Genomic DNA, 227,065 nt, shown 5'->3' with positions numbered 1-227,065 from the left:
CCTCCCCCCAGAAACGCACTTGCTGTTGTATGAGTCCTTGAGCGTAACCTCTCTCTTTGGACTCAGGGTCAACATACAAGGAGCGAGGCTTGCCCGCGCAGGCGTCAATTCAGGTGCTGACTAGCTCCGCGTTGACCGGCCCCTCAGCCTTCAACGCCGGTCGATACAGAATCCAGTAATACGACCCCAGGCAAATCAGCCAGCAAAACACTGCTGTCCACACGTTGTGCGAAAAGAAGTGCGCCCCCTGCATCATCCGCCCGATGGAAAACACCGAACCCAGGGCGAAGGCAAAGACGAACGCCGCCCGGGCCAGTCGCGGGCGACGATCACGCAACACGAAAAACAGCGCGAACAGCGTGAACCCGGTGGCCGCATGGCCACCCGGCCAGCAGCGCCCTGGCTTGTCGGTCTGCGGCCGAGGGCTGAGTAGTTCACTGTAGGTTTCATGGCCGCCGAACTGTTCCAGGCTCCACGGGCATTGCACCGCCGTCACTGCTTTCATCGGCGTGACAAACGAGGTCGCCAAGCCCAGAGACAACACCAGACAACCCAGTTCCCGTTTGTACGGTTTGAGTCTGTCCATGAAAAACGAACCAATGAAACCGAGTATGGCCAGTACCGAAAACGCAATGACCACTTGCTTGGCGCGGTCATGCAGTACGGTCTCGAGGAAGTAACTGTGGCGCCCGATGAACGCCCCGGCAACCGGGTCGTAAAACAGGTTGGCCAGGGCCATGTCCAGGGTTGTCAGTTCGAGGAGCACCAGAGTCATCGCCGCAACAGCGGGAATGCCCAGGTATACCCAGAGATTGAGCGGGCGAGAAGCGGGGCGTGCAGAAATCGAAACCATGAAAATTCCCGGGTCAGTGAAATGTTCTTGAGTGCGCAGCCGCGCGGAGTTTGAGCCCGTTTCTGTCGTCAGCCCGTGAATCGATAGTGAAAAAAACGTTGAGCCCCGAATCGGCCGTTTTGTGAGGTCGAGACTGCACGCAGTCCTAGCCGTGAGCCACACTTGGCCTTAAGCTGCGCGGGCCAAGACGGCCGTAACTGTGTACGGAGAAGGTGCCCATGCGAATTTTATTGGTTGAAGACAATCGCGATATCCTCGCCAATCTGGCCGATTACCTGGGGCTCAAAGGCTATACCGTCGATTGTGCACAGGACGGTCTGTCGGGCCTGCACCTGGCCGCCACCGAGCATTACGACTTGATCGTGCTCGACATCATGCTGCCTGGCATCGACGGCTACACCTTGTGCAAGCGCCTGCGCGAAGATGCCCGGCGCGACACCCCAGTCATCATGTTGACCGCACGCGACCAACTCGACGACCGGCTGCAAGGCTTCAAGTCTGGCGCCGACGATTACCTGATCAAACCTTTCGCACTTTCGGAACTGGCGGCACGGATCGAAGCGGTCATGCGGCGTACCCAGGGCGGTGGCCGTCGTACCTTGCAAGTCGGCGACTTGAGCTACGATCTGGACACGCTGGAAGTTACCCGCGAAGGGCGGTTGCTCAAGCTCAACCCGGTGGGCCTCAAGTTGCTCGCAGTATTGATGCAGAAAAGTCCGCATGTGCTGCGCCGGGAAATTCTTGAAGAAGCGTTATGGGGCGATGACTGCCCGGACAGTGACAGCCTGCGCAGCCATGTCCATCAGTTGCGTCAGGTGATCGACAAACCGTTCGCCAAACCGTTGCTGCATACCGTGCACGGTGTCGGTTATCGCCTGGCCGAGGGCCGCGATGGAGTTTAAGCAGAGCCTTGCCCAGCGCATCATCATTGCCTTCGCACTGATGAGTGCGTTGGTCGCGGGTGCCTTCGCAATGGGCATTGTCGCCACCGTGCATCTGGTGGAAGAGAAGTTGATTTCTGCCGGATTGGGTGGCGATTTGCAGCGCCTTCTGCTCATGGACAGTGTCTCGGACTGGAGCCATCGGCCCGAGCCGGATCAGTTGTTCTATTTCAGCGGGGGGCCGGGCGATTTCGATTTGCCCAAGGATTTGCGACATCTGGACTCCGGTTTTCACGAGGTGTTTCGCGAACACCTGTCGTACCACGCGATGGTCGAAATCGTCGACGGGCGGCGTTATGTGCTGCTGCAGGACCAAAGCGATTTCGAAGAGCGTGAACGGGTGCTGTTCGCCGTTGTTCTCGTTGGCTTTGTGCTCAGCCTGGCGCTGGCGGTTTTCCTTGGCTGGGTTCTGGCGCGCAAGGTGATGGCACCTGTTGTCCGGCTGGCCCGACAGGTCCGGCACCGCGATCAGTTGCTCGGTCTGGCGCCGCCGCTGGCACCGGACTACGCGGCCGATGAAGTGGGGGAGCTGGCTGTGGCATTCGATGCGACCCTGGGGCGTCTGCGTCAGGCACTGACGCGGGAGCGACTGTTCACCAGCGATGTCAGCCACGAGTTGCGTACGCCATTGATGGTTCTGGCCAGTTCCTGCGAGTTGTTGCTCGAGAACCCTGGCATCGATCAGCGCGGTCGCGCGCAGGTCGAGCGCATCTCCCGCGCCTGTGAAGAAATGCGTGAACTGGTACAAACCTTCCTGATGCTGGCCCGGGCCCAGCGCGAAGACACGAGCATGTCCCCGCAGCAGACGCTCACTGGCGTCGCCGACGGCTTGATCGGGCAGTGGCGCGCGCCCATTGAGGCCAAAGGCTTGACGCTGATTTTTGAACCGGGTCAGCCACAGAGCATTCGATACAACGCCACGCTGCTGAATGCGGTGATGGGTAACTTGCTGCGTAACGCGCTGCACTACACTGAACATGGGTTTATCCGATTGACCCTGACGACCAGCGGTTTTGTCGTCGAGGACAGTGGCGTGGGCATTCCCGAAGAGAAGCGTGAAGCGATGTTCGAACCGTTCGTGCGCGGCAGTGAAAAGCGCGGTGAGGGCCTGGGCTTGGGGCTGTCACTGGTGCAGCGGATCTGTGAAAACCAGGGCTGGAGCGTCAGCCTGACCAACATGGAGCCCAATGGCTGTCGTTTTCAGGTGCAGTTGCACCCCACTCCAGCAAGCTGACCGTCGGCGACAAGCAATGGAGAGCGGCCCGTGTTTTGTAAAACCTCGAAACGATTAGGGGTTTTACATGACATTTTTTTCACAAAGGCATGACCTGACGCTGACACGGTGCTACCTAATGTGGGTGCCATCAGAAGTACAGGAGAGCTCGATATGGCCGGCCCGATCAAACTGGATTTTTCCGAAAAATACGACGACCAGCACGCACAACAGTATTTGCAAAAACATCAGGATGGACTGAGTCGTAAATTATCCCATTGGCGGGATGAGCAATTGGCTCGCAAGGCGCTGACTGCGGTCGGTGAGCCTGGTCTGGTCCTCGACCTGCCCTGCGGCGCTGGACGTTTCTGGCCATTGCTGGCGGAGAAACCCAACCGCGTGATCATCGGCGCCGACAATTCGGAGTCGATGTTGAAGATAGCTACTCAAGCGCAACCGGCCGATGTGGTGAAACGGGTACAACCCTTGCACACTTCTGCATTCGACATTGCCTTGCCTGATAACGCCGTCGACAGCATTTTCTGCATGCGATTGCTCCATCACATCGGTGAGGCCGAGCATCGACTGGCAATTTTGCGCGAATTCGAGCGCGTCACCCGTGATAGCGTCATTCTTTCACTGTGGGTAGATGGCAATTTCAAGGCCTGGAAACGCAAGCGCCTGGAACGGACCCGCAATCAGCAAGGTTACCAAAACCGATTTGTGTTACCTGCTGCTACGGTCGAACAGGAATTTGAACAAGCGGGTTTCCGAATTCAGGAACGTCTGGACTTTTTACCGCTCTATGCCATGTGGCGAGTTTACGTATTACGCAAGAGGTAACAGGATGGCAGTGCAGGTAGCAGCAGGATCGGATGATGGCTCCCAGGACCGTTTCGACTATTTCTGGAATCAGCGCGGTGAATGGGTAGAAGAGCCCAATGTTCGCCGCGGTGGAGAAAGTGGTGTGCAGCGCGTCAAGGGCAGTGATGATCAACTGCTCTACTTCAAACGCCAGACCGGGCATATCTATCGCAGCTTGCTGCACCCGTTTGGCCGGCCGACAGTGCTGCGTGAGCGCGATGCACTCATCGGCGTTGGCTCGCTCGGGGTCCTTGTTCCGCAAATTGTGTTCTGCGGCGCACAACGCGACCCCGTGCACAAATGGCGCGCCTTACTGGTAACAAAGTCACTGGATGGTTTCCAGGAAATTGAACATTGGTACGCCGACGGCGGCCGCGAGCGTCACGGTGAAGCCGTACATGATCGCGTGTTGCAGGCCTTGGCAGAAAACCTGGCCCGCATGCACAAAGGGCGTTGGCAGCATAGCTGCCTCTATATCAAACACGTATTCGTGCGGGTGACCGGCGAAGGCGAGGCGTCCAGGGTCGAGGTGGCTTTGATTGATCTGGAGAAGTGCCGCCAGCGTCTGACTTCACATCAGGCGGCTGCCCACGACATGAAGCAACTGCGCCGCCACTCGTCGTTCAGCTCAACTGACTGGAAGAAACTGGTCTACTTTTATGAGACGGCGTTTGGCAGCGCTATCAAGGGTTTATAGCAATGAAACTCGAAGTTGCGCGAGGTTTGTTTTTGATAGGAGCCTTGGCAGTCGCTTCGCTCGCGGTGGCTGCCTGGGAGCAGCCACGCACTCAAGTTCTCAGCTCAGCGAATGGCGATCATTGCCCTTTGCCACGAGTCGCCAAGACCTCCGTGGCTACACAGCCCGACCATGATTTGTTGCTGTTCATGTTCGGACTTTCTCAAGGATTGAGGCCGCAAAGTTGAAAAGTTTGAAGCCCAAAATAAAAGGCCTCGCAAATGCGAGGCCTTTTATTTTTGCCCTGTAGGAGCCGGCTTGCTGGCGATGCAGACGCAGCGATCAGTCAGGCAGACCGCGTTATCGTTCATCGCCAGCAAGCCGGCTCCTACATGGGTTTATCGGGCTTGGCCAGCAGCGTGTATACGCATGGCAACACGAACAAGGTAAACAGCGTCCCGATCGACATGCCTGTGGCGATCACCGTTCCGATGTCGAAACGGCTCACCGCCCCCGCGCCGGTGGCGATGATCAAGGGCACCATGCCAAATACCATGGCGGCAGTGGTCATCAATACCGGGCGCAGGCGAATGGCCGCTGCTTCCTCCACGGCCTCGCGTGGCGACAGGCCCTTGTCCTTGCGCAATTGGTTGGCGAATTCGACGATCAGGATCCCGTGCTTGCTGATCAACCCGATCAGCGTCACCAATCCGACCTGGGTGTAGATGTTCATGCTCGACCAGCCAAGGAACAACGGGATCAAGGCACCGCAGATCGACAGTGGCACTGTCACCAGAATCACCAGTGGGTCACGGAAGCTTTCGAACTGTGCAGCCAGCACCAGGAAAATGATTGCCAGTGCCAGGGCAAAGGTCACCCATAACGCGCTGCCTTCCTGTACGTATTGCCGCGAGGCACCGGCATAGTCGATGGCAAAGCCCACCGGCGCCTCTTCGCGGGCGATTTGCCGCACAACGTCGATAGCCTCGCCCATGCTGACCAGCGGCACACCGGACAGGATCGCCGAGTTGAGTTGCTGGAACTGGTTCAACTGCCGCGGTCGCGCACGGTCGGTCACGGTGATCAGGGTCGACAGGGCCAGCAGCTCGCCCTGGGTGTTTTTCACGTAATAGTTGTTCAGCCAGTCGGGATTGTCCCGAAACGGTCGCTCGACCTGAGCGATGACTTTGTAGCTGCGCCCCTCGATGGTGAAACGGTTGATCTCCGCTTCACCAAGCAAAGTCGCCAGTGTTCCACCCAGATCCTGCATCGACACACCCATCTGGGCAGCCTTGGCACGATCGATGTCCACCACGACTTCCGGCTTGTCGAAGGCCAGGTCGACATCGACGAATGCGAACTTGCCGGACTCCATGGCGCGCTTTTTCACCCGGTCGACCACCTGCAACAGCAGCTCGTAGTCGTTGGCGGTGTTGATGACGAACTGGAAAGGCAGCCCTTCGCCAGTGCCTGGCAGCGAGGGCAGGTTGAAGCCGAAAATCTGCAAGCCGGGAATGCTTTCGAGCTTGGCCTGAACCTCGGGCAGTATCTGCATCTGCGTGCGGCTGCGCTCGTTCCACGGTTTGAGCAGAAACCCGCCGATACCCGATTGCACTCCGTTGAATCCATTGATCTGGAAGGAAGAGTAATACTCGGGGAACGCCTTGAAGATCGAAATGAATTCGTCGGTGTAGGTGTTCAGGTAATCGAGGTTGGTCGGTTGCGGGGCGTTGGCGATCATGAAAATGATGCCTTGGTCCTCGTCCGGTGCCAGTTCCGATTTGGTGAACTTGAGCAACACCGGAATCAGGCACAAAACAATGACCGCGAACACCAGCACCACGGGCCGGGTATTGAGCGTTCCATGGAGCATGCTCTGATAGCGGCGCTTGAGGCTTTCGAAAATCAGGTCGAGGCGATGGGCCAGGCCGCTGGGGTTTTCATCGTGACGCAATAGAAAGGCGCACATCATCGGTGACAGGGTCAGGGCGACGATGCCGGAGATCACTACGGCGCCGGCCAGGGTCAGGGCAAACTCCTTGAACAATGCGCCGGTCAGCCCCGTCAGGAAGCCGATCGGCGCATACACCGCCGCGAGAGTGATGGTCATTGAAACCACCGGCATGGCGATTTCCCGGGCACCCTCTATAGCAGCGTCCCGCGGTGTCTTGCCTTCTTCGATATGGCGGTGGATGTTCTCCACCACGACGATGGCATCGTCCACCACCAGGCCGATGGCCAGCACCATCGCCAACAGCGTCAGCAGGTTGATCGAGTAACCCATCATCTGCATGAAGAACATCACGCCGATCATCGACAACGGAATGGTGACCACCGGGATCACCACCGAGCGCAGTGCACCGAGAAACAGGAACACCACGACGATCACGATCAGGACCGCTTCGAACAGGGTTTTCACCACTTCATCGATAGAGGCCTGAATGAACAGCGTGGCATCGTAGGCAATTTCACCCTTGAGGTTTGGCGGCAGCTGGGCTTCAAGATCCGGCATGATCTTGCGCACTTCCTTGATCACATCCAGCGGGTTGGCGCCGGGCGTGGCCTTGATGCCGATATACACCGAGGGCGTACCGCCAAAGGAACTGATGGTGTCGTAGTTTTCGGCGCCCATCTCGACCCGGGCGACATCGCGCAGCAGTACGCGACTGTCGCCATCGACCTTGAGCGCAATCGCAGAAAAGGCTTCGGCGGATTTGAGCTCGGTGCTGGCGTTGATGCTGGTGACCACGTACTCGCCCTTCACCTCGCCAGCGGCGGACAGGAAGTTGTACTGGCGCACGGCGTTGGTCACGTCGCTGGCCGTCAGACCGAAACCGGCGAGTTTCACCGGGTCAAGCCACAGGCGCATGGCGAACACCTGGTTGCCGAGAATCTCGGCTTCGGCCATGCCGGGCAGGGTTGCCAGTTTCGGCTGGATCACCCGTGACAGGTAGTCGGTGATCTGCGGGTTGCTCAACTCCTTGCTGAAAAAGCTGATGTACATCAGCGCCGAGGCATCGGCGGCTTCCTTGCTCAGGACCGGGTCTTCAGCGTCCTGGGGCAATTGGTTCTTCACCTCGTTGGCCTTGGCCAGCAGTTCGGTGAACAGTCGGTCGCTGTTGGCACCGATGCGCGCGTAGATCGAGATCACCGAAAAGTTCTGGCGACTGACCGAGGTCATGTAGTCGATACCCTCGGCGCTGGCCAGGCTTTGCTGCATCGGCTGGGTGATATAGCCCTGGATGGTTTCGGCGTTGGCCCCGGGGTACGCCGTGGTCACCGTGATCAGGGCGTTTTCCATTTGCGGGTATTGGCGTAGCGGCAACTTGCTCCAGGCCTGGAAGCCCAGCAGCACGATCAGCAGGCTGACCACGGTGGCGAGCACCGGGCGGCGGATGAACGGATCAGTAAAAGCCATTGGGGGTTCCTTGATCAGTCAGCGCGAGGCTGACTGTTCTTTTCGGCCAGGGTCTTGTCATCGCTGATGGCGATGCGCGCGCCATTGTCGAGTTTGATCTGGCCAGCCGTGACAATCGTTTCACCGTTCTGCACGCCTTTGGTGATGATCACCATTGCATCGCGCCGTTCGCCGGTTTCGACAAAGCGCCGCTCGGCAATCAGGATCGGTTGCCCCTTGTCGTCCTTCTCCACGCTGCCGTCTTCGGCTTTTTTCTGGGTGGCGACATAGACCGAGTTGCCATAGAGCGTGTAGGTGATCGCGCTTTCCGGTACGACGATGCGTGGCTGCGGGTCGGGCAATATGACCTGCAGGCTGGCGAACATCCCCGGCAGCAGCTTGCCATCGGGGTTGGCCAGGGTGGCCCGGACCTGCACGTTGCGCGTGCTGTTCTCGACTTTGGGGTTGATTGCACTGATGGTGCCGGGGAATTCTTCTGTGGGGAACGCCGCGACAATGAGCTGCACCGGTTGACCGACGGCGATCTTCGGTACCGACTGTTCAGGAACGAAGAAATCGACATACAGACTGCTGAGGTCCTGCAGGGTGGCGATCATGGTGCCTGTGGCCACGTAGTCGCCGACGTCCACCTGACGAATGCCGATGGTGCCGCTGAAGGGGGCGAGGATGCTTTTTTTGCCGAGTGCAGCCCTGAGTTGGTTGACCGTGGCCTTGCTCTTTTTCAGTACCGCCGAGAGGCGGTCGAATTCACCTTTGGAAATGGCCTGGCTGCCTACCAGTTGGCTACCGCGACCGTAATCGACCTGAGCCAGCCCAAGGTCGGCCTGGGCAGTTTCAAGCAGAGCGCTTTCCACGGCGCTGTCGAGCCGCAGGAGCAATTGGCCGGCCTTGACCTTCTGCCCTGATTCGAACTGCAGGTCCACAACAGTGCCATCGGTCTCCAGGCTCAGGTCCACGCCTTGCAGTGCCTTGAGCGTGCCGATGGTGGGCAGGCGTGCCTGCCATGGCCGTTCGGTTGCCTTGGCCACGGCAACGCTGATCGGTGGTTTTGGCGCGGAGAAACCTTGAATCATCGTGTAGATGGAGAAGGCTTTATATCCGGCCAGGACCAGCACGATCAGCAGAACAACACCCAACATGATCAGCATGCGGCGACGCAGCATATTCCAGTTCCTTGGAGAAAATCAGGTGAGACAGTGAGGCACATTACCGCGACTGGGAAGGGTAATCCAACTGCCAGTTTTTACAGGTTGTGAGGTATTGGAGAGGTGATGTCGTGAAAAGATCGTCCGGGAGCGGCCCCAGCTATCGGACGATCTTTTGACGTAATTACGCCATCAGATGCAGATGGTTGTCCCAGAGCCCTGCCGGCAGCTCCAACGGTTTTGCAACCAGCTCTGTCTGGCGGCAATCGTAGTAACGGCAGCGGCCCTGGCCAGAGGTCACGACAAACCCGTCGGCGACCGCGCCAACGCCAGCGCAATCGGCAAGCGGTGCATCCAGGCGCACTTCGCCGCTGTCCAGGTCCCAGATGAAAAAGCGGTTGCCCCGTGGCGCAGTCAAGGCCACCAATCGCAGGTCGCTGTGCACCGCGACACTGGCGGTGTAATGCCCCATGGCCTGTAACTGGTGCTCCGGCACCGGGAACGCCACGAACGGTTGGCCGGGGCGCTTGATTGCCAGCAGCTCCGACGATTCATGAGCCGCGCCCATGAACTGCTGACCGGCAACGATGGTGCCGTCGCTGGCGATGCCCAGGTGGCGCACGCTGTTCATCTGCTGGCCGAGGGTTTCCTTGCTCAACAGCGTGCCGTCGCGTTGCATCAACACCAGGCTTGGTTCCATGGCGTCGAGATTCATCTCGACCCGGCTTTCCGCTTCGGTGCGAATCCCGCCGTTGGCCACCACCAGGGTTTCGCCATCGGGCATCCACGACACTTGATGCGGGCCGATGCCATGGGTGGAGATCTCGCCGCTGTGCACCAGTCGCTCGCCTTCGAACTTATACACACCCAGCAAGCCGCGACCCGGATCAGTGGTGTCGTTTTCGGTGGCATACAGCCAGTCACCGCTGTGGTGAATCACCGCGTGACCGTAGAAGTGCCGATTCGGTTGTGATGTCAGCGTTTGCAGCAAAGTCCCGTCGCGCAGGTCGATCAGGTAGCTCTCGGTGCCCGGGCGACGGGCGACGAACAGCGCAATCGACAACGTCGGGTGGTTGATGATGTCGTGGCAACGCTGGCCGACCTGGGTGGCAAACACCCGGGTGCCGTCCAGCCGATACCCGACGGCGTAGTGCTTGCCATCGGTATCGTCCCGCGCCGAGAGGAGCAGCGGGCTGGCGTCTTTGTGCTTGAACAGCTTCCAGCCGCCCAGTGTCACCGCACCCAGCAACAAACTTCCTAACGTCAGAGCCTGGCGTCGCAGCATGGCACTTGCCCTCATCAGTCACCGTCGTTGGCGTTGAAGCCCAGTTGGATGCCCAGCGCCTTGGCCAGTTCGCCTTCGTGCAGGCGATGGACGACGTTGAGGCTGTCGTAGATATCGTTGAGTTGCTGGCGACCGGCGTCGTCGTTGAGCATTTCGGTCAGCGAGCGCTGGTTGCTGGCGAACAGTTTCAACGAAGCGGCATAGGCGGCGTCGATCTTGTCGGCCAATGGTTTCTGAACGCTTGGCAACAGGCTGCGCAAGCCCTTGTTGTCGACGCCTTCCCAGACTGTTTTGGCAGCGGCCAGGCTTGCCTCAAGGCCGGCCAGGGAAGATTGGCTGCGCCATGCATCGGCCTGGAACGGTTGCGGAACACCCTTGGTCTGGCGCCCCATTGGCGTGCCGAGTTTTTTCTTCAGGCTGTCGAGCGCAGTGACCTGTACGCGCAACAGATCGGCAATCGCTTCATGGGAATCGGCGTAACGCTGGTTCGGGAACTTGCTCATTTGCGCGAGCATGCCGTCAGTGTTGTTCCAGCTTTTCAGAATCTCTTCGGCCAATTGTTTCTGACGCTCGCCAATGGCGATCAACAGCGGGCAATACTTGGTCTTCTGCTCGGCGTTGGCCACATCTGGCTTGCTGTCGAACAGAATGTATTCGTAGGCCGACAGGCCTTGCACCACGACGCTGGACTTGGTCAGTGCCGCTGCATCGATTTGCGGCTGTGCCGTGATCAGTTGCTCGACCTGGCGGCCGACCAGGTTTTTCTTGTCCGGCCAGAACTGCACTTGCCATGCACGATTGCCTTCAGCCAGCGGCCCGATCAACAGCGGTTGCAGCTCGGCCCAGGCTTTTTGTGCGTGCAGGAAGTCGGCGCGGGCAGTTTCCAGTGTTTCCTTGCCTTCGCAGTAGGCCAGCGCGCTGACAGCCAGTTGGCGGTCGGCTTCTACCCAGCGGGTGTAGGTCGGCAGGATCACCGATTTGGCGATGGCTGCCGACGTGACCGCTTGCGGGTCCTGAGGCGAACAGGCGCCCAACGCTAGTGCGGCCAGGCTGGTGAACAACAATTTGGGACGAAACATGTCGGGCTCCCGCAGATGGAATGCGTATTAAAGTGAATTCAAAAACGCCAGCAACGCGGCGCGCTGCTCGGCATTGAAAGACAAAACCTGTTGCTGCGCCGCGGTTGCTTCGCCGCCATGCCAGAGCACGGCTTCGAGCAGATTGCGAGCGCGGCCGTCATGCAAATACTGGGTATGGCCGCTGACCGCTTGCGTCAATCCAATGCCCCACAACGGCGGCGTGCGCCAGTCGCGGCCACTGGCCTGGAATTCGCTGCGGTTGTCGGCCAGGCCGTCGCCCATGTCATGCAGCAGCAGATCGCTGTAAGGGCGAATCACTTGATTGGCCAGTTCAGGTTCGGCGGCGTTGGCGGCGGTGGTGTATTTCGGCGTATGGCAGGACTGGCATCCCGCCTGATAGAACAAATTCTTGCCGGCCAGCACTTCAGCAGCGTTGACATCACGGCGGGCCGGAACGGCGAGGTTGCGAGTGTAGAACAGCACCAAGCGCAGGATGTTGTCGCTGACTTCCGGCTCGCCATCTACGCCGTTGCCATTCGGCGCCTGTTTGCAGGCGGTTTGCGCGTCGGTGCAGTCATCAAAGGGTCTGAGGCTGGTCGTGAGGCCCATGTCACCGGAAAACGCGTGGACATTCTGCTGATTCAGATTGGGCTGCCCGGCTTTCCAGCCAAATCGCCCGAGTACGGTTTTCTGTTGCGCGTCATCCCAGACCCGGTTCGGCCGTCCGGCGATACCGTCCCCGGCTTTGGCTTGAGCCTCGGCGTTGGCCAGGATTGCCTCCTCGGGGATTGCTTCAAGCAGGCCCAGGCCGATCATTGGCGGCGCGACCCGTGCCGAGAAACGTGTGTCGGGGTGCATTGGGCCGTAATTCAACTGGGTGATGTTGAGGCTCGGCTTGCGCAATTCGACTTCGGTGCCGTCTTTGAATTGCACCTTTACCGGTGTGTAGTCGACCCGCACCTTGCCCTCGGGGGCGACACCGGGCACGGCCATGTCCTGGAACTGCCCGCCGTAGACCGGCTCCGGCACGACACCCAGTTGCTCGATGACTTTGGCATAAGCCGGGGTGTCGGGAATCGACAGGCGCACCAGCATCGATACGGCATTCGAAGCGTCAGGTTCGGGCGGGTGACCGCGACCGTCCTTGATGTGGCAGCCCTGGCAAGCGTTAGTGTTGAACAGCGGGCCTAGACCATCACGGGCTGTCGTGGTCGACGGCGCAATCACCCAAGGGTTGCGGAAGAAGCTGTTGCCGACGCTGAAATCCACACGCCGTGAAGGTGGCAGGTTGGCCGAGGGCAGGGAAAATGCGTTTTGATCAGTCTTGCGTACGGTGGCACTACCGCCGGAGCGGGCTTCACCGGGTTCGGCCTCGGTAAACCGCGGGGCGTCATCGCAGGCACTCAGGCCCAGGGCCAGAAACAGTGCGGACAAGCGAAGAGGCAGCGAGGGCATCAGACATCCTGCAAGACGAGCAAAACAAGGGCGCAAAGTCTAACAGGGGATAAGAGTTTGAATAAGAGGAATTATCGTTTGGTTGATGTAGCGCACTGATCGTTCCCACGCTCTGCGTGGGAATGCCTCTACGGACGCTCCGCGTTCGGCTCTGGATGGGACGCGGAGCGTCCCGGGCTGCTTTCCCACGCAGAGCGTGGGAATGATCGGCACTCAAAAAACAGGTATGAAAAAGGCGACCCGAAGGTCGCCTTTTTATTCAGCCAGCGTTGATCAGAATTCGTGATCAGCGTTGTCCGGGTTCAGGTCGCTGATACCCAGCTTGCCAGCAGCCGCTTCGATCGAACCGGTCTGCTTGACCAGCGAAGCGATGGCGTCGCGAACGATCTGGTTGCCCGCGGCGTTGCCGGCAGCGATCAACTGGTCGTAGTGCTCACCCTTGTTGGCGTGGTCAACGATGACCTGCATCTTGGCTTCGGTAGCGGCCAGGTCGGCTTTCAACGCGGTGTCGGCAGCCGGGTCTGCCTTGGCCACCAGCGACGACAGGCTGGCGCCGGTCATTTTGGTGCCATCGACGCGGGTGTATTCGCCCAGGTACACGTTCCGAATGCCCTTGGCATCGTAGAACTGCGAATTGTGGGTGTTGTCGCTGAAGCAGTCGTGTTCGTCTTCCGGAGAGTTGGCTTCCAGGGACACCTTCATGCGCTCGCCCGCCAGTTCGCCGAGGGACAGGCTGCCCATGCCGAACAGCATTTTGCGCAGGCCGGTTTCAGCCGGTTCGGCTTCCAGGGTGGCGCGGTAGTTGTCGGCCACGTTCGGCTTCCAGTTGCCGACCATTTCTTCGAGGTCGCTGACCAGCAGCTGGGTCACTGCCTTCAGGTACGCGCGGCGGCGCTCGTTGTGACCGCCGGTTGCGCCTTTGCCTTCCAGATAGTCGGAAGCCGGACGGTTGCCGGCACCAGGGCCGGTGCCGTTCAGGTCCTGGCCCCAGAGCAGGAATTCGATGGCGTGGTAACCGGTGGCGACGTTGGCCTCGGAACCGCCCAGCTCGTTCAGGCTGGCCAGTTTTTCCGGGGTGATGTCTTTGACGTCGATCTTGTCTTCGCCGACCTGAACCTGGGTGTTGGCGATGATGTTGGCAGTGGCGCCCGGGTTACCCAGTGCGTGCTCGTAGGATTTGTCGACGTAGTCGATCAGGCCTTCGTCCAGTGGCCAGGCATTCACCTGACCTTCCCAGTCGTCGATGATGGTGTTGCCGAAACGGAACACTTCGCTCTGCAGGTAAGGAACGCGAGCTGCGATCCAGGCGGCCTTGGCGGCTTTCAGGGTGTCGGCGTTCGGCTTGGCGAGGAACGCGTCGATGGCGGTTTGCAGGGTTTTCGCGGTGGATTCGGCATCGCTGTAAACGGCGAAAACGATGTCGGCGTAGTGCGCGACAACGGCTTTGGCGGCCGCTTCGTCGACTTTACCGGCAGCGGCAGGCGCAGCGGCTGGAGCAGCCGGGGTAGCAGCAGTGCTGGCAGCCGGCGCAGGTGCGACAGCTTTTTCTTTGTCCTTGCCTTCACCGCAACCGGCGAGGGAAATTGCGATGGCCAACAGACTGGCGGTAGCCAGAGGCATACGAATCATGGCGAACATCCTGCTTCGAGAGGGAGGTGATAAGGCGCTGTGAGAGCGCAAAACTGCGACATAATGCAAATCTTTCGCATTATGTGTAAAGGGTTGTGCTTGGAAATATTTCTTATTCACATGACTGAATGCCGGCCGCCAGCGAGAGCAAGCTCCCTCGCCACAGGTTCAGAGGATTGCGGCGTTACTGCGCTGAGCCTGCTTCAGGTACGCACCCAATTCCCGTGCCGGCAGGGGTTTGCTGTAGTGATAGCCCTGACCTTCGTGACAACCTTCGGAAATGATGTAGGCCTCCTGCTCGGCCGTTTCCACGCCTTCGGCGATGACTTGCATGCCCAGGCTCTTGCCCAGCTGGATGATCGCGCGAACGATCGTCGCGTCATCGTCGTCATCGAGCAGGTCCTGGACGAAACTCTTGTCGATCTTGATTTTGTCCAGCGGCAGGCTTTTCAGATAGCTCAGTGACGAGTAGCCCGTGCCGAAGTCGTCAATCGCAATCAGTGCCCCGGAGCGCCGCAGGCTGAGCAGGTGCTGAGCGGCGGTGCTGATGTCTTCCATCAGGCCGGTTTCGGTGACTTCCAGTTCCAGGCTGCGCGGCGGCAGGCGGTACATCTGCAGCAGATTGTTCACCACCCTTGGCAGCTCGGCGTGGTGCAACTGCACGGTGGACAGGTTCACGGCCATGCGCAGGTCGCTGAAGCCCTGATCGTGCCAGTCGCGAAGCTGCTTGCAAGCCTGGTCCAGAACCCATTCGCCGATGGCGATGATGGTGCCGTTCTGCTCGGCCAGCGGGATGAACAGGTCCGGCGGCACCAGTCCATGTTCCGGGTGCTGCCAGCGAATCAGCGCTTCGACGCCCACCACGCGATGATCCCGATAGCTGATTTGCGGCTGATAGACCAGGTAGAACTGTTCGCGGGCCAAAGCATCGCGCAGGTCTTTTTCCAACTCGCGACGGCGGCGCATCTCGGTGTCAACGCTGGCGATATAAAACTGGTAACGATTGCGCGAGCGGGTCTTGGCCAGGGTCATGGTCTGCTCGGCTTTTTGCAGCAGCTTCTCGGTGCTGTCGCCGTCCTCGGGGAATAGCGTGATGCCGATGGTGGCGCGCAGGCGAATTTCCTGATGATCGAGGGCAAACGCCGCTTCCAGGTCATCGAGAATGCTTTGGGCCAGCTCGGCGGCTTCGTAGGGTTGTTCGATATCGGCCTGCACCAGGGCGAACTGGTCGCCCCCGAGACGGGCGAGGGCGCCGAGGCGTCCACTGTGCGCGCGCAGGCGATCGGCCAGGGCCAGCAGTAACTGGTCGCCGGTCTGGTAGCTGAATTGTTCGTTGATACCTTTGAAATCGTCCAGCCCGACACACAGCACCGCGACCCGGCGTTGAAGCTTGCCAGCGTCGACGAGGATCTTGTCCAGTTGCGTTTGCAGCTGCTGACGGTTCGGCAGGCCGGTGAGGAAGTCATACTGGGCCATGCGCAGCAGGCTGTTTTCCGCTTCGTGGCGCAGATGGGTGTTGCGCTCGATGGACTCCAGCAACTGGTTGGCGGTGTTGATCCAGATGCCTAGCTCGTTTTTTTCATGGCCCTTGAGCTGCGGAATCTTGTGTTCGCTGGGGCGATCGGGATTGATTTCGGTCAAATGCTCGATGATCCGCGACAAAGGCTTGGTCAGCAGCCAGTGATAAACCAGGTACAGCACCAGCCCCATCGCCAGGGCACGCAGTACACCGGAAATGAAAATGATCACCGAACTGACGATAAAACCCTGGCCATAGGTGGCCGTGTCGAGGGTGATGCTCAGGTCGCCGTAATACTCACTGTAAGGACCACGACCGACCAATTGAGTGGTGAAGGTGCGTTCCTTGCCGAGGATCACGTCGGTCAGCCAGCGGCTGTTGGAATGCTGCAATTCGCGTGATTTTTGCGCGAGCATGGCTTCGTTGGGATGACCGATGGAAGCCTGGCGAACGGCATCGTCCTGAAACAGGCCTTCGATCACCTGCATGCCCATTTCCCGGTCCAGGCTATAGACGGCCTGGGTCGAAGGGTCGCGGAACATGTCGAGAATGCGTTGGGCATCCCCGGCAACGGCCTGGCGGGTCTTATAGGCATCGAAAACAATCTGCGCGCAGCTCAAGACCACACCGACGATCAATGCCGACAGGAGCACGACCCGGAGCAACTTCACCGACAAGCTGTTCTTGAGTTCCAGCTTCAAAGGGTTATTCCTTGTTCCGTGCGGGTAGCATCAAGTTGCCATGAGTATTGGCAATCTCGTGATGGCAGTCAAAGGGACAATCATCCGTGAGGGATTTTGCCTGCAGCTTGGCCGATTTGCTGTGCCTGGATTATTGATCCGATGGGTACTGTGTCGGTAGTTGGGTCCTTCAACTTGAGGGAAAGTGGGGATTTTTTCCTTTCATTGATGTTAGACCGGTGTGGCTTTGGGGCAAGGGGGTGATAGCGGGTTTCTTCGTGGGAAAACTCCGATCCCTGTAGGAGCGAGCCTGCATACGCCACGCAACCTGTGGGAGCTGGCTTGCCAGCGATGGCGCCCTGCCAGCCAACCAATCTCCAGCAGATGTACCCCATAAAAAAACCCGGCTAAAAAGCCGGGTTTTTTTGTCTGGCATCGAGCTTAAGCGGTGAAGGTTTTGCCTTCGAACTGCTCAGCCACGAATTTCCAGTTGACCAGGTTCCAGAACGCTTCAACGTACTTCGGACGCAGGTTGCGGTAGTCGATGTAGTAAGCGTGTTCCCAGACGTCGCAGGTCAGCAGCGGTGTGTCGCCGCTGGTCAGCGGGTTGCCGGCGCCGATGGTGCTGGCCAGGGCCAGGGAACCGTCAGCCTTTTTCACCAGCCAGCCCCAGCCGGAACCGAAGGTGCCGATGGACGTCTTGCTGAACTCTTCCTTGAACTTGTCGAACGAACCGAAAGCCGCGTTGATTGCGTCAGCCAGTGCGCCGGTTGGTTGACCGCCAGCGTTTGGCGCCAGGCAGTTCCAGTAGAAAGTGTGGTTCCAGACCTGAGCGGCGTTGTTGAAGATGCCGCCCGAAGAAGTCTTGACGATTTCTTCCAGGGTCTTGCCTTCGAACTCGGTGCCTGGCACCAGGTTGTTCAGGTTCACGACGTAGGTGTTGTGGTGCTTGTCGTGGTGATATTCCAGAGTTTCCTTGGAAATGTGCGGCTGCAGTGCATCGTGTGCGTAAGGCAGTGGCGGCAATTCGAAAGCCATGGTGGATCTCCTAATCAGGTCAGGTGCGGTGAGCGCAAGGCCGATCACGGGCGGCCAGACAAGCGCCGGGGAGTTTTACACTCTTTGCGGCGCAGGGTCGGGATCATAGCACCGGGGGTGCGGCATAACCACGCAACAACTGTGTGGAATAGAGGTTCCAGAGCTGTTTGGAATAAATCAGCCGGCCATGATCAATTGCAGCGCTACTGCAAACATCATCACGGCCACCAACAGATCGAGGATTCGCCAGGTGCTCGGTCTGGCCAGCCATGGAGCGAGCCAGGCGGCGCCCAGTGCCAAGGTGAAAAACCACAGCAGCGACGCACTCGCGGCCCCCACCACATAAGCACCAGGCTCGGTTTGTTGTGCACCGAGGGAGCCGATCAGTAAAACGGTGTCCAGATACACATGCGGGTTGAGCAACGTCACCGCCAGAGCGCTGAGCATCACCGCGCGCAGTGAGCGAACAGTCTGGTTTTCACCCTGTTGCAGGCTCTGCTTCGAAAAGGCACGGCGCAGTGCCTGACTGCCATACCACAGCAAAAACACCGCGCCGCCCCAACGGGCAATCGCCAGCAATGTCGGATTTTGTGCCAGAACTGTCGCCAGTCCGAACACCCCGGCCGCCACCAGTAGCGCGTCGCAGGCCACGCACAGGGCCGCGACCGGAAGGTGATGTTCCCTGCGCAAACTTTGCGCCAGCACAAACGCATTCTGCGTGCCGATCGCCATGATCAGGCCGAACGCTACCAACAGACCGTTCATATAGCTTTGCCACATGATTGCTTACTCCCCGTTGGCAGCCAGATTGCGCAGCACTTCCAGCGCGCGTTCAGCGTCGGCCTGGCCGACGAACAAGTGGTCGTGGTAGTAACCGGCGATTACGTTGCAGCTGATCCCGGCCTTGCCCAACGCTGTGGCGAATGCGGCTGTCAGGCCGACGGCTTCCAGGGCCGAGTGCACGTTCAGGGTGATCCAGGCCGCGACGTAGTCGAAGCGCAAACCGGTCTGCTCGGCGTGGCTACGTTCGACAATGACTGTCAGGCCTTCCTGTTCACGGAAGCTGCCAATGATGTCCAACCCCGTCGGCAACTGCCCGTCGGGCAGGGTGCAGAACACGTATTCGCCGGCGTTTAATTGCGGACTCATGCTGCGCAGTAACGTTGCCAATGAAGTTTCGCCAGCCATGTCGGTATTTCCTGTTCATCAGTTCTTGCTGGTCATTCTCGGGCACGACGCTGTATAAGAAAAACCAATATTGCTGATCGCTCATTAGGAGAACTGATGTTCGACTACAAATTGCTGTCCGCTTTGGCGGCGGTGGTCGAGCAGGCCGGTTTTGAACGGGCTGCGCAAGTGTTGGGGTTGTCGCAATCGGCCATTTCCCAGCGCATCAAATTGCTCGAAGCACGAGTAGGTCAACCGGTACTGGTTCGGGCTACGCCGCCATCCCCGACCGAGATCGGGCGGCGCTTGCTCAACCATGTGCAGCAGGTACGTCTGCTTGAACGGGATCTGCAAAGCCTGGTACCGGCATTGGATGAAGAAGGTTTGCCGGAGCGTTTGCGCATTGCCTTGAATGCCGACAGTCTGGCCACCTGGTGGGCGCAGGCGGTAGGGGATTTCTGCGCGCAACAACATGTGTTGCTGGACCTGATCGTTGAAGACCAGACCGTCGGCCTCAAACGGATGCGTGCCGGCGAAGTGGCGGGGTGTCTGTGTGCCAGTGAGCGACCGGTGGCCGGTGCGCGCAGTGTTTTGCTCGGGGCGATGCGTTATCGCGCCCTGGCCAGCCCGGCGTTCATTGCCCGACATTTCCCGCAAGGTGTACGCGCCGACCAGTTGGCGCGGACCCCGGCCCTGGTTTTCGGCCCTGACGACTTTCTGCAGCATCGATATCTGGCATCCCTCGGCGTCGATGGCGGCTTCGAACACCATTTATGCCCGTCATCTGAAGGCTTTATCCGTCTGACCGAAGCCGGACTCGGCTGGGGGCTGGTGCCGGAACTGCAGGTCCGCGAACAACTGGAGCGCGGTGTTTTACGGGAGCTTTTGCCAGATAAGCCGATCGATGTGCCGTTGTACTGGCATCATTGGCGTAATGGTGGTCAGTTGCTGGGATTGCTGACCGATCAGTTGGTGCTGGCATCCAGGCAATGGTTGGTGCCGTTGGACTGACGTTCAACGTCAAGACTTCACGCAATACGCAAAACGAAATATTCGGAGCAATACATGAAGATTCTGGTCACCGGCGCAAGCGGCTTCATTGGCGGGCGCTTTGCGCGTTTCGCCCTGGAGCAGGGCCTGGACGTGCGGGTCAACGGTCGCCGGGCCGAGGGTGTGGAGCATCTGGTGCACCGTGGCGCCGAGTTCATCCAGGGTGATCTCGGCGATCCGCAATTGACCCGGGAGCTGTGCGCCGACGTTGAAGCCGTGGTGCATTGCGCCGGCGCCGTCGGTGTGTGGGGACGTTATCAGGACTTTCACCAAGGCAATGTCCAGGTTACCGAAAATGTGGTCGAGGCCTGCCTTAAACAACGGGTAAGACGCCTGGTGCACTTGTCGTCGCCATCGATCTACTTCGATGGTCGCGATCATTTGGGTTTGACCGAAGAACAAGTGCCCAAACGCTTCAAACATCCGTATGCCGCCACCAAATACCTGGCTGAGCAAAAGGTGTTCGGCGCCCAGGAATTCGGCCTCGAAACCGTGGCGCTGCGCCCGCGTTTCGTCACCGGTGCCGGTGACATGAGCATCTTTCCGCGCCTGTTGAAAATGCAGCGCAAGGGACGTCTGGCGATTATTGGCAACGGTCTGAACGTGGCTGACTTCACCAGTGTGCAAAACCTCAACGAAGCGTTGCTCAGCAGTTTGCTGGCCGGGGGCTCGGCCCTGGGCAAGGTCTACAACATCAGCAACGGCGCGCCGGTGCCCCTGTGGGATGTGGTCAATTACGTCATGCGCAAAATGGAAGTCCCACAGGTTACGCGCTACCGTTCCTACGGTTTGGCCTACAGCGTTGCGGCGCTGAACGAAGGCGTATGCAAGTTATGGCCAGGCCGCCCCGAGCCGACCTTGTCGCGGCTGGGCATGCAAGTGATGAAGAAAAATTTCACCCTGGACATCAGTCGCGCCCGGCATTATCTGGATTACGACCCGAAGGTCAGCCTGTGGACTGCCCTTGATGAATTCTGCGGCTGGTGGAAAGCCCAGGACATCCGCACACACTGAACCCGCTACGGTGTTGAGGGTCAATCGGTGCGGCAGTGGGGGTTATACTCGCCGCATCCACGCCATTGCGTTTCACAAAGGTTGACTCAATGTCCATGCGTAACGATGCCAACGACGACTTCGATGATGTACCGAGCCTGCGTGCAGGCGTCCTCGATGACGATGATTTTCCAGCCACCCCCCGCACCTCGGTACATTCGCGCACACCGCCCGTGGTCAAGGTCAAGGCAGCAAGTACCGGCCCGTTGTGGGCACTGGTGGGCGCCTTGTTCTTTGCCTTCGCGGGCCTGGCCTGGTGGAGCTTCCAGCAGATTTCGCTGATGGAGCAGCAACTGGTGGCCACCCAGGAAAGTTTCGCGCGCATCAGTGAGGAAGCGGCAGGGCGCCTGCAGGACATTTCCGGCAAAGTGGTCGCCAGTCAGACCAACGTCACCTCCGACAGCGAAGCCTTGAAGCTGCAAATCAAGCAGCTGGAGAGCAAGTTGCAGGATCAGAGCAAGCAGCAACAAGGCGTGGTCGGTCAAACCTCGGACCTGGACAAGCGTCTGGCGCAGATGACCGCGCAAACCAGCGATCTGGACAAGCGTCTGGCGCAGATCACCACCCAAAGCGCTGAGCACCAGACCGTCAACACGCAATTGCAAGCCCAGGTCAAAGTCTTGATCGGCGACGTGGCCGCGCTGAAGAGCGCCACGGCTGACACGGGGCAATTCGAAGCCCAGCTGAAAAGTATCGGCGCCGATATCACTGCATTGAAAAAGCAAGGCAACCCGAACGCCGCCATCGAGAGCCTGGAACAGGACATCATCGTGCTCAAGAGTCAGCAGGACAACCGCCCGGCGCAAGGCTCGACCAATACAGCGGAATTCGATGCTTTCCGCACCCAGGTCACCCGCAACATCAACACACTGCAAGCGCAGATCCAGAACCTGCAACAGCAATTGCGCGCCCGACAATAAGCCATGAACCGTTCCCGGGCAGACCGGGAATGATTTCCTTACACACTGCGGTCCGCTGAATATCCATACATGCCCGATAGCCGTCTACGCTCTTGAAACATCAACAGGAACGAGGGATGCGCAATGGGGTTTGTGCAAAGGTTCGCCGTGCTGTGCTTCATGTTTGTGCTGGGCCTGGCTCAGGCGCAAGCGGCCGGAACAGAAAAGGACGACAGCAAGGCCGCCATCGCCTTGCTGGAAAAAGCCTTGGCCTATTACCACGAGAACGGTGACAAGGCCTTTGCGGCGTTCAGCCGTCAAGGTGAGTTCGTCGATAAAGACCGTTATGTGTTCGTCCTGGACACCAAAGGCGTGATGCTCGCCAGCGGCGGTCCGTCTTCGGCCCTGATTGGCCGCGATGTCTCGGAAACGCTTGGGCCGGAGTTGCAGACAGCCTTCAAGGAAGCCCTCAAGGTGCCGGAAGGCAATGGTATTCAACAGGCGGAATATCGTTGGCAGAACTGGGCCGACGGCAAGGTCGAGCGCAAACACGTGTATTACCAGCGAGTCGGCCAGCGGATTCTCGCGGTGGGTTACTACCTGCCACGGGCGTCAGCGGAACAGGCCATGGCCTTGCTGAACAAAGCGGCAACCGACCTGGCCAAGGACGAGAAGGGCACACTGACGGCGATCAATTCCCTCAAGGGCGGATACCTGCAGGATGACCTGTATGTGTTCGTCGTCGATCTGGATACCCAGCGTTATGTCGCCCACGGCACCAACCTGCGCTTGATCAACACCGATTTCAGCAAAATCAAGGACCCTGAAGGCAAACCCGTGGGAGAACCGATCCTGGCGCTCATGGCCAAGCAGGATTATGGCGAATACGAATATCGCTGGAAAAACCCGGTGACTGGCAAGATCGAGGACAAGCACGCCTACCTGAAGAAGGTCGGACATTTTCTGGTGGCTGTCGGGTATTACAGCCCATGATGTGTATGTAGGAGCGAGCTTGCTCGTGAAGGTGGTGAACGATATCGCGCGAACCCGGATGCCCTGCGGCGTTCTTGGCTTTTTTCGCGAGCAGGCTCGCTCCTACAGGCATTTAACGAACCTTGTCTTCCCTGCCCCGCAACAACTTGTTCGGCATGGCGATTGCCGCTGCCAACCCCAGCAGCGACACGGCAGCGCTGACCATCAGCAAGTGGCGGAAGGTCAACAGCAGTTCGGCACGCAATGCGTCCTGCGCATCCCCCGGCGCCGCGTTCAGACCGTCCAGCAGTACGTTGCCGGAATGCCCTTCGGCAATCAGCGCCGACCCGGCCAGGTGCGCGAAGCTTGAATCCTGCAGCAGCGCCAGCAGCAGTGCCGACATCATGGCCACGCCCACCGCGCCCCCAAGCGAGCGAAACAGGTTGGTGGTGCTGGTCGCTACGCCGATGTCCCGTTGTTCCACCGAGTTTTGGGTGCCCACCAGCGAAGTCGGAAACTGCATGCCCGAGGCGATCCCGCTGAACAGCATGCACAGGCTGCTCAGCACGAACGCTTGAGGCGGACTGAAGGCCATGCCCAGAATCGAAATCGGCATCAGCACGGCGCCAGCGAGGATCATGGGTTTATAGCGGCCCGTGATTGAGGTCCTGCGACCGGCGAAATAGGCACCAATCGGCAAGCCCATCGCCAGCGGCAGCAGGTGCAGCGCGGCGCTGTCTGCGCCGGCACCGGTGACGCTCTGGAAACGCAGCGGCATCAGCACGATCAACGAGATCGCCTGGAAACTGGTGAAGAAAATCGTGCACCAACACAGAACCGCATTGCGGTTGGCGAACAAATGCATGGGCAATAGCGGCTCCCGTGCCCGTCGTTCATGCATCACAAACAACCCCAGCACCAGCACTGAGCAAGCCAGTAACCCCAACACCTCGGCGCTACGCCATGAATGGCCCTGGCCGACCTGGGTGATCCCCAGTAATAACGCCGTCAGGCCAATGATCATCAGCACAGTACCGAGGTAATCGATGATGGGTTTGCGTTGCGGAATCGGCAGGCCGAGCAGTGTGCGATTGGCCACCAGCCACGCACCGAGGCCCAATGGCAGGTTGATCAGGAACACCCAGCGCCAGGACAAATACTCCGTCATGTAGCCGCCGAGCACGGGGCCGGCGACGCTGGCCACCGCATACATGCTGCTGAAGTAACCCTGATAGCGACCGCGTTCGCGCGGTGGCACGATGTCGCCGATGATCGCCTGGCTCACCGAGATCATTCCGCCGGCGCCGATGCCCTGGAAAATCCGCGCCAACACCAGTTGCTCCATGCTCTGGGCCATGCCGCAAAACAATGATGCCAGGGTGAACAGGCCCATGCCGAACAGCATCAACTTGCGCCGCCCGTACAGATCCCCGAGTTTGCCGTAGATCGGCACCGCCACGGTCATCGCCACCATATAGCCGGAAATCACCCACGCCAGCAGGCTGACATCCTTGAATTGCGCGGAAATGGCCGGCATCGATACCGCAACGATGGTCTGGTCCAGCGCCCCCAGAAAAATTGCCAGCATCAGGGCGATCAGCACACTGCGGATCGCCGGTTTGGGCATTTCAGGCTGGTTGAGATGGGTCACGGGAAAACCTGCGGGCAGTGATTGACCCGCAGAGGCATGGCGAGCGGGTGAGTGCTCGCCAGTTTAAATCGATAGCAGCCTATTCGATAGCCTCGTAGGGAAGCCCGACATAGTTTTCTGCAATGGTTTTTCGCCCGGCCTCGGAATCGACGAAGTAATCCAGCTCCGACTCGGCGATGCGCTGGCTGAATGCATCGTGATCGTCGAAACGGTGCAGCATCGAGGTCATCCACCAGGAAAACCGCTCGGCTTTCCACACCCGACGCAGGCAGATTTGCGAGTATTTCTCGAGCAAGTCGAGGCGATCTTCGCGATAAACCTTGAGCAGGATATTGAACAACGTACTGACGTCACTGGCCGCCAGATTCAAACCTTTGGCACCGGTGGGGGGGACGATGTGCGCGGCATCGCCGACCAAAAACATCCGGCCGTACTGCATGGGTTCGACCACGAAGCTGCGCAGCGGCGCGATGCTTTTTTCGATGGACGGACCGGTCACCAGCTTCTGCGCCAAGGTCTGCGGCAGACGGGTTTTGAGTTCGTCCCAGAAGCGTTGATCGGACCAGTTCTCGACCTGTTCATCTGCCGGGACTTGCAGGTAATAACGAGTGCGCGTGGCCGAACGCATGCTGCACAGGGCAAAACCACGTTCGTGGCGGGCGTAGACCAGTTCTTCGTGTACTGGCGGGGTGTCGGCCAGTATTCCCAGCCAACCGAACGGATAGACCCGCTCGAAGACTTTCAGGCTATCGCTGGGAATCGATTGACGGGCGACACCATGGAAGCCATCGCAGCCGGCGATATACGCGCAATCGAGGCGATAGGTTTCGCCATTCTTTTCAAAAGTGATGAAGGGCTCATCGGTTTTCATGCCGTGGGGAACGACATTGCTCGCTTCATAAATTGTCTGCGCCCCCGCGACCTGACGAGCGGCCATCAGGTCACGTGTAACCTCGGTCTGGCCGTAGATCATTACGGTTTTACCACCGGTGAGGGCCTGCAGGTCAATGTGCACCTGACGCCCATCGAGGGCCAGTTCGAAGCCGCCATGGACCAACCCCTCGGCGTCCATGCGCTTGCTCACACCGGCCTGGCGCAACAGCTCTACCATGCCTTGTTCGAGGACTCCGGCACGGATGCGACCGAGGACATAGTCCGGGGTCTGACGTTCGAGGATAAGGGTGTCGATTCCGGCGTTGTGCAGCAACTGGCCGAGTAGCAGACCGGAAGGGCCAGCACCAATAATGGCAACTTGGGTTTTCAGCGTTTTCATTGTTTTTATGACTCGCAAGCTTCACGCGGCCAGAGCCGCTGAATGATTTTATGGATCGAGTGCTTGCATTTTTCTCTCGCGGGTCTGTCAATTGAAGGTGAAAACTGAGCTGATACCTGTTCATTTTGCCAATCGGTGCGATTATCGCCCGTCATCTATTCCGAGGCCTGGATTGAAGTGATGAACAAGCCTGACCTGCCTTCGATTCCAGTGTTCAAGCTCTACGGTGAAAGCCTGGATTGGCCGACCCCCGACTTGCTGCACTGTGAGACTATTTCCAAACGCAGCCGCGAACATCAATGGGAAATCAAACCGCATCGCCATGCCGATTTATGCCAGTTGCTCTTCGTATTCAAAGGTCAGGCAGAGCTTGAAATCGAAGGTAAACGTACTCAACTGAGCGAACCGGCTATCCAGATCCTGCCACCACTGTCGGTGCACGGCTTCCGTTTTTCCGAGGATGTCGAAGGCTTTGTGGTCACGCTTGCCGCGCCGTTGATCGCCCATTTGCAGCAGCAACTGGGGCATTCGGTGAACGCCTTGGCCCAAGCGGAAAGCTATCCTGCGGGGCAGGACGGTGAGTACCTCAACAGTCTGTTCAGTGCGTTGCAGAATGAGTACACCAGCCATCAACCGGCGCGGGAAATGCTGATGCATTCGCTGGTCAGTGTGATCATGGTGTGGGTCAGCCGCCAGGTGATCCAGCGTCATTCAGCCAGCCAACGGCCGCAGCGTGCCCGCGAGTACCTCAACGGTTACATCCAACTGGTGGAAGAGACCTATCGCCAGCACGTCAAGGTCGAGGACCTGGCCCATCGCCTGGGGATTTCCGTTTCCCATCTCAACGGCACGTGCCGTGAGCTGGCCGGGCAGCCGGCATTGCAGATCATGCATGAGCGGCAATTGCTGGAGGCCAAGCGCTTGCTGACCTACACCAGCATGACCATCTATGAAATGTCCGACGTGTTGGGATTTTCAGATCCGACCAACTTCACGCGCCTGTTCCGGCGTCGGGTGGGAATCTCGCCAAAGGCCTTCCGCGACCGCTTGAAGGCCGATCAGGACAACGAGGCCTGACGCCTTGGCTATCGAAGGGCGTTGAGGGTCGCGTTGTGGGGAATGCAACGCTCGAAATTGCAGCTGGCGTACTCACGGGGCAGATTGCGCAACTGCTCCACGCGCCAGGCTGCTGCGCCATACAACCCGAGCGTGACCGCGCAGGTGATGAAAATGGCCAGGTACCTTCTTGTTTTGATGTTCATGGCGTTGACCTCTGAACGAATACCCTGCGGTATTACCTTGAGCATAGGTCAGCGCGGATGAGTTGCCAGCCAGACAGGCTGTGCATTTGATCCGATATTCAGAACACTGATGAACCCCTGTGACCTTGTGAGAATCCCTGAACCCTGTGGGAGCCGGCTCGCTCCTACAGGGGCAGTGATGGATTTCGGGTTTTATCGCGACTGCGCCTGCTCCACCAACCAGCCCATCAATTCCCGCAACTTCGGTGAAGGTTCTGGTTTTTCCGGGAATACCAGGTAATACGCCAGTCCCGTCGTCACCTTCAATTCGAATGGCATGACCAGTCGTCCGGCATCCAGGTCGTCGCCGATCAACGACCAATCGCCAATCGCCACCCCCGTTCCCTGGGATGCCATCGACATCGCCAGATCAAGGGTCTCGAAGTGCTGGCCCTTGCCGACATTGCTCAGTTTCACATCCGCTGCTTTCAACCAGGCCTTCCAGTCCCGCTCATCGCGTGTGGGGTGTAGCAGCAGATGCTGTTGCAAATCGGCCGGAGTCTGCAGCGGTATCGGCCCTTCGAGCATGGGCTTGGAACAGACCGGTGTCAGTTGCTCGTCGAACAGTTTCTGCGACATCAGAGCAGTGTCTGGTGGTGTGCCGTACATGACCGCCGCATCGAATTGCTCGCGGTGAAAGTCCACACCGTGCTTGATCGTGGTGGTCAGCTCCACGGGGACATCCGGGCGTTCCTTTTGCCATTGCAACAGGCGCGGCAACAACCAGCGCATGACGCACGTCGGCGCCTTGAGTTGCAGGGTTTCACGCTTCTCGCCGATCTGCTCAACGGCCTCGTCGATCAATCCGAAAATCTGCTGCACCCGTGGCAGCCACTCCCTTCCTTCGGCTGTCAGGCTCAGGCCTCGCGCCTGGCGGATAAACAATTCATAACCGAGAAAATCTTCCAGCCCGGCGATCTGTCGGCTTACCGCTCCTTGGGTGATGTGCAGCTGTTCGGCAGTCCGGGTGAAGTTGCAGCACTGCGCGGTAATCAGAAAAGTATGCAGCGCCGGCAGGGGAGGCAGTCGTTTCATTGAGATCCAAGGTATGACGTGAGGACATGGCTAGTATGATTTTTTATCCATTGTTGCGGCTATGTGTCGCCCGTTCCAATGAGGCCATCCCTGGACCTGCGAATCCATCATAAACACAGCGCAGGCCCGGCGTCTCAAATCGAACAAGAAGGGCAATTCACATGGCGACGTGCGGCGAAGTGTTGGTCAAGTTACTCGAGAATTATGGTGTCGAGCAGGTGTTCGGCATTCCGGGCGTTCACACCGTGGAGCTGTATCGCGGGCTGGCCCGTTCGAGCATCAACCACGTCACACCACGTCATGAGCAGGGCGCCGGTTTCATGGCCGACGGCTACGCCCGCACCAGCGGCAAACCGGGTGTGTGCTTCATCATCACCGGCCCAGGCATGACCAACATTACCACCGCCATGGGCCAGGCTTACGCCGACTCGATTCCGATGCTGGTGATCTCCAGCGTGCAATCGCGCAGCCAACTGGGCGGCGGTCGCGGCAAGCTGCACGAACTGCCGAACCAGGGTGCATTGTGTGCCGGTGTAGCGGCGTTCTCCCACACCCTGATGTCGGCGGCCGAGTTGCCGGGCGTACTGGCCCGCGCTTTTTCGCTGTTCCAGGCCGGCCGTCCGCGCCCGGTGCACATTGAAATTCCGCTGGACGTCCTGGTGGAAGACGCCGACGACTTGCTCAGCAGCCTGCCGGTCACTATCGACCGCGCCGGCGCTGCGCCTTCGGCCGTTTCGCGCATGACTGAGTTGCTGGCCGGCGCCAAACATCCACTGATCCTCGCCGGTGGCGGGGCCATCGATGCCGCTGCCGAGCTGACTGAACTGGCCGAGTTGCTCGACGCTCCGGTGGCACTGACCATCAACGCCAAAGGCATGCTTGAGTCCGCGCACCCATTGCTGATCGGCTCGACCCATAGCCTGGTCGCCACGCGCGCGCTGGTCGCCGAGGCCGACGTGGTGCTGGCCATCGGCACCGAACTGGCGGAAACCGACTATGACGTGACCTTCGCTGGCGGTTTCGAGATTCCCGGCAAGCTGCTGCGTATCGATATCGACCCGGACCAGACCGTGCGCAATTACCCGCCGCACGTTGCGCTGGTGTCCGACTCGCGCAACGCCGCGCAAGCGTTGTTGAGCGCGCTGTCGCACAAATCCCTGGCCGAGCGCCGTAACGATTGGGGCCAGGTTCGCGCCGCCCGTTTGCGTGAAGAGCTGGCCGCGAGCTGGGATGCACCAACCCTGGCCCAGACGCGTTTCCTCGAAACCGTTTTGCAGGAGTTGCCCAACGCCGTGTTCGTTGGCGATTCCACTCAGCCGGTGTACACCGGCAACCTGACCTTCAACCCGGAACGCCCGCGTCGCTGGTTCAACTCGTCCACCGGCTACGGCACCCTCGGTTACGCCTTGCCGGCGGCGATTGGCGCCTGGCTCGGTGGCAGCGTTGAAAGCGGCGCCCGCCCGCCGGTTGTGTGCCTGATCGGCGACGGTGGCCTGCAGTTCACCCTGCCGGAACTGGCCAGCGCCGTGGAAGCGCGCACACCAGTGATCGTGCTGCTGTGGAATAACCAGGGCTACGAAGAGATCAAGAAATACATGGTCAACCGTGCCATCGAACCGGTGGGTGTCGACATCTATACCCCGGACTTCATCGGCGTGGCCAAGGCCCTGGGTTGCGCTGCCGAGGCCGTCAGCGGTGTCGAGCCATTACGTAGTGCGCTGCGTGCCGCCACCGATCGCCAAGGCCCGACCCTGATTGAAATCGATCAGACCCAGTGGATGCAGGCGGTGTCGAAATGAACTTCCCAACCACACTCGATGGCCTGTACATCGACGGCCAATGGTCGGCGGGCAACGAACACCTGCGCGTGATCAACCCGGCAACCGAAGCGCTGCTGACCACCGTCAATGGTGGCGACGCAAGTGCCGTCGAGCAAGCCGTCAGCGCGGCGACCAAGGCCTTCATCGACTGGTCGAAAACCACTGGCGTCGAGCGCGGCGCGATCCTGCGCAAAATCGCCGCGGGCGTGCAAGCCGGGCGCGAACAACTGATGCATTTGCAGTCGAGCAACAACGGTAAACCGCTGTTCGAGGCGGCCATCGACGTCGATGACGTGATCGCCACCTTCGAGTATTACGCCGGTCTCGCCGAAGGCCTGGATGCCAAACAGGACAGCGCCGTCGAATTGCCGACCGATGATTTCAGCGCGCGCCTGCGCCGTGAACCCTGCGGTGTGGTCGGCCTGATCGTGCCGTGGAATTTCCCGATGGTCACCACCGCATGGAAGCTGGCCCCGGCGTTGGCCGCGGGTTGCTGCGTGGTGCTCAAGCCTTCGGAAGTGACGCCGCTGCCGGAGCTTGAACTGGCCGCGATCATCGCTGAAGCCGGCGTGCCTGCCGGTGTGTTCAACCTGGTTTGCGGTACCGGCCTGGCCGTGGGCGGCCCCCTCTCGGCAGACCCGCGCATCGCCAAAATCTCCTTCACTGGCAGCAACGCGGTAGGCGTGCAGGTCATGCAGCGCGCCGCAGAAACCGTGAAGGGCGTGAGCCTGGAACTGGGCGGCAAATCTTCATTGCTGGTACTGGCCGATGCCGATCTCGACCTGGCGGTGGAAGTGGCGTGCGGCGGCGGTTTCTTCAACGCCGGACAGATGTGCTCCGCCACCAGCCGTGTACTGGTCGCCGAGGAACTGGCTGAAGCGTTCCTGACGCGGATCAAGGCTCGTGCCGAAGCGATTCGCGTGGCGGACCCGTTCGACCCGAACGTGGAGATGGGCGCGCTGGTCAATCAGGCGCAATACCAACGCGTGCTTGGTCATATCGATCGCGGTTTGAGTGCCGGTGCGAGGCTGGTGTGCGGCGGTAATCGTCCGGCGGATCTGCCGCGCGGATATTTTTTGCAGCCGACGGTTTTCACCGATGTGCCCCTGGACAGTGCGCTGTGGTGCGAAGAGATTTTCGGCCCGGTGATCTGCGTGCGCCGTTTCACCTCCGAAGCCGAAGCGATTGCCCTGGCCAATGACAGCCAGTTCGGCCTGGTGGCCAGTGTGGTCACGCGTAACGCTGAAACCGCTGACCGTGTCGCCAACGCTTTGCAGGCGGGGCTGGTGTGGATCAACGCGCCTCAGGTGATCTTCCCGCAGACCGCTTGGGGCGGCTACAAGCAGAGCAGCATCGGCCGCGAATTGGGGCCATGGGGCTTGCAGGCTTTCCAGGAAATCAAACACGTGATTCGCGCCGTCTGAAGGCACGAAAAAGGTGAGCGCATGCCTCGCAAGGAGGCATGCGTCGGCGTCATGGCTTCGATGAGTTTTTATCGATAGTCAGCTGTTTTACACGACTTCAGGATGAACTCGCTGGCCCGGTAAAGCCCCCGAAAATACGAGGGGTAAACGCTGATCCAGTCGCGCGGATGCAACAGTTTCGACCTGCCTTATACCTACAAAAACAAAGGGAGTCCGTAATGGGCGAGCATGATCTGAACAGACGTCAATTCATCAAGACCGTGGGCGTAGCCTCGGTTGCAGCGGCCGCCATGAGCTTGCCGTTCGTCAAGGCCAATGCCAGCGATACCCGCTTCACCGGCAAGACCCTGCGCCTACTGACCTGGTCGGATGACACCGGCCTGGCTGCATTGCGCAATATCGCTGCGACATTCGAAGACAAGTACGGCTGCAAGGTCATCGCCGACCGCACCGGCAGTACCTCGGAAATGGTCGCCAAACTCAAGGCCGGCGGTGATCGCCCGCAGTACGACATCATCACCCTGGCCGGCGTCGGCGCCGAAGGTCTGGCCGCCGCCAACCTGTTGGAAAAGCCCGACCTCAACCGCATCCCCAACATCGTCGATGTGCCGGAAAAATACCGCACCGGCGCCAATGGTCACGGCATCGGTTACCTGCTCTGGTGCAACAGTCTGGTCTACAGCACGCGCACCCAGAAAGAAGCGCCGACCAGCTACGCCTCCCTGTGGGACGCCGACGCGGCACCGAACATCTTCCTGCCGCCACCGAACTGGACCGAGGCCATGGACCTGATCATCATCGCTGCCAAACTGGCCGGCGGTGACGAGCACAACATCGAGCCTGGCTTCAAGAAACTCGCCGAACTGAAAGATCGCGTGGTAACCCTGGGTGAAAACCCGAACCAGATCGCCGAACTGTTCCGCACCGGTTCCCTGGACATGGGTGGCCTGTACGCGCCGGCGTTCTTCCCGAAACAGATCCGCGATCCGAACTACGGCCTGGGCGCCACGTTCGGCATGAAGGAAGGTTTCTACACCGACCTGATGCTGTCGGTGATGCCGAAGAATCGTCCGGGCGACACCGACATGGCGTATGCCTTCATCAACCATTCTCTGGACCCGCTGGTGCAGGGCAAGATGGCTGAGGACATCTACAACGGTCCGGTCAACGCCAAGGCGATCATCTCCGCCGAAGCGCGCAAGAGCCCGTACATCCTCACGCCGGAGCAGATTGCCGAGAAGGCGATCATGCACGACAACGCTTTCCTGGCGACTGTGCATGACCAATGGATTCGTCGTTACACGGAAATCTTTTCTTCCTGATTTCTGAGGTTCAAGGATTTTTTGTGGCGAGGGAGCTTGCTCCCGCTCGGCTGCGCAGCAGCCGCATAACCAGGCTCCGCGTTCTATCAGAACCAACGCGGTGGGTGATTGGGGTCGCTAAGCGACCCAGCGGGAGCAAGCTCCCTCGCCACAGGTTCTTGCTCGATCTCAGTCTTGCTGCTTTCCATTGACGAGACCCTTTGCTATGGAACACCAACCTCTAACCCACCCGGTGAGTGCCGTGCCCACGCGCGCCAATCGCGGTGTTTCGCCGACCGCGCGTGCCTGGTTTTTCCTGACACCGTCGATGCTGTTTCTCGGCGTGCTGATTGCCGCGAGCCTGTTGGTACTGCGCATGAGCGTGGGCACCAAAGGCGCGGAATGGTCCGGGTTCAGCCTGGCCAGTTACGCCCAATTGCTGGAACCCTACTACCTCAAATCCCTGATGCTGACCCTGCGCCTGGCGTTGATCAGCGCGGTGATCGCCGTGATCCTGGCGATCCCGGTGGCCTACACCATGTCGCGACTGACCTCACCGTTCGTGCGTCGGATCTTCCTGGCGGCGGTGCTGTTGCCGTTGTTGGTCAACCTGTTGCTGCAAAGCTACGGCTGGCTGGTGATTCTCGGCCCGGGCGGCATGCTCAACCAGGCACTGATGGGGCTGGGCCTGATCAAGCGTCCCATCATGCTGCTGTACAACCAGAACGGCGTGTTGATGGGCCTGGTGCAAACCGCGTTTCCATTGGCCGTGTTGCCGATCGCCAGCGCCATGCGCGGTGTCGCCCGCAGCTACGAAGAAGCCGCCGCGACCCTCGGCGCCAGTCGCTTCCAGGTGTTCCGCCAAGTGGTATTGCCAATGAGCCTGCCGGGGATCATTACCGGTGCAACGTTGGTGTTCGCCTACAACGCCAGCAGTTTCGTGGTGCCGCTGCTGCTCGGTGGCCGTCGAGTGCCGATGCTGGCGGTGATGGTGCATGACCAGATCGCCCCGCTGATGAACTGGCCCGCCGCATCCGCTGCCGGTGTGGTGCTGATCGTCACGACACTGGCGATCATGACCTTGTCCGAATACATAACCGGCCGTCGTCGACGCATGCTGGAGGCTTCGCAATGAGTACCCTGACCAAGAAGCGTTATGGGCTGTTGCCCGGCGAGACCGGCAAGTTCGCCGGCATCCTTTCCGGCTTCATTCTGCTGCTGGCGGTGCTGCCGATCCTGACCATGATCGTCATGTCCTTCAGTGGCGCATCGAACCTTGATTTCCCGCCGAGCAGCTACAGCCTGCAATGGTACAAGGCCGCCTGGCACACCTTCGTCTCGCCGGATTCCAGCGACGTGTTGAGCCTTGGCCAGGCCATGACCACCAGCCTCATGGTGTCGTGCCTGACCATGGTCTTCGCCACGATCATCGCGGTGCCGGCAGCGTACGCATTGACCCGTTGCGAGTTCCGCGGCAAGGCCGTGGCACTGCAACTGATGTCGTTGCCACTGGTATTCCCGATGGTGGTGTTGGGGCTGGCATTGTTGCTGGTGTTCGACAGCCTGCCGTTCCACATGACCACCTCGCGATTGGTGATTGCCCACGTCATCCTGGCGTTGCCGTTCGTGGTGAAGAACTGCACGGCGGCCATGCTTTCCATCGGCAGTGAAGTCGAGGAGGCCGCACAGATGCTCGGCGCCTCACCGCTGCGGGCGATTGTCGATGTGGTGGTGCCGTTGATGAAGTCGGGGATCCTGGCGGGCATGCTGCTGGCGTTCATCGTCTCGTTCAACGAATTCACCGTGACCTATTTCCTCTACACCATCGATGTGATGACCGTGCCGATCTGGATGTACAGCCGCACTGTGTCTTCGCTCGACCCCACCGTTTTTTCGTTTGCCGTGCTGATCGTGTTGATCGACTTTGTCCTGATTTGGGCACTCGAAAAACTGGTCGGTGAAGGTGGCGTTTCGTTCTGATTTCTTGAGGTGATTCTTATGTCTGGTCTGATTTTGGAAAACGTCGAGAAACATTACGGCTCGGCCTGCGCGGTAAAAGATGTAAACCTGCATTTGCCCGAGGGCAAACTGGTGTGTTTCCTCGGTCCTTCGGGCTGTGGCAAAACCACGTTGCTGCGCATGATTGCCGGGCTGGAAACCCTGAGCGGCGGCGAGATACGCCTCGACGGTGAAGACATTGGCCATACCCCGGCGCACCTGCGTAATTTCGGCATGGTGTTTCAGTCCCTGGCATTGTTCCCGCACATGACGGTAGGGGAAAACATCGCCTACCCGCTGAAACTGCGTGGGGTCAGCAAGGCTGACCAGCAGGCGCGGGTGGTGGAGTTGCTGGAGTTGATCCAGCTGCAACCGATGATCAATCGTCCGGTCGCCAAACTCTCGGGCGGCCAACGCCAGCGCGTGGCGATTGCCCGGGCGATTGCTTCGCACCCGAAAATCCTTTTGCTTGACGAGCCGCTGTCGGCGCTCGATGCCAAGTTGCGTGAGTCGATGCAGGTGGAAATCCGTCAGCTGCAACAGCGTCTGAACATCACCACCATCATGGTCACCCACGACCAGCGCGAGGCCATGACCATGGCCGATATCGTCGTGGTGCTGGGTGAGCACAAGGTGCAGCAGGTGGGTACGCCAATCGAGATTTACCGTCATCCGGCCAACGAATTCGTTGCGGATTTCATCGGCTCCGGCAATATTTTCCCGGCCACGGTACTGGGCAACGGCCAGGTCAGTTTGCCGGGCGGGGACGCGCTGAAGGTGCCAATCTGCAGCAGCATCGTGGTTGGCGAGAAAGTGAAGATGCTGATCCGCCCGGAAGACCTGCAACTGTCGGCCCCTCAGGCCACGGCGGGCAACCGCTTGCTGGGCAAGGTGACGTTTGTGCGCGATATCGGCGCGACCATCGAGACGACGGTGGAGTGTTCCGGGGTGACGTTCACTGCGCTGAGCACGCCGTGTCAGGGATTCGGTTTGAGCGTCGGGCATCCGGTGTCGGTGACCCTTCCTGCCGAGGCTTGTCGGGTACTCGGCGCCTGATCCAGGGTTTGTATTGCCTCAAATGGCCTCATCGCTGGCAAGCCAGCTCCCACAGGGCTCGGCGGTGTTCACACTAACGTGTGACCACCCACAATCAGTGTGGGAGCTGGCTTGCCAGCGATGGCGTCAGCTGTAACAACAAAAAATCTGGATCAGACGCTCAAACGCAACCGCGCCAAATCCCTCAAGGGTGGAGCCCCGAACAACCGACTGTACTCCCGGCTGAACTGCGAGGGGCTTTCATACCCCACGCGATACCCGGCCGCCGAAGCCTCCAAGCCTTCCGCCAGCATCAAACGCCGCGCTTCCTGCAGGCGCAGCTGTTTCTGATACTGCAGCGGACTCATCGCCGTCATCGCCTTGAAGCGGTGGTGCAGCGTCGACACGCTCAAGTTCACCTCTTTGGCCAGATCATCGATGCGCAGTGGCTGTTCGAAGTTGCCATTGAGCCATTTGATCGCCTGGCTGATGCGATGGCTCTGGCTATTGGCAATGGCGATTTCGTACAACCTGTGCCCCTGCTTGCTGCGCAACAGCCGATAGAGAATTTCCCGACGAATCAGGGGCGCGAGCATGGCGATGTCTTTCGGCGTGTCGAGCAAGCGTGCCAGGCGTAGCACGGCGTCGAGCATCGCGCTGTCCAGCCGTTCGACGTACAAGCCGCGTCCGGTCGGGCGGGTTGGCACACCGATCGGGCCGGCGTCGGCAATCAGCGCGGAGATTTCTGCGGGGTCGATGTCCAGCCGCACAGCCAGGATCGGCTCCTCGGCCGAAACATTCACCACTCGACCACTGAGCGGCATCGAGACCGAGACCACCAGGTAATTGAGCGGGTCGTAATTGAAGAACTCATCGGCCAGCCGTACTTCCTTGCGGCCCTGGGCCATGATGCACAGCGCGGGTTGCGCGAGCACCGGGGCGAATTCGTGGTTTTGACTATGGCGTGACATGAACAGCGAGCCCACAGCGGTGGCATAACTGCCATCTTCCGCGGTGTTGCGACGAATGATCGCCGCCAGTTCCGCACGCTGTTTCTCCATCTCGATGTCCAGCGCAGCTTCAAAGTGATCGAGTGACGACATGCAAGGCATCCTCGGCAAGGTGAAGGGGCAAAGCATATGTTTGTGCAAGCCGCGGTGGTAGACACATTCTGTCGAATGCTTGCCTGATTCTGCATGAGGATGTTTTTTCGACCCCGCAAGCGAGAGCGTAGAGCCCCAAAGTTGCTTGAAACTCAGAAGGCAGAGCCGTGACAGTGTTTTACACAATGTTGCAGGCAGCCCGCGTACTTTCGCAGGATTGTGCAACGCGGCGGCAGAAATCGACTAACGGAAAACCCGCAGTGGCCCTTAACCTTTGATCCTGTCGCAGCCCGTCCCCCGGCTGCCACTCGACTCCCCGGGAGGGTTGAACCATGTCCAAGCAGATCCCTGTCAGTCATATGGCTTTCGTTCGAGCGCGCGCCGGGCGTTCACAAGAACTCGGTTTGCGCCTGAGCGCGTTGATCGAGCCGTCCCGTGCAGCGCCAGGCTGCCTGAGCTTTACCTTGCAACACTCACAATGCGATCCGGATCTGTGGCTGGTGTCCGGCTTCTGGAGCAATCAACAGGCGATGACCGCGTATTTCAACACCCCGGCCATGGAGATTTTTGCCGAGCTGGTGCATGAACTGGTGGTCAACAGCCTGGATTTCCATACCTTCAAGGATGTCTCGCAGGCGCAGGCCTTGCGTCAGTCCGGGGTAGCGGTACACAAACTGGCCGGTTGAGGGTTTAATGGCTGCATTCTCAACCAGCCAGGATGCGCGACATGGCACGCAAAGCCTTTGAAACCTTCGAAGCAGTATCGGCCGTAATCCCCCGTGAAGGCGGGTATTACGCGGCAATCGCGACCAAAGCCATTGGCGGCTCCGGTGCGCCTCGTTTCAACAAACTGCTGGAAGAGCAGACCTTCAAGACCGCCAAGGAAGCGGACGAAGCCGCCGCCCTGCAACTGACCCATCTCAAGGGCGTTGGCGAAGACGGCGAACTGATCTGGTAATTACTTCACCGCTCCCGGGCGGTACATTTTGAACAATGCCTCAGGTCCCAGCTGGAAGTAATCCGCTGGCCCGCCGCCGCGCAGAATCGGTTCTGCCGCGGCGGTGTCGTATACCCCATCCTTCAGCAGCCATTTGGCGATATGCACGGCGACCACTTCGCCGAGGATCAGCCAACTCGGCACCACATCGCCGTCCGCTCGTTGCAACTGAATGATCTGCGTGACCTTGCATTCGAAAGACACCGGGCTTTCGGCAACTCGCGGCACCTGAATGATTTTCGACGCCACGGGGGTCAGCCCGGACAATTCGAATTCATCGACTTGCGGCTCGACCATGGCGCAACTCTGGTTCATCTGTTCGGCCAATGGCCGAGTAGCCAGGTTCCAGGCGAACTCGCCGGTCTGTTCAATGTTGTTCAGGCTGTCTTTGCGCCCGACGCTGGAGAACCCGATGATCGGCGGAATGTAGTTGAAAGCGTTGAAAAAGCTGTACGGCGCCAGGTTCAAGCGGCCTTCGGCATCCTGGGAAGAAATCCAGCCGATGGGGCGCGGGCCTACGATCGCGTTGAATGGATCGTGGGGCAGGCCGTGGCCGTTGCCGGGTTCGTAGTAGTGGATGTCGTCGGGCATAGGCTTTTGTTCCTGAGGACTTGATTCGCAAGAGCGTCATAGTGCAAGGGCAAACCGCTAATTTCCAGTCAGAAAAAAATCCTGTAGGAGCGAGCCTGCTCGCGATGCGGTCCGTCATTCAACATCTCAATCGACTGACAGTCAGTCATCGCGAGCAGGCTCGCTCCTACAGATTTTGTGATCAGTGCACAAATTTTCAATGCTCTGGAAAAGACCAGGCCCGGCCGAAGCCGGGCTATGGTGCCGTGGATTGGGATTTAGCTGACGGACGCACCGCCGGTGCGGTCATAACCATCTTCAGCGACAGTGGCGCCGCCGGTGCGGTCGTAGCCGTCTTCAGCAACGGTGGCGGAGCCAGTACGGTCATAGCCGTCAGCGGCGACAGTAGCGGAGCCGGTGCGATCGTAGCCATCTGCTGCAACGGCGGAACCGGTGCGGTCGAAACCGTCGGCGGCGAAGGTGTTGGCGGCCAGTACGGACAGGGCGATGGCGAGGAACAGTTTGGTTTTCATCTTCATTCTCCAGATTCTTTGGCGTGGTGTGTCTTGGGCATGGGTTTCATGCTACGCCAGTTAAACTGATTAAAAAGCGCAAAATAATGCTAAAAACAATCGATTAAGTAGATATTAAAGCCGTCAGACGGTTCCGCTTTCAGGGACTGAATGGGCGTATCGCACTTGATCGATCAGGCCGTTTGAGGATGGTCAGCAAGCATTAACTCGTGATTAATCTGCCGTGGTGTGTCGTTAACAAATTGTTTAATCAATGGCCGCGAATGTCGGCAGTGTGTTTTTCAAAAAAAAGGGCAGACCCGAAGGTCTGCCCTTTTTGCTGAAGCGCGCCTGGACTTAGTCCGTGACGATCCGCGAATGCTTGCGGGTGTCTTTCATGGTGATGTACACCAGCAACGACACGGCGATGCACGCGGTGACATACCAGTAGTAACCGGTTTCCATGCCGATGCTCTTGAACCACAGTGCGATGTATTCAGCGGTACCGCCGAAGATCGATACGGTCAGTGCGTACGGCAGGCCCACGCCCAGGGCGCGGATTTCGGTAGGGAACAGTTCGGCCTTTACCACGGCGTTGATCGAGGTGTAGCCGCTGACAATGATCAGTGCCGCCATGATCAGGAAGAACGCGCCCCACCAGGTGGTGATGGTGTGCAGGGTAGTGAGGATCGGCACGGTGAACAGCGTTCCCAGAATGCCGAAGGCAATCAGGATCGGCCGACGACCGATTTTATCCGACAGCCCACCGATGACCGGTTGCAGGCACATGAACAGGAACAACGTGGCGGCGGAAATGGTGGTGGAGTCGGAGATGCTCATGCCGACGGTGTTCACCAGGTACTTCTGCATGTAGGTGGTGTAGGTGTAGAACGCCAGCGTACCGCCCATGGTCAGGCCGACCACGGTCATCAGTTCCTTCGGATGGCGCATCAAGGTGCGCATGGCGCTTTCCTTGGCCTTTTCTTTCTTGGTGAACGATTCGGTTTCTTCCATGCCGCGACGCAGGTAGAGCGCGACCACTGCGCACAGCGCGCCGATGGCGAACGGAATGCGCCAGCCCCAGGCGTACAACTCTTCGGTGGTCAGCAGGTTCTGCAGCACGATCAACACGCCCAGTGCTATGAGCTGACCGGAAATCAGGGTCACGTACTGGAAGCTGGAGAAGAAGCCACGACGCTCCTTGGTTGCCATCTCGCTGAGGTAAGTGGCGGAGGTGCCGTATTCGCCACCCACCGACAGGCCCTGCAGCAACCGGGCGAATACCAGCAGGATCGGCGCACCGATACCGATGGTTTCATAGCCAGGGCTCAGGGCGATCAGCAGCGAGCCGAAGCACATCAGGTAGACGGAGGCCATCAGGGCCTTTTTGCGTCCGACCTTGTCGGCGTACAGGCCCATCAGCCAGCCGCCGATCGGGCGCATCAGGAAGCCCACGGCGAAGATCGCCGCGGTGTTCAGCAATTGTGCAGTGGTGTCGCCTTTGGGGAAGAAGGTCTTGGCGAAGTACAGGGAGAAAGCGGCGTAGACGTACCAGTCATACCATTCGACCATGTTGCCGACGGAGCCACTGAAGATCGATTTGATACGGCTGGAGGTGGTGCGTTGTTTTGTCGACACGGCAGCCGACCCACGGGGCAGGGAACTGGAGTTATCCATTGAAGGATCCTTCGTTTAATTATTTTATGAGGCGCGCGTAAACGCAGGCTGCCGGGGCTATAGCAGGAGCTGTGCCAACGGCGAGAGGGCCGGTTTAGAAGGGGTAGGCAGGTTTTATGAGCGGAAATCCGCTTATGGCGTGCAGGGCGAGAAGCGGATTTCCGCCGAAACAGATCGTTCCTACGCTCCGCGTGGGAATGCAGCCCGGGACGCTCCGCGTCCCAAAAGCCGAACGCGGAGCGTCCGTTGAGGCATTCCCACGCGGAGCGTGGGAACGATCAAAAATGAGGTCTGTCCAGACGCTACAGGAACATCTCTCGGGTCAACCCGTGCCGCTGCATCTTTTCATTGAAGGTCCGGCGCGGCAGTTGCAGTTCTTCAAGCACCGATTTCACATCGCCTTTGTGCCGCATCAGCGCCGCGCGCAGGCACTGCGCTTCAAAAGCCTCCTGTTGCGCTGCCAGTGACTGCCCGGGTTCGACGGCCAACAGCTCCGGCTCATCAAGGCCCAGGACCTGGCGCTCGGCGACGTTGGCCAGTTCGCGCACGTTGCCCGGCCAGTCATGACTCAGCAGATGGCTCAGCTGCGCGCCGCTCAACGGTGGAAATTTGCGTCCCAGGCGTTCGGCAGCGTTCTGCGCGAAGGATTCGAACAGCAACGGTATGTCTTCACGGCGTTCGCGCAAGGGCGGCAGACGCAATTGAGCGACGTTCAACCGATAGGCCAGATCTTCGCGAAAACGACCGGCCCGCGCTTCATCAAGCAGGTCCGGTTTGGTCGCGGCGATGATGCGCAGGTCTACCCGGATACTCTGGTTCGAGCCCAATCGCTCCAGCTTTTGTTCCTGCAACACCCGCAGCAGTTTCACCTGCTGCGCCAGCGGCATGCTTTCGATTTCATCGAGGAACAGCGTGCCGCCGTCGGCGTATTCGAGCTTACCGATACGCTTGCCTTGTGCCCCGGTGAACGCACCGCTTTCGTGGCCGAACAGTTCGGCTTCGAACAGCTGCTCAGGGATTGCCGCGCAGTTGAGCGCGACAAAGGGTTTGTCGGCCCGTGGGCCGAAGTCGTGCAGGCAGCGGGCAACCAATTCCTTGCCGCTACCGGTTTCACCGCGGATCAACACATTGACCGGCAACGACGCCAGATCCAGTACCTGTCGACGCAAAGTCTGCAAGCCACGGGACACACCGAGCAGTGTGGCATCGAGCTTGGCGCGGTTGTCCGCCTGCTCATGCAGGGCGCGGTTTTCCAGTACCAGGCGACGCTTGTCCAGCGCCCGGCGCAGGCTGCCGAGCAAGGTTTCCGGGCTGAAAGGTTTCTCGAGAAAGTCATAGGCGCCATCGCGCATGGCGTCGACGGCCATCGGTACATCGCCGTGACCGGTCAGCAGTATCACCGGCAGGTCAGCGTCGCGGCGTTGCACTTCGGCCAGCAGTTCCAGGCCGCTCATTCCGGGCATGCGCACGTCACTGAGAATCACCCCGGCAAAATGCCTGGGCAGCTGCGCCAGGCACTCTTCGGCGCGGCTGAACAATTGCACGTCAAAACCGGACAGGCTCAGCCATTGCTCGACGGCGCTGCGAATGCTGCTTTCGTCGTCGACCACCATCACAGAATTGAGCATCAGCCTTGGGCCTCCAGGTCGATCGGCAAGGTCAGGGTGAACACTGCGCCATTACCGTGATTATCCGCGGTCAATCGCCCGCCCGCTTCGTGAACGATGGCGAACGAAACGGCCAGGCCGATGCCCAGCCCATCGCCCACGGGTTTGGTGGTGAAAAACGGATCGAACACCTTGGGCAGATTTTCTTCTGCGATGCCGCTGCCATTGTCGATGACGCTCAGTCGCCACAATTGTTCATCAGCCTGGAGACGGATTTCCAGGCGTTTGCAGGGTTTATCCTGCATTGCATCGAGGGCGTTGCGCAGCAGATTGATCAACACCTGCTCCAGGCGAATCGCATCCCCGCGCACCCATGCCGGACGCGTCATATGCAGCACGGTGCTGACTTGCTCGTCGCGCAAGCGAGTGTCGAGCAATTGCAATGACTGGTCGACCACCGCCGCCAGGTCCAGGCGTTCGCGCAAGCCGCTGGGGCTTTTGCGGGCGAAGGTTTTCAAGTGCCCGGTGAGGGCGGCCATGCGGGTCAGCATGTCGTCCAGCGGTTTGAGCGCCTGGTACGCTTCATCGACGCGGCCATGATCGAGCAGCAGACGCAAAGTAGCCAGTTGCATGCGCTGGGCCGTCAGTGGCTGATTGATTTCATGGGCCAGTGCCGCCGACATCTGACCGAGGGCGGCGAGCTTGGCTGATTGCACCAGGCCTTCCTGGGCGGTGCGCAAATCGCGGGTGCGCTCCTCCACCAGTTGTTCAAGTTCTTCGCGGCTGCGTTGGCGTATCTTCGCCAGGCGCCAGCGCTGGTGGAGAAACAGCAGCAGAAACACCACCGTCAGCCACAACCCGGCAGCGGCAAGCGCGGCGTTGCGGCTGTCCTCGAAGGCCACCTGCGGACGGCGCAGCAAGTGCAACGTCCAGCCTTCGGCGGCGAGCGGCAGCGATTCCCACAGGTAATCGGCACGGCCGTCCGGGCCATTGACCCGTGTCAGCGCACTGTTGTCGTCGAAGTGGCGCAGCACTTGGTAGTCCAGCGGCATCAGCGGTTGCTTGTCGTATTGGCGGGTCGCCTTGAGCTCGGCGTGATCGCTGGCAGTGAGTGGCTGTAAATGGCGATAGCGCCATCCCGGTTGATTGGCAATGAAGATGACCCCGCGGGCGTCGCTGACCAGCAACGTGTCGCTGCCCTGGCGCCATTCGCGTTCCAGTTCCGGAAACTCCAGTTTCACCACCATGGCGCCGAGAAACTGGCCGTCGTCGTTAGTGACGGCGCTCGACAGGAAGTAACCGGGAATGCCACTGGTCACGCCCACGGCATAAAAACGCCCGGTGCCTTGGGTGCGGGTCTGGCTGAAATAGGGCCGAAAACCATAGTTGTGGCCGACATAACTGCTGGGCAAACGCCAGTTGCTTGCCGCCACGGCCAGCCCCGTACGGTCGAGCAATTCCAGGGTCGAAGAGTCGGCCGCACCGTTGATTTTTTCGAGTTTACGGTTCAGCACATCCTGCTGCTCGGGGCTCACCGGGCCTTTGAGGGCGTCGCGCAATTGAGGGTCCAGCGCCAGCACCGAGGGCAGGGCGCGGTAACGTTCGATCAGCGTATGCAACGATGTGGCATACAGCGCCAATTGCTGATTGGCCCGTGCCGCGTCTTCGATCATAGATTGGCGCACGGTATGGCGCATGGCCAACGTGGCAACGAGGGCGGCGCCGGCGATGATGACGACGGTATAGACCGTCAGGCGCAAGGGGCGAGAAAACTCGAACATGCTGCATTACACACGGGGGAACGGAGGGGGCGCACCATAACATGGCCACGCGATCCCCTGTAGAAGCGAGCCTGCTCGCGATGGACGTCAACGATGACGCGGGCTGCCTGAATGAGCGCGGTGCCTTTGCGTCCATCGCGAGCAGGCTCGTTCCTGCAGGGGAGTGTGGCAATAAAAAAGGCGACAGGAGCACAGCTCCGGTCGCCTTTTCCTGCGGGGCAGTCTAAGCGCTTACTGCACTTCCACCGCCAGGCTTTCACTGATCTTTTGCTGCCAGATGGCAGGACCGGTGATGTGTACCGACTCGCCCTTGCTGTCGACCGCAACGGTCACAGGCATGTCTTTTACGTCGAACTCGTAGATCGCTTCCATGCCCAGTTCGGCGAAAGCCACTACGCGGGATTTCTTGATCGCTTGCGCCACCAGGTAAGCCGCGCCGCCGACTGCCATCAGGTAAACGGCTTTGTGGTCCTTGATCGCGTCGATGGCGGTCGGGCCGCGCTCGGATTTGCCGATCATGCCCAGCAGGCCGGTTTGCTCGAGGATCTGACGGGTGAACTTGTCCATCCGCGTTGCGGTGGTCGGGCCAGCCGGGCCAACCACTTCTTCGCGCACCGGATCAACCGGGCCGACGTAATAGATGAAGCGACCTTTCAGATCGACCGGCAGGGTTTCACCTTTGTTCAGCATCTCGACCATGCGCTTGTGCGCAGCATCGCGGCCGGTGAGCATCTTGCCGTTGAGCAGGACGGTTTCGCCCGGCTTCCAGCTCTGCACTTCTTCCGGGGTCAGGGTGTCGAGATTGACGCGACGGGCCGACGGGCCTGCTTCCCAGACGATTTCCGGGTAGGCATCCAGCGGTGGCGCTTCCAGCGAGGCCGGGCCGGAACCGTCGAGCACGAAGTGCGCGTGACGGGTAGCGGCGCAGTTCGGGATCATGCACACCGGCAAGGACGCGGCGTGGGTCGGGTAATCCATGATCTTCACGTCGAGCACGGTGGTCAGGCCACCAAGGCCCTGGGCACCGATGCCCAACTGGTTGACCTTCTCGAACAGCTCCAGGCGCATTTCTTCGATGCGGTTCTGTGGACCACGGGCCTTGAGTTCGTGAATGTCGATGGACTCCATCAACACTTCCTTGGCCATGACGGCGGCTTTCTCGGCGGTGCCGCCGATGCCGATGCCGAGCATGCCTGGTGGGCACCAGCCGGCGCCCATGGTCGGAACGGTCTTGAGCACCCAGTCGACGATCGAGTCGGACGGGTTGAGCATGGCCATCTTCGACTTGTTTTCGGAACCGCCGCCCTTGGCCGCCACGTCCACTTCCACGGTGTTACCCGGAACGATGGAGTAGTGGATCACGGCCGGGGTGTTGTCCTTGGTGTTTTTACGAGCGCCCGCCGGGTCGGCGAGGATCGAGGCACGCAGGACGTTTTCCGGCAGGTTGTAGGCACGACGCACGCCTTCGTTGATCATGTCGTCCAGGCCCATGGTCGCGCCATCCCAGCGCACGTCCATGCCCACGCGGACAAACACGGTAACGATGCCGGTGTCCTGGCAGATCGGACGGTGGCCGGTGGCGCACATGCGCGAGTTGATCAGGATCTGCGCCATCGAATCACGGGCCGCTGGCGATTCTTCGCGCAGGTAGGCTTCGTGCATCGCCTGGATGAAATCCACGGGGTGGTAATAGGAAATGAACTGCAGGGCGTCGGCAACGCTCTGAATCAGGTCGTCTTGCTTGATCACGGTCATGAGTCGCGCTCCTCTAAAAGACGGGAACATTCAATAAGGTGCTTGCAGCTTGGGTGCATCGGTCGGTTGCAAGCACCTTTCAAGGCACGCCGGGCATGCTGGCGCGACGCTAAAAAGGCGCGGCAGTATAACGCGCCTCGTCCAAGGGCACACGCGCCGGTAGTCAAACGTTGGTCGCATAGGCAGCCGCGTGAATCCAGGTGATTTTTCAGCCATGGATTTGACGCCATTTATCCGACCGAAAATTGAATGGTCATTTATCGGCCGCCCCACTAAAGTGACACCCGGTCTGTAGAGTAGGACGCTCTGTCAGCCTTCATTCGGTGAGTCAACGATTGACCCATAACGCCATCCAGCGACTGTTGCTCAAACGTTTTGCCCTGGCAGCCGGCACCTATGCCCTGGCTTTGCTGTTGCTGTGGCTGGCGTTTTTTACCGGTCACTATCAGCAATCCCTGGCCAGCGTGGCCATCGGCAGCGCACTGGTGGTGATCAGCCAGGGCACGTTGTTCGCCCTGTTCTATAGCGGCTGCAACCTGCGCTTCGCCGACCCCAGCCTCACGGAAGCTCAAGTGCTGATGGGGCTGGGCTGGCAAACCTGGTCGATCGCCCATCTGGACGACGCGCGCGGGGCGTTCCTGGTCTTTTATGTGCTGATCCTGCTGTTCGGGCTGTTTCATCTGTCCCGTCGCGCGTTTTTACGCTGCGCGATGCTGGTGTTCTTCAGTTTCAGCGCCATTACGCTGTGGGAGGGCTATCACTTTCAGCTGGCCGACCCGGCGCTGACGGCGTTGCAGGTGTGCGTGCTGTTGATCGTGTTGATCTGGCTGGTGCTGTATGCCGGTTACGTCCAGGCTTCGCGACACCGTATGCGGCAGCGGCGCTTTGCGTTGCAGGCGCATCAGGACACGCTGCGCGGGATGATGCGCCAGCTCGAAGACCTGGTCGCCACCGACGAACTGACCGGCCTGTTCAATCGCCGGCACTTCCTGCGCCTGGCCTCCCGTGAACTCAACGCCATGGACGCCGGCGTCAGGCATGGCCTGGCGCTGATCGACCTCGATCACTTCAAGCGGATCAACGATCTGCACGGTCATGCCGCGGGCGATCAAGTGCTGCAAGCCTTTGCCGGCGTGGCCACTGCATGCCTGCGTGATGGCGACGTTCTGGCCCGCTACGGTGGCGAAGAGTTTGTGGTGTTGTTGCCCGATTGCGATGCCGACAGTCTGACCGCCTGCTGTGAGCGACTGCGGGTTGCATTTACCGATGTCGAGTTGCTCGGCCTGAATGTCGGCAGCCTCAGTCTGTCGGCGGGCATGACGTTGCTGGAACTGGGCGATGACCTCGACGACGCCTTGCAGCGAGCCGATCAGGCGCTCTATCGCGCCAAGCGTGACGGTCGTAACCGTTGCGCGGCGGCGTGGGAAAACGTCGATGCCTGAATTACGTGTCGGTGATCGCCAGTGGTCGGTGGCGGCGGGCAGTAATCTGCTTGATGCACTGAATCAGAACGGCGTGGCGGTGCCCTATAGCTGTCGCGCCGGCAGTTGCCATGCGTGCCTGGTGCAGTGCGTGCAAGGCTTGCCGAGCGATAGCCGCCCCGATGCCTTGAGCGCGCAGCAACGCCAGCAAGGTTGGCGTCTGGCGTGCCAGTGCCAGGTGGTCGAGGACTTGCAGGTGCACACCTTCGACCCGCAGCAGGATGGGCGCCCGGCCGAGGTCGCGGCGCTCGACTGGTTGAGCCCCAACGTACTGCGCTTGCGCCTGATCCCGCAGCGGCCATTGCGTTATAGCGCCGGGCAGCACCTGGTGTTGTGGGCGGGTAATGTGGCGCGGCCATACTCCCTCGCCAGCCTGCCCGAGGATGACCGGTTTCTCGAATTTCACCTCGATTGTCGCCTGCCGGGTGAGTTCAGCGATGCAGCACGTCAGTTGAAAATCGGCGATCCGCTGCGCCTCGGCGAATTGCGCGGCGGGGCGCTGCATTATGACCCCGATTGGCACACGCGACCGCTGTGGCTGATGGCCGCCGGCACTGGCTTGGGACCGTTGTTTGGTGTGCTGCGCGAAGCTCTGCGTCAGGATCACCAAGGCGAAATCCGCGTCATTCATCTGGCCCATGACGCCGACGAGCATTATCTGGCCAAGCCTCTGCAGGCCATGGCGGCCAGCCGCCCGAACCTGAGCATCGAGCTCTGGACCCCGGCCGGATTACCCGCGGCGCTGGCGCAACTGCGGCTTGTTTCGCGGCAAACCCTGGCCCTGCTCTGCGGAGCGCCGGACAGCGTCGACGCCTTTGCCCGGCGCTTGTACCTGGCGGGATTGCCGCGCAATCAACTGCTGGCCGATGTGTTCCTGCCACGTGGTTGAGCCGCAGACGTTGACCGGATTTATCAAGCGGCACTAAACCTTCGCTGACAGTACCTGCTCCATCGCCAGCCCTGACAACTCAACCTTTGGATCAGCAAACAAAAAGCCCCGCCATTCTCATGGCGGGGCTTTTGTTTTTCAGCGCTCGGTCACTCAGACCATCGGGTCGCCAACGTGCAGGATCTTCATGCCGTTGGTGCCACCGGTGGTGTGGTAGCTGTCGCCCTTGGTCAGGATGACCCAGTCGCCTTTTTCCACGACGCCGCGTTTGACCAGCTCGTCGATCGCCTTCTGGCTGACTTCGTTCGGTGCCAGCGAAGCCGGATCGAACGGGATGGTGTACACGCCACGGAACATCGCCGCGCGGGCCTGGGCTTCGCGGTGCGGGGTGAACGCGTAGATCGGCACCGAGGAACGGATGCGCGACATGATCAGCGGGGTATAACCACTTTCGGTCAATGCGATGATCGCCTTCACGCCCGGGAAGTGGTTGGCGGTGTACATGGTCGCCAGCGCAATGCTTTCGTCGCAGCGGGTGAATTCCTTGCCGATGCGGTGGCTGGAGGTTTTGCTGGTCGGATGCTTTTCAGCGCCGACACAGATGCGTGCCATCGCTTGTACCGCTTCGAGCGGATACAGGCCGGCAGCACTTTCAGCCGACAACATTACGGCGTCGGTGTAGTCCAGCACGGCGTTGGCTACGTCGGACACTTCGGCGCGGGTCGGCATCGGGTTCTGGATCATCGACTCCATCATCTGGGTCGCGACGATCACGGCCTTGTTGTGGCGGCGTGCGTGCAGAATGATTTTCTTCTGAATGCCCACCAGCTCGGCGTCGCCGATTTCCACACCCAGGTCACCACGGGCCACCATCACGGCGTCGGATGCCTTGATCAGGCCATCGAGGGTTTCGTCGTCGGCCACGGCTTCGGCGCGTTCGATCTTCGCCACCAGCCAGGCGGTGCCGCCAGCTTCGTCGCGCAGTTGACGGGCGTATTCCATGTCGGCGGCGTCACGCGGGAAGGACACCGCGAGGTAGTCGACTTGCATTTCCGCAGCGAGCTTGATGTCAGCCTTGTCTTTTTCCGTCAGGGCCGGGGCAGTCAGGCCGCCACCGCGACGGTTGATGCCTTTGTGATCGGACAGCGGGCCGCCGATGGTCACGGTGCAGTTCAGTTCGGTGGCCGTGGCGGTATCGACGCGCATCACCACGCGACCGTCATCGAGCAGCAGCTCGTCGCCCACGCCACAGTCCTTGACCAGGTCCGGGTAGTCGATGCCGACCACTTGCTGGTTGCCTTCGGTAAGAGGATGGCTGGTGGAGAAGGTGAATTGATCACCGATCTTCAGCTCGATCTTCTTGTTGGCGAATTTGGCGATACGGATTTTCGGGCCTTGCAGGTCACCCAGCAGGGCGACGAAGCGACCGTGCTTGGCTGCCAGGTCACGCACCAGCTTGGCGCGAGCCTTATGCTCGTCGGGGGTGCCGTGGGAGAAGTTCAGACGGGCGACGTCCAGGCCAGCCAGAATCAGCTGTTCGAGAACTTCCGGCGAGTTACTGGCCGGGCCAAGGGTAGCGACGATTTTGGTACGACGGACGGACATGCAAAGACTCCTGAGTTCAAGCGCTGGGTGAGGCTACTATGCTGCGAAGTTGTAGTCATTGTTCGTTTGCACTACTTATCGCTTTCTTTATTGAACCGGACAACTTTGCGCCTGGCAGCCTGAAGATTTCCGCTCACGGGTCGATACAGCGTTCAAGACAGGAGATCCCCCCATGCGATTCGTGCTCATTGCCGCCCTTGCCATCAGTGTCCTCAGTGTCACGGGCTGCACCCGTTTCTCGATGAACCATCATTTGAATCTTGCCTACAGTGCCTATGAGCGGGGCAATTGCGAGCAAGTCATGCTCGAATTGTCCAAAGTCGAGCGCGCCAGCCGGGCGCGGCCTTATGTATGGCCGGAAGTGTCGATGATGCGCGGCCAGTGCCTGGAACGGCAAAAGATGTTTATCGATGCGGCCCAGACTTACCAATTCATCATCGCCTCGTATCCGCAAAGCGAATACGCCTATCGCGCCCGCGCCCGCCTGGAAACCTTGCAGAGCCTGGGCCATTACCCGACCCGCAGTGCCGCGGCAATACGCCCGACGCAGTTCTGATGCAGGTTGTCATTCAATAGCTGGCCGACCGGCGGTGGTGAGCTATAGTCGAATAGACCGGTTTAGAGCGTTCTCTCTAAACCATCGTGACACCTGTGATTGGCAGGAGTAAGCGATAGCGGTTTATTGACTGTCGCACCAGGATCGGGGAGAGCGGGCCGTCTTGCCACTTCAGTTCCACCGGCAGGTCCGTTCCGAAGCATTAGTGCGGCTCTGCTTAAGGGCCTTGCGTAGCGAATTCAGCATGTTTACTGACCGCCGGATCGAGCGGCATCAACTGCCGTATTTCCTGAAAGTGTTCAACAGCATTACGGACAAGCCCATCGGTTTTCTGGGCAATGTCTCCGAAGATGGACTGATGCTCATCAGTCAGTTGCCGATGATGATCGGTGCTGACTTTGAACTGCGCCTTAAAATCCCCGCCAGCGGCGGCATCCAGCAGGTCATTGACTTGCGGGCGTGTTGCTTGTGGTGCCACGAAGACGCGACGCCTCACCACTATGACGCCGGGTTCAGTCTGCAGCGGGCACCGCCTGAATATGGGCAACTGGTGGAGGCGTTAAGGCAGTATTTCAGTTTTCTGCCACTGCCGGCCTCGGCCTGATAAAGCAAAAGATCGCTGACGGCGGTCTTTTGCGCCTAAGTGCTGCCGCCACGCTTCCAGCTCAAATATTGCGTCACCAATTGCGTCCCCAATTGCCCCGGCCGTGTATCCAGCACTGGCACGCCATGAGCGCTCAACCGTTCGTGAAGTTCAGCCCGTGCATTCAAATAGTTCACCGTGCCGCAATAAGCCAGGGCTTCGGGCAAGGTCTGCACCGGTGTTTCGCGCAGGTTATCGAGCAGGTCTTCGCGCAAACTGGCGATCAGCACGCGATGCTGTTGGCCCAGGCGTTTGACGGCCGTTAGCAGCTCTTCATCGTCCTCATCGCGCAGATTGGTCAGCAGCACCACCAGCGCGCGGCGTTTTTGCCGCGCCAGCAATTGCGTGGCGGCGGCTTGATAGTCGGCACTGCGTTGGCTGCTGTTCAGGTCATACACGCTGTTGAGCAATGTGTTGAGTTGCCCGGTGCCTTTGACCGGTGCGAGGTAGCGCGGTGTGTCGCTGGCGAACGTACTGAGACCGACCGCATCACCCTGGCGCAATGCGACATAACTGAGCAGCAGGCAGGCGTTGAGCGCGTGATCGAAGTGCGACAACTCATCATCCTGACTGCGCATGCGGCGGCCGCAGTCGAGCATGAAGATGATTTGTTGGTCGCGCTCGTCCTGGTATTCCCGGGCAATCGGGGTGCGCTGCCGGGCGGTGGCTTTCCAGTCGATCTGGCGCAGGCTGTCGCCCTCGCGAAATTCGCGCAACTGATGAAACTCCAGACCCAGCCCCCGGCGTTGTCGCTGGCGCACGCCGAGTTGGCTCAGCCAGTTATCCACCGCCAACAGTTGACCGCCGTAGAGGCGGGCGAAGTCGGGATAGACACGGGTGTGATCGGTCAGCTTCAGCAGGCGTTTGTCTGACCACAGGCCCAGGGGGCCAGGCAGGTTGACTTCGCAGCGTTCGAAACTGAAGTGGCCGCGGCTGACCGGACGCAGACGATAAGCCATAACACTTTGCAGGCCGGGTTGCAGCGCCACCGCCAGTGGCAGGTTTTCGAAGCACAGGCCTGGCGGCACGTGGTCGAACAGGCGTATGTCCAGCGGTTGGGCGAAGTCGTGTTCGACCGTCAGTCGCACTTCGCTCCAGCGACCGAGTGCCAGGCTGCCGGGCATCTGTCGTGTGATCCGTGGGGAGGGCAGTCGCTTGAGGCGAATGGCATCGAGCAACGCCAGGGCCAGTAGCGCCAGCAGCAGGCCCCAGTTGATTCGCGACACAGATGCCGGCAACGCAACATCCAGCGCCTGCAACGCGCCCAGCACGATGCCGATGGCCAGCAGCACACCCAGCCATAGCAACAGCAGGCGACTTGGTTTCACAGGCGCGGCGCCGGAACTTGGTCGAGTAATTGTCGCAACACCTGATCGACCTCCAGACCCTCGATATCCAGCTCCGGGGCGATGCGCACGCGATGGCGCAGCACCGCCAGGGCACAACCTTTTATGTCATCCGGAATCACGAATTCGCCGCCGCGCAACAAGGCCCGCGCCCTGGCGCAGCGCACCAGGGCGATGGAAGCCCGAGGCCCGGCGCCAAGGGTCAGGCCCGGCCAGCTGCGGCTGGTGCGGGCCACGCGGACGGCGTAGTCGAGCACCTGGTCGTCCAGTGGCAAGTCGCTGGCGATGCGTTGCAGCGCCAGCACGTCCTTGGCTTGCAGCACCGTGCGCAGCGGTTGCACATCGAGCATGTCGGCGCGGGTCGAACGGCTGACCTGACGCACCATGTTCAACTCCTGTTCGGCGTCGGGGTAGTCCATGCGCACCTTGAGCATGAAGCGATCCAGCTCGGCTTCCGGTAACGGGTAAGTGCCTTCCTGTTCGATGGGGTTTTGCGTGGCAAGCACCATGAACGGTTGCGCGATCGGCAGGGCGCGGCCTTCAAGCGTGACTTGCCGCTCCTGCATGGCCTCAAGCAGTGCGGCCTGGGTTTTCGCCGGGGCACGATTGATCTCGTCGGCCAGCAGCAGGTTGGTGAACAGCGGCCCTTTGCGCAGTTTGAACTGCTCGGTCTGAAGGTCGTACACCGCATGCCCGGTGACGTCGCTGGGCATCAAGTCCGGGGTGAACTGAATGCGTGCAAATTCCCCACCGAAACAGCGTGCCAGCGCCCGCACCAGCAAGGTCTTGCCCAGCCCCGGCACGCCTTCGAGCAACACGTGCCCCCCGGCAATCAGCGCCGTGAGCACATCGTCAATAACGCTGTCCTGGCCGATCACGGCTTTTTGCAGTTCGACGCGTATCGCCTGAGCCAACTGGCTGGCGCGCTGTCGTTGTTGAGCGGCATGGCTGGGTGCGTCGGGCTCGATCGGTTCACTCATAACGCGTTCCTCAAGGTTTGCAGATGGGCGACCTGGCGGCTGAATTCTGCACTGGAAAGTCGCTGCTTCTTCCGTGGGCTCATGGCCTGGCTGATAGCACGTGTGGGCTGGCCGGTCAGGCGTGAGAGCAGCAGCCATTGTTCGGCAACGCCGAGTTGGTCATAGCCGGGATGGCGTCGTCGGACCCGGCGCAGAATGTCTTGTTGCAACGTTTGCAGCAGGCTCTGCTGGCCGTTGCGTCGCAACATGAAATCGGCACTGGCGCGCAGGTGCTCGAGCAATTGTCGGCGTGCTTTCGGTGTCGGCTCCTGCAATGGCCCGTGGCGCACACCGACATGCCAGAGCCCCAGGGCAATCAGCGCAAGCAAGGCAACCAGCGCTTGGGGGAAATAACGCAGCAACAACGTCCATAAACTGTCGTGATCGGTGTTGAACAACAGGGTCACATCGGTATCCGCGGTCAGGTACCACAACAACCAGGCGTTGTCGTACTGATCGATCGCCGGGGTTTTCCACAAGTCGGCGTCGGTCACCACAATGATCGAGCCGAGCCCGTGGTTGAGTTGCATCATGTGTGTGGCCTTGCCGCTGTTGGCCCAGGCCTGGGCGAGATTCTTCGGGTCTTCGAGATGGAAGGCCGTGTCGAAGCCGGCATACGCCGGGGCGTCTTCGTTTTCCAGGTAGAGCTTGGTCAGTTGCGGATAAGGATCTTTTTCGCCATCGGCCGGCGGCGGGTCCTTGAGGTCCTTGCTCAGGGACTGATGCAGTTGTACCCGGTCGAGCAACAAATCATTGCTTTGCCCGACCTTTTCATCCCACAGCGACTGGGCGACGAACAACAGGCGCCCTCCGGCACGGGTCCAGTTCATCAATTGATCAATCTGCCGTGGCGTCATGTTGTAGCGATCGCCCAGTAACAGCAGGCTGTGTTGATGCGGCTCCAGGCTCGGCAGAACGTCGAGGCTATTGGCATGGCCGACGACCAGGCCTTGTTTGCGCAGAAAGTGCTCGGCGGCCAGATAAGGATTGGCCTGTGCCTCGGGCGATGGACCATGATCGATTTCTGCCGGATAGGGCGTGGCCTTGAAATACAGATACACGCTCAGCGCGACCAGCAGCACCGCGACGACTATGCCGAACGTGATCAGCCACCCGCGCCGGTTCAATGCGCGGCTCCAGGGCCGAACAATGCTCGCCAGCCATCACACAATTCATGCTGCAAATGCGCGGCGGGCAAGCGATGCCCGTAAGCCATGTTCTGCCAATGCCCGGTCAGTTTTTTGCTGAAGGCCAACAACGCCGGTTGTTGCAGTTGTTCGATGCGTTCCAGCACCTGGCCTTCGGTGTCGGCAGCTTTCAGCGCGATGTCGTAATCGTGCAGCAGGTGGCTGAGGAGGGCGCGGTAGAGCAATCCCAGCGCTTCTCGGGGATGGCTCTGCCAGAGGTTTTCGGCACTGGTGGCGACGTCGGCGGGCAAGGTGTCACGGCCAAGATCCAGGCCGAACGCCTGTTGCGGTGTCGGTCGCGTGGTTTTTTTGCCAAGGCTCGGACGGCGACTGACAAACGCCTGCAACAGGTCGCGGTAATGCCAGATCAACAAGCCAATGGCGGCGGCCACGATGCCCCACAGCAAGGCTTCGATCAGCGTGGCCAGTGCGCCGAAACGCTGACTGTCAAACAACCCGAACAGTGCCTTCAACCAGGCTGGCGTGTTGTTGTCAGCCGGTGTTTCGGCACTGTCGATGTCGTCGCCAAAGCGATAACGGATCACCGTTTCCTTGTTCTTGAACGGCGGCTGCTCAAGGATCGCCTTGATGCTGTCGCGGGACGCCTGACTGGTCAGCGGTTGTTCCAGCAAGCGCGGACTGTCAGGCGTTGCCACCGCAGCGTCGGCCCAGGCATCGTGTCCAGTCGGGAGCAACAGGATCACTGCCAGCAAAACCGCGATGGCAGCGCCGTTCAAGCGCTGGCGCATACGGCGGAACACCAGTTCGATATCCCAGGCTTCCAATACAGTACGGCGGTTGAGGTAGAGGCTGAAGCCGCAAGCTACATAGATCGGTTCCCACACCACCAGCACCAGGGCGTAGAAGGCATTGGTCAGATGCTCCAGCCAGCGCCAGTCCTGGGTGGCGGCGGCGATCAGCGATTGCCAGCTCCAGTCGAGTGCGACCTGTTGCGGCAACAGCAGATAGAACAGCACCATCAGGCCGATCCACAGTGCAGTTTCCAAATGCACGCCAATCAGCGTCAGCCACCGTGCCGCACCGGCATCGCGCTGCAACAGCACATGAATGCGCTGCTGTCTCGCTTCGGCGCTCAGGCCTTCGAGTTGCACCACCGGTAACACAAAGCTGCGGCTCATACCAAAGCGTCGCCAGGTCAGGCTGGCCAGCAATTGCGGCTTGAGCAGCCGTGGCCATTGGCATAGGGCTTGTTTGAGGGTGGGTGTTTCGCCAAATATGGCTTTGGACAGGATGTACAGCGGCAGGCGTTCGAAAGCCGGCTTCAGCCACCAGAAAATGAACACGGCAAGGGATGGCGACTCCCACAGCAAGCCGCTCAGCAGGGCAAAAACCGGCAAGGTGATGATCGCCCAACTGATCATCAGCAGACGTCGATGGCGCTGGCTCAACAGCACGCCCAGGTCCATGGCTTCCCAGGTCGGGCGCGGGCGGATCACCACACTGGCGTCACTCAGTCGCATGGCGGACCCGTCCGGCAAACAGCAGATAAACCGTGACCGACAGCCAGAGCAGCGCGCCCACCAGGTATTTGGTCATGGGCGTTGCTGCCGTCATCGACGACCAATAGGCCTCGATGAACGCCGCAATCAGCAGGAACAGCATCACCCCGCAAATCAGCAACACGCTCTTGCGTGCCGCCAGGCGCAAGGCTTCCGAGCGGGGCAGGCGCCCCGGCGCAATCAATGCCCAGCCCAGTTGCAGGCCGGCCGCCCCGGCGAGGGCGATGGCGGTCAATTCGAAGGCGCCGTGGCCAATCACGAAGGACCAGAACGTTTGCCCGTAGCCGATGTGCGTCAGATGTCCGGCCACCGCGCCGATCATCAAGCCGTTGAAGAGCAGGAAGAACGCGCTGCCCAGGCCAAACAGCAAACCACTGGCGAAGGTCTGAAAGGCGATGCCGATGTTATGCATGATGTAGTAGCCGAACATCACCCAGTCTTCACTGGCCGCGCGTTCCGCCGAGCGCCCGAGATGACCGGCTTCGGGGTCGTACATGTTTTGCATTTCGCTGACCTGCTCGGCCGGGATCAGGTTGTAGATCAGGTCCGGGAACAGGTACACCAGCAGCGCAATGCCGATCAGGCTGCCGAAAAACAGCAGGCTGGCGGCAAGCACGAAGCGCCATTGCTCACGGACCAGGCGGGGGAATCCGGCGAGGATGAATGCCAGTACATTGGCCCCCAGGTGGCTGCGATGGCGATACAGTTGTTGGTGTCCGCGCAGGACCTGTTGTTGCAACGAATCGATCAGGAAACTGCTGTAGCCGCGCTCCCGAGCCAGTGCCAGATGTTGGCAGAGACGACGATAGTCAGCCGGGAAATCGCCGACTCCGTCGGCCTTCCTGTCCTGTTCCAGACGTTGCAGCGTGAGGGAAAACTGCTCCCATTCGGCCATGTGCCGATGTTCGAAAAGGCTTTGCTTCATGCCGGGCCCAACAAACCGCGAGCGATGCCGTTGAGTTCAGCCACGGCTTGTGGCGCTGGAACCTGCAACGGTTGCGCCAGGATCGCGGCGAGCTCATTGACCCTCGCAGGGGACAGTTCGGCCTGGCGTTCGGCGAATCCGAGGATGGCGCGTTGTTCGCTCAGGCTCAGGGTTATTGCCGGGCGGCGCGGTTGGGCTGGCGGTAGCTGGGGACGGGTGAGCGGCTGTTCACGGTAGATCACCAACGTGCCGGCCGCCACATCGCCGAGGCGTTTGAAGCCGGGATGCTGCAGGCAACTGATTGCCCCGAGGAAGTAGCCGAAAGGCAACAAATCGACAAACCGCAGCAAGTTGCGCAACAGCGACGCGGACCAGCCAATCGGTGTGCCATCGTCCTGCACCACGCGCACTCCCATCCATTGCTTGCCCGGTGAGCGGCCCTGGTTAAGGACCTCGAACAGCACCATGTACCACCAGCTCACGCCAAAGATCAGCAGCGAGCCCAGGCCGGCGCCGAGTTTTCCGAGCATCGCCAGGACAATGAACAGCACGCCGAGGATCACGCCGCGCAGTGCCAGGTCGATGGCGAACGCCAGCGCACGCACCATCAGCCCGGCGGGTCGCAGAGGCAAGTCGATGCCTTCAGGCGTTTCAACTTGATACCGCGTATCCAGTGGCGGGGACAGCGTCGCTTTCCTTGGCAGTGCTGTGGTCTCGAGCATGGGCAACCTGATGATGTGGCCTGATCGGGATTGTCTCGTTCCCCGATGCTAGCAGCCTCACTGGGGAAAACGACATAACTATGTATTGCGGTTTGAGTAACCAGGAGTGTTTGAATCACAAGATTACTGGCCGGGGCGGGACGTGAACGCCTAGACTTCGTCGATCTTCAGTTCGGGAAACGCCTGTGACCTCTATCTTCTGGTACGACTATGAAACGACGGGCATCAACCCCCGTTGCGACCGCCCCCTTCAAATGGCGGGGCTGCGTACTGACTTCGATCTCAATGAAATAGACGAGCCGGTCAATCTCTATTGCCAGCCCAGCGACGACATCCTGCCGCACCCGGCAGCCTGCGCGATCACCGGCATTACGCCTGGAAACCTGGCCATGCTGGGGTTGAGCGAAGCCGACTTCATGACCCGCGTGCACGCCCAGTTGGCTGCGCCGGGCACGTGTGGAGCCGGGTACAACACCTTGCGCTTCGACGACGAAATGACCCGCTACAGCCTGTACCGCAATTTTTTCGACCCGTACGCACGGGAGTGGCAGGGCGGCAACAGTCGCTGGGATTTGATCGATGTGGTGCGCGCAGCATATGCCTTGCGTCCCGACGGTATTGTCTGGCCAACAGACGATGAGGGGCGGGTGACGCTCAAGCTTGAGCGTCTGACCGCCGCCAACGGCATCGATCACGGCAATGCCCACGAAGCGCTGTCGGATGTACGCGCGACGATCGCTTTGGCGCGGTTGATCCGGGAAAAACAGCCGAAGCTCTATGAATGGCTGTTCAAGTTACGCAGCAAACAAAAGGTGCTGGACCAGATTCGCCTGTTGCAACCGATGGTACACATTTCCGGGCGCTTTTCAGCGGCACGCAACTTTGTGGGGGTGGTGTTACCGCTGGCCTGGCATCCACGCAACAAGAATGCGCTGATAGTCTGCGACCTGCATCTTGATCCCCAGGGTTTGCTCGATCTGGATTCCGACACGTTGCGTCAGCGCCTCTATACCCGCCGCGATGATCTGGCCGAGGGCGAGTTGCCGGTTCCGCTCAAGCTCATTCACATCAATAAATGCCCGGTAGTGGCGCCGTTGTCGGTACTTCGTCCTGAAGATCAGCAACGTCTTGGCCTGGATATGCCGCTGTATCAGCAGCGTACGGTGCGACTAAGTGACGCGCAGCAAGTCTGGCTGGATAAAGTTGCGGCAATTTATGCCCGTGAGGATTTTTCTGTCAGCCTGGACCCTGAACAACAGTTATACGATGGTTTTATCGGTGACCGTGATCGGCGTCTATGTGAACAAGTACGTTCTGCCGACCCGGCTCAATTAGCACAAGCTCAATGGCCTTTCGATGATGAACGTTTGCCTGAATTATTGTTTCGATATCGCGCACGCAACTTTCCGCAAACGCTGAATCTTGAAGAGCAAGAGCGCTGGAGACTATTTTGTCAGAAGCGCTTGTCGGACCCTGAGTGGGGCGCCCCCAATACCCTGGAAAGTTTCTCCGAGGCCGCAGCCCAAATGGCTGTTACTGCGACAGCGTTTCAGCAACAGGTACTCGGCGAATGGCAGCAACATGTTCTCGGGTTACGCTCACGTTTGAATCTTTGAAATCGAAAACACCCGGAGCCTGAACTCCAGGCATAAAAAAACGCCAGCGATTGGCTGGCGTTATTTTTTGTCGCAGACGGGGCTGGCGGCTTAGCCCAGCAGGGTAGCCCAGCCTTCAACCACGTCACCGCCCCACTTGGCTTTCCACTCTTTCAGAGTCTTGTGGTTGCCACCTTTGGTTTCGATGACTTCGCCGTTGTGCGGGTTTTTGTATTGTTTAACTTTGCGAGCACGCTTGGTGCCGGTAGTTTTCACAACGCCGCCACGTGGAGCCTTGGTTTTGGATTCCGGGTCCAGCAAAGCAATGATGTCACGCAGGGACTTGGAGTATTCGCCCATCAGGGTGCGCAGTTTGCCTTCAAATTCCAGCTCGGTTTGCAGTTTGTCGTCTTGGGACAGATTCTTCAAACGGGCTTGCAGCTCTTTGATAGCTTCTTCGGTGGCGCGATATTCGTTGATCAAGGACATGATTACTACCTTATGTGTGGCGCAGGATGGCAGGGGGACAGTGCCGCAATAATAGTCAGGGTGTTTCATCAAGTAAACATTAAAGCAGGTTTATTTAATTAAATTGTCCGCAATTCGCTGCACATTTTCGATGCAGTTAAATAGTTTGAAGCTCGGCTACAGATATTTACAAAGGAGTGCTTGTGGAAGGCTTACTGCACTGTCGTTTGACGAACGAGGTGCACGGGCAGGCCCAGCGTCGGTTGCCATCTGACAGCACGGCACGTCATCAATACTGCAGTTTTGCTGCGCAATCGCTAGAATGGCCGCCTTTGCGAAGTTCTGGAGTTTCCCCCCCATGCGCACTTTTCGGCTGGTGATTTCCTGCCCCGACCGCGTCGGCATCGTTGCTAAAGTCAGTAACTTTCTGGCGTCACATAACGGCTGGATCACTGAAGCGAGCCACCACTCGGACAATCTCAGTGGCTGGTTCTTCATGCGTCACGAGATTCGTGCCGACTCGCTGCCTTTCGGTATCGAAGCTTTGCGCGAAGCGTTTGCGCCGATTGCCGAAGAATTCTCGATGGACTGGCGTATCACCGATACCGCGCAAAAGAAACGCGTGGTACTGATGGCCAGCCGCGAATCCCACTGCCTCGCCGACCTGCTCCATCGCTGGCACAGCGATGAACTGGACTGCGAAATCGCTTGTGTGATTTCCAACCACGATGACTTGCGCAGCATGGTTGAGTGGCACGGCATTCCTTACTACCACGTGCCGGTCAACCCGCAGGACAAGGAGCCGGCTTTCGCCGAGGTTTCGCGTCTGGTGAAACATCACGATGCCGAAGTGGTGGTCCTTGCCCGTTACATGCAAATCCTGCCGCCCGAGTTGTGCAGTGAATATGCGCACAAGGTCATCAACATTCACCACAGCTTCCTGCCGTCGTTCGTCGGTGCCAAGCCGTATCACCAGGCTTCGATGCGCGGCGTGAAACTGATCGGCGCGACCTGCCACTACGTGACGGAAGAGCTGGACGCCGGCCCGATCATCGAGCAGGACGTGGTGCGTGTCAGCCACAGCGACAGCATTGAAGACATGGTGCGTTTCGGCCGTGACGTCGAGAAGATGGTACTGGCCCGCGGTCTGCGTTATCACCTGGAAGACCGGGTGTTGGTGCACGGCAATAAAACCGTCGTGTTCTGATTTACCGCACGACCCGGTTGAAATTCGAAGGGCCTGGGCGTTCAATCGCTTCAGGCCCTTCGCCGTTTCTGCATGAGGACATGACCATGGCCGATCCATTGGACAAAGCCACTTCCAAGGCGCCCGCCACCCTGGGCGAAGGTTGTTTGAGCCGTTACGACCCGGACGACCTGAGCCCGGAGGATGGAACGGAGTTTCCAGGCGCTGCCGAGTTGTGGGAGCAGTTGCAGCAAGAGCCCGACAACCCGCCTAAGCCTGCTTGAGTTTCATCAACTTCTTGAGCAGCGGCCGCCCCAGCATCAGCAAGAACACCGGCCCACCGACCAGCAGATAGAAGTAATAGGTCACTGCCCGCCAGATCAGAATCGCCGCCGCTGCGGTGGATTTCCCCACCATGGGCGCCAGCAGCGCCGCCGACGTCAGTTCCGCCGCGCCGGCTCCGCCCGGCAACAGGCTGAATTGACCTGCACTGAGCGAAAGCATCTGGATCAAAAAGCTCCAGGCCCATTGCAAGTCTGCACCGAGCCCGCGCAGCGCCAGATACAGCACGCTGTAGCGTAAAATCCAGTGCAGGCAGGTCAGGGCAAACACAGTGATCAATGTCTGAAAAGGCAGCTTCAGTGTGTCAGTAAACGCCGCCAGAAAACTCAGGAGCTTTCGCGCCCAGCGCATCCGGGTGGTGGGCTGCACGTTGAGGCGGGCCAGCAACCGGCCGCTCAGGCGAATCAGCAAGCGGTGATACCGCGCCACAAGCACACAACTGATCAATCCGCCGAACATCGACACGGCACTGACGATCAACAGCCATTCCATGCGCTGGCTCAGGTGTTGAAACAGCGCATAAATCAGAATCCCGCTGAGTGCGCAGAGGAAAAACAACAAATCGCTCAACTGGTCCATGGCGAACACGGCACTGCTTCTGGCCGGACGCACACCGTTGCGTCCCAGCAGCGCCATGATAGTGAGCGGGCCGCCGCTGCCGCCAGGCGTGGCGCAATAAGCGAATTCGGCAGCCATGACCACGCCAAGGCTTTTGACGGGGCTGACCTTATGGCGCTGATCGCCCAATAAAAGGCGCAATCGCAGGGTGTTTACCACCCAGCACAGCAGGATCATGCCGAACATGACCAATAATCCGCTCAGCGGAAAAGCACTCAATCGTGACCAGGTTTCGCTTCCACCCAAAAGCCACGGGATCAGCACCGCAGCGAGCAGGCCGATCACCAGCAGGATCCCGCGACTCATGCGGCGCGCTCCCTGTTCTGGCTTTGCAGGGCCAGCCAGTTTGCCTTGGTCATGGGCGATCGTCCGTCTGCCAGCAGGCGCTTGAGGGTTTGCAGCCAGTAGGTGCGCGAGAATTCATGGCGCATGTCGACCGGGTGCAGGCCCAGGCGAATCACCGGTGCCTGGCGCCAGCGTTGTTCGCGCTGATCGCTGACGAGCTTGGACAAACCGCGACGCCAGGCACTGCGTGCGCTCCAGACCAACCCGGGCGCGTCGACCGTGGTGAAATCCGGTAGTCGATAAAGGTGTTGAGGGTCGCTGGTATAACTCAAAGGCAGTTGTCGCAAGGCTTGCCGCGTGCCTTCACTCATCAGCCAGGCCGGCGCGACAAAACCGTGCAGCGGCCAATGGTATCGATCAAACATCGCAATGCCTTCATGCAAACGGGCGAGGGCGGCCTCCCGGGACAAGCTGTAGAACTCGCCTTCGTGGGTATAGACCCGGCGCATGAACCAGTCTCGCGCAGAGTTCAGCGGCGATCCGTCATCGCAATGAAAATAGCCGTGCAGCACCAATTCATCGCCGCGTTCGAGTCGTTCGGCAAGCCGCTGGCGAAAGTCCGGATGGGCGTGCAGATCGTTGTGTCTGTGGTAGTTCGGCACCACCAGCCAGGTGATGGGTACGTTGCCCAGTGCGTCCACGGCTTCGACAAAGGGTTGGTAGTCGGCCCAGGTTTGTGGCGCCACATCGTGCAAGACCAGTAACAGGCTGGGCGTATTCATGGGCTCAACCATTGGCCGCGCGTGGCCATTGACTGCCGAGTACGGCGTGATAGTGCCCCAGCAAACTGTTGACCACCGTGTCCCAGGCGTAATGTCGCTCGGCATGAAGTCGCGCCTGTCGGCCGAGGGCCGCACTGTTTTGGGCGAACAGTTCGCGCACGGCGTTGGCCATCGCCTGCGGATCGTTCGGTGCACATAACAGGCCGCATTGATCAGTGACAATTTCCTGAAAAGCCCCTGCCGCCACCGCCACCACCGGAATGCCGCTGGCCATGGCTTCGAGAATGACCAGGCCGAAGGTTTCCTGATCGCCTGCATGCAGCAACGCGTCAGCACTGGCCATCAGGCGCGCGACCTGCGCGGCGGGACAGAATTCATCAATGACGGTGACATTGCCTGGCACCGTGCTCGGCATCGACGAACCGACCAGCAGCAAGTGGTAACGCCTGCCCAGGCGTTTCATGCACTGGAGCAGCACCGGCAGGTTTTTTTCCTTGGAACCGCGACCGGCAAAAATCAGCAGGTGGGTGTTGTCGTCCAGTCCCAATTCGGCCCGCAGGCCCGGATCGCGCTTTTCGGGATGGAAAGTCTGCAAATCGACGCCCAAGGGTTGGACAAAAACGTTTCGAACCCCAAGACCCGTGAGCTTGTCCGCCATCACCTGACTGGGCGCGAGAACCCGGTCGAAGTTGCCGTAAAGCTTGCTGACGTAGGCTTCGACATTGGTAGTCACCCAGTTGCCCATGCGGTTGCTGACCAGCAATGGCAGGTCCGAGTGATAGAAACCGATCACTGGCACATCCAGTTGCCTGCGTGCGTCCAGGGCTGCCCAGGCAGTGAGATAAGGATCGCCGACCTCGATCAGTTCGGGCTGCAGGTCGTGCAGGACATTGCGCCAGGGGGCCAGGCGCAGCGGGAATCGATAACCCTTGCCGAAAGGCAGGGCAGGAGCCGGAACGGTATAGATACCGTCCTGTTCACTGAAAACTGCGCCAGGGACCAGCAAACTGTGGCGAGTGCCGGGCCTTGTACACAGTCGATGATGTTTTGCATCCAGATAAGTGCGCACGCCACCGCTGGCAGGGGCGTAAAACATGGTGATGTCAGCGATATGCACGATGAACACTCCTCCGGTCCGTTGCTCTCCTTGGGTGGACCTTAATGAAGAATAGATGTTCGGTTGAGGTTTGGAGGGGTGGGCTGTCAGCCAGGGTTATGCGATGTGTTACAGACCGCCTTCGCTGGCGAGCCAGCTCCCACAAGGTTTTGCGTCGTACACAAAAATTGCGTCCGCTGCAGAACTCTGTGGGAGCTGGCTTGCCAGCGATGAGGCCGGTGAGAGCGATTAGATCCGGAAACTGCCTACCAACTGCTTCAACCGCGCCGCCTGCTGTTCCAGATCCGAACACGCGCGCAACGTCGACTGCAGGTTTTCCACACCTTCCTGGTTCAGCGTATTGATTTCGGTGATGTCGACGTTGATCGACTCAACCACTGCCGTCTGTTCCTCGGTGGCGGTCGCCACCGACTGGTTCATGCCGTCGATTTCGCCGATACGCTGGGTCACGCTGCTCAAGCGCTCACCCGCCAGATTGGCGATTTCGACGCTGTCCTGGCTGTGACGCTGGCTGTCGCTCATGGTGCTGACGGACTCGCGGGCACCGACTTGCAGCTCCTCGATCATGGTTTGCACTTGTTGCGCCGATTCCTGGGTGCGGTGCGCCAGATTGCGCACTTCATCGGCCACGACGGCAAACCCGCGCCCGGCTTCACCGGCCCGCGCCGCTTCGATGGCGGCATTGAGCGCCAGCAAGTTGGTCTGTTGGGAAATGCTGGTGATCACTTCGAGAATCTGCCCGATGTTCACGGTTTTGCTGTTCAGCGACTCGATGTTGGTGCTCGACGCGCTGAGCATGCTCGACAACTGATTCATCGCGGCAATGCTGCGGTCCACAACCTGCTGGCCGTCTTCGGCGAGGCTGCGGGCGTCACTGGCCTGATTCGATGCTTGCGCAGCATTGCGGGCGATCTCCTGGGCGGCGGCGCCGAGCTGGTTGATCGCGGCGGCGACACTGCTGGTGCGCGATGCCTGCTGGTCGGAGTTGAACATCGACGAGTTCGAGGCCGCCACCACACGCAACGCGACTTCGTTGACCTGGCCGGTGGCGGAAGACACCTCGCGGATCGAACCGTGGATACGCTCGACGAAACGGTTGAATGCCGTGCCGAGCGTGCCGAACTCATCGTTGTTGACGATGGTCAGGCGCTTGGTCAGGTCGCCTTCGCCGTCGGCAATGTCGGCCATGGCGCGGGTCATGACGTGCAGCGGCTGAATCAGGATGCGGATCAGCATGCCCAGCAGGGCGATGATGATTGCCACCGCGATGACGGTCGCCACCACCGCTGAAGCGCGGAATTCGCTGAGCATCGAGAAGGCTTTTTCCTTGTCGATGGACAAGCCGATGTACCAGTTGACCGAGGGTAAGCCTTTGATCGGCGTGAAGCTGACGATGCGGGTCTTGCCGTCGACATCGACTTCACTGAAACCGTTGCCGATTCGCGGCGTGTCTTTCGGATACGCCTCGCTCAGGGACTTCATCACCAGCGCTTTGTCCGGGTGAACCAGGATTTTGCCGTCGGCGCTGACCAGAAAGGCGTAGCCCATGCCGTCGAAGTCGCGGGCGCTGAGGGTATCGATCAGCGTTTGCAGGCTCAGGTCACCGCCGATCACGCCGATGCTTTGCCCGGATTTTTTCGAGGCCATGGCCATGGAAATGATGGTTTGACCGGTCGCCGCATCGATATAGGGCTCGGTCAGGGTCGGCGTGCTGCTGTTTTCCGCCCCCTTGTACCAAGGGCGGACCCGTGGATCGAAGCCATCGGGCATCTTCGCGTCGGGTCGGATGGTGAAATGCCCGGTGGCATCGCCCAGGTAGGACGCCATGAACGTCGAGGTCAGCGCTTTCTGTTCAAGCAGGGCGGCTACGTTGGCTTGTTCCGGGTTGATGGCGATGTTTTGCGAAAGGTTTTCGATCAGCAGAATCCGGCCGGCCAACCATGTCTGGATGTTGTTGGCGGTGACATCCCCCATCTCGTTGAGATAGTTGTCCAGGTCTTCGCGGATGGCATTACGCTGTAAATAGTCGTTGTACAGGGTGAATGAGGCGAAAGTGGCAATGACGATGAGGGCGGCGGCAAGCAGGATTTTATGGCTGAAGCGTAGATTTTTATTCATGGCTTGGGGTCCGCTAAGGTCTTATTGCCCAGCGCGTGCTTTTATAAAGGAACGCAAAAGGGGCAGGGTTGAAAGCAAGTGATATTTCCATCGCTCCTTAAGGGAAATGTCCTACCAGATTGTGTCTGTCTGCTTTGTTGCTATTTCTATCGGCCGTGAAGGATCAAAGATTAACCATGGGTGACCAAATGCATGACTCATTGCAACTCATTATCGGCGCCGATCTTTCCGGGCAGCCGATCGCCCAGGCCATGCGCCTGGCCAACCGTCACGGTTTGATTGCGGGGGCTACCGGGACGGGCAAGACCGTCACCTTGCAACGTATGGCCGAAGCCTTCAGTGATGCCGGAGTCGCGGTATTTGCCGCCGATATCAAGGGCGATCTCTGCGGTCTGGGTGCAGCCGGTAATCCCCAGGGCAAGATTGCCGAGCGAATCGCCGGAATGCCCTGGCTGAACCACAAGCCTCAGGCTTATCCGGTGACCTTGTGGGACATTCACGGGCAGTCCGGTCATCCACTGCGCACAACCTTGAGCGAAATGGGCCCGTTATTGTTGGGTAGCCTGTTGGAGCTGACGGACAGTCAGCAATCGGCGCTGTATGCCGCGTTCAAGGTCGCCGACCGCGAAGGCTTGTTGCTGCTGGACCTCAAAGACCTGAAGGCATTGCTCAATCACCTCAAGGATCATCCACAGCTGCTCGGCGATGATGCGGCGCTGATGACCACCGGTTCCATCCAAGCCCTGCTGCGGCGTCTGGCAACGCTCGAACAACAGGGGGCGGAGGCGCTGTTCGGTGAGCCGGCGCTGCAACTCGAAGACATTCTGCAACCGACAGTCGACGGTCGTGGTCGCATTCATTTGCTCGATGCCAGTCGGCTGGTGCACGAAGCGCCGAAGGTCTACGCGACGTTTCTGTTGTGGTTGCTGGCCGAATTGTTCGAGCAATTGCCGGAACGCGGTGATTCGGACAAACCGCTGTTGGCGTTGTTTTTCGACGAGGCGCATCTGTTGTTTGCCGGGACCCCCAAGGCGTTGCAGGATCGCCTGGAACAAGTGGTGCGGCTGATACGTTCGAAAGGAGTGGGCGTGTATTTCGTCACCCAATCGCCGGGCGACCTGCCGGACGATGTGCTGGCGCAACTCGGCTTGCGCGTCCAGCACGGCTTGCGTGCGTTTACCGCCAAGGAGCAGAAATCCCTGCGGGCGGTGGCCGACGGTTTCCGGCCTAACCCGGCATTCGATGCGCTGTCGGTGCTGACTGAGTTGGGGATTGGAGAGGCGTTGGTCGGCACTTTGCAGGAAAAGGGCACGCCGGAAATGGTCCAACGGGTTTTGGTGGCACCGCCACAGTCGCGGATCGGGCCGCTGAGCGAGACGGAGCGTACGCTGCTGATCGCCGGTTCGCCGTGCAAGGGCCGGTACGACAAGCCGATTGATCGTGAGTCGGCTTATGAAGTGCTGATGGGCCGCAAAGGACTGGCGCCTGAACCCGAGGCTGCACCGGACAAATCCGCCAAGCAAGAGCCAAGCTTCACCGAACAGGCCGGGGAGTTCCTCGGCACGGCGGCGGGGAAGGCGCTGAAGTCAGCGATGCAACAGGCGGCGAATCAGATCGGCCGACAATTGGTGCGCGGTTTGATGGGCTCTTTATTGGGCGGCAACAAACGCCGCTGAAACCTGTAGGAGTGAGCCTGCTCGCGATGGCGGCGTATCAGTCAACTTATGCGTTGAATGTTACATCGCTATCGCGAGCAGGCTCGCTCCTACATGGGTTCATTATCAGGTTTTGGGCCTGGCGTGCGCCGCCAACCGCTCCAGCGCGGCCCGAAGGTTTGGATCACTGATGCCATCGGCCGTCGCCTGAATGGTCGCCGCCGCATCATTGGACAAATCCATGGTATGACCGGCCGCACCTTGTTGAACGGTAGGTGGCTGAACCTTGAACAGAATTCGCGTGAGGCTGGCGAATTCATCGAACATCTGCAATTGCCGCTGCAGGCGTTTTTGCTGGTAGCGCAGGCGAGTGGCCCAATGCCCATCAGTGACGATCAGCAGCAAGCTGCCTTCACGCCAGGACGCCACGTGGCAATGCTCGCGAGCGGCGGGTTGCAGTTGGCTTTCCAGCAGGCGTTGCAGATGACCCAGGCGTTGAGCGTGGCCGAGAATGGCTTTGAGCGGCTTGGCTTCGCGAAGGAGAACGGCGGGTGCTCTGGCCGTAAGAGGGCGAAATGCCATGATCAGACACCTGAAGTAACAGAGCCGCCATGGTAGCAGAAAGCGCCGAATGCACTCGCCCATTGCTTTTGTGGATGCTTTACTCATTAAATCAACGACTAACTTCTTCCCTGAATGGGTTGAAGTTGAGCAAAACGCCCTTATTTTAAGTGAGCCCCGTCAAAGCGCAGTGCCAGCATCGTGGAACATCGCCACTTTCCTCACCACCGTTTCCGGGTAGAATGCTCGTTCGCATGCGGCCATGAGGGCTGCACGGGCGACTCACGGGGCCGCCCTCCATCCCTTTAGTGTGGAAGATCCTGCCGATATGTTTGCGCCTTTGTTAAAGAAACTTTTTGGAAGCAAGAACGAGCGTGAAGTCAAACGCATGCTCAAGACGGTGCAACTCGTCAATGCCTTCGAAGAGCAAATGGTGGCCCTTTCGGACGATCAATTGCGTGCCAAGACAGACGAGTTCAAGGCCCGCATCGCCAAAGGGGAAACCCTCGATAAATTGCTGCCAGAAGCCTTTGCGGTCGCCCGCGAAGCCGGTAAGCGTGTCATGGGCATGCGTCACTTCGACGTCCAGCTGATCGGCGGCATGACCTTGCATGAAGGCAAGATCGCCGAAATGCGTACCGGTGAAGGCAAGACCCTGGTGGCAACACTGGGCGTTTACCTCAATGCATTGTCCGGCAAGGGCGTGCACGTTGTGACGGTGAACGACTACCTGGCCCGTCGAGACGCCAACTGGATGCGCCCGCTGTATGAATTCCTCGGCCTGACGGTCGGCGTTGTCACGCCGTTCCAGCCGCCGGAAGAGAAGCGCGCCGCCTACGCTGCCGACATCACCTACGGTACCAACAACGAATTCGGTTTCGATTACCTGCGCGACAACATGGCGTTCAGCATGGAAGAAAAATTCCAGCGCGAACTCAATTTTGCCGTGATCGACGAAGTCGACTCCATTCTCATCGACGAAGCCCGTACCCCGCTGATCATCTCCGGTCAGGCCGAGGACAGCTCCAAGCTGTACATCGAGATCAACAAACTGATCCCGCAGCTGGAATTGCACGTTGAAGAAGTCGAAGGCGAAGTCACCAAGCCCGGCCACTACACCGTCGATGAGAAGACCCGCCAGGTCGAGCTCAACGAAGCCGGTCACCAATTCGTCGAAGAAACGCTGACCCGCATCGGCCTGCTGGCTGAAGGCGAGAGCCTGTACTCGGCGCACAACCTGAGCCTGCTGACTCACGTTTACGCCGGTCTGCGTGCGCACAAACTATTCCACCGCAACATCGAGTACATCGTGCAGGACGGTCAGGTGGTTCTGGTCGACGAACACACCGGCCGCACCATGCCGGGCCGTCGTTTGTCCGAAGGCCTGCACCAGGCCATCGAAGCCAAGGAAAACCTGAACATCCAGGCCGAAAGCCAGACACTGGCGTCGACCACGTTCCAGAACTACTTCCGTCTGTACAACAAACTGTCCGGGATGACCGGTACGGCCGACACCGAAGCGTTCGAGTTCCACCAGATCTATGGCCTGCAGGTCATGGTCATCCCGCCAAACAAGCCGCTGGCCCGTAAAGACTACAACGACCTGGTGTTCCTGACCGCCGACGAGAAATACGCCGCGATCGTTGCCGACATCAAGGAAAGCATGGCCGCCGGTCGTCCGGTACTGGTCGGCACCGCAACCATCGAAACGTCCGAGCACATGTCCAGCCTGCTCGTGAAGGAAGGCATCGAACACAAGGTCCTCAACGCCAAGTTCCACGAAAAAGAAGCCGAGATCATTGCCCAGGCCGGTCGTCCAGGCGCATTGACCATCGCCACCAACATGGCCGGTCGTGGTACCGACATCCTGTTGGGCGGCAACTGGGAAGTGGAAGTGGCCTCGCTGGAAAACCCGACGCCTGAGCAGATTGCCCAGATCAAGGCCGACTGGCAGAAGCGTCACCAGCAAGTGCTCGAGTCGGGTGGCTTGCAGGTGATCGCCTCCGAACGTCACGAATCGCGCCGTATCGACAACCAGCTGCGTGGTCGTGCCGGTCGTCAGGGCGACGCCGGTTCCAGCCGTTTCTATCTGTCGCTGGAAGACAGCCTGATGCGCATCTTTGCCTCTGACCGGGTGAAGAACTTCATGAAAGCCCTGGGCATGCAGCCTGGCGAAGCGATTGAGCACCGCATGGTGACCAACGCCATCGAAAAGGCTCAGCGCAAGGTTGAAGGTCGTAACTTCGACATTCGCAAGCAACTGCTTGAGTTCGACGACGTCAACAACGAACAGCGTAAAGTGATCTATCACATGCGTAACACGTTGCTGGCTGCCAACAACATCGGTGAAACCATTGCCGACTTCCGTCAGGACGTCCTCAACGCCACCGTCAGCGCCCACATTCCTCCGCAATCGCTGCCAGAGCAGTGGGACGTGGCGGGGCTGGAAGCTACGTTGCAGAGCGATTTCGGTGTGGCACTGCCGATCCAGCAGTGGCTCGACGAAGACGATCACCTGTACGAAGAAACCCTGCGCGAAAAACTCATGCAGGAACTGATCGCCGCCTACAACGAGAAAGAAGACCAGGCGGGCGCCGAAGCGCTGCGCAGCTTCGAGAAACAAATCGTTCTGCGCGTGCTGGACGACCTGTGGAAAGACCACCTGTCGACCATGGACCACCTGCGTCATGGTATCCACCTGCGTGGCTATGCCCAGAAGAACCCGAAGCAGGAGTACAAGCGCGAGTCGTTCACGCTGTTCTCCGAGCTGCTGGATTCGATCAAGCGCGACTCGATCCGCGTGCTGTCGCACGTTCAGGTTCGCCGCGAAGATCCGATCGAAGAAGAGCAGCGCCTGCGTCAGGAAGCCGAGGCACTGGCCGCCCGCATGCAGTTCCTGCATGAAGAAGCCCCAGGTCTGGAGCAACCGGAGCAACTGGGTGAAGAGGTCGATGTGGCTCTCGCCACCGCACCGGTTCGCAACGAGCAGAAGCTGGGCCGCAACGAGCTGTGCTACTGCGGTTCGGGCAAGAAGTTCAAGCATTGCCACGGGCAGATCCAGTAAAACCCGTTTCAATCGCTGAAATACCCGCGCCGCGACCGGCTTCTGCCGTCGCGGCGTTTTACCATTTCGAACCACCGTTTTTCCTGAAACGGTGCTGACATCATTTATAAAGGAGCGCATTCATGGCTGTTGGTCTTGGTCCTTTGCCAACGTTGCACCCGGTTGCCGGTTTTGAACTCGGTATCGCCTCGGCCGGTATCAAGCGCCCGGGGCGCAAGGATGTCGTCGTCATGCGCTGTGCCGAAGGCTCGACGGTGGCAGGCGTGTTCACCCTGAACGCTTTTTGCGCCGCCCCGGTGATCCTCGCCAAACAACGCGTGCAAGGCCCGGTGCGTTACCTGCTGACCAACACCGGCAATGCCAACGCCGGTACCGGCGAGCCAGGCCTGGCCGCCGCCGAGCGCACTTGCGCCAAACTGGCCGAGCTGACCGGCGTCGATGCCAGCCAGGTGCTGCCTTACTCCACCGGTGTGATTGGCGAGCCCTTGCCGGTCGAGAAAATCGAAGGTGCACTGCAAGCGGCCCTCGACGATCTGTCGGTCAACAATTGGGAAGCCGCCGCCACCGGCATCATGACCACCGACACGTTGCCAAAAGGCGCCAGCCGTCAGTTCCAGCACGACGGCGTGACCATCACCGTGACCGGCATCAGCAAAGGTGCGGGCATGATTCGACCAAACATGGCGACCATGCTCGGCTACATCGCCACCGACGCCAAAGTCTCCCGCGACGTGCTGCAAAACCTGATGCTGGACGGCGCCAACAAGTCGTTCAACCGCATTACCATCGACGGCGACACCTCGACCAACGATTGCTGCATGCTGATTGCCACCGGTCAGGCTGCGCTGCCGGAGATCACCCGTGCCGAAGGCGAGCTGTTCGCCAAGTTAAAGCAAGCGGTGTTCGAAGTGTGCATGGACGTGGCGCAGGCCATCGTGCGTGACGGCGAAGGTGCGACCAAGTTCGTCACCGTTGAAGTCAACGGCGGCGGTAATCATCAGGAGTGCCTGGACGTCGGTTACACCGTGGCCCACTCGCCGCTGATCAAGACCGCGCTGTTCGCTTCCGATCCGAACTGGGGCCGAATTCTGGCTGCCGTCGGCCGCGCCGGTGTACCGAATCTGGACGTGAGCAAGATCGACGTATTCCTCGGTGAAGTGTGCATCGCCAGCCGTGGCGCGCGCGCCGCGACCTACACTGAAGCCCAGGGCGCGGCAGTGATGCAGCAGGAAGAAATCACCATCCGTATCGAATTGGGCCGCGGCGATTGCAGCGAAACCATCTGGACCACCGACCTGTCCCACGAGTACGTGAAGATCAACGCCGAGTATCGTACTTAAGAGCGGGTCGCCCCTAATCGCGGGCAAGCCCGTGATTAGGGGCGACCAGATGCTAGAGATTTGGCCTGTCCCCTTCATCAAAGGTCCCGAACATGAGCCTTCACCTGATCATCGGCGACAAACTGCTTTCCTCCTGGTCCCTGCGCGGCGCCCTGGCGCTTGATCTGACCGGCGCCTCCTACACCGAAGAACTGATCAAACTGAACCAGCCCGACACCCGCGAGCGTGTGCTCAAGCATTCGCCGACCGGCAAAGTCCCGCTGCTGAAAACCGAGCACGGCACCATCGCCGACTCCCTGGCGATTGCTGAATACCTGGCCGAACAATTCCCTGAAGCCAAGCTGTGGCCAACAGACACCGCGGCCCGTGCCCAGGCGCGTGCGGCGTGTGCGCAAATGCACAGCGGCTTCTTCGCCATGCGTGGCAACATGCCGTTCGACCTCAGTCATGACGCGCCGCTGTCGCCGCTCCCGGCGGACGTGCAGGCGGATATCGAGCGCATGGCGGCGTTGTGGGCCGAGTGCCGTGCTGCCGCGACCGAAACCGGTCCTTACCTGTTTGGTCGCATTACCTTGGCCGATGCGTTCTTTGCGCCGATCGCCGTACGACTGCGCACCTATCGGGTGAAACTGTCCGCGGTGGACGAAGCCTATGTTGAAACCCTCTACCAATGGCCAGCATTCAAGGCCTGGCAGAAGGCCGGACTGGAGGAAATCGAGCGGTGAAACGAGTTCATGTAGCCGCTGCCGTTATCCGTGATAACAGCGGCAAGATCCTGATTGCCCGCCGTGCCGATACCCAGCACCAGGGCGGATTGTGGGAGTTTCCCGGTGGCAAGGTCGAGGCCGACGAATCGGTGGAAACCGCGCTGGCCCGCGAACTTCATGAGGAACTGGGCATTGTCGTCAGTGCAGCGCGCCCGTTGATCAAGGTTCGCCACGATTATCCGGACAAGCAGGTATTGCTCGACGTCTGGGAGGTTTCGGCGTTCAGCGGTGAGCCACACGGTGCTGAGGGTCAGCCATTGGCCTGGGTCAGTGCTCGTGAGTTGTCGAGTTACGAGTTTCCCGAAGCCAACCGGCCGATAGTCGCGGCTGCCCGGTTGCCCGAGCAGTACCTGATCACCCCGGAAGATCTGGAAACCCCGGCCTTGCTGCGCGGAATTCAGAAAGCCATTGCCGGCGGCATCAAGCTGATCCAGTTGCGCGCACCGAACGGTTACGATCCGAAGTATCGCGACCTGGCCGTTGATGCGGTAGGGCTGTGTGCCGGCAAGGCGCAGTTGATGATCAAGGGGCCGTTCGAGTGGCTGGGCGATTTTCCTGCCGCCGGTTGGCACATCACTTCGGCGCAGCTGCGCAAGTATGCGGCTGCCGGCCGGCCATTGCCGGCTTCGCGCTGGCTGGCCGCGTCCTGCCATAACGCCGAAGAACTGGCGTTGGCCGAAGCAATGGGCGTGGACTTCGTGACCTTGTCGCCGGTGCAGCCGACGCTGACGCATCCGGGGGCTGAGCCGCTGGGTTGGGAGCAGGCTTCGACCTTGATCGAAGGCTTCAGCAAACCGGTGTTTTTGCTCGGTGGTGTCGGGCCTGCGCAGGTTCAGCAAGCCTGGGCGGCGGGTGCGCAGGGTGTTGCTGGGATTCGGGCTTTCTGGCCTGATTCTTCGGTGTAGTTGGTGGACCCTTCGCGGGCAAGCCTCGCTGCTACAGGTTCACGCGAAATCCTGTAGGAGCGAGGCTTGCCCGCGAAGGCGTCATGGGAGGCGCCGACTAAACCCCGGGTTTCGCCGCCGCCTGCCAAAGAATCTCCGCAACGCCTTGCCTCTTGGCAATCAACCTGGCCACCACAAACAGCAAATCCGACAACCGATTGATGTACGCCAGGCCAACCCCGGCCAACGGCTCAATCGCATTCAACTGCTGACAACGCCGCTCGGCACTGCGTGCCAGGCTGCGGCAGACGTGGGCTTGGGCAATTAACGCCGAACCACCCGGCAGAATGAAGTTCTCCAGCGGTCCCAATTCTTCATTCCATACATCGATCGCCGCTTCAAGGCGTTCGATTTCCGCCAGGTTCAATGCCTGGTACGCCGGCATCGCCAACTCGCCGCCAAGGTCGAACAGCCGATGCTGGCAGGGCGCCAACACCTCGATCACTTCGCTCAGCCGCGGATACTCTTCACATTCCGCTGCAAGCCCGGCCAGCAATACGCCGACCTGACTGTTCAACGTGTCGACCTCGCCAATGGCCTCGATCCGTGGATGATCCTTGGGTACGCGGCGGCCATCGCCCAGGCCGGTTTCGCCTTTGTCGCCAGTGCGGGTGTAAATCTTCGACAAGCGAAAGCCCATGGTTACCTCGTAAGCTGGTTGAATTCCTGGGAGACGAGCGGGGTGCCCGCCAGTGGCAAGCGCAAGGTGAAGCAGGTGCCTTGGCCGAGGGTCGATTGCACTTCCATCTGCCCTTTATGGTTATTGGTGATGATGAAGTACGAAACCGACAACCCGAGACCGGTGCCCTGGCCGATTTCCTTGGTGGTGAAAAACGGTTCGAAGGTCCGTTTGCGCACGCTTTCGCTCATGCCGATGCCATTGTCCTCGACCTGAATCTCCGCCCAGGGCGGATTGAGCCGGGTGCGGAGAATGATCCGCCCCGGCTCGCTATCGTCTTCACGCTGGTGAATGGCCTGGGCGGCGTTTTTCAACAGGTTGAGCAACACTTGCTCCAGTTCGTTGGCGGTGCCGGGTACCGGGCCGAGCGCGGGGTCGAACTGGCGGATGATGGCCTGGCCCTTGAAGTCGAAACCGATGGCCAGGTCGAAGTCGTTACCGGCGATTTCCACCGCCTGATCGATCAGTGCCGGCAGATCGCATGGGGCCATTTGCCGGGTACTGCGGCGGCTGAAACTGAGCATGTGGGTGACAATTTTCGCCGCGCGGGCGCCGGCCTGTTGAATGCCGTCGAGTAGCTGCGGCACTTCCCGGGCTTGCAGGTATTGATTGACCGTCGACAGCTCAACGCCTATGTGTTCGGCCTGCTCCAGGTTTTTTGGCAGTTCGGGGGACAGGCGGCGGCGAATGTTCTGCACGTTGTGCAGGATCGCACCAAGCGGATTATTGATCTCATGGGCCATGCCAGCGGCGAGGCCACCGACGGAGAGCATCTTTTCCGACTGCACCATCATTTCTTCCAGGGACAGGCGTTGGGTGATGTCGTCGATGCGGATCACCACGCCACGCCCGGCACCGCCCATCAGCGGGTAGAAGGTCAGGGCGTAATGGCGGGGCTCGTCGTCCTTGATCCAGGTCACGCGTTCGATTTTGGCTACGGTATGTTGCTCGACCGTTTGCTTGAGTTGCGGCAAAAACGGCTTGAGCGGCTCGAAGGCGAGGAAGATCGGCTGGTTCAAGGCTTCATCCAGGCGAGTGCCGGACAGGGCACTGGCTTCCTGATTCCACTGCGTCACGTAAAGCTGTTCGTCGAGCGCGATCAGCGCCGATGGCATGGAGTCGATGATGCTGTTGAGGTAGTTCTGGAAGCCGGTGAGTTTCTTCTCGATCTTGCTGCGCACCTGGACTTCGAGCTCCAGTTTGCGGTTGGTGTGGCGGGTTTCTTCGGCCAGGCCCTGAGCCTGGTCATAAGCCGCCTGGGAATCGTCCCGTGCGCGTTTGAGCTGCTGCTCCCGCGCTTCAATGCGTGACAGCATGGTATTGAACGCTTCGGCGAGGCTGCCGATTTCATCGTGGTTGCCCCGTGAGGCACGCAGGGCGTAGTTCTCTTCCCGGGTCACCTGGCGGGAAAGCTCTTCGAGTTGATGGATTGGCCGGGTGATCAGGCGTTTGATCTGCCTCGCGATGACCAGCCAAAGCAGGACACTGAAAATCAGGATCCCGAGGCTGGCAGTCAGGGTCCCGGTATAAAACGCCATCGGCAGTTCGCTGCTGGCCACCAACAGCAAGTGGCCCGGCGCGGCACCTGGGCGGGGCAGGGTGATGACTTGATTGCTGCGAAATTCGGTGGCCTGCCAGGATTCGATATGCCCGTATTTTTTTGGCAGACTCAGGTGATCGCCATGCTGCAACTGTGCCAGGCGTTCACCCTTGCCGTCATATAGTGCAGCGGCGCGCAAGGGTGAGTAGCTGTTGAGTTCGTCGAGCAGGCGTTGAGCGCTTTGCGGCGAAGTCAGTGCGTCGGAAATCAGGCTCGGATTGGACACCAGGCGGCCGATGGTCTGCAACGCCTGGGGCGCCATGCTTTCCTGGGATATGTAATACGCGGCGCTGATAAAGGTCAGGTTGGCGACCAGCAAAACAGTGGTCAACAGCACCAACAGGGCGGCCAGGAGTTTCTGGCCGACCGGCAGGTTTTCGAGGCGCTGGCGCAATGGCATCAGGTTTATCGCTGCAAAGGAACAAGTGGCCAGCGTAGCCGCTGCTCAGTCGCTGGGCAATCCAAGGCTGTGCAGTCGGGTAATCAGGCGCTGTTGCAGTTGATTGAGGTGTGGCAGATTCAATTGATGTCGAGCCGCGATTTTGCAGGCGTGGCCCAGCAGGTAGCTGATTTCGGTCCGACGCCGGTGGTTGACATCCTGGTACATCGACGAGTAATTGGCCGCCGTGGCATGAATCACCCGTTCGACTTCCTGTTGCAGGTTTTCCGCTGCTGCCGGTTGACCGCAGCGCTCAAGCAGTTCGGTGAGTTCACCGCAGAGGGTGGCGACTTCACAATGGTGCTCCTGCAAACCACCATTGCGGCAATCGTGCAGCACAGTCAGTGGATTGATGGCGCAATTGAGTGCCAGTTTTCGCCACAACCTGGTGAGTATCTCGGTACTCCATTCATGGGGAATACCGGCGCTGTTCAATTCTTCAAGCCAGGTTGGTGCGGCGGGATGACCGGCATCCCCCAGCCAGGTAAACCCGTGTCCGGCGAACACCACGCGCCAGTCGCCATCGCGAAAAGCGCCTTCGGTGCTGGAGGCATAAATGCAGCGAGCCTGCGGCACTTGTGCGGCTACGGCGTCCTGGCTGCCGAGGCCGTTCTGCAACAGAATCAGTTCGGCGCCGGGAGCCAGGCGTGGCGCCAGTTGCGCTACGGCGTGCTCGGCGTCGTAGGCCTTGCAGGCCACCAGCAATCGATCGATCGGCTCTTTACTATCGGGTGTTTCGGCAGGTACCGGGTAGTGCTGCGCTGCGCCATGCTCGACCAGCGTCAGTCCACCCGCCACTTCATAGGCTTGCAGACGCCGGGCGTCGCGCAGGATCAGCCGCACCGGCAACCCGGCCCGTGCCAGGCGAGTGGCCCATAAAGTACCGAGACTGCCGGCGCCGAGTACATGCCAGGTAGTGGACATCAGCTTTTTGCTCTGTTTGACGCGCGCATGGACGGCTCGCAGTGAATGATCGGAAAGACCCGTTATAATCAGCGCGGATTTTTACCGCAAGCCAGGTGTGCTCCTTCTTGATCGAGCGCCCCCTATTTAATGGAGAGATTACATGCCGTCGTTCGACGTGGTATCCGAACTGGACAAACACGAAGTCACCAACGCGGTCGAGAACGCCGTCAAGGAACTCGATCGTCGCTACGACCTGAAAGGCAAGGGCAGCTTCGAGTTCAAGGAAAAGGACCTGACCGTCAATCTGACCGCTGAAGCCGATTTCCAGCTCGAAGCGATGATTGAGATCCTCAAGCTGGCGCTGGTCAAGCGCAAAATCGACGTGCAGTGCCTTGAGGTCAAGGATGCATTTGCTTCGGGTAAGTTGATGAAGCAGGAAGCCGTCCTCAAGGAAGGCATCGACAAAGAGCTGGCGAAGAAAATCGTCGCTCACGTCAAAGACGCCAAATTGAAAGTGCAGGCCGCCATTCAGGGCGAGCAAGTGCGCATCACCGGCAAGAAACGTGACGATCTGCAGGAAGCCATCGCCGTACTGCGCGCCAAGGAATTCGGCATGCCGCTGCAGTTCAACAACTTCCGCGACTGATCCGCACGCGGGAACCTCTCGGCGTTTTCGGCGTCCGAGGCCCAAGCAACGGCAGAAACGATTGATCCACACCGGGTCGGTCTTTCTGCCGCTATTTTTTCGCGTGCCGGATAGCCGCATGTCAGGAGAACGTACATGGATTTGAATGCTGAAGTGGATAACCTGGTCAAGGCATCCCAAGCCTGGATCCCGATGATCATGGAATACGGCAGCCGCGTGCTGTTGGCGGTGATCACGCTGGCCATCGGTTGGTGGCTGATCAACAAGGTGACGCAGAAGCTCGGCGGCCTGATTGCATTGCGCAATGCCGACCTGGCGCTGCAAGGCTTCATCAGCAGCCTGGCCAACATCATTCTGAAAATTCTGCTGATCGTTAGCGTGGCGTCGATGATCGGTGTGGAAACCACCTCGTTCGTGGCTGCCATCGGTGCGGCGGGCCTGGCCATCGGTCTGGCCTTGCAGGGTAGCCTGGCGAACTTCGCGGGTGGCGTGTTGATTCTGTTGTTCCGTCCATTCCGTATTGGCGACTGGATCGAAGCACAAGGTGTGGCCGGTACGGTTGATAGCATCCAGATTTTCCACACGGTGCTGCGCACGGGTGATAACAAAACCATCATCGTGCCAAACGGTAACCTGTCGAACGGCATCATCACCAATACCAACCGCCAGCCAACCCGCAAAGTGGTGTTTGATGTGGGGGTTGATTACGAGGCGGACCTGCAGAAAGCCCGTGAAGTGTTACTGGATCTGGCAAAAGACCCGCGCGTATTGACTGATCCGAAGCCTGAGGCCGTTATTTCGACACTGGGTGACAGTGCGATCACTGTTTCCCTGCGTGTATGGGTTAAAACTGCGGATTACTGGGATGTGATGTTCATGTTCAACGAACAATCCCGTGATCGTTTGAAAAAGGCCGGTATCGACATTCCGTTTCCACAGCGGGTTGTTCGTGTGGTTCAGGAAGCAGCAGTACAGTAAGCCTGGTTTCATTAGTTGTTACATGAGCCCGAGGGATTGATAGTCTCTCGGGCTTTTTTGTGACTTTTGATCGGTTCATTGAAAAAAGTACTAATGTTATGCGCGGAAGTTGTTTGCTGGCGTGATCAGTGTATGGCAGGCATAAAAAAACGCCCACCTGAAAAGGTGAGCGTTTTTTGATCTACAGTACTTCCGGTTTTACACCCTGATTACAGGATGCTCAGCGGGTACTCAACGATCAGACGTACGTCGTTGTTGTCTGCGGTGTAATCGGTGTTGTACGCGCCGTTTGCACGGTAGATTGCGCTACGCAGGCGGAAGGACAGGTCTTTGGCTGGACCTTCTTGCAAAACGTATTTGGTCTCGAAGTTGAACTCGTGTTCCTTACCTTCGGTGCCCTCGGATGTTTCGATGTTGTCACCGTATACGTAACGGGCCATGAAGCTCAAGCCTGGAACGCCGTATTCGGTCATGTTCAGGTCGTAGCGACCCTGCCAGGATTTTTCTTCGACGCCGATGAAGTCGGAGATCTGGATGGAGTTGGATACGAAGATCGTGCTGTTACCGTCTACGCCATACAGGTAGTTGGTATCACCGGAGGAGCGCTGGAATGCCAGGGTGAATTTGTGCGCGCCCAGGGCGTAAGCTGCTGCAAGGCTCCACAGTTTGTTGTCCAGCTCGCCGTACAGCGCCTGGCCCTGATCTTTGGTGCGATAGGCGTTGAAGTCGAAGTTCAGCGACTGATCGTCATTGATCGGGAAGGTGTAGTTGGCGTTGATGTATTGCTTCTTGAAGTAGTCATCAACGTCGGAAGCAGCGATGCCGGCAACGAAGTTATCGGTGAACTGGTAGGTCGCGCCAGCGATGTTGGCACTGGTCAGGCCTGGGGTGTGCTTGCCGTTGATGGTGTCTTTGCCCATCCCGGTTTGCGAGCTCAGAGCAGTGAAACGACCGGCGCTGAGTTCCAGGCCTTTGATTTCTTTGCTGGTGAGCAAGGTGCCTTCTGCGACTTCTGGCAGCAAACGGCTGTCGTCGGTAGCGAAGACTGGGCTGGCAACGAATTGACGGCCGTATTTCAGTGTGGTGTCGGAGAGGCGGAACTTAACGGCTGCGCCGCTTTTGCCCTGGCTTTTTTCTGGGTTGCCGTCGCTGTCGGTAGCGAACAGGCCGTTACCGGCACGACCCGAGCCGCCGTCGAGTTTGGCAGTACCCATTATCATCGCATCGAGGCCGACGCCGATAGTGCCTTGGGTGTAGCCCGATTCGTAGCTCAGCAGCTGGCTGATACCGGTATCCTGGCGGTAGCCACTTTTGAAACCACCATCTTCTTCGCGAATGTTACCGGCACCATTGCGGAAGTCGCGGTTCATGTACTCAAGACGGGTTTTGAGTTTAAGGCTTTGGTCTTCCAGAAAACCTTTGGACTCGTCCTGCGAGGACGCCACTGCGAACTGCGAGGTACCAGCTGCAACAGCCAGTGCGATCATGCTCCACTTCATCACGCGCATCGTGATTTGCTCCTTTGGTTTTTAGAAGAGTACTGCCGCTCCACCTGTTTTATTATCTGGGCGGCTCTTTCTTTTTGTGTCGGCGCAAACTTATATCACGCCGACAATGTTGGCGATACTTGCGCATCTAACCTTTCAGCTTCTTTACGACCCTGTCGCTAACAGCTTGCTAGATGTCGCAAATTTACAGCCCCGATGCAACCGGAGACACAACTTTAACGCTGTTTTGTTGGGGTTGAGCATCGGTAAAAAGAGTCCCTGGTGAAACGTTTGAATCTCCATCGGGCTACCCTGCCGCTGTTTTATTTAGTCTCAAGGTTCCCGCTTCCAGCTGAGCCTTATAGACGATGTGGGTGTGAATGCAACAAGCGTGCACAAATCAGAATTCCATGGATATTTTTTTCTGCATTGCTGGCCGATGCCGTAAAACCTCATGAATCCGGGGGTCTCATCCTGCTGTAGGTGAGGCTTGACGCCATCCATCGCATGGTGTTGACCATACTGTTACCGCCGCGTGACAACCAAAAATGTTACCGGTTCACCCCGCCGTTGAGTAATTGGCGGATATGCGAAGTAGTCAGCGTAGACACACTGTGCGGTTTTGGTGCAAAAATTTTTATTTGCTGTACTGAATCCATACAGCATCGCGGCCCGTCACCCAGCAGCTGATGAGGCTTTTCGGTCATTTCAGCGCATTTTGCGGGGCTGCCGGTCCGGTACTGGTGCGTTTCGCCAGCAAGTGTTTCATCTCGGAGCGTAGGAGCGTCCATATCAGGACCTCGAGAGTTTGCATCAGGGTTCGTCGTGAAGCCGGCGACGTTCGCAGGTATGCTGCCGTCCAGTCGCTTGGTGCAACATCTCTCGGGATGGGCGCTAAGCTGAAATTGATGACCTGACGGGAGTGCGCGCTGTGTTCGCTTTAGATCCAATACTTCAACAGGACACGCTACCGATCGGTGATTTCCCGCTTTGCCGGCTGCTGCTGTCCAACGATTCGAACTATCCCTGGTTCATCCTGGTGCCTCGCCGTGACGATATCAGCGAGATATTTCAGTTGGATGTCGCCGATCAGCAGCAGTTGTGGCAGGAAACGACCGCGCTGGCCGAGTTGCTCAAGGATTCATTCGACGCCGATAAACTCAACGTCGCGGCGTTGGGCAATGTCGTCAGTCAGTTGCATATGCATGTGATCGTGCGCAAGCGGGATGACGCCGCCTGGCCCGCGCCGATCTGGGGTAAACACCCGGCCAGGCCTTACAATGCAGAGCAGGTCGAGGCTATTCGTGAGCGACTGCGTCTGGTGCTGACCGACGATTTCACCTTCGTGGAGGGTTGAATCATGAGCCTGGAAAATCGCGTTACCGATCTGGAGAGTCAATTGGCGTTTCAGGATGACACCATCCAGTCGTTGAACGACGTGCTGGCAGCGCAGCAGCGCGCAGTCGAGCGCCTGCAGTTGCAGATGGCCGCATTGCTCAAGCGCCAGGAAGAAATGGCCGGTCAGTTCGAGTCTTTCGAGGAAGAGGCGCCGCCGCCGCATTACTGAGTGGCAGACAATAAAAAACCGCGAGCAGCCAGGCTGTTCGCGGTTTTTTTACGCCTTGTATCAGCGGCGAGGCAGAGCGGCGATCACATCTTCGGCTTGCAGGCCCTTGTCACGATTCATGACAGAGAACTCCACGCGCTGGCCTTCGACCAGGACGCGATGGCCTTCACCGCGAATGGCCCGGAAGTGCACGAAAATATCGTCACCGGAGTCGCGGGAGATAAAGCCGAAGCCTTTGGAGGTGTTGAACCACTTGACGGTTCCGGTATCGCGGTTGCTCATGTCGTAGCTTGGCGAAGCGGCAGCCGGTGACGATTTGTAGAAGCTGATGGCCAGGTGCAGAAAAACCGCAACCAGAGCGGCGACCAGGCTGAACAGAACGGCAGGTTGACCGGCGATCACAGGCATCGGCGCGATCAGCGTCAGGGTTTGCAGAACGACAGCCAGTACCAGCAGGGCGCTGACCAGGTTTTGCAGTTGATGACGCGGGCCTTTGTTCCAGTAGGGGATGACAGGTGCGAGGGTGAGGTTAAGCAGGCCGAAAAAGGCCAGGTACAGAGCATCGGGTTGTTGCAGGTAAGGTACGGCTTCGGATCGCAGGCTAGGGATGAAGGACAGCAGCAAGGCCGCTGCACCTATTAGCAGGTGGACGATTTTCAACATTTTGATTGACTCACGTTAAGACGGCTCACAAGGAAGAGCTGACGAGGCACGGTTCGCTTCAGAACAATAGGAGGCGTTGGACACGTACCCGATATCAGCCTATGCGCGGCACCCGGAAAAATAGGCACCCACGACACGATGTCTATTTAACAGCAAAGCCGCAGGCTACTCAAATCAGGGCGTCCAGCGGTGTGTCGGGGACGATTTGTCGCGGGACCCCGGGCAATCCAGGGCTGCGATGCGACGACAGGCTTGCTAGAGTGGTCCTGCACCTGTTGGATGAAGTTCATCACCTTTAGGGGAAAAACATGGCAATCGATATCGGTATCAGTGAAGAGGATCGCAAGTCCATCGTCGAGGGGCTCTCGCGCCTGTTGTCGGACACCTACGTACTTTATTTGAAAACACATAACTTCCACTGGAACGTCACCGGGCCGATGTTCCGGACCCTGCACCTGATGTTCGAAGAGCAATACAACGAATTGGCCCTGGCGGTCGATTCGATTGCCGAGCGGATCCGTGCACTCGGATTTCCGGCACCCGGTGCCTACGCCGTTTATGCGCGGCTGTCTTCCATCAAAGAGGAGGAGGGCGTGCCTGCTGCCGAAGACATGATCAGGCAGTTGGTCGAAGGCCAGGAAGCTGTAACACGCACCGCTCGCGGCATCTTCCCGTTGCTGGACAAGGTCAGCGACGAGCCGACAGCCGATCTTCTGACCCAGCGTATGCAGGTTCACGAGAAAACCGCGTGGATGTTGCGCGCACTGCTGGACCAGTAACATCCGGGCGCGCGAACGGCACGGGGTGAGTGCTGTTCGCGCGTTTGTCTCCCTCGAAAGTGCGTGATGCTTGAATGAGTCTTCGCTACCAATTGTAGGAAAAGCTCCGGAGTAGGACGCGCTCCATGATCTCCCCTCAACTGTTGGCTTCTCCTACGCGGATGGGCAAAAAGTCATCTGGATATAACGTTGTCCTCGCGGTTTTATAAGCACACAGATTGCGCTTATGGAAACCAGATATGGCAAAGGAGTGTCAGCGTTATGGTTTATGGAGAGAGGCGAAACGAAGGGTGGAGCGGTCCGGTTAAAGACTCAAGGATTGATCCGTTTGTCAGTGAATTCGATATGGGGCTGGTTCAGCCGTTGTCCCGATCGGTGCGTTTGAATGGTTTTGCAACGTGTATGCGGCTGGAGCAGGTTTACTGGGATATCTTGGCCCAGATGGCCAAAGCCAACTGCTGTTCGGTCAGTGCACTGTTGTCCCACCTTGATCGCGAGGTGCACTTGCGTCATGGCGGGGTGAAGAACTTCAGCGGGTTGGTGCGGGTGGTCTGTGTCGTGCACAGTCTCAAGGGCGGGAATTGCAGGGGCATGGCTTGACCGGTGGCGCTGAAAGGATTGCGTGTCGATCTGTGCAGTCTTACGGCTGCACAGGCTTCATTTAATGGATATAATCCCGCTCTTTGCCGCAAAACCCAGCGTGTGCGGTAGCAATCTGATCGCCGAGACAACCCCCATGCCGATGTACGATTACCAATGTGCTTCCTGTGGTCATCAGTTGGAAGCCATTCAAAAGATCAGCGATGCACCGCTGGTCGACTGCCCTGCCTGCCAGGCGCCAGAGCTGAAAAAGATGCTGTCCATGCCGGGTTTCCGCCTCAGCGGCACCGGCTGGTACGAGACTGATTTCAAGACCGGTTCCAAGAAAAATCTGGCCGGCGGCGACAAAGCTGACTAGGTTCAGAGCCTGGCTTGAACGACACGCGCGAGCCCTCGCACCCTATGTATGCGAGGCCTGCAACCGAATTTCGAATTACGAGAAGCGAAACCACTACCATGATGCGCAGCCATTATTGCGGCCAACTGAACGAAAGCCTGGAAGGCCAGGAAATTACCCTTTGCGGATGGGTTCATCGTCGCCGTGACCACGGTGGGGTGATTTTCCTCGATATCCGTGATCGTGACGGTCTGGCCCAGGTGGTGTTCGATCCGGACCGCGCTGAGAGCTTCGCCGCCGCTGATCGCGTGCGCAGCGAATTCGTCGTGAAGATCACCGGTAAGGTCCGCCTGCGTCCGGCCGGTGCCACCAATGCCAACATGGCGTCAGGCATGATCGAAGTCCTGGGCTATGAACTGGAAGTGCTGAACGAATCGGAAACCCCGCCGTTCCCGTTGAACGAGTTCTCCGACGTCGGCGAAGAAACCCGTCTGCGCTACCGCTTCCTCGACCTGCGTCGCCCGGAAATGGCCGAGAAGCTGCGTCTGCGTTCGCGCATGACCACCAGCATCCGTCGCTTCCTTGACGAAAACGGCTTCCTCGACGTCGAGACGCCGATCCTGACCCGCGCTACCCCGGAAGGTGCCCGTGACTACCTGGTGCCAAGCCGTACTCACGCCGGTTCGTTCTTCGCCTTGCCGCAATCGCCACAGCTGTTCAAACAGCTGCTGATGGTGGCCGGCTTCGACCGTTACTACCAGATCGCCAAGTGCTTCCGCGACGAAGACCTGCGTGCCGACCGTCAGCCAGAATTCACCCAGATCGACATCGAAACCAGTTTCCTCGATGAAAAAGACATCATGGGCCTGACCGAAGCCATGATCCGCAACCTGTTCAAGGAAGTGCTGGATCTGGAATTCGGTGATTTCCCGCACATGACCTTTGAAGAAGCCATGCGCCGCTACGGTTCCGACAAGCCAGACCTGCGTAACCCGCTGGAACTGGTTGACGTTGCCGATCAACTCAAGGAAGTTGATTTCAAGGTATTCAGCGGTCCGGCCAACGATCCGAAATGCCGCGTTGCCGCACTGCGCGTACCGGGCGGGGCGAGCATGCCGCGCAGCAAGATCGACGACTACACCAAGTTCGTCGGCATCTACGGTGCCAAGGGCCTGGCGTACATCAAGGTCAACGAACGCGCCAAAGGCGTCGAAGGCTTGCAGTCGCCAATCGTCAAGAACATCCCTGAAGCATCCCTGAACGTGATTCTCGATCGCGTCGGTGCAGTTGACGGCGACATCGTGTTCTTCGGTGCCGACAAGGCCAAGATCGTCAGCGAAGCCCTGGGCGCGCTGCGGATCAAGGTCGGTAACGATCTGAACCTGCTGACCTGCGAGTGGGCGCCGATGTGGGTCGTCGACTTCCCGATGTTCGAAGAGAACGACGACGGCAGCTTCACCGCTTTGCACCACCCGTTCACCGCACCGAAGTGCACCCCGGCAGAGCTGGAAGCCAACCCGGCTGGCGCGCTGTCCCGAGCCTACGACATGGTGTTGAACGGTACCGAGCTGGGTGGCGGTTCGATCCGTATCCACCGCAAGGAAATGCAGCAATCGGTATTCCGCCTGCTGGGCATCAATGAAGCGGAACAGGAAGAGAAGTTCGGCTTCCTGCTCGACGCCCTCAAGTACGGCGCGCCGCCGCACGGTGGCCTGGCCTTCGGTCTGGATCGTCTGGTGATGCTGATGACCGGCGCCCAGTCGATCCGTGAAGTGATCGCCTTCCCGAAAACCCAGAGCGCGGCAGACGTCATGACTCAGGCTCCGGGTCAGGTAGATGCCAAGGCATTGCGTGAACTGCACATTCGCCTGCGCGAAACACCAAAGGCCGAGTAAGGCTGGAGGGCGCATCTTCGGATGCGCCCTTTCTTTATAGACAGAGCTGTTCAAGATTTTTGTTTGCCGGCCGGCGCGACTCAGCGTGGCGGGCAATGTTTCAAAGAGAATTCGGAGCGAGTTATGGCAGGTCATTCCAAGTGGGCGAACATCAAGCACCGCAAAGAACGTCAGGATGCCAAGAGGGGCAAGATCTTCACCAAGTGGATTCGTGAACTGACCGTTGCTGCCCGTCAGGGTGGTGGTGATCCCGGTTCCAACCCGCGTCTGCGCCTGGCCCTGGACAAGGCGCTGGGTGCCAACATGAGCCGTGACATCATCGATCGCGCCATCGCCCGCGGTACTGGCGCTGCCGATACCGACGACGTGGTCGAGTTGACCTATGAAGGTTACGGCCCGGGTGGCGTGGCGGTGATGGTCGAGTGCATGACCGACAACCGTAATCGCACTGCAGCCGCTGTCCGCCACGCGTTCAGCAAGTGCGGCGGTAACCTGGGGACTGACGGTTCGGTGGCCTATCTGTTCGAGCGCAAGGGGCAGATTTCCTTCGCCGCCGGTGTCGACGAAGACGCGTTGATGGAGGCTGCCATGGAAGCCGACGCCGATGACGTGGTGACCAACGAAGACGGGTCGATCGATGTGTTCACCTCGTTCGCCGGGTTCTATTCCGTGCGAAACGCGCTGGAAGCGGCGGGTTTCAAAGGGGATGACGCTGAAATCGTCATGTTGCCGACCACCAGCGCCGAACTCGATCTGGAAGGTGCCGAAAAAGTCCTCAAGCTGATCGACATGCTCGAAGACCTGGATGACGTGCAGAACGTCTACTCCAATGCCGAGATCCCGGAGTCGGTAGCCGCTCAGCTCGGTTGAAGGTAGCCAGGATCCAATGTGGGAGCTGGCTTGCCAGCGATGACAGTGAGTCAGGCAACATCTTTGTTGGATGAGCCTGCGCCATCGCTGGCAAGCCAGCTCCCACATCTGTTATTCGCTGTATTGAATGCAGTGCACTTACCCAACCCGCAGGCGTTATGACTTTAATTCTTGGTATCGACCCCGGTTCGCGCATCACCGGTTATGGCGTTGTTCGTGATACCGGGCGCGGCTGCGAGTATGTGGCCTCTGGCTGTATCCGTACCGGCGCGGGCGAGCTGCATGAGCGTCTGCAAATTGTCTACCGCGGTGTGCGGGAGATTATCCAGATGTACAAGCCGGTGACCATGGGCATCGAAAAGGTGTTCATGGCCCGCAATGCCGACTCAGCCCTGAAACTGGGGCAGGCCCGTGGCGCCGCTATCGTGGCGGGTGCGGAAGAAAGCCTGGAAATCGCCGAGTACACCGCGACCCAGGTCAAGCAGGCTGTAGTCGGCACTGGCGCTGCCAATAAAGAGCAGGTCCAGATGATGGTCATGCATATGCTGAAACTGACCAGCAAGCCACAAATCGATGCCTCGGACGCCCTGGCCATCGCCATTTGCCATGCTCACACCCGCTCCAGTCTCTTGCCCCACGGCTTGGGGGCGGCACGCAGTCGTGGCGGGCGCCTGCGTCTCTGATAGCATCAGCAATCATTTTTCCCGGAATGAGGGTTTCGCGCCTGTGTTGTCGGCCGAACCCCTTGCTCTGTCAGTCGCTGGCCTCGTGCTGGCCAACGCTCAAGGATCTGTAACGTGATTGGACGCTTGCGCGGCACTCTGGCTGAAAAACAGCCACCGCACCTGATTCTGGATGTAAATGGTCTGGGCTATGAGCTGGAAGTGCCCATGACCACGCTGTATCGTTTGCCGTCGGTCGGTGAACCGCTGACCTTGCACACCCATTTGGTCGTACGCGAAGACGCGCAGTTACTCTATGGCTTCGTCGGCAAGCGCGAGCGAGACTTTTTCCGCGAATTGATTCGTCTCAACGGTGTAGGGCCGAAACTGGCCCTGGCCTTGATGTCGAGTCTGGAGGTCGATGAACTGGTGCGTTGCGTGCAGTCCCAGGACACATCGGCGTTGACCAAGGTGCCGGGCGTGGGCAAGAAAACCGCAGAACGCCTGTTGGTCGAACTCAAGGATCGCTTCAAGGCCTGGGAAACCGTGCCGGCGATGTTTGCCCTGGTGCCGAACCAGCCGGACGGCCCTGCACCGGTCAATACCGCCGAAAACGACGCGGTCAGCGCGCTGATCTCCCTGGGCTACAAGCCGCAGGAAGCCAGCAAGGCGATTTCCGCGATCAAGGAGAAAGGCTTGAGCAGTGAAGACATGATTCGTCGTGCCCTGAAGGGAATGATCTAAGTGATTGAAGCTGATCGTCTGATCGCCGCCACGGGTGGACCTCGTGACCGCGAGGAAGTCCAGGACCGGGCGATTCGTCCTGTCAGCCTGGCCGAATACATCGGCCAGCCGACCGTTCGCGAGCAAATGGAGTTGTTCATCCAGGCTGCCCGTGGCCGTAACGAATCCCTTGATCACACCCTGATCTTCGGTCCTCCGGGGCTGGGTAAAACCACGCTGGCCAACATCATCGCCCAGGAAATGGGGGTGTCGATCAAAAGCACCTCGGGGCCGGTCCTTGAGCGTCCGGGTGATCTGGCCGCGCTGCTGACCAACCTTGAACCGCACGACGTACTGTTCATCGACGAAATCCATCGCTTGTCACCGATTGTCGAAGAAGTGCTGTATCCGGCGATGGAAGATTTCCAGCTCGACATCATGATCGGCGAAGGCCCGGCTGCGCGTTCGATCAAGCTCGATCTGCCGCCGTTCACCCTGGTTGGCGCAACGACACGGGCGGGGATGCTGACCAATCCGTTGCGCGACCGTTTCGGCATCGTCCAGCGCCTGGAGTTCTACAACAACGCCGATCTGTCGACGATTGTCAGCCGCTCGGCCAGTATCCTCGGCTTGCCGCTCGACCCGGAGGGCGCCTTCGAAATCGCCCGCCGCGCCCGCGGCACCCCGCGAATCGCCAACCGTCTGCTGCGTCGTGTACGCGACTTCGCCGAAGTCCGTGCCAAGGGCCATATCACTAAACCGATTGCCGATCTGGCCCTGAATCTGCTGGATGTCGACGAGCGCGGCTTCGATCACCAGGACCGGCGTCTGTTGCTGACCATGATCGAGAAATTCGATGGCGGGCCGGTCGGGGTCGATAGCCTCGCGGCGGCGATCAGTGAAGAGCGCCACACCATCGAAGACGTGCTGGAACCTTACCTGATCCAGCAGGGCTATATCATGCGCACGCCGCGGGGGCGGGTGGTGACGCGGCATGCCTACCTGCACTTCGGCTTAAACATTCCGTCACGATTGGGTGAGATGCCCGTGGTAGACGAATTCCTTGATGCCGTGGACGATTAATTAACTTTTGCGTGCTGAATTTTCGGGCATTGTGCTGTCCTAGGACCGTACTTTCGCGAGAAAGCCGCAGAACAATGAAAAACAGTTGCCTGGCCGATTGGCAACCTGAGGAGTAAGCACTAGAGTATGCGCGCGCAAAACGGGCTTGAGCCTTTCGCACATCGTTGTCGCGTTTATTACGAAGACACCGATGCGGGCGGCATCGTGTATTACGTCAATTACCTCAAGTTTATGGAACGGGCTCGAACCGAGCGGCTACGAGAACTGGGCTTTGCCCAATCGCAGCTGGCAGGGGAGGACCTGTTGTTCGTCGTGCATTCCAGCGAAGCGCGCTACCACGCGCCGGCGCGACTGGACGACGAGCTGCTGGTAAGCGCTGAAGTAATCGAATTGAACCGTGCCAGCCTGCGCTTCAAACAGCAGGTCAGGCGGGCAACGGATGATGCGCTGCTCTGTGAAGGGCAGTTTCTGGTGGCCTGTGTGCGCACTGACAGTTTAAAACCCCGGGCCATTCCCGAAGCTCTACGAGCGGCCTTTGCCGACGTGAGCGGCGCGGGTACTCACTCAAAGCAGGAGATAAAGCGTGGAAGCTAACGTCGTCGACCATTCCTCCATGTGGAGCCTGGTCAGCAATGCCAGTATCGTGGTGCAACTGGTAATGCTGACCCTGGTAGCCGCATCGGTGACCTCATGGATCATGATCTTTCAGCGCAGCAACCTGCTGCGCGCCGGTCGACGTGCCCTGGAGAGCTTCGAGGAGCGCTTCTGGTCGGGTATCGACCTGTCCAAACTCTACCGCCAGGCCGGCAGCAACCCGGACCCTGATTCGGGTGTCGAGCAGATCTTCCGCGCCGGTTTCAAGGAATTCTCCCGTCTGCGCCAGCAGCCAGGCGTTGACCCTGAAGCGGTCATGGAAGGCGTAGCCCGTGCCATGCGCGTCGCGATCTCCCGCGAAGAAGAAAAGCTCGAGCAAAGCCTGCCGTTCCTGGCCACCGTCGGTTCCGTGAGTCCGTACATCGGTCTGTTCGGTACTGTGTGGGGCATCATGAACTCCTTCCGCGGCCTGGCGACTGCCCAGCAAGCAACGCTGGCAACTGTTGCACCCGGTATCGCCGAAGCACTGATCGCTACCGCGATTGGTCTGTTCGCCGCGATTCCTGCCGTTATCGCCTACAACCGTTTTGCCGCTCGCAGCGAAACGCTGATCAGCCGCTACTACACCTTCGCCGATGAATTCCAGGCGATCCTGCACCGCAAAGTGCACACCAGCGAAGAATAAGCAGGTAATTTCCAATGGCTTTAATCGCTCGAGCACGAAACAAGCGCAAGCCGGTCGCCGAGATGAACGTAGTGCCTTACATCGACGTGATGCTGGTGCTGCTGGTCATCTTCATGGTGACCGCGCCGATGCTCAATCAGGGCGTGAAAGTTGATCTGCCCAAGGTTTCCAGCGAAGCCTTGCCGCAGGACAACAACACACAGGTCCTGACCATTTCCATCAAGTCTGACAAGACCTATTACTGGAACCTTGGCAGCGAAGTCGACACCGAGAAGCAGCAGGACAGGGCGATGACCCTGCCGCAGATGACCGATGCGGTGACCAAGATCATTCGCGTCGGCAACGAAGGCGGCAAGCGTACCCAGGTCTTCATTCGCGGCGACAAGAGTGTCGACTACGGCTCTGTCATGGGCGCCATGGGCGGGTTGCAGAAGGCCGGCGTCGGTAATGTTGGCTTGATTACCGAGGCGCCCTGATGCAGCAACAGCGAGAGCCGTCCGCCTCGGAAAGCTACTTCTGGCCTAGTGTCTGGGCGATTGGCTTGCACGTGCTGGTGTTCGGCATGCTGTTTGTCAGTTTCGCCTTTACCCCGGAGTTGCCGCCGGCCAAGCCGATTGTCCAGGCGACCCTGTACCAGCTGAAATCGAAAAGTCAGGCGACCACCCAGACCAATCAGAAGATTGCGGGTGAGGCGAAGAAATCCGCCGCGCGCCAGACCGAAGTCGAGCAGATGGAGCAGAAAAAGGTCGAGCAGGAAGCGGTGAAGGCTGCGGAACAAAAGAAAGAAGAAGCGGCTCAAAAGGCCGAGGAAGCCAAGAAGGCCGACGAGTCGAAGAAAGCGGAAGAGGCGAAAAAGGCTGATGAAGCCAAGAAAGCCGATGAAGCGAAGAAGACCGCCGAAGCCAAGAAGGCAGAAGAGAAACAATTGGCTGATATAGCCAAGAAGAAAGCGGAAGAAGAAGCCAAGAAGGCTGCTGAAGAAGAGGCCAAGAAAGCGGCCGCTGAAGAAGCGAAGAAAAAGATCGTCGAAGACGCGAAGAAGAAAGCCGCGGAAGACGCCAAGAAGAAAGCTGAAGCTGAAGAGGCGAAGAAGAAAGTCGCCGATGAAGCGAAGAAGAAAGCTGCTGCCGATGCTGCGAAGAAGAAAGCGCAGGAAGCGGCACGTAAATCCGCCGAAGACAAAAAGGCTCAGGCCCTGGCAGATTTGCTTTCCGACACGCCGCAGCGTCAGCAGGCCTTGGCCGATGAGCAGGGTGACGAAGTCGCCGGCAGTTTCGATGACCTGATTCGCGCTCGTGCAGCGGAAGGCTGGGCTCGTCCACCTTCGGCCCGCAAAGGCATGACGGTCGTGTTGCAAATCGGCATGTTGCCGGACGGTACGGTGACTTCGGTCAGCGTGGCCAAGTCCAGTGGCGACGGTCCGTTCGACGCATCGGCTGTGGCAGCGGTGAAGAATATTGGACGTTTGACAGAAATGCAGGGAATGAAGCCGAGTGATTTCGCTCCGTATCGTTCATTCAAGATGACATTCACACCTGAGGATCTAGCCTTGTGAGAAACCTTCTTCGAGGAATGCTCGTCGCTATCTGCTGCATGGCAGGATTGGCGATGGCAGATGAAAAAAACATTCTGGTCACCAGCGGCAGTGATCGGGCTACCCCGATCGCCGTTGTGCCGTTCGGTAACCAGGGCGGCAGCGTGCTGCCGGACGACATGGCGGAAATCATCGGTAACGACCTGCGTAACTCGGGTTACTACTCGCCGATTCCAAAGCAGAACATGATCAGCCAGCCAAGCCAGGCCAGCGAAATCATCTTCCGTGACTTCAAGGCGCTTGGCGCCCAGTACGTCATGGTCGGCAGCATTGTTCCGGCGGGCGGTCGCCTGCAGGTGCAATACGCACTGTTCAACGTTGCCACCGAGCAGCAAGTGCTGACGGGCAGCGTGTCTGGCGGCGTCGACCAATTGCGCGACATGTCGCACTACATCGCCGATCAGTCGTTCGAAAAGCTCACCGGTATCAAAGGTGCCTTTTCGACCCGCCTGTTGTACGTGACGGCCGAGCGTTTCTCCGAGAAGAACACGCGCTACACGCTGCAACGTTCGGACTATGACGGTGCCCGTGCCGTGACCCTGCTGCAATCGCGCGAGCCGATCCTGTCGCCGCGTTTCGCACCGGATGGCAAGCGCATCGCTTACGTCTCGTTCGAGCAGAAGCGTCCTCGAGTGTTCATGCAGAACATCGACACCGGTCGCCGTGAGCAGATCACCAACTTCGAAGGCCTGAACGGTGCCCCTGCCTGGTCGCCGGATGGCAATCGCCTGGCGTTCGTCCTGTCCAAGGACGGCAACCCGGACATCTACGTGATGAACCTCGGTTCGCGTCAGATCACCCGTGTCACCAACGGCCCGGGCATCAACACCGAACCGTTCTGGGGCAAGGATGGCTCGACCATCTACTTCACTTCCGACCGTGGCGGCAAACCGCAGATCTACAAAACCAGCGTGGGTGGCGGCGGTGCGGAGCGTGTGACGTTCGTGGGTAACTACAACGCCAACCCAAAACTGTCGGCTGATGAAAAGACCCTGGTCATGATTCACCGCCAGGATGGTTTCACCAATTTCAAAGTGGCGGCTCAGGATTTGCAGCGCGGTAGTGTAAAAATCCTCACTGATAGCACTCTGGACGAGTCGCCTACTGTTGCGCCCAACGGCACCATGGTAATCTACGCCACCCGCCAGCAGGGCCGGGGAGTCTTGATGCTCGTGTCCATCAATGGACGCGTAAGGCTCCCGCTTCCTACCGCACAAGGCGAAGTCAGAGAACCTTCCTGGTCCCCTTACCTGAACTGACGCGGCGCTATACGTTTTACTTAACACACTGGGGTTCATTAGGAGTTTCACGATGGAAATGCTGAAGTTTGGTAAATTTGCTGCGCTGGCTCTGGCCATGGCTGTAGCTGTAGGTTGCTCGTCCAAAGGCGGCGACAATGCCGGTGAAGGCGCTGTAGATCCAAACGCTGGTTACGGCGCAAACACTGGCGCAGTCGACGGCTCCCTGAGCGAAGAAGCTGCTCTGCGCGCTATCACCACTTTCTACTTCGAATACGACAGCTCGGACCTGAAGCCAGAAGCCATGCGCGCTCTGGACGTTCACGCCAAAGACCTGAAAGCAAACGGCGCTCGCGTTGTACTGGAAGGCAACACCGACGAACGTGGTACTCGTGAGTACAACATGGCACTGGGCGAGCGTCGTGCGAAAGCCGTTCAACGCTACCTGGTACTGCAAGGCGTTTCCCCAGCTCAGCTGGAACTGGTTTCCTACGGCGAAGAGCGTCCAGTTGCTACCGGCAACGACGAGCAGTCCTGGGCTCAAAACCGTCGCGTCGAACTGCGTAAGTAATTCGTCATGCGAACGTGCCGTCGTGCTGTAACTGTTCTGGCTCTCAGTCTCGCGTCGCTTTCGGCGTGGGCTGCGGTTCCTGTGGTCGATAATGACTCCGGCTATAACAATAGCGGGAGCAGTTATCCGCCTGCAGGTTACGGTACGAACGGCGCCTATGCCGGGGGAGGGGTTTCGGCCCCTGTCTCGGCACAGGGCGAGCTGTTCAACCAACTGCAATCAATGCAGCAACAGATCGAGCGCCAGCAAGGTGCAATTGAAGTTCTGCAAAATGATGTAGCGCGCATGAAGCAGGAAAACCTGGAGCGATATCAGGATCTTGATCGGCGCATAGGAACCGGCGTTGCACCAGCCGCGACTCCTGAGAATTCTTCCGGCGGTGGCGATCTGAATGCCCCTGCTGCAGCCGCTGGCGCGAGTGCAGGGGCGGCCGCCGCTCAAGCACCTGCGGCAGGCGGTGAACCGGCGGATCCGGCGAAGGAAAAGCTCTATTACGATGCCGCCTTCGACCTGATCAAAGCCAAGGATTTCGACAAGGCCAGCCAGGCCTTCGCCGCATTCCTGCGCAAATACCCGAATAGCCAATACTCGGGTAATGCCCAGTACTGGTTGGGTGAAGTGAACCTGGCCAAGGGTGATCTGCAAGGTGCAGGCCAGGCGTTTGCCAAGGTTTCGCAGCTTTACCCGAAACACGCCAAAGTGCCTGATTCGCTGTACAAGCTTGCTGATGTAGAGCGCCGCCTGGGTCACACCGACCGGGTAAAAGGCATTCTGCAGCAGGTGGTGTCCCAATATCCGGGCACTTCCGCTGCTCAGTTGGCCCAACGCGATCTGCAGAAAATGTAAGGCTGTTTGAGCCCTTTCGAAGAAACCCGCGCTTGCCGCGGGTTTTTTCGTTAGAATTCACGCCCTTTTTATGAAACACGCTTTTTGGGATCTGCGCATTGCCGGGGTTCCTTGAAGTGCCTGACGGAGGCGGACAGCCTGTTTAGCTGTTACGCCCGTGGCGACTATGCAAGACACATTGAGAATTACCGAAGTTTTTTACTCGTTGCAGGGTGAAACGCGGACGGCTGGCCTGCCCACAGTTTTTGTGCGCCTGACCGGTTGCCCTCTGCGTTGCCAATACTGCGACAGCGCCTATGCCTTCACTGGCGGAACCATCCGCACGCTCGACGATATCCTCGAGCAGGTTGCCGGTTACCGTCCGCGTTATGTCTGTGTCACGGGCGGCGAGCCCCTGGCGCAACCCAACGCCATCCCGTTGCTCAAGCGTTTGTGCGACGCCGGTTACGAAGTGTCACTGGAAACCAGTGGCTCTATCGACATCTCGGCGGTAGATTCCCGGGTCAGTCGCGTTGTCGACCTGAAAACTCCGGGTTCGAAGGAAGCGCATCGCAATCGCTATGAAAACATCGAGCTGCTGACGCCGAACGACCAGGTGAAATTTGTCATCTGTTCCCGCGAAGACTATGACTGGTCCGTATCCAAGCTGATCCAGTATGGTCTTGACCAGCGCGCTGGTGAGGTCCTGTTTTCGCCAAGTCACCATGATCTGAATGCTCGGGATCTTGCAGACTGGGTGGTGGCGGATAATCTGCCGGTACGCTTGCAATTGCAGCTGCATAAGTATCTTTGGAATGACGAGCCGGGGCGCTGAGATGACTGAACAACTGAACACTACGGAAAAACGTGCGGTTATCCTGCTTTCCGGTGGCCTGGACTCGGCAACCGTCGTGGCCATGGCGCGTGCCGAAGGTTATCGCTGCTACACCATGAGCTTCGACTACGGTCAGCGGTCTCACGCCGAACTGTACGCAGCCGAACGTGTCGCCCGGGATTTGGGGGTGATCGAGCACAAGGTCATCGGTCTCAATTTCAATGGCATGGGCGGCTCGGCGCTGACCGACACCAGCATCGATATTCCAGAGGAGTTGGGCGAAGGCATTCCGGTGACTTACGTGCCAGCGCGCAACACGGTTTTCCTGTCACTGGCGTTGGGCTGGGCTGAAGTGCTCGGCGCACGCGACATCTTCATCGGTGTCAACGCAGTGGATTACTCCGGCTACCCGGACTGCCGTCCCGAGTTCATCGAGTCATTCGAGCGCATGGCCAATCTGGCGACCAAGGCGGGTGTAGAGGGCGATGGCTTTCGCATTCAGGCGCCGTTGCAAAACCTCAGCAAAGCGCAGATTGTCCAGGCTGGCACCCAGCTTGGCGTCAACTACGGCCTGACCGTTTCCTGCTATCAGGCTGATGATGAAGGCCGTGCATGCGGCAAGTGCGACAGCTGCCGACTGCGTGCGGAAGGCTTTGCGGCGGCCGGAATCAGCGATCCAACACCTTATTTTTGATTTTTTTTAAAATAGGTGTTGAATAGTCCTTAAAAATCAGTATTATACGCGCCACCACACAGCGGGTCGTTAGCTCAGTTGGTAGAGCAGTTGGCTTTTAACCAATTGGTCGTAGGTTCGAATCCCACACGACCCACCATTTTCAAGCTGTTTTAAAAGTCTGGAAGGCCCACGAAAGTGAGGATTTCCAGATTTTTTTTTGCCCGCGATTTGTGTTTGCCCAAGCCTTGGGCTGCACCGAACTGACGCAAGTCAGAATCATCTTTTGCATCCACCGGATATTCTGTAGCCTTGCGCAGCTTCAACGCTGTCCGTGCCTGATGAATACTCAATTTCCCGGCGGTACCCTGAAGGGTCCGGAGCCGGGTGTATACTCGACTTTCGCGCGAATGCGCCTGCAGGTCTTGCGAACATGACGCAGATTTCCGAACGCCTTCTGGTTCAAGCCCACCTCGACGCCAAGCAGCCCAAGCCGCTGACCGCGCAAGAGGAGGCCCATTACCGTGCCGCCATCGCTGCCGAGCTCAAAGCTCAGGACGCAGTGTTGGTGGCTCACTTCTATTGCGATCCGGTCATTCAGGCCCTGGCCGAAGAAACCGGTGGCTGTGTCTCCGACTCGCTGGAGATGGCCCGCTTCGGCAATGCTCACCCGGCCAAGACCGTAGTGGTCGCCGGTGTGAAATTCATGGGCGAGACGGCCAAGATCCTCAATCCCGAAAAGCGCATCCTGATGCCGACACTGGAGGCGACCTGTTCGCTGGATCTGGGTTGCCCGGTCGATGAGTTTTCCGCCTTCTGCGACCAGCATCCAGAGCGCACGGTTGTGGTTTATGCCAACACCTCGGCGGCGGTCAAAGCCCGGGCGGACTGGGTCGTGACCTCCAGTTGCGCACTGGAGATCGTTGAAAGCCTGATGGACAACGGTGAAACCATCATCTGGGGGCCGGACAAGCACCTGGGCACCTACATTCAACGTCAAACCGGTGCTGACATGTTGCTGTGGGACGGTGCGTGCATCGTTCACGAGGAATTCAAGTCCAAGCAGCTCGAAGACATGAAGGCGCTGTATCCGGATGCGGCGATCCTGGTGCACCCTGAGTCTCCAACCTCGGTCATCGAGTTGGCGGATGCTGTGGGTTCGACCAGTCAGTTGATTGCGGCGGCACAGACCCTGCCGAACAAAACGCTGATCGTCGCGACCGATCGCGGCATTTTTTACAAGATGCAGCAGTTGTGCCCGGACAAGGTGTTCATCGAGGCGCCTACAGCGGGTAACGGCGCCGCATGCCGCAGTTGCGCACACTGCCCGTGGATGGCCATGAACACCCTTGAGCGCACGCTCAAGAGCCTGAAGGAAGGGACGAATGAGATCTTCGTCGACCCGGCCCTGATTCCTCAAGCGATTCGCCCGTTGAAGCGGATGCTCGATTTCACTCAGGCGGCGCGGATGAAACTGGCCGGTAACGCTTAAGATACTCCCGCCAACTAAAAAACTGTGGGGAACGAGCAAGCTCGCTCCCCACAGTGGTTTCTGTGTCGGAAAATTATTTGGTCTTCTTCGGAATGCGCACAAGCTGGGTGTCGGAGTAGATGTCATGCCAGCTGCGTTGCTGCTTGTCGAACAGCGACCAGATGAACCCGAGGCCCACGCACAGCAGCGATGCGATCGACACCACAAAGCGCAATAGCGCCTGCCACAGGCTGATGGATGATCCATCGGCATTCTGTACGCGGATACTCCAGACCTGCATCCCCAGGGTCTGGCCGGAGTAAGTCCAGAACTTGGCGAAGAAGCCGAACAGTACAAAAAACAATACGGTCGAGAGCAGCGGGTCGCCATCCAGTGCGCCGGATTCGGTCAGGGTGCGCATTTTCTCTTCACCGATGATCGCCATCTGAATCATCTTGTAGATGCCGCTGGTGACGATCAGCAGGGCCGTACACAGCAGGAAGTCATAGAACATCGCTGCCAGGCGACGACCCAGGCCCGCGGCAGGAAATTCGCCCTGGGGCTTCAGCAGGTGTTTCGACATGGCGGGCTCTCGGTGTAAAAAGAAGCCATTTTACGGATTTACGCGCACAAAAAAGCCCCCGATGTCAGCATCGGGGGCTTTTTCGTTACAGAAGATTAGGCTTCTGCTTGTACTTCATCAGCCTGCATGCCTTTCTGGCCCTGCACGGCGACGAAAGTCACTTTCTGGCCTTCTTTCAGGCTCTTGAAGCCGTTGCCCTGGATGGCGCGGAAATGCACGAACAGATCCGGACCGCTTTCAGGAGTGATAAAACCAAAACCTTTCTCGTCGTTAAACCACTTGACGGTACCGCTCTGACGTTGGGACATTTCTTATTTCCTTTGACGCAAAAATTAATGACAGTCTCCTTCTCATGAAAGAGTACTGGGGCTGGTTGCAGGAGAGTAAGAAGACGTCGAACGGGATGTAGCTAACTTGTAGGCTACTGCCCAGGTCACGATTCCAAGCGACCCATGCAAACACAGTGAACAAACTCTACGCCAACTACGGGAGAAAAAACAAGCCCTGTGAAAGGCCCGGATTTGCTCACGTTGACGGCCTGATATGCCAACTAGTGCTGGCTTATGCGACAGAGCTGTTCAATTGTTTTCGATCGTTATAAGCAAAGTTCATAATCGAAGCTTAAAGCCAAACGATGCACTATTTTATGGCAGTTGCGTTACACATTAGTGCGTTTTAAACGCAACTGCGTTACTTATAGGAACAGTCAATCAGCCGCGGTAGTAGCGTTGTGGAACAAATGGCATTTTGCTTACAAGCAAAGCCACCTTTTTCCCACGAACAATCGCCCAGACGGGTGTATCGATCGCGACGTACGCGCTGTCGATGTAACCCATGGCCAATGGCGCACCCAAGGTTGGCCCGAAACCACCGCTGCAGACGCTGCCGATGATCTCGCCGGCTTCGTTGACGATCTCCGCCCCTTCGCGCACTGGCGTCCGTTCCTGCGGTAGCAGGCCGACACGTTTGCGGCTGACTCCGCCCTGTTGCTGGGCGAATACGGTTTCAGCCCCCGGGAAACCACCGGCACGCGCTCCGTCGGCCCGACGCGGCTTGGAAATGGCCCACAACAGGCTGGCTTCGATGGGGGTGGTGTCGGTGTTCATGTCATGGCCGTACAGGCACAAGCCAGCTTCCAGGCGCAGGGAGTCACGCGCGCCGAGGCCAATGGCTTCAACTTCCGGTTCCGCCAGCAGTGCGCGGGTCAGGGCTTCGGCGTTGGCGGCCGGCACGGAAATTTCGAAACCGTCTTCACCGGTGTAACCCGAGCGGCTGACAAAACAGTCCACACCCAGCAGTTTTACCCGGGCGAACTGCATGAAGGTCATCTTCGCCACTTCCGGTGCCAGACGTGCCAGTACCGTCACGGCCGCCGGTCCTTGGAGGGCGAGCAGGGCGCGCTCCTCGAACAGTGGCTCGATGGTGCACTGCTCGCCAATGTGCTTGCGCAGATGCGCCAGGTCTTGATCCTTGCAGGCAGCGTTGACCACCAGGAACAGTTCGTCGTTACCCAGGTTGGCGACCATCAGGTCGTCGAGGATGCCGCCGCTTTCGTTGGTGAACATTGCATAACGCTGCATGCCCACGGGCAAGTCGATGATATCCACCGGAACCAGGGTTTCCAGGGCCTTGGCGGCATTGGCGCCGGTCAGGCGAATCTGGCCCATGTGCGACACATCGAACAGACCGGCCTGATCGCGGGTGTGCTGGTGTTCTTTCATCACGCCCAACGGATATTGCACAGGCATGTCATAGCCGGCGAACGGCACCATGCGCGCGCCGAGTTCGATGTGCAGAGCATGCAACGGGGTTTTCAACAGTTGTTCGGTGGACATATTCAGCTCCTGAAGAAGAGTGCAGATGAGCGCGCATCAGCACTCGATAATGTTGACCGCCAAACCGCCACGGGCGGTTTCCTTGTATTTGCTTTTCATGTCGGCGCCGGTCTGGCGCATGGTGCGAATGACCTTGTCGAGGGAAACGAAATGTTGACCGTCACCACGCATGGCCATGCGCACGGCATTGATGGCCTTGACCGAACCCATGGCATTGCGTTCGATACAAGGCACTTGCACCAACCCGCCAATCGGGTCGCAAGTCAGGCCGAGGTTATGTTCCATGCCGATTTCCGCGGCGTTTTCGACTTGCTGCACGGTGCCGCCCAGGACCTCGCACAGGGCACCGGCCGCCATTGAGCAGGCGACGCCCACTTCGCCCTGACAGCCGACTTCGGCGCCGGAGATCGAGGCGTTTTCCTTGTACAAGATGCCGATGGCCGCCGCGGTCAGCAGAAAACGCACGACGCCGTCGTCATTCGCGGTCGGGATGAAGCGCATGTAGTAATGGAGGACGGCAGGAATGATCCCGGCTGCACCATTGGTGGGCGCAGTGACGACGCGTCCGCCGTTGGCGTTTTCTTCGTTGACCGCCAGGGCGTACAGGTTGACCCAGTCCAGCACCGAGAGCGGGTCACGCAGGGACGATTCCGGGTTTTTGCACAGCTGCCGATGCAGCGCGGCGGCCCGGCGCTTGACCTTCAAGCCTCCGGGCAGGATGCCTTCGTTGCGGCAGCCGGCGGCGACGCAGTCCTGCATGACCTGCCAGATTTTCAGGAGGCCGGCACGGGTCTCCGCTTCCGGGCGCCAGGCGCTTTCGTTGGTCAGCATCACCTGGCTGATGGACAAGCCGTAAGTGGCGCAGTGACCGAGCAGTTCCTTGGCGGTTTTGAAGGGAAATGTCAGGGGTGTGGCGTCTTCGACGATGCGGTCGGCGCCGGCGGCGTCTTCGTCGACGACAAAACCGCCGCCGACCGAGTAGTACTCGCGGCTGCGGATTTGCAGCCCGGCTGCGTCGAATGCACGGAAAATCATGCCGTTGGGATGGTAAGCCAACGGTTTGCGAATCATCGCCAGGTGTTCTTTTTCATTGAATGCAATGCTGTGTTCGCCGAGCAGGTTCAGCTGTCCGCTGCCACGAATGGCTTGCAGGCGTGCGGCCACGGTTTCGGTGTCGACGGTGTCCGGGTGTTCGCCTTCCAGCCCCAGCAGCACGGCTTTGTCGCTGCCGTGGCCTTTACCGGTGGCGCCGAGTGAACCGTACAGCTCAACTTTGACGCAGGTGGTCGCGGCCAACAGTTTTTCGCGGCGCAAGCCTTCGACGAAACGCGCGGCTGCGCGCATCGGACCGACGGTGTGGGAGCTGGAGGGGCCGATGCCAATCTTGAACAGGTCGAACACGCTTAAAGACATGGTTGTTCTCCGGTTTCTTCTTATAGGAGTTGGCGGAATTCAGGCGTGATGCATTCCTTGTGGGAGCTGGCTTGCCAGCGATGGCGATGGATCAGGCAGCAAAAATGTCGACTGACCCACCGCTATCGCTGGCAAGCCAGCTCCCACAGGGTTTTGTGGTGTTCTTAAACGCGGGGGCGAGCAAACCCGCCCCCTCATCTGATTAAGCGTAGCTTTCGATCGACGGGCAGGCGCAGACCAGGTTGCGATCGCCGAACACGTTGTCGACACGACCGACCGGTGGCCAGTATTTGCCTTCGATCAGCGAGGCAACCGGGTACACCGCTTGTTCGCGGCTGTACGGGTGCGACCACTCACCGACCAGCTCCGCCGCCGTGTGCGGGGCGTTTTTCAGTGGGTTGTCGTCCTTGTCCAGGGTGCCGTTTTCCACCGCGCGGATTTCTTCACGGATGCGGATCATGGCGTCGCAGAAGCGGTCCAGTTCTTCCTTGGATTCACTTTCGGTCGGCTCGATCATCAGCGTGCCGGCCACCGGGAACGACATGGTCGGGGCGTGGAAGCCGAAGTCGATCAAGCGTTTGGCTACGTCATCAACGCTGATGCCGCTGCTGTCTTTCAGCGGACGCAGATCAAGGATGCACTCGTGCGCCACCAGGCCGTTGCTGCCGGTGTACAGCACTGGGTAGTGCTCTTCCAGGCGACGGGAAATGTAGTTGGCGTTGAGGATCGCCAGCTGCGAAGCACGCTTCAAGCCTGCGCCACCCATCATGCGAATGTACATCCAGGTAATCGGCAGAATGCTTGCGCTACCGAACGGTGCCGCGCAGACCGCGCCTTCCTTGCGTGCCATCTGGGCGTGGCCCGGCAGGAACGGAGTCAGGTGCGATTTCACGCCGATCGGGCCGACGCCCGGGCCGCCACCGCCGTGCGGGATGCAGAAGGTTTTGTGCAGGTTCAGGTGCGAGACATCGCCGCCGAACTTGCCTGGCGCGCAGAGGCCAACCATCGCGTTCATGTTGGCGCCGTCGATGTACACCTGGCCGCCGTTGTCATGAATGATGCCGCAGATTTCGCGGATGCCTTCTTCGAACACGCCGTGGGTCGACGGGTAGGTGATCATCAGCGCGGCGAGGTGTTCGCGGTGCTCGATGGCCTTGGCGCGCAGGTCTTCGATGTCGACGTTGCCACGGGCGTCGCAGGCGGTGACGACAACGCGCATGCCGGCCATTTGTGCGGTGGCCGGGTTGGTGCCGTGGGCCGACGACGGGATCAGGCAGATGTCGCGACGGTCTTCGCCACGGCTCTGGTGGTAGGCGCGAATCGCCAACAGACCCGCGTATTCACCTTGGGAACCGGCGTTCGGTTGCAGCGAGATCGAGTCGTAACCGGTGGCGGCGCAGAGCATCGCTTCGAGTTCGTCGGTCAGTTGCTGATAACCGGCGCTTTGCTCGGCCGGGGCAAACGGGTGCAGGGCGCCGAATTCAGCCCAGGTCACCGGGATCATTTCACTGGCAGCATTGAGCTTCATGGTGCACGAACCCAGCGGGATCATGGTGCGATCCAGGGCCAGGTCTTTGTCGGCCAGCTTGCGCAGGTAGCGCATCAGCTCGGTTTCCGAGTGATAGCGGTTGAACACCGGATGGCTGAGGATTGGCGACTGACGTACCAGCGTGGCCGGGATGGTGCTCTGCACCGAGGCGGCGAGGGCGGCGAAGTCCGGCAGGGTCTTGCCGTTGGACAGCAGGCTCCAGAGGGTTTCAACGTCGGCCTGGGTGCTGGTTTCGTCAAGGGACAGGCCCAGACGTTCAGCGTCGACGACGCGCAGGTTGATCTGCTGGGCGCGCGCCTGATCGTGCAGTCTGGCGGTGTCGGCGCCGGTATTGATCGTCAGGGTGTCGAAGAAGTTTTCCTGTTCGACGTTCAGCCCCAGAGCGGTCAAGCCCTTGGCCAGGATCGCGGTCAGGTGATGGACGCGATTGGCGATTTGGGTCAGGCCTTTAGGGCCGTGGTAAACAGCGTACATGCTGGCGATGTTGGCCAGTAGCACTTGCGCGGTGCAGATGTTGGACGTGGCCTTCTCGCGGCGGATGTGTTGTTCGCGGGTTTGCATGGCCAGGCGCAGGGCCGGCTTGCCGAAACGGTCCACGGAAACACCGACCAGACGGCCCGGCATGTCACGCTTGAATGCGTCTTTGGTGGAGAAGTACGCCGCGTGCGGGCCACCGAAGCCCAGCGGTACGCCAAAGCGTTGCGCGCTGCCGATGGCCACGTCGGCGCCGAATTCGCCCGGCGGGGTCAGCACGGTCAGGGCCAGCAGGTCGGCGGCCACGGCCACCAGAGCGTTGGCGGCGTGGAAGCGCTCGGTCAGTTCGCGGTAGTCGAACACGTCACCGTTGCTTGCCGGATACTGCAGCAGGGCACCGAAGAACGGCGTCACGTCGGTCAGTTCACGCTCGTCGCCAACCACCACGTCGATGCCCAACGGCTCGGCACGGGTGCGCAGCACGTCAAGAGTCTGCGGGTGGCAATGCGCGGAGGCGAAGAATTGGTGGCTGCCTTTGTTCTTGCTCAAGCGTTTGCAGAAGGTCATGGCTTCGGCAGCGGCAGTGGCTTCGTCGAGCAGCGAAGCGTTGGCGATCGGCAGGCCGGTGAGGTCGCTGATCAGGGTCTGGAAGTTCAGCAGCGCTTCGAGACGGCCTTGGGAGATTTCTGGCTGGTACGGGGTGTAAGCGGTGTACCAGGCTGGATTTTCCAGGAGGTTGCGCAGGATCGGCGACGGCGTGTGGGTGCCGTAGTAACCCTGGCCAATGAAAGTCTTGAACAGCTGGTTCTTGCCGGCGATGGACTTGATCAACGCCAAGGCATCGGCTTCGCTCAGACCGTCTTCCAGGCCGAGTACGCTGGTGCCCTTGATGCTGTCGGGAATCACGCTGGCGCTCAGGGCTTCCAGGGAATCGAAGCCCAGGCTGTTGAGCATGGCTTGCTCGTCACCGGCGCGCGGGCCGATGTGACGGGCGATGAATTCGTTGGCGGTCGTCAAATTGATTTGCGTCATGTCAGTGCTCCTCAGGCTTCGGCTTGGGCTTTGATCAGGCGGTCGTAGGCGTCCTGATCCAGCAGTTGGCCGACAGCGTTGGCGTCGCTTGGCTTGAAACGGAAGAACCAGCCTTCGCCCAGCGGATCTTCGTTGACCAGCTCCGGGCTGCTGTCCAGCGCCGGGTTGACTTCCAGCACTTCGCCGTCCAGCGGCATGTACACACCGCTGGCGGCTTTTACCGATTCCACGGTGGCGGCTTCGGCGCCTTTGTCGTAGGACTGCAGCTCAGGCAGTTGTACGAAAACCACGTCGCCCAGGGCGTTCTGGGCGAAAGCGGTGATACCGACTGTGACGCTGCCGTCAGCTTCGGTGCGCAGCCATTCGTGATCTTCAGTAAAACGCAACTCGCTCATGGAAACTCCTAAGGGGCCAGACTCGTCTGGTGGACGCGATTGAATGCTTGGGCGATGCCCTGGTTATGAGCGTCTACTTAGCAAGAATACGGCCAATGTTGTTTTTCTTATTTGGATCAATGATTTAGCGGGATTCGGAGTTCCAGGGTGAGGGGGCGCTGTAGCGAAATCGATACGGCAATTATCAAGGATAAAAGCTGAGGTGGATCAGAGCCTTGCGCAGCCGTGATCGGGGTGGGGTGTAGTGATATCGTTCCGCTGTAGCGCTTTCAGTACAGATGGAGGTCGCTTTTGAATAGATCGTTCCCAAGCTCTGCGTGGGAATGCCACTTGTGACGCTCTGCGTCACGCTGTGGGACGCAGAGCGTCCCGGGCTGCATTCCCACGCGGAGCGTGGGAACGATCATCAAACGATCAATCAAACGCTCTACGGCTTATTGGGGATGCCGTACTTGCGCAACCGATGAGCGATGGCGGTATGCGAGGTTTGCAGGCGGCTGGCCAGTTGGCGGGTCGAGGGGTAGCTGACGTAGAGTTTTTCCAGCAGGTTTTTCTCGAACGCGTCCATGGCCTGTTCCAGGCTGTCGACGTCCTGATCGCTCTGGCGTGCCACCGAGGTGCCGGCGATGTCGAGGTCGCCGATGTCCACCAGGCTGCTTTCGCAGATGGCGGCGGCGCGGAAGATTACGTTTTGCAGTTGCCGCACATTGCCCGGCCAGCGGTTGCCGAGCAAAGCCGGATAAGTGCCCGGCGCCAGGCGACAGACCGGACGCTGGATTTGGGCGCACGCCTGCTGCATGAAATAGCGGGCCAACAACAGGATGTCCTGGCCACGTTCGCGCAGCGGCGGCACTTCGACATTGAGCACGTTGAGCCGATAGAACAGGTCTTCGCGAAACAGGCCTTCGCTGACCATTTTTTCCAGGTCGCGGTGGGTCGCACTGAGGATCCGTACGTTGACCTTGACCTCTCGATCACCGCCCACCCGCCGGAAGCTGCCGTCGTTGAGAAAACGCAGCAATTTGGCCTGCAAGTACGGCGACATCTCGCCGATTTCGTCGAGAAATACCGTGCCCTGGTTGGCCAGCTCCATCAGCCCCGGCTTGCCGCCCCGTTGCGCGCCGGTGAAGGCGCCGGGTGCATAGCCGAACAGCTCGCTTTCGGCGAGGTTTTCCGGCAAGGCCGCACAGTTCAACGCCAGAAACGGCGAGCTGTGCCGCGCACTGATGGCGTGACAGGCGCGGGCCACCAGCTCCTTGCCGGTGCCGGTTTCGCCCTGGATCAACAGCGGCGCATCGAGGGCCGCCACCCGTTGTGCGCGGACTTTGAGCGTGCGAATGACCGGCGATTCACCCAGCAGCGCATCGAAACCCTCGGCGTGGTCGTGGTGCAGCGCCGACAGCCGTTCGCCAATGCGATTGGGTTGATAGAGGGTCAGCAACGCGCCAGCATCGGTGATGGGCGTGGCATCCAGCAATAAAGTCTGGCCGTTGACCGTGATTTCGCGCAGCGGCAGACGAAAACCGTGTTCGAGCAGGGCGTCGAGCAACGCCGGATCGGAAAACAGCTCGGCAATGCTTTCACCGGCCGGTTCGCGACCGTACAGGGCGATCAATGCCGGGTTGGCCAGCAGCACTTTGCCGGCGCTGTCCAATGCCAGCACCGGGTCAGTCATGGCCGCCAGCAACGCATCGAGCTGCAGGTGTCGGCGCTGGCCGGGCAGGATGTCGACCACGGTGACCGCTTGCACGCCGCGCACGCTGAACAGCGCATCCCGTAACTCTTCGAGCACTTGCGGGCTCAGGGTCGGCGCGTCGATATAGACGTTGGGCGGGACCATTTCCACCGCATCCAGATTGAGATTGCGCCCACCGAGCAGGGCCAGGACTTCCTGGGTAATGCCGACGCGGTCGATGAAGCTGACGTGGATACGCATGGGACGCTTTCGGGTTCTGGATTACGGAGGGTGGCAAGTATGCCTTGGAGCAGAGGTAAGGTGAAATCCAGAGCGGGATGATGATCGTTCCCACGCTCTGCGTGGTAGCGCTGCCATGGACGCTCCGCGTCCACACTGACGCGGAGCTTCAAGGGATGCATTCCCACGCCGGAGCGTGGGAACGATCAGCAGAGGTACCTGAGTTACTCGAAGTGTTCGAGGTTGACCGGGTCGCCGGATTTCATATTCAACTGCTGCCGGATGTCTTCAAACATCAGATCGTAATGCTTGTGGACAGAGCCGATCTGGCTGTGGGTCTTGGGAATTCCGTACTTTTCGGCGATTTTCGTCACGTTGCTGGCGAAGTTGTAGGCTTCCTCTTTCGGCAGGAAGAACGGCTCCGACACGTCCTTGCCCTGAATGCTGCCATGCAAGGTGAACTGGATGCCTTTTTCCCCTTTGGCATTCTTGCTGACTTCATAATCGAGGTGCACGTTGTAGCTGACATCATCCGGGGTCAGCGCATGACGTTCGATGTGCAAGTGTCCCGGCTCGAATTGTGCCATTCACGTCTCTCCTTACAGGTAGGTAATGCCAGGTGTCGCGGTGCTGATGCGGGTGCCAGCCTTGCCCTGGACGATCGATTCGATGTCGGCGAGTGAGCCGATCACCGCGACTTTTCCAGTATGGCGTGCGAACTCGCAGGCTGCCTGCACCTTTGGTCCCATGGAGCCCGCGGCGAAGCCGAGTTTTTCCATTTCGTCCGGGTGAGCCTGAGCGATGGATTTCTGGGTGGGTTTACCGAAGTCGACAAACGCCGCGTTGACGTCGGTGGCGATCACCAGCAAGTCGGCTTCAAGCTGTTCGGCCAGCAGCGCCGAGCACAGGTCCTTGTCGATGACCGCCTCGACACCTTCGAGCTTGCCGGGGGCGGTGTACATGGTCGGAATGCCGCCACCGCCGGCGCAAATCACGATGCTGCTTTTTTCCAGCAGCCACTTGATCGGGCGTATTTCAAAGATGCGTTTCGGTCTGGGGCTGGCGACTACCCGGCGATATTTGTCGCCGTCCGGGGCGATTGCCCAGCCTTTTTCGGCAGCCAGTTTTTCTGCCTCGGCCTTGGTGTACACCGGGCCGATGGGTTTGGTGGGGTTCTGGAAGGCCGGGTCATTGGCATCGACTTCGACCTGCGTCAGCAGGGTCGCGAACGGCACTTCGAAGTCCAGCAGGTTGCCCAGTTCCTGTTCGATGATGTAGCCGATCATGCCTTCGGTTTCAGCGCCGAGCACGTCCAGCGGATAGGGAGAAACCGAGGTGTAGGCCGCGGCTTGCAATGACAACAGCCCGACCTGCGGGCCATTGCCGTGGGCGATGACCAGTTGGTTGCCGGCGTGGATCTTGGCGATCTGCTCGGTGGCGATCCGGATGTTGGCGCGCTGGTTGTCAGCGGTCATCGGTTCACCCCGACGGAGCAGGGCGTTACCGCCCAGTGCAACGACGATACGCATGGTGGTTGTCCTTTTAGAGTCGGTGATCCTGGATCGTTCCCACGGTCCCCGTGGGAATGCATCTGGTGACGCTCCGCGTCACATCGGACGCGGAGCGTCCGTGGCGGCATTCCCACGCAGAGCGTGGGAACGATCGTTTGGGGGCAGTCCTTACAGATCAGCCAGCGTCGACACCAGAATCGCCTTGATGGTGTGCATGCGGTTTTCCGCTTGCTCGAAGGCAATGCAGGCCGGCGACTCGAAGACGTCATCGGTCACTTCGATACCGTTCTTCAGGTGTGGGTACTGCTCGGCGATCTGTTTGCCGACCTTGGTGTCGCTGTTGTGGAAGGCCGGCAGGCAGTGCATGAACTTGGTGCGCGGGTTGCCGGTGGCTTTCATCAGTTCGGCGTTGACCTGATAAGGCAGCAGTTGCTGAATGCGCTCGGCCCAGGCCTCCACGGGTTCGCCCATCGACACCCAGACATCGGTATGAATGAAATCCACACCTTTGACGGCGGCTTTCGGGTCTTCGGTGAGGGTGATGCGGGCACCGCTTTCTTCACCGTACTGTTTGCAGCGGGCCACCAGATCGTCCGCCGGCCACAAGGCTTTCGGCGCGCAGATGCGCACGTCCATGCCGAGCTTGGCGCCGATCAGCAGCAGCGAGTTGCCCATGTTGTTGCGGGCGTCGCCGAGGTAGGCGTAGCTGATGTCGTGGATCGGTTTGTCGGCGTGTTCACGCATGGTCAGCACGTCGGCAATCATTTGCGTCGGGTGATATTCATCGGTCAAACCGTTGAACACCGGGACCCCGGCAAACTTGGCCAGTTCTTCGACGATCTCCTGTTTGAAACCACGGTATTCGATCGCGTCGTACATGCGCCCCAGTACGCGGGCCGTGTCCTTCATGCTTTCCTTGTGGCCGATCTGCGAAGAGTTGGGATCGATGTAGGTGACGTTGGCACCTTGGTCATAGGCCGCGACTTCGAACGCACAGCGGGTGCGGGTCGAGGTTTTTTCGAAGATCAGCGCGATGTTGTTGCCCTTGAGGTGCTGCTGTTCGGTGCCGGTGTATTTGGCGCGCTTGAGGTCGCGGGACAGGTCGAGCAGGTAACGCAATTCGCGAGGGGTGTGGTGTTCCAGGCTCAGCAGATTGCGGTTATGAATATTGAACGCCATTTTGGATCTCCTAAGGTGTCGGTTATCCCTTCGGCCCACACTCGGTAAGTGCGGGCCGAAGTTAATAGGTTAGTAGTCGATCGGATCGCGGATGATCGGGCAGGTCATGCAGTGGCCGCCGCCGCGACCGCGTCCGAGTTCGCCGGCGCTGATGGTGATCACTTCCACCCCGGCCTTGCGCAGCAGAGTATTGGTGTAGGTATTGCGGTCGTAGCCGATGACCACCCCCGGTTCCACGGCCACCACGTTGTTGCCGTCATCCCATTGCTCGCGTTCGGCGGCGAAGCTGTTGCCGCCGGTTTCGACGACGCGCAGGGCCTTGAGGTTGAGGGCCTTGGCCACGGTGTCGAGGAAGTTGGTTTCTTCGCGACGGATGTCGATGCCGCCCGGTTTGCTTTCGTCGGGGCGAAGGGTGAAGGCAACAATCTGGTTCACCACTTCCGGGAAGATCGTCACCACATCGCGGTCGCAGAAACTGAACACGGTGTCCAGGTGCATCGCCGCGCGGGATTTCGGCAGGCCGGCGACGATGACCTTCTCGACGGCTTTGTTCTTGAACAGGTTGACCGCCAGTTGGCCGATGGCCTGGCGGGATGAGCGTTCGCCCATGCCGATCAACACCACGCCGTTGCCGATCGGCATCACGTCGCCGCCTTCGAGGGTGGAACTGCCGTGGTCCTTGTCCGGGTCGCCATACCAGATTTCGAATTCGGCGTTGGTGAACTGCGGATGGAATTTGTAGATGGCGGTGGTCAACAGGGTTTCCTGGCGACGCGCCGGCCAGTACATAGGGTTGAGGGTGACGCCACCGTAGATCCAGCAGGTGGTGTCGCGGGTGAACTGGGTGTTGGGCAGCGGCGGCAGGATGAAGCTGGAGTGGCCGAGGAATTCACGGAACATCTGGATGGTCTTGCCGCCGAAACTGTCCGGCAGGTCATCGGCAGAGACCCCGCCAATCAGGAACTCGGCGATCTTGCGCGGCTCCAGGCTGCGCAGCCATGAACTCGTTTCATTGATCAAGCCCAGGCCCACCGAATCGGCGGTGATCTTGCGTTGCAGAATCCAGTCCAGGGCTTCGGGGATGGCGACGATGTCGGTCAACAAGTTGTGCATTTCCAGCACATCGACATTGCGCTCACGCATCTTGGTGACGAAATCGAAATGGTCGCGCTTGGCCTGAGCCACCCACAGTACGTCGTCGAACAGCAGTTCGTCGCAGTTGTTCGGGGTCAAACGCTGGTGGGCAAGCCCGGGGGAGCAAACCATGACTTTGCGCAATTTGCCGGCTTCGGAATGGACGCCGTACTTAACTTTTTCCGTGGTCATTTCAGTGATCCTCCAGCTACAAATTACAGGGTCAGAAAGCCGTCATAGAGACCGTAGGCCGCTACCAGCGCGCCCACGACCACCGCGGCGAAAATCAGTTTCTCGACGTTGGTGAACACCGGTTTGTCGAGTTCCAGCTTGGCCTTGGCGAACAGGATGGCGCCGGGTGCGTAGAGCAGGGCCGAGAGCAGCAGGTACTTGATACCGCCGGCATAGAGCAGCCAGACCGCGTAAATCAACGCGATGGCGCCGATGATCAGATCCTTCTGCCGTTCACCCGCCGCGCCTTCATAGGTTTCGCCGCGTACCGCCAACAGCAGGGCATAGGCGGCCGACCACAGGTATGGCACCAGAATCATCGAGGTGGCGAGGTAGATCAGCGACAGGTAAGTGCTGGCCGAGAACAGCGTGATGATCAGGAATACCTGGACCATGGCGTTGGTCAGCCACAGCGCATTGACCGGCACTTGGTTGGCGTTTTCCTTGCGCAGGAAGGCCGGCATGGTGTGGTCCTTCGCGGCGGCGAACATGATCTCCGCACACAGCAGCACCCATGACAACAGCGCACCAAGCAGGGAAATGATCAGGCCGACACTGATCAGTACTGCCCCCCATTTACCCACCACATGCTCGAGCACGGCGGCCATCGACGGGTTCTGCAGCTTGGCCAGTTCCGGTTGAGTCAGGATGCCCAGCGACAGCACGTTCACCAGCACCAGAATGAGCAGCACGGAAATAAAGCCGATCACCGTGGCCTTACCCACATCACTGCGTTTTTCCGCACGCGCCGAGAAAATGCTCGCACCTTCAATGCCGATGAACACCCAGACGGTGACCAGCATCATGTTGCGTACCTGATCCATCACGCTGCCCAGGTCAGGGTTTTTCAGGCCCCAGATGTCGGCGGTGAAGATGTCCAGTTTGAACGCGAACACGGCAATCAGGATGAACAGCACCAGCGGCACAATCTTGGCTACGGTGGTGACCAGGTTGATGAAGGCGGCTTCCTTGATCCCGCGCAGCACCAGCAGATGGACGGCCCAGAGCAGGACAGAGGCGCCAATCACTGCAGCCACCGTGTTGCCCTCACCGAAGACCGGGAAGAAGTAACCCAGGGTGCTGAACAGCAGGACGAAATAGCCGACGTTGCCCAGCCAGGCGCTGATCCAGTAGCCCCAGGCGGAAGAAAAGCCCATGTAGTCGCCGAAGCCGGCCTTGGCGTAGGCGTAGACACCACCGTCGAGGTCAGGCTTGCGGTTGGCCAGGGTCTGGAACACAAAAGCGAGCGTCAGCATACCCACGGCGGTGATGGCCCAGCCAATCAGAATGGCGCCGACGTCAGCACTGGCGGCCATGTTCTGTGGCAAAGAAAAAATCCCTCCACCTATCATTGAACCAACTACCAGGGCAACCAGTGCTCCCAGTCGAAGTTTTCCAGGGGTTTCAGACATTGCATGACTCCATTGCAGATGAAGAGGGTTAACAGCTTGGTTCTGTTTACAACTCAATCAGCTGACATGGATCAGTGCATGGTCACATTGTGGATAAAAGCTCACCAATTATTCGCAGGCACAAGTCAGCATTCTGAAAAGCCTGTCCTAGAGGCGTCGTGTTTTAAGTATTTAACGGATCGTGTTGCTGCTTTATGACGCTAGTTCGTTTTTAGGCGGACGCAAACTTTGCGGAGGTAATTTCAGTAGCAAATAGTTTTATTGAGGGGCACGGTTAAAGCGAATCGCTATAAAAAAGGGTAAATCTATAAGCGCTCAGTAAGAGTCGTAAATTGGCGTTAACGAATAAAGGTTATTACGCTCTACCCAATTAGATAATAAGAAGATAACCCGGTATTTTCCGAGCCATTGGAGGCGCAACAATGTCGCAAACCCAGCAAAAGCTTCGCCTGAGCGCGCTGATCGCTCTGGTCGTGGGCTCGATGATTGGCGGTGGAATATTTTCCCTGCCGCAGAACATGGCCGCCAAAGCCGATGCCGGTGCGATATTGATTGGTTGGGCAATCACCGCCGTCGGCATGCTGACCCTGGCGTTTGTGTTCCAGACCCTGGCCAATCGCAAACCGGAGCTGGACTCGGGGGTGTACGCCTACGCCAAGGCCGGCTTTGGCGATTACATGGGGTTTTCCTCGGCATGGGGTTACTGGATCAGCGCCTGGCTGGGCAACGTCGGCTACTTCGTTTTGCTCTTCAGCACGCTGGGGTTTTTCTTTCCGGTTTTCGGCGAGGGCAATACGCCGATTGCCATTGCCTGTGCCTCGGTGCTGTTGTGGACGGTGCATTTTGTGGTGATGCGCGGAATCAAAGAGGCGGCGTTCATCAACCTGCTGACCACGGTGGCCAAAATCGTGCCGTTGATCCTGTTCATCGTGATTGCTGCGGTGGCGTTCAAGGCCGATGTGTTTACCCGTGACATCTGGGGGCGCAGCAATCCGAGTTTCGGGAGCGTGATGGACCAGGTGCGCAACATGATGCTGGTCACTGTCTTTGTGTTCATCGGTATTGAAGGCGCCAGTGTCTATTCGGCGCGGGCGGAGAAACGTTCGGATGTGGGGCGGGCCACGGTCATTGGTTTTCTCGGTGTGTTGGCGTTACTGGTGCTGGTCAACGTGTTGTCGCTGGGCATCATGAGCCAACCGGAGTTGGCCACCTTGCAGAACCCGTCGCTGGCGTCGGTGCTGGAGCATATCGTCGGCCCGTGGGGCGCGTTGCTGATCAGCGTGGGTCTGGCGATTTCACTGCTGGGCGCGTTGCTCTCGTGGGCGCTGCTGTGTGCCGAGATCCTGTTCGCCACGGCGAAAGACAAGACCATGCCGGCGTTCCTGACCAAGGAAAACGCCAATCATGTGCCGGTCAATGCGCTATGGCTGACCAACGTGATGATTCAGCTGTTCCTGCTGATCACGCTGTTTTCCGCCGGCACCTACACCAGCCTGATTTACCTGGCCTCGTCGATGATTCTGGTGCCGTATCTGTGGTCGGCGGCCTATGCGGTGTTGTTGAGCGGGCGCGGTGAAACCTATGAGCACGCTTCGGCAGAACGGACCAAGGATCTGTTGATCGGTGGCGTCGCCCTGAGTTACGCGGTGTGGTTGTTGTACGCCGGTGGTTTGAAGTATTTGCTGCTCTCGGCCTTGCTGTATGCGCCGGGCGTGATCCTGTTCGCCAAGGCCAGGCGTGAACAGGGTAAACCGCTGTTCACACCGGTCGAGAAGGGCATATTCACCTGTGTCATCTGCGGTGCCGGGTTGGCAGCCTATGGGCTGTACAGCGGGGTGTTGAGGTTGTGAGCACTCCTGCATGGAATGCATCAACCTGCGGGAGTGAGCCCGCTCGCATCGAAGGGCTTGCCCAACGAGAGGCCGAGCATAGATAGATGAAAACCCCATGCAGGAGCTGAGCTTGCTCGCGATGGCGGCGTGACAGTCAGCTATGCAGTGTCTGACCCTGCGCTATCGCGAGCAAGCTTTGCTCCTGCCGGGTGCGTTTTTAAACGCGGAACTGATCCATCAACTTCATTTGCTGGGTCGTCAGGCTGTTGAGTTGGCTGCTGATATGCGCCGATTCGGTAGCTTGGCCGGTCAGGGTTTCGGTGACGGTGCGGATCGCGGAGACGTTGCGGTTGACCTCTTCGGCTACGGCGCTTTGCTGTTCCGCGGCGCTGGCGATTTGCAGGTTCATGTCGCTGATCACGGTGACTGCGTCGCTGATTTTGCTCAAGGCCTGCACCGCTTGCTGGATTTGTCCGGCGTTGCTGTGGGCCTGGGTCTGGCTTGAATGCATGGTGGCAACCACGCCGCGTGTGCCGCTCTGGATACGCTCGATCACCAGGCGAATTTCTTCCACCGAGTCCTGGGTGCGTTTGGCCAGGTTGCGCACTTCGTCGGCCACCACCGCAAAACCACGACCACTCTCGCCTGCACGCGCGGCTTCGATCGCCGCGTTGAGCGCCAGCAGGTTGGTTTGCTCGGCGATGCTGCGGATTACCTCCAGCACCGAACCGATCTGCTCGCTGTTGACCGCCAGTGCCTCGACCTCGGTCACGGCCTTGCTGACTTCATCAGCCAATTGATTGATGTCGCGGGTGCTGCGCTCGATGATCTGCATGCCATCGCGGGCCGATTGATCGGCGCCTTTGGCGGCGCTTGCCGCATTCGACGCACTGTTGGCGACGTCGTGGGCGGTGGCGCTCATCTCATTGGAAGCGGTGGCGACCTGGTCGATTTCGCGGAACTGCACCTGCATGCCTTCGCTGGTTTGACGGGCGATTTCCGAAGACTGGTCAGCGGTGCCGCGAGCGTCGGTGATGCTTTGCTTGATCTGCGCGATGGTCGGTTGCAGCTTGTCGAGGAACCGGTTGAACCAACTGACCAGCTCGCCCAATTCATCCTTCTTGCTGTAGTGCAGACGCTGGGTCAGGTCGCCGTCGCCACTGGCGATCGCCTTGAGCATGTCGGCCACGCTGTTGATCGGCCGGGTCACGCCCGAAGCGGTGAGCCACATCAGCAGCAAGCCGATCAGGCCGGCAATGATCGCCACCACAATGGCTTTGATCGTGCCAGTTTGCTGGGCGTCGTCGAGCACCGATTGCAGCTTCACCGAATCCGCCAGCAGCGTTTGCCTGGGCAGGTCGATGACCACGCCCCAGGCTTTGGAATCGGCAATCGGGCTGACCGGGTACACCGCGCGGATCAGGTCACCCTGCTGGAGAATTTTCGCGGTGCCGGCGCCGAGCAGTTGCAAGACATCCTTGCCATCAGCGCCCAGGGTATCGCCGATGCTTTTGCCGACTTTGCTGGCGTCGACGCTGTAGGCCGCCATGACGCCCGTGCCGGAGACAATCAGCATGTGCCCGGCGCTGTTGAACAGTTCACGCTGGGAATCGACCGCCGCAGCTTGCAGGGCGTCGAGCGCGATGTCGATACCGACCACGCCGATGGCTTTGCCCTCAACCAGCAGCGGAACGGAAATGGTGGTCATCAACACTTCCTTGCCACCGACCATATCGGCGTACGGGTCGAGCAGGCAGGTGCGCTTGCTGTCCCGCGGGCAGGTGTACCAGATGTTGTAGGGCGTGCCGCTGAGGTTAAGCGTGGTCTTGGTCATGTCCTCTTCGACCATGATGGTATTGAGCGCTTCACCCCCGGCGCGGCTCCAGTACGTAGCGAAGCGACCCGCCTCGTTGGACTGACGGGCGGCATCATTGGCGAACTCGCTGTCCTTGCCGTCGAGGCCGTTGGGTTCGAACGCCAGCCAGATCCCCAGCACCTTGCTGTTGCGCTCGAATGCGGTCTTCAAGCTCTGGTTCAACTCTTCGCGCAGGGCGCCGGGCTCGAGCGAGCGCTTGGCGGCGAGGTTGCGCATGTCGTTGATCTGATCCGCCAACGCGGTCACTACCGTCAGGGTTTCACCGAACGTCTTCTGCACCCGAACCGCTTGCTCGGCGGCCTTGGCCTGCAGCAAGTCCTGCACGCTGGCGGTGAGCATTCTGCTGCTGGAGTCGCTGACCAGTTCATCGTTCTGATTGGTCTGGTAGAAGTTCATGCCCACGATCAACGCGACGACGCCGAGCAGGCAGAGGCCGGAGAGCAGGACAATTTTCAGGCGGATGGACAGTGAGTCGAACATGGGGCGAGCTCGCGAATGGATGAAGAGTTGGCTGTGAGCCGGAGCGGCTCGATCCGCCAAATCCATTTAGCGCCATTCCATCCACATCGGCGCGAAGCCGAGATTGCATGAGCAGCATGCCGACGAACGGTCATGGTTGAACGTTTGCGCGGGAAAATGTGCCGAAAGCAGGCTCAAAAACAGGAAAAATCGCGGTGCATTCAGGTGCGTCGCGTCGGCGATTCAGGCCGCGACCAGATCCACAGATTGCCCAGCCCCATCCCGACGATCGCCAGATAAATCGGCCAGCCATGGTCGAGCATTACCAGCATGAGACCGGCACATAGCAGCATGCTGACCGTGGCGCTGACTTTGGCCCTGCGCGCGATGATTCTGCCGTTGCGCCAATTGCTGAGGATGGGACCGAACAATCGATGACTTTCCAGCCAGGCACTCAGGCGTGGCGAACTTTTAGTGGCGGCCCAGGCGGCCAGCAGGATGAATTCGGTGGTCGGCAGGCCGGGAATGACGATGGCGATCAGGCCGATACCCAGGCTGACGTAGGCCAGCAGGCCGAAGAGAACGCGGGTTAGTTTTGAGGAGGCGGGCATGGGCTCACGGCAGGTATCGAGGCTAGATCAGGATCTGGGGAAGTTGCTCGGTCCCTGTGGGAGCGGGCTCGCCCGCGATAGCAATTTCCAATTCAGCATCTCTATTGGATGTGAAGCCGCCATCGCGGGCAAGCCCGCTCCCACAGGATTTTTATACAGTCAGGCGATTTCCGGGGTGGTGGCGTAAGCCTGTTCCAGCAACACCGTGAACCGATTGAACGCATCGATGGCGCCTTTATCCAGTTCGGCTTCTTCCTCTGCGCTGAGCGACAGTCCATCGAGGGTTTTGACGAAGCTCTTCCAGCCTTGCGCACGACCACCGGCCGGCTCGCCCAAGTGCCGCGCACCAAAGGTTTCGCTCAAACCCAGGCCCACGGCACGCTTGATCAGGAACGCCGCACCCAGCTTCGAGCCTTCGGAAACGAACAGCCAGCCCAGCGCTTGGGGCTTGCCTGGGTTGTTCACCGCACCGGCGACCGGTGCCGGAACGTCGGTGTCCAGGTCCGCCAGGTCGGCCTTGGCCGCTTCGGCGCGGCAGCGAGCGCAGAGGTCCGGGACGATGGCGTTCAGTTGAGCATCGTTGTACAGCGACACCAGTTCCGACTGGAACAGGTACTGCGCCACCACGAAGCGGGCGAAGCTGGCCCGGGATTCAAAAGGCGCGTGGGCTTTGACCAGGGCATCGAGTCTGGTGTGGGGCTCGTGGGTGATCTGGTTCAGGCGTTGGGAACGCAGGCTCGGGGATTGAACGGTGTCCTGAGTGGTCATGACAAATCCTTTGGAAGAAAAAGAAACGCTTGTTAACGAGACGAATCAGCTCGGGCCAGGCAGTAAAAAAACCTCACTGCGCAGCCCTGTGAAGCCGCGCAGAGAGGTGAGGCCGGTCAGATATCCCAGATCAGGTTGATGGCGAAATTGCGGCCCGGCTGGGTCAGGCGATCAAGGTTGGCCGGTTGGGTCACCGAGGCTTCGCCGACGCTGTCGTAGCCGCGCACGTCGTCCCACAGCCAGTACTTCTTGTCAGTCAGGTTGTAGATGCCGCCGCTGAGGGTGACGTCGTTGGTCACCTTGTAGAACCCGGTCAGGTCGAGGATGCCGAAGCCCGGCGTCTTGAACTGGCTGCTGACGCCGTCCGGCGACTTGAAGTTGCTGTCGTCGACGCGGTCCTTCTTTTTCACCAGGGTCCAGCTGAGCAAGCTGCCGTAGTTGTCCTGGTCGTAACCCAGACCAAACACGCCGGTCAGCGGGTTGACGCTGTTGATCGGCTCGCCATTGTCGTTGTTGCGACCGTAGGCGTAGGCCACCGAGCCCTGGGTATAGAGACCTTGTGGCGCACCCAAGGTATCGAGGTTCAGGCGACCCTTGATTTCCGCGCCCTTGATGGTGGCGTGCTTGATGTTGGCGCTCTGGAAGGTCGGTTGGTCATAACCCGGAGTGACAGCGTCTTCGTTGATGAAGTCGCGGTACTTGTTGTAGAACACCGCCATTTCGAATGAGCCCTGCTCGAAGTTGCCCCGCAGGCCCGTCTCGTAGCTTTGGCTTTTTTCCGGTTCCAGGTCCGGGTTGGGTTCCACGCTGTAACCCGCCGCGGTGTTATCGAAACGCCCGTACAACGCCTTGGCGGTCGGGGTGCGGAAGCCTTCGGCGTACTGGCCGTACCAGGTGTAGTTATCGGTCAGGGCGTAGGTCAGGCCGAACTTGGGCGAGACTTTGTGCCAGGTCTTGTTTTCGTCGCTGACGGTGCCGCGACCGTCAGCCGAAACGGTGTTGAGGAATTCGTCGGTGATGTCCGGCTTGAGTTCGGTGTAGTCGTAGCGCAAGCCCGGCAGGAAGGTCCACTTGTTCCAGCTGATCTGATCCTGGGCGAACACGCTGTAGGTGTTGATGGTCGGGTCTGGGAAATCCGAGGATTTTTTCAGCACGTCCGCTGGGCTGCTGGCGCCAATGGCAGTGCAGCCGCGACCGACCGCCAGGCAGGTGCCGTTGCCGCTGCGCGAGCCGGTGACTTTCTGTTGCTTGAGGGTGGTGCCGTAAGTCAGCAAGTGCTCGGTGTCGGCAATGCTGAAAGATTTATCCAGCTGCAAATCGAACACCCACTGCTTTTCTTCGTAGAGAGTGTCGCGGGTTCGCAGTACCTGGCGAGTGATCGGGAAATAGAACTCGTCGGTGCTCTGGTCAGTCTTGGCAATCTGATGGTTCAGGCTCCACTTGATATTGTCCGTCAGCAGGCTGTCCAGGGCGAAGCTGTGTTCCAGGCCAAAACGCTCGCGGGTGATCGTGTCGTTACCGGTGCGCCACTGGTACATGCCACCAGGCAAAATGCTCGCCGGGATGGTGGGGGCGCCCTCGAAGAACGGGCCGCCATAGGCACTTTTCTGGTCGCTATCGCGATCGTCCTTGTACTTCTCGTAGGTCAGGCCCAGGCGTGCGTCGTCCTGGTAATTCCAGCCGACCTTGGCCAGGACGTTGCTGGTGCGTACGTCCTCCGGGTTGGCCGCCGTGCGGCTCAGACCGGTACCGTTGTTGTTGCCATAGGATTCGGTTTCGTGACCGTCGCGCTGGCTGTAATGCAGCAGGCCGTCGAATTGATCGGCACGACCGGCCACGGTGGCGGATTTCAGCCAGCTCTCGTCAGCGGAGCTGTAGCCGGTCTTCAAGCGTGCGCCAACATCCTGGCCGGGCTTGATGATGTCGTCCGGATCGAGGGTGAAGTAGCTGACCGCGCCGCCGATGGCGTTGCTGCCGTAGAGCACCGAAGCGGGGCCGCGGAGGATCTCGACGCGTTTGACGATTTCCGGGTCGCCGTAGTTGCGCTGCGTCTTGGCATAGGGGCCGTTGAAGAAACCGTTGGGGACTTCGACCCCGTCAATCTGGGTCAGAACCCGGTTACCGTCGATGCCGCGGATGTTGAAGCCGCTGATCCCGCCGCGGGTGCCGGCACCGCCTACCGAAACGCCCGGCTCGTAGCGCACCAGATCCTTGATGGTATTGACGTTGTTGCGGTCCAGTTCTTCGCGCGTGTGGACAGTGACCGTGCTGGGTACGCTGTCCACCGACTGCTCCTGGCGGGTGGCGCTGATGGTCGTCTGTTGCAGATTGAGCGCGCTGCCGGTGGTGCTACGCTCCAGCACGATGTTGTTGTCACCCAGTTTGCGATAACTCAGGTTGGTCCCCACCAACAGGCGATCCAGGGCTTTGTCCGCAGGCAACGAGCCGCGCACACCCGGCGAAGCGACCCCTTGCGCGAGCTCGGCCGGCAAGCCTACCTGCCAGCCTGTCACGGCGGTAAAGGCATTGAGTGCCGAGACCAGCGATTGCGGCGCGATGGTGAATGCGTAGTCGCCCATTTTGCGGGTCTGCTGTTCGGTAGCAGTAGCCGCCATCAGCGGGGCGCTGCCGGCCATCAGGATGGCGGCGGTCAGCAGCGACAGCACACGGGAAGGTGAAGGGGATTGGCGGGTAAGGCGAGAGGACATCGATAGCGCTCCGTGTCGCACGAATCTTTATAGGTGCTGATTGGCAGGTTTAGATGCGAATCAATTGCATTGGCTATAACGAGACGTACGGGGAACGGCTATCGAGTAAAAATAATTCTCATTCAGTTCAAGATCACCAGCGCCGGGTATTCCTTCAGTTGCGCGGAAGTGATGTGGGCCAGCGAGCGAACCACGTCCAGCGGCTGATCGAGACGATAATTTCCCGTCACGGCAACCGCGGCCAACTGCTCGTTGTTGTTGATGATCCAGCCCGGATAGTAACGACGCAGCTCAGCGAGCACCTGGTTCAGCGGGCAGTTTTCAAACACCAGGCGTCCCTGGACCCAGGCCAGGTCGGTGGCTGCATCCAGCTTGGCCGGGCGGTCGAAGCCGTTGGGGCCGATGCGGATGCTCTCTCCGGCGGTCAGGCGAACCCGTGCGTCGTCATGGGTGGCGCGCAAGTCGACATCACCGCGCTGCACGCGAACCTGGGTCACGCCGTCAAGGTAGCGCACGGCAAATGCCGTATCGCGCACGCTGGCGGTAACCAGGCCCGCGTTGATTTCCAGCGGCCGATCACGATGGGGCTGAACCTCGAAAAATGCCTCGCCTTGATACAGACGTGCCTGGCGTTGCTGGTCGTTGATGGTGCTGGAAAACGCCGAGTTGGTGTTGAGCAGGACTTTCGAGCCGTCCTCCAGTTGCAGGCGCTGGCGCTCGCCAACCACGGTCAGGTGATCGGCCTGCAGGCGCATGGGCAGATTGCTGAAGCTGAACAGACCGAGGATCAGCACGGCCGCCGTGGCCAAGGGTTTCCAGTGCGGGCGCAGGCGAGCCAGCACGGTGACTTTGGCGGGGCGGGCAGCCAGGTTCTGCGCGCATTGCGTGACGTGCGGGCCGTTCCAGATCGCCTGGGCCTTGGCGAACGCGTTGGCATGCGCCGGGTCCGCCGCAAGCCATGCATGGAACTGGCGCGTTTGCTCTTCGCTCGGGCTGTCCAGCACGATCAGCCAGTCTAGGGCCTGGTCCATCGCGTCTGCAGTAGCCTGCGCCGGTGAGGGCGAAGGGGAGCGGTGGGTGTCCGTCACGGTGTTTCCTCGGCAGTGTCTACGCACGGCTGTTTTTGTAGTGAAACTGAAAAGAGCGGCAAGGGTAGCCCTGATGACCAGACCCGTCGAGCCGCAGCCGGCTCAGTGGCCGTTTGACCGTTCGGCGACGCCGATACAGATCGTCATGATCAGTTTCAGTTCCTTCTGCACGGTGCTGAGCGAAACGCCGAGTTTTTCAGCAATCTCCAGATAACTGTGACCGTGCAGGCGGCTGAGGATGAAAATCTGTTGCTGACGAGGGCTGAGTTGACTGAGGCGTACGTTCAGACGCTCGAGCAATTGTTCGGCATGGGCGGCGTCTTCGGCGCTGCTGGCGGGGGCGGCAACACTTTGCACCACGTCCACGGGCACGTCCTCGACCATGGTCCGAGAATGGATGCGTCGCGCACGCAAATGGTCCAGTGCCAGATTGCGGGCAGTCTGGAAGACAAATGGTTCAAGATGATCGATGGCCCTCTCACTGAGAGCGCGGGTCACTCGCAGGTAGGTCTCCTGCAACAGGTCTTCGGCGGTGCTGTGATTGTTGACCATTCGCTCCAGCGTGCGCAGCAGGGAGACTCGCTGGGTAATGAAAACGTCGTTGAAGCGCGATTGACTCACGGGAAGACCTGATCCATTTTGAGTGAATGATAATGCTTATCATCCACGCGCATGGTCAAGTCTTGATTTTGTTGATGATTACGCGCGGCCCTGCAAATAGGTCGCGTAATCCGGAATCCGATGCGAGTGTTGTTGATCCATCATCGGGCTGCTGAGCAAATAATCGGCGCTGCATTCATTGCACGCTACCGGAATGTTCCAGACCGCCGCGACCCGCAGCAACGCCTTGATGTCCGGGTCGTGCGGTTGCGGTTCGAATGGGTCCCAGAAGAACACCAGCATGTCGACCCGTTGCTCGGCGATTCGCGCGCCAAGCTGCTGGTCGCCACCCAGTGGGCCGCTGATCATGCTTTCCACTGGCAGATCGAGGCGTTGTTGCAACAACAATCCCGTGGTGCCGGTGGCGACCAGTTCATGCTGGGCGAGACGGTCTTTCTGTCGTGCGGCCCAATCGAGCAGAAATACCTTGCAGTGGTCATGGGCCACCAGGGCGATACGCTTGCGCGCCGCCATGGTTTTTTGCGTGAAGCTGATACCGATCATGGGGTTTTCCACAGGGCGATTTGCGAGGGGGCTGAGGACGCCATCGCCTGCCTGTATGAGCGAGGCTTGCCCGCGAACCCGGCACCGCGGTTATTCATTGGTACCGCGTTATCGTTCTTCGCCGACAAGCCTGGCTCCTGCAGGATCGGATAAGGCGCAACAGGCGAAGGTTATTCGGCGTTGCACAGCGCCAGGCAGTTATCGAGCATGCGGTTGGAGAAGCCCCATTCGTTGTCGTACCAGGCCAGTACCTTGAGCAGCTTGCCGCTGGACTTGGTGTGGTTGGCGTCGAAAATCGATGACAGCGGGTTGTGGTTGAAGTCGCTGGAAACCAGCGGCAAGGTGTTGTAACCGAGAATCTTCGAATGCTGGCTGGCGTGCTTGAGCAGGGCGTTGACTTCTTCCGCGCTGGCTTCTTTTTTCAGCTGTACGGTCAGGTCTACCAGCGATACGTTGATCACTGGTACACGCACCGCCATGCCGGTCAGTTTGCCCGCCAGTTCCGGCAGCACCAGGCCGACCGCTTCGGCGGCGCCGGTCTTGCTCGGAATCATGTTCTGGGTGGCCGAACGCGCGCGGTACGGGTCACTGTGGTAAACGTCGGTCAAGTTCTGGTCGTTGGTGTAGGCGTGGATGGTGGTCATCAAACCGCTTTCGATGCCCAGCTCGCGGTGCAGCACCTGGGCCACCGGGGCCAGGCAGTTGGTGGTGCACGAGGCATTGGAAATGATCTGGTGCGATTGGCGCAGAATGTCGTGGTTGACCCCGTAGACCACGGTGGCGTCGGCGCCTTTGGCTGGCGCCGAGATGATCACTTTGCGTGCGCCGGCCGTAATATGCGCGGCAGCCTTGGCGCGGTCGGTGAACAGGCCGGTGCATTCGAACACCACATCAATTTTTTCCGCGGCCCAGGGCAGGTCGGCCGGGTTGCGAATGGCGCTGACGGCAATACGGTCGCCATTGACGGTCAGGCTTTCCTGATCGTGCTGGACATCCGCGTCGAATGTGCCGTGAACGGTGTCGTATTTGAGCAGGTGCGCATTGATAGCGCTGTCTCCGAGATCGTTGATGGCAACGATCTGCAGATCCTGACGGTAGCCCTGGGTATAGAGTGCGCGCAGGACGTTACGGCCAATCCGGCCAAAACCATTGATTGCAATTCGAAGAGTCATTAACAGCGCCACCGTCGTTTTGTTGTTGGAATTACAAGATTATTCGCAAAAAAATAGAAAACAAGCCTTTTTGATGGCAATATTTTGTTCAATCTACAACGAGTGACCTGAATCAACTGGTCCAACCGATCAAGAAAACCGTCTGTCATCCCATCGACACCGGCGTTTGATCAGCATAGACAATCAGGTCGCCACATCCGTTAGCCTGGAGTTCTACACATGCATCCCCGCGTCCTTGAGGTCACCGAACGGCTTATCGCCCGCAGTCGCGCCACGCGTGAGGCTTACCTTGCATTGATTCGCGGTGCGGCCAGCGACGGCCCGATGCGCGGCAAGCTGCAATGCGCCAACTTCGCCCACGGCGTGGCCGGTTGCGGCAGCGACGACAAGAAGAGCTTGCGGATGATGAATTCCGCGAACATTGCAATTGTTTCGTCATATAACGACATGCTCTCGGCGCACCAGCCGTACGAAGTCTTCCCTGAACTGATCAAGAAAGCCCTGCGCGAAATCGGCTCCGTCGGCCAGTTCGCCGGTGGTACACCGGCCATGTGCGATGGCGTGACCCAGGGCGAGCCGGGCATGGAGCTGAGCCTGCCGAGCCGTGAAGTGATCGCGCTGTCCACCGCCGTGGCGTTATCCCACAACATGTTCGACGGCGCGCTGATGCTCGGCATCTGCGACAAGATCGTCCCGGGCCTGATGATGGGCGCGTTGCGCTTTGGTCATCTGCCGATGATCTTCGTGCCGGGCGGGCCGATGGTTTCCGGAATTTCCAACAAGCAGAAAGCCGACGTGCGCCAGCGCTACGCCGAAGGCAAGGCCAGCCGCGAGGAGCTGCTGGAGTCGGAAATGAATTCCTACCACAGCCCCGGCACCTGCACCTTCTATGGCACCGCCAACACCAACCAATTGCTGATGGAAGTCATGGGGCTGCACTTGCCGGGCGCTTCCTTCGTCAACCCGAACACGCCACTGCGCGACGCCCTGACCCGCGAAGCGGCGCATCAGGTGACGCGCATTACCAAACAGAACGGCGACTACTTGCCGATCGGTGAAATCGTCGACGAGCGTTCGCTGGTCAACTCCATCGTGGCGCTGCATGCCACCGGTGGCTCGACCAACCACACCCTGCACATGCCGGCCATTGCCATGGCGGCGGGCATTCAGTTGACCTGGCAGGACATGGCCGACCTCTCCGAGGTGGTGCCGACCCTGAGCCACGTCTACCCGAACGGCAAGGCCGACATCAACCACTTCCAGGCCGCGGGTGGCATGTCGTTCCTGATCCGCGAACTGCTGGAAGCCGGGCTGCTCCATGAAAACGTCAACACCGTGCTCGGCCATGGCCTGAGCCGCTACACCAAGGAGCCGTTCCTCGACAACGGTGAACTGGTATGGCGCGAAGGCGTGACCGAGAGCCTTGATGAAAGCATTCTGCGGCCGGTCGCTCGGGCATTCTCGCCAGAAGGCGGTTTGCGCGTGATGGAAGGCAACCTCGGTCGCGGCGTGATGAAGGTGTCCGCCGTGGCGCTGGAAAACCAGATTGTGGAAGCGCCGGCAATGGTGTTCCAGGATCAGCAGGACCTGGCGGATGCGTTCAAGGCCGGATTGCTGGAGAAGGATTTTGTCGCGGTGATGCGCTTCCAGGGGCCGCGCTCCAACGGCATGCCGGAACTGCACAAGATGACGCCGTTCCTCGGTGTGCTGCAGGATCGCGGCTTCAAGGTTGCGCTGGTGACCGACGGGCGCATGTCCGGCGCGTCGGGGAAAATCCCGGCAGCGATTCACGTCAGCCCCGAAGCTTATGTCGGCGGCGCTTTGGCGCGGGTGCAAGAGGGCGATATCATCCGCGTCGATGGCGTCAAAGGCACCCTGGAGCTTAAGGTGGACGCCGAAGAATTCGCAGCGCGCACGCCGGCCAAAGGCCTGTTGGGTAACAACATCGGCACCGGTCGCGAACTGTTTGGTTTCATGCGCATGGCCTTCAGCTCGGCGGAGCAGGGCGCCAGCGCCTTTACTTCTGCCCTGGAGACGCTTAATTGAAACTGGCTTTGGTCGGTGACATCGGTGGGACCAACGCACGTTTCGCGTTGTGGAAAAACCAGCAGCTGGAATCGGTCCAGGTGCTGGCGACAGCAGATTTCGCCAATCCGGAACAGGCAATCAGCCTTTACCTGAGCGGGCTCGGCCTGGCACCGGGGGCTATCGGTTCGGTGTGCCTGTCGGTGGCCGGCCCGGTGAGCGGCGATGAATTCAAGTTCACCAACAACCACTGGCGTTTGAGCCGCAAGGTCTTCTGCCAGACCTTGCAGGTGGATCAGCTGTTGCTGGTCAACGATTTTTCGGCCATGGCGCTGGGCATGACCCGTTTGCAGCCCGGCGAATTCCGCGTGGTCTGCGAAGGCACGCCGGAGCCGTTGCGGCCGGCGGTGGTGATCGGTCCCGGCACGGGGTTGGGCGTCGGCACTTTGCTCGATCTCGGCGAAGGCCGATTTGCCGCACTGCCGGGGGAGGGTGGCCACGTCGACTTGCCGCTGAGCAGCCCTCGCGAGACTCAACTGTGGCAGCACATCTTCAATGAAATCGGGCATGTCAGCGCTGAAACGGCATTGAGCGGCGGCGGCTTGCCACGGGTTTATCGGGCAATCTGTGCGGTGGACGGGCATGAGCCGGTGCTTGAGACACCGGAAGCGATCACCGCTGCCGGTCTGGCGGGAGACCCGATTGCGGTGGAAGTGCTTGAGCAGTTCTGCTGCTGGCTCGGTCGGGTGGCCGGCAACAACGTACTTACTACCGGTGCGCGCGGTGGCGTGTACATCGTGGGCGGGGTGATTCCACGCTTTGCCGATTTCTTCCTCGAAAGCGGTTTCGCAAGATGCTTCGCCGACAAGGGGTGCATGAGCGATTACTTCAAGGGGATTCCGGTGTGGCTGGTGACGGCTCCGTATTCCGGGCTAGTAGGCGCCGGTGTGGCCCTCGAACAGGCACACCAGTGATCGTTCCCACGCTCCGCGTGGGAATGCAGCCCGTGACGCTCCGCGTCACTGGACGCGGAGCGTCCCTTGAGGCATTCCCACGCAGAGCGTGGGAACGATCCGTTCATCAGGCATAATCCGCCCCAATTCCAACAACAAGGATGCCTTCGAAGTGAGCTCAGTCAACAAGTCGATTTTGTTGGTCGATGACGATCAAGAGATACGCGAGTTGCTGGACACCTACCTGACCCGCGCCGGGTTTCAGGTACGTACCACGCCCGATGGCGCCGGTTTTCGCCAGGCCTTGAATGACGAACCCAGTGATCTGGTGATCCTCGATGTGATGTTGCCGGACGAAGACGGTTTCAGTTTGTGTCGCTGGATTCGTCAGCACCCGCGGCGGGCTCAGGTGCCGATCATCATGCTCACCGCCAGCTCCGACGAGGCTGACCGGGTCATCGGCCTGGAGCTGGGCGCGGACGATTACCTCGGCAAACCCTTCAGCCCTCGCGAATTGCAGGCGCGCATCAAGGCGTTGCTGCGTCGTGCGCAGTTCGGCCAGGAGCGCAGCGGTGGGGAAGTGCTGGCCTTCGATGACTGGCGGCTGGACATGGTCAGCCACCGGCTGTTTCACATCGACGGTGAAGAAGTGATTCTGTCCGGCGCCGATTTCGCCTTGCTGAAACTGTTCCTCGATCACCCCCAGGAAATCCTCGACCGCGACACCATCGGCAACGCCACCCGCGGTCGTGAACTGATGCCGCTCGACCGCATTGTCGACATGGCGGTGAGCCGATTGCGCCAGCGTCTGCGCGACACCGAGAAACCGCCCCGGCTGATTCGCACTGTGCGTGGCAGCGGTTATCAACTGGCAGCCAATGTGATTGCCAGCAATGGTCACTGAATCCCTGCGCAAACTCGCAGGGCGCGTGCCGGTGCCGCGCTCGCTGTTGGGGCGCATGTTGCTGCTGACCCTGCTGGCGGTGCTGTTCGCCCAGACGTTATCGAGCGTGATCTGGGTCTCGCAATTGCGTGCTACCCAGCTTGAAGGCCTGGTCACCAGCGCCCGCAGCCTTGCCCATTCGATGACCGCCAGCGTCAGTTACTTCCGTTCGTTGCCCGTGGCGTTTCGGCCGTTGGTGCTCGACCAGTTGCGTAGCATGGGCGGTACGCGATTCGTGGTGACGCTCAATGACAAACCCCTGGGCATGGACGTGCTGCCAATCACCCCGCGCAAGGAAGCGGTGATCAACGCGGTGGACGAAGTGTTGCGCCAGTCCCTTGGCCATGACACCGATATTTCGGTGACCTTCGTCAGCCCCGAGGATCTGCGGATTTTCAACGCCGGCCTGAAGCTCGACGAGCTGCCACGCTCCTGGGCGCATTACGCGCTGACCCTGGAGCCGGTTAATCCGCCCGTGCTGGTCACGCAAATCCAGATGGCACCCGGCGAATGGTTGTACATCGCCTCGCTGCTGCCCGAGCCCTACACCAGCCTCGAAGAACAAGGCCTGCCGGCGCAGCAGGTGTGGTTCATCGTACTCACCAGCGGTTTCCTGCTGTTGTTCATCGGTCTGTTGGTGCACTGGCAGAGCCGTCCGCTCAAGCGCCTGGCGCGGGCCGCGCGGGATTTGTCGCTGGGCGCCGACGTCGAGCCGGTGGCCGAGGGTGGCGGCAGTGAAGTGGTCGAAGTCGGTCGCGCCTTCAACACCATGCGCGAGCGCATCAGCCGTTACCTGACTGAACGCAGCCAGTTGTTCAGCGCGATTTCCCACGATTTGCGCACACCGATCACCCGCTTGCGTCTGCGCGTCGAACTGCTCGAAGACGAAAAGCTGCAAGCCAAGTTCGGCCGTGATCTGGATGAGCTGGAGCTGCTGGTCAAAGGCGCGCTGCAATGCGTGAAAGACACCGACATCCACGAGAACATCGAGCCGGTGGATCTCAATCATGTGCTCGATTGTCTGGTGGAACCGTATCTGGCACCCAACGGCAATGGCCGCGTGACCCAGCAGGGACGAGCGCTGGCGGCGTATCCGGGCAAGCCATTGGCGCTCAAGCGCTGCATCGGCAACCTGATCGACAATGCCCTCAAGTACGGGCAGAACGCGCATCTGCACATCGATGACGACGACAGTGCGTTTGTTTTGCACGTCGATGATGAAGGGCCGGGGGTCCCGGAGCAGCGGCTGGAGCAGGTGTTCGAGCCGCACTTTCGTTTGGCCGGGCAGCAGCAGGGGTATGGCCTGGGGCTGGGAATCGCCCGCAACATTGCCCATAGCCATGGTGGTGAAGTCAGCCTGCAGAATTTGCGTGAGGGCGGGTTGCGCGTAACCCTTCAATTGCCTCGAAGTCTAGACTGACGACCGCGTTATCGTTCATCGCGAGCAAGCTTTGTTCCTACAGGCACCACGCACTGTAGGAGCACAGCTTGCTCGCGATGAATGCAAAGAAAATGTCACAGACTGGTGACAAAACCCGGCCCCTTCGTTACAAGCCCGCCACTGCCCGTTGTTTATGCTGGCCCTCAGTCATAACAACAAAAAAGGTCCTCCATGCACAGCTTCCAACCTGCCTTCAGCAGTTGGCTGAACGCACCTGCCCATCAGCAATGGCTCGCCACCGAAGGGTTGCGCCTGTTGGCGTTCGCCAAAGCTTCGAAGCTTCCCGAAGGCTTCGGTAACCTCGATGAAAAAGGTCACCTTGCGGCCAATGCGCAAGCGCAAACCATGATCACCGCACGCATGACCCACAGCTTCGCCATGGCCCACATTCAAGGCCTGCCGGGGTTTGCAGCGCTGGTCGATCATGGCGTCGAAGCTCTGCGCGGACCGTTGCGCGATGCCGTGCACGGTGGCTGGTTTGCGGTGGCCGAACACCGCGACGGCAACACCGGCAAGAATGCCTATCTGCATGCCTTTGTCGCGCTGGCCGCCAGTTCCGCGTTAGTCGCCCAGCGTCCCGGCGCACAAGCGTTGCTCGATGACGCCATCGACATTATCGACACCTACTTCTGGAGCGAGGAGGAGGGTGCCATGCGCGAGTCCTTCAATCGCGACTGGAGCGAAGAGGAGTCGTATCGCGGCGCGAACAGCAACATGCACGCCACCGAAGCCTTTCTCGCCCTGGCCGATGTCACTGACGACAACCGCTGGCTGTGCCGTGCGCAGCGTATCGTCGAGCGAGTGATCCACGGCCATGCCGCTGCCAACGACTACCTGGTGATCGAGCATTTCGACCGCGACTGGCAGCCTCTGCGCGAATACAACCACGACAACCCGGCCGATGGTTTCCGTCCTTACGGCACCACGCCGGGCCATGGATTCGAATGGGCGCGGTTGCTCCTGCATCTCGAAGCGGCGCGAGTGCAGGCCGGCATGCTGACACCCGGATGGCTGGCCACCGACGCGCAAAAACTCTTCGAGCAAAATTGCCTGCACGGCTGGGATGTCGACGGCGCAGCGGGCGTTGTCTACACCCTCGACTGGGACAACAAAGCAGTGGTCCGCCATCGCCTGCACTGGACTCATTGCGAAGCCAGTGCCGCCGCCAGCGCCTTGTTGCAGCGTACCGGTGATGAACAATTCGAGCGCTGGTACCGACTGTTCTGGGAATTCTGTGACAGTTTTTTCATCGACCGATGCGACGGCAGCTGGCATCACGAACTCGATCCGCTGAATCGCCCTAGTGCTGATATCTGGCCGGGCAAACCGGATCTGTATCACGCCTGGCAAGCCGTGCTGATCCCTCGACTACCGTTGTCGCCCAGTATGGCAACGGCTCTGGCGCAAATGTCCCAGGGCGGTTCTGTGTAACCATGCGGTGACATTCGCGCGTCCCTTCGTTACCTGCGAGGGGAGGCGTCCTGTTTAAACTCCTGTGCAGCGCAAGCACCAGACTTGCATGCATAACAACAAGAAAGGTACATCTCAGATGAATGCGATTTCTCGCCTCGCTACTGTCATTTCTGTCGCCTCCCTGTTCCCGCTCGCAATGCTGCCGCTCAGTGTTTCCGCTGCCGACTCCAAAGGTTCGGTCGAAGTCGTGCACTGGTGGACGTCCGGTGGTGAAAAAGCCGCCGTTGATGTGCTCAAGGCCCAAGTCGAAAAAGACGGTTTCACCTGGAAAGACGGCGCCGTGGCCGGCGGTGGCGGTGCGACGGCCATGACCGTGCTGAAAAGCCGCGCCGTTGCCGGCAACCCGCCAGGCGTTGCGCAGATCAAGGGGCCGGACATCCAGGAGTGGGCGTCGACCGGTCTGCTCGACACCGACGTGCTCGAAGACGTTGCCAAAGCAGAGAAGTGGGACAGCCTGCTCGACAAGAAAGTCTCCGATACCGTGAAGTACGAGGGTGATTACGTGGCCGTGCCGGTGAACATTCACCGGGTGAACTGGCTGTGGATCAACCCGGAAGTCTTCAAGAAAGCCGGTATCACCAAGAACCCGACCACCCTCGAAGAATTCTACGCCGCTGGCGACAAGCTCAAGGCTGCCGGCTTCATCCCGCTGGCCCACGGCGGTCAGCCATGGCAGGACAGCACCGTGTTCGAAGCTGTCGTGCTGTCGGTCATGGGCGTTGATGGCTACAAGAAAGCCCTGGTCGATCTGGACAACAAGGCGCTGACCGGTCCGGAAATGGTCAAGGCGCTGACCGAGCTGAAGAAAGTCGCGACCTACATGGACGCCGACGGCAAAGGCCAGGACTGGAACCTGGAAGCGGCCAAGGTCATCAACGGCAAGGCCGGCATGCAGATCATGGGTGACTGGGCCAAGAGCGAATGGACCGCCGCCGGGAAAGTCGCCGGCAAGGACTACGAGTGCGTAGCGTTCCCGGGCACCGACAAGGCGTTCACTTACAACATCGACTCGCTGGCGGTGTTCAAGCAGAAAGACAAAGGCACCGCTGCCGGTCAGCAGGACATCGCCAAAGTCGTGCTGGGCGAAAACTTCCAGAAAGTCTTCAGCATCAACAAAGGTTCGATCCCGGTGCGCAACGACATGCTGGCCGACATGGGCAAGTACGGTTTCGACTCGTGCGCCCAGACGGCAGCCAAGGACTTCCTGGCTGACGCCAAGTCCGGCGGCTTGCAGCCGAGCATGGCGCACAACATGGCGACCACGCTGGCGGTACAGGGTGCGTTCTTCGATGTCGTGACCAACTTCATCAACGACCCGAAAGCCGACCCGGCCGATGCGGCCAAGAAACTGGGCGCGGCGGTTCAGTCGGCCAAATAAGGTCGTCCTTACCTGCCCCCCTGTAGCAGCCATTTTTTGTGGGAGCTGGCTTGCCAGCGATGCAGGCACCTCGGTTCAACAGTTGCACCCGAGTGATGCGATCGCTGGCAAGCCAGCTCCCACAGAAGCCGCTCCTACCGGGATCGTCTGAAGTTTTTATTCCTCGTACTGGATCTTCCCATGAGTTCTGTTGCTGTGTTCAGCAAGGCCTCGCCGTTCGATGCATTGCAGCGCTGGCTTCCAAAACTGGTGCTGGCGCCGAGCATGTTCATCGTTCTGGTGGGCTTCTATGGCTACATCCTGTGGACGTTCATTCTGTCGTTCACGACCTCGACGTTCCTGCCCAATTACAAGTGGGCAGGGCTGGCGCAATACGCGCGGCTGTTCGACAACGACCGCTGGTGGGTGGCGAGCAAGAACCTGGCGCTGTTCGGCGGCATGTTCATCGGCATCACCCTGGTGATCGGCGTGCTGCTGGCGGTGTTCCTCGACCAGCGCATCCGGCGCGAAGGTTTCATCCGCACCATTTACCTGTACCCGATGGCGCTCTCGATGATCGTCACCGGTACCGCATGGAAGTGGCTGCTCAACCCCGGCATGGGCCTGGACAAATTGTTGCGTGACTGGGGCTGGGAAGGCTTCCGCCTGGACTGGCTGATCGACCCGGATCGCGTGGTCTATTGCCTGGTGATTGCCGCTGTCTGGCAAGCCTCGGGTTTCATCATGGCGATGTTCCTCGCCGGCCTGCGGGGCGTTGATCAATCGATCATCCGTGCCGCGCAGATCGATGGCGCGAGCATGCCGCGCATCTATTGGAAAGTGGTGCTGCCAAGCCTGCGTCCGGTGTTCTTCAGTGCCGTGATGATTCTGGCGCACATTGCGATCAAGAGTTTCGACCTGGTGGCGGCGATGACGGCCGGCGGCCCGGGTTACTCCTCGGACCTGCCAGCGATGTTCATGTATTCGTTCACCTTCAGTCGCGGCCAGATGGGCATGGGCTCGGCCAGTGCGATTCTGATGCTCGGTGCGATTCTCGCAATCATCGTGCCTTACCTGTACTCCGAGCTGAGGACCAAGCGTCATGACTAGTCTCGCTGCCAAACCTGCCATCAGCCTGAGTCGCATCGCGATCTACGCGGTGCTCATCCTGGCTGTGCTGCTTTACCTGATACCGCTGGTGGTCATGCTGTTGACCAGCTTCAAGACCCCGGAAGACATCAGCACCGGCAATCTGCTGAGCTGGCCGACCGTGGTCAGCGGCATCGGCTGGGTCAAGGCCTGGGCCACGGTTGATGGTTACTTCTGGAACTCGATCAAGATCACCGTTCCGGCGGTGCTGATCTCCACGGCCATCGGTGCCTTGAACGGTTACGTGCTGTCGATGTGGCGTTTCCGTGGTTCGCAGCTGTTCTTCGGCCTGCTGCTGTTCGGTTGCTTCCTGCCGTTCCAGACCGTCCTGCTGCCGGCCTCGTTCACCCTCGGCAAGATGGGCCTGGCAAGTACCACCACGGGCCTGGTGTTCGTGCACGTGGTCTACGGCCTGGCGTTCACCACGCTGTTCTTCCGTAACTACTACATCAGCATTCCGGATGCGCTGGTGAAGGCTGCGCGCCTCGACGGTGCGGGTTTCTTCACCATCTTTCGCCGGATCATTCTGCCGATGTCGACGCCAATCATCATGGTCTGCCTGATCTGGCAATTCACCCAGATCTGGAACGACTTCCTGTTCGGCGTGGTGTTCTCCAGCGGTGATTCGCAACCGATCACGGTGGCGCTGAACAACCTGGTCAACACCAGCACCGGCGCCAAGGAATACAACGTTGATATGGCAGCGGCGATGATCGCCGGGCTGCCGACCCTGCTGGTCTATGTGGTCGCAGGCAAGTATTTCGTGCGCGGGCTCACGGCCGGCGCAGTCAAGGGGTAATCATGGCTACGCTCGAACTTCGCAATGTAAACAAGACCTACGGCGCCGGCTTGCCGGACACCCTGAAGAACATCGAACTGTCGATCAAGGACGGTGAGTTCCTGATCCTTGTCGGCCCGTCGGGCTGCGGCAAGTCGACCCTGATGAACTGCATCGCCGGCCTGGAAACCATCACCGGCGGCGCGATCATGATCGGCGACCAGGACGTCAGCGGCATGAGCCCCAAGGATCGCGACATCGCCATGGTGTTCCAGTCCTATGCGCTGTACCCGACCATGAGCGTGCGCGAGAACATCGAGTTCGGCCTGAAAATCCGCAAGATGAGCCAGTCGGCGATCGACGAAGAAGTCGCCCGCGTGGCCAAGCTGTTGCAGATCGAGCACCTGCTCAATCGCAAGCCGGGCCAGCTCTCCGGCGGTCAGCAACAGCGCGTGGCGATGGGCCGTGCCCTGGCGCGCCGACCGAAGATTTATCTGTTCGACGAACCGCTGTCGAACCTCGACGCCAAGTTGCGGGTCGAGATGCGCACCGAAATGAAACTGATGCACCAGCGCCTGAAAACCACCACGGTCTACGTGACCCACGACCAGATCGAAGCGATGACGCTGGGCGACAAGGTGGCGGTGATGAAGGACGGGATCATCCAGCAGTTCGGTACACCGAAAGAGATCTACAACGACCCGGCCAACCTGTTTGTGGCGAGCTTCATCGGTTCGCCGCCGATGAACTTCATCCCGCTGCGGTTGCAGCGCAAGGACGGTCGTCTGGTGGCGCTGCTCGACAGTGGCCAGGCCCGTTGCGAATTGCCGCTGGGCATCCAGGACGCCGGTCTCGAGGATCGCGAAGTGATTCTCGGCATGCGCCCGGAGCAGATCGTACTGGCCAACGGTGAAGCCAATGGTTTGCCGACCATTCGCGCCGAGGTCCAGGTTACCGAGCCAACCGGCCCGGACACTCTCGTTTTCGTCAATCTCAACGACACCAAGGTCTGCTGCCGCTTGGCCCCGGACGTGGCGCCGCAAGTCGGCGAGACCCTGACCCTGCAATTCGATCCGGCGAAAGTGCTGCTGTTCGATGCCAAGACCGGCGAGCGCTTGGGGGTTGCCGGTGTGCCGAAAACCGAGGCGCACGCTGCCAACGTCGCCCAGTTCAAAGGCCGCTGAAGATCATAGGTGGGAATGGATTTTTGTGGGAGCTGGCTTGCCAGCGATGCAGGCGACTGGTTTTGACGTCGAACCGAGGTGATGCCATCGCTGGCAAGCCAGCTCCCACACAAAAGCCCATCTCCACAGGGGGAATCCGTGGCGGATGGCCTGTCATCCGCCGCAACTGATGTAACCGCGTTGGAAAAAGAAAAGTTAATAACAATAAAACGAGGAAGTAGGGATGAAGAAGAACAACAGTGCTCAGCTTATCTGCCAGTTGTCAGCCGTTGCGGCAATGATGCTGGCCGGTAGCGTGCACGCGGCTGACGCGTTCAGCGCCGATTCGGAATGGATGACCGGTGATTGGGGTGGCGAGCGTACCAAGCTGATCGAGCAGGGCATCGACATCAAGATGGACTACGTCGGTGAAGTCGGTGGCAACCTGCATGGCGGTTTCAACGACGACAAGACCGCGCGCTACAGTGACCAGTTTGGTCTGGGCGCGGCGCTGGACCTGGAAAAGCTGTTCGGTTGGGATAACACCCAGGCCAAGATCCAGCTGACCAACCGTAACGGCGAAAACATTTCCAACGACCGCGTCGGCGACCCGCGGGCCGGCACCCTGAGTTCGTCCCAGGAAGTCTACGGCCGAGGCCACATGGTGCGTCTGACCCAACTGTGGATCAAGCATCAGTTCTTCGACAACAAACTCGACGTCAAGGCCGGTTACTTCGGTGAGGGTGAAGATTTCAACACCTTCCCGTGCGAATTCCAGAACCTGGCATTCTGCGGTTCCCAAGTGGGTAACTGGGCCACCAACATCTGGTACAACTGGCCGGTCAGCCAGGCGGCGATCCGCGTGAAGTACAACATCTCGCCTGAGTGGTATGCGCAGATCGGCGCGTACAACCAGAACCCGTCGCAACTGGAGCACGGCAACGGCTTCAAGCTCAGCGGCAGTGGTACCAAAGGCACCGTCCTGCCGGTTGAACTGGTGTGGCTGCCCAACCCTGGCAACCTGCCGGGCGAATACCGTGTCGGTTACTACAAAAGCACCGCCAGCGCCGATGACGTTCGTGAGGATGACAACGGCAATGATGCGGCCACCAGCGGCAATGCCTATCGCAGCCACAGCAGCAAGCACGGCTACTGGTTCGTGGCGCAACAGCAACTCACCAGCCACAACGGTGACGCCACTCGCGGTCTGAACATCGCCGCCAACGCGACGTTCCACGACAAGGACACCAACATCGTCGACAACTACCAGTCGCTGATGTTCGTGTATAAAGGCCCGTTCGATGCACGTCCGAAAGATGACCTCGGTATCGGTTTCGCCCGCATCCATGTCAACGATGACGTGAAGAAAAACGCCGAGCTGACCAACGCCGCCAATGGCGTCAGCGACTACAACGATCCACTGTTCTCGCCACTGCGTGAGACCGAGTACAACTACGAGCTTAACTACGGTTTCCACGTCACCAACTGGCTGACCGTGCGTCCTAACTTGCAATACATCACCCACCCGGGCGGTGTGGATGAAGTCGACAACGCGCTGGTGGCCGGTCTGAAAATTCAGTCGGTGTTCTAACGCGACTGCGATAAGCTCCTCTCTGTGCGCATTTTGCGGACGGCCAAGGCTGTCCGCTTTTTTTTGGAGGGCCGCGCACCCCGCTGACAGATGATTTTCAGGACCGTGGCACATGCATGAGCATCCGCTACAACGCTTCTTCAAATCCTTGCGCGAACGACCGGTGTTTGCCTGGGAGCGCTATCAGAAGCGCGACGTGTTGGTCATTGATCACCCGCTGTGTCAGGCGGTGTTCAGTCGCCAGGGCGCGCAGTTGTTGCACTTTCAACCCAAGGGGCAGAAACCCTGGCTGTGGTGTGCGGCGAAGTGGCCGCAGGTGGGCGCGATCCGTGGTGGCGTGCCGGTGTGCTGGCCATGGTATGGCCGTCATCCGAGCGAAAATGCCTGGCCGTCCCATGGTTGGGCGCGGTTGCTCGACTGGAAGCTGATCGATAGCAGCAGTGACGAGGATGGCGTGCGTTTGCACTGGCAACTTGAACTCTGCGACTGGCAAGTGGACCTGCATGCACACCTGGGGGAACGCATGGAGTTGCGTTTGAGTACCGAGCATCAGGACGACATGCCATGCCAGTTGAGCCAGGCTTTGCACGCTTACTGGCGTATTGGCGATGTCGGTGAGGTAGCGCTGTCTGGGCTCGAAGGCGCGCAAGGTTACGACCAGTTGAACCGACAGATTTGCCAGCAGGAAGGCGAGTTGCGGGTCGATGGCGGATGCCAGCGGGTGTTTCAGCATGACGGGGAGTTGCAGCTTAACGATCACGCCTGGGATCGGGCGTTGTGCATCGATACCGGCGATACGGCTGACACGGTGGTGTGGCATCCGGGATCACGACCGTTGCTTGGGGTGAGCTGGAACGAGATATCTGAATTCGTTTGCGTGGAAGCGGCCAGCGGCGGCACCGACAGCCTGTGCCTGAAACCGGGGGAGCGGGCGCATTTGAGTTTGCAGGCGCGGGTGGCGGCTTAATGGGGATCGTTCCCACGCTCTGCGTGGGAATGCCTCAAGGGACGCTCCGCGTCCAGTGACGCGGAGCGTCACGGGCTGTGTTCCCACGCGGAGCGTGGGAACAATCAGCATTTCAGGTTCGGCGCGGACACTGTGGGAGCTGGCTTGCCAGCGATGAGGCCTGACCGGTCAGCGCAGATTTCGGATCAGTTGAATTCGTCACCCACCGGATACCGGCTGGCATTCAAACTCTCTTTGATCTTGCGCAAATGCGGCTGGAAATCCACTCCGCGTCGCAGGGTCATGCCAGTTGCGAGCACGTCGAGCACGGTCAGTTGAATGATCCGCGACGTCATCGGCATGTAGATGTCGGTGTCTTCCGGCAATGGAATGTTCAGGCTCAAGGTACTGGCTTTGGCCAATGGTGAGTTTTCCGCGGTCAAACCGAGCACCGAAGCGCCGTTCTCCCGGGCAATGCGCGCCACTTCCACCAGTTCGCGGGTGCGGCCGGTGTAGGAAATGATCACGAACAACTCGCCGGTGTGCGCCACCGAGGCAATCATGCGTTGCATCAGCACGTCGGCGTGGGCAGTCACGGCCAGGTTGAAACGGAAGAACTTGTGCTGCGCGTCCAGTGCCACCGGGGCCGAGGCGCCGAGACCGAAAAAGTGGATCTGCCGCGCCTGGATCAACAGGTCGACGGCGCGGCTGATCAGGTTCGGGTCCAGTGCCTGGCAAGCGCTGTCCAGGGACGCGATGGCGCTGCCGAAGATTTTCTGCGTGTAGGCTTCCGGGTTGTCATCGGCCTCTACCGCACGGCTGACATACGCCGCGCCGCTGGCCAGGCTTTGCGCCAATTGCAGCTTGAGCTCGGGGTAACCGCTGACGCCGAACGAACGGCAGAAACGGTTGACCGTCGGCTCGCTGACCGAAGCGGCCTGGGCGAGGGCGGCGATGCTGAAACGGGTGGCCTGCTGCGGGTTGAGCAGGATCACCTCGGCGACTTTGCGCTCGGCCTTGTTCAGCTCTTCAAGGCGATTCTGGATCTGTTCCAGTAAATTTCGCACGCGGTCCATATGAGTTTCCTTGATTCACCAGCGCCGATAAGCGCGCGGCTAATGCAAAAAGGGCCTTTGGTGTGGCCCATAACGGTGGCCTATCCTACTGATGGCTCCGACCGACCACCACTCGGAATCTGTATTTTGCGAAAATGTTGTGGTTATTACTACATTTTCCCTTGAGTGATGCCTTGAAAAAAGGTATTTGTAGCTTAACTTGATAAAAGAACAAACATCATGCTCTCGATTACGGTTGAACCGTGCACCTTTGCCTTGTTTGGCGCCCTTGGCGATCTGGCCTTGCGCAAGCTGTTTCCTGCGCTTTATCAACTCGACGGTGCAGGCCTCTTGCACGAGGACACGCGGATCATCGCGCTGGCCCGTGAGCCCGGCAGCGAGCAGGAGCATTTGGCGTTCATCGCCTCCGAGCTGCGCCGCTACGTGGGTGCCAAAGATCTGGACGAAGCCGTCGTCGAACGTTTTCTCGCACGCCTGAGCTATCTGCACGTCGATTTCCTCAGACCCGAAGACTATGTGGCCCTGGCCGAAGCGGCAGGCAGTGCCCAGCGGGTCATCGCCTATTTTGCTACGCCGGCAGCGGTGTACGGCGCGATCTGCGAGAACCTGGCGAAGGTCGGCCTGGCGGAAAACACCCGCGTGGTGCTGGAAAAACCCATCGGTTCGGACCTGGAATCCTCGCGCAAGGTCAACGATGCCGTGGCGCAGTTCTTCCCGGAAAACCGCACCTACCGCATCGACCATTACCTGGGCAAAGAGACTGTCCAGAATCTGATCGCCCTGCGTTTCGCCAATAGCCTGTTCGAAACCCAGTGGAACCAGAATTACATTTCCCATGTGGAAATCACCGTGGCCGAGAAGGTCGGGATCGAAGGCCGCTGGGGCTACTTCGATAAGGCCGGCCAGCTGCGGGACATGATCCAGAATCACCTGCTGCAATTGCTCTGCCTGATCGCCATGGACCCACCGGCCGACCTGTCCGCCGACAGCATCCGCGACGAGAAAGTCAAAGTGCTCAAGGCGCTGGCGCCCATCAGCCCGGAAGGCCTGACCACCCAGGTGGTGCGCGGCCAATACATCGCCGGCTATAGCGAAGGCAAAGCGGTGCCGGGTTATCTGGAAGAACCTAATTCCAACACCCAGAGCGACACCGAAACCTTCGTTGCCCTGCGTGCCGACATTCGTAACTGGCGTTGGGCCGGCGTGCCGTTCTATCTGCGCACCGGCAAACGCATGCCGCAAAAACTGTCGCAGATCGTCATCCACTTCAAGGAACCGTCGCACTACATCTTCGCACCCGAGCAGCGTCTGCAAATCAGCAACAAGTTGATTATCCGCCTGCAACCGGACGAAGGCATTTCCTTGCGGGTGATGACCAAGGATCAAGGCCTGGACAAAGGCATGCAGCTGCGCAGCGGTCCGTTGCAGCTGAATTTTTCCGACACCTGGAGCAGCGCACGGATTCCCGATGCCTACGAGCGGTTGTTGCTGGAAGTGATGCGCGGCAATCAGAACCTGTTTGTCCGTAAAGATGAAATCGAAGCCGCGTGGAAGTGGTGTGACCAGTTGATCGCCGGGTGGAAAAAATCCGGTGATGCGCCCAAGCCGTATGCGGCAGGGTCCTGGGGGCCGATGAGCTCCATTGCACTGATTACGCGGGATGGGAGGTCGTGGTATGGCGATATCTGATTTGAAACTGCCTCAGGGTGTAAGCGCCCATGAGTTCAAGAGCCCGACGCTGTTGGCCGAAGGCCTGGCGCTGAGCGTGGCGAAACAACTGAGCGACGCGATCGACACCCAGGGCACTGCGACCCTGGTGGTGTCCGGTGGCCGCAGTCCGGTGGCGTTTTTCCAGCACCTGGCCAAGCAGAAACTGGACTGGTCCAACGTCGTGATCAGCCTGGCTGACGAGCGTTGGGTGCCGGTCGAGCATGCCGACAGCAATGCCGGCCTGATCAAGAAATACCTGTTGCAAGGCCCGGCGGCCAAGGCTCAGTTTCTGAGCCTGTATAGCGCCAGCGCCAACCTGGAACAGGCGGCAGAGCAGGCTGACCGTTTGCTCTCCGAGTTGCCGGTGATCGACGTGCTGGTACTGGGCATGGGCGATGACGGTCACACCGCCTCGCTGTTCCCCAACAGTCCGAAGCTTGCCGAGGCCTTGCAGGCGGACGGTAGCCGTCGTTGCTATCCAATGCTCGCACCGACCGTGCCGCATCAGCGCCTGACCATGAGCCGTGCGCTGCTGGCTTCGGCCAAGCACAAGGTTCTATCGATTTCCGGTCAGTCCAAGTTGACCACCCTGAGTACCGCACTGGCCGGTGACGATGTCGCCGCAATGCCGATTCGCGCGTTTCTGCAACCTACGTTAGAGATTTACTGGTGCCCATGAGCCAAGGAACAGCCGCTATGACAATCCCATCCCCGACCGTTTCCATGGCGGATAAAGTTGCCCTGATCGACAGCCTCTGCGCCAAGGCGCGGATCCTGCCGGTGATTACCATCGCCCGCGAGCAGGACGTGCTGCCGCTGGCCGATGCCCTCGCGGCGGGTGGCCTGACCGCGCTGGAAGTGACTCTGCGTTCGCAGTTCGGCCTCAAGGCCATCCAGATCCTGCGCGAACAGCGTCCGGAGTTGATGACCGGTGCCGGCACCGTGCTCGATCGCCACATGCTGGCCGCGGCAGAAGCGGCGGGCTCGCAGTTCATCGTTACGCCAGGCATCACCCGTGACCTGCTGGAAGCCAGCGTTGCCAGTCCGATCCCGTTGCTGCCAGGCATCAGCAATGCCTCGGGCATCATGGAAGGCTATGGTCTGGGTTATCGCCGCTTCAAGTTGTTCCCGGCGGAAGTCAGCGGTGGCGTTGCCGCCATCAAGGCCTTGGGCGGTCCGTTCGGCGAAGTGAAATTCTGCCCGACCGGCGGCGTGGGCCCGGCCAATATCAAGAGCTACATGGCGTTGAAGAACGTCATGTGCGTGGGCGGTAGCTGGATGCTTGATCCTGAGTGGATCAAGAACGGCGACTGGGCCCGCATTCAGGAATGCACCGCCGAGGCACTGGCGCTGCTGGACTGATCGCTTCACCCGACACTTCGTTGTGTGTTCTACGGCTTTACGGTGCGCTTGGTCGGTGCACCGTTTTTTTTGCCTGATGAAAACCGGCGTCAAGACATCCTGCGATACATAGTTACCGCATCCGGAAAAGCGGCCAGTGCTAGCCTGCGTTGATCTTATGGAAGAGAGAACGTCATGGACGCCAACATTACCGATACACCCGTTTGCCTGCTGTCCCCGGAACAAATCGCCGGCCCTTATTTTCGCAATCCCAAACTGATTCGACGCAATATCAGCGAAGGCGCCGACGGCATCCCATTGGTATTGCGCCTGCAAATCATCGATGCCATGACTGGCCAACCGGTCACCGATGCGCTGGTGGATATCTGGCACTGCAATGCGCGGGGCGCCTATTCAGGCTGGAGCAAGATCAATCCGGACCTGGAAGTCGATGTCGGCGACATCGGCGCAATCCCGAGAACCGACGACGATACGTACCTGCGTGGTGCTCAGTTCACTGATAAAGCGGGGAACGTGCGCTTCACTACCATCTACCCGGGTTTCTATGCCGGCCGTACCCTGCACATTCATGTGGCCGTGCGAATCACCTCGGGCAACAACTATCTGGAAGAACGACACGTCGCCTGGGTGGGGCAGCTGTACTTTCCCGAAGTGGCTTCGCGTTCAGTGCTTGGCAGTCGGCAGTACAGCGGACGGGCTGTGCGACCGCTGGGCAATGAGCAAGATCACTTTTACACAACCATGGGCGGCGAGGCCTCGACCCTGAATGTACATACCCTCTCTCGAGACTCCAGGGACGACGGATTTTTCGGGCACATGACCATCGGCATCGACACCTTTGCAGTGTCGACCCAGATCAAGCCGGAAGACTTCGATAAATACACCGTGTGACGTCAGGCCAGTTCCGCCAACGCCGAAGCCAGTCGGTTCATGTCCGCCGCAGTGCTGGTCAGCCCTGGCGTAATGCGAATGCATGGACCGCTGGCAGCGCCGTTGCGCACTACGGTAAACAGGTTGTAGTCGCTGAGCAGTTTTTCGGCCATCGCCTGTTGGTCGGCATGGGCGGTAAAGCGCATCGAGGTGATGCCACAGTACAACCGTGGATCATCCGGGGTCATGACTTCGATACCCGGGTGCCCACGTACCGCGCGCACCCACAGGTTGCGCAGGTAGTTGAGCCGTGCCCCCTTGGCCGCGGCACCACCCATGGCCCAATGCTCTTCGAGCACCAGCGGCAGGGTCAGCAGCGCGGGGATGTTCGGCGTACTGTAAGACGTGCGAGCGCGAATGTCGGTGATCGGAAAATGCATCTCCTCCATGTCCGGGTCGATGTCAGCCAGGCGCTCGGGGGCGATGTAGAGAAAGCCCAGGGTCAGCGGTGCACCGATCCATTTGTGCAGGTTGTAGGCGGCGAAGGCGATGCCCAGCTCTTCGAGATCGAATTCCAGTTGCCCCAGTGCATGGGCGCCGTCGAGGATCACATCGATGCCATGCTCCCTGGCGGCGGCGGCAATCGCCTGCACCGGCATCACCAGGCCTGTGCGGTGAGTGACGTGGGTCAAGGCCATCAGCTTGAGTCGTGGGTAACGTGCAAAGGTCTCGCGATAGGTGGCCAGTAAACTGTCGAAACTGGCAGGGTGCCCATGGTCGATCTCGATCACCTCGACACCCCGATGACGCGCCAGCCAGCGCATCGCGCCCTTGACCGTGTCGTACTCCAGGTCGCAGATCAGCACTTGATCGCCCGGTTGAAGGCGATTGTAGTTGCGGATCAACGATTGCAAACCATCCGTCGCGTTGCAGGTCAGGGCGACACTTTCGGCAGGTACACCGATCAGCCCGGCCAACTGCGCGCGGATCTTCACACTGTCGCCCTGCTCGAAGCGCTGGCGCGCATACACCGAGTTGCTGCGGTTGATCAGCTCGATGTTGCGCTGATACTCCTCGACCACGGTGCGCGACATGCGTCCGAAGTAGCCGTTTTCCAGATTGATCGGTCCCGGTTGCCGATCGTAGCGATCGGCAAAGGTCCGCCAAAAGGCTTCATCACGGGCACGGCGGGTATTGTCGGGCATGGGCTTACTCAATCAGGGGCGGGGGGCGTGGATCAGTGGCGTGGTGCCGGTTTGCCATGCTTGGCGCGCAAGGGTTCCAGCAACTCCGACAAGCCGTTGTGATCAATCTCTTGCATCAGGGCCAGCAAGCCACCCAATTCGCCGTGGGGAAAACCTTCCCGGGCAAACCAGTTCAGGTATGGGCCGGGCAGGTCGGCAATGATCCGTCCCTTGTATTTGCCGAAGGGCATTTCCCGGGTAATCAGCAGTTCGAGCTTTTCAGGGTTCATCACGCAGTCGTCTTCATTCATTCAGTCTGGAAAATACAGGCATTCTGCATGCAGGCCAATTGACAGATCATGCAAAAAAAACGGATACAGATTTTCGCCGTAATGGTAACTAATTGAAAAATATAGGGAAATTTATGTCTGTTGAGCTGGCATGCGCCCTGCAATGAGTAAGTCATCTTTCATCAACCGCAAGGAATTGAAAAATGACCGACATGAATAAAGAAGCGATTTCTGTACTCAATGACCTGATTGAAACCTGCAAAGACGGTCAGGAAGGGTTCAAGACTTGCGCCGAAGACATCAAACACCCTGAACTCAAAACCTTGTTTGTGCAACGTGCTGCCGACTGTGGCACCGCCGCCGCTGAGCTGCAGGCTGCGGTGCGTTCAATGGGCGGCGATCCGGAAACGTCCACCAGCGTCAGTGGCGATCTGCATCGTCGCTGGGTCGATGTAAAGTCGATGTTCACCGGCAAGGATGAAGAAGCGGTGCTCAATGAAGCCGAACGTGGTGAGGACCATGCGCTGAAGGCGTATCGCGATGCCATGGAGAAAATCAACAAGCACAACCTGGTGGGCATTCGTGATCTCGTTGAGCGTCAGTACCACGGCGTGCAACGTAACCACGATCAGGTAAAAGCCCTGCGTAACCAGGCGCGCGCACGTTCGTAAGCGTTCGTTTGCTGTCAAAAACGCCAGTTAGTCTGGCGTTTTTTTGTGCCCGGGAATTAGCGCTGGACGGGGTATAGATAGCTAGCTAATAATTTGTTTTTCAAGTGACCGGCCTGAAGCCGACTATCGTTAAAACGACTTTTCAAGAGTGCTTTACGTGCCCATTACTTTGCAGGCGTTGTTTGCGCCTGACCGCCGAGCCTTGCAGTTCGCGATCAAGACCTTGATCGGCGGAGGCGTGGCGCTGTGGCTGGCATTGCGCTGGGGCCTGGAGCAACCGGCCTGGGCATTGATGACTGCGTTCATCGTCGCGCAGCCACTGTCCGGCATGGTGATGCAAAAAGGCTTGGCGCGGCTGTTGGGGACGTTGGTCGGAACCATCATGTCGGTGGTGTTCATGGGCTTGTTCGCCCAGACACCGTGGCTGTTTTTGCTGGCGTTGGCATTGTGGCTTGGACTGTGTACGGCCAGTTCGACATTACTGCGCAGTGCCTGGTCCTATTCATTTGTACTGGCCGGGTACACCGTGGCGATCATCGCGCTGCCGGCCATCAATCATCCGTTGACCGTATTTGACCAAGCCGTGGCACGCTGCACCGAAATCAGCCTGGGCATTATCTGCGCCACCGCCAGCAGTGCTTTGCTCTGGCCATTGCGGGTCGAGCGACAGCTGTCGGACCAGGCCCGAGGAGCCTGGCAAAGTGGCATGAATGCCGCGCGGGCGACACTGGCCGGGGATGGACAGGCACGCAAAGGCTTGCTGGAAATTCTCGGTCGAATCGTTGCCATGGACGCGCAACGCGAACACGCCTGGTTCGAAGGGCCTCTCGGTCGGCAACGGGCACGCGCCATCAGTGGTTTGAGCCAGAAATTGTTGATGCTGCTGCGCATCGCCCGTTCAGTGCGCCGGCAGTGGAAACAGTTGGAACCGCAAGAGTCGGCGCAGTTGTCACCGTGGATGAACGAAGTGCTGGAGGCGCTGAAAGTCGCCGATCCTGCGACGTTGCATGCCCTGCGCCCGCGTTTGCTCGACGCGTCCCACGACCCGCAGATCAGTTCGGCACAGAGTTACTGCCTGGTGCGTTTCACCTTGCTGATGGATACGGCCATGGCGGCGACGGCGGCGTTGAGCGCCGTTGAGGAGGGCGGTGATCCGGTCGCGCCGCCCAAGACGCTGACACCTCACCGCGATCTGTCGTTGGCCCTGGTGTTTGGCGCCCGCAGTGCCTTGGCGTTTCTGGTGGTTGCGAGTTTCTGGCTGGCGACCGCTTGGCCCGCGGCAGCGGGGGCGATGTTGTTGACGTGCGTGGTGTGCAGCCTGTTCGCCAGCCGGGAAAATGGTGCGCAAATCGGCATGAGCTTCATGCGCGGGATATTCCTGGCCATTCCGGCGGCGTTCATCGTCGGGCAAATTCTGCTGCCGCAATGGAGCAGTTTTGCCATGTTGTGCATGGGTATGGGCGTGCCGTTGTTTTTCGGGGCGCTGGGCATGGCCAAGCCGCAGATCGGCGCTACGGCCACGTCATTCTGCCTGCATTTCATTGTGCTGGTGGCTCCGCTCAACCAGATGAAGTTCGACGTCGCGACGTTCTTCAACAGCGCCCAGGCCATGGTCATCGGCGTCGGTGCGGCGGTGCTCGCATTCCATCTGTTGATCCTGCGTAACCCGGCGTGGCATGGCCGTCGATTGCTCGCGGCTACCCTTGACGATCTGGTGCGCCTGACCCGGCGCAATCTGGCCGGCGCCGAGAGCTGGTTCGGCGGGCGCATGGCCGACCGCTTGCTGCAATTGGCGCGGCATTATCCGGAGTTGCCCGAGCCGGCGCGAAGCCGCTGGGATGACGGGCTGCTCGGGTTGGATATCGGCGATGAATTGCTGCACCTGCGCCTGAGCCTGGCGGTTGCGCAGGTTCCGGTTTCTGCAGCGCAACAGCAATACCTCGAGCAACTGGAAAGCGTCCTGAAAAAAGGTCCGGCGGCAGATCGCGGCGAAGCGCTGGCCGAAGCCAGCGAGGCTTTCGTGCAAAACCTTTACGCCTTGCCCTCGAGTGATGCAGTGAAACTGGCCCGGGGCGCGGTGCTGCAATTGCAGAACAGCTGGCGCGCCTGGTGCCGCCAACAGGAGGCAAACCATGGGCTTGCGTGAGTGGGCGGTGGGCGGGGTGTTGCTCAGTCCGTTTCTGATTTATGTGCTGCTGGCGCTGCTGGTGACCGGCGCCTTGCGCCTGTTGTTGCGGCTGACCCCGATTGGTCGTTGGGTCTGGCACGAAGCATTGTTTGATTGTGCCTTGTACGTCTGTGTATTGACCGTGATCACCGTCGTCCTCGGACCTTTATAAGGAGCTGAATATGCGTACCCCCGTACGTGTCGCGTTGACCCTGTGCCTGGTGGCGGTGGCGATATTTGCCGGCGTGCATTTGTGGCAGTACTACATGCTCACGCCCTGGACCCGCGATGCACGTATTCGCGCCGACGTGGTGGTGATCGCGCCGGATGTGTCGGGCTGGGTGCGTGAGCTCAAGGCCTACGATAACCAGCAGGTGAAGGCGGGGGACCTGTTGTTGAGTATCGACCGCGACCGTTTCGAAGCCGCCCTGGAAAAAGCCCAGGCGGTGGTGCAAACCCGCCAGCAACAACTGAACCTGCGTGAACGCGAAGCCAGCCGCCGCGCCAGCCTCGGGCCGCAAGCGATCAGCGCCGAACTGCGGGAAAACGCACAAATCAATGCCGGTATCGCCCGTGGTGAACTGCGTGAAGCACAGGCCGAGGCCAAGGTCGCAGAGATCAACCTGGCGCGCAGCCAGATCCATGCGCCGCGCAATGGTCACATCACCAACCTGCGTCTGGCTCAAGGCAATTATGTGAATGCCGGGCAACCGGTGATGGCGTTGATCGATGATTCAACCTTTTACGTGCAGGCTTATTTCGAAGAAACCAAGCTGCCACGGATCAAGGTCGGCGACCCGGTGAAAGTCTGGTTGATGAGCGCCGGGGAAGCGTTGCAGGGGCACGTTGAAAGCATCAGCCGCGGGATAACCGATCGCAATACCACACCGGACGGCCAGTTACTGGCAGAGGTGGAACCGACATTCAATTGGGTGCGACTGGCGCAACGGATTCCGGTGCGGATCAAGCTGGACAAAGTGCCCGAAGGGATCAACTTGAGTGCGGGAATGACTGCGAGCGTGCAGGTGCAGGAGGGTGAGCGCTAGTTCGTGTTCGTGCTGCTGTCCTGTGGCCAGGGCGCTTGCTCCCGCTCGGCTGCGCAGCCGTCGCAAATCCTGCCAACGCATTCGTTCAGGTGAACTGAGGTGTCTGAGTTGGGGGCGCTTCGCGCCCCAGCGGGAGCAAGCTCCCTCGCCACAGGTCAGCCGATGCTGATCGGTGGCAACTCGGTCAGCGTCACGCTCTGCTGTTTGCGCGGCGCGAGGATTTCCGCCTCGCCGTCGACCACCAGTTCATCGCGCTGGTTGAATACGCGGGTGGCGATGCGCACGCGGAACTTCGGCAGTTTTTCGAGGATTTCCAGGCGCACCGTCAGGGTGTCGCCGATCTTCACCGGCTTCTGGAAACTCATTTGCTGGCCGATGTAGATGGTGCCCGGCCCAGGCAGTTCGCAAGCCACCGCAGCGCTGATCAGTGCACCGCTGAACATGCCATGGGCAATGCGCTCCTTGAACATGGTGCTGGCAGCGTATTCGGCATCCAGGTGCACCGGGTTGTGGTCGCCCGACATCGCGGCGAACAATTGAATGTCGCGCTCTTCGACCGTCTTGCTGAAGCTGGCGGTCTGGCCGACTTCAAGGGCTTCGTAAGGGGTGTTGGTAACCTGGGTCATGTGTCTCAATTCCTGTGACGAATAAAAGAATTCACAAAAAACTATTCGGCTCGATGTGGCCTGGGGTTGCTCAGGGTCTGGTTGATCCAGCCCAGCACGTCGGCAATCACGTCATCGCGGTTGGTTTCGTTGAACAGTTCGTGCCGCGCCTGCGGATAAATCGTCAGTTGCAGGCTCTGGCTGCCGGCTTCGCGCAAGGCGTCGGCCAGATCGTTCAGACGCTTGCCTTCGCTCACCGGATCACATTCACCGCCAATCACCAGCATTGGCAGGCCTGGATCGATCTGCGCGAGATTGGACGCTTTGCTGATTTGCTGCAACCCGCCGAGCAAATCGATCCACATTTGATTGGTACACCTGAAGCCGCATAGCGGGTCATTGGCGTACAAGTCGACCTCTGAAGGATCGCGACTGAGCCAGTCGAACCGGGTGCGCACCGGTTTGAATTTGTTATTGAACGAGCCAAACGACAACCATTCGATCAGCGCGCTGCGGCCCTTGGGGCCTTGGCGCAGGCGTTCGAGGCGGGCAATCTGCCGCGCCGCTCGGTAAAGCGTCACGGGCTGGAAGTTCGAACCGCTGAGAATGGCCCCCTGCAGGCTGGCGCTGTGGTGCAACAGGTAACCTTGAGCGATGTAACTGCCCATGCTGTGGCCGAGCAGTACGATCGGCACACCGGGATGCTGCTGGCCGATGTGCTGATTCAGGCAGGCCAGGTCACCCACCACTTTGGCCCAGCCATCGTTGTCCGCGAAGTGGCCGAGCGTCCCGTTTTCGGCAGTTTTGCCATGTCCGCGCAAGTCCGGTGCATAGAGGCCGTAGCCCTGATCGCAGCATTTTTCGGCAAGGCGCGCATAGCGGCCACTGTGTTCGGCCATGCCGTGGGCCAGCAGGATCACCGCCTTTAGCTTGCCCGTGGGCAGCCACTGATTGACGAAGAGGCGGCTGCGGTCACTGGTGGTCAGCCAGAACGTGTCGTGGATCATGGCGATTCCTTTCCATGCATGGGCGCGGGGTGGTTGCATTGTATAGCGCAAAATCCTGCCGGCATCAGCTCACGCCACGGCAGGAAGATTCACACGGTCAATGACGCGTTGACGCATATTTGCCTGATTGGCCATAACTGCTAGTGTCCGTGAAGCTCCGCTTTTCACTTTCTGCTTTTTGAGGGATCACAGAGAAATGACAGAAAAGCGGCCCGGATAGGCTCAGGTAAAGAGGACAAGAACAATGCAACCTGATTTCTGGAATGACAAGCGCCCGGCCGGCGTACCCCTGGACATCGACGCGGGTGCCTACAAGTCGGTCATCGAGGTGTTTGAACGTTCCTGCAAGAAATTCGCTGATCGCCCGGCGTTCAGCAACATGGGCATCACCCTGACCTACGCCGAACTGGAACGCTACAGCGCAGCGTTCGCCGGTTACCTGCAAGCCCATACCGACCTGGTGCCGGGGGATCGCATCGCGGTGCAGATGCCTAACGTCCTGCATTATCCGGTAGCCGTGTTCGGCGCGTTGCGTGCCGGGTTGATCGTGGTCAACACCAACCCGCTGTACACCGCGCGGGAGATGCGTCACCAGTTCAAGGACTCCGGCGCCCGGGCACTGGTGTACCTCAACATGTTCGGGCAAAAGGTCCAGGAAGTCCTGCCCGACACCGACATCCAGTACCTGATCGAAGCCAAAATGGGCGACTTCATGCCCGCCGCCAAAGGCTGGCTGGTCAACACGGTTGTGAGCAAGGTGAAGAAAATGGTCCCGGCCTATGCCTTGCCCCAGGCCATTTCCTTCAAGACTGCGTTACGCATGGGCCGCGGCCTGGGCATCAAGCCGCTGAAAGTCGGCCTCGACGATATCGCCGTGCTGCAATACACCGGTGGTACCACCGGGCTGGCCAAGGGCGCCATGCTGACCCACGGCAACCTGGTGGCGAACATGCAACAAGTGCGGGCCTGTCTGGAGCAGTTCGGCAACGACGGTCAGCCGCTGTTGCGCGAAGGGCAGGAAGTGATGATCGCGCCGCTGCCGCTGTACCACATCTATGCATTTACGGCCAATTGCATGTGCATGATGGTGTCCGGCAACCATAACGTGCTGATCACCAATCCGCGGGACATTGGCGGCTTCATCAAGGAACTGAAAAACTGGCGCTTCTCGGCGTTGCTCGGGCTCAACACGCTGTTCGTTGCGCTGATGGATCACGCGGATTTCAAGACCCTGGATTTCTCCAGCCTCAAGCTCACCAACTCCGGTGGCACCGCGCTGGTCAAGGCTACTGCCGAACGCTGGGAACAGCTCACCGGTTGCCGCATCACCGAGGGCTACGGCTTGACCGAAACCTCGCCAGTGGCCTGCACCAACCCGTACGGCGACCAATCGCGCATCGGCACGGTCGGGCTGCCAGTGCCGGGCACCACGTTGAAAGTGATCAATGATGAAGGGGTCGAACAGCCCTTGGGCGAGCGCGGCGAACTGTGCATCAAGGGCCCGCAGATCATGAAGGGCTACTGGCAGAAACCCGAGGCCACCGCCGAGGTGCTGGACGCCGAGGGCTGGTTCAAGTCCGGCGACATTGCTGTGATCGACCCGGACGGCTTTGTGCGCATTGTCGATCGCAAGAAAGACATGATCATTGTCTCGGGTTTCAACGTGTACCCGAACGAGATCGAAGACGTGGTCATGGCCCACCCGAAAGTTGCCAACTGTGCGGTCATCGGGGTACCGGACGAACGTTCCGGTGAGGCGGTCAAGCTGTTTGTGGTGGCGCGTGAGGCAGGGGTCAGCCTTGAAGAGCTGAAGGCGTACTGCAAGGAAAACTTCACCGCTTACAAAGTGCCCAAGCACATCGTGCTGCGTGAGTCGTTGCCGATGACACCGGTGGGCAAGATTCTGCGGCGCGAGTTGCGCGATATCGCCTGATTGTTGAATGGCCGCGCTTCACGCGGATCGCGGGCAAGCCACGCTCCCACAGATTCACTGTTGTGCACGCACGTTGTGTACGACGCGAACCCTGTGGGAGCGGGCTTGCCCGCGATGCTTTTCGGCGTACGCCAGAGCCCCGAATTCCGTGGCTTTCAGGATGTTATAGGTTTTTTGCTCTAAAATGACCGTTTGTCATTCTTGAGTCACATTTGTGACCGTAGAGGCCGCTTTTGGCTCTAGTCGACCCTTGGCAAAGCTGCTACTCTCGGCGCGCTTTGTGACTTCTCGGCCTTCTGTCAGCCAGATTCACCAATGACCAAACACCAATAATAATCGCATCAAATGCGGTGCTGAATTCGCGTTGCTGAGGAGTGGGCTTCCATGATCGAAGACTTTTGGAAGGATAAGTACCCAGCTGGGATTGCTGCCGACATCAATCCAGACGAGTATCCGAATATTCAGGCAGTGTTGAAGCAATCCTGCCAACGCTTCGCCAACAAGCCGGCATTCAGCAACCTGGGCAAGACAATCACCTACGGTGAACTGTACGAATTGTCCGGTGCCTTTGCCGCGTATCTGCAACAGCATACCGATTTGCAGCCGGGCGATCGAATCGCCGTGCAACTGCCCAACGTCCTGCAGTACCCCGTGGCCGTCTTCGGTGCCATCCGCGCCGGGCTGATCGTGGTCAACACCAACCCGTTGTACACCGCACGGGAAATGGAACACCAGTTCAACGACTCCGGTGCCAAGGCCCTGGTCTGCCTGGCCAACATGGCGCACCTGGCGCAAATCGTGGTGCCCAAGACTGGCGTCAAGCACGTCATCGTCACCGAAGTCGCCGACCTGCTGCCGCCGCTCAAGCGCCTGCTGATCAACAGCGTCATCAAGTACGTGAAGAAGATGGTGCCGGCCTATCACTTGCCAAAAGCCGTCAAGTTCAACGACGTGCTGAGCAAGGGCCAGGGCCAGCCAGTGGCGGAAGCGAACCCGGCCAACAGCGATGTGGCAGTGCTGCAATACACCGGTGGCACCACCGGCGTGGCCAAGGGCGCGATGCTCACCCACCGCAACCTGGTGGCGAACATGCTGCAGTGCAAGGCGCTGATGGGGTCCAACCTCAACGAAGGTTGCGAAATCCTGATCACACCGCTGCCGCTGTACCACATTTATGCCTTCACCTTTCATTGCATGGCGATGATGCTGATCGGCAACCACAACATCCTGATCAGCAACCCGCGCGACTTGCCGGCGATGGTCAAGGAACTGTCGAAGTGGAAGTTCAGCGGCTTTGTTGGCCTCAACACTCTGTTCGTGGCCCTGTGCAATAACGAAGGTTTCCGCAAGCTGGACTTCTCCGCGCTGAAAGTCACCCTGTCCGGCGGCATGGCGCTGCAACTGGCGGCAGCCGAGCGCTGGAAAGCGGTCACCGGTTGCGCCATCTGCGAAGGCTACGGCATGACCGAAACCAGCCCGGTGGCCACGGTCAACCCGATCCAGAATATCCAGATCGGCACCATCGGCATTCCGGTACCGTCGACCCTGTGCAAAATCGTCGACGATGCCGGTGTCGAGCAGCCAATGGGCGAAATCGGCGAACTGTGCGTAAAAGGCCCACAGGTCATGAAAGGCTACTGGCAGCGCCAGGAAGCCACCGACGAAATCCTCGACAGCGAAGGCTGGTTGAAGACCGGTGACATCGCACTGATCCAGCCCGACGGCTACATGCGCATTGTCGATCGCAAGAAAGACATGATTTTGGTGTCCGGTTTCAATGTGTACCCGAACGAACTGGAAGACGTGCTGGCAACTTTGCCGGGCGTGCTGCAATGCGCGGCCATCGGCGTGCCGGACGAGAAGTCGGGTGAGGCGATCAAGATTTTCATCGTCGCCAAACCGGGCGTGACCCTGACCAAGGAACAGGTGATGGAGCACATGCGCGCCAACGTCACTGGCTACAAGGTTCCGCGTTCGGTGGAGTTCCGCGACGCGTTGCCGACCACCAACGTTGGCAAGATCCTGCGCCGGGAACTGCGCGATGAGGAGCTGAAAAAGCTCAAGGCGAAGAACGCCGCGTAAACCAAAAAGCCCCGCAAATGCGGTGATGCTGTTCACTGAAGAGAACGTTAGCATCCTGTGGCGAGGGAGCTTGCTCCCGCTGCGCTGCGCAGCAGTGCCTTTTCAAGGCCGCTTCGCGCCCCAGCGGGAGCAAGCTCCCTCGCCACAGGGCAATGTTCCTTGACTGAACAGCATTACTGCAAATGCGGGGCTTTTTGTTGGTGCTGGATTCTTCTTTGCAAAACTTTTCTGTCGCGGGAGTCTTTTACTCCGCAAGCGGCAGGAGTTATTGGCGGAACGGTGCGAAGTTGACGTTGGTACCTGCCGGACGCATGTCCTGCAGATACGAGTCCTTGTCGGCACTCAGTTCCAGGCTCAGGGCCGCTTTGCGCTTGCCCTGATTGCGAACCACCAGGCCTTCGAGCTTCTCGCGCAAAAACACCGTCGGCACTTTCAAATGCAGCAGTTCGTCGGTGTCCGGGGTGTGCATCAGCAGGTGAATCCACTCGTACTGACCCACGGCCAGGCGTGCCACCGGAATATCGAACCACCAGATGTTGCGGTTGCGGTTCAGTTCGGTGAAGTGGCAGTTGTTGACGCCAAGCACAGCACCACCAAGTTCCTGGTTTCTGCGGGCAATGGCCTGCTTTTTATCGAGTTTCATAACATTCCTGCGGTATTGGATCTTCAGCGCCACGCGCCGATACGTTGCGCATTCTCGGGGGTTGCCGGGCAAACATAAAGCCCAACCTGCATGGAACGATGAAATGTCGCGCGGAAAATAAATGAAACTCCGCGCGAATGCCCTCGGTCAACCTTGTGTAACCACTTTCCTCCCAATGAAACGCACGCAGGAGATTCATCATGGGCAGCACAAGCGATAAAGTGAAAGGCATGGCCAACGAAGCCGCCGGCAACGTCAAGCAAGGCGTCGGCAAGGCCACCGGTAATGACAAGATGCGCGCCGAAGGCGTGGTGCAAGAAAAGAAAGGCGAAGCTCAACAAGCCGTCGGCAAGGCCAAGGATGCCGTGAAAAAAGGTGTCGACAAGGCTTGATCCGGCCTTTGAACAAGCCTCGAACGGCCATCCACAGATGGCCGTTTTTGTGTCAGCCTGAACTTGATTGAGGAAATTGTTTCAAAGTCGCCAGGTAGGCTACTTTGATCTAAGAAAACGGCCCCTGAGTCGCCATGACTACATCCCATCCTGATTGCGGCGAATGGAGACGCTAATGATTTTCCCGGACATGAAAGGTCTGCCCATCCACCGTGTGATGGTGCGCACGGTCACGGAGTTCGTCGACGACGAGATGTCGACCTATGCCTCGGCGCTGGCCTATCAAATGCTGTTTTCGCTGTTCCCCTTCATTCTGTTCCTGATTGCCCTGATCGGTTTCCTGCACCTGCCGGATTTCTTTTCCTGGCTGCGCCTGCAATCGGAGCTGGTGCTGCCGCCCCAGGCCCTGGAACAGGTGAACCCGGTCATCGACCAGCTTCAGCAGTCCAAGGGCGGATTGCTGTCGGTGGGTATCGTGATTGCGCTGTGGACCGCCTCGGCCGGTGTGCGGCTGATGATGAGTGCGATGAACGCGGCGTACGATGTCGTTGAAGGTCGCCCGGCGTGGAAGCGTTTTCCCCTGTCGATCATCTACACCGTCGGCATCGCCGGCATGCTGCTGATCGCCGCCGCGCTGATGGTACTCGGGCCGCAAGTGATGAGCTGGATCGCCTCGCAAGTGGGCCTCGAGTACTTCATCGTCACCCTGTGGACCATCGCGCGTTGGCCGGTGATCGTGATCCTGTTGATGGTCGCGGTGGCGCTGATCTATTACGTCATGCCTGACGTCAAACAGGAATTTCGCTTCATCACCCCCGGCTCGGTGCTGGCCGTGGTGGTGTGGATCATTGCGTCGCTGGGCTTCGGTTTGTACGTCAAGGAGTTCGCCAACTACAACGCCATGTATGGCAGTATCGGTGCGATCATCGTGCTGTTGCTGTACTTCTACATTTCCGCGGCGGTGTTGTTGCTCGGCGCGGAGATGAATGCGGTGATCGAGCACATGTCCCGCGAGGGCAAGGACCCTGGCGAGAAAGTTGCCGGCGAGAAGGGCCCTGTCCATGAAAAACAGCACGTATCGGGACTTGGCCGCGATCATTCACAACCCAAACCGACCATTGACGAAACCTGACCATGATTCGTGAAATCCTGAAAATGGGTGATGAGCGCCTGCTGCGCATTGCTCCGCCGGTGCCCGCCGAAATGTTCGACAGCCCCGAATTGTGGCAACTGATCGATGACATGTTCCAGACCATGGAGAGCGTGGGTGGCGTCGGCCTGGCTGCACCGCAAATTGGTGTTGACCTGCAACTGGTGATCTTCGGTTTCGAGCACAGCGAACGTTACCCGGACGCCGAGGCGGTGCCGCAAACGATACTGATCAACCCGTTGATCACGCCATTGAGCCCGCTGATGGAAGAGGGCTTCGAAGGTTGCCTGTCAGTGCCCGGCTTGCGTGGCGCGGTGGATCGCTACCAGCAGATCCGCTATGAAGGTTTCGACCCCAAGGGAGAGCCGATCGTGCGCATTGCATCCGGGTTCCACGCGCGGGTGGTGCAGCATGAGTGCGATCACCTGATCGGCCGGCTCTACCCGTCGCGCATCAGCGATTTCAGCAAGTTCGGCTTCACCGAAGTGATGTTTCCGGACCTCGATCCCAACGCCGACGATTGATCCACCGTTTACGCGCAACGAGCCCTGATCGCCGGTGCCAGGCCCATGGCAATCATCGGTTTGCTGCGCGCATAGCGGCTCAGTCGCTCGACCATCGCGTAGGGCATTGGCGGGTCAAAGGTAAAACCGCAGCGCTCATAAAAACCACGCAGGTCGGGATGACAGAACAGCCATACCGGCAGTTCGCACTCCTTTACCGCCGCGCTGATCAACCCTGCGGCGATGCCTTGCCCGCGACACGCCGGATCAACGAACAAGCCGGTCAACCAATGCCCGCCGGATACCGGACGCAAACACAACGCCCCGACGATTTCGTCGCGCCGGGCCACCCACAATTGCGCCTCGCGAACCGCTTTCATCGACGATTGATGGGCGCGGTAGAACTTGTTCATCAATGGCCAAAGCGGCTCATCGAGTCGGCTGAAACGGGTGTCGGGCATGGTCTCGGACTGTCGGTACGCGAAGCGGGCGATTATAAAAGAACGCACCTGCAAAGATAGGTGTATACCTGATCTCACATCCCCTGTGAGTGGAGTACGCATCATGTCCAAAGGTATGGATTCAAAGAAAGCGGACAAGAAAAAGCCGGCGAAAACCGCTATTGAAAAACGCGCCGACAAAAAAGCCAAAAAGGTCAATGTGTTCGGGCATTGAGCCTGCGCTGATCGTTCGCTCCCGCGCAATGCGGGAGCGATCAGTTTGAAAATAATCTGCAGGAAATCCAGGCGTCGTTGCACAGAAGAGGATTGGTCCCCGATCCGAGCAACGCCATGCCTCATTACTTCGATACTGCCCACCGAAAAGAAATCGAAACGCTACGCCAACGCCTGACCGCCCGCACCGAGTGGCCGACCTGGTTGCTGTTGATTGGCGTCTACAGCGCGTGGTTCGCCCTCGTGATGGCCAGTCACTCCCTGGGCTTGTGGTTGAGTACCGGGTTGCTGATTCCCGTGGTGGTGTTGTGGCTGTCGGTGCAGCACGAACTACTGCACGGTCATCCGACGCGCTGGCCGCTGTTGAATAAAATCCTTGGCTATGCGCCGTTCGCCGTCTGGTATCCCTACACCTTGTATCGCGACAGCCATTTGCTGCATCACCGCGACGAAAACCTGACCATTCCCGGTCGCGATCCGGAAAGCCGCTACCTGAGTGCCGAGCAGTGGCAAGGCAGCTCCTGGTTGAAAAAAAGCCTGCACTGGCTGAATAAAACCATGCTCGGCCGCTTTCTGCTCGGAGCGCCAGTTGCCCTGCTGGGTCTGGCCCGGGATGAACTGAAACGCTTGAAAAAGGGCGATCGCCAAGCCTGGGCGATGTGGCTCAGCCATGGCGCGGTGACCTTGTTGATGTTGCTGTTTATCGCCCACTTCAGCGTGCTGCCGATCTGGCATTACTTGTTGCTGGTCAGCGTGCCGGCGCTGTCGATTGCGATGATTCGCTCCTACTATGAACACCGCCCGCATGCGGCACCGGAGCAACGCACCGTACTCAATGAAGCGGCCTGGCCGTGGCGCTGGCTGTTCCTCAACCTCAACCTGCATTTGGTGCACCACGATTTGCCGGGACTGCCCTGGTATGACTTGCCCCGCGTCTACCGCATGCGTCGCGAGCAATGGCTGGCGCGCAGCGGCGGGTTTCTGGTGCAGGGCTATGGCCATTTTTGGCGTGAGCATGGGGTGAGGGCGATCGACAGTCCGCTGCATCCGTTTCACTGACGTAAGGCCACTTCTGTACCCTGTAGGAGCGAGCCTGCTCGCGATAGCGTTGGGCCAATCAACAGATGTGTTGAATGTGACATAGCCATCGCGAGCAGGCTCGCTTGGGATCTTCGTTGTATGGAGGATTTTGATGACTCAACAGATTGCTGAATTACTGATGTACGTTGCTCCTGAGCCTGTTCAACAAGCCAACGAACAGTGGCTGGCACGTATCGTCGAACACCTGGGCGTCACTCGCCGCAGCGCCGAAAGTCTGTCCTTGATGGACCTGTGGCTATCCCCGCAACTGCTGTTGACACAAACCTGCGGCTATCCGCTGATGACGGCTTTGCGTGGCAAGGTCAGGGTGCTGGGACGTCCGCGTTACGAGCTGCCGGACAGTAGCGGCGGCCACCATTGCAGCCTGTTGTTGAGCCGCGCCGACGATCGACGACGAACCTTGCCGGAATTTCTAGGCAGCCGTGGCGTAATCAATGGCGACGACTCCAACAGCGGCATGAACCTGTTGCGTCATCGTCTGGCGCCGCTGCATCGGGACGGGCAGTTTTTTGCCTCGGTCGGTACCAGCGGCAGTCATCGCGAAAGCTTGCGCTGGTTACAGCAGAACCGTGCTGATCTGGCGGCCATCGACAGTGTGACCTTCGCTTTTCTCGCCCGTCACGCCGAGGCGCAAGTGGCTGGCTTGCGGGTCGTAGCTCGCAGCGCTTTCAGCCCGACCTTGCCCTACATCACCGCAGCAAGCCTTTGCGCCGGGCAAGCGGAAAAGATTCGACACGTGATGAATCAGGCCCTCGGCGAGTTGCCGCAGGTAGCTGAAGTCCTTGGCTTGCGAGAAGTGTTGCCGGCCAGTGAAGGTGACTATCAAGTGATACTCGACTATCAACGCGAAGCTGAGACATTGGGATACGGGCAACTGCGTTAATATTCTTTTCGGTAATATAAAAATTCATTTTTAGTATTGTTAATGAATAAGGCCCATTGCTAGGATCACCTCACCGGATGACCGGACATCCAGTGACCCCCTAGACCTTGGAGCCTCTATGTCCGGCATCGACCGTTCCCATCATTACGTAATAAGCAGACTGTTCCGCACGCATTATCCTTGGCTTTGTGCACGGTTGCGCCAGCACGTGGGTTGCGGTTGCGAAGACATCGCCGCCGAAGCCTTTGTGCAATTGCTCGAAGCCCCGAAGCCGCTTGCCATCCGCGAGCCGCGTGCCTTGCTAACCACCATTGCGCGACGCCTGGTTTATCAACTCTGGCGACGGCGCGACCTTGAGCGCCGGCACACCGATCATTTATTGCAGCTGGATCCGCCGTTATCGCCTTCACCTGAAGAGCTGGCGCAATCGACCCAGGCCCTGCAAAGCATTGACCGCACACTGTCGCGTCTGCCCGACAACGTTCGGGCGACCTTTCTGTTGTCGCGGGTCGACGGTCTGACCTACCCGCAAATCGCTGCCGAGCTGGGCATTTCCCTGCGTTCGGTCAGCGTCTACATGACTCGCTCCGAGGCTCTGTGCATCCGCCACAGCGCCAATCAATCCCTGAACCGCCCCCTGCCAAACAAGAGGTCCGCATGAGATCGATCAAAACCCTGCTCGGCAGTTCGCTGCTGGCCCTGAGCCTGTTTGCCACCCAGGCCCCTGCGACGGAAAAACCGGCACCTATCCATTTTGGCGACATCACCTGGGAAAGCGGCAGCCTGATCACCGAGATCCTGCGGTTGATCGTCGAGAAAGGTTATGGCTACCCGACAGACACGCTGCCGGGCAGCACCGTCAGCCTTGAAGCCGCGTTGGCGAAGAATGACATCCAGGTGATCGGCGAAGAATGGGCCGGACGCAGCCCCGCGTGGGTCAAGGCTGCCGCGGAAGGTAAAGTGTTCGGCCTGGGCGACACCGTCAAGGGCGCCACCGAAGGCTGGTGGGTGCCGGAGTATGTGATCAAGGGCGACCCGGAACGCGGTATCAAACCCCTGGCGCCGGAGCTGAAGTCGGTGGCCGACCTGGCCCAGTACAAAGATGTGTTCCGCGATCCGGAAGACCCAAGGCGTGGCCGCTTCCTCAACAGCCCTACGGGCTGGACCTCGGAGATCGTCAACAGCCAGAAACTCAAGGCGTACGGCCTGAGCGAAAGTTTCGTCAATTTCCGCACCGGTTCCGGCGCGGCGCTGGATGCCGAAGTGGCGTCGTCGATTCGTCGAGGCAAACCGGTGTTGTTCTATTACTGGTCGCCAACGCCGCTGTTAGGTCGCTTCAAACTGGTGAAACTCGACGAGCCGCCGTTCGACGCCGAAGCCTGGAAAACCCTGGCCGACGCCAGTAACCCAAACCCCATAGGTACGCGCTCGATGCCGGCCAGCCTGGCCATTGGCGTATCGGCACCGTTCAAGGCGCAGTATCCCGACCTGGTGGCGTTTTTCGAAAAAGTCGACTTGCCGATTGATCTGCTCAACCAGACGCTGGGGCAGATGAGTGAAAAACGCCAGAAACCCCGTGAAGTCGCCGAAGCGTTTTTGCGTGAACAGCCGCAGGTTTGGAAGGGTTGGGTGCCGGGTGAGGTGGCTACGAAAGTGAGTGCCAGTTTGTAGTTTCGGGGTGACGGTAGATAGCCATCGCGAGCAGGCTCGCTCCTACAGTGTTTCCCGGTGTTCACAAAAATGTTGATCACCGCAGATCTCCTTCAGGAGCGAGGCTGCTCGCAATCAATCCCAAGACTCACGCCCATTCGCCCCCGCTGATCAAGCCTTGCCTGTCATCGCTCCCTCCTAGGTCTTCGCCTGACGCTGAACCGATTTTGTACCCAATGCTGGCCGACTAGTGGCCTTGCAAGCCTCACTCGTCTGTCTATGCTCTCGTGTAACTAACCATGTCGACCGCAACGACGCGGTGACTCCCAGAGTGCGCAATCCAAGGCACCGATGCATTCAATGGAGCTGTTGTGGAAAGGGAATTTCGTTATGAGCACGTTAGGGTTGACCCGCCTGCGGGTTATCAAGAGAAGGATGTCTTGATGAGAGTGTCGCGCCAGGACCCTCCGATTGAACATCATTAATCACCTGACTGGTCCTTCCTCTTTTGGAGGGGCGCGTGTGCCTGTTCTGTGGAACGTAGTGGTGGATTTGAAAGACCAGCAACTTTCAATAATTCAAAAGACCGCGCAAGCAATAGGGTGATAAGACCATGTTCAACCTACATCACAAGGCTGACCTGCTGGAGATCGAGCGTTTCAGTTGCGCACTGACCGAGGCCAATGCCAAGTTGGCGGCCGTCAGTCGTTCGATGGCGATGATTGAATTCACCCCGGAGGGTATCGTCCTCGACGCCAATGAAAACTTTTGCGGCGTCATGGGTTACAGCGCAGAAGAAGTTCGCGGCAAGCACCATCGGGTGTTTTGCGAAGAGGCGTTTTACCGTAGCGAGGAGTACGCCAAGTTGTGGCGTGATCTGGCCCGTGGCGAACCGGTCAGCGGCACCTTTTTGCGTCTGAACAAGAACGGCAACGAAATCTGGCTCGAAGCCAGTTACATGCCGGTGTTTGGCCCCGATCGGCAAGTCAAAAGCGTGATCAAGGTCGCCACCGACATTACGGCCAGAGTCAACAAGGAACACGAAAACGAGAGCATGCTGGCAGCTATCAGTCGCTCCATGGCGGTGATCGAGTTCACCCCCGACGGGCGAGTGATCACCGCCAATGAAAACTTCCTGAAAACCATGCAGTACTCGCTCAACGAAGTGATCGGGCAGCATCACAGTCTGTTCTGTCACCGGGCCGAAGCCGAATCGGCAAGTTACAAGGCGTTCTGGGCTTCGCTGAATCGCGGCGAATATCACTCGCACCGATTCGAGCGCAAGAACAAGCAGGGTCAGACGATTTATCTCGAAGCGTCCTACAACCCGTTGTTCGACACCAAAGGGCGGTTGTACAAGGTGGTGAAGTTCGCCAGCGACATCACCCACCAGATGACCACGCTGCAAACCGCTGCTGAATCGGCCCATAGCACTTCCGTGCAAAACGACGCCTGCGCACGCAAAGGTTCCGAGGTGGTGCAGCAAACGGTGCAGATCATCCAGGACATTTCCCGGGATCTGAATCAGGCCGCGCTGAGTATCGACGCGGTGAGCAAACAGTCGGACATCATCGGCACTATCGTGCAGACCATCCGTGGCATTGCCGATCAGACTAATTTGCTGGCGCTCAATGCCGCCATCGAAGCCGCCCGCGCCGGTGAGCATGGGCGGGGTTTTGCGGTCGTGGCCGATGAAGTGCGCAGCCTTGCCGCCCGCACCAGTCAGGCGACGCTGGAGATTGTCGACGTGGTGCGCAAGAACCACGATTTGTCATTGAGTGCCGTGTCGAGCATGCAGTCGAGCTTGAGTCGAACGGGGCTCGGTGTGGAATTGGCGAACGAGGCGGGGGAGGTGATCCTGGAAATTCAGCAAGGGTCGCGACACGTGGTGGATGCGATCAGTCAATTCAACTCGACCTTGCAGTTGAATTAAGAGCAACAAATAAAGAAGAGTCCCGGTAGAGGGACCCTTCTTTATCTCGTGCAATGCCTTAAAGCGCAGCGATGAGTTTGTCCACGGCCTCGGCGCCCGGCCTGTCGTGGTTACGTTCGTTGGCTTCCTCGGCCTGCGCCATCTTCCTCTTGTCTTCCATGCGCTGGGCGATCTCTTCACCGATCGCTTGCTGTTTCTCCGGGGGCATGGCGTCTACCTCCTCTTGAGTCAGCCCCATCTCCTGAAGGATCGCATCACGCAGGCGCTGCTCCGGCGTTTTGCTCATGTAGTCCTTGAACTCATCCGTAGCCGAACCGCCCTTGAAACGGTCCTTGATGTCATCCGGCAGTGGCGCGTAGACCGCTTGCAGATTCACCCGGGTCTTGGCGAACGCTTCATCGACGTTGTCGCTCACTTTGGCGGCCTCGCTGACCTGTTGCGTCGCGATCTGGGTCGCTGATTCCTGAACCTGCGTGTCGGTTTGCGCGGTTTGTGCCTGCACGTTGTTTTGCAGGGCTTGAGTCATGACGCTTTGCAGACCGGCGGCGGCTTCAGCGGTTGGATCTTCACCAGGACGTTTGGGGAGTGGTGTGACCAGGTTTGACTTTGCACTGACCAACATAAGGAGAGACCTTGTAGGTGTTTGTGGTGAGGTGCGCTGAGCAAAGTCTGTGCCTGAACATTTAAAGCTAAATAATTCAGTGCGTTATGTATTTTTCTTGCAGCGGGTAAACGTGTTTGCGGTAAGGCCTTGCCGCTGGGCGGCAGAGCCCTACCGCCCAGATCGCGTGCTCAAGGCAAGCCGTTGCAGCAATGCTTGAGGAAGCCGGGGCGTTGCGCCAGACGTTTGAAATACTCATCGATGGCCGGGTAATCGGGGCGTTCCATCGGCGTCATCAGCCAACGGTTGATCGACAGGCCGATGACAATATCGGCCAGGGTAAACCGCGCGCCAGCGACATAGGCTTTGGTGGTCACGAGTTGATGTTCGAGGATGGCTATTTTCTGGTTCCAGCCACGCACGCCGACTTCGATGCGATGGGCGTCCTTGTATTCCGGGTCCTTGCGCACCAGCGCCATGAACGCGTAGCTCCAGGATGAATTGAGATCAGTGGCCTGCCAGTCCATCCACTGCTCCACCCGGGCGCGGGCGGCCGGTTCGCCGGGCAGTAATTCATGGTGGTGTTGGTGCTTGCCGGCCAGGTAGCGGCAAATGGTATTGGACTCCCACAACACCCCGGCTTCATCGATGATCACCGGAACCTGGGCGTTCGGGTTGAACCTGAGGAACTCGGGGCTGTGGGTCGAGGCAAAACCGCTGCCCCAATCCTCGCGCTCAAAGGACAGCCCCAGTTCCTCGCAGGTCCACAGCACCTTGCGGACGTTGATCGACGAGGCTTTACCGAGAATTTTCAGTGTGTGATCCATATTGCTACTCCGTCAGCGAATCAAGGCGTCGGGAAATCATAGTGAGCCTGGCAGCGGTCGACATCAAGCGCGTGGGAAAAGTCTGTAGGCAATGGATTTCAGATCGTTTCTGCGAAGTTGGTTTTCTTGCATATTTGCCTACAGCTACGCCAGAATCCGCCGACTTGTGTGCTTGGTATCCGGACTCTATTGTTCCGTATCGCTGCAAATTCAGCGATCGGGTCTAGCAGCCTGGATACTTTAGACGCATGACGTCCACCCATCGTGATCTGCCCGCCAGTTCACGTTATGGCGGCCGTGCGCGGGAAGACCTTCGGGTCTACCGGGTTCTAGAGTCCTGGTCTGCTAGCCCGCGTACAGCTGCCACCCTGTTTTCGTCTAGCAGCGAATCGTGGCAGCTCCACTACTCTAGGAGTATTGCCATGTTCAAACCCACTCCCAACCCTCCGCGCTGTCCCAGCCCGATGTTCTTCATCGCTCCAGACATCAATAACGAAACGCTGTTGGCGCACGCCTGCGAATCACTGGCCTCGGCGAGTGTGATGACCAATGACTTTGCTACGTTTCTGGAAGGCAGCCAGCGCAACACGGCGCTGGCGATCGCACAGATCATCATGCTGGCGGAACTGGCGGTGAATCGCGTGCTGGATAACCTCGATCCGCAGGATTGATCGCCGAATCTGTGGCGAGGGAGCTTGCTCGCGCTGGAGTGCGAAGCGCTCCCAATATCAGCGGATGCGTTCTATCTACATTGCAACGGCTTCGCCGCCGAACTGAGCAAGCTCCCTCGCCACAAAATCTCACTTCACTGCGGTTGAGTCGTGCTTATGTACTCTCACGCACCTTCAGCTCAAAGCCCATATCCTGCACCGGCCTGGCCACGGTGTTGCCGGCCATCAGCGTCAGCATCTGCTCTGCCGCGCGGCGGCCGATGGCTTCTCGTGGGGTGCTGATGCTGCTCAGGCGCGGGACCATGTGCGCGGATGCGGGCAGGTCGTTGAAGCCGAGGATCGCCACTTGTTCGGGGATCTTGATCCCGTGTCTCATCGCTTCGAGCAGCGCGCCCTGGGCCAGGTCGTCGTTGCCGAAGAAGATCGCATCGACATCCGGGTGGCTGGCGATCATCTGCAAGAACAATTCGCCACCCAGGCCTACGGAAGACGGACGCGGGGTCAGCACTTCCAGGGCGGGATCGTACAAACCGGCCTTTTGCAGGGCGCGACGGAAACCCTCGCCGCGCAGCAAGGTGCGTTGATCCAGTTGCGCGCCGATGTACGCCAGGCGCTTGCGACCGCGGGACAGCAAGTGCTCGGCGGCCGTTTCACCGGCGGCCAGTTGCGAAAAGCCGACGCAGTTAAGCCCGGCGGCGCTGTCCAGCTCCATCATGTACACGCAGGGAATGTTGCTGGCTTCGATCATCCGTCGCGAGCTTTCGGTGCGGTCGAACCCGGTCAACAATAAACCGCGTGGCTGATAGGCCATGTAATTGCGCAGCAGGTTTTCTTCTTCGTCGCGGGAATAGTGGAAGTTGCCGATCAGCACTTCGAAGCCCTTGGGGCGCAAAACCTGATGAATGGCTTCCAGGGTGTCGATGAACAGCAGGTTGGACAATGACGGCACCAGCACCACCACCGAATGGCTCTGCGCCGACGCCAGGGCACGGGCGGCAGGGTTGACTACATAGTTGAGCTCAAGTGCCGCTTTCTGGACTTTTTCCACCAGTTCGGTAGCCACGGTGCTGACGCCGCGCAGGGCACGCGAAGCAGTGATCGGGCTGACACCGGCCAGGCGGGCAACTTCATTCAGGGTAGGGCGGCCAGTGGTGCGGGTATTTTTATCGTTTTTAGTTGGATTCATCGACGGCTTGCCAAACAAAATTCAAGGCACTAAGGTAGCGCTGTCTCGATGCAGCTGCAAATGCGTGAGCGGGGGTTCGCCTGATCCTCGCTTTTTGGCATTGGGAACGAACATGCTGCAACCCATAAAATGACAAGAAAGGCGTCGGCAACTTCTGCTTTTGTTCGAGTGTCATAGCTTGCAAAGGTAGCGCTGTCTGCGCGCTGAGGTGTTACATGAATCATCCCATCACCGCCCTGGTCATCATGGGCGTTGCCGGTTGCGGCAAGACGTGCGTCAGCGAAGCTCTGTGCCAACTGAGCGGCGCCACTGCCATTGAAGGCGACTCTTTCCACCCAGCCGCCAATATCGAAAAGATGAGCGCGGGTATCCCCCTGGACGATCAAGACCGTGCCGGCTGGCTCGACAGCCTGTGCGATGAATTGCGCCGCATTGACGCCAAGGGCCAGCGCCCGGTGTTGACCTGTTCGGCGCTCAAGCACATCTATCGCGAACGCTTGCGCAGCGCCTTGCCGGGCCTGGGCTTCGTGTTCCTTGAACTGACCCCCGAAGTCGCCGCCGACCGCGTTTCCCACCGGCCGGGCCATTTCATGCCGTCGACCTTGATCGACAGCCAGTTCGCCACCCTCGAATCCCCCGTCGGCGAGCCATTGACCCTGGCCCTCGATGCGTCGAATCACAGCGTCGATGAACTGGCTGTCCAGGCACACCACTGGTGGCTTGAACATGGCTTGAAGCGCGCCGGTTAATTTTTTGCTTGCAGAGATAGCGCTGTCCTTATGGCTTTTGAATTACCCGCTTTAATAACAACAACAACCAGGAGACACCCCTAATGTTTGGCATGTCCCACGAGACGTTCCTGCTGCTCGATGCAGTGGTCACGGTGATCGGGCTTATCGTCCTGATCACCAAGTTCAAGTTGCACCCCTTTCTTGCCCTGATCATTGCCGCCGCCTTCCTCGGGCTGACCTCCGGCATGCCGATCGGCACCATCATCAAGGCGTTCCAGGACGGCTTCGGTGGTGTGCTCGGTTTCGTCGGTATCATCCTGGCGCTGGGCACCATGCTCGGCAAAATGATGGCCGAGTCGGGCGGGGCAGACCAGATTGCCCAGACCCTGATCCGCGCGTTCGGCAAGGACAAAGTGCAGTGGGCAATGATGTTCGCCGCGTTCCTGGTGGGCATCCCGCTGTTCTTCGAAATCGGCTTCGTGTTGCTGATTCCGTTGGTGTTCATCGTTGCCCGTCGCACCGGCGTTTCGATCATCAAGATTGGTATCCCGCTGCTGGCCGGCCTCTCGGCGGTCCACGGCCTGGTGCCGCCGCACCCGGGCCCGCTGCTGGCTATCGGCGTGTTCGGTGCCGACATCGGTAAAACCATTCTTTATGGTCTGATCGTGGCGCTGCCAACGGCGATCATTGCCGGCCCGATCTTCGGTACGTTCATTGCCAAGCACATTCCCGGTCATCCGAACCAGGAACTGGTGGATCAACTGGCCCGCGAAACAGACACAACTGAATTGCCGAGCTTCAGCATCACATTGGTGACCGTGCTGCTGCCGGTGTTCCTGATGCTGCTCAAGACCTTCGCCGACGTCGTGCTGCCGGATGGCAACATCTTCCGCGCCTTCATGGACCTGATCGGTCACCCGATTTCGGCATTGCTGCTGGCGTTGCTGCTGTCGCTGTATACCTTTGGCTACAAGCAGGGCATCGGTTCCAGCCAAATGATGAAATGGCTGGATGCGAGCCTCGCACCGACCGCCGCGATCATCCTGATCATCGGTGCCGGTGGTGGCTTCAAGCAGATGCTGGTGACCAGTGGTGTGGGCGACGTGATCGGCCACATGGCGGTGAACGCACAGATCTCGCCGATCCTGCTGGCCTGGCTGGTGGCAGCGGTGATCCGTATCGCAACCGGTTCGGCGACAGTGGCGACCATCACGGGCGCGGGCATCGTGGTACCGGTGGTAGGAATGATCCCGGGCGTGAACCGCGAGTTGTTGGTGCTGGCCACCGGTGCCGGTTCGTTGATCCTGTCCCACGTGAACGACGCCGGTTTCTGGCTGGTCAAGCAGTACTTCAACATGACCGTGGCCGAAACCTTCAAGACCTGGACCGCGATGGAAACCATCCTGTCGGTGGTGGGCCTGGGCTTTATTCTGTTGTTGTCGCTGTTCGTCTAAACACACTGCACTGATCGTTTCCACGCTCCGCTAGGGAATGTTGCCATGGAAGCTCTGCGTCCACTGTGACGCGGAGCGTCACGGGATGCATTCCCACACAGAGCGTGGGAACGATCAGGCACAAAAAAACCGCATCGCTGCGGTTTTTTTGTGGGTGAAAGAAATTTCTGTCAGACGATGCATTTGTGGCGAGGGAGCTTGCTCCCGTCCGGCGGCGTAGCCGTCGTAAAATCGGCCAACGCGTTATGCCAGAAGAACCGCGGTGACCGGTTTGGGGGCTGCTTCGCAGCCCAGCGGGAGCAAGCTCCCTCGCCACAGGAATGTTGTTGCCACAGGTTTTGTGTCAGGCGTTGGTTTTCGGGGCCAAGCCATCCGCCCTGAACATGCCGCGAATCCCGCGCACCGCCTGGCGAATCCGGTCCTGGTTTTCGATCAGCGCAAAGCGTACGTGATCATCGCCATACTCGCCGAAACCCACACCCGGCGAGACGCAGACCTTGGCCTCGGCCAGCAGTTTCTTGGCGAACTCCAGGGAGCCCAGATGTGCATAAGCCTCGGGAATCTTGGCCCAGACGTACATCGACGCTTTCGGGTTTTCCACCATCCAGCCCAGCTCGTGCAGGCCTTTGACCAACACATTGCGGCGCTGCCGATACTGCTCGGCGATGTCGCGCACGCACTGCTGATCGCCTTCCAGAGCGGCAATCGCCGCCACTTGCAGCGGCGTGAAGGTGCCGTAGTCGTGGTAGCTCTTGATCCGCGCCAAGGCGTTGACCAGCTCCGGGTTGCCAACCATGAACCCGATGCGCCACCCCGCCATGTTGTAGCTCTTGGACAGGGTGAAAAACTCCACCGCAATGTCCTTGGCGCCCGGCACTTGCATGATCGACGGTGCTTTCCAGCCGTCGTAGACGATGTCGGCGTAGGCCAGGTCATGCACCACCAGCACGTCGTACTGCTTGGCGAGGGCGATCACCCGCTCAAAGAAATCCAGCTCCACGCACTGCGCGGTGGGGTTGGACGGGAAGCCGAGAATCATCATCTTCGGTTTCGGGATCGAGCCGCGAATGGCGCGTTCCAGTTCCGCGAAGAAGTCCACACCGGGCACCAGCGGCACCGAACGCACCTGGGCGCCGGCAATCACGGCACCGTAGATGTGAATCGGATAGCTCGGGTTCGGCACCAGCACGGTGTCGCCCTGGTCGAGGGTAGCGAGCATCAAGTGCGCCAGGCCTTCCTTGGAACCGATGGTGACAATGGCTTCGCTTTCCGGGTCGATGTCGACCTCGTAGCGATTCTTGTACCAGTTGGAAATCGCCCGGCGCAGGCGCGGAATACCTTTGGACGTCGAGTAACCGTGGGTGTCTTCGCGCTGGGCGACGGTGACGAGTTTGTCGACGATGTGCGGTGGCGTGGCGCCGTCGGGGTTGCCCATGCTCAAGTCGATGATGTCTTCGCCACGACGACGGGCGGCCATCTTCAGCTCGGCGGTGATGTTGAAAACGTAAGGGGGGAGTCGATCTATGCGCGCAAAGCGGCGCGGCGAACCTTGTTCGGCCATTGTTGCCTCGGATAACGTAAGCGCCCGGAACCGTCCGAGCGACGCAGGTCTGTGGTGACCTGTGGCGGAATGTACGGGCAGCTGTGGCAGACTGTCCAGCCTCCTTGTAAACAAATTTTTCCGAAGGAAATGGAACGATGGAATTCACCAGTGGCTTTTTGCTGAGCCTTTCGCTGTGCCTGGACATCGGCGTGGCCAACATCGCGATGATCACCCTGGCGATGCAACGCGGCTATTTTCAAGGCTTTGCACTGGGACTGGGGACTTGTGTCGGCGACTTGGTCTACGCGGTGCTGGCGCTGGCCGGCATGACCGTTTTGCTGCAATACGAAACCGTCCGTTGGGTGTTGTGGATCGGCGGTTCGGCGCTGCTGGTGTACTTCGCGGCGAAGATGATTTACTCGGCGATCCACCATGAGGCGCTGTTGGCGCAGACTGCTGAAGTCGGCCACAACTCCCATCGCAAGGAATTCTTTCGCGGGATTTTTCTCGCCATGTCGTCGCCCAGCGCCATTCTCTGGTTCGCGGCCGTGGGCGGCACGCTGATCGCCCGTTCCGGAGGCGGGGGTGGGTTGAGTTCGGTGCTGTTCCTCGGCGGCTTCCTCTGCGCCGGGCTGCTGTGGTGCGCAGGCGTGTGCTTCGCGGCGAGCCACGGTGGCAAGTTGCTCGGCGACAAATTGCTGCGTTACTCCTACATGGCATCGGCGGCGATCTTCTGCTACTTCGCGGTCTACGTGATCCTGTCTGGCTACAACGAGTTTGTGGGCTCTGGCGCCGTCGAGCAGTTGCACGCCTTGTAACTTGGCGATGCGGGATTGGCTTCTATACTCCCTGCCAAACCCACTTTTAAGCGCCAGGAGTCGAGTCATGGATGAACAAACACGTGTTGAGGTGTCCGACCCCCGCATTGAGCACGGGCACTTTCTGCTGATTGCAGGGCTTGGCGGAAAATTTACCCAGCAAACCGTGAAGGGCATTCCCGATCTCTGGGAAAAATTTATCCCCCATATTGGCAATGTTCCAGGGCAAAAAGGCGAAGTGACCTACGGTGTCTGCTGCAATTTCGATGGCCAGGGCGGATTCGATTACATCGCCGGCGTCGAGATCAGCAAGCTCGACGATTTGCCGGAAACGTACCGCTGGGTAGAGGTCCAGCCCCAGCAATACGTAGTGTTCGAGCACAAGGGTGCGCTGGAAGACCTGCCGCAAACCTTCCAGTACATCCACGGTACGTGGTTGCCGCAGTCCGGACACGAGCAATTGGCCGCTCCGGAGTTCGAGCGCTACAGCGAAGATTTCAACCCGAAGCTCAACACCGGCAAGCTGGAAATCTGGCTACCGATCAAGGCGTAATCGAGGCATCGGAGAGTAGATCGGTAGATTCGTCTCTCGATGTCGCGCAGCCGCTGATTTATGATCCCGGCCTTTCCCTCGCTGATTCCGAGCTGCCATGAACACCGTCATCCGCAATGTCACGCCCGCTGACCTGGACCGCTGCTACGCCATCGAAACCGTTGCCTACGAAGGCGACGAAGCCGCCACCCGGGAAAAAATCGCCACCCGCATCGCCACCTGGCCTGAGGGTTTCATCGTTGCTGAAGTGGATGGCGTGGTAGCCGGTTTCATCAACTCCGGTGCGGCATTTCAGGTGGAAATGTCCGACGAGGCGTTCAAGGAGCTGATTGGCCACGACCCGGCCGGACCGCACGTGGTGATCATGTCGGTGGTGGTGCATCCGGATTATCAGGGGCAGGGCCTGGCGAAGCGCTTGATGGGCGAGTTCATTGAGCGCATGCGCGTGCTGAACAAGGCCAGTATCAACCTGATGTGCAAAGAGCGGCATATCCCGCTGTATGCCGGGTTCGGCTTTGCCTACATCAAGCCATCGGCGTCCGACCACGGTGGCATGGCATGGCACGAGATGGCTCTCAATCTCTAAACCCGACGCAACCCCCTGTAGGAGCGAGCCGGCTCGCTCCTACATTGGTTTTGTATTGATCCCCGGTTAGAAAACCAACCCCATACGCCGCTCAAACCCGATCCGCCCCTTGTACGCCTCGCCACTGTCGACAAAACCATACCGGGCATACAGCGCAATGGCGGTGTCGTTGTCCGCATCCACCGATAACTCCAACCCTTTGATCTCCGGCCAAGCCTGGCGCGCAGCCTCGGGCAAGGCTTGCAGGCAGGCCTTGCCGTAGCCTTTGCCTTGCGAATGTTGGTCGACTTGCAGGGCATGCAGGGTGGCGCTGTGTTCATTGGCCCATTCCGGCAATACCGGGGGGCGCTTGAGCAGCAGGAAGGCCACCGGAATGTCTTCAGCCAGCAGGGCAAATCCTTTGACCCCCGGGCCGGGCTTGGACAACAAGGTGTGCAATGCACCGTGGATGTCGCCGCAGAACTTTATCTGCTCGGGATGTACTTCAATGGCCTCGATCTGTTGGCGCTGCAGCGCATTCAGGCTTTCGTATGGCACGAGTCGGGTTGTCACGGGACGGTCCTTTTTCCAACATGATTAGAAACCCGGATTCTAGCGATTCCGGTGGATTGGATTATTTTTATTTCACCTGTCGATTCAACGGATCGCCAGACGACTATGGGTGTCTTCCAACAAAAACCACGGAGAACCACCATGAACTCGCAAACCCAGATCCAGAACCTCATCGAAAGCTATCGCCAGGCCGTCATGGCCAAGGACGTGGATAAAGTCATGGCGCTGTATGCCGATGACATCGTCTCCTTCGACGCGGTCAAGGCTTTGCAATTCAAGGGCAAGTCCGCCTATCGCGCCCATTGGCAGGAGTGCATGCAAATGTGCCCCGGCCCGCACATCTTCGAGTTCCACGAAGTTACCATCGAACCGTCCCAGGAAATCGCCTTCGCCCACTGGCTGGCCCATTGCGGCGGCACCAACGACAAGGGCGAAACCCAGGCCTGCTGGATGCGCGTCTCGCAGTGCTACCGGCAAGAAGCGGGGTTGTGGCAGATCGTCCATGAACACTGGTCGGCACCGTTCGACATGCAAACCGGTGCACCGCTGTTCGACCTCAAGCCCTGAGATTTTTTTATCGCAAACAACGCCAAGGTGCCGATCTGCGGCCATAGTTGATCCGTTCGATGAAGGAGAACGCGATGAAGTATTTATGCCTGGTCTACAGCGATGAGCACCTGCTGCATTCGCTGCCGGAGAGCCCGCACGATTCCGAGTGCATGGCTTATGCCGAGTCGATCCAGGGCAGTGGCCGGATGGTCGCCGCCGAGGCGCTGGAATCCGTGCAGACCGCCACCACCGTGCGCATGCGCAACGGCAAAATGTCGATCACCGACGGCCCGTTCGCCGAAACCAAAGAGCAGTTGGCCGGTTTCTACCTGATCGATGCCAAGGACCTCAACGAAGCCATCCAGGTCGCCGGGAATATCCCGGCGGCGCGGGTCGGCAGCGTTGAAGTGCGCCCCGTGCGCCAGTTGAATCCTTGACTGATGGTGGCGCAAGCGGTCAAGGCGCGGGTCGAACAGGTTTATCGTGAAGACTCGCGGCGCATCCTGGCAACGTTGATTCGCTTGCTCGGCGATTTCGACCTCGCCGAAGAAGCTTTGCACGAGGCGTTCTTCGTCGCGGTCGAACGCTGGCAACAGGACGGCGTGCCGGACAACCCACGTACGTGGCTGGTGTCTACCGGGCGCTTCAAGGCCATCGACGTGTTGCGTCGGCGTGCCCGGTTCAATGCGTCGCGGCCATTGTTGCTAGCGCAACTGGAGGCGCTGGAGCAGGCGGACTGGAGTGACGAAGACGTGGAAGATGATCGCTTGCGCCTGATCTTCACCTGTTGTCACCCGGCATTGGCGGCGGATGCCCAGGTGCCGTTGACCCTGCGGGAAGTCTGCGACCTGACCACCGAAGAAATTGCCCGAGCCTTTCTCTCGGCGCCGGCCACCATCGCCCAACGCATCGTGCGCGCCAAGGCAAAGATCCGTGACGCAAAAATTCCCTATCAGGTGCCCTCTCTGGCGGAATTACCCGAACGCCTCGACAGCGTGCTGCGGGTGATTTATCTGGTGTTCAACGAGGGTTATTCGGTGTCTATCGGCGCACAGGTGACCCGCGAAGACCTTACCCGCGAGGCGATTCGCCTCGGCCGGTTGCTGATGGAATTGCTGCCCGAACCGGAAGTCATGGGTTTGCTGGCCATGATGTTGTTGCACGAGTCGCGGCGGGTGGCCAGAACCTCTGCGAGCGGCGAACTGATTTTGCTGGATGAGCAGGACCGAACGTTGTGGAACGGCGCAATGATTGCCGAAGGCTGCGAGCTGGTGGAGCGGGCGTTGAGCAGTCGCCGATTTGGTCCCTATTGCCTGCAAGCGGCGATTGCCGCAGTTCATGCCGAGGCCCCCTCGGTGGATGAAACCGATTGGGAGCAGATCGTCGGACTCTATGACGTGTTGCTGCGGGCGGTGCCTTCGCCGGTGATCGAGTTGAATCGGGCGGCGGCGATTTCCAAACGGGATGGACCGTTGGCGGGGTTGATTCTGGTCGAGGCGATTCTGGCGCGCGGTGATCTGCTCGATTACCACTTGGCACATTCGGCGCGGGCGGAGTTTTGCCGGCAGCTGGGCCGGGTGGAACAGGCGCGGGCCGCCTATGAGCGGGCACTTGAGTTGACGCAGCAGGCGCCGGAGCGGCGGTTTATCGAGGGGCGGCTCAAGGCGTTGGAGTGATGTGACTTCGCCGGCCTCATCGCGGGCAAGCCCGCTCCCACAGTGGTTTGAGGTGCACACAACTTTTGGTATCGACACAAATCCCTGTGGGAGCGGGCTTGCCCGCGATAGGGCCGAAGGACCTTCACTCCAACATCTTCCCTAACAACCAACTCCCCGCCGGCCCCGGTGGATGCAGTCGCGACCACAGTGCATCCACCGACACCGTTTTCGGCCAGCCGCGCACGTGCAGTTCCTGCAAGGTGCCCGGGCCGAAGCGCGCCACCAGCCAACGCGGCAACGGCGCCCAGCCAAAACCACCCTGAGCCATTTCCAACAGCATCAAATAACTCGGCGCTGACCACATGCGGCCCTTCGCCCGGCTTTCATAAGGATTGACGATGGTCGCCAGGCGCAACTCGCGGTGTTGCTGCAACACGTCCTGGTCAATGTGATCCAGCGCGGCCAACGGATGCATCGGCGACACGAACAGCGCAATCTCCGTGCGTTCGTCCACTGTCGAACTGACCAGGTCCGGCGGATAGCTGTCCTGCATTTCAGCAAAGGCGAGCTGCGCCCGACCGCTTTGCACCAACGCCACCAAGTCATCGCATTCGGCGATCAGGCATTCGAGCTCCAGGTCCGGGTAACGCTGTTCGAAGGCGCTGAGCGAAGCTTCGAAGCGGTCGGACTGGTACGTGTCGGAAAGGGCAACCGTCAGTTTCGCCTCAACCCCTTGCGAGAGCTGGCTGGCAGTCATTTCCAGGCGACTGGTGGCGGCCAGTATGTCTTCCGCCCGTTGCAGTACTACTCGTCCGGCGGGCGTCAGGCCAGGTTTGCGGCTGCTGCGGTCGAACAACGTCAGGTTCAGGTCGATTTCGAGGCTGGCGACAGCCGCGCTAATGGTCGACTGACTCCGGCCCAGCTTTCGCGCGGCAGCGGAAAACGAACCTTGGGTGGCGGCTTCGACAAACGCCAGCAGCACTTCATGAGAGGCCATGAACTATCGCCTTGATCGATGGTTATTGATTATGAAGTATCGGTTTGTTAGCAGATCATGGCAACCATCGTTACCCAAGGAGTCCTGGCCATGAGCGCCAACAAATCCATCACTGAACGTATCTTCCAGGCGATCGGTTTCGAACTGCTGGCCATTCTGATCTGTACGCCCTTGCTGGCCTGGGTCATGGAAAAGCCGATGCTGGAAATGGGGGCGGTCACCTTGCTGATCGCGGCACTGGCGCTGGCCTGGAACGTGATCTTCAACGGCCTGTTCGACCGGTTGCTCAAGCGTTTTGCCATCGCGCACAACGCCTGGGTCCGTGTGGTGCACGCGCTGCTGTTCGAAGGCGGACTGGTTGCCCTTGGCGTGCCCTTGATCGCGTGGTGGCTGAACGTCAGTCTGTGGCAGGCGTTCCTGCTGGATATCGGCGTACTGCTGTTTTTCCTGCCGTACACCTACCTTTATCACTGGGTGTACGACGTGGTCCGCGAGCGGTTGGTTATCCGCTCTACGTGTAACGCGTAACCTGTAGAGGGGCGATCACCAGCGCGACGCCCATCTACAGAAGTGGCGCTTAGTAATCCCGCCGTTTGCGGAACGCCCAGCGTCCGGCAATCACGTAAAATTCAGACGCAAAAAAGCCGCACGATCGTCAAATCGTGCGGCTCTTCGCGGTGTGCATCAGTCGTCTTTTTTGTTCTTCAGGACTTCGCCGGTGGCGGCGTTCAGATCCACGTCCCATTCAACGTTTTTCGCGTCGCGCAACTCGACTTCGTACTCGTAACCGTTGAAGTGGTTATCCAGGTCACTGTCGGTAATTGTCGCACCCGGATGCAGTTTCAGAACGATCTGGTTCAACTCTTCCAGTGGCTTGATCTTGCCATCCTTGACCAACTGAGGAATCTGGTCGACTGGAACATCAGCCTGGGCCAAACCGGCGGTGAGCATCAGGGCGGCAGCGGTGAACAGAGCAGTCAGCGTCTTCATGAGTTCATTCCTTGTGTGAGCTGTTTAAGTGGGATCAGGTTAACTTTGGTAACTTAATCCACCCTTAAAATTCCCTTTGATGTCTTGCTTCAATCACTGTGGGAGGGTGGCTTGCCCGCGATGGGGCCGTCAGTTTCAACATCAACGTTGAATGACGACACGGCTATCTCGGGCAAGCCACGCACAGGTTTAATACCCAATATTCTTCAACAGCTGATCGACACTCGCGGCGGCCGGGCGTTTATAGAACTTCAACAACTCGCTGGCGCGGTTGGTAAAAATGCCGTCGACACCGGCATCCATGACCTTCTGAAAATCCACCGCATCGTCGACGGTATAGACGTGCACCAACAGTCCCTGATCGTGGGTGTACTGGTTCATCCACGGTTGCACCAGGTCGGAGTAACTCTGATCGCCACCCTTGGTCAGTGTCGCGGAAGGACCGGTGCCGATCGCGCCCTGGGCTTTGGCGTAGTCGACCCAGCGCTGGAATTCGGCTTTGTCCTTGGGTGCCTGGCTGGCGTAGTAAGCGGCTTTGTCTTTCTCGCCGGATTCGGCAAACGGCACTTTGGATTTCGGTTCGATGCTGCCTTCGCCCACCCACAGCAGAAGGATTTTCGGTACTTGGGGCATTTCCTTTTGCAGCAGTTCCAGGCTGCTCTTCTCGAACGTTTGCAGGATCACCTTGCCTTTACCCTGACCGACCGCCAGCTCGCTCTTCGCCAGTTTCGATCCGGCCGGGCTCAGCCAGCCGCGGTCATGGAGTTTGTCCTTGAGATCGCGTTCGATGCCGGGAAACTGCTTGGGCTCCTTGGTTTCGATGTACAGGCCTGGCTTGTGCAGCGGGTTGCCCTGGGCGATGTCGATGATCTCATCGAGCGTCAGAATTTTCAGGCCTGCATAGGATGGACGCGCGCGATCGGGGTACGCGGTGTTGAACCAACTGCCGGCATCCAGGGTTTTCAGTTCGGCCATGGTAAACGCATTGGCGGGGCTGTCTCTGCGCTCGGGGAATTTGCTGGCGACATCGGTGGTGCGTTGCAGGTTGTTGTCGTGCAGGGCGAACAGCACACCGTCCTTGCTGCGTTGCAGGTCCAGTTCCAGGTAATCGGCGCCCAGGTCACGGGCCAGCTTGTAGGCGGCAACCGTGGACTCCGGTGCGTCGAACGAGGCGCCACGGTGGGCGATCACCGCCGGGTGCGGGATGCCCAGGCGCGTGGCCAATGCTGTGGGACCGGGCTCGCTGGCGGCTTGGACCTGCCCCAGGCCGAGCCAAAGACTCAGCAGCAGGGCGCTTTTGGTGAAGGTTGCAGGCATGCTCGAGATCCTTTCGCGATGGTTTCAAAGAAGTCCCTTTTAGCAACTGAGCGTCATCAACGCTATCGCAAGACCGACACAAACGTATTGAAAGCTGATTTTCGTCAGCGTTTTTGTGCGCTCGTTTGCAGTACGCTTGGCGGCAATTTCCCCTGCAGAGGGAAACAGCCATTGCTCGCCCTGTGTGTAAACCGACAATAAACACTGTGAGGTTTACCATGCGCATCACGTCCCAACTCATCTGCCAGGCCGCTGACCAACTCAAAGGCTTCGTAGGCCTCAACCGCAAGACCGGCCATTATCTCGTGCGCTTCAGCGAAGACTCTTTCGGCAGGGACGTGGCGGATGACGGCATCATTCCCGCCAGCGAATTCGTCTGGGCGCCCGGCTTCGAGGGCACCATGATCCTCAAACGCGAGCTGATTCAATTGCTGCTCGATCAGAACATCGACGAGCGGATCAACATCACCGAACCGCTGCGGGTTTACATGAAACGGCGAGAGGTGCCGGAGATTTCGGCGCTGCGGAGTTTGGTTCGTGGTTGAGGTTTCCACGTTGACTGGGCTTCAGAGCTGAACCCATAACCCGCTTCGACTCGGTATTCATGGCAACTCGTAGCAGGCCAGAAACATGTCCAGCGCCGACTCTGCGACGGTGGTCTGCATTTCGGGCGAAAGACTTGGCAGACCCATGGAAACTTGCGGCCAGAACGCGAAGGATTTGAGCATTCCCTGAATCTGCTGCGCGGCAAATGCCGGGTCGACTTGTTTCAATCGGCCATCGGCCTGCGCAGCGCGAATCCACACGGTCAGGCTTTCTTCCCGCTCACCCATTCGAGCGACCATGTTCTGTGCGCGCTCGGGGGAATGGATGGTGGCAGCGATGGCCACCCGCGCCAAATCGAGAAAGTTTTCATCACCCAGCATCTGCAACTTGGCCATCAGCATCACGCGCATCTGCTCGCGTAATGGCTGTTGTGGGTGGTAGGACATTTCCTGCTCCGCCGTCACCCGAGTCCACAATTGATTAAGAATTTCGGCGAACAACTCTTCCTTGCTCGGGAAGTGGTTGTACACCGTGCGCTTCGACACGCCAGCGGTGGCGGCAATCTTGTCCATGCTGGTGATGTCGAAACCGTTGGCACGGAACTCAGCAATCGCGGCTTGAATGATGGCTTCGCGTTTTCGGTCGGTCAGGCGCTGTGCAACTGTCATAAATCCGCTTCGGCAGAGAGAAAAGGAAAATTACACTCGGTAGTTTACTTGTGGGCGGGATTGATGCAACCTTGAAACTACACTGTGCAGTGTAATGTTTTGTTAATCCTGCCCGGTAAACACTAGAGTGTTCGGCTAATGCGTGCGTGCCTTGGCCATTTATCGTCCCAAGCGGAAAATCGCCAACGCGCGGTTTTTCTGGAGTCATTCAGTTATGGCCAATTCAGTTTCCCCGGCGAATAACGCGTCCACCCTTGATGCCTCTCGACAGGCTCAAGGGCAATTCCAGAACCACACGCCGATACAGCGTTTAAGCATCGGCAAAACCCTGCGCATCTTGTGGAACGCGATGTTCCACAAACCGCGCGACACCCGCCCGACGGCACCCGTCCCCGTGCAAGCGCTGACGCAAGCGGCACTGATTGCCGCGCCGAACCACAGCGTCTATCGCCTCGGCCACTCCACGTTGTTGCTCAAACTGCGGGACAAGTTCTGGATCACCGACCCGGTTTTCGCCGAACGTGCCTCGCCTGTGCAATGGGCTGGCCCCAAGCGCTTTCACCAGCCACCCATCAGCCTGGAAGAGCTACCGCCGATTGAAGCCGTGATCCTGTCCCACGATCACTACGACCATCTGGATTATCAGGCCGTGCTCAAACTGGCGGACAAAGCCAACTATTTCCTCACTCCGCTGGGCGTGGGCGACACGCTGATCAGATGGGGTATCGACGCCAGCAAAGTCCGCCAACGGGACTGGTGGCAAGGCACGGAAATCGACGGCATCCAGTTCATCGCCACCCCCTCGCAGCACTTTTCCGGCCGCGGCCTGTTCGACGGCAACAGCACCCTTTGGGCTTCGTGGGTGATGATCGACGGCGACACGCGCATCTTCTTCAGTGGTGACAGCGGCTATTTCGATGGTTTCAAACGCATCGGCGAACAGTACGGCCCGTTCGACCTGACGTTGATGGAAACCGGCGCCTACAACGTCGATTGGCCACACGTGCACATGCAACCCGAACAAACCCTGCAGGCCCACATTGACCTCAAGGGCCGCTGGCTGCTGCCCATCCACAACGGCACCTTCGACCTGTCGACCCACGCCTGGTACGAACCCTTCGACCGCATCCTGGAGTTGGCCTGGGAGCGCAGTATTTCGATTACCACGCCGCAAATGGGTGAGGCCTTCTCCCTGAGGCATCCGCAACGGGGCGGGGCCTGGTGGCAGGAGGTGGAACAGCGGATGTTTGAGGAACAACAGAGCGTAGGATGAGCGGCTACGGCTCGCGACGAACTTTCGTACGAGCCCTGGTGATTTAAGACGACGGATAAATCTGACTGATTCTTTAGGCTGATTCGCGGGTGAGGTCATTGACCCGCAATCAGTCAGAGGATTTGTACATGGATGTATCTTTTAATGGCCGCATGACGCGGCTAGCCAGCATTGTCGTGTTATCGATGGCAGCCAGCGCAGCCTATGCGCATAACCTGATATCCGAAACCAGGCTGGAATATTTAGGTGTCGATGAGCTCAACCAGAGGATGGAGCGTGGTCAACTGAGCTCCGTGATGCTGGTCAGGCACTTATTGCAACGGATCGAAAGGCTGGACAAACAGGGGCCGGCAATCAACGCGATCATCGAACTGAACCCCGACGCACTGGACATTGCACAAGTCCTCGATAAGGAACGCCAAGGTGGGCATGTTCGCGGTCCATTGCATGGCATTCCTGTGCTGCTCAAAGACAACATCGATACCTCCGATTCAATGCAGACCAGCGCCGGTTCATTGGCTCTGGTTGGGCAACCTGCAGCGCAGGACGCCTTTATCGTGCAGCGTCTGAGGGATGCCGGAGCGGTCATTCTCGCAAAGACCAACCTTAGCGAATGGGCTAACTTCCGCGATCCGGCCGTTCCCGATGGCTGGAGCGGGCGAGGTGGGCAAACCAGAAATCCCCACGTGTTAAGCGTAACGCCATGCGGCTCCAGCGCCGGTTCGGGCGCAGCGCTCGCGGCGGGTTTCGCACCGCTGACGGTTGGAACGGAGACGATCGGTTCGATCATCTGTCCTGCATCACTCAATGGCGTGGTCGGTATCAAACCCACGGTGGGCTTGCTCAGTCGCAGTGGCATGGTTCCCGTGACCTACAAACTCGATACGCCGGGGCCGATGGCTCGCACAGTTCGTGATGCTGCATTGTTGTTGAACGCCATGCGTGGCAGCGATCCAAATGACCCGATCAACAAGCCATCTGTCATTGATGCAACGGATTACACCGCTTTACTGCGCACTGATGCACTGGCGGGACGCCGTATCGGCTTTCCATTGAAGTTCGGCACCAGCGCCGAGGGGCTTGAAAGCGATCCGCAATTTTCCAGGGCTCTGGAAGTGATGCAGGCTGCCGGCGCCATCCTGGTTCCCGTGGAACTTACCGATCCGTTATCGGAGCAGGTAGATGAGGCGCTATGGATGGGTATCAAGCGTGACTTGCCGAGGTATCTGGCAACGCGAACCGCAATGTCTGCTCCCACGCTGGACGCAATCGTGCGCTTTAACGAGGCCACGCCAGGTGATCCGGCTTACGGGCAAAGCGTCCTGAGCGCGGCCAACAGCATCGATTTCGATGAGCGCACTTACAATGCGCTATGGCAAAAAATCCGCCATGAAAACGCTTCTGTCATCGACGACTTGCTGAACACCCATCAACTCGACGCCTTGGTGCTGGATGTCGGCTCCCCCGGTTTGAATGTCATACCACTCGCAGGCTACCCCGGCATCATGATGCCGTCGGGAGTGGACGCAGACGGCGTACCGACCTCGGTGTTCTTCTACGGCGCTCCATGGAGTGAAGCCAAGCTTCTGGCACTGGCTTACGGCTATGAACAAGCCGCACACGCGCGGCAGACCCCTGCTTTCAAACCGTAGACATTCACTCGGCAAAGACCACCTCAAGCCGGCCCTCTCTTCGCGATCGGGGGGCCGACTTGACGACGATTTGTACATCGCGGCCGAGCAACAACAGACACTCCATCATCTTGGCTTCGCTGATCCCGCGAAACTTCCCTCGCAGCATTTCAGAAAGCTTGGGTTGTGAAAGCCCCAGAATTTCTGAAGCCTGAATCTGGGTCAAATGGCGAGCCTTGATGATTTCCCCAATTTTTGCCGCCAACTGCGACTTGACTCGCATTTCATTGGAGTGGGGTATACCAAGGTCTTCGTAAACGTTGCCGCTGCTCTCTTCGATTTCAATCATTTTCCAATCCTTTCGCGTGATCCTGCGCTGCTTGTAGCCTTTTTCTGATCAAGTCGATATCGCACTGCGCAGTTTTAATGCCTGAAACCGACTTTTTCTGAAAACAGTGCAGAACGTAGATAGCGCTCCTGAAGCGAACGGTATAAACGGCGCGGTAAGTGTTCGTATCGAAGTCCTCAATCAACTCAAGGACCCCGGCACCTCCAAAGCTCTTGAGATGCTTGGCGTCTGGATGCCTCTTGCCGTTTTGCGCTAAATCGAGAGCGTGACCAAAAACATCCTGTACATCTGCGGGTAACTGCTTGAGGTCCTTTTTGCTGCTGTAACCCACAGGAGTGGCTTCCTTGTACTCATGCGAAAATATACCTATATGGGAATAAACGTCAATCGTTGCCTTTACTCACTCCACCATTGCAAAATCCGCTCGCCCAACCGGATTCGGCGTAGACCCTCTCAGATTCATCCCACGCCCTGGTGCAAAACCGGGGAAGAACACCAAACCTTCCGATTCAAACCGGTAAGCCAAGGCCAACCGAGTGACATCCAGCACGTCCTGTTGCGCTTCGAAGCGCTGTATGGCCTCGACAGAAACCGACGCTTCCCGCGACAACTCTTCCACGCTCCAGCCCAGCATTGCTCGGGCCTGGGCGCAGTGGATCGGGGTGAATTGGAAAAGGGCGATACGTTCCAGGGTGATTTTCATCGCTTGAGAGGCCATGGGTATTCTCCGGGCTCGAGAGTGTTGATCCAAAATGTACTGTGTTTTTGTACAGTTGTTTTGAGCCCGAATCAAATCGAATTTTCAGTTCACACGCTTCCACCTGACAGGTGGCAAGCATCAGCGTGGCGAACAAACCACAGGTTGCTCATCGGCGCTGATCTTCAACTGCGCCGAAGCAGCCAGCAATTTCTTCAGCCGCGTGCACAAGGGTAAAAAAATTACCCCGCTGGCTAAACCTCCGTCGCCCGTTATTGAAGACGATGGGAGCGATGAGCTTGCCGAACAGTGGCTGGTCCATGCGACCACCGTGCAACGCAAGCACGTGCTGTACGTCATCCATGTGCAGACCCGTTATTGCATGATTTTCGCCGACGCGAAAAAGGCGGATGTCGACGGGTTCCTTAGGCGTTTCGTCGACCGTTGGATAGAGGGCCTGATCCGTCATGCCGGGCAACATGACATGCTTCGCTGGGTTGACGCCGAGCAGATGATGGAGGGTTTCGAGGAGAGTTGCCGCGATTACGCGTTTTACAAACGCGGCCATCGAGGTGCGCAAAAGCATATCAATGAGATCGCCTGGGTTTTCGAGGATTGCGCCGCCGAATGGGGGACTTTGCCCACCGACGAGTTTTCTGCCGGACGCTTCGATGGCGATATGAACGACACGCCTCGAGGGAGCAAAGGGCACAAGGACTTTTACTACCCGGATGAGGAAATGATGGCTCACTGGTTGCGCCGGTACGCTGGCCTTGATGAGCCCAGCGTTCAAGCCGCACTTGAACGGCGCATGGAAGTGAAACGGGAAATCTGGGAATTTGAGCGGCAACAGGCGCATGACGCTCAGTATTGAATTACTGTCCGGTCAACCCCGGCGCCTCCCGCACTAGAAAGTGATCCAGATTTTCGATGCTGGCGCTGAACACCCCGAACGTCTGCTCGGGGTTTTTCTTGCTCGGTACCTGCTTCAACTCCGGCGTCACGCCATAAAAGAAGCAATACAACGCCTGCCCACTTTCGATGGCGTGCTTGATCTCCTCCAGGAACGCCTTGCGCTTGCGGTAGGTGTCGATGAGCTTCTTGCTCAGGTAAACATTGACCGAGTAAGGCTTCTTCTCGAACCAGACCTTCTTCTCGAAATCGATGCGAAAGCTCTGGGTGTAGTCCTTGATCTGCTTGACCTTGCCCCAGTAAATCAGCCCTTTGTTGTCTTGCAGGTATTCGATTTTCTTGAAGAACGAAGCGTAGGGCGCGGTATGTTCGCCAATCTTCAGCGGCATGCGCTTGAGCAAATCCTTGTCGTCGAAGTTCGATACGAAACATTCCACCGGGTGGGCGAAAACGCTGGTCTTGTCCGGGGCCGAATCGCGGCTCGGCTGCTCGACGCCAGCGACGGCCGAAGACGTTGAAGGCTCATCACGCTGAGTACCGGGGGACACCGCAGCACTGGACGGCTTACGCACATACTCACGCCGGGTCAGTAACAATTCGGACGGGAAATTTTCCTCTCGACTGTCATCCGTTTCCGCTTCTTCCACACCCAACGCCGGCGTCTTCAGACTCACATAAGGACACCCCTCGACATGCCGCGTGCTCGGCAAATTCTTGAAGTGCGGCGTTCGCACGTAGTTCACGTTCTTGGCGTTGAACGTGCCCAACTCGTTTGCCACATCGAACGCTAAACGACAGGCATCGTTGGGGCACTGGAAATGTTCCCTGGCGGAGTCGAAGGCCATGGTTTCGTCGAAATTCAGATCGCGGACGTCATAGATCGACAGCTTCTCGTCGAGGCTTAGGCAGTAGGCGAGGTCGAATTTCATGCAGGGCTCGGGTTCGTGGGGGAAGGGTATTAATAGCGGGTCGTGAGGGATGGTGCATCTGTTGAATCGTGGTTGTCGTATCAACACATAGCTCAACAACCGGCCTATCGATAATTTCAGACTTCCGTTAGCTTGGCTAATTCAACGGCGGTGCCTTATGAGTGAGTGGGTATAAGTAGACATTGAGGAAGCCAAATCACAGCGTTCTCAACTTGCTGAGCTCGCATGGCAAGGCGATACGGTTGTGATCAACATGGACGGCAGACCCTACCTGGATCTGGTGCCTCATGTCGGCACGTTTCCCGCACGCAAGCCTGGTCGGTTGAAGGGGAAAGTCCGGATATCTGCCGATTTTGCCGATACCCCTCAGGCCATGATTGATGGATTCGAAGGGAGTCTGTAATACCGCCTGGAGATCCTGTTGAAGCGAGCAACCTCCTCGCGATTCGCTAGGCCAGCACAGCTATCAAGTCAGGCACCAACCCTGTGGCGAGGGAGCTTGCTCCCGCTGGGTTGCGCAGCAGCCCCAAACCCACCGAACGCGGTATGTCAGAAATAACGAGTTCCTGCTCTCGAATACAACCCAGTACGCCACTGAGCCTCTGGTTCACGCACTATCGTTTGCATCCCTCATTGGACGTCGCCCGCACAAGCCGGCTCTGCAACGTTGGTCGGAATACAGACTCTAGGCTTCAACTCCTATAAAAATATTCAGATCAGGCGGAATGGTTTCACCGGTCAACGCGCCGATCTGCTGAACCTGCTCTTTGGTCAATGGCCATTCTCCACTTGCCATTGCGCCAAGGTTTTTATGACCTAATAGTTCCACGATTTGGTCATTGAAGGCGGCGTTAACATCAAGCTCATACTTCAACGAGTTATCTTCTAAATCGTCCGGCAAGAAGCCAGTGATACACAAATACATAAACACCTCTTGGCCTATTTTGGCGTGGTTCGTCCTGGTTTTGCAGGTTTCGTTTGTTCGCCTGTGAGGTGGTTGAATTCGCCTGGATGGATTCCGAGTTTGTCGTGTTTTTCCACAGCTTTACTTACGTAATCTCATTTATGAATTCGTCCTTTACGAGCTTGATTACCATTTGTCCCGATAGATAAATGCCACTTGGTAGTCATAGTCAGACAAACGAATGACATGGAGGAAATGGGGTTGAAGCGTATTGACCCAATGCGGACCAACGTCAAACCCACCGTTGTTTATGTTGTTGTCGATTGGTATATCAAGCGCCTCGATCACATAACCGTCATCACCAAAATCTTGCGATAGCTCTTCTCCTTCGCCTAACTCAGTTTCCTTGTCGTACCATTCAAGTCTTATTGCCAGTCCCATAGAACCCTCCAATTCGAATTAGCAAATCGTCTGTATTCAGGATTTTGGGAGAATCCAGTAAGAGAAGCAGAAATGTTTTTACCAAGTATTCCTGTATCGAAAAGATACTTGGTAGTCGAATGTGTTTGGCTCAATTTTGTGATCAAACAAGGGTTGGATTTTGGGTATCCAGTCATTTTTCACATCGAACCCACCGTCGTAAATCTCAGGCTCCTCCATGAGACCCAACGCATCAATGATCGAGCCATCGTCACCAAGATCGGCCGAGTATTCCTTTCCCTCTAATGCTTCGGTTTTTTTGTCATACCAATTCAATCGGACTTTTAGCCCCATTCTAGCCTCACAAGTACTTACTAATGTTGCGGTTTTTCTTGGGGGGATCTATCTGTTCACCCGTTAAATGATCAAAAGAACCTAAATGGCTGCCATCACTTGCGCGGTATGCCTCTAGTTCTCCATGCTGTGAATCCCATTCATATACTTTTCTACCTTTTGCATCAATCCAACGCTCCCGGATGCCTCCACCGCCTTGTTTGGGGGTTTTGCCTTTCACCTGTTTCAAACCCGGAAAACCAGTAATTTCTTCTGTTTCTGGCGCCGAATGGTAGTCGTGGTCAGAATTGGGTAGTTTTCTACCTGAAACACTCACCACAACATAAACGGGCTTCACCAAAGCCCCCACCGGAAACACAAGAATAAAATCCTTGTACTCAGGCGGATAAATCGGATTGACGATGATGCCGTCAGCCTGTTTCGTCGGCGGATAAACCCAAATGTGCGGCGCTTGCGGGGCGGCTTCCAGCTTGGGGATGCCGAGAATGTCCGAGCCGTCTTCGGCGGGCGTCCAGATCAGTTCGATACCTTCCCCAAGATCGGCAACGTACTGGCTACCGCGCAAAGCCACCTGCACGACATCGACCATTTCCCAATCGCGGTTCTTGCCGGTGTAAAAGCCGTAACCCTTGAGGCTGCCGTCATCTTGCTGCTCGATGTTCAGGCGAACCCGCGTGCGGGCCTGTTCGAGAGCGCGCAGTTGGTCTTCGCTGTAGAGAGCGCTGTCGCCGAGAGTGGGTGCCCAGAACAGCGCGACTACGCCGGTCAACGCCGCCGCTGTCGCCGTGCCAAGCGCCACCCCGGCGCCTATGACCGAGGCCATGAGCGCGGGGGCACGAAGTGCCAGTTGACCAATGCCCAGCGCAACCGTCGAGCCGCTGATGGTCTGCAAATCAAGCAGACCGTCGTCATCAACCTCCCTGGCACCCAGCAAGACGATGTCGCCATAGTCTTCAAGGCTGTCAGTCGGCACCATTCCTGAAGGATTGGAGTAGTTGATGACCGCGTCCGGCAACTTGCAGGATTTGGCGAACACGCATCCGACGCGGGGCACTTCATTTTTTATCGGAACCACCCCGAGCCGATCTTCGAATGCTTGCTGTCGGGCGAGCATCGCCTCGTAAGCCGAATGCCGGGCCTCGCGCTCGGCCAGTTCGCTGGGCGTCATCAAGCGATAGGTGACGTGATGCCCGTCACCCGATGGCGGGTTTTTAACCTGGGGAATGTCCTTGTTGCCAGCCACTGACTGTCCTTGTGCGTTCGTGCATCGGTGGCCCTAGGGCAGGGCTGCGCGACGTTAGCGAACCTGGTAGGTCATGGCTGTAGGACTGGTCTCCAATGACCTTAGGAGTTGTCGCTGTTTTATGGACAGTGTTGGTACAGAAGTTCTGCGGCCTATCGAAAGTCCAGCGCTTTAGCTAGCTTCGCTGACTCTGTGGAGATGCCATATGACTGAACGTATTCAAGTAACCATGCGCGAAGCCAAAGCCCGGCTCTGTGAACTTGCTGAGCGCGTATGGCATGGGGAAGAGGTTCTGATCTTCAAGGACGGTAAACCGTATCTGAATCTGCTGCCTCATGTCGCCGAACCCTGGGTGCGGAAACCGGGGCGATTGAAAGGGAGCATTCGGGTATCCGCGAATTTTGAGAAGACCTCTGGGAAGATCATTGATGGATTTGAGGGTAGCCGGTGAGGCCTTTGTTGTAGATACCCCGTCCCAACCCTGCCGCAGATCCTGTGGGAGCTAGCTTGCTAGCGATGACGTCAGTTGATACGCCACGCAAACAAAATCGGCTACCGGAACTCAAGCAGCGGATTTTGACGCAGCAGGGAGATCAGAACCCCCGCAATACGCGAGACGCCTTACGCCACCAGGACTCCTGGCGATTAAACGGATCATCCGCCAGCACACACGGCATATCCCGCAACCGACTCCATGGCTCATCCTGCCAATGCAGCATACAGAGCGACATATTCGGCCAATCAAGCACATTGAATGTCGAGCTATCCATCCTTTGTGATCGCTGATCATCCCTCACGGCGGCAACCTGCCGGAAAAACAAGGACATCATTCGGCTTTAACATCATGCTTTATTTCTCTCGCGCTCCAAGCATGGCGAACCAAAACAGGCGCTGGGTTTGAGTCAAATTCACTCGGATTAAAGATACCGCTTAGAAATAGTGGCTTTTCGCCGTGTAACGTATTGAAACCCTTTTGCACTTTGGCTCAGGATAGGAAATTTCCTACAGCTATTGTCGAAAAAGGGCAGCTCCCGTGGTCATGATCAAAGCGGTTTCGAAGGAACGAATAGACAAAGCGTTGCAGGAGTTTGATCGTAAATTTAGGAGTAAGCGTGAGTGGCAGGGCTGGGAGAATAATCTCGCTCACCGTTACGCCGTCCACGAGGGCGGTAACCTGTATCCGGCAAAGAAAATCGTCTCTTTGGCTACTGGCATTGCCGTGGGAGAGTTCTCCGGTGGGCATCCGACCAACAGTTACCTAAAAAAGCGGGGCTTCACTATTGTTGAGTTACCCCGTAGTGCGAGCGAACCTGTATTGCAATTCACGCCGGGGGCCGTATACGACCGAAAAACCGAAATTAATGGTCTGTTTGGTGGAAGCCTTCAAGATGGCATTACATCCTCCACCACCTACCCTGCAATTTTTGTGTTCACAGGTGAAAGCGGTGAGCAATACGGGTATTCCGACCATTGGGAAGACGGCGCTTTCATTTATACCGGTCAAGGACAACGCGGGCCGATGACGTTGACTCGAGGTAATCGAGCCATTGCTGAACATGCCAATAATGGTCGAGCGCTGCACCTGTTCAAGGCTCGCGGCAAAGGTAACGGTCACGAATACATGGGCGAATTTTCTTGCGCTGATATGTTTAACCGGACGCAGCCAGATGTTACTGGCCAGGATCGAATTGCGATTGTTTTCCGGTTAGTCCCAGTGGGAATTCCTGCAGAAATTATTGAAACTGAAGAACTGGATGAGGATGAGGCTAGCCCCTCCGAATCCTTGACTGCTGCGCGTTTGGCTGCGTTGGCTGCATGTAAACCTAGTCGAGATGATTTAGGTATGTCCGCGCCGCGCAAAATCTATCAGCGCAGCCGACAGGTTTCACACTATGTGATGCTGCGCGCCAATGGGGAATGTGAGAGCTGCGCGAAACCGGCTCCTTTTCTCAAACGAGATGGCACCCCCTACTTAGAGCCGCATCACGTAAACCGGGTATCAGATGGTGGGCTAGACCACCCACGTTACGTTGGGGCCATCTGTCCAAGTTGTCATCGGGAAATTCATTCTGGAATACATGGAGCGTTGTTGAATGAGAGGCTGAAACAGCGGTTGGTAGCAATTGAGCCTTGATTGAACTCCATGCTAAAGCTGTTCGGCCTGCATTGCCTGCGCCCCCTTGTCTTTACTCATAAAATCGCCGAGGGTTAAGACCCTCGGTCGATACAGATGGCCATCACGGCCTTTCTATGTAACTCCTACAAACATAGCGCGGGGCTGACGGCTTAAGCGTCGAATACTTCGCTTAATCCATAAGATGCTTCGACGTATAAAACACATTGGCTACCTTCCGCCACCAAGGCTTGGCCGCCAGTCGATGCTGTGAGTGATTATTTAACAAATACGGCATGTCACGGAGTCGAATCCAACCCTCATCCTGCCAATGCAGCAAGCTTAAAGACATTTCCGGCCAATCTAGCAAGCTCAAAATTGGTCGATCCGCATTTTCAGGTTTATCGGCATCACGTAAGGCTGGCACCACTTGGTGTGTCAGCCACTCACGAAGAAGACGATTCGCGGGTACATAGTGATAAACCAACAACGCATACACGCCGGACTCGCTGAGCATCAGCTGTTTTTCTGGTTGCCGGAAATACTCAATACATAGAACGCGTCGCTGATCCTTGTCCAGCTTGTTGACCATACGATCACTCAAATGGACACCCATCAATCGACCGATATCGCGGGCACAGAACCATGGCTGGTTTTCAAGGAGTAGAGCGTGAAGGAAAAGGTTATGGCGGGTGAAAACTGTCGGAGTGTAGGTATCAGGTATTACGGATCGGTGTTGAGTTCCTGCAGGCATAGCCATTACCTCTACGTAGGTAGGTGAAGGGGGGCCGGAACCCGACGTAGAGGACTTAAGAAATCCCAACAGGCTCTTTCTCTCACAAGGGTCCGCATATAAGGCTGATACCAGCATGCGTTCAGTGTGAGCAAGTAGCTTCTACGTTGGGCGTTTCTTAGGCACCTGCAATGGAGCTTAGAAGTGCTTTGATCGTCTATCAATAAGGAAGGGGCTGGATTTGCTGTAGGAGGTTTAGCTGCTACTGAGATTGCGAGTAGGCGTTTTCCTACCCAACAAAAAGCCCCGATCAGATCGGGGCTTTTTGATTTTTTGATTTGCCGATTCAACTCGTCAAATCGCGGCTAGCTCAGGAATCAATCCCAGCTCAACGCCCCACCTGTCTGATACTCAATAACCCGCGTCTCAAAGAAATTCTTCTCTTTCTTCAAGTCCATGATCTCGCTCATCCAAGGGAACGGGTTAGTCGTCCCTGGGTACTCTTCCTTCAAACCGATCTGCGACAGGCGACGGTTGGCGATGAACTTGAGGTAGTCCTCCATCATCGCCGCGTTCATGCCCAGTACGCCGCGAGGCATGGTGTCGCGGGCGTATTCGATTTCCAGTTGGGTGCCTTGCAGGATCATTTGCGAGGCTTCTTCCTTCATTTCGGCATCCCACAGGTGCGGGTTTTCGATTTTGATCTGGTTGATCACGTCGATGCCGAAGTTCAGGTGCATGGATTCGTCGCGCAGGATGTATTGGAACTGCTCGGCGACGCCGGTCATTTTGTTGCGGCGGCCCATGGAGAGGATCTGGGTGAAGCCGCAGTAGAAGAAGATGCCTTCCAGTACGCAGTAGTAGGCGATCAGGTTGCGCAGCAGTTCTTTGTCGGTTTCGACGGTGCCGGTTTCGAACTTCGGATCGGAGATCGAACGGGTGTACTTCAGGCCCCAGGTGGCTTTTTTCGCGACCGATGGGATCTCGTGGTACATGTTGAAGATTTCACCTTCATCCATGGCCAGCGATTCGATGCAGTACTGGTAGGCGTGGGTGTGGATCGCCTCTTCGAAGGCCTGGCGCAGGATGTACTGGCGGCATTCCGGGTTGGTGATCAGGCGGTACACGGCCAGGACCAGGTTGTTGGCAACCAGGGAGTCGGCGGTGGAGAAGAAGCCGAGGTTGCGCATCACGATACGGCGTTCGTCGTCGGTCAGGCCTTCCGGGTTTTTCCAGAGGGCGATGTCGGCGGTCATGTTGACTTCTTGCGGCATCCAGTGGTTTGCGCAGCCGTCGAGGTACTTCTGCCAGGCCCAATCGTACTTGAAGGGTACGAGTTGGTTGAGGTCGGCGCGGCAGTTGATCATGCGCTTTTCGTCAACGGCGACACGGGCGGAGGCGCCTTCGAGTTCGGCGAGGCCTTCGGCGACGTCGAGGGAATCCAGGGCAGCCTTGGCGCGGGCCACGGCGGCGGAGTCACTGGCGGTCACGGCGCGGGCTTCCAGCGCGGCGGCACCGCCGGCGCTGTCGAGACGGTCCATGTTGGCTTCGGTGGCGTGGCCAGCGTTAGCGCTCTTGACTGCTACTTCCGTGTCTTCTTTGTCGAATTCGTCCCAGCTCAGCATGACGTGTCGTCTCCTGCGTGAGGGCCAGATTGCCCGTGTGAAATGGATGAGTCGGTATTTCACACGGCCGTACTGGCCGCGTTGGATCTAAAGGAATCGTTTTTTGCACTCGCCAAGGCAGGCAATAAAACAGAATTTTGTACGGGGTTCCGAGAGCCTCTGATGGGCGCAATCAGCATCGAATGCTGTTGCGGGGCTTCAGACTGGCTATTGATCCCTGTAAGGGGATATTGCAGGCCCGTTTAAGGCGGCATTATAGGGAAATTTTCACGGGCGTGGTGGGGCGAATCCGCGCATGGAGCGGTCGAGAAGCAGGGTTTTTCGGTCGGAGCGAGGGTTTACAGGGCTTTGGCTGAGATTGGCGATGGCAAAATTTTTTTTGGCAAATTTGAGTTTGCTCAAAAAGTAATCAAAAAAAGGCTTTTTTCACTACATCTTGTGTTTCTGGATGCTTTTCGAGAGTTCCAAACACAACTGAGCCCGACCGAAGCCGGGCTGGAATCGACCTTCAGCAATCGCTGAAATGATCCGATTCGGTGCAGTTACTCAGCCGCTGGAGCAGCCATTGCCCATGACGCTGTAACGCAAGATATGCCGTTGGCCTTTGGAGTCGTCATATTCCATTTTCATCGGGACAACTTCACACACATTGGGGACTTCGCTCATGGAAACAACTTTGGCGATGTCCAGGTGCATCGAGTAAGTGTATTCCTCGATAGCCGGTTGTTGCTGCGCGACATCAGTCTGAACCTCGTCTGCCATGGCGGTTGCGCACAGACTGCTGAGGGCCAGAACCAATAAAGCTTTCATTTAAGTTTTACCTTTCTTGAGGCGAGAGGGGGCACGCAATCTTTTTGGGATTGCGTGTGAATCTTTACAACTTGGGTTTGGGTTAACTGCCTTCGTGGGGGCTGTAACGTGGTTAACTCAGGTTGCCGGGTTGGCGAGGTGGATTTTAGGGAGCAGGGTGGAATTCATATAGGCGTGGTTTTGATAAACACTTTTGGTGGTTTTTGTAACAATCCTTCGAAACCTTTGTGTACGGCTATGCAGGAGCCGGCTTGTTGGCGAAATTGGCGACGCGGTGTGTCAGGCATAGCGTCATCGCTGGCAAGCCAGCTCCCACAGGTTATGGGGAACCTAGCTCGTTTGGAGTAGGACGAATTACCTCTGGCTTGGCAGGCTGAGTCGCTATTCACGACAAAATGTGTGGGCTTGTTACTACCATCGTCGAATGGTTCTATAGGCCCGGCCCGGGCTACAACGGTGCCATACAAAAACAACTATTCCACCGAGGTAAGAAAGATGAGTGCGGCTTCCCTGTATCCCGTTCGTCCCGAGGTTCTGGCCAATACGTTGACCGACGAGGCGACCTACAAGGCCATGTACCAGCAGTCGGTCGTCAACCCGGACGGCTTCTGGCGCGAGCAAGCCAAGCGCCTCGACTGGATCAAGCCTTTCACCACGGTGAAGCAGACTTCCTTCGACGATCACCATGTCGACATCAAGTGGTTCGCCGACGGTACCCTGAACGTTTCCTACAACTGCCTCGACCGTCATCTGGCCGAGCGCGGCGATCAAGTGGCGATCATTTGGGAGGGCGATGATCCTTCCGAAAGCCGCAACATCACCTACCGCGAACTGCACGAGCAAGTGTGCAAATTCGCCAACGCCCTGCGCGGCCAGGATGTCCATCGCGGCGACGTGGTGACGATCTATATGCCGATGATCCCTGAAGCCGTGGTCGCCATGCTGGCCTGCACCCGGATCGGTGCGATTCACTCGGTAGTGTTCGGTGGTTTCTCGCCTGAAGCCCTGGCCGGTCGCATCATCGACTGCCGCTCGAAAGTGGTGATCACCGCCGACGAAGGCATTCGTGCCGGCAAGAAAATCCCGCTCAAGGCCAACGTCGACGACGCCCTGACCAACCCGGAAACCAGCAGCATCCAGAAAGTCATCGTGTGCCAGCGCACCGGTGGCGACATCAAGTGGAACCAGCATCGCGACATCTGGTACGAAGACCTGATGAAAGTGGCCGGCACCGTTTGCGCGCCGAAAGAGATGGGCGCTGAAGAAGCGCTGTTCATCCTCTACACCTCGGGTTCCACCGGCAAGCCAAAGGGCGTGCAGCACACCACCGGCGGCTACTTGTTGTACGCGGCCATGACCCACGAGCGCGTGTTCGACTATCGCCCGGGCGAAATCTACTGGTGCACCGCCGACGTCGGCTGGGTCACCGGCCACAGTTACATCGTCTACGGCCCGCTGGCCAATGGCGCGACCACGCTGCTGTTCGAAGGCGTGCCGAACTATCCGGACATCACCCGGGTGGCGAAGATCGTCGACAAGCACAAGGTCAACATTCTCTACACCGCACCGACCGCGATCCGCGCGATGATGGCGTCGGGCACCGCCGCCGTGGAAGGCGCCGATGGCAGCAGCCTGCGCTTGCTCGGTTCGGTGGGCGAGCCGATCAACCCGGAAGCCTGGGACTGGTACTACAAGAATGTCGGCAAGTCCCGTTGCCCGATCGTCGATACCTGGTGGCAGACCGAAACCGGCGGCAACATGATGAGCCCGCTGCCGGGCGCTCACGCACTCAAGCCGGGTTCGGCGGCGCGTCCGTTCTTCGGTGTGGTGCCGGCTTTGGTGGATAACCTGGGCAACATCATCGAAGGCGAGGCCGAGGGCAACCTGGTGATTCTCGATTCGTGGCCAGGCCAGGCGCGCACGCTGTATGGTGATCACGACCGCTTCGTCGACACCTACTTCAAGACTTTCCGTGGCATGTACTTCACCGGTGACGGCGCACGTCGCGACGCCGATGGTTACTACTGGATCACCGGTCGCGTCGACGACGTGCTCAACGTTTCCGGCCACCGCATGGGTACCGCCGAGATCGAAAGCGCGATGGTCGCCCACCCGAAAGTCGCCGAAGCCGCTGTGGTCGGTGTGCCGCACGACATCAAGGGGCAGGGCATCTATGTCTATGTCACCTTGAAAAACGGCGAAGAGCCGAGCGAGCAACTGCGTCTGGAGCTGAAAAACTGGGTGCGCAAGGAGATCGGTCCGATCGCTTCGCCGGATGTCATCCAGTGGGCGCCAGGCCTGCCGAAAACCCGTTCGGGCAAGATCATGCGGCGGATTCTGCGCAAGATTGCGACCGCTGAGTACGATGGTCTGGGGGATATCTCGACCCTGGCGGATCCGGGTGTGGTGCAGCATTTGATTGATACGCACAAGACGATGAACGTCGCTTAACCCGCCGTTCCTGAGTCACCGAAGCCCCGCCCGGCATTGCCTGGCGGGGCTTTTTCGTATCGATCGTTCCTACGCTCTGCGTGGGAATGCCGCCATGGACGCTCCGCGTCCGCCGTTGACCTTGTGACGCAGAGCGTCACGGGATGCATTCCTGCGCGGAGCGTGGGAACGATCGACGGAGGAGCCAATAATTATCGGTTTCGTCTGTAGGGTGTTTCCCTATGTTACCCGTCACCGTTCAAGTAACTGAATGTGTAACCGTGCGTCCAATAACGAGGCTTTGGGAAACGCAAAGCCTCGTTTCAACACCTCTGAATCGGTCATAAAAAATAAGACCCAACGCTACACTTGCCGGATTAGAAGGCTTTGCCAATAATAGGCCCGCAATTTGCAGCATGGATCGGTTCACTGTCTTTTGCATCTGCATGAATTTGCAGGGCTGTCAACGTGCCCAAGCGGCTTTCTCGGTGCTTCTGTAATTAGTTGTCGCATTGAAGAAATATCGGCTTCGGGCCTGTCGTTAGAATGCCGATCACTCGCTCGTCGTTGCTGGTGTTGATTTTTCAACATCGGCTTCTCAGGACGCAGCACTGTTTTGCGGTTCCACTCATTCGCATATTGGGCTGTCGCTCACTCTGCCGTTTTAGCCCTTTACCGATGGAGTCCCAACATGAAGAAACTCGTGCTGCTTGGCGCCCTGGCATTTGCCAGCGTGCTGTCCCTGCCAACCTTCGCCGATGAAAAGCCTGTGAAAATCGGTATTGAAGCGGCTTACCCTCCGTTCGCTTCGAAAGCACCGGATGGCAGCATCGTTGGTTTTGACTACGACATCGGCAACGCCCTCTGCGAAGAGATGAAGGTCAAGTGCGTGTGGGTCGAGCAAGAGTTCGACGGTCTGATCCCGGCACTCAAGGTGCGCAAGATCGACGCGATCCTGTCGTCGATGTCGATCACTGAAGACCGCAAGAAATCCGTGGACTTCACCAACAAGTACTACAACACCCCGGCTCGCCTGGTAATGAAGGCCGGCACTCAGGTCAGCGACAACCTGAGCGAGCTCAAGGGCAAGAACATCGGCGTGCAACGTGGTTCGATCCACGAGCGTTTCGCCCGCGAAGTCCTGGCCCCGCTGGGTGCCGAGATCAAGCCTTACGGTTCGCAGAACGAAATTTACCTCGACGTAGCCGCCGGCCGCCTCGACGGCACCGTGGCAGACGCTACGCTGCTGGATGACGGTTTCCTGAAAACCGACGCCGGTAAAGGCTTCGCGTTCGTCGGTCCGGCGTTCACCGACGTCAAATACTTCGGCGACGGCGTAGGTATCGCGGTTCGCAAGGGTGACGCACTGAAAGACAAGATCAACACCGCGATCACTGCCATTCGCGAGAACGGCAAGTACAAGCAAATCCAGGACAAATACTTCGCCTTCGATATCTACGGCAAGTAATACGTCCCGGCGACAAGTCCGAAATGGCGCAAGCAACAGGATCTCTGAGGTTTGCGCCATTTTTTCATCCCAACTTTCGAGGACCTGAATCATGTTGAAAGGCTACGGGGCTGTCATCCTCGATGGCGCTTGGCTGACGCTTCAGCTCGCCTTGTCATCCATGGCCCTGGCCATTGTCCTGGGCCTGATCGGCGTGGCACTGCGTCTGTCGCCGGTTCGCTGGCTGGCCTGGCTGGGCGATCTGTACTCCACCGTGATTCGCGGCATTCCCGACCTGGTGTTGATCCTGCTGATTTTCTACGGCGGTCAGGATTTGCTCAACCGCGTCGCGCCAATGCTCGGATACGACGACTACATCGACCTGAACCCGTTGGCCGCCGGTATCGGCACCCTGGGTTTCATCTTCGGCGCGTACCTGTCGGAAACGTTCCGCGGTGCGTTCATGGCGATCCCCAAGGGGCAGGCTGAAGCGGGCATGGCTTATGGCATGAGCAGTTTTCAGGTGTTCTTCCGGGTGTTGGTGCCACAGATGATTCGCCTGGCGATTCCAGGCTTCACCAACAACTGGCTGGTACTGACCAAGGCCACCGCACTGATTTCCGTGGTGGGTCTGCAAGACATGATGTTCAAGGCCAAGCAGGCGGCAGACGCCACCCGCGAACCTTTCACCTTCTTCCTCGCAGTGGCGGCGATGTACCTGGTGATCACCAGTGTTTCGTTGCTGGCATTGCGTCACCTCGAGAAGCGCTACTCGGTAGGCGTAAGGGCGGCTGAGCTATGATCTTCGACTACAACGTCATTTGGGAGGCCTTGCCGCTGTACTTCGGTGGCCTGGTGACCACCCTCAAACTGCTCGCGCTGTCGCTGTTCTTCGGCCTGCTGTGTGCGTTGCCGCTGGGCCTGATGCGCGTCTCGAAGAACCCGGTCGTCAACATGACAGCCTGGCTCTACACCTACGTGATTCGCGGCACGCCGATGCTGGTGCAGCTGTTCCTGATCTACTACGGTCTGGCGCAGTTCGAAGCGGTACGCGAAAGCTTCCTCTGGCCATGGCTATCGAGCGCAACGTTCTGTGCGTGTCTGGCGTTCGCCATCAACACCAGCGCCTACACCGCGGAAATCATCGCCGGCAGCTTGCGCGCCACGCCGAACGGCGAGATCGAAGCGGCCAAGGCCATGGGCATGTCGCGGTTCAAGATGTACAAGCGCATCCTGCTGCCGTCGGCCTTGCGCCGGGCGCTGCCGCAGTACAGCAACGAAGTGATCATGATGCTGCAGACCACCAGTCTGGCCTCCATCGTGACCCTGATCGACATCACCGGTGCCGCGCGCACGGTCAACGCCCAGTTCTACCTGCCGTTCGAGGCGTACATCACGGCCGGCGTGTTCTACCTGTGCCTGACCTTCATCCTGGTGAAACTGTTCAAACTGGCCGAGCGCCGCTGGCTGGGCTACCTGGCCCCGCGGAAGCACTGATATGGAACGCATCGACCATTCACTGCCGTGGAGCCATTTGGGCAGCGAGCGCCAGATTTCGGTGTTCCGTTTCGGTAATGGCGAGCGCAAGGCCTATATCCAGGCCAGCCTCCACGCCGATGAACTGCCGGGGATGCGCACCGCCTGGGCGCTGAAACAGCGCCTGGCCGAACTCGAAGCCCAGGGCCTGTTGAACGGCGTGATCGAACTGGTGCCGGTGGCCAATCCACTGGGCCTCGGTCAGTTGCTGCAAGGCAATCATCAAGGACGTTTCGAAGCGGGCAGCGGCAAGAACTTCAATCGCGATTTCGTCGAGTTGAGCGCGCCTGTCGCCGCACAACTCGATGGCCATCTCGGTGATGATCCGCACGCCAACATCCGTTTGATCCGCCAGGCGATGGCTGATCATCTGGCCGCGCTGCCACCGGCCAGCAGCCAGTTGCAGGGCATGCAGCGCATCTTGCTCAGTCATGCGTGCACCGCGGATGTGGTGCTGGACCTGCATTGCGATACCGACGCGGCGTTGCACATGTACGCCTTGCCGCAGCATTGGCCGCAGTGGCGTTCGCTGGCTGCGCATTTGAACGTGCGGGTGGGGCTCCTGGCTGAAGATTCCGGTGGCAGCTCCTTCGACGAAGCCTGTTCGCTGCCGTGGCTGCGACTGTCGCGGTTGTTCCCGGATGCGCAGATTCCTCTGGCGTGCCTGGCGACTACCCTTGAACTGGGTGGTCAGGCGGATACCGGTCGCGTCGAAACCGAGGCGTACGCCGAAGGCATTCTGGCGTTCCTCGCCGAGCAAGGGCTGATCAGCGGCGACTGGCCGAAACCTGCGCAGGACGCATGCGAAGGCCTGCCGTTCGAAGGCACCGAATTGTTGTTCGCTCCGCACCCCGGTGTGGTGAGTTTTCTGCGTCAGCCCGGCGAATGGGTTGAGGCGGGTGATGAAATTTTTGAAGTGATCGATCCGCTGGCGGATCGGGTCAGCACGGTGTGTGCTGGTACGTCCGGGGTGCTGTTTGCCATTGAGCGGCTGCGTTATGCCCAACCCGGTTTCTGGCTGGCCAAGGTGGCGGGGCGCGAAGCGCTGCGTCACGGACGCTTGCTCAACGACTGACTGTTTTTGTGAGAACCGACCGCATGTACAAACTTGAAGTCCAAGACCTGCATAAACGCTATGGCAGTCACGAAGTGCTCAAGGGCGTGTCCCTGAAGGCGGCGGCTGGCGATGTGATCAGCATCATCGGCTCCAGTGGCTCCGGCAAAAGTACCTTCCTGCGTTGCATCAACCTGCTGGAGCAGCCGCACGCGGGCAAGATCCTGCTTAACAACGAAGAGTTGAAGCTGGTGGCGAACAAGGACGGCGCGTTGAAAGCCGCCGACCCGAAACAGCTGCAACGCATGCGTTCGCGCCTGTCGATGGTGTTCCAGCATTTCAACCTGTGGTCGCACATGACCGCACTGGAAAACATCATGGAAGCGCCGGTGCATGTACTCGGCGTGTCGAAAGCCGAGGCCCGGGAAAAAGCCGAGCATTACCTGAACAAGGTCGGCGTGGCCCATCGTAAAGACGCTTACCCGGGCCACATGTCCGGCGGTGAGCAACAGCGCGTGGCGATTGCCCGTGCGCTGGCGATGGAACCGGAAGTGATGCTGTTCGACGAGCCGACTTCGGCGCTCGACCCGGAACTGGTGGGCGATGTGTTGAAGGTCATGCAGGCCCTGGCCCAGGAAGGCCGGACCATGGTCGTGGTGACCCACGAAATGGGCTTTGCCCGTGAAGTGTCGAACCAGTTGGTGTTCCTGCACAAAGGTGTGGTTGAAGAAAGTGGCAACCCGCGCGAAGTGCTGGTGAACCCGCAATCCGAACGTCTGCAGCAGTTCCTGTCGGGCAGCCTGAAGTAATCGGGACTGCCGTTGTGCACCGCGATAGTGCATGCTTCGCGATCCAAGGCTGGCCTCGACTCAGTGGAAGCTGGCTTGCCAGCGATAGCGGTGAGTCAGTTTGCATCTCTGGCACAGACACACCGTCATCGCTGGCAAGCCAGCTCCCACAGTTTGATCTGTGTCGGTTTCGAGATTTGCGTTCATTTACGGGCTAGCATTGGCCCATGCCTTCATCACTGTTCTTCGTTTCGGATCGCCCACCATGACTGCCCATCGAATTGGTTTCCTGATTTGGCCCAGCACTAAAGCCCTGACGCTTGCGCTGGCTGAGGAGGCCTTGCGTGTTGCTCAGCGTGTGCATCCGGACGTCGTCTACGAGTTGTCGTTCCTGCAAGCCGAACCGCCGGCCGAAGGCCAATGGCAATTGCCCGGCGAAGCCTGGACCGGCAAGCTCGAAAACTTTCAGAAATTGTTCCTGCTCGCTGACGAGCCGCCGACTACCCTGGCGCCGGCGCTCAGCAGCGCGCTCAAGCAACTGGTGCGTGCCGGTTGCGTGATTGGCGGTCTCTCGGCCGGTGTTTATCCGTTGGCGCAACTGGGTTTGCTCGATGGTTACCGCGCCGCCGTGCACTGGCGCTGGCAAGACGATTTTGCCGAGCGTTTCCCGAAGGTCATCGCCACCAGTCATTTGTTTGACTGGGATCGCGATCGCCTGACCGCGTGTGGCGGCATGTCGGTGCTTGATCTGCTGCTGGCGGTGCTGGCCCGTGACCACGGTGCTGAACTGGCCGGTGCGGTGTCGGAAGAACTGGTGGTCGAACGCATTCGCGAGGGTGGAGAACGCCAGCGCATTCCGTTGCAAAACCGCCTCGGCTCCAGCCATCCGAAGCTCACCCAGGCGGTGTTGCTGATGGAAGCCAACATCGAAGAGCCGCTGACCACCGACGAAATCGCCCAGCACGTGTGCGTGTCCCGTCGGCAGTTGGAGCGGATTTTCAAGCAATACCTCAATCGCGTGCCGAGCCAGTACTACCTGGAGCTGCGCCTGAACAAGGCCCGGCAAATGTTGATGCAAACCAGCAAGTCGATCATCCAGATCGGCCTGTCGTGCGGCTTCTCCTCCGGCCCGCATTTCTCCAGCGCCTACCGCAACTTCTTCGGCGCCACGCCGCGGGAAGATCGCAACCAGCGGCGCAGCAGCAGCCCGTTCGAATTGTCATCGGTGCCTTCAGAGCGCGGGTGACACGTTCACATCGATGCCTGGGCGATTTGTCCGGGCGCGATCGCGCTGTTCACTCCTCGACCTCACTCTCGCCAGAAGAGGACGTCTCTATTTCGGCGCGGTCGACGACTCCATCAATGCCAAAAGACTCGCCGGTTCGTCGATAGTAAGCGATGAATCGTTGCAGGCTTTCTTCGGAGAAGGGGTTCCCGCCGAGCTTGATTTTCCTGGCGACCCCCACAGGCAGTTCGAGAATGTCGCTAGGGATCTCACTGATCGCGTTGTCAGTAAGGTTCGCCACTTGCAACGTTGTACGAGTCAGCAGGCCCGGCGGAATTTCGCTGATACCTGTGTCATACAGCATCAGGGTCTTCAGTCTCGGCATTTGACTGATGTCGGCAGGTAGGCCCAGTGGGTTGCCGCCCAGAACCAGATGTTCGATGTTCTCCATTCCCGCCAGTGCCGCCTGCGTTTGCGAGGTCAGCGTGATCAGGCAATCGGTCAGCACCAGTGTCTTCAGCTCGCTCATATTGAATACAGGGCTGGGAACCGTGCTCAGGGCAAAGTCGCTGATGGTCAGGTTCTGCAAATTGGGGAAGCAGCGTAAAAAGCCCTCGGGACGCGATGTCGCTTTGTTTTCGCCGTCCATTTGCAGGCGTGAGACGTGTTTGAATTGCGCGCTCAGTTGGGGCAGGTCGCCATTGATGACCTCGTCGGTGTACAGCTCATAGTGCGGTTCACCTGCCGCATTCACGCCTTCCATATCGGATTCACGACGCCAGCACTGCTCTACGGTTTCCTTGAACGCGTCGCGGGCCAAGTGTTCTTCTGTCAGCTGTGCGTTGGTAAAAGGCTGACCTGTTTGCGGATGCACGGCGGGCAGGTCTGAGGTCCATGCGGCCAGATCGTTGCGCAACGTGGTGTACTCGGTTTCCAGGCGCGTCAGTTCAGTGCGGCCGGCCTCCAGGTTGCCGGGTTGCAGGTAGATGAAATCGCTGGCTTCCTCCCTGTCCAGAAGTGGGTATAAAGCTTGGAGTCGATCGATATCAGCCGGGGCGGCCATGACACCGAAGTCCTGGAGGGTCCGTTGGAAATAGCTCTTGATCTGTTCGCGAATCGCCAATGTGAGTGGATTATTGCCAAAGTCCATGCCCTTGCTGATGCGCGAGGGGAGATTGAAAAAGGCCGGGTCAAGATCGGTTATCTGGTTGTCATTGAGGATTGCAGTACGCAGTGACTGATGCCCCAGCAGACCTTCCGGAACGTTGCTGATGCCTGTATTGGAAAGATCGATGTAGTTGAGTTCAGACATCCCCTGCAATCGGGGGGCAAGACCCAGAGGGTTGCCGTAGAGATCCAGTGTCACCAGGTTGCTGAGGGAAGAAAGTGTCGCTTGTGTATCCGGCGTCAGTACGATGCCGCAGTCGCTCAGCAGTAGTTGATTGAGCCTGGGCATGCTGGACAGCGCTGGCGGGAGTTCGCCCAGGGCAACGTTTCTGAGTTCGAGGCGGGCAAGCCCGGTGAAGTGTTGGAGGAAACCCATGATGCCTTGCGGCGCGACGCTGTTGGTCATCGATAGCGTTGAAATGCGGCTGAAATCTGCGCTGATGGTCGGCAGTTCTCCCACGATCGGCTTGACGAAACTCAACAGATATTCGACGTCGGCAGGGTCGTCGGTAATGCTGGCAGTGATCTGCCGTCGCCAGCCTCTCTGAAGCTCATACCTGAACGCGGCACGGTTCTCCCGGTTTTCCGCCAGCTGCGCGGCGCTCAACCTGTTACCGGTTTGAGGGTCGAGGTGGGGCGCCTGATTGACCCAGTCCTGCAAATCATTGTTCAGTTGCCCGTACTCACCTTGCAGGTGGGCGAGTTCCGCATGAGCACCGGCGGGGCGGGTGTGCAGGTAATCGATGACTTCCAGCACTTCTTGCGGGTTGAGTGCCGGCCAGAGTTGGCGAACCCTGCGTACCAGATCCGGCTGGCCCGACGGGAGTTGATCGTAGCCGTCGGCGCCTCCAAGCAGGCGCATGGTCGCCGGGTCATAGGCCGGTTTGAATATTGGATTGTCCTCCAGAATGTTGCGTAATTCGCCGCGCTCCAGCGAATGTTCGCGCAGCGCGTGTTCAAGTTTTTCGCCTTGATGGATGTTGATCTTCAGTGCGTTGCGCTCCGCGTCGGGCAGGGCATGAAGAATGGCCCGACTCAGTTCTGTTGCGCCGCTCAGGCTCAAGCCCTCGTCGTCGTAGGCTTCGTATCGACCATCTTCGCGCCGTACCAGCACTTTGCGGATGGCGGCGTCCTGTTTGCCAATGCGGGTGCGGGTGCGGCCGTTATAGGCGTAGTCCTGAATGTCTATACGGATTTCGGATGTCCAGCCTGGCAGGCGCTCAAGTGAATGGAGGCGCAGCAGATCGGTGTCAGGATTATCAAGCGATGGCAGATCAAGTCCTTCGTAGGCTCGCGTCAGCCGTACTTCTTGCATCGCCCAGCGGGCAAGGTCCTTGAGGCGTTTGGGCACTTCGCCGGTTTGCAGCAGTTGCAGTTCGGGGCTCGTGGCGCTATCGATCAATTCGCTCGCCACGCTCAGCGGCAGCCCCGTGGTGGTGTCGATCAGTTTTTGAATCAAGGCATTCTGGGGGCGTTCAAGAGCGCGGTATCGACTGTCGAACAGTGATGCTCGTTGTCGGGCGGCGGTCTGGGCGAGTTTCTGTCTCAATGAAGTGGCGCGTGCGTCAAGCGAGAGAGAGGGCGCATTTCGATGTTCTTCCAGAAGGGTTTTTTGCTCGCTTTCATTCAGCTGGGCAAGCACGCTTTTGAGCACGTCACCCTCGATCAAGCGACCCTCCTGGACCTCAATGCCTGAGTGTGCCGCCGTTGTGGTTTCCCAGACGATGTTGCCCCGGGCATCAAGCAGGCTGATGCCTATGCTGTCGGGCCACAGGAAATGCTCGGTGAGCAATTGCAGTTGGGTTTGGGAATCAGCCTTTGAATACTGTTCGTGACGCCCGCTGTTGAGGCGGTCGATAAACGTTTGCAGGTCTTTATCGAGGTTGAGGCGCTTGAGGGTATCGGCCAGTAAGGACGGAATGGGTTCGTGCTCGACATGCATTCTGCGCAGGGTGTTCTCATGTAAACCGCTGGCCTTGAGTGCGCGTTCGCGTTCGGCGGGAGACAGCTTTTCGCTCAGGTGACCCAAGCGCTGCAATAGGGTGTTTTTGTCCCACTCCAGTGGTCGGTCGAGTTCTGTCTGCCAGGCGCCGCTGCCGTTGTGCTTGAGCGCGGGGCTGTAGGCATCGGGGCGGCTGGGATGCTCGATACGGTAGTCGCCGGTTGGCTCCTGTCTGACGGCGAAGCGTTTGCCCTCGATGCGGGCGATGGTTTTGCCGTTGTGTTGATGCAGGCCTGACGTGTCGGGAACCGATTGCCGGGGCAGCGGCGCGGCCTGTTCATAAGGGCTCAGGTCGGGTTTCCAGTAAAGGGTCTTTCCATTGGCTGCCTGCACCGGTTTGAACCGGTCAATGAAGGCGATGACCTCTGCGGGCAGTGCCTTGCGAAACTCGCCTGCGGCAACGACCCCACCTGCGGCGAAGGCCCCCAACTGGATCAATGTCTCAACCACTGTCATCAGGTGCTCGAAGGCTTCGGTGGTCTGCCCTTGCGCCCAGTCGATAATCCCTTCAAAGGCATCGTTGACCAATTGATAAGCCATGTAAGCCAGCATCAATTCGCCCACAAACGGCACAAAAGGCAGGGCGACGAAAGCGGCGAGCTGCACAATGGCGGACAGCACGCCGGTAAAGGAGTCCCAGAGTGCCCAGCGAGCCTTTTGGTCCGCCATTGCGGTAGACACCGCGATGACCCGGGCGTCGTTGAGAATTTTGTTCAACTGCGCGCGGTAGAGATGGGGCCATGGGCCGCGATGGATCGGCGTGACAGAAAATTGCAGATTGGGCCGCTCTGTCGGCGTTTCACGCCATGATGGCAGCGCTTCACCGTAGTGGCGTTGATGCCAGGTGACATGGCTCAGGCGATCGGCCAGGTTGCCAAAGAAATGCCCGCGGTCTTCGTGAGCGACAAAACGACTGAAAAATTGTTGGTAATCCGGGGTGCGCAGTTGGCGAGTGAGGGTTTGCATCAGCTCGGCCGTCGAGGTGTACTCCTTGATCGGGTGCTCCGGGTCATCGGGGATGTAGGCCACGACCCGTGCGACATTGCGTGCGCGTTCAAGGTTAGGTGCAAACACGACGATGCCGGTCAGCCTGGCGGACATGATCGTCAAGTCGTGGCACAGCAGGGGCTCGTTTCCAAGTTTGATACCTTGCTTGCCTTCAGCCAGCGCCTGGATCAGTTGAAAGAAGTCGTCCTGAATGTCGCCGTTCATGCGAGCCAGATGCAGCGCGGCCTTCAATGCGGCTTTCTGGCTGGCCTCGACCCTGGAGCGCAGCACAGTCGCCGCCAGCGGGTTGGAAATCCCGAGATTATCCTCCAGGTAGGTGCGGTATTGGCCGCCGATGTCCAGTTCACGACATAACCGGGTAAAGGCCTGCACCGTGATCGTCTGCTTGAGCGCGGGCAAGGTATCGAACTGCCCGGTCGAGGACGGCTCAGTGATGAACGTCGAGTCGGGCTCGTAGGCATCCTTGTGGGTTTCCTGTTTTTCAAAGTTATGCAGTGCCGCATTCAACAGCGACACGGTCCAGGTGCGAGCGGCGCCTGACTTGATCGGAAACCAGGGAATGGTCGCGGGAATGTACAGCCGCAAGAACGTGCCTTTGACGTCCACGTCCAGGCCGAATCGCGCTTTCAGAGCGTTTTTGAGCAGTGGTTCAGCAAAAGCGTAGGCGTCCTGCAGGTTTTCCAGTGTGCGGTCGACTCTGTTTTGTGCGGTCCAGTGCGCGGCATTCAGCCGTCCGAGTTCAGCGTGTTGCGCAGCCGGCGCCGCGCGCAAACCACTCGTCAGTATCGGGCGTGCGCTCTTCAGCGCCAGGCGTCTGGCCGATGATGCGTTCCCGAGCCAGTGGGGAATCGTATGGGTGAGAGGCGGGTAGTGAGTGTCGGTGTGGGCGATATACGTTGCGTCAGCAGAGGCTGTCCGCGTTTGCTCGTCGGGTAATTGCATCTTGCAGGTCCATTAGCGCTCAAAGAGCGTCAAGGGAAACAGGCTGCATCGTTTCCGGTGCGGTACATATTTATTGCGCAGGCATTCATCTCTCGCCAAGCCTGCCGCAAATCGGCGCCAGCAGTTTAAACTGCGCCTTTGCGACCCTATATGTCGCATTGCCGTAAACCCGGGAAAATCCGGGGTTTGCGCTATAAGAAGTTGTCGCTTGGCGGCAAGGCCGGGCTGAAAACTGTCCTTACAATCCTCACCAAGCTCGCCAGTTTCAGGCGAGTGTTTTCTCTTCAGGAGACTCCGATGTCCGTTGAGCACGCTGCGGTACAACGCGCCGATTTCGATCAGGTAATGGTTCCCAACTATGCGCCTGCCGCATTCATTCCTGTGCGTGGTGCCGGTTCCCGCGTTTGGGACCAGTCCGGTCGCGAGCTGATCGACTTCGCCGGCGGGATTGCCGTGAACGTATTGGGCCATGCGCACCCGGCGCTGGTCGGTGCCTTGACCGAGCAGGCGAACAAGCTGTGGCACGTGTCCAACGTGTTCACCAATGAGCCGGCCCTGCGCCTGGCCCATAAGTTGGTCAACGCCACATTTGCCGAGCGTGCTTTCTTCTGCAACTCCGGCGCCGAAGCCAACGAGGCCGCCTTCAAGCTGGCCCGTCGTGTCGGTTTCGACCGTTTCGGCAGCGAGAAGTACGAAATCATCGCCGCGCTCAACAGCTTCCACGGCCGTACCCTGTTCACCGTTAACGTCGGTGGCCAGTCGAAGTACTCCGACGGTTTCGGTCCGAAAATCACCGGTATCACCCATGTGCCGTACAACGATTTGGCCGCGCTGAAAGCCGCCATTTCCGACAAGACTTGCGCTGTGGTGCTGGAGCCGATCCAGGGCGAAAGCGGTGTGATCCCGGCCGAACTCGAATACCTGCAAGGTGCCCGCGACCTCTGCACCGCGCATAACGCACTGCTGATCTTTGACGAAGTGCAAACCGGCATGGGCCGTACTGGCCACCTGTTCGCCTACCAGCATTACGGCGTGATTCCGGACATCCTCACCAGCGCCAAGAGCCTGGGCGGCGGGTTCCCGATCGCGGCCATGCTGACCACCGAAGACCTGGCCAAACACTTGGTTGTCGGCACCCACGGCACCACTTACGGCGGTAACCCGCTGGCTTGCGCTGTCGCGGAAGCGGTGATCGACGTGATCAACACCCCGCAAGTGCTGGCCGGCGTCAAGGCCAAGCACGACAAGTTCAAGGCACGCCTTGAACAGATCGGCGAAAAGTACGGCCTGTTCACCAAGGTCCGCGGCATGGGCCTGTTGATCGGTTGCGTGCTGAGCGATGCCTGGAAAGGCAAGGCCAAGGACATTTTCAACGCCGCTGAACAAGAAGGCCTGATGGTCCTGCAAGCCGGCCCGGACGTGGTGCGTTTCGCCCCGAGCCTGGTGGTCGAAGACGCCGATATCGATGCCGGCCTGGACCGCTTCGAACGTGCCGCTGCAAAACTGACGCAAGCCTGATAGACCCTTCGACGCCTGACGATTCAGGCGTCGACCCCGATTCTGATGCCGGACCCGCTCTTCTGTAGGAGCAAAGCTTGCTCGCGATGGCGTGTCAGTGAACACCCATGTGGCTGACACACCATCGCGAGCAAGCTTTGCTCCTACAAGGGCCCGGTTTATTTCCCTCAAGAGTTTTAATAAAAAGGAGTGACACCATGCTGGTGATGCGCCCCGCGCAAATGGCTGATCTGGGCGAGGTACAGCGTCTGGCTGCGGACAGCCCGATTGGTGTCACTTCCTTGCCGGATGACGTTGAACGCCTGAGCGACAAGATCGCCGCGAGCGAAGCCTCGTTCGCTGCCGAAGTGAGCTTCAACGGTGAAGAAAGCTATTTCTTCGTTCTCGAAGACAGTGCCACCGCAAAACTGGTCGGCTGCTCGGCCATCGTGGCTTCGGCCGGTTATTCCGAGCCGTTCTACAGCTTCCGCAACGAAACGTTCGTACACGCCTCTCGCGAGCTGAAGATCCACAACAAGATCCATGTGCTCTCGCAGTGCCACGACCTGACCGGCAACAGCTTGCTGACCAGTTTCTACGTGCAGCGTGAACTGGTGGGTTCGCCTTGGGCCGAGCTCAATTCCCGTGGCCGCTTGCTGTTTGTCGCCAGTCACCCGGAGCGTTTTGCCGATTCAGTGGTAACCGAAATCGTCGGTTACAGCGATGAAAACGGCGACTCGCCATTCTGGGACGCCATCGGTCGCAACTTCTTCGACCTCAACTACGCTGAGGCCGAGCGCTTGTGCGGCTTGAAGAGCCGTACGTTCCTCGCCGAACTGATGCCGCATTACCCGATCTATGTGCCGCTGCTGCCGGACTCCGCGCAAGAAGCGATGGGCCAGGTGCACCCACGGGCGCAGATCACCTTCGACATCCTGATGCGCGAAGGCTTCGAGACCGATCACTACATCGACATTTTCGACGGCGGCCCGACCCTGCATGCCCGCGTCTCGGGGATCCGTTCGATCGCCCAGAGCCGCGTCGTGCCGGTGAAAATCGGCGAGCCGGTCAAAGGTGTCGGTCGTCAGTACCTGGTGGCCAATGCCCAGTTGCAGGATTACCGCGCCGTGATGCTCGAGCTCGACTACGCGCCGGGCAAACCCGTGACCCTGGATCTGGAAGCGGCCGAAGCCCTGGGCGTCGGCGAAGGTGCGAGCGTGCGCCTGGTGGCGGTTTAACGCCTGCCTGGCCTGAATGCTTGCAAGAAAAGCAGCGAAGTTTCACGGGTGGCGCAAGCGGCCCGTTTGAGGAGATAGCATGATCGTTCGTCCCGTACGCAGCAGCGATTTACCCGCTCTGATCGACCTGGCCCGCAGCACTGGCACCGGCCTGACCACTTTGCCGGCCAACGAAGAACGTCTGGCCCATCGTGTCGGCTGGGCCGAAAAGACGTTCCGCGGCGAAGCAGGGCGGGGCGATGCGGACTACCTGTTCGTGCTCGAAGACGACGACGGCCGCGTGGTGGGTATTTCCGCCATCGCCGGTGCCGTCGGTCTGCGCGAGCCGTGGTACAACTTCCGCGTCGGTCTGACGGTGAGCGCCTCGCAAGAGCTGAACATCTATCGTGAGATCCCGACGTTGTTCCTGGCCAACGACCTGACGGGTAACTCCGAGCTGTGCTCGCTGTTCCTGCACGCCGATTACCGCAGTGGCCTCAACGGTCGCATGCTGTCCAAGGCGCGGATGCTGTTCATCGCCGAATTCCCGCAACTGTTCGGCAACAAGATCATCGCCGAGATGCGTGGCGTTTCCGATGAAGCCGGGCGTTCGCCGTTCTGGGAAAGCCTGGGTCGACACTTCTTCAAGATGGAGTTCAGCCAGGCGGACTACCTGACCGGCGTTGGCAACAAAGCGTTCATCGCCGAACTGATGCCGAAATTCCCGCTGTACACCTGCTTCCTGTCGCCGGATGCGCGCAACGTGATCGGTCAGGTTCACCCCGACACCGAGCCTGCATTGTCGATGCTCAAGAGCGAAGGTTTCAGCTACCAGGGCTACGTCGACATCTTCGACGCCGGCCCGGCCATCGAATGCGAAACCGGAAAGATCCGCGCCGTGCGCGACAGCCAGGCGCTGGTGCTGGCCATCGGCACGCCGGGTGACGACGCCACGCCGTTCATCATTCACAACCGCAAACGCGAAGACTGTCGGATCACGGCCGCGCCGGCACGTCTGGCCGCCGGTACGCTGGTGGTCGATCCGCAGACCGCCAAACGTCTTCAACTCAACGCCGGCGATCAAGTGCGCGCCGTGGCGTTGTCCGCTGCCCGGGAGTCGAAATAATGAAGTCGCTATACATCGCAGGTGAATGGCTGGCAGGCCAGGGGGAAACCTTTGAGTCGCTCAACCCGGTGACCCAGCAAGTGCTGTGGTCGGGCAGCAGCGCCACCGTTGATCAAGTGGAATCGGCCGTGCAAGCCGCACGTCAGGCGTTCCCGGATTGGGCGCGTCGCACGTTGCAGGAACGTATCTCGGTGCTGGAAGCCTTCGCCGCTGCGTTGAAAAACAACGCCGACGAACTCGCGCGCACCATCGGTGAAGAAACCGGCAAACCGCTGTGGGAAGCCGCGACCGAAGTCACCAGCATGGTCAACAAGATCGCGATCTCGGTGCAGAGCTATCGCGAGCGCACTGGCGAAAAGAGCGGCCCGCTGGGCGATGCCACCGCTGTACTGCGTCACAAGCCACACGGCGTGGTGGCGGTGTTCGGTCCTTACAACTTCCCTGGGCACTTGCCCAATGGTCACATCGTGCCGGCGCTGCTGGCCGGTAACACAGTGCTGTTCAAGCCAAGTGAACTGACTCCGAAAGTCGCCGAACTGACGGTCAAATGCTGGATCGAGGCCGGTTTGCCGGCCGGCGTGTTGAACCTGCTGCAAGGCGCACGCGAAACCGGTATCGCCCTGGCGGCGAACCCGGGCATCGACGGGCTGTTCTTCACCGGTTCCAGCCGCACCGGCAATCACCTGCATCAGCAATTCGCCGGTCGTCCGGACAAGATTCTTGCGCTGGAAATGGGCGGCAACAACCCGCTGGTGGTTGATCAGGTCGCCGACCTCGATGCTGCGGTGTACACCATCATTCAATCGGCGTTCATTTCCGCCGGCCAGCGCTGCACTTGTGCCCGTCGCTTGCTGGTGCCGCAAGGCGCGTGGGGCGACTCGTTGCTGGCGCGCCTGGTGGCCGTCAGTTCGACGATTGAAGTCGGCGCATTCGATCAGCAACCGGCGCCATTCATGGGCTCGGTGGTTTCCCTCGCTGCCGCGAAAGCGTTGATGGATGCACAAGAACATCTGCTGGCCAATGGCGCCGTGGCACTGTTGGAAATGACTCAGCCACAGGCGCAGTCGGCGTTGTTGACCCCCGGCATCCTCGATGTGAGCGCTGTGGCCGATCGTCCTGACGAAGAGCTGTTTGGCCCGTTGCTGCAAGTGATCCGCTACGCTGATTTTGAAGCGGCGATCGCTGAAGCCAACGACACCGCCTACGGTCTGGCCGCCGGCCTGTTGTCGGACTCCGAAGCGCGTTACCAGCAGTTCTGGCTGGAAAGCCGCGCCGGTATCGTCAACTGGAACAAGCAACTGACCGGCGCCGCGAGCAGCGCGCCATTCGGCGGCGTCGGCGCCTCGGGCAACCACCGCGCCAGCGCCTATTACGCGGCGGATTACTGCGCGTACCCGGTGGCCTCGCTGGAAACCCCGAGCCTGGTGTTGCCTGCCGCTCTCACGCCTGGCGTGAAGATGGTGTAACGCCCAATCGCGGGCAAGCCCGCTCCCACAAGTTCGGTGGCGTTCACACATCTTGTGTACGACGCAGTCACTGTGGGAGCTGGCTTGCCAGCGATGGCCACACCTCGGTCTCAAAGAATGTACTGAAGCCATAACAACAGATTCTCGTGGAGCCTCGCTGATGAAATCCTATGAAGTCAATTTTGACGGTCTAGTGGGGCCGACCCATAACTACGGCGGCCTGTCCTACGGCAACGTCGCGTCCCAGAGCAACAGCCAGCAGTCTTCCAATCCCAAGGAAGCCGCGCTGCAAGGCCTGGCGAAGATGAAAGCGCTGATGGAAATGGGTTTCCAGCAGGGCGTGCTGGCGCCACAAGAGCGCCCGGACGTGGCGGCATTGCGTCGCCTGGGTTTTGCCGGAACCGACGCCCAGGTCATTGAGCGTGCTGCGAAGGAAGCCATGCCATTGCTGGTCGCCAGTTGCTCGGCGTCGAGCATGTGGGTAGCCAACGCCGCCACCGTCAGCCCGAGCGCCGACACGGCTGACGGTCGTGTGCATTTCACCGCCGCCAACCTCAACTGCAAATATCACCGCAGCATCGAACACCCGACCACCAGCCGCGTGCTGGGTGCGATGTTCGCCGACCAGAACCACTTCGCTCATCACGCCGCGTTGCCGGCCGTGGCGCAGTTCGGTGACGAAGGCGCGGCCAACCACACGCGTTTCTGCCGCGAGTATGGCGAAGCCGGCGTCGAGTTCTTCGTGTTCGGCCGCAGTGCGTTCGATACCCGCTACCCGGCACCGCAGAAATACCCGGCACGCCAGACGCTCGAAGCGTCCCAGGCCGTGGCCCGCTTGCATGGCTTGAGCGATGACGGCGTGGTGTATGCCCAGCAGAATCCATCGGTGATCGACCAGGGCGTGTTCCACAACGACGTGATCGCCGTAGGCAACGGCGAAGTGCTGTTCTATCACGAGGACGCTTTCCTCGAGACGGACAAGATGCTCGCCGAATTGCAGAGCAAACTCGCCAAAGTCGGTGGGAAATTTCAGTCCGTGTGTGTTCCGCGTTCCGCGGTAAGCGTGGAAGACGCCGTTCGGTCCTACCTGTTCAATAGCCAACTGCTGTCGCGACCTGACGGCTCGATGCTGTTGATCGTGCCGGAAGAATGCCGTGGCAATGAGCGCGTCTGGCAGTACTTGCAGGGTTTGACCAGCTCCGGCGGCCTGATCCGCGAAGTAAAAGTCTTCGATCTCAAGCAAAGCATGCAGAACGGTGGCGGCCCTGCTTGCCTGAGGTTGCGTGTCGCGCTCAACGAAACCGAACTGGCGGCGGTCAATCCAGGCGTTATCATGACGGCACCGTTGTACGGCACTCTGACCGAATGGGTCGAGAAGCACTACCGCGACCGCATGACCGAAAACGATCTGGCGGACCCGCAATTGCTGCTTGAGTGCCGGACGGCACTGGATGAACTGACGCAAATCCTTAAACTGGGCGCGGTTTATCCATTCCAGATCAATTGATCGACGGCGCGCTGCCGCGCATGACAGCGCGCCGCTTCATCTCAAACGAGAGCGTAAACACATGAGCGATACCCTGCAGCTGATCCTTGAAGACACCGACGGCACGCAACTGGAAACTTCCTGCACCCGCGTTGCGGTCCTGTGGCAAGGCAAAGAGCTGTGGATCCAGCAAGACGGCCGCGGCCAATTGCTGATCGGCGTGGACGTTGAAGAAGGTGACGCCGAATACGCCAACCTGCTGCTGCGCCCATTGGCGACTAATCTGGTAAGTCTGCAACTGGAAATGGAACCGGCTGAACCTGGCGACGACGAGGATCATGTTCACGGCCCGGATTGCAATCACGACCACTAAGGAAACAGCTCTATGCTCGCCCTCGGCAAACTGCTTGAACTGACCCTCGCCGGCCGCGAACCGGCGGAGAAGACTCAACTGACTGTCGAAGGCGTGCGCATGCGCTGGCTGAGCGAAGGGGCGCTGGAAGTCCGGCCCCCTGAAGCTCGCGACAACGGCCTGGACCTGCTGCTATCGGCGGGGATCCATGGCAACGAAACAGCGCCGATCGAGTTGCTCGATCGCCTGTTGCACGACATTGCCCGCGGCGACCTCAAGCCGCGTGCAAGAATTCTGTTCCTGTTCGGCAACCCGGAAGCGATTCGCAAGGGCGAGCGTTTCGTCGAGCAGGACGTCAATCGACTGTTCAACGGTCGTCACGAACAAAGCAGCGGCTCCGAAGCGCTGCGCGCCTGTGAGCTCGAACGGCTGGCGGCAAGTTTCTTCAGCCTGCCGGATCGCCAGCGTCTGCACTACGACCTGCACACTGCGATTCGCGGTTCGAAAATCGAGCAGTTCGCCTTGTATCCGTGGAAGGAAGATCGCCAGCATTCGCGCCAGGAACTGGCCCGGCTGCGTGCCGCCGGCATGGAAGCTGTGCTGTTGCAGAACAAGCCGTCCATCGTCTTCAGCTCCTATACCTACGACAAACTCGGTGCCGAGTCCTTCACCCTTGAACTGGGCAAGGCTCGGCCGTTCGGGCAGAACGACGGGGTGAACGTCTCCCGGCTGGAAACCCGTCTCAAACAGATCATCGAAGGCACCGAGCCTGATTTGGCGGGGCAGGTGCTGGACGGTTTGCAGCTGTTCAGCGTGGCACGGGAAATCATCAAGCACAGCGACAGCTTCCGGCTTAACCTGCCAGCGGATATCGAGAATTTTTCGGAACTGGAAGTGGGTTACCTGTTGGCCGAAGACATCGCCAACACCCGCTGGATCATCGAAGAAGAGGGCGCCCGGATCATCTTCCCGAACCCCAAGGTGAAGAATGGCTTGCGTGCGGGCATCCTGATCGTGCCGACCAGCGACGAAAACCTCGCCTGACGTTCGCAAAATGATCGTTCCCACGCTCCCGCGTGGGAATGCCTCAATGGACGCTCTGCGTCCGCCATTGCATGTGACGCGGAGCGTCACGGGCTGCATTCCCACGCAGAGCGCAGGAACGATCAATTTAGCCTTTAAACAGCTACCGCACGCGGCTCAGTACGACGCAACGCACGGATCTTGCTCAACGTGTCGGCACACGTCTTCGCCGCTTCCTGGCCTTTGTGCACAAAATGCTCGAAGAAGAACTTGTGATGCAGTTCTTCACCGGCATGGAAGTGATGCGGGGTCAAAGACACCGAGAATACTGGCACTTCGGTTTCCAGTTGAACCTGCATCAGGCCGCTGACCACCGACTGGGCAACGAACTCGTGGCGATAGATCCCGCCATCGACGACCAGGGCTGCGGCAACGATGCCTGCATAACGACCGGTCTTGGCCAGCAATTTGGCGTGCAGGGGCATTTCAAACGCACCGCCGACTTCGAAGAAGTCGATATCGGATTCCTGATAACCCTGGGCAATCATTTCGGCGACGAAGCCTTTACGGCTCTGATCAACAATATCCTTGTGCCAGCAGGCCTGGATGAACGCTACGCGCTCGCCCTGATGGTGTTTGCTCTTGCTATCGATTGCGGTGGGTTGCATGTTCTGACTCCTGTTTGTGTAAAAAACAGGGCATATGAATCGAATGGGATTTAAGGGTATGCGCGCCGACGTGAGTGTCTGCGGGCAGCCCTTTGGCGCCAATCCCGTTCTCTCTTCATCCGGACTATGACCGTCGGCCCCGGGATCACACCGGGTCTGCTGACCTTGCTGTCAGGCACCGCCGAAGCCGTGCTGCCATCAAGCGCTCGCGGGCTATGCGCATTGCGCGCAATTACCGCCGGTGGGGAGTTGCACCCCGCCCTGAGAACGTTTTTGCCGCCGTAAAGTTTGGCGGCGCAGCGTTTTTAACACATATTTCCTGCGTGCGCATCGGTGCTTTTGGATGATTGTTATCGAGTATTTCGCTGTATTAGTGGGCAATATCCTTGCGCCAGGGTTGAATATTCATTGGCATGACCGCAGTAATTCTTTCTGAAAGGGATTTCCCCTGCTTACCGAGGCCAGATTCATGAGCGTTATTGATCTTCGCAGCGACACAGTCACCCAACCCACCGCCGGCATGCTCGACGCGATGGCCACTGCCGCCACGGGGGATGACGTTTATGGTGAAGATCCGACCGTCAACCGTCTTGAAGCCGAACTGGCCCAGCGCCTCGGTTTTGCCGCAGCCCTGTTTGTGCCGACCGGCACCATGAGCAATCTGTTGGGCCTGATGGCCCATTGCGAGCGCGGCGACGAATACATCGTCGGCCAGCAGGCCCATACCTATAAGTACGAAGGAGGCGGTGCAGCCGTGCTCGGTTCGATCCAGCCGCAACCGCTGGAAGTGCAGGCCGATGGCTCGCTGGATCTGGATCAGGTCGCCGCCGCCATCAAACCCGATGATTTCCACTTCGCCCGTACTCGCTTGCTGGCGCTGGAAAACACCATGCAGGGCAAGGTGCTGCCTCTGGAATATCTGGCCCGGGCTCGCCGTTTTACCCGAGAGCATGGGCTGCAACTGCATCTGGACGGAGCGCGGTTGTACAACGCAGCGGTCAAACTCGGCGTCGACGCCCGGGAAATCGCTCAGCATTTCGACTCCGTCTCCGTCTGCCTGTCCAAAGGCTTGGGGGCGCCGGTCGGTTCGGTGTTGTGCGGCTCGGTCGAGTTGATCGGCAAGGCCCGGCGCCTGCGCAAGATGGTCGGTGGCGGGATGCGTCAGGCCGGGATTCTGGCGGCAGCAGGCCTGTATGCCCTGGATCACAATGTTCAGCGCTTGGCTGACGATCACGCCAATGCGCAATGGCTGGCCGAAGGCCTGCGCGCGGTAGGTTATGAAGTCGAGCCGGTTCAGACCAACATGGTTTACGTATCGATGGGCGACAAGGCCGAGACGATCAAGTCTTTTGCTGCTGAGCGAGGTATCAAGCTCAGTGCCGCCGCACGTCTGCGCATGGTCACGCACATGGATATCAGCCAGGCGCAAATCGAGCAGGTCGTCGCGACATTCGTCGACTTTTCCCGTAAGTGATAGCGTTAGCGCTCCAATTGACTGTTTCTATCGTATAAACACGCTGTACCCCGCGCGCAGGGCCGATATAATGCGGCCCTTTGCCGTCGCTTCGTCTGTTGACGTTTCGAACAGGCCTTTGGCCGCAGCCTCCGTGGAAGAACCTAATGAAAAGCGCAGAAATCCGTGAAGCCTTCCTTCGCTTCTTCGAAGAGCAAGGCCACACCCGTGTAGCCTCCAGCTCTTTGATTCCGGGCAACGACCCAACCCTGCTGTTCACTAACGCGGGGATGAACCAGTTCAAGGACTGCTTCCTGGGCCAGGAAAAGCGCGCGTACACCCGCGCGGTATCCAGCCAGAAATGCGTGCGCGCCGGCGGCAAGCACAACGACCTGGAAAACGTCGGTTATACCGCCCGTCACCACACGTTCTTCGAAATGCTGGGCAACTTCAGCTTCGGTGACTACTTCAAGCGTGACGCCATCACTTACGCCTGGAACTTCCTGACATCCGACAAATGGCTGAACCTGCCCAAGGAAAAGCTTTGGGTCACCGTCTACGCCAGCGATGACGAGGCGTACGACATCTGGACCAAGGAAATCGGCGTTCCGGCCGAGCGCATGGTGCGCATCGGCGACAACAAGGGCGCGCCGTACGCTTCCGACAACTTCTGGACCATGGGCGATACCGGCCCGTGCGGACCTTGCACCGAGATTTTCTACGATCACGGTGCCGACATCTGGGGCGGCCCACCGGGCTCGCCGGAAGAAGACGGCGACCGCTACATTGAAATCTGGAACAACGTGTTCATGCAGTTCAACCGCACCGCCGATGGCGTGTTGCACCCGCTGCCAGCACCGTCGGTGGACACCGGCATGGGCCTGGAGCGGATCAGTGCCGTACTGCAGCACGTTCACTCGAACTATGAAATCGACCTGTTCCAGAGCCTGCTGAGCGCTTCGGCCAAGGCCATCGGCTGCACCAACGACGCCCAGGCTTCGTTGAAAGTGGTGGCTGACCACATCCGTTCCTGCGGTTTCCTGATCGCTGATGGCGTATTGCCGTCAAACGAAGGTCGCGGCTATGTACTTCGCCGGATCATCCGTCGCGCTTGCCGTCACGGCAACAAACTGGGCGCCAAGGGCAGCTTCTTCTACCAGATCGTTGCGGCCCTGGTCGCCGAGATGGGCCAAGCGTTCCCGGAACTGAAATCCCAGCAGGCGCACATCGAGCGCGTGCTGAAAGCCGAAGAAGAGCAATTCGCCAAGACCCTGGAACAGGGCCTGAAAATCCTTGAACAGGATCTGGCTGAACTCAAAGGCGACGTGGTGCCGGGCGATGTGGTGTTCAAACTCTACGACACCTACGGTTTCCCGATGGACCTGACCGGCGACATCGCCCGTGAGCGCAACCTGACCCTCGACGAGGCAGGTTTCGAGCGTGAAATGGAAGCCCAGCGCGTGCGTGCGCGTTCCGCCAGTTCCTTCGGCATGGACTACAACAGCCTGGTCAAGGTTGATGTCGATACCGAGTTCACCGGTTATACCGCTCACAGTGGTTCCGCCAAAATCGTTGCTATCTATAAAGACGGGCAATCGGTTGACGTACTGAGCGAAGGCCAGGAGGGCGTGATCGTCCTCGATCAGACGCCGTTCTATGCGGAGTCCGGTGGTCAGATTGGCGATTGCGGCTTCCTGCAAGCCGGTGCTGCACGTTTCGACGTGCGCGACACCACCAAGACCGGTGGTGCGTTCCTGCACCACGGCGTGCTGGATTCGGGCAGCCTGATCGTGGGCGCTCCGGTGGAGACTCATGTCGACGCCGAAGTGCGTCACGCGACTTCGCTGAACCACTCGGCCACTCACTTGCTGCACGCCGCGCTGCGTCAAGTGCTGGGCGATCACGTTCAGCAGAAAGGTTCGTTGGTCGACAGTCAGCGCCTGCGCTTCGACTTCAGCCACTTCGAAGCGATCAAGCCTGAACAGCTGAAAGCGCTGGAAGAAATCGTCAACGCCGAGATTCGCAAGAACTCCGCCGTTGAAACCGAAGAAACCGACATCGAAACCGCCAAGCAGAAAGGCGCCATGGCGTTGTTCGGCGAGAAGTACGGCGACAACGTTCGCGTGCTGAGCATGGGTGATTTCTCCGTCGAGCTGTGCGGCGGTATCCACGCCAACCGTACCGGCGACATCGGCCTGCTGAAAATCATCAGCGAGGGCGGTGTTGCGTCTGGTGTACGTCGTATCGAGGCAGTCACCGGTGCTGCGGCGCTGGCCTACTTGAACGCGGCAGAAGAACAACTCAAGGAAGCGGCCAACCTGGTCAAGGGCAGCCGCGACAACCTGATCGACAAGCTGTCGGCTGTGCTGGAGCGCAACCGTCAGCTGGAAAAGCAACTCGAGCAGTTGCAGGCCAAGGCAGCCAGCGCGGCAGGCGACGATCTGTCGGCTTCGGCTCTGGATGTCAAAGGCGTGAAGGTGCTGTCCGTGCGTTTGGACGGTCAGGACGGCAAAGCGCTGCTGGCGCTGGTCGATCAGCTGAAAAACAAACTCGGCCGCGCAGTGATCCTGCTCGGCAGTGTCCATGAGGAAAAGGTCGTTCTGGTTGCAGGCGTAACCAAAGACCTGACTGGCCAACTCAAAGCCGGTGATTTGATGAAGCAAGCCGCTGCGGCAGTGGGCGGGAAGGGTGGTGGTCGTCCAGATATGGCGCAAGGCGGCGGTACCGACGCCGGCGCTCTGGATGCGGCACTGGCTCTGACCGTTCCGTTTGTAGAGCAGGGTCTATAAGGCAGCGCCTCCGGCTCGCAGTCTAGTGGCGGGCCGGAACGCTGTTTGAGTGATTATTTGGGCGCCCTTCATGGGCAGAGGCGGCTTTGAAATGGCTTTGATCGTACAGAAATTTGGAGGCACCTCGGTCGGTACTGTCGAGAGAATCGAGCAGGTCGCCGACAAGGTTAAAAAATTCCGCGATGCCGGCGATGACCTGGTGGTTGTGCTGTCTGCAATGAGCGGCGAAACCAACCGTCTGATCGATCTGGCCAAGCAAATCAGTGGCGGCGATCAACCGGTTCCGCGCGAGCTGGATGTGATCGTTTCCACCGGTGAGCAGGTGACGATTGCCCTGTTGGCCATGGCATTGATCAAGCGCGGTGTGCCTGCGGTGTCCTATACCGGCAACCAGGTGCGGATTCTCACGGATAGCGCGCACAACAAAGCGCGTATCTTGCAGATTGATGACCAGAAGATCCGCGGTGATCTGAAAGCCGGTCGTGTGGTGGTTGTCGCCGGTTTCCAGGGCGTCGATGAGCACGGCAACATTACCACCCTCGGTCGTGGCGGTTCCGATACCACCGGCGTGGCACTGGCAGCAGCCTTGAAGGCTGACGAATGCCAGATCTACACCGACGTCGACGGCGTCTACACCACCGATCCGCGCGTGGTCTCCGTGGCTCAGCGCCTGGACAAGATCACCTTTGAAGAGATGCTGGAAATGGCCAGCCTCGGCTCCAAGGTGCTGCAGATCCGGGCGGTGGAATTCGCTGGCAAGTACAACGTTCCGCTGCGCGTACTGCACAGCTTCAAGGAGGGTCCGGGCACCCTCATTACTATTGATGAAGAGGAAACCATGGAACAGCCGATCATTTCCGGCATCGCTTTCAACCGCGATGAAGCCAAGCTGACCATCCGTGGCGTGCCAGACACCCCGGGCGTAGCATTCAAGATTCTCGGTCCGATCAGCGCCGCGAACATCGAAGTCGACATGATCGTGCAGAACGTAGCGCACGATAACACCACCGACTTCACCTTCACCGTACACCGCAACGACTACCAGGCGGCGCAAACCGTACTGGAAAAGACCGCTGCCGAGATCGGTGCCCGTGAAGTCATCGGCGACACCAAGATCGCCAAGGTGTCGATTGTCGGCGTTGGCATGCGCTCTCATGCGGGCGTCGCCAGTCGCATGTTCGAAGCTCTGGCCAAGGAAAGCATCAACATCCAGATGATCTCGACTTCGGAAATCAAAGTCTCCGTAGTGATCGAAGAGAAATACCTGGAACTGGCTGTGCGCGCTCTGCACACGGCTTTCGAACTGGACGCACCGGCCCGCCAGGGCGAGTGATGCGTTTGCCAAAAGGCGCGGTCTGACCGCGCCTTTTGTTTTTTGAATGGCGTGACCCCGAGGCTGTTCTTTTGCTCGCGCTAGTCAATACTCAGGCATGTAGGCCACGACCGTTTTGGGTTGTAGGTCGAGTGCCTTTTTTTTGCAGACTGTTGTCCCTGAAATGTAAGGCGTGAGGAGAAAGGTATGTTGATTCTGACTCGTCGTTGCGCAGAAAGCCTGATTATTGGTGATGGCGAAATCACCGTGACCGTGCTCGGCGTCAAAGGAAATCAAGTGCGTATTGGGGTCAACGCCCCGAAAGAGGTAGCCGTCCACCGTGAGGAAATCTACCTGCGCATCAAGAAAGAGAAGGACGAAGAACCAAGCCATTAATTTTTATCGTTTTTTATGTTTGCAAACGGGGAAGAAGCTGGTTAATATACGCCCCGTGTTGCGGAGAGCTGGCCGAGTGGCCGAAGGCGCTCCCCTGCTAAGGGAGTACACCTCAAAAGGGTGTCGGGGGTTCGAATCCCCCGTTCTCCGCCATTATTTGCGTAGTACGTTGTAATCTGGCTTCTTCGGTAAGTTGTTGAAATTACTAGAAAAAAGCGCTTTACAAACAGATTGAACGGCCTATAATGCGCGGCAACAAATGCACTCGTAGCTCAGCTGGATAGAGTACTCGGCTACGAACCGAGCGGTCACAGGTTCGAATCCTGTCGAGTGCACCATTTAAGGGTTGTTTGCAGTGATGTGAATAACTTGGCTTCAACCAGTTGTGATCTGGTATAAAAACACAAATGCACTCGTAGCTCAGCTGGATAGAGTACTCGGCTACGAACCGAGCGGTCACAGGTTCGAATCCTGTCGAGTGCACCATACAACAGAAAGCCCGCATTTAATGCGGGCTTTTTGCCGTCTGGGATTTGGCTTTTCCCTTCGTGCATCCTCTTTCATCGAACTCGATATGTGCACTCCGGCCTCGCTTGGTTTCGTAGCGATAGCTTGTGCTCGAATTGCGAATACTGATCTTGTCTGGCTTGCCGAGTGCGCTCTCGACATCCTGCTGGCTCATGCCGGCGACAACCCGCTGATTGATGATCGCCTCGCGTCGCTCTCTGGCACTGATCAGATTTCCGCATCCGTCTTCGCTCTTTCCAACAATCGTTGGTTCGCCCCTTTTGCTATTGGTTCGAGAGACGCGGCGAGTCTCTGGCCCTGGCAGCAGGGCGATTGGCTCGTCGGTTGGTATGTGCGTACGGACTTCCTGTATGGAGCGGCGTTCGCTGGCTGCGCAGCTTAGGGTGGTGTAGGTGATGCGGCCGTCGTTTGCTTCGCATCTATGAATGGTTGCGGCGGGGATCCAGGGTGCGGGGCAGAGCAGGGTGAGCATTAAGAAACGGCGCGCGTAGGCTGGCATCAAGCGTCCTCCATGACGATTTCTTTTAAGCGTAGCCGTCACCTTTTGGCCGAGTGGTGTGTTTTCTTTTCAGGATGCGTCGTCGTAAATTGAAGGGTCAGGACAGTGCTCAAGTTTGTCTTGCAAGCGCTTGTTTCAGCCGCGATTTTTTAACATTTCAATCCGCCAAGCGGTGTATGATTGCGCCCGTCAGCCCCGCCGGGGCTTTTGGATTACTTCCATGGACTTACCCAGTAGTTACTCAATACCCCGTTTTTCCAATCATGAATTGACTGATTGATCCTTCCGGCGCGCCCCGCTGCTGGGAGTGGAGTTCGCCTATGTCTGAAGTTGAAGTAAAGAAAACACAAGAAAGCTTGCAGGACCGCCTCGCTCAAGTCGTTGAGCTATTGCAGCGTCAGCGAGTGGTTGAAGATCTGACCCACCGCCAGGAAGGCCCGCATCACGACCGGGTCGAGAACCTGGTTCACCGGCAAAATCTCGTCGAGTTGCAACGCAAGCTCGATGATCTGCACTCCGCCGACGTCGCCTATATCCTTGAAGCTCTGCCGCTGGACGATCGCCTGACGCTATGGCAGCTGGTCAAGGCAGATCGCGACGGCGACATTCTCCTCGAAGTATCCGATTCGGTCCGAGAAACCCTGATCGCCGATATGGACGATCACGAGCTCCTGGCTGCGGCCAAGGACATGGATGCTGACGAACTTGCTGACCTGGCTTCCGAGCTGCCGCGAGATGTCGTCCATGAGCTGATGGAGACCCTGGATAACCAGCAGCGTGAACGTGTACGGTCCGCCCTTTCCTATGATGAGGAGCAGGTTGGTGCGCTGATGGACTTCGAGATGGTGACGATCCGTGAGGATGTCAGCCTCGAAGTGGTACTGCGTTATCTGCGCCGCCTCAAAGAATTGCCAGGCCACACCGACAAACTGTTTGTTGTTGATTACGACGGCGTCCTCAAAGGCGTTTTGCCTATCAAGCGCTTGCTGGTCAATGATCCGGACAAGCAGGTTTCTGAAGTCATGGCCAGCGATCCGGTGAGCTTTCATCCGGATGAAGATGCTTATGATGCTGCCCAGGCATTCGAGCGCTACGACTTGATTTCAGCGCCTGTCGTTGACAAGAACGGCAAGCTCATTGGCCGACTGACCATTGATGAAATGGTCGACCTGATTCGTGAAGAGAGCGAAAGCGAAGTTCTCAACATGGCAGGTCTGCGCGAAGAAGAGGACATATTTGCGTCAGTCTGGAAGTCTCTGCGCAACCGCTGGGCCTGGCTGGCAGTGAATCTGATTACCGCTTTCGTTGCGTCTCGAGTGATCGGTCTGTTCGAGGGGTCTATCGAGAAGCTGGTAGCGCTGGCGGCGTTGATGCCGATTGTGGCGGGTATCGGTGGTAACTCAGGAAACCAGACCATCACCATGATTGTTCGCGCGATGGCGTTGGACCAGGTGAGTACCGGCAATACTTCGCGGCTGATGCGCAAGGAATTGGCTGTTGCGCTGATCAATGGCGTGATCTGGGGTGGGGTAATTGGTGTCGTTGCTTATCTGCTCTATGGGAGCTGGTCCTTGGGGGTGGTGATGACGGCCGCCATGACGCTGAACCTGCTCCTTGCAGCGCTGATGGGGGTTTTGATTCCGATGACTCTGGTGCGACTTGGGCGCGATCCGGCGATGGGTGCCAGCGTAATGATCACCGCCATGACCGATAGTGGCGGCTTCTTCATTTTCCTCGGGTTGGCGACCATATTCCTGCTTTAGTTTTTCTCTCTCGAAACCCGCCAATTGGCGGGTTTTTTATGCCTGTAATTCCGGGCAAAAAAAAGCCAGCGGCTAAGCTGGCTTGGATATTCAGGATTACTCAGGAGGCGTCTGCAGCCATCTCGGCGTCATGAGCAATCAGCGAAACGAGTGCGTTTTGCTGGCGGTGGGAAAGCTGGCGGAAGCGCTGCAACAGTTCGCGCTCGTGCAAAGAAAGCTCTGGGCTGTCCAGGCGCATGCTCAATTCTTCGCCCAGCGCGCCTTCCTGAATCAGGCTCTGTTCGAGACGCGCGATGATTTCAGAGTTCATACTGCGATGATGATTGCGAGCCACTTCGGCAATGCGTTCACGCATTCCGTCTGGCAGACGTACGACGAACTTGTCAGCCGTACGGCTGGAATAAATTGCCTGTTTCAATGGGCGCATATATTTAACCGGTTAGTTCAGGGGAGCGGTTCTCGGGATTGGCCGCAGGATGTCAGTTAGGACAAGCGTTGCAGCCAAATGTTCAACCTGAATTGATGAGGCTCGCATCATGCCTCAAAGCAGCCAGATCATTGGCGTCAATTCTGTGACAAATATTGAACTGGATAAAGGCGTTCTGCCAGCACCAATTGTCAGAAATGCGGACTGGTTGGAAGTTGCCAGCACCGCTTTGCTGATCGCGTCCTCTGCTCATCAGCAGGTGTGCAATGACCTGACGGCATGACGAGCGAATTCAGTCACTGGTCCTTACCTTAACAAGGATAGTGGCAAATGGCCGATTTACTAGAGGTAGGGCGGTTCTTAGGCATTTTTAGGATGGGTGGCAGCTTGATTAATGGTGGGCAGGGGTGTCTGCTTTTTACGGCAATGGCTAGCTCCGCTCTGCTTTGCCGGCATGGCGATGCTTATGGAGGTCTGAGGTTGGGGCTGTAATTAAGGCTTCCTGCTATTTAGAGGGCGTATGCCTACACTTAAAAAGCAAAAGGACGACATGACAAAGTCTGGCTTGGTCGTTAACATGCTGGCCGTCCATCGCTTTGCGTATCTTCGCTGGCAGCAGTGTCTCAGTAGCTCAATTGGATAGAGCATCCCCCTCCTAAGGGGAAGGTTGGCAGTTCGAACCTGCCCTGGGACACCATATCTCCTCTTTCTCTTCCTTGGCCTGGCAATCGCCGGCGTCTGTTTTGCCTTGTCTCTTCTGTGCGCGTGACCTCTTCTATATAGAAGCGGGCGGTTTTTCTTGGGTTCGGCCCTTGAATGACAGAAAACTCAAATCAACGCTTGACGGCAGATCTCAGGTGTCTATAATTCGCCCCACTTCCGGCGCAGTCGAAACGGAAAACTCCTTGGTAAACAATGAGTTACGCAGTTTTTCTCAGGTGTCTATAATTCGCCCCACTTCCGGCGCAGTCGAAACGGAAAACTCCTTGGTAAACAATGAGTTACGCAGTTTTCGGCAGCAAGTTGCTTCAGATCATCGAAGCCAGAAGGAAGTTGAAAAAGAGGTGTTGACAGCAGCGTGTAACGCTGTAGAATTCGCCTCCCGCTGACGAGAGATCGAAAGCGCAAGTGGTTGAAGTTGTTAAGGAAATCCTTGAAAACTTCTGAAAATAACCACTTGACAGCAAATGAGGCTGCTGTAGAATGCGCGCCTCGGTTGAG

212 protein-coding genes, 5 tRNA genes, 3 pseudogenes and 1 riboswitch are annotated in these 227,065 nt (G+C 58.9%); of the genes and pseudogenes, 124 read left to right on the top strand and 96 right to left on the bottom strand.

Annotated elements, in window-relative coordinates:
* Positions 1–109: 109 nt before the first annotated feature.
* Complete coding sequence (locus ASD60_RS03920; RefSeq protein WP_056852734.1) at positions 110–853, bottom strand: phosphatase PAP2 family protein; 744 nt, start codon at positions 851–853, stop codon at positions 110–112.
* Positions 854–1,071: 218 nt separating this feature from the next.
* Between ASD60_RS03920 and colR the strand changes: the two genes are divergently transcribed.
* From colR to ASD60_RS28000, 5 genes are all read left to right on the top strand, one after another.
* A complete protein-coding gene (colR, locus tag ASD60_RS03915) occupies positions 1,072–1,755 on the top strand; it encodes a two-component system response regulator ColR (RefSeq protein WP_056852733.1) in 684 nt (227 codons plus the stop codon).
* A complete protein-coding gene (locus ASD60_RS03910; RefSeq protein ID WP_056852732.1) occupies positions 1,745–3,028 on the top strand; it encodes a sensor histidine kinase in 1,284 nt (427 codons plus the stop codon). Before colR ends, ASD60_RS03910 begins: the two co-directional genes overlap by 11 nt.
* Positions 3,029–3,181: 153 nt before the next feature.
* On the top strand, positions 3,182–3,850 hold the full coding sequence (locus tag ASD60_RS03905; RefSeq protein ID WP_056852731.1) for a class I SAM-dependent methyltransferase: 669 nt from the start codon (positions 3,182–3,184) through the stop codon (positions 3,848–3,850).
* Positions 3,851–3,854: 4 nt separating this feature from the next.
* A complete protein-coding gene (locus tag ASD60_RS03900) occupies positions 3,855–4,568 on the top strand; it encodes a lipopolysaccharide kinase InaA family protein (RefSeq protein ID WP_056852730.1) in 714 nt (237 codons plus the stop codon).
* A gap of 2 nt (positions 4,569–4,570) precedes the next feature.
* Positions 4,571–4,795 (top strand): hypothetical protein, encoded by a 225-nt coding sequence (locus tag ASD60_RS28000; protein ID WP_082557526.1) that lies wholly within the window; start codon positions 4,571–4,573, stop codon positions 4,793–4,795.
* 140 nt (positions 4,796–4,935) lie between these two features.
* Here ASD60_RS28000 and ASD60_RS03895 read toward each other — a convergent pair whose 3' ends face one another.
* From ASD60_RS03895 to ASD60_RS03850, 10 genes are all read right to left on the bottom strand, one after another.
* Positions 4,936–7,965 carry a multidrug efflux RND transporter permease subunit gene (locus ASD60_RS03895; RefSeq protein ID WP_056852729.1) on the bottom strand — a complete coding sequence of 1,010 codons (3,030 nt, stop codon included), beginning with the start codon at positions 7,963–7,965 and terminating at the stop codon, positions 4,936–4,938.
* Between the two features lie 14 nt (positions 7,966–7,979).
* Positions 7,980–9,128 (bottom strand): efflux RND transporter periplasmic adaptor subunit, encoded by a 1,149-nt coding sequence (locus tag ASD60_RS03890; RefSeq protein ID WP_056852728.1) that lies wholly within the window; start codon positions 9,126–9,128, stop codon positions 7,980–7,982.
* A 166-nt stretch (positions 9,129–9,294) separates the two neighbouring features.
* The gene (locus ASD60_RS03885; protein WP_056852727.1) at positions 9,295–10,395 is read right to left on the bottom strand and encodes a DUF1513 domain-containing protein; all 1,101 of its coding nucleotides are present in this window, start codon (positions 10,393–10,395) and stop codon (positions 9,295–9,297) included.
* A gap of 14 nt (positions 10,396–10,409) precedes the next feature.
* Entirely contained in the window at positions 10,410–11,474 is a 1,065-nt protein-coding gene (locus tag ASD60_RS03880; RefSeq protein ID WP_056852726.1) for an imelysin family protein, read from the bottom strand.
* A gap of 27 nt (positions 11,475–11,501) precedes the next feature.
* Positions 11,502–12,929: a di-heme oxidoreductase family protein gene (locus tag ASD60_RS03875; RefSeq protein ID WP_056852725.1), complete on the bottom strand. Its 1,428-nt coding sequence runs from the start codon at positions 12,927–12,929 to the stop codon at positions 11,502–11,504.
* Positions 12,930–13,202: 273 nt separating this feature from the next.
* The gene (locus ASD60_RS03870; RefSeq protein WP_056852724.1) at positions 13,203–14,558 is read right to left on the bottom strand and encodes an imelysin family protein; all 1,356 of its coding nucleotides are present in this window, start codon (positions 14,556–14,558) and stop codon (positions 13,203–13,205) included.
* A 168-nt stretch (positions 14,559–14,726) separates the two neighbouring features.
* Complete coding sequence (locus ASD60_RS03865; protein ID WP_056852723.1) at positions 14,727–16,778, bottom strand: putative bifunctional diguanylate cyclase/phosphodiesterase; 2,052 nt, start codon at positions 16,776–16,778, stop codon at positions 14,727–14,729.
* 420 nt (positions 16,779–17,198) lie between these two features.
* Positions 17,199–17,795, bottom strand: a complete 597-nt coding sequence (locus ASD60_RS03860) for a superoxide dismutase (protein WP_056852722.1) — start codon at positions 17,793–17,795, stop codon at positions 17,199–17,201.
* Between the two features lie 177 nt (positions 17,796–17,972).
* Positions 17,973–18,575 carry a LysE/ArgO family amino acid transporter gene (locus ASD60_RS03855; protein ID WP_056852721.1) on the bottom strand — a complete coding sequence of 201 codons (603 nt, stop codon included), beginning with the start codon at positions 18,573–18,575 and terminating at the stop codon, positions 17,973–17,975.
* Positions 18,576–18,581: 6 nt separating this feature from the next.
* Entirely contained in the window at positions 18,582–18,983 is a 402-nt protein-coding gene (locus ASD60_RS03850) for an ACT domain-containing protein (protein WP_056852720.1), read from the bottom strand.
* A gap of 96 nt (positions 18,984–19,079) precedes the next feature.
* Between ASD60_RS03850 and ASD60_RS03845 the strand changes: the two genes are divergently transcribed.
* From ASD60_RS03845 to ASD60_RS03830, 4 genes are all read left to right on the top strand, one after another.
* Positions 19,080–19,973, top strand: a complete 894-nt coding sequence (locus ASD60_RS03845) for a LysR family transcriptional regulator ArgP (protein ID WP_056852719.1) — start codon at positions 19,080–19,082, stop codon at positions 19,971–19,973.
* A 54-nt stretch (positions 19,974–20,027) separates the two neighbouring features.
* Positions 20,028–21,026 carry an NAD-dependent epimerase/dehydratase family protein gene (locus tag ASD60_RS03840; RefSeq protein ID WP_056852718.1) on the top strand — a complete coding sequence of 333 codons (999 nt, stop codon included), beginning with the start codon at positions 20,028–20,030 and terminating at the stop codon, positions 21,024–21,026.
* Positions 21,027–21,115: 89 nt separating this feature from the next.
* Entirely contained in the window at positions 21,116–21,985 is an 870-nt protein-coding gene (locus tag ASD60_RS03835) for a hypothetical protein (protein ID WP_056852717.1), read from the top strand.
* A gap of 123 nt (positions 21,986–22,108) precedes the next feature.
* Positions 22,109–22,957 carry a cache domain-containing protein gene (locus ASD60_RS03830; protein ID WP_056852716.1) on the top strand — a complete coding sequence of 283 codons (849 nt, stop codon included), beginning with the start codon at positions 22,109–22,111 and terminating at the stop codon, positions 22,955–22,957.
* A gap of 112 nt (positions 22,958–23,069) precedes the next feature.
* Here the strand turns inward: ASD60_RS03830 and ASD60_RS03825 are convergent, their stop codons facing one another.
* Together ASD60_RS03825 and pobA are read right to left on the bottom strand one after the other, a co-directional pair.
* Positions 23,070–24,587 (bottom strand): MDR family MFS transporter, encoded by a 1,518-nt coding sequence (locus ASD60_RS03825; protein ID WP_056852715.1) that lies wholly within the window; start codon positions 24,585–24,587, stop codon positions 23,070–23,072.
* 79 nt (positions 24,588–24,666) lie between these two features.
* Entirely contained in the window at positions 24,667–25,860 is a 1,194-nt protein-coding gene (pobA, locus tag ASD60_RS03820; protein ID WP_056852714.1) for a 4-hydroxybenzoate 3-monooxygenase, read from the bottom strand.
* A 180-nt stretch (positions 25,861–26,040) separates the two neighbouring features.
* Between pobA and ASD60_RS03815 the strand changes: the two genes are divergently transcribed.
* Entirely contained in the window at positions 26,041–26,937 is an 897-nt protein-coding gene (locus tag ASD60_RS03815; RefSeq protein WP_056852713.1) for a helix-turn-helix domain-containing protein, read from the top strand.
* A gap of 8 nt (positions 26,938–26,945) precedes the next feature.
* On the opposite strand, the gene ASD60_RS29125 is transcribed toward ASD60_RS03815, so the two are convergent.
* Positions 26,946–27,122, bottom strand: a complete 177-nt coding sequence (locus tag ASD60_RS29125; RefSeq protein WP_162837843.1) for a hypothetical protein — start codon at positions 27,120–27,122, stop codon at positions 26,946–26,948.
* A 192-nt stretch (positions 27,123–27,314) separates the two neighbouring features.
* Entirely contained in the window at positions 27,315–28,196 is an 882-nt protein-coding gene (locus tag ASD60_RS03805) for a LysR substrate-binding domain-containing protein (protein WP_056852711.1), read from the bottom strand.
* A 161-nt stretch (positions 28,197–28,357) separates the two neighbouring features.
* Between ASD60_RS03805 and ASD60_RS03800 the strand changes: the two genes are divergently transcribed.
* From ASD60_RS03800 to ASD60_RS03775, 6 genes are all read left to right on the top strand, one after another.
* The gene (locus tag ASD60_RS03800; protein ID WP_056852710.1) at positions 28,358–29,995 is read left to right on the top strand and encodes a 5-guanidino-2-oxopentanoate decarboxylase; all 1,638 of its coding nucleotides are present in this window, start codon (positions 28,358–28,360) and stop codon (positions 29,993–29,995) included.
* Positions 29,992–31,440, top strand: coding sequence for an aldehyde dehydrogenase family protein (locus ASD60_RS03795; RefSeq protein ID WP_056852709.1), 1,449 nt, complete (start codon positions 29,992–29,994; stop codon positions 31,438–31,440). Before ASD60_RS03800 ends, ASD60_RS03795 begins: the two co-directional genes overlap by 4 nt.
* A gap of 218 nt (positions 31,441–31,658) precedes the next feature.
* Positions 31,659–32,762 carry an extracellular solute-binding protein gene (locus ASD60_RS03790; protein ID WP_056852708.1) on the top strand — a complete coding sequence of 368 codons (1,104 nt, stop codon included), beginning with the start codon at positions 31,659–31,661 and terminating at the stop codon, positions 32,760–32,762.
* A 205-nt stretch (positions 32,763–32,967) separates the two neighbouring features.
* Positions 32,968–33,876 (top strand): ABC transporter permease, encoded by a 909-nt coding sequence (locus ASD60_RS03785; RefSeq protein WP_056852707.1) that lies wholly within the window; start codon positions 32,968–32,970, stop codon positions 33,874–33,876.
* Positions 33,873–34,721, top strand: coding sequence for an ABC transporter permease (locus tag ASD60_RS03780; protein ID WP_056852706.1), 849 nt, complete (start codon positions 33,873–33,875; stop codon positions 34,719–34,721). Before ASD60_RS03785 ends, ASD60_RS03780 begins: the two co-directional genes overlap by 4 nt.
* 18 nt (positions 34,722–34,739) lie before the next feature.
* Positions 34,740–35,795: an ABC transporter ATP-binding protein gene (locus tag ASD60_RS03775; RefSeq protein ID WP_056852705.1), complete on the top strand. Its 1,056-nt coding sequence runs from the start codon at positions 34,740–34,742 to the stop codon at positions 35,793–35,795.
* A gap of 152 nt (positions 35,796–35,947) precedes the next feature.
* On the opposite strand, the gene ASD60_RS03770 is transcribed toward ASD60_RS03775, so the two are convergent.
* A complete protein-coding gene (locus tag ASD60_RS03770; protein WP_056852704.1) occupies positions 35,948–36,877 on the bottom strand; it encodes an AraC family transcriptional regulator in 930 nt (309 codons plus the stop codon).
* A gap of 332 nt (positions 36,878–37,209) precedes the next feature.
* Here ASD60_RS03770 and ASD60_RS03765 point away from each other — a divergent pair, with 332 nt between their 5' ends.
* The gene (locus tag ASD60_RS03765) at positions 37,210–37,563 is read left to right on the top strand and encodes an antibiotic biosynthesis monooxygenase family protein (protein WP_056852703.1); all 354 of its coding nucleotides are present in this window, start codon (positions 37,210–37,212) and stop codon (positions 37,561–37,563) included.
* Positions 37,564–37,604: 41 nt separating this feature from the next.
* Positions 37,605–37,835 (top strand): hypothetical protein, encoded by a 231-nt coding sequence (locus ASD60_RS03760; RefSeq protein ID WP_056852702.1) that lies wholly within the window; start codon positions 37,605–37,607, stop codon positions 37,833–37,835.
* Here the strand turns inward: ASD60_RS03760 and ASD60_RS03755 are convergent, their stop codons facing one another.
* The 6 genes from ASD60_RS03755 to ASD60_RS03725 form a co-directional block, all read right to left on the bottom strand.
* On the bottom strand, positions 37,836–38,465 hold the full coding sequence (locus tag ASD60_RS03755) for a flavin reductase family protein (RefSeq protein ID WP_056852701.1): 630 nt from the start codon (positions 38,463–38,465) through the stop codon (positions 37,836–37,838). It abuts the gene before it with no gap.
* Between the two features lie 257 nt (positions 38,466–38,722).
* Positions 38,723–38,977 (bottom strand): hypothetical protein, encoded by a 255-nt coding sequence (locus ASD60_RS03750; RefSeq protein WP_056852700.1) that lies wholly within the window; start codon positions 38,975–38,977, stop codon positions 38,723–38,725.
* Positions 38,978–39,313: 336 nt separating this feature from the next.
* On the bottom strand, positions 39,314–40,633 hold the full coding sequence (locus tag ASD60_RS03745) for an MFS transporter (RefSeq protein WP_056852699.1): 1,320 nt from the start codon (positions 40,631–40,633) through the stop codon (positions 39,314–39,316).
* Between the two features lie 302 nt (positions 40,634–40,935).
* Positions 40,936–42,261, bottom strand: a complete 1,326-nt coding sequence (locus tag ASD60_RS03740; RefSeq protein ID WP_056852698.1) for a sigma-54-dependent transcriptional regulator — start codon at positions 42,259–42,261, stop codon at positions 40,936–40,938.
* On the bottom strand, positions 42,261–44,021 hold the full coding sequence (locus ASD60_RS03735; RefSeq protein WP_056852697.1) for a sensor histidine kinase: 1,761 nt from the start codon (positions 44,019–44,021) through the stop codon (positions 42,261–42,263). The genes ASD60_RS03740 and ASD60_RS03735 overlap by 1 nt, the downstream gene beginning before the upstream one ends.
* 231 nt (positions 44,022–44,252) lie before the next feature.
* Positions 44,253–45,776, bottom strand: a complete 1,524-nt coding sequence (locus ASD60_RS03725; protein ID WP_008061943.1) for a fumarate hydratase — start codon at positions 45,774–45,776, stop codon at positions 44,253–44,255.
* Positions 45,777–46,111: 335 nt separating this feature from the next.
* Between ASD60_RS03725 and ASD60_RS03720 the strand changes: the two genes are divergently transcribed.
* Together ASD60_RS03720 and ASD60_RS03715 are read left to right on the top strand one after the other, a co-directional pair.
* The gene (locus tag ASD60_RS03720) at positions 46,112–47,218 is read left to right on the top strand and encodes a GGDEF domain-containing protein (protein ID WP_056852695.1); all 1,107 of its coding nucleotides are present in this window, start codon (positions 46,112–46,114) and stop codon (positions 47,216–47,218) included.
* Positions 47,211–48,146, top strand: a complete 936-nt coding sequence (locus ASD60_RS03715) for an iron-sulfur-binding ferredoxin reductase (RefSeq protein WP_056852694.1) — start codon at positions 47,211–47,213, stop codon at positions 48,144–48,146. Before ASD60_RS03720 ends, ASD60_RS03715 begins: the two co-directional genes overlap by 8 nt.
* A gap of 153 nt (positions 48,147–48,299) precedes the next feature.
* Here the strand turns inward: ASD60_RS03715 and pyk are convergent, their stop codons facing one another.
* Entirely contained in the window at positions 48,300–49,751 is a 1,452-nt protein-coding gene (gene pyk / locus ASD60_RS03710) for a pyruvate kinase (protein ID WP_056852693.1), read from the bottom strand.
* Positions 49,752–49,923: 172 nt separating this feature from the next.
* Here pyk and ASD60_RS03705 point away from each other — a divergent pair, with 172 nt between their 5' ends.
* Both ASD60_RS03705 and ASD60_RS03700 read left to right on the top strand, forming a co-directional pair.
* Positions 49,924–50,307: a tetratricopeptide repeat protein gene (locus tag ASD60_RS03705; RefSeq protein ID WP_056852692.1), complete on the top strand. Its 384-nt coding sequence runs from the start codon at positions 49,924–49,926 to the stop codon at positions 50,305–50,307.
* A 244-nt stretch (positions 50,308–50,551) separates the two neighbouring features.
* Complete coding sequence (locus tag ASD60_RS03700; RefSeq protein ID WP_056852691.1) at positions 50,552–50,911, top strand: PilZ domain-containing protein; 360 nt, start codon at positions 50,552–50,554, stop codon at positions 50,909–50,911.
* Between the two features lie 35 nt (positions 50,912–50,946).
* Here ASD60_RS03700 and ASD60_RS03695 read toward each other — a convergent pair whose 3' ends face one another.
* The 6 genes from ASD60_RS03695 to ASD60_RS03670 are packed head-to-tail and all read right to left on the bottom strand — an operon-like array spanning position 50,947 to position 57,669.
* On the bottom strand, positions 50,947–52,278 hold the full coding sequence (locus ASD60_RS03695) for a DUF58 domain-containing protein (RefSeq protein WP_056852690.1): 1,332 nt from the start codon (positions 52,276–52,278) through the stop codon (positions 50,947–50,949).
* Positions 52,275–53,276, bottom strand: a complete 1,002-nt coding sequence (locus tag ASD60_RS03690) for an AAA family ATPase (RefSeq protein WP_056852689.1) — start codon at positions 53,274–53,276, stop codon at positions 52,275–52,277. The genes ASD60_RS03695 and ASD60_RS03690 overlap by 4 nt, the downstream gene beginning before the upstream one ends.
* The gene (locus ASD60_RS03685; protein WP_056852688.1) at positions 53,273–54,442 is read right to left on the bottom strand and encodes a DUF4350 domain-containing protein; all 1,170 of its coding nucleotides are present in this window, start codon (positions 54,440–54,442) and stop codon (positions 53,273–53,275) included. Before ASD60_RS03685 ends, ASD60_RS03690 begins: the two co-directional genes overlap by 4 nt.
* Positions 54,439–55,983: a DUF4129 domain-containing protein gene (locus ASD60_RS03680; protein WP_056852687.1), complete on the bottom strand. Its 1,545-nt coding sequence runs from the start codon at positions 55,981–55,983 to the stop codon at positions 54,439–54,441. Before ASD60_RS03680 ends, ASD60_RS03685 begins: the two co-directional genes overlap by 4 nt.
* On the bottom strand, positions 55,970–56,947 hold the full coding sequence (locus tag ASD60_RS03675) for a stage II sporulation protein M (RefSeq protein ID WP_056852740.1): 978 nt from the start codon (positions 56,945–56,947) through the stop codon (positions 55,970–55,972). Before ASD60_RS03675 ends, ASD60_RS03680 begins: the two co-directional genes overlap by 14 nt.
* Positions 56,944–57,669 (bottom strand): RDD family protein, encoded by a 726-nt coding sequence (locus ASD60_RS03670; protein ID WP_056852686.1) that lies wholly within the window; start codon positions 57,667–57,669, stop codon positions 56,944–56,946. Before ASD60_RS03670 ends, ASD60_RS03675 begins: the two co-directional genes overlap by 4 nt.
* A 185-nt stretch (positions 57,670–57,854) precedes the next feature.
* On the opposite strand from ASD60_RS03670, the gene sbcB reads away from it, so the two are divergent.
* On the top strand, positions 57,855–59,285 hold the full coding sequence (gene sbcB / locus ASD60_RS03665; RefSeq protein ID WP_056852685.1) for an exodeoxyribonuclease I: 1,431 nt from the start codon (positions 57,855–57,857) through the stop codon (positions 59,283–59,285).
* A 90-nt stretch (positions 59,286–59,375) separates the two neighbouring features.
* Here sbcB and mvaT read toward each other — a convergent pair whose 3' ends face one another.
* Complete coding sequence (gene mvaT / locus ASD60_RS03660; RefSeq protein ID WP_056852684.1) at positions 59,376–59,753, bottom strand: histone-like nucleoid-structuring protein MvaT; 378 nt, start codon at positions 59,751–59,753, stop codon at positions 59,376–59,378.
* 337 nt (positions 59,754–60,090) lie between these two features.
* Between mvaT and purU the strand changes: the two genes are divergently transcribed.
* Positions 60,091–60,939 (top strand): formyltetrahydrofolate deformylase, encoded by an 849-nt coding sequence (gene purU / locus ASD60_RS03655; protein WP_056852683.1) that lies wholly within the window; start codon positions 60,091–60,093, stop codon positions 60,937–60,939.
* Positions 60,940–61,025: 86 nt separating this feature from the next.
* On the top strand, positions 61,026–61,202 hold the full coding sequence (locus ASD60_RS29120; RefSeq protein ID WP_177336551.1) for a hypothetical protein: 177 nt from the start codon (positions 61,026–61,028) through the stop codon (positions 61,200–61,202).
* Here ASD60_RS29120 and ASD60_RS03650 read toward each other — a convergent pair.
* The 5 genes and pseudogenes from ASD60_RS03650 to ASD60_RS29760 form a co-directional block, all read right to left on the bottom strand.
* Positions 61,189–62,184, bottom strand: a complete 996-nt coding sequence (locus ASD60_RS03650) for a lysylphosphatidylglycerol synthase transmembrane domain-containing protein (protein WP_056852682.1) — start codon at positions 62,182–62,184, stop codon at positions 61,189–61,191. The two genes, ASD60_RS29120 and ASD60_RS03650, sit on opposite strands and share 14 nt — an antisense overlap.
* Complete coding sequence (locus ASD60_RS03645; protein ID WP_056852681.1) at positions 62,181–62,957, bottom strand: DUF2334 domain-containing protein; 777 nt, start codon at positions 62,955–62,957, stop codon at positions 62,181–62,183. Before ASD60_RS03645 ends, ASD60_RS03650 begins: the two co-directional genes overlap by 4 nt.
* Positions 62,950–64,071 (bottom strand): glycosyltransferase family 4 protein, encoded by a 1,122-nt coding sequence (locus ASD60_RS03640; RefSeq protein ID WP_056852680.1) that lies wholly within the window; start codon positions 64,069–64,071, stop codon positions 62,950–62,952. The genes ASD60_RS03645 and ASD60_RS03640 overlap by 8 nt, the downstream gene beginning before the upstream one ends.
* Positions 64,072–64,290: 219 nt before the next feature.
* Positions 64,291–65,055: a methyl-accepting chemotaxis protein gene (locus ASD60_RS29765; protein WP_442965975.1), complete on the bottom strand. Its 765-nt coding sequence runs from the start codon at positions 65,053–65,055 to the stop codon at positions 64,291–64,293.
* 93 nt (positions 65,056–65,148) lie between these two features.
* Positions 65,149–66,180 (bottom strand): annotated as a pseudogene (locus ASD60_RS29760) (HAMP domain-containing protein); the annotation flags it as partial.
* 188 nt (positions 66,181–66,368) lie between these two features.
* On the opposite strand from ASD60_RS29760, the gene ASD60_RS03630 reads away from it, so the two are divergent.
* Positions 66,369–67,856, top strand: coding sequence for a helicase HerA-like domain-containing protein (locus ASD60_RS03630; RefSeq protein WP_056852739.1), 1,488 nt, complete (start codon positions 66,369–66,371; stop codon positions 67,854–67,856).
* A gap of 105 nt (positions 67,857–67,961) precedes the next feature.
* On the opposite strand, the gene ASD60_RS03625 is transcribed toward ASD60_RS03630, so the two are convergent.
* Positions 67,962–68,417, bottom strand: a complete 456-nt coding sequence (locus ASD60_RS03625) for a DUF721 domain-containing protein (RefSeq protein WP_056852678.1) — start codon at positions 68,415–68,417, stop codon at positions 67,962–67,964.
* A gap of 307 nt (positions 68,418–68,724) precedes the next feature.
* Here ASD60_RS03625 and secA point away from each other — a divergent pair, with 307 nt between their 5' ends.
* The 4 genes from secA to ASD60_RS03605 all read left to right on the top strand — a co-directional run bounded on the left by secA (position 68,725) and on the right by ASD60_RS03605 (position 74,472).
* Entirely contained in the window at positions 68,725–71,460 is a 2,736-nt protein-coding gene (gene secA / locus ASD60_RS03620; protein WP_056852677.1) for a preprotein translocase subunit SecA, read from the top strand.
* Positions 71,461–71,582: 122 nt separating this feature from the next.
* Positions 71,583–72,800 carry a bifunctional glutamate N-acetyltransferase/amino-acid acetyltransferase ArgJ gene (gene argJ / locus ASD60_RS03615; protein WP_056852676.1) on the top strand — a complete coding sequence of 406 codons (1,218 nt, stop codon included), beginning with the start codon at positions 71,583–71,585 and terminating at the stop codon, positions 72,798–72,800.
* A gap of 92 nt (positions 72,801–72,892) precedes the next feature.
* On the top strand, positions 72,893–73,525 hold the full coding sequence (locus tag ASD60_RS03610; RefSeq protein ID WP_056852675.1) for a glutathione S-transferase family protein: 633 nt from the start codon (positions 72,893–72,895) through the stop codon (positions 73,523–73,525).
* Positions 73,522–74,472 (top strand): Nudix family hydrolase, encoded by a 951-nt coding sequence (locus ASD60_RS03605; RefSeq protein WP_056852674.1) that lies wholly within the window; start codon positions 73,522–73,524, stop codon positions 74,470–74,472. The genes ASD60_RS03610 and ASD60_RS03605 overlap by 4 nt, the downstream gene beginning before the upstream one ends.
* 97 nt (positions 74,473–74,569) lie before the next feature.
* Here the strand turns inward: ASD60_RS03605 and ASD60_RS03600 are convergent, their stop codons facing one another.
* The 3 genes from ASD60_RS03600 to ASD60_RS03590 are packed head-to-tail and all read right to left on the bottom strand — an operon-like array spanning position 74,570 to position 78,153.
* On the bottom strand, positions 74,570–75,151 hold the full coding sequence (locus ASD60_RS03600) for a cob(I)yrinic acid a,c-diamide adenosyltransferase (RefSeq protein WP_056852673.1): 582 nt from the start codon (positions 75,149–75,151) through the stop codon (positions 74,570–74,572).
* A gap of 2 nt (positions 75,152–75,153) precedes the next feature.
* On the bottom strand, positions 75,154–77,190 hold the full coding sequence (locus ASD60_RS03595; protein ID WP_056852672.1) for a sensor histidine kinase: 2,037 nt from the start codon (positions 77,188–77,190) through the stop codon (positions 75,154–75,156).
* 45 nt (positions 77,191–77,235) lie between these two features.
* On the bottom strand, positions 77,236–78,153 hold the full coding sequence (locus ASD60_RS03590; RefSeq protein WP_056852671.1) for a putative 2-dehydropantoate 2-reductase: 918 nt from the start codon (positions 78,151–78,153) through the stop codon (positions 77,236–77,238).
* 142 nt (positions 78,154–78,295) lie between these two features.
* Between ASD60_RS03590 and ASD60_RS03585 the strand changes: the two genes are divergently transcribed.
* Both ASD60_RS03585 and ASD60_RS03580 read left to right on the top strand, forming a co-directional pair.
* A complete protein-coding gene (locus ASD60_RS03585) occupies positions 78,296–78,781 on the top strand; it encodes a YajQ family cyclic di-GMP-binding protein (RefSeq protein ID WP_007977344.1) in 486 nt (161 codons plus the stop codon).
* A gap of 135 nt (positions 78,782–78,916) precedes the next feature.
* On the top strand, positions 78,917–79,759 hold the full coding sequence (locus ASD60_RS03580; RefSeq protein ID WP_056852670.1) for a mechanosensitive ion channel family protein: 843 nt from the start codon (positions 78,917–78,919) through the stop codon (positions 79,757–79,759).
* 209 nt (positions 79,760–79,968) lie between these two features.
* Here ASD60_RS03580 and ASD60_RS03575 read toward each other — a convergent pair whose 3' ends face one another.
* The gene (locus tag ASD60_RS03575) at positions 79,969–81,267 is read right to left on the bottom strand and encodes an OprD family porin (protein WP_056852669.1); all 1,299 of its coding nucleotides are present in this window, start codon (positions 81,265–81,267) and stop codon (positions 79,969–79,971) included.
* Between the two features lie 910 nt (positions 81,268–82,177).
* Between ASD60_RS03575 and ASD60_RS03570 the strand changes: the two genes are divergently transcribed.
* Both ASD60_RS03570 and ASD60_RS03565 read left to right on the top strand, forming a co-directional pair.
* Complete coding sequence (locus ASD60_RS03570; RefSeq protein WP_056852668.1) at positions 82,178–82,603, top strand: HIT domain-containing protein; 426 nt, start codon at positions 82,178–82,180, stop codon at positions 82,601–82,603.
* A 3-nt stretch (positions 82,604–82,606) separates the two neighbouring features.
* Positions 82,607–82,813 carry a SlyX family protein gene (locus ASD60_RS03565; protein ID WP_056852667.1) on the top strand — a complete coding sequence of 69 codons (207 nt, stop codon included), beginning with the start codon at positions 82,607–82,609 and terminating at the stop codon, positions 82,811–82,813.
* Between the two features lie 60 nt (positions 82,814–82,873).
* Here ASD60_RS03565 and ASD60_RS29645 read toward each other — a convergent pair whose 3' ends face one another.
* Positions 82,874–83,476, bottom strand: coding sequence for a cold-shock protein (locus ASD60_RS29645; protein WP_056852666.1), 603 nt, complete (start codon positions 83,474–83,476; stop codon positions 82,874–82,876).
* A 308-nt stretch (positions 83,477–83,784) separates the two neighbouring features.
* Here ASD60_RS29645 and ASD60_RS03555 point away from each other — a divergent pair, with 308 nt between their 5' ends.
* From ASD60_RS03555 to ASD60_RS03470, 18 genes are all read left to right on the top strand, one after another.
* Positions 83,785–84,255: a Dps family protein gene (locus ASD60_RS03555; RefSeq protein ID WP_056852665.1), complete on the top strand. Its 471-nt coding sequence runs from the start codon at positions 83,785–83,787 to the stop codon at positions 84,253–84,255.
* Positions 84,256–84,516: 261 nt separating this feature from the next.
* The gene (locus ASD60_RS03550) at positions 84,517–84,855 is read left to right on the top strand and encodes a ribbon-helix-helix domain-containing protein (protein WP_056852664.1); all 339 of its coding nucleotides are present in this window, start codon (positions 84,517–84,519) and stop codon (positions 84,853–84,855) included.
* 136 nt (positions 84,856–84,991) lie between these two features.
* On the top strand, positions 84,992–85,213 hold the full coding sequence (locus tag ASD60_RS03545) for an FmdB family zinc ribbon protein (protein WP_007977333.1): 222 nt from the start codon (positions 84,992–84,994) through the stop codon (positions 85,211–85,213).
* A gap of 98 nt (positions 85,214–85,311) precedes the next feature.
* Complete coding sequence (aspS, locus tag ASD60_RS03540) at positions 85,312–87,087, top strand: aspartate--tRNA ligase (protein WP_056852663.1); 1,776 nt, start codon at positions 85,312–85,314, stop codon at positions 87,085–87,087.
* Positions 87,088–87,210: 123 nt separating this feature from the next.
* Positions 87,211–87,957: a YebC/PmpR family DNA-binding transcriptional regulator gene (locus ASD60_RS03535; protein WP_007977329.1), complete on the top strand. Its 747-nt coding sequence runs from the start codon at positions 87,211–87,213 to the stop codon at positions 87,955–87,957.
* 158 nt (positions 87,958–88,115) lie between these two features.
* The gene (gene ruvC / locus ASD60_RS03530; protein WP_056852662.1) at positions 88,116–88,640 is read left to right on the top strand and encodes a crossover junction endodeoxyribonuclease RuvC; all 525 of its coding nucleotides are present in this window, start codon (positions 88,116–88,118) and stop codon (positions 88,638–88,640) included.
* A gap of 114 nt (positions 88,641–88,754) precedes the next feature.
* A complete protein-coding gene (gene ruvA, locus ASD60_RS03525) occupies positions 88,755–89,363 on the top strand; it encodes a Holliday junction branch migration protein RuvA (RefSeq protein WP_056852661.1) in 609 nt (202 codons plus the stop codon).
* On the top strand, positions 89,364–90,425 hold the full coding sequence (ruvB, locus tag ASD60_RS03520) for a Holliday junction branch migration DNA helicase RuvB (protein WP_056852660.1): 1,062 nt from the start codon (positions 89,364–89,366) through the stop codon (positions 90,423–90,425).
* Positions 90,426–90,551: 126 nt separating this feature from the next.
* Positions 90,552–91,019, top strand: a complete 468-nt coding sequence (ybgC, locus tag ASD60_RS03515; protein ID WP_056852659.1) for a tol-pal system-associated acyl-CoA thioesterase — start codon at positions 90,552–90,554, stop codon at positions 91,017–91,019.
* Positions 91,009–91,704: a protein TolQ gene (tolQ, locus tag ASD60_RS03510; protein ID WP_034149144.1), complete on the top strand. Its 696-nt coding sequence runs from the start codon at positions 91,009–91,011 to the stop codon at positions 91,702–91,704. Before ybgC ends, tolQ begins: the two co-directional genes overlap by 11 nt.
* Positions 91,705–91,727: 23 nt before the next feature.
* Positions 91,728–92,180: a protein TolR gene (gene tolR, locus ASD60_RS03505; protein WP_162130368.1), complete on the top strand. Its 453-nt coding sequence runs from the start codon at positions 91,728–91,730 to the stop codon at positions 92,178–92,180.
* Entirely contained in the window at positions 92,180–93,259 is a 1,080-nt protein-coding gene (gene tolA / locus ASD60_RS03500) for a cell envelope integrity protein TolA (protein ID WP_056852658.1), read from the top strand. The genes tolR and tolA overlap by 1 nt, the downstream gene beginning before the upstream one ends.
* Positions 93,260–93,276: 17 nt before the next feature.
* Positions 93,277–94,557, top strand: coding sequence for a Tol-Pal system beta propeller repeat protein TolB (gene tolB / locus ASD60_RS03495; RefSeq protein ID WP_442965974.1), 1,281 nt, complete (start codon positions 93,277–93,279; stop codon positions 94,555–94,557).
* A 52-nt stretch (positions 94,558–94,609) separates the two neighbouring features.
* On the top strand, positions 94,610–95,107 hold the full coding sequence (gene pal / locus ASD60_RS03490; RefSeq protein ID WP_003178634.1) for a peptidoglycan-associated lipoprotein Pal: 498 nt from the start codon (positions 94,610–94,612) through the stop codon (positions 95,105–95,107).
* Positions 95,108–95,113: 6 nt separating this feature from the next.
* On the top strand, positions 95,114–95,953 hold the full coding sequence (ybgF, locus tag ASD60_RS03485; RefSeq protein WP_056852656.1) for a tol-pal system protein YbgF: 840 nt from the start codon (positions 95,114–95,116) through the stop codon (positions 95,951–95,953).
* Positions 95,954–96,119: 166 nt separating this feature from the next.
* Positions 96,120–96,767, top strand: coding sequence for a 7-carboxy-7-deazaguanine synthase QueE (gene queE / locus ASD60_RS03480; RefSeq protein WP_056852655.1), 648 nt, complete (start codon positions 96,120–96,122; stop codon positions 96,765–96,767).
* 1 nt (position 96,768) lies between these two features.
* Positions 96,769–97,461: a 7-cyano-7-deazaguanine synthase QueC gene (gene queC, locus ASD60_RS03475; protein WP_056852654.1), complete on the top strand. Its 693-nt coding sequence runs from the start codon at positions 96,769–96,771 to the stop codon at positions 97,459–97,461.
* Positions 97,462–97,524: 63 nt separating this feature from the next.
* Positions 97,525–97,600 (top strand) — tRNA-Lys (locus ASD60_RS03470).
* A gap of 13 nt (positions 97,601–97,613) precedes the next feature.
* Here the strand turns inward: ASD60_RS03470 and ASD60_RS28725 are convergent.
* On the bottom strand, positions 97,614–97,766 hold the full coding sequence (locus ASD60_RS28725; RefSeq protein WP_162250567.1) for a hypothetical protein: 153 nt from the start codon (positions 97,764–97,766) through the stop codon (positions 97,614–97,616).
* A gap of 107 nt (positions 97,767–97,873) precedes the next feature.
* Between ASD60_RS28725 and nadA the strand changes: the two genes are divergently transcribed.
* Positions 97,874–98,932, top strand: coding sequence for a quinolinate synthase NadA (nadA, locus tag ASD60_RS03465; RefSeq protein ID WP_056852653.1), 1,059 nt, complete (start codon positions 97,874–97,876; stop codon positions 98,930–98,932).
* Positions 98,933–99,005: 73 nt separating this feature from the next.
* Here the strand turns inward: nadA and ASD60_RS03460 are convergent, their stop codons facing one another.
* From ASD60_RS03460 to arcD (ASD60_RS03405), 12 genes are all read right to left on the bottom strand, one after another.
* Positions 99,006–99,494, bottom strand: coding sequence for an RDD family protein (locus tag ASD60_RS03460; protein ID WP_056852652.1), 489 nt, complete (start codon positions 99,492–99,494; stop codon positions 99,006–99,008).
* A 95-nt stretch (positions 99,495–99,589) separates the two neighbouring features.
* A complete protein-coding gene (locus ASD60_RS03455; protein ID WP_003175786.1) occupies positions 99,590–99,802 on the bottom strand; it encodes a cold-shock protein in 213 nt (70 codons plus the stop codon).
* 402 nt (positions 99,803–100,204) lie between these two features.
* Positions 100,205–101,329 carry a glycine cleavage system aminomethyltransferase GcvT gene (gene gcvT / locus ASD60_RS03450; RefSeq protein WP_056852651.1) on the bottom strand — a complete coding sequence of 375 codons (1,125 nt, stop codon included), beginning with the start codon at positions 101,327–101,329 and terminating at the stop codon, positions 100,205–100,207.
* A gap of 36 nt (positions 101,330–101,365) precedes the next feature.
* Positions 101,366–102,742: an L-serine ammonia-lyase gene (locus ASD60_RS03445; RefSeq protein ID WP_056852650.1), complete on the bottom strand. Its 1,377-nt coding sequence runs from the start codon at positions 102,740–102,742 to the stop codon at positions 101,366–101,368.
* A 202-nt stretch (positions 102,743–102,944) separates the two neighbouring features.
* Positions 102,945–105,797, bottom strand: a complete 2,853-nt coding sequence (gene gcvP / locus ASD60_RS03440) for an aminomethyl-transferring glycine dehydrogenase (protein ID WP_056852649.1) — start codon at positions 105,795–105,797, stop codon at positions 102,945–102,947.
* Positions 105,798–105,808: 11 nt separating this feature from the next.
* Positions 105,809–106,192 carry a glycine cleavage system protein GcvH gene (gene gcvH / locus ASD60_RS03435; protein ID WP_056852648.1) on the bottom strand — a complete coding sequence of 128 codons (384 nt, stop codon included), beginning with the start codon at positions 106,190–106,192 and terminating at the stop codon, positions 105,809–105,811.
* A 427-nt stretch (positions 106,193–106,619) separates the two neighbouring features.
* The gene (locus ASD60_RS03430; RefSeq protein ID WP_056852647.1) at positions 106,620–108,128 is read right to left on the bottom strand and encodes a sigma-54-dependent transcriptional regulator; all 1,509 of its coding nucleotides are present in this window, start codon (positions 108,126–108,128) and stop codon (positions 106,620–106,622) included.
* Between the two features lie 203 nt (positions 108,129–108,331).
* Positions 108,332–108,694: a DUF5064 family protein gene (locus tag ASD60_RS03425; protein ID WP_056852646.1), complete on the bottom strand. Its 363-nt coding sequence runs from the start codon at positions 108,692–108,694 to the stop codon at positions 108,332–108,334.
* Positions 108,695–108,706: 12 nt separating this feature from the next.
* Entirely contained in the window at positions 108,707–109,636 is a 930-nt protein-coding gene (arcC, locus tag ASD60_RS03420) for a carbamate kinase (RefSeq protein ID WP_056852645.1), read from the bottom strand.
* A 150-nt stretch (positions 109,637–109,786) separates the two neighbouring features.
* Positions 109,787–110,797, bottom strand: a complete 1,011-nt coding sequence (locus ASD60_RS03415; RefSeq protein WP_056852644.1) for an ornithine carbamoyltransferase — start codon at positions 110,795–110,797, stop codon at positions 109,787–109,789.
* Between the two features lie 69 nt (positions 110,798–110,866).
* The gene (gene arcA / locus ASD60_RS03410) at positions 110,867–112,123 is read right to left on the bottom strand and encodes an arginine deiminase (protein WP_056852643.1); all 1,257 of its coding nucleotides are present in this window, start codon (positions 112,121–112,123) and stop codon (positions 110,867–110,869) included.
* Positions 112,124–112,146: 23 nt separating this feature from the next.
* Positions 112,147–113,574 carry an arginine-ornithine antiporter gene (gene arcD, locus ASD60_RS03405; RefSeq protein ID WP_056852642.1) on the bottom strand — a complete coding sequence of 476 codons (1,428 nt, stop codon included), beginning with the start codon at positions 113,572–113,574 and terminating at the stop codon, positions 112,147–112,149.
* Positions 113,575–113,996: 422 nt separating this feature from the next.
* On the opposite strand from arcD (ASD60_RS03405), the gene arcD (ASD60_RS03400) reads away from it, so the two are divergent.
* Positions 113,997–115,424 carry an arginine-ornithine antiporter gene (arcD, locus tag ASD60_RS03400; RefSeq protein ID WP_056852641.1) on the top strand — a complete coding sequence of 476 codons (1,428 nt, stop codon included), beginning with the start codon at positions 113,997–113,999 and terminating at the stop codon, positions 115,422–115,424.
* Between the two features lie 199 nt (positions 115,425–115,623).
* Here arcD (ASD60_RS03400) and ASD60_RS29755 read toward each other — a convergent pair whose 3' ends face one another.
* The 9 genes and pseudogenes from ASD60_RS29755 to gap all read right to left on the bottom strand — a co-directional run bounded on the left by ASD60_RS29755 (position 115,624) and on the right by gap (position 125,252).
* Positions 115,624–116,379, bottom strand: a complete 756-nt coding sequence (locus ASD60_RS29755) for a methyl-accepting chemotaxis protein (protein ID WP_442965973.1) — start codon at positions 116,377–116,379, stop codon at positions 115,624–115,626.
* A gap of 102 nt (positions 116,380–116,481) precedes the next feature.
* A pseudogene (locus ASD60_RS29750) lies at positions 116,482–117,498 on the bottom strand (PDC sensor domain-containing protein); the annotation flags it as partial.
* Positions 117,499–117,962: 464 nt separating this feature from the next.
* Positions 117,963–118,352, bottom strand: a complete 390-nt coding sequence (locus tag ASD60_RS03390; protein ID WP_056852640.1) for a YbaN family protein — start codon at positions 118,350–118,352, stop codon at positions 117,963–117,965.
* A 159-nt stretch (positions 118,353–118,511) separates the two neighbouring features.
* Positions 118,512–119,120, bottom strand: a complete 609-nt coding sequence (locus ASD60_RS03380) for a biliverdin-producing heme oxygenase (RefSeq protein ID WP_056852638.1) — start codon at positions 119,118–119,120, stop codon at positions 118,512–118,514.
* 116 nt (positions 119,121–119,236) lie between these two features.
* On the bottom strand, positions 119,237–121,828 hold the full coding sequence (locus ASD60_RS03375; protein WP_056852637.1) for a TonB-dependent receptor: 2,592 nt from the start codon (positions 121,826–121,828) through the stop codon (positions 119,237–119,239).
* Between the two features lie 122 nt (positions 121,829–121,950).
* A complete protein-coding gene (locus ASD60_RS03370; RefSeq protein WP_056852636.1) occupies positions 121,951–122,916 on the bottom strand; it encodes a FecR family protein in 966 nt (321 codons plus the stop codon).
* Between the two features lie 102 nt (positions 122,917–123,018).
* On the bottom strand, positions 123,019–123,537 hold the full coding sequence (locus ASD60_RS03365) for an RNA polymerase sigma factor (protein WP_056852635.1): 519 nt from the start codon (positions 123,535–123,537) through the stop codon (positions 123,019–123,021).
* Between the two features lie 78 nt (positions 123,538–123,615).
* Complete coding sequence (locus ASD60_RS03360) at positions 123,616–124,080, bottom strand: methylglyoxal synthase (protein WP_056852634.1); 465 nt, start codon at positions 124,078–124,080, stop codon at positions 123,616–123,618.
* Positions 124,081–124,250: 170 nt separating this feature from the next.
* Positions 124,251–125,252, bottom strand: a complete 1,002-nt coding sequence (gene gap / locus ASD60_RS03355; protein WP_056852633.1) for a type I glyceraldehyde-3-phosphate dehydrogenase — start codon at positions 125,250–125,252, stop codon at positions 124,251–124,253.
* A gap of 219 nt (positions 125,253–125,471) precedes the next feature.
* On the opposite strand from gap, the gene edd reads away from it, so the two are divergent.
* The 11 genes from edd to ASD60_RS03300 all read left to right on the top strand — a co-directional run bounded on the left by edd (position 125,472) and on the right by ASD60_RS03300 (position 139,092).
* Positions 125,472–127,298, top strand: a complete 1,827-nt coding sequence (gene edd, locus ASD60_RS03350) for a phosphogluconate dehydratase (protein WP_056852632.1) — start codon at positions 125,472–125,474, stop codon at positions 127,296–127,298.
* Positions 127,295–128,251 carry a glucokinase gene (locus ASD60_RS03345; protein ID WP_056852631.1) on the top strand — a complete coding sequence of 319 codons (957 nt, stop codon included), beginning with the start codon at positions 127,295–127,297 and terminating at the stop codon, positions 128,249–128,251. The genes edd and ASD60_RS03345 overlap by 4 nt, the downstream gene beginning before the upstream one ends.
* A gap of 151 nt (positions 128,252–128,402) precedes the next feature.
* Positions 128,403–129,134 (top strand): response regulator, encoded by a 732-nt coding sequence (locus tag ASD60_RS03340; protein WP_056852630.1) that lies wholly within the window; start codon positions 128,403–128,405, stop codon positions 129,132–129,134.
* Positions 129,124–130,593 (top strand): ATP-binding protein, encoded by a 1,470-nt coding sequence (locus ASD60_RS03335; RefSeq protein WP_056852629.1) that lies wholly within the window; start codon positions 129,124–129,126, stop codon positions 130,591–130,593. The genes ASD60_RS03340 and ASD60_RS03335 overlap by 11 nt, the downstream gene beginning before the upstream one ends.
* A 192-nt stretch (positions 130,594–130,785) precedes the next feature.
* Positions 130,786–132,045: a D-mannose isomerase gene (locus ASD60_RS03330; RefSeq protein ID WP_056852628.1), complete on the top strand. Its 1,260-nt coding sequence runs from the start codon at positions 130,786–130,788 to the stop codon at positions 132,043–132,045.
* 118 nt (positions 132,046–132,163) lie between these two features.
* Positions 132,164–133,465, top strand: coding sequence for an ABC transporter substrate-binding protein (locus ASD60_RS03325; RefSeq protein WP_056852627.1), 1,302 nt, complete (start codon positions 132,164–132,166; stop codon positions 133,463–133,465).
* 180 nt (positions 133,466–133,645) lie between these two features.
* On the top strand, positions 133,646–134,554 hold the full coding sequence (locus tag ASD60_RS03320; RefSeq protein ID WP_056852626.1) for a carbohydrate ABC transporter permease: 909 nt from the start codon (positions 133,646–133,648) through the stop codon (positions 134,552–134,554).
* A complete protein-coding gene (locus ASD60_RS03315; protein WP_056852625.1) occupies positions 134,547–135,392 on the top strand; it encodes a carbohydrate ABC transporter permease in 846 nt (281 codons plus the stop codon). The genes ASD60_RS03320 and ASD60_RS03315 overlap by 8 nt, the downstream gene beginning before the upstream one ends.
* 2 nt (positions 135,393–135,394) lie before the next feature.
* Positions 135,395–136,555: an ABC transporter ATP-binding protein gene (locus tag ASD60_RS03310; protein WP_056852624.1), complete on the top strand. Its 1,161-nt coding sequence runs from the start codon at positions 135,395–135,397 to the stop codon at positions 136,553–136,555.
* A 223-nt stretch (positions 136,556–136,778) separates the two neighbouring features.
* Positions 136,779–138,125 (top strand): carbohydrate porin, encoded by a 1,347-nt coding sequence (locus ASD60_RS03305; RefSeq protein WP_056852623.1) that lies wholly within the window; start codon positions 136,779–136,781, stop codon positions 138,123–138,125.
* 112 nt (positions 138,126–138,237) lie between these two features.
* Positions 138,238–139,092, top strand: coding sequence for a D-hexose-6-phosphate mutarotase (locus tag ASD60_RS03300; RefSeq protein ID WP_056852622.1), 855 nt, complete (start codon positions 138,238–138,240; stop codon positions 139,090–139,092).
* Positions 139,093–139,277: 185 nt separating this feature from the next.
* On the opposite strand, the gene ASD60_RS03295 is transcribed toward ASD60_RS03300, so the two are convergent.
* A complete protein-coding gene (locus ASD60_RS03295) occupies positions 139,278–140,138 on the bottom strand; it encodes a MurR/RpiR family transcriptional regulator (RefSeq protein ID WP_170948639.1) in 861 nt (286 codons plus the stop codon).
* Positions 140,139–140,366: 228 nt separating this feature from the next.
* Between ASD60_RS03295 and zwf the strand changes: the two genes are divergently transcribed.
* From zwf to ASD60_RS03275, 4 genes are all read left to right on the top strand, one after another.
* Complete coding sequence (zwf, locus tag ASD60_RS03290) at positions 140,367–141,836, top strand: glucose-6-phosphate dehydrogenase (RefSeq protein WP_056852621.1); 1,470 nt, start codon at positions 140,367–140,369, stop codon at positions 141,834–141,836.
* Positions 141,823–142,536 carry a 6-phosphogluconolactonase gene (gene pgl / locus ASD60_RS03285; RefSeq protein ID WP_056852620.1) on the top strand — a complete coding sequence of 238 codons (714 nt, stop codon included), beginning with the start codon at positions 141,823–141,825 and terminating at the stop codon, positions 142,534–142,536. Before zwf ends, pgl begins: the two co-directional genes overlap by 14 nt.
* 17 nt (positions 142,537–142,553) lie before the next feature.
* Positions 142,554–143,219 (top strand): bifunctional 4-hydroxy-2-oxoglutarate aldolase/2-dehydro-3-deoxy-phosphogluconate aldolase, encoded by a 666-nt coding sequence (locus ASD60_RS03280; RefSeq protein WP_056852619.1) that lies wholly within the window; start codon positions 142,554–142,556, stop codon positions 143,217–143,219.
* 174 nt (positions 143,220–143,393) lie between these two features.
* Positions 143,394–144,110, top strand: coding sequence for an intradiol ring-cleavage dioxygenase (locus ASD60_RS03275; protein WP_056852618.1), 717 nt, complete (start codon positions 143,394–143,396; stop codon positions 144,108–144,110).
* A gap of 2 nt (positions 144,111–144,112) precedes the next feature.
* Here ASD60_RS03275 and ASD60_RS03270 read toward each other — a convergent pair whose 3' ends face one another.
* Both ASD60_RS03270 and ASD60_RS03265 read right to left on the bottom strand, forming a co-directional pair.
* The gene (locus ASD60_RS03270) at positions 144,113–145,294 is read right to left on the bottom strand and encodes an aminotransferase class V-fold PLP-dependent enzyme (protein WP_056852617.1); all 1,182 of its coding nucleotides are present in this window, start codon (positions 145,292–145,294) and stop codon (positions 144,113–144,115) included.
* Positions 145,295–145,326: 32 nt separating this feature from the next.
* Positions 145,327–145,563, bottom strand: a complete 237-nt coding sequence (locus ASD60_RS03265) for a DUF3820 family protein (protein ID WP_003213031.1) — start codon at positions 145,561–145,563, stop codon at positions 145,327–145,329.
* A gap of 203 nt (positions 145,564–145,766) precedes the next feature.
* Between ASD60_RS03265 and ASD60_RS03260 the strand changes: the two genes are divergently transcribed.
* The 4 genes from ASD60_RS03260 (at position 145,767) to ASD60_RS03245 (ending at position 149,447) form a co-directional block, all read left to right on the top strand.
* The gene (locus ASD60_RS03260; RefSeq protein WP_056852616.1) at positions 145,767–146,234 is read left to right on the top strand and encodes a ferritin-like domain-containing protein; all 468 of its coding nucleotides are present in this window, start codon (positions 145,767–145,769) and stop codon (positions 146,232–146,234) included.
* 157 nt (positions 146,235–146,391) lie between these two features.
* On the top strand, positions 146,392–148,380 hold the full coding sequence (locus tag ASD60_RS03255; protein ID WP_056852615.1) for an FUSC family protein: 1,989 nt from the start codon (positions 146,392–146,394) through the stop codon (positions 148,378–148,380).
* Positions 148,367–148,573 (top strand): DUF1656 domain-containing protein, encoded by a 207-nt coding sequence (locus ASD60_RS03250; RefSeq protein WP_056852614.1) that lies wholly within the window; start codon positions 148,367–148,369, stop codon positions 148,571–148,573. Before ASD60_RS03255 ends, ASD60_RS03250 begins: the two co-directional genes overlap by 14 nt.
* A gap of 10 nt (positions 148,574–148,583) precedes the next feature.
* The gene (locus tag ASD60_RS03245) at positions 148,584–149,447 is read left to right on the top strand and encodes an efflux RND transporter periplasmic adaptor subunit (protein ID WP_056852613.1); all 864 of its coding nucleotides are present in this window, start codon (positions 148,584–148,586) and stop codon (positions 149,445–149,447) included.
* A gap of 155 nt (positions 149,448–149,602) precedes the next feature.
* Here ASD60_RS03245 and ASD60_RS03240 read toward each other — a convergent pair whose 3' ends face one another.
* Positions 149,603–150,073 carry a MaoC family dehydratase gene (locus ASD60_RS03240; protein WP_056852612.1) on the bottom strand — a complete coding sequence of 157 codons (471 nt, stop codon included), beginning with the start codon at positions 150,071–150,073 and terminating at the stop codon, positions 149,603–149,605.
* Positions 150,074–150,114: 41 nt separating this feature from the next.
* Positions 150,115–151,059: an alpha/beta hydrolase gene (locus ASD60_RS03235; protein ID WP_056852611.1), complete on the bottom strand. Its 945-nt coding sequence runs from the start codon at positions 151,057–151,059 to the stop codon at positions 150,115–150,117.
* Between the two features lie 244 nt (positions 151,060–151,303).
* Between ASD60_RS03235 and fadD2 the strand changes: the two genes are divergently transcribed.
* Both fadD2 and fadD1 read left to right on the top strand, forming a co-directional pair.
* Positions 151,304–152,992: a long-chain-fatty-acid--CoA ligase FadD2 gene (gene fadD2 / locus ASD60_RS03230; protein ID WP_056852610.1), complete on the top strand. Its 1,689-nt coding sequence runs from the start codon at positions 151,304–151,306 to the stop codon at positions 152,990–152,992.
* Positions 152,993–153,376: 384 nt separating this feature from the next.
* Entirely contained in the window at positions 153,377–155,074 is a 1,698-nt protein-coding gene (gene fadD1 / locus ASD60_RS03225; RefSeq protein WP_056852609.1) for a long-chain-fatty-acid--CoA ligase FadD1, read from the top strand.
* A 265-nt stretch (positions 155,075–155,339) separates the two neighbouring features.
* Here fadD1 and ASD60_RS03220 read toward each other — a convergent pair whose 3' ends face one another.
* Positions 155,340–155,717, bottom strand: a complete 378-nt coding sequence (locus ASD60_RS03220; protein WP_007990351.1) for a hypothetical protein — start codon at positions 155,715–155,717, stop codon at positions 155,340–155,342.
* 200 nt (positions 155,718–155,917) lie between these two features.
* Here ASD60_RS03220 and ASD60_RS03215 point away from each other — a divergent pair, with 200 nt between their 5' ends.
* The 3 genes from ASD60_RS03215 to def all read left to right on the top strand — a co-directional run bounded on the left by ASD60_RS03215 (position 155,918) and on the right by def (position 157,783).
* Complete coding sequence (locus tag ASD60_RS03215; RefSeq protein ID WP_056852608.1) at positions 155,918–156,109, top strand: CsbD family protein; 192 nt, start codon at positions 155,918–155,920, stop codon at positions 156,107–156,109.
* Positions 156,110–156,284: 175 nt separating this feature from the next.
* Positions 156,285–157,241, top strand: a complete 957-nt coding sequence (locus ASD60_RS03210) for a YihY/virulence factor BrkB family protein (RefSeq protein WP_056852607.1) — start codon at positions 156,285–156,287, stop codon at positions 157,239–157,241.
* 2 nt (positions 157,242–157,243) lie between these two features.
* A complete protein-coding gene (gene def, locus ASD60_RS03205; protein WP_056852606.1) occupies positions 157,244–157,783 on the top strand; it encodes a peptide deformylase in 540 nt (179 codons plus the stop codon).
* A gap of 8 nt (positions 157,784–157,791) precedes the next feature.
* Here def and ASD60_RS03200 read toward each other — a convergent pair whose 3' ends face one another.
* Entirely contained in the window at positions 157,792–158,223 is a 432-nt protein-coding gene (locus ASD60_RS03200; RefSeq protein ID WP_056852605.1) for a GNAT family N-acetyltransferase, read from the bottom strand.
* 330 nt (positions 158,224–158,553) lie between these two features.
* On the opposite strand from ASD60_RS03200, the gene ASD60_RS03195 reads away from it, so the two are divergent.
* The 6 genes and pseudogenes from ASD60_RS03195 (at position 158,554) to ASD60_RS29740 (ending at position 164,003) form a co-directional block, all read left to right on the top strand.
* Entirely contained in the window at positions 158,554–159,495 is a 942-nt protein-coding gene (locus ASD60_RS03195; protein WP_056852604.1) for a fatty acid desaturase, read from the top strand.
* Between the two features lie 133 nt (positions 159,496–159,628).
* Positions 159,629–160,420 (top strand): phosphate/phosphite/phosphonate ABC transporter substrate-binding protein, encoded by a 792-nt coding sequence (locus tag ASD60_RS03190; protein WP_056852603.1) that lies wholly within the window; start codon positions 159,629–159,631, stop codon positions 160,418–160,420.
* A 118-nt stretch (positions 160,421–160,538) separates the two neighbouring features.
* The gene (locus ASD60_RS03185) at positions 160,539–161,081 is read left to right on the top strand and encodes a sigma-70 family RNA polymerase sigma factor (RefSeq protein WP_056852602.1); all 543 of its coding nucleotides are present in this window, start codon (positions 160,539–160,541) and stop codon (positions 161,079–161,081) included.
* A complete protein-coding gene (locus ASD60_RS03180; protein WP_056852601.1) occupies positions 161,078–162,091 on the top strand; it encodes an ABC transporter substrate-binding protein in 1,014 nt (337 codons plus the stop codon). The genes ASD60_RS03185 and ASD60_RS03180 overlap by 4 nt, the downstream gene beginning before the upstream one ends.
* Before the next feature lie 592 nt (positions 162,092–162,683).
* Positions 162,684–163,454 (top strand): annotated as a pseudogene (locus tag ASD60_RS29745) (PAS domain-containing protein); the annotation flags it as partial.
* A gap of 9 nt (positions 163,455–163,463) precedes the next feature.
* Positions 163,464–164,003 (top strand): methyl-accepting chemotaxis protein, encoded by a 540-nt coding sequence (locus ASD60_RS29740; RefSeq protein ID WP_412071935.1) that lies wholly within the window; start codon positions 163,464–163,466, stop codon positions 164,001–164,003.
* Positions 164,004–164,061: 58 nt separating this feature from the next.
* Here the strand turns inward: ASD60_RS29740 and ASD60_RS03170 are convergent, their stop codons facing one another.
* Together ASD60_RS03170 and ASD60_RS03165 are read right to left on the bottom strand one after the other, a co-directional pair.
* Positions 164,062–164,625 carry a hypothetical protein gene (locus tag ASD60_RS03170; protein WP_056852599.1) on the bottom strand — a complete coding sequence of 188 codons (564 nt, stop codon included), beginning with the start codon at positions 164,623–164,625 and terminating at the stop codon, positions 164,062–164,064.
* Positions 164,626–164,795: 170 nt separating this feature from the next.
* A complete protein-coding gene (locus ASD60_RS03165; RefSeq protein ID WP_056852598.1) occupies positions 164,796–165,431 on the bottom strand; it encodes a glutathione S-transferase family protein in 636 nt (211 codons plus the stop codon).
* Positions 165,432–165,853: 422 nt separating this feature from the next.
* On the opposite strand from ASD60_RS03165, the gene ASD60_RS03160 reads away from it, so the two are divergent.
* Entirely contained in the window at positions 165,854–166,102 is a 249-nt protein-coding gene (locus ASD60_RS03160; RefSeq protein ID WP_056852597.1) for a DUF6124 family protein, read from the top strand.
* 154 nt (positions 166,103–166,256) lie between these two features.
* Here the strand turns inward: ASD60_RS03160 and ASD60_RS03155 are convergent, their stop codons facing one another.
* Positions 166,257–167,288 carry a LacI family DNA-binding transcriptional regulator gene (locus ASD60_RS03155; protein WP_056852596.1) on the bottom strand — a complete coding sequence of 344 codons (1,032 nt, stop codon included), beginning with the start codon at positions 167,286–167,288 and terminating at the stop codon, positions 166,257–166,259.
* A gap of 215 nt (positions 167,289–167,503) precedes the next feature.
* On the opposite strand from ASD60_RS03155, the gene ASD60_RS03150 reads away from it, so the two are divergent.
* Both ASD60_RS03150 and ASD60_RS03145 read left to right on the top strand, forming a co-directional pair.
* The gene (locus ASD60_RS03150) at positions 167,504–168,037 is read left to right on the top strand and encodes a gluconokinase (RefSeq protein WP_056852595.1); all 534 of its coding nucleotides are present in this window, start codon (positions 167,504–167,506) and stop codon (positions 168,035–168,037) included.
* Positions 168,038–168,120: 83 nt separating this feature from the next.
* The gene (locus ASD60_RS03145) at positions 168,121–169,473 is read left to right on the top strand and encodes a GntP family permease (protein WP_056852594.1); all 1,353 of its coding nucleotides are present in this window, start codon (positions 168,121–168,123) and stop codon (positions 169,471–169,473) included.
* A 343-nt stretch (positions 169,474–169,816) separates the two neighbouring features.
* Here ASD60_RS03145 and alaC read toward each other — a convergent pair whose 3' ends face one another.
* Complete coding sequence (alaC, locus tag ASD60_RS03140) at positions 169,817–171,034, bottom strand: alanine transaminase (RefSeq protein WP_056852593.1); 1,218 nt, start codon at positions 171,032–171,034, stop codon at positions 169,817–169,819.
* Positions 171,035–171,171: 137 nt separating this feature from the next.
* Here alaC and ASD60_RS03135 point away from each other — a divergent pair, with 137 nt between their 5' ends.
* The 3 genes from ASD60_RS03135 (at position 171,172) to ASD60_RS03125 (ending at position 172,973) form a co-directional block, all read left to right on the top strand.
* Positions 171,172–171,834, top strand: coding sequence for a LysE family translocator (locus ASD60_RS03135; RefSeq protein ID WP_056852592.1), 663 nt, complete (start codon positions 171,172–171,174; stop codon positions 171,832–171,834).
* Between the two features lie 67 nt (positions 171,835–171,901).
* Complete coding sequence (locus tag ASD60_RS03130; protein WP_056852591.1) at positions 171,902–172,387, top strand: GyrI-like domain-containing protein; 486 nt, start codon at positions 171,902–171,904, stop codon at positions 172,385–172,387.
* 97 nt (positions 172,388–172,484) lie between these two features.
* Positions 172,485–172,973, top strand: coding sequence for a GNAT family N-acetyltransferase (locus tag ASD60_RS03125; RefSeq protein ID WP_056852590.1), 489 nt, complete (start codon positions 172,485–172,487; stop codon positions 172,971–172,973).
* A gap of 66 nt (positions 172,974–173,039) precedes the next feature.
* On the opposite strand, the gene ASD60_RS03120 is transcribed toward ASD60_RS03125, so the two are convergent.
* Positions 173,040–173,525 carry a GNAT family N-acetyltransferase gene (locus ASD60_RS03120; RefSeq protein WP_056852589.1) on the bottom strand — a complete coding sequence of 162 codons (486 nt, stop codon included), beginning with the start codon at positions 173,523–173,525 and terminating at the stop codon, positions 173,040–173,042.
* Positions 173,526–173,666: 141 nt separating this feature from the next.
* Between ASD60_RS03120 and ASD60_RS03115 the strand changes: the two genes are divergently transcribed.
* The 3 genes from ASD60_RS03115 (at position 173,667) to ASD60_RS03105 (ending at position 175,750) form a co-directional block, all read left to right on the top strand.
* On the top strand, positions 173,667–174,092 hold the full coding sequence (locus tag ASD60_RS03115; protein ID WP_056852588.1) for a YybH family protein: 426 nt from the start codon (positions 173,667–173,669) through the stop codon (positions 174,090–174,092).
* Positions 174,093–174,166: 74 nt separating this feature from the next.
* Positions 174,167–174,511: a YciI family protein gene (locus ASD60_RS03110; protein ID WP_056852587.1), complete on the top strand. Its 345-nt coding sequence runs from the start codon at positions 174,167–174,169 to the stop codon at positions 174,509–174,511.
* 3 nt (positions 174,512–174,514) lie between these two features.
* Positions 174,515–175,750 carry an RNA polymerase sigma factor gene (locus tag ASD60_RS03105; RefSeq protein ID WP_056852586.1) on the top strand — a complete coding sequence of 412 codons (1,236 nt, stop codon included), beginning with the start codon at positions 174,515–174,517 and terminating at the stop codon, positions 175,748–175,750.
* Positions 175,751–175,874: 124 nt separating this feature from the next.
* Here the strand turns inward: ASD60_RS03105 and ASD60_RS03100 are convergent, their stop codons facing one another.
* A complete protein-coding gene (locus tag ASD60_RS03100) occupies positions 175,875–176,729 on the bottom strand; it encodes a LysR family transcriptional regulator (protein WP_056852585.1) in 855 nt (284 codons plus the stop codon).
* Positions 176,730–176,819: 90 nt separating this feature from the next.
* On the opposite strand from ASD60_RS03100, the gene ASD60_RS03095 reads away from it, so the two are divergent.
* Positions 176,820–177,257: a multidrug/biocide efflux PACE transporter gene (locus ASD60_RS03095; RefSeq protein ID WP_056852584.1), complete on the top strand. Its 438-nt coding sequence runs from the start codon at positions 176,820–176,822 to the stop codon at positions 177,255–177,257.
* Positions 177,258–177,413: 156 nt separating this feature from the next.
* Here the strand turns inward: ASD60_RS03095 and ASD60_RS03090 are convergent, their stop codons facing one another.
* Both ASD60_RS03090 and ASD60_RS03085 read right to left on the bottom strand, forming a co-directional pair.
* The gene (locus ASD60_RS03090) at positions 177,414–177,719 is read right to left on the bottom strand and encodes a PepSY domain-containing protein (RefSeq protein WP_056852583.1); all 306 of its coding nucleotides are present in this window, start codon (positions 177,717–177,719) and stop codon (positions 177,414–177,416) included.
* Between the two features lie 189 nt (positions 177,720–177,908).
* The gene (locus tag ASD60_RS03085) at positions 177,909–179,036 is read right to left on the bottom strand and encodes a glycerophosphodiester phosphodiesterase (protein ID WP_056852582.1); all 1,128 of its coding nucleotides are present in this window, start codon (positions 179,034–179,036) and stop codon (positions 177,909–177,911) included.
* A gap of 218 nt (positions 179,037–179,254) precedes the next feature.
* Between ASD60_RS03085 and ASD60_RS03080 the strand changes: the two genes are divergently transcribed.
* Positions 179,255–179,581 carry a DUF2025 family protein gene (locus tag ASD60_RS03080; RefSeq protein ID WP_056852581.1) on the top strand — a complete coding sequence of 109 codons (327 nt, stop codon included), beginning with the start codon at positions 179,255–179,257 and terminating at the stop codon, positions 179,579–179,581.
* Positions 179,582–179,638: 57 nt separating this feature from the next.
* On the opposite strand, the gene ASD60_RS03075 is transcribed toward ASD60_RS03080, so the two are convergent.
* On the bottom strand, positions 179,639–180,250 hold the full coding sequence (locus ASD60_RS03075) for a TetR/AcrR family transcriptional regulator (RefSeq protein WP_056852580.1): 612 nt from the start codon (positions 180,248–180,250) through the stop codon (positions 179,639–179,641).
* 214 nt (positions 180,251–180,464) lie between these two features.
* Here ASD60_RS03075 and ASD60_RS03070 point away from each other — a divergent pair, with 214 nt between their 5' ends.
* Both ASD60_RS03070 and ASD60_RS03065 read left to right on the top strand, forming a co-directional pair.
* Positions 180,465–181,523, top strand: a complete 1,059-nt coding sequence (locus ASD60_RS03070; protein ID WP_056852579.1) for an MBL fold metallo-hydrolase — start codon at positions 180,465–180,467, stop codon at positions 181,521–181,523.
* Between the two features lie 128 nt (positions 181,524–181,651).
* Positions 181,652–183,175 carry an amidase family protein gene (locus tag ASD60_RS03065; protein WP_056852578.1) on the top strand — a complete coding sequence of 508 codons (1,524 nt, stop codon included), beginning with the start codon at positions 181,652–181,654 and terminating at the stop codon, positions 183,173–183,175.
* A 4-nt stretch (positions 183,176–183,179) separates the two neighbouring features.
* On the opposite strand, the gene ASD60_RS03060 is transcribed toward ASD60_RS03065, so the two are convergent.
* The 3 genes from ASD60_RS03060 to ASD60_RS03050 all read right to left on the bottom strand — a co-directional run bounded on the left by ASD60_RS03060 (position 183,180) and on the right by ASD60_RS03050 (position 184,221).
* Complete coding sequence (locus tag ASD60_RS03060) at positions 183,180–183,503, bottom strand: helix-turn-helix domain-containing protein (protein ID WP_056852577.1); 324 nt, start codon at positions 183,501–183,503, stop codon at positions 183,180–183,182.
* Positions 183,496–183,834: a type II toxin-antitoxin system RelE/ParE family toxin gene (locus tag ASD60_RS03055; protein ID WP_131108069.1), complete on the bottom strand. Its 339-nt coding sequence runs from the start codon at positions 183,832–183,834 to the stop codon at positions 183,496–183,498. Before ASD60_RS03055 ends, ASD60_RS03060 begins: the two co-directional genes overlap by 8 nt.
* Positions 183,835–183,903: 69 nt before the next feature.
* The gene (locus tag ASD60_RS03050) at positions 183,904–184,221 is read right to left on the bottom strand and encodes a helix-turn-helix transcriptional regulator (protein WP_056852576.1); all 318 of its coding nucleotides are present in this window, start codon (positions 184,219–184,221) and stop codon (positions 183,904–183,906) included.
* Between the two features lie 202 nt (positions 184,222–184,423).
* Here ASD60_RS03050 and ASD60_RS03045 point away from each other — a divergent pair, with 202 nt between their 5' ends.
* Positions 184,424–185,074 carry a DUF6933 domain-containing protein gene (locus tag ASD60_RS03045; RefSeq protein WP_236708398.1) on the top strand — a complete coding sequence of 217 codons (651 nt, stop codon included), beginning with the start codon at positions 184,424–184,426 and terminating at the stop codon, positions 185,072–185,074.
* 1 nt (position 185,075) lies between these two features.
* Here the strand turns inward: ASD60_RS03045 and ASD60_RS03040 are convergent, their stop codons facing one another.
* The 6 genes from ASD60_RS03040 to ASD60_RS03015 all read right to left on the bottom strand — a co-directional run bounded on the left by ASD60_RS03040 (position 185,076) and on the right by ASD60_RS03015 (position 188,962).
* A complete protein-coding gene (locus tag ASD60_RS03040; RefSeq protein ID WP_056852574.1) occupies positions 185,076–186,041 on the bottom strand; it encodes a hypothetical protein in 966 nt (321 codons plus the stop codon).
* A gap of 685 nt (positions 186,042–186,726) precedes the next feature.
* Positions 186,727–186,966 carry a pyocin S6 family toxin immunity protein gene (locus ASD60_RS03030; protein ID WP_056852572.1) on the bottom strand — a complete coding sequence of 80 codons (240 nt, stop codon included), beginning with the start codon at positions 186,964–186,966 and terminating at the stop codon, positions 186,727–186,729.
* Between the two features lie 14 nt (positions 186,967–186,980).
* On the bottom strand, positions 186,981–187,082 hold the full coding sequence (locus tag ASD60_RS29290; protein WP_082557524.1) for a colicin E3/pyocin S6 family cytotoxin: 102 nt from the start codon (positions 187,080–187,082) through the stop codon (positions 186,981–186,983).
* Positions 187,083–187,131: 49 nt separating this feature from the next.
* The gene (locus tag ASD60_RS03025) at positions 187,132–187,386 is read right to left on the bottom strand and encodes a colicin E3-like toxin immunity protein (protein ID WP_056852571.1); all 255 of its coding nucleotides are present in this window, start codon (positions 187,384–187,386) and stop codon (positions 187,132–187,134) included.
* 78 nt (positions 187,387–187,464) lie between these two features.
* Entirely contained in the window at positions 187,465–187,719 is a 255-nt protein-coding gene (locus tag ASD60_RS03020; RefSeq protein ID WP_056852570.1) for a colicin E3-like toxin immunity protein, read from the bottom strand.
* 7 nt (positions 187,720–187,726) lie between these two features.
* Complete coding sequence (locus ASD60_RS03015) at positions 187,727–188,962, bottom strand: colicin E3/pyocin S6 family cytotoxin (RefSeq protein WP_056852569.1); 1,236 nt, start codon at positions 188,960–188,962, stop codon at positions 187,727–187,729.
* Between the two features lie 205 nt (positions 188,963–189,167).
* Between ASD60_RS03015 and ASD60_RS03010 the strand changes: the two genes are divergently transcribed.
* On the top strand, positions 189,168–189,413 hold the full coding sequence (locus ASD60_RS03010) for a type II toxin-antitoxin system Phd/YefM family antitoxin (RefSeq protein WP_056852568.1): 246 nt from the start codon (positions 189,168–189,170) through the stop codon (positions 189,411–189,413).
* Positions 189,414–190,001: 588 nt separating this feature from the next.
* The gene (locus tag ASD60_RS03000; protein ID WP_056852737.1) at positions 190,002–191,096 is read left to right on the top strand and encodes an HNH endonuclease; all 1,095 of its coding nucleotides are present in this window, start codon (positions 190,002–190,004) and stop codon (positions 191,094–191,096) included.
* A 172-nt stretch (positions 191,097–191,268) separates the two neighbouring features.
* Here the strand turns inward: ASD60_RS03000 and ASD60_RS02995 are convergent, their stop codons facing one another.
* The 3 genes from ASD60_RS02995 to ASD60_RS02985 form a co-directional block, all read right to left on the bottom strand.
* Positions 191,269–191,829, bottom strand: a complete 561-nt coding sequence (locus ASD60_RS02995) for a BRO-N domain-containing protein (RefSeq protein WP_442965972.1) — start codon at positions 191,827–191,829, stop codon at positions 191,269–191,271.
* A gap of 356 nt (positions 191,830–192,185) precedes the next feature.
* Positions 192,186–193,433, bottom strand: a complete 1,248-nt coding sequence (locus ASD60_RS02990) for a ribonucleotide-diphosphate reductase subunit beta (RefSeq protein ID WP_007992761.1) — start codon at positions 193,431–193,433, stop codon at positions 192,186–192,188.
* Between the two features lie 546 nt (positions 193,434–193,979).
* Complete coding sequence (locus tag ASD60_RS02985) at positions 193,980–194,243, bottom strand: DUF2790 domain-containing protein (protein ID WP_056852566.1); 264 nt, start codon at positions 194,241–194,243, stop codon at positions 193,980–193,982.
* Positions 194,244–194,738: 495 nt separating this feature from the next.
* On the opposite strand from ASD60_RS02985, the gene acs reads away from it, so the two are divergent.
* From acs to argR, 7 genes are all read left to right on the top strand, one after another.
* Positions 194,739–196,694 carry an acetate--CoA ligase gene (gene acs, locus ASD60_RS02980; RefSeq protein WP_056852565.1) on the top strand — a complete coding sequence of 652 codons (1,956 nt, stop codon included), beginning with the start codon at positions 194,739–194,741 and terminating at the stop codon, positions 196,692–196,694.
* Positions 196,695–197,364: 670 nt separating this feature from the next.
* Complete coding sequence (locus ASD60_RS02975) at positions 197,365–198,141, top strand: ABC transporter substrate-binding protein (RefSeq protein ID WP_056852564.1); 777 nt, start codon at positions 197,365–197,367, stop codon at positions 198,139–198,141.
* 91 nt (positions 198,142–198,232) lie between these two features.
* Positions 198,233–198,922, top strand: a complete 690-nt coding sequence (locus ASD60_RS02970; RefSeq protein WP_007934894.1) for an ABC transporter permease — start codon at positions 198,233–198,235, stop codon at positions 198,920–198,922.
* Positions 198,919–199,617: an ABC transporter permease gene (locus ASD60_RS02965; protein ID WP_056852563.1), complete on the top strand. Its 699-nt coding sequence runs from the start codon at positions 198,919–198,921 to the stop codon at positions 199,615–199,617. The genes ASD60_RS02970 and ASD60_RS02965 overlap by 4 nt, the downstream gene beginning before the upstream one ends.
* 1 nt (position 199,618) lies before the next feature.
* Positions 199,619–200,731: a M14 family metallopeptidase gene (locus ASD60_RS02960; RefSeq protein ID WP_056852562.1), complete on the top strand. Its 1,113-nt coding sequence runs from the start codon at positions 199,619–199,621 to the stop codon at positions 200,729–200,731.
* 23 nt (positions 200,732–200,754) lie between these two features.
* Complete coding sequence (locus ASD60_RS02955) at positions 200,755–201,519, top strand: ABC transporter ATP-binding protein (protein ID WP_007971015.1); 765 nt, start codon at positions 200,755–200,757, stop codon at positions 201,517–201,519.
* 244 nt (positions 201,520–201,763) lie between these two features.
* Positions 201,764–202,744 carry a transcriptional regulator ArgR gene (argR, locus tag ASD60_RS02950; RefSeq protein ID WP_056852561.1) on the top strand — a complete coding sequence of 327 codons (981 nt, stop codon included), beginning with the start codon at positions 201,764–201,766 and terminating at the stop codon, positions 202,742–202,744.
* A gap of 49 nt (positions 202,745–202,793) precedes the next feature.
* Here argR and ASD60_RS02945 read toward each other — a convergent pair whose 3' ends face one another.
* Complete coding sequence (locus tag ASD60_RS02945) at positions 202,794–207,842, bottom strand: dermonecrotic toxin domain-containing protein (protein WP_056852560.1); 5,049 nt, start codon at positions 207,840–207,842, stop codon at positions 202,794–202,796.
* Between the two features lie 297 nt (positions 207,843–208,139).
* Between ASD60_RS02945 and ASD60_RS02940 the strand changes: the two genes are divergently transcribed.
* The 7 genes from ASD60_RS02940 (at position 208,140) to astE (ending at position 216,030) form a co-directional block, all read left to right on the top strand.
* Positions 208,140–209,360, top strand: a complete 1,221-nt coding sequence (locus tag ASD60_RS02940) for an aspartate aminotransferase family protein (protein WP_056852559.1) — start codon at positions 208,140–208,142, stop codon at positions 209,358–209,360.
* Between the two features lie 197 nt (positions 209,361–209,557).
* Positions 209,558–210,577, top strand: a complete 1,020-nt coding sequence (gene aruF, locus ASD60_RS02935) for an arginine/ornithine succinyltransferase subunit alpha (protein WP_056852558.1) — start codon at positions 209,558–209,560, stop codon at positions 210,575–210,577.
* Between the two features lie 79 nt (positions 210,578–210,656).
* The gene (gene astA, locus ASD60_RS02930) at positions 210,657–211,682 is read left to right on the top strand and encodes an arginine N-succinyltransferase (RefSeq protein ID WP_056852557.1); all 1,026 of its coding nucleotides are present in this window, start codon (positions 210,657–210,659) and stop codon (positions 211,680–211,682) included.
* The gene (gene astD, locus ASD60_RS02925) at positions 211,679–213,148 is read left to right on the top strand and encodes a succinylglutamate-semialdehyde dehydrogenase (RefSeq protein WP_177336552.1); all 1,470 of its coding nucleotides are present in this window, start codon (positions 211,679–211,681) and stop codon (positions 213,146–213,148) included. The genes astA and astD overlap by 4 nt, the downstream gene beginning before the upstream one ends.
* A gap of 160 nt (positions 213,149–213,308) precedes the next feature.
* Complete coding sequence (gene astB, locus ASD60_RS02920; RefSeq protein ID WP_056852555.1) at positions 213,309–214,655, top strand: N-succinylarginine dihydrolase; 1,347 nt, start codon at positions 213,309–213,311, stop codon at positions 214,653–214,655.
* A gap of 61 nt (positions 214,656–214,716) precedes the next feature.
* The gene (locus ASD60_RS02915; RefSeq protein ID WP_056852554.1) at positions 214,717–215,007 is read left to right on the top strand and encodes a hypothetical protein; all 291 of its coding nucleotides are present in this window, start codon (positions 214,717–214,719) and stop codon (positions 215,005–215,007) included.
* 12 nt (positions 215,008–215,019) lie between these two features.
* Entirely contained in the window at positions 215,020–216,030 is a 1,011-nt protein-coding gene (gene astE / locus ASD60_RS02910) for a succinylglutamate desuccinylase (protein ID WP_056852553.1), read from the top strand.
* A gap of 134 nt (positions 216,031–216,164) precedes the next feature.
* Here the strand turns inward: astE and ASD60_RS02905 are convergent, their stop codons facing one another.
* Positions 216,165–216,677, bottom strand: a complete 513-nt coding sequence (locus ASD60_RS02905; RefSeq protein ID WP_056852552.1) for a 6,7-dimethyl-8-ribityllumazine synthase — start codon at positions 216,675–216,677, stop codon at positions 216,165–216,167.
* 102 nt (positions 216,678–216,779) lie between these two features.
* Positions 216,780–216,950, bottom strand: a riboswitch (FMN riboswitch).
* Between the two features lie 196 nt (positions 216,951–217,146).
* Here ASD60_RS02905 and ltaE point away from each other — a divergent pair.
* The 7 genes from ltaE to ASD60_RS02870 all read left to right on the top strand — a co-directional run bounded on the left by ltaE (position 217,147) and on the right by ASD60_RS02870 (position 223,113).
* A complete protein-coding gene (gene ltaE / locus ASD60_RS02900; RefSeq protein WP_056852551.1) occupies positions 217,147–218,151 on the top strand; it encodes a low-specificity L-threonine aldolase in 1,005 nt (334 codons plus the stop codon).
* Positions 218,152–218,297: 146 nt separating this feature from the next.
* Positions 218,298–220,919: an alanine--tRNA ligase gene (gene alaS, locus ASD60_RS02895; RefSeq protein WP_056852550.1), complete on the top strand. Its 2,622-nt coding sequence runs from the start codon at positions 218,298–218,300 to the stop codon at positions 220,917–220,919.
* 91 nt (positions 220,920–221,010) lie between these two features.
* Complete coding sequence (locus tag ASD60_RS02890; RefSeq protein ID WP_056852735.1) at positions 221,011–222,252, top strand: aspartate kinase; 1,242 nt, start codon at positions 221,011–221,013, stop codon at positions 222,250–222,252.
* A gap of 186 nt (positions 222,253–222,438) precedes the next feature.
* On the top strand, positions 222,439–222,627 hold the full coding sequence (gene csrA, locus ASD60_RS02885; protein WP_002554426.1) for a carbon storage regulator CsrA: 189 nt from the start codon (positions 222,439–222,441) through the stop codon (positions 222,625–222,627).
* A gap of 62 nt (positions 222,628–222,689) precedes the next feature.
* Positions 222,690–222,780 (top strand) — tRNA-Ser (locus tag ASD60_RS02880).
* 108 nt (positions 222,781–222,888) lie between these two features.
* Positions 222,889–222,965: transfer RNA gene (locus tag ASD60_RS02875), tRNA-Arg, on the top strand.
* A gap of 71 nt (positions 222,966–223,036) precedes the next feature.
* Positions 223,037–223,113, top strand: a tRNA-Arg gene (locus tag ASD60_RS02870).
* 19 nt (positions 223,114–223,132) lie between these two features.
* On the opposite strand, the gene ASD60_RS02865 is transcribed toward ASD60_RS02870, so the two are convergent.
* Positions 223,133–223,654 (bottom strand): hypothetical protein, encoded by a 522-nt coding sequence (locus ASD60_RS02865; RefSeq protein ID WP_056852549.1) that lies wholly within the window; start codon positions 223,652–223,654, stop codon positions 223,133–223,135.
* Positions 223,655–223,974: 320 nt separating this feature from the next.
* On the opposite strand from ASD60_RS02865, the gene mgtE reads away from it, so the two are divergent.
* The gene (gene mgtE, locus ASD60_RS02860) at positions 223,975–225,417 is read left to right on the top strand and encodes a magnesium transporter (protein ID WP_056852548.1); all 1,443 of its coding nucleotides are present in this window, start codon (positions 223,975–223,977) and stop codon (positions 225,415–225,417) included.
* A 100-nt stretch (positions 225,418–225,517) separates the two neighbouring features.
* On the opposite strand, the gene ASD60_RS02855 is transcribed toward mgtE, so the two are convergent.
* A complete protein-coding gene (locus tag ASD60_RS02855) occupies positions 225,518–225,844 on the bottom strand; it encodes an Arc family DNA-binding protein (protein ID WP_003178899.1) in 327 nt (108 codons plus the stop codon).
* Positions 225,845–225,953: 109 nt separating this feature from the next.
* Here ASD60_RS02855 and ASD60_RS29115 point away from each other — a divergent pair, with 109 nt between their 5' ends.
* Entirely contained in the window at positions 225,954–226,127 is a 174-nt protein-coding gene (locus ASD60_RS29115) for a hypothetical protein (RefSeq protein ID WP_177336550.1), read from the top strand.
* Positions 226,128–226,464: 337 nt separating this feature from the next.
* Positions 226,465–226,541 (top strand) — tRNA-Arg (locus ASD60_RS02850).
* A gap of 245 nt (positions 226,542–226,786) precedes the next feature.
* On the opposite strand, the gene ASD60_RS29285 is transcribed toward ASD60_RS02850, so the two are convergent.
* A partial coding sequence (locus tag ASD60_RS29285; RefSeq protein WP_236708397.1) for a hypothetical protein occupies positions 226,787–227,065 on the bottom strand: 279 nt, incomplete at its 5' end.

Source organism: Pseudomonas sp. Root562 (assembly GCF_001427125.1).
Classification (GTDB): Bacteria; Pseudomonadota; Gammaproteobacteria; order Pseudomonadales; family Pseudomonadaceae; genus Aquipseudomonas.
The sequence above is the reverse complement of the archived record's forward strand: the minus strand, read 5'-3'. Positions and strand labels throughout refer to the sequence as shown.

What these genes read in the sequence shown, in the direction of transcription:
- ASD60_RS03920 (WP_056852734.1), bottom strand. Translation starts at nt 853, where the DNA reads ATGGTTTCGATTTCTGCACGCCCCGCTTCTCGCCCGCTCAATCTCTGG.
- colR (WP_056852733.1), top strand. Translation starts at nt 1,072, where the DNA reads ATGCGAATTTTATTGGTTGAAGACAATCGCGATATCCTCGCCAATCTG.
- ASD60_RS03910 (WP_056852732.1), top strand. Translation starts at nt 1,745, where the DNA reads ATGGAGTTTAAGCAGAGCCTTGCCCAGCGCATCATCATTGCCTTCGCA.
- ASD60_RS03905 (WP_056852731.1), top strand. Translation starts at nt 3,182, where the DNA reads ATGGCCGGCCCGATCAAACTGGATTTTTCCGAAAAATACGACGACCAG.
- ASD60_RS03900 (WP_056852730.1), top strand. Translation starts at nt 3,855, where the DNA reads ATGGCAGTGCAGGTAGCAGCAGGATCGGATGATGGCTCCCAGGACCGT.
- ASD60_RS28000 (WP_082557526.1), top strand. Translation starts at nt 4,571, where the DNA reads ATGAAACTCGAAGTTGCGCGAGGTTTGTTTTTGATAGGAGCCTTGGCA.
- ASD60_RS03895 (WP_056852729.1), bottom strand. Translation starts at nt 7,965, where the DNA reads ATGGCTTTTACTGATCCGTTCATCCGCCGCCCGGTGCTCGCCACCGTG.
- ASD60_RS03890 (WP_056852728.1), bottom strand. Translation starts at nt 9,128, where the DNA reads ATGCTGCGTCGCCGCATGCTGATCATGTTGGGTGTTGTTCTGCTGATC.
- ASD60_RS03885 (WP_056852727.1), bottom strand. Translation starts at nt 10,395, where the DNA reads ATGCTGCGACGCCAGGCTCTGACGTTAGGAAGTTTGTTGCTGGGTGCG.
- ASD60_RS03880 (WP_056852726.1), bottom strand. Translation starts at nt 11,474, where the DNA reads ATGTTTCGTCCCAAATTGTTGTTCACCAGCCTGGCCGCACTAGCGTTG.
- ASD60_RS03875 (WP_056852725.1), bottom strand. Translation starts at nt 12,929, where the DNA reads ATGCCCTCGCTGCCTCTTCGCTTGTCCGCACTGTTTCTGGCCCTGGGC.
- ASD60_RS03870 (WP_056852724.1), bottom strand. Translation starts at nt 14,558, where the DNA reads ATGATTCGTATGCCTCTGGCTACCGCCAGTCTGTTGGCCATCGCAATT.
- ASD60_RS03860 (WP_056852722.1), bottom strand. Translation starts at nt 17,795, where the DNA reads ATGGCTTTCGAATTGCCGCCACTGCCTTACGCACACGATGCACTGCAG.
- ASD60_RS03855 (WP_056852721.1), bottom strand. Translation starts at nt 18,575, where the DNA reads ATGTGGCAAAGCTATATGAACGGTCTGTTGGTAGCGTTCGGCCTGATC.
- ASD60_RS03850 (WP_056852720.1), bottom strand. Translation starts at nt 18,983, where the DNA reads ATGGCTGGCGAAACTTCATTGGCAACGTTACTGCGCAGCATGAGTCCG.
- ASD60_RS03845 (WP_056852719.1), top strand. Translation starts at nt 19,080, where the DNA reads ATGTTCGACTACAAATTGCTGTCCGCTTTGGCGGCGGTGGTCGAGCAG.
- ASD60_RS03840 (WP_056852718.1), top strand. Translation starts at nt 20,028, where the DNA reads ATGAAGATTCTGGTCACCGGCGCAAGCGGCTTCATTGGCGGGCGCTTT.
- ASD60_RS03835 (WP_056852717.1), top strand. Translation starts at nt 21,116, where the DNA reads ATGTCCATGCGTAACGATGCCAACGACGACTTCGATGATGTACCGAGC.
- ASD60_RS03830 (WP_056852716.1), top strand. Translation starts at nt 22,109, where the DNA reads ATGGGGTTTGTGCAAAGGTTCGCCGTGCTGTGCTTCATGTTTGTGCTG.
- pobA (WP_056852714.1), bottom strand. Translation starts at nt 25,860, where the DNA reads ATGAAAACGCTGAAAACCCAAGTTGCCATTATTGGTGCTGGCCCTTCC.
- ASD60_RS03815 (WP_056852713.1), top strand. Translation starts at nt 26,041, where the DNA reads ATGAACAAGCCTGACCTGCCTTCGATTCCAGTGTTCAAGCTCTACGGT.
- ASD60_RS29125 (WP_162837843.1), bottom strand. Translation starts at nt 27,122, where the DNA reads ATGAACATCAAAACAAGAAGGTACCTGGCCATTTTCATCACCTGCGCG.
- ASD60_RS03805 (WP_056852711.1), bottom strand. Translation starts at nt 28,196, where the DNA reads ATGAAACGACTGCCTCCCCTGCCGGCGCTGCATACTTTTCTGATTACC.
- ASD60_RS03800 (WP_056852710.1), top strand. Translation starts at nt 28,358, where the DNA reads ATGGCGACGTGCGGCGAAGTGTTGGTCAAGTTACTCGAGAATTATGGT.
- ASD60_RS03795 (WP_056852709.1), top strand. Translation starts at nt 29,992, where the DNA reads ATGAACTTCCCAACCACACTCGATGGCCTGTACATCGACGGCCAATGG.
- ASD60_RS03790 (WP_056852708.1), top strand. Translation starts at nt 31,659, where the DNA reads ATGGGCGAGCATGATCTGAACAGACGTCAATTCATCAAGACCGTGGGC.
- ASD60_RS03785 (WP_056852707.1), top strand. Translation starts at nt 32,968, where the DNA reads ATGGAACACCAACCTCTAACCCACCCGGTGAGTGCCGTGCCCACGCGC.
- ASD60_RS03780 (WP_056852706.1), top strand. Translation starts at nt 33,873, where the DNA reads ATGAGTACCCTGACCAAGAAGCGTTATGGGCTGTTGCCCGGCGAGACC.
- ASD60_RS03775 (WP_056852705.1), top strand. Translation starts at nt 34,740, where the DNA reads ATGTCTGGTCTGATTTTGGAAAACGTCGAGAAACATTACGGCTCGGCC.
- ASD60_RS03770 (WP_056852704.1), bottom strand. Translation starts at nt 36,877, where the DNA reads ATGTCGTCACTCGATCACTTTGAAGCTGCGCTGGACATCGAGATGGAG.
- ASD60_RS03765 (WP_056852703.1), top strand. Translation starts at nt 37,210, where the DNA reads ATGTCCAAGCAGATCCCTGTCAGTCATATGGCTTTCGTTCGAGCGCGC.
- ASD60_RS03760 (WP_056852702.1), top strand. Translation starts at nt 37,605, where the DNA reads ATGGCACGCAAAGCCTTTGAAACCTTCGAAGCAGTATCGGCCGTAATC.
- ASD60_RS03755 (WP_056852701.1), bottom strand. Translation starts at nt 38,465, where the DNA reads ATGCCCGACGACATCCACTACTACGAACCCGGCAACGGCCACGGCCTG.
- ASD60_RS03750 (WP_056852700.1), bottom strand. Translation starts at nt 38,977, where the DNA reads ATGAAAACCAAACTGTTCCTCGCCATCGCCCTGTCCGTACTGGCCGCC.
- ASD60_RS03745 (WP_056852699.1), bottom strand. Translation starts at nt 40,633, where the DNA reads ATGGATAACTCCAGTTCCCTGCCCCGTGGGTCGGCTGCCGTGTCGACA.
- ASD60_RS03740 (WP_056852698.1), bottom strand. Translation starts at nt 42,261, where the DNA reads ATGCTCAATTCTGTGATGGTGGTCGACGACGAAAGCAGCATTCGCAGC.
- ASD60_RS03735 (WP_056852697.1), bottom strand. Translation starts at nt 44,021, where the DNA reads ATGTTCGAGTTTTCTCGCCCCTTGCGCCTGACGGTCTATACCGTCGTC.
- ASD60_RS03725 (WP_008061943.1), bottom strand. Translation starts at nt 45,776, where the DNA reads ATGACCGTGATCAAGCAAGACGACCTGATTCAGAGCGTTGCCGACGCC.
- ASD60_RS03715 (WP_056852694.1), top strand. Translation starts at nt 47,211, where the DNA reads ATGCCTGAATTACGTGTCGGTGATCGCCAGTGGTCGGTGGCGGCGGGC.
- pyk (WP_056852693.1), bottom strand. Translation starts at nt 49,751, where the DNA reads ATGTCCGTCCGTCGTACCAAAATCGTCGCTACCCTTGGCCCGGCCAGT.
- ASD60_RS03705 (WP_056852692.1), top strand. Translation starts at nt 49,924, where the DNA reads ATGCGATTCGTGCTCATTGCCGCCCTTGCCATCAGTGTCCTCAGTGTC.
- ASD60_RS03700 (WP_056852691.1), top strand. Translation starts at nt 50,552, where the DNA reads ATGTTTACTGACCGCCGGATCGAGCGGCATCAACTGCCGTATTTCCTG.
- ASD60_RS03690 (WP_056852689.1), bottom strand. Translation starts at nt 53,276, where the DNA reads ATGAGTGAACCGATCGAGCCCGACGCACCCAGCCATGCCGCTCAACAA.
- ASD60_RS03680 (WP_056852687.1), bottom strand. Translation starts at nt 55,983, where the DNA reads ATGCGACTGAGTGACGCCAGTGTGGTGATCCGCCCGCGCCCGACCTGG.
- ASD60_RS03675 (WP_056852740.1), bottom strand. Translation starts at nt 56,947, where the DNA reads ATGAAGCAAAGCCTTTTCGAACATCGGCACATGGCCGAATGGGAGCAG.
- ASD60_RS03670 (WP_056852686.1), bottom strand. Translation starts at nt 57,669, where the DNA reads ATGCTCGAGACCACAGCACTGCCAAGGAAAGCGACGCTGTCCCCGCCA.
- mvaT (WP_056852684.1), bottom strand. Translation starts at nt 59,753, where the DNA reads ATGTCCTTGATCAACGAATATCGCGCCACCGAAGAAGCTATCAAAGAG.
- purU (WP_056852683.1), top strand. Translation starts at nt 60,091, where the DNA reads ATGCGCACTTTTCGGCTGGTGATTTCCTGCCCCGACCGCGTCGGCATC.
- ASD60_RS29120 (WP_177336551.1), top strand. Translation starts at nt 61,026, where the DNA reads ATGGCCGATCCATTGGACAAAGCCACTTCCAAGGCGCCCGCCACCCTG.
- ASD60_RS03650 (WP_056852682.1), bottom strand. Translation starts at nt 62,184, where the DNA reads ATGAGTCGCGGGATCCTGCTGGTGATCGGCCTGCTCGCTGCGGTGCTG.
- ASD60_RS03645 (WP_056852681.1), bottom strand. Translation starts at nt 62,957, where the DNA reads ATGGTTGAGCCCATGAATACGCCCAGCCTGTTACTGGTCTTGCACGAT.
- ASD60_RS29765 (WP_442965975.1), bottom strand. Translation starts at nt 65,055, where the DNA reads ATGTTCAACTCCGACCAGCAGGCATCGCGCACCAGCAGTGTCGCCGCC.
- ASD60_RS03630 (WP_056852739.1), top strand. Translation starts at nt 66,369, where the DNA reads ATGCATGACTCATTGCAACTCATTATCGGCGCCGATCTTTCCGGGCAG.
- ASD60_RS03625 (WP_056852678.1), bottom strand. Translation starts at nt 68,417, where the DNA reads ATGGCATTTCGCCCTCTTACGGCCAGAGCACCCGCCGTTCTCCTTCGC.
- secA (WP_056852677.1), top strand. Translation starts at nt 68,725, where the DNA reads ATGTTTGCGCCTTTGTTAAAGAAACTTTTTGGAAGCAAGAACGAGCGT.
- argJ (WP_056852676.1), top strand. Translation starts at nt 71,583, where the DNA reads ATGGCTGTTGGTCTTGGTCCTTTGCCAACGTTGCACCCGGTTGCCGGT.
- ASD60_RS03610 (WP_056852675.1), top strand. Translation starts at nt 72,893, where the DNA reads ATGAGCCTTCACCTGATCATCGGCGACAAACTGCTTTCCTCCTGGTCC.
- ASD60_RS03600 (WP_056852673.1), bottom strand. Translation starts at nt 75,151, where the DNA reads ATGGGCTTTCGCTTGTCGAAGATTTACACCCGCACTGGCGACAAAGGC.
- ASD60_RS03595 (WP_056852672.1), bottom strand. Translation starts at nt 77,190, where the DNA reads ATGCCATTGCGCCAGCGCCTCGAAAACCTGCCGGTCGGCCAGAAACTC.
- ASD60_RS03590 (WP_056852671.1), bottom strand. Translation starts at nt 78,153, where the DNA reads ATGTCCACTACCTGGCATGTACTCGGCGCCGGCAGTCTCGGTACTTTA.
- ASD60_RS03585 (WP_007977344.1), top strand. Translation starts at nt 78,296, where the DNA reads ATGCCGTCGTTCGACGTGGTATCCGAACTGGACAAACACGAAGTCACC.
- ASD60_RS03580 (WP_056852670.1), top strand. Translation starts at nt 78,917, where the DNA reads ATGGATTTGAATGCTGAAGTGGATAACCTGGTCAAGGCATCCCAAGCC.
- ASD60_RS03575 (WP_056852669.1), bottom strand. Translation starts at nt 81,267, where the DNA reads ATGCGCGTGATGAAGTGGAGCATGATCGCACTGGCTGTTGCAGCTGGT.
- ASD60_RS03565 (WP_056852667.1), top strand. Translation starts at nt 82,607, where the DNA reads ATGAGCCTGGAAAATCGCGTTACCGATCTGGAGAGTCAATTGGCGTTT.
- ASD60_RS29645 (WP_056852666.1), bottom strand. Translation starts at nt 83,476, where the DNA reads ATGTTGAAAATCGTCCACCTGCTAATAGGTGCAGCGGCCTTGCTGCTG.
- ASD60_RS03555 (WP_056852665.1), top strand. Translation starts at nt 83,785, where the DNA reads ATGGCAATCGATATCGGTATCAGTGAAGAGGATCGCAAGTCCATCGTC.
- ASD60_RS03550 (WP_056852664.1), top strand. Translation starts at nt 84,517, where the DNA reads ATGGTTTATGGAGAGAGGCGAAACGAAGGGTGGAGCGGTCCGGTTAAA.
- ASD60_RS03545 (WP_007977333.1), top strand. Translation starts at nt 84,992, where the DNA reads ATGCCGATGTACGATTACCAATGTGCTTCCTGTGGTCATCAGTTGGAA.
- aspS (WP_056852663.1), top strand. Translation starts at nt 85,312, where the DNA reads ATGATGCGCAGCCATTATTGCGGCCAACTGAACGAAAGCCTGGAAGGC.
- ASD60_RS03535 (WP_007977329.1), top strand. Translation starts at nt 87,211, where the DNA reads ATGGCAGGTCATTCCAAGTGGGCGAACATCAAGCACCGCAAAGAACGT.
- ruvC (WP_056852662.1), top strand. Translation starts at nt 88,116, where the DNA reads ATGACTTTAATTCTTGGTATCGACCCCGGTTCGCGCATCACCGGTTAT.
- ybgC (WP_056852659.1), top strand. Translation starts at nt 90,552, where the DNA reads ATGCGCGCGCAAAACGGGCTTGAGCCTTTCGCACATCGTTGTCGCGTT.
- tolA (WP_056852658.1), top strand. Translation starts at nt 92,180, where the DNA reads ATGCAGCAACAGCGAGAGCCGTCCGCCTCGGAAAGCTACTTCTGGCCT.
- tolB (WP_442965974.1), top strand. Translation starts at nt 93,277, where the DNA reads ATGCTCGTCGCTATCTGCTGCATGGCAGGATTGGCGATGGCAGATGAA.
- pal (WP_003178634.1), top strand. Translation starts at nt 94,610, where the DNA reads ATGGAAATGCTGAAGTTTGGTAAATTTGCTGCGCTGGCTCTGGCCATG.
- ybgF (WP_056852656.1), top strand. Translation starts at nt 95,114, where the DNA reads ATGCGAACGTGCCGTCGTGCTGTAACTGTTCTGGCTCTCAGTCTCGCG.
- queE (WP_056852655.1), top strand. Translation starts at nt 96,120, where the DNA reads ATGCAAGACACATTGAGAATTACCGAAGTTTTTTACTCGTTGCAGGGT.
- queC (WP_056852654.1), top strand. Translation starts at nt 96,769, where the DNA reads ATGACTGAACAACTGAACACTACGGAAAAACGTGCGGTTATCCTGCTT.
- nadA (WP_056852653.1), top strand. Translation starts at nt 97,874, where the DNA reads ATGACGCAGATTTCCGAACGCCTTCTGGTTCAAGCCCACCTCGACGCC.
- ASD60_RS03460 (WP_056852652.1), bottom strand. Translation starts at nt 99,494, where the DNA reads ATGTCGAAACACCTGCTGAAGCCCCAGGGCGAATTTCCTGCCGCGGGC.
- ASD60_RS03455 (WP_003175786.1), bottom strand. Translation starts at nt 99,802, where the DNA reads ATGTCCCAACGTCAGAGCGGTACCGTCAAGTGGTTTAACGACGAGAAA.
- gcvT (WP_056852651.1), bottom strand. Translation starts at nt 101,329, where the DNA reads ATGTCCACCGAACAACTGTTGAAAACCCCGTTGCATGCTCTGCACATC.
- ASD60_RS03445 (WP_056852650.1), bottom strand. Translation starts at nt 102,742, where the DNA reads ATGTCTTTAAGCGTGTTCGACCTGTTCAAGATTGGCATCGGCCCCTCC.
- gcvP (WP_056852649.1), bottom strand. Translation starts at nt 105,797, where the DNA reads ATGACGCAAATCAATTTGACGACCGCCAACGAATTCATCGCCCGTCAC.
- gcvH (WP_056852648.1), bottom strand. Translation starts at nt 106,192, where the DNA reads ATGAGCGAGTTGCGTTTTACTGAAGATCACGAATGGCTGCGCACCGAA.
- ASD60_RS03430 (WP_056852647.1), bottom strand. Translation starts at nt 108,128, where the DNA reads ATGCGTATCCACGTCAGCTTCATCGACCGCGTCGGCATTACCCAGGAA.
- ASD60_RS03425 (WP_056852646.1), bottom strand. Translation starts at nt 108,694, where the DNA reads ATGGCACAATTCGAGCCGGGACACTTGCACATCGAACGTCATGCGCTG.
- arcC (WP_056852645.1), bottom strand. Translation starts at nt 109,636, where the DNA reads ATGCGTATCGTCGTTGCACTGGGCGGTAACGCCCTGCTCCGTCGGGGT.
- ASD60_RS03415 (WP_056852644.1), bottom strand. Translation starts at nt 110,797, where the DNA reads ATGGCGTTCAATATTCATAACCGCAATCTGCTGAGCCTGGAACACCAC.
- arcA (WP_056852643.1), bottom strand. Translation starts at nt 112,123, where the DNA reads ATGACCACGGAAAAAGTTAAGTACGGCGTCCATTCCGAAGCCGGCAAA.
- arcD (WP_056852642.1), bottom strand. Translation starts at nt 113,574, where the DNA reads ATGTCTGAAACCCCTGGAAAACTTCGACTGGGAGCACTGGTTGCCCTG.
- arcD (WP_056852641.1), top strand. Translation starts at nt 113,997, where the DNA reads ATGTCGCAAACCCAGCAAAAGCTTCGCCTGAGCGCGCTGATCGCTCTG.
- ASD60_RS29755 (WP_442965973.1), bottom strand. Translation starts at nt 116,379, where the DNA reads ATGCAGGTGCAGTTCCGCGAAATCGACCAGGTCGCCACCGCTTCCAAT.
- ASD60_RS03390 (WP_056852640.1), bottom strand. Translation starts at nt 118,352, where the DNA reads ATGCCCGCCTCCTCAAAACTAACCCGCGTTCTCTTCGGCCTGCTGGCC.
- ASD60_RS03380 (WP_056852638.1), bottom strand. Translation starts at nt 119,120, where the DNA reads ATGACCACTCAGGACACCGTTCAATCCCCGAGCCTGCGTTCCCAACGC.
- ASD60_RS03375 (WP_056852637.1), bottom strand. Translation starts at nt 121,828, where the DNA reads ATGTCCTCTCGCCTTACCCGCCAATCCCCTTCACCTTCCCGTGTGCTG.
- ASD60_RS03360 (WP_056852634.1), bottom strand. Translation starts at nt 124,080, where the DNA reads ATGATCGGTATCAGCTTCACGCAAAAAACCATGGCGGCGCGCAAGCGT.
- gap (WP_056852633.1), bottom strand. Translation starts at nt 125,252, where the DNA reads ATGACTCTTCGAATTGCAATCAATGGTTTTGGCCGGATTGGCCGTAAC.
- edd (WP_056852632.1), top strand. Translation starts at nt 125,472, where the DNA reads ATGCATCCCCGCGTCCTTGAGGTCACCGAACGGCTTATCGCCCGCAGT.
- ASD60_RS03335 (WP_056852629.1), top strand. Translation starts at nt 129,124, where the DNA reads ATGGTCACTGAATCCCTGCGCAAACTCGCAGGGCGCGTGCCGGTGCCG.
- ASD60_RS03330 (WP_056852628.1), top strand. Translation starts at nt 130,786, where the DNA reads ATGCACAGCTTCCAACCTGCCTTCAGCAGTTGGCTGAACGCACCTGCC.
- ASD60_RS03325 (WP_056852627.1), top strand. Translation starts at nt 132,164, where the DNA reads ATGAATGCGATTTCTCGCCTCGCTACTGTCATTTCTGTCGCCTCCCTG.
- ASD60_RS03320 (WP_056852626.1), top strand. Translation starts at nt 133,646, where the DNA reads ATGAGTTCTGTTGCTGTGTTCAGCAAGGCCTCGCCGTTCGATGCATTG.
- ASD60_RS03315 (WP_056852625.1), top strand. Translation starts at nt 134,547, where the DNA reads ATGACTAGTCTCGCTGCCAAACCTGCCATCAGCCTGAGTCGCATCGCG.
- ASD60_RS03310 (WP_056852624.1), top strand. Translation starts at nt 135,395, where the DNA reads ATGGCTACGCTCGAACTTCGCAATGTAAACAAGACCTACGGCGCCGGC.
- ASD60_RS03305 (WP_056852623.1), top strand. Translation starts at nt 136,779, where the DNA reads ATGAAGAAGAACAACAGTGCTCAGCTTATCTGCCAGTTGTCAGCCGTT.
- ASD60_RS03300 (WP_056852622.1), top strand. Translation starts at nt 138,238, where the DNA reads ATGCATGAGCATCCGCTACAACGCTTCTTCAAATCCTTGCGCGAACGA.
- zwf (WP_056852621.1), top strand. Translation starts at nt 140,367, where the DNA reads ATGCTCTCGATTACGGTTGAACCGTGCACCTTTGCCTTGTTTGGCGCC.
- pgl (WP_056852620.1), top strand. Translation starts at nt 141,823, where the DNA reads ATGGCGATATCTGATTTGAAACTGCCTCAGGGTGTAAGCGCCCATGAG.
- ASD60_RS03280 (WP_056852619.1), top strand. Translation starts at nt 142,554, where the DNA reads ATGACAATCCCATCCCCGACCGTTTCCATGGCGGATAAAGTTGCCCTG.
- ASD60_RS03275 (WP_056852618.1), top strand. Translation starts at nt 143,394, where the DNA reads ATGGACGCCAACATTACCGATACACCCGTTTGCCTGCTGTCCCCGGAA.
- ASD60_RS03270 (WP_056852617.1), bottom strand. Translation starts at nt 145,294, where the DNA reads ATGCCCGACAATACCCGCCGTGCCCGTGATGAAGCCTTTTGGCGGACC.
- ASD60_RS03265 (WP_003213031.1), bottom strand. Translation starts at nt 145,563, where the DNA reads ATGAACCCTGAAAAGCTCGAACTGCTGATTACCCGGGAAATGCCCTTC.
- ASD60_RS03260 (WP_056852616.1), top strand. Translation starts at nt 145,767, where the DNA reads ATGACCGACATGAATAAAGAAGCGATTTCTGTACTCAATGACCTGATT.
- ASD60_RS03250 (WP_056852614.1), top strand. Translation starts at nt 148,367, where the DNA reads ATGGGCTTGCGTGAGTGGGCGGTGGGCGGGGTGTTGCTCAGTCCGTTT.
- ASD60_RS03245 (WP_056852613.1), top strand. Translation starts at nt 148,584, where the DNA reads ATGCGTACCCCCGTACGTGTCGCGTTGACCCTGTGCCTGGTGGCGGTG.
- ASD60_RS03240 (WP_056852612.1), bottom strand. Translation starts at nt 150,073, where the DNA reads ATGACCCAGGTTACCAACACCCCTTACGAAGCCCTTGAAGTCGGCCAG.
- ASD60_RS03235 (WP_056852611.1), bottom strand. Translation starts at nt 151,059, where the DNA reads ATGATCCACGACACGTTCTGGCTGACCACCAGTGACCGCAGCCGCCTC.
- fadD2 (WP_056852610.1), top strand. Translation starts at nt 151,304, where the DNA reads ATGCAACCTGATTTCTGGAATGACAAGCGCCCGGCCGGCGTACCCCTG.
- fadD1 (WP_056852609.1), top strand. Translation starts at nt 153,377, where the DNA reads ATGATCGAAGACTTTTGGAAGGATAAGTACCCAGCTGGGATTGCTGCC.
- ASD60_RS03220 (WP_007990351.1), bottom strand. Translation starts at nt 155,717, where the DNA reads ATGAAACTCGATAAAAAGCAGGCCATTGCCCGCAGAAACCAGGAACTT.
- ASD60_RS03215 (WP_056852608.1), top strand. Translation starts at nt 155,918, where the DNA reads ATGGGCAGCACAAGCGATAAAGTGAAAGGCATGGCCAACGAAGCCGCC.
- ASD60_RS03210 (WP_056852607.1), top strand. Translation starts at nt 156,285, where the DNA reads ATGATTTTCCCGGACATGAAAGGTCTGCCCATCCACCGTGTGATGGTG.
- def (WP_056852606.1), top strand. Translation starts at nt 157,244, where the DNA reads ATGATTCGTGAAATCCTGAAAATGGGTGATGAGCGCCTGCTGCGCATT.
- ASD60_RS03200 (WP_056852605.1), bottom strand. Translation starts at nt 158,223, where the DNA reads ATGCCCGACACCCGTTTCAGCCGACTCGATGAGCCGCTTTGGCCATTG.
- ASD60_RS03195 (WP_056852604.1), top strand. Translation starts at nt 158,554, where the DNA reads ATGCCTCATTACTTCGATACTGCCCACCGAAAAGAAATCGAAACGCTA.
- ASD60_RS03190 (WP_056852603.1), top strand. Translation starts at nt 159,629, where the DNA reads ATGACTCAACAGATTGCTGAATTACTGATGTACGTTGCTCCTGAGCCT.
- ASD60_RS03185 (WP_056852602.1), top strand. Translation starts at nt 160,539, where the DNA reads ATGTCCGGCATCGACCGTTCCCATCATTACGTAATAAGCAGACTGTTC.
- ASD60_RS03180 (WP_056852601.1), top strand. Translation starts at nt 161,078, where the DNA reads ATGAGATCGATCAAAACCCTGCTCGGCAGTTCGCTGCTGGCCCTGAGC.
- ASD60_RS29740 (WP_412071935.1), top strand. Translation starts at nt 163,464, where the DNA reads ATGACCACGCTGCAAACCGCTGCTGAATCGGCCCATAGCACTTCCGTG.
- ASD60_RS03170 (WP_056852599.1), bottom strand. Translation starts at nt 164,625, where the DNA reads ATGTTGGTCAGTGCAAAGTCAAACCTGGTCACACCACTCCCCAAACGT.
- ASD60_RS03165 (WP_056852598.1), bottom strand. Translation starts at nt 165,431, where the DNA reads ATGGATCACACACTGAAAATTCTCGGTAAAGCCTCGTCGATCAACGTC.
- ASD60_RS03160 (WP_056852597.1), top strand. Translation starts at nt 165,854, where the DNA reads ATGTTCAAACCCACTCCCAACCCTCCGCGCTGTCCCAGCCCGATGTTC.
- ASD60_RS03155 (WP_056852596.1), bottom strand. Translation starts at nt 167,288, where the DNA reads ATGAATCCAACTAAAAACGATAAAAATACCCGCACCACTGGCCGCCCT.
- ASD60_RS03150 (WP_056852595.1), top strand. Translation starts at nt 167,504, where the DNA reads ATGAATCATCCCATCACCGCCCTGGTCATCATGGGCGTTGCCGGTTGC.
- ASD60_RS03145 (WP_056852594.1), top strand. Translation starts at nt 168,121, where the DNA reads ATGTTTGGCATGTCCCACGAGACGTTCCTGCTGCTCGATGCAGTGGTC.
- alaC (WP_056852593.1), bottom strand. Translation starts at nt 171,034, where the DNA reads ATGGCCGAACAAGGTTCGCCGCGCCGCTTTGCGCGCATAGATCGACTC.
- ASD60_RS03135 (WP_056852592.1), top strand. Translation starts at nt 171,172, where the DNA reads ATGGAATTCACCAGTGGCTTTTTGCTGAGCCTTTCGCTGTGCCTGGAC.
- ASD60_RS03130 (WP_056852591.1), top strand. Translation starts at nt 171,902, where the DNA reads ATGGATGAACAAACACGTGTTGAGGTGTCCGACCCCCGCATTGAGCAC.
- ASD60_RS03125 (WP_056852590.1), top strand. Translation starts at nt 172,485, where the DNA reads ATGAACACCGTCATCCGCAATGTCACGCCCGCTGACCTGGACCGCTGC.
- ASD60_RS03115 (WP_056852588.1), top strand. Translation starts at nt 173,667, where the DNA reads ATGAACTCGCAAACCCAGATCCAGAACCTCATCGAAAGCTATCGCCAG.
- ASD60_RS03110 (WP_056852587.1), top strand. Translation starts at nt 174,167, where the DNA reads ATGAAGTATTTATGCCTGGTCTACAGCGATGAGCACCTGCTGCATTCG.
- ASD60_RS03105 (WP_056852586.1), top strand. Translation starts at nt 174,515, where the DNA reads ATGGTGGCGCAAGCGGTCAAGGCGCGGGTCGAACAGGTTTATCGTGAA.
- ASD60_RS03100 (WP_056852585.1), bottom strand. Translation starts at nt 176,729, where the DNA reads ATGGCCTCTCATGAAGTGCTGCTGGCGTTTGTCGAAGCCGCCACCCAA.
- ASD60_RS03095 (WP_056852584.1), top strand. Translation starts at nt 176,820, where the DNA reads ATGAGCGCCAACAAATCCATCACTGAACGTATCTTCCAGGCGATCGGT.
- ASD60_RS03090 (WP_056852583.1), bottom strand. Translation starts at nt 177,719, where the DNA reads ATGAAGACGCTGACTGCTCTGTTCACCGCTGCCGCCCTGATGCTCACC.
- ASD60_RS03085 (WP_056852582.1), bottom strand. Translation starts at nt 179,036, where the DNA reads ATGCCTGCAACCTTCACCAAAAGCGCCCTGCTGCTGAGTCTTTGGCTC.
- ASD60_RS03080 (WP_056852581.1), top strand. Translation starts at nt 179,255, where the DNA reads ATGCGCATCACGTCCCAACTCATCTGCCAGGCCGCTGACCAACTCAAA.
- ASD60_RS03075 (WP_056852580.1), bottom strand. Translation starts at nt 180,250, where the DNA reads ATGACAGTTGCACAGCGCCTGACCGACCGAAAACGCGAAGCCATCATT.
- ASD60_RS03070 (WP_056852579.1), top strand. Translation starts at nt 180,465, where the DNA reads ATGGCCAATTCAGTTTCCCCGGCGAATAACGCGTCCACCCTTGATGCC.
- ASD60_RS03065 (WP_056852578.1), top strand. Translation starts at nt 181,652, where the DNA reads ATGGATGTATCTTTTAATGGCCGCATGACGCGGCTAGCCAGCATTGTC.
- ASD60_RS03060 (WP_056852577.1), bottom strand. Translation starts at nt 183,503, where the DNA reads ATGATTGAAATCGAAGAGAGCAGCGGCAACGTTTACGAAGACCTTGGT.
- ASD60_RS03050 (WP_056852576.1), bottom strand. Translation starts at nt 184,221, where the DNA reads ATGGCCTCTCAAGCGATGAAAATCACCCTGGAACGTATCGCCCTTTTC.
- ASD60_RS03040 (WP_056852574.1), bottom strand. Translation starts at nt 186,041, where the DNA reads ATGAAATTCGACCTCGCCTACTGCCTAAGCCTCGACGAGAAGCTGTCG.
- ASD60_RS03030 (WP_056852572.1), bottom strand. Translation starts at nt 186,966, where the DNA reads ATGTATTTGTGTATCACTGGCTTCTTGCCGGACGATTTAGAAGATAAC.
- ASD60_RS03025 (WP_056852571.1), bottom strand. Translation starts at nt 187,386, where the DNA reads ATGGGACTGGCAATAAGACTTGAATGGTACGACAAGGAAACTGAGTTA.
- ASD60_RS03020 (WP_056852570.1), bottom strand. Translation starts at nt 187,719, where the DNA reads ATGGGGCTAAAAGTCCGATTGAATTGGTATGACAAAAAAACCGAAGCA.
- ASD60_RS03010 (WP_056852568.1), top strand. Translation starts at nt 189,168, where the DNA reads ATGACTGAACGTATTCAAGTAACCATGCGCGAAGCCAAAGCCCGGCTC.
- ASD60_RS03000 (WP_056852737.1), top strand. Translation starts at nt 190,002, where the DNA reads ATGATCAAAGCGGTTTCGAAGGAACGAATAGACAAAGCGTTGCAGGAG.
- ASD60_RS02995 (WP_442965972.1), bottom strand. Translation starts at nt 191,829, where the DNA reads ATGCCTGCAGGAACTCAACACCGATCCGTAATACCTGATACCTACACT.
- ASD60_RS02990 (WP_007992761.1), bottom strand. Translation starts at nt 193,433, where the DNA reads ATGCTGAGCTGGGACGAATTCGACAAAGAAGACACGGAAGTAGCAGTC.
- ASD60_RS02985 (WP_056852566.1), bottom strand. Translation starts at nt 194,243, where the DNA reads ATGAAAGCTTTATTGGTTCTGGCCCTCAGCAGTCTGTGCGCAACCGCC.
- acs (WP_056852565.1), top strand. Translation starts at nt 194,739, where the DNA reads ATGAGTGCGGCTTCCCTGTATCCCGTTCGTCCCGAGGTTCTGGCCAAT.
- ASD60_RS02975 (WP_056852564.1), top strand. Translation starts at nt 197,365, where the DNA reads ATGAAGAAACTCGTGCTGCTTGGCGCCCTGGCATTTGCCAGCGTGCTG.
- ASD60_RS02970 (WP_007934894.1), top strand. Translation starts at nt 198,233, where the DNA reads ATGTTGAAAGGCTACGGGGCTGTCATCCTCGATGGCGCTTGGCTGACG.
- ASD60_RS02965 (WP_056852563.1), top strand. Translation starts at nt 198,919, where the DNA reads ATGATCTTCGACTACAACGTCATTTGGGAGGCCTTGCCGCTGTACTTC.
- ASD60_RS02960 (WP_056852562.1), top strand. Translation starts at nt 199,619, where the DNA reads ATGGAACGCATCGACCATTCACTGCCGTGGAGCCATTTGGGCAGCGAG.
- ASD60_RS02955 (WP_007971015.1), top strand. Translation starts at nt 200,755, where the DNA reads ATGTACAAACTTGAAGTCCAAGACCTGCATAAACGCTATGGCAGTCAC.
- argR (WP_056852561.1), top strand. Translation starts at nt 201,764, where the DNA reads ATGACTGCCCATCGAATTGGTTTCCTGATTTGGCCCAGCACTAAAGCC.
- ASD60_RS02945 (WP_056852560.1), bottom strand. Translation starts at nt 207,842, where the DNA reads ATGCAATTACCCGACGAGCAAACGCGGACAGCCTCTGCTGACGCAACG.
- ASD60_RS02940 (WP_056852559.1), top strand. Translation starts at nt 208,140, where the DNA reads ATGTCCGTTGAGCACGCTGCGGTACAACGCGCCGATTTCGATCAGGTA.
- aruF (WP_056852558.1), top strand. Translation starts at nt 209,558, where the DNA reads ATGCTGGTGATGCGCCCCGCGCAAATGGCTGATCTGGGCGAGGTACAG.
- astA (WP_056852557.1), top strand. Translation starts at nt 210,657, where the DNA reads ATGATCGTTCGTCCCGTACGCAGCAGCGATTTACCCGCTCTGATCGAC.
- astB (WP_056852555.1), top strand. Translation starts at nt 213,309, where the DNA reads ATGAAATCCTATGAAGTCAATTTTGACGGTCTAGTGGGGCCGACCCAT.
- ASD60_RS02915 (WP_056852554.1), top strand. Translation starts at nt 214,717, where the DNA reads ATGAGCGATACCCTGCAGCTGATCCTTGAAGACACCGACGGCACGCAA.
- astE (WP_056852553.1), top strand. Translation starts at nt 215,020, where the DNA reads ATGCTCGCCCTCGGCAAACTGCTTGAACTGACCCTCGCCGGCCGCGAA.
- ASD60_RS02905 (WP_056852552.1), bottom strand. Translation starts at nt 216,677, where the DNA reads ATGCAACCCACCGCAATCGATAGCAAGAGCAAACACCATCAGGGCGAG.
- ltaE (WP_056852551.1), top strand. Translation starts at nt 217,147, where the DNA reads ATGAGCGTTATTGATCTTCGCAGCGACACAGTCACCCAACCCACCGCC.
- alaS (WP_056852550.1), top strand. Translation starts at nt 218,298, where the DNA reads ATGAAAAGCGCAGAAATCCGTGAAGCCTTCCTTCGCTTCTTCGAAGAG.
- ASD60_RS02890 (WP_056852735.1), top strand. Translation starts at nt 221,011, where the DNA reads ATGGCTTTGATCGTACAGAAATTTGGAGGCACCTCGGTCGGTACTGTC.
- csrA (WP_002554426.1), top strand. Translation starts at nt 222,439, where the DNA reads ATGTTGATTCTGACTCGTCGTTGCGCAGAAAGCCTGATTATTGGTGAT.
- ASD60_RS02865 (WP_056852549.1), bottom strand. Translation starts at nt 223,654, where the DNA reads ATGCCAGCCTACGCGCGCCGTTTCTTAATGCTCACCCTGCTCTGCCCC.
- mgtE (WP_056852548.1), top strand. Translation starts at nt 223,975, where the DNA reads ATGTCTGAAGTTGAAGTAAAGAAAACACAAGAAAGCTTGCAGGACCGC.
- ASD60_RS02855 (WP_003178899.1), bottom strand. Translation starts at nt 225,844, where the DNA reads ATGCGCCCATTGAAACAGGCAATTTATTCCAGCCGTACGGCTGACAAG.
- ASD60_RS29115 (WP_177336550.1), top strand. Translation starts at nt 225,954, where the DNA reads ATGCCTCAAAGCAGCCAGATCATTGGCGTCAATTCTGTGACAAATATT.